Raw genomic sequence first — 230,686 nt, forward strand, 5'->3', positions numbered from 1 at the left:
AGAATGCCTGGAGCCAACTCAAGGATCAGGACAAGGGCAAGGCGAAGGTCGCGACCAACTGACTGCCCGGCACCTACAGAGGTCATCGTTCTACGGAAACCGCGAGTTGCTCTAGCTGTTTGTTTTTTCCGCAATTCCGGACGGAAAACCGTTACACACTTTTCCTGGAATTGCTTCAAGGCTGGGCCAGACAGCAAAGCCGCGCGGCGCCTGCCACGCGGCTTCTGTCATGACTTCGATGGCTTCGCCTATTGGCTGCTGGAATTGTGCTGATCGCCAAAGATGCCGCGCTGGCTGACCTGGATGCCGGCCGGCCCTAGAATGATGGCGAACAGAACCGGCAGGAAGAAGAGGATCATCGGCACGGTGAGCTTCGGCGGCAGTGCTGCGGCCTTCTTTTCGGCCGCATTCATACGCATGTCGCGGCTTTCTGAGGCGAGCACGCGCAGCGCATGCGCCACCGGCGTGCCGTAGCGCTCCGCCTGGACCAGGGCCTGGGTCACCGCCTTCACGGAATCCAGGCCGGTGCGGCTTGCCAGGTTCTCGTAAGCGACCCTGCGGTCCTGCAGATAGGAGAGCTCGGCATTGGTGAGCACGAATTCCTCGGCGAGGGCGACGGACTGAGTACCGATCTCGTCGGCGACCTTGCGAAGCGCCGCTTCCACCGACATGCCGGATTCGACGCAGATCAACATCAGGTCGAGCGCGTCCGGCCACGCCAGTTGGATCGACTGCTTGCGTTTGGTGGCGCGGTTGTTGACGTAGAGGATCGGCGCATAGAAGCCGCCATAGGCGACAAGAATGCAGACGAACAGCTTGATGAAGGCAGGCTGCTGCGCCAGACCGCCGAGAAGGAACAGATAGATCGCCGCGAGCGCGAATCCGACGAAGGGCAGGATCAGACGAAAGAACAGGAAGCGCGTCAGCGGATTCTGGCCGCGGAAGCCCGCGACTTTCAGCTTCTGCAGCGTGCCTTCGTCGGCAAGCGCGCGCTTGAGATCCAGCCGTTCGACGATGTTGCGCATGCCGATCGACTGTTCCTCGCGCAAACCCTTGCGGCGGCGATCGGCTTCATTGGCGAGCCGCTGACGCTGCTTGGCGCGCAGCTCATCACGCTCGAGCGCCACGGTTTTCATGCGCGCCTTGAGCTGATTGCCGCCAAGCGCAGGCATGAGCGTGAAGACGGTCGCAAAAACCGCGATGCCGACCAGGAGCGCGATAAGAAACGAAGGATCGGTTAGCGTCTTGACGACCTGGTCTGTCATGGATCCGCGTCCCTACACTTCGAAGTTCATCATCTTGCGCATCACCAAGATGCCGATCGACATCCAGACGCCGGAGCAGCCGAGGATCAGATTGCCGACGCTGGTGGTGAATAGCGGCATGATGTAGTTCGGACTTGTCAGATAGACGAGAAAGGCGACGACGAACGGCAGGGCGCCGATGATGACGGCGGATGCCTTTGCTTCCATCGACAGCGCCTGTACCTTGGCCTTCATCTTCTTGCGGTCGCGCAGCACGCGCGAAAGGTTGCCCAGCGCTTCGGAGAGATTGCCGCCGGCCTGCGACTGGATCTGGATGACGATGCCGAAGAAGCCGGCCTCGGTGCATGGCATGGTCTCGGACATGCGCATGGTGGCATCGGGGATCGACATACCCATCTGCTGGGAATCGACGATGCGGCGGAATTCGGAGCGGACCGGCTCCGGGGATTCATTGGCAATCAGGCGGATCGCGTCGTTGAGCGGCAGACCGGACTTCACCGCGCGCACGATGATGTCGAGGGCATTCGGGAATTCCTCCAGGAAGGTCTTCACCCGGCGCGCGCAACGAAACGAGACGAACCAGCGCGGCAGGCCGAGGGCTCCGGCCAAGAGAGCGCCGGGCAGGACCAGCAACGGCGCGCCGGCAAGAAAGGCGAGGATCGTAAGCACGATGCCGCAGATCACCGAGTAGATGTAGAAGCGCTCGAGGGAGACGGTCATGCCGGCCTGGCGGATTTGGGCCCTCAGCGGCGGTTTCTTGACGTTGCGGTCATTGGTTTTCTGCTTTTCATCGAGCTGCTTGAGCGAATCCTGAAGCGTCTTGCGCCGTCTGACCGCTTCCGCGGCGCGGTCGCGCGTAGCCTTCACCACCGATCGGTCGGTCTCGGCCGTCTTGATCGTTTCAAGGCGCTTGCCGGCCTGCTTCTCGTTATCGATGCGCTTGAACAGGAAGGCATAGGCTATCGCGCCGGCGCTGAGGCCCGCGAGCACGACGAAAGCCAGAACCGTGGTGTCAATTCCGAACATCGACCGGGGCCCCTACACCTCCAGATGCACCAGAGCGGTTCAGCTTTTTACAAAAGCGCTGACCCGCTCTAAGTATTTGTTTTTACGCAATTCCGGACGGAAAACCGCTACGCACTTTTCCTGGAATTGCTCTAGTCAGCGCGTTTCTCCATGGCCTCGAGCGCGTTGGCGAGGCGCTGCTCCTCGCCATAGTAGCGGGCACGATCCCAGAAATGCGGGCGGCCGATGCCGGTGGAGACATGCTCGCCGATCAGACGGCCGCTCGCGTCCTCGCCCTTGATGTTGTAGAGGACGAGGTCCTGGGTGATGATGACGTCGCCTTCCATGCCGATCACCTCGGTGATGTGGGTGATGCGGCGCGAGCCGTCGCGCAGACGAGCCGCCTGGATGATCACGTCCACCGAGCCGACGACGATCTCGCGCACCGTCCTCTGCGGCAGCGAATAACCGCCCATGGCGATCATCGATTCAATACGGTTCAGGCATTCGCGCGGGCTGTTGGAGTGGATCGTTCCCATCGAGCCGTCATGGCCGGTGTTCATCGCCTGCAGAAGGTCGAACACTTCCGGTCCGCGCACCTCGCCGACGATGATCCTTTCGGGCCGCATGCGCAGGCAGTTCTTGACGAGATCGCGCATGGTCACCTCGCCCTCGCCTTCGAGATTGGGCGGCCTGGTTTCGAGACGCACCACGTGCGGCTGCTGCAGCTGCAGCTCGGCCGAGTCCTCGCAGGTGATGACCCGCTCCTCGCGATCGATGTAGTTGGTCAGGCAGTTGAGCAGCGTCGTTTTGCCCGAGCCGGTACCGCCCGAGATGACGACGTTGCAGCGGACGCGGCCGATGATCTTCAGGATCTCCGCGCCTTGCGGCGAGATGGCGCCGAACTTGACCAGCTGGTCGAGCGTCAGCTTGTCCTTCTTGAACTTGCGGATGGTGAGCGCGGTGCCATCAAGCGACAGCGGCGGCGCGATCACGTTGACGCGCGAGCCGTCGGGAAGGCGCGCGTCGCAGATCGGGCTCGATTCGTCGACGCGGCGGCCGACCTGGCTGACGATGCGCTGGCAGATGTTGAGCAGTTGCTGGTTGTCGCGGAAGCGAATGCTGGTCGGTTCGACCTTGCCGTTGACTTCGATGTAGACGTTCTTTGAACCGTTGACCATGATGTCGGCGATGTCGTCGCGCGCGAGCAGCGGCTCCAGCGGCCCATAGCCGAGCACGTCGTTGCAGATATCCTCGAGCAGCTCTTCCTGCTCGGAGATCGACATCGCGAAATTCTTGATCGCGATGATGTCGTTGACGATGTCGCGGATTTCCTCGCGCGCGCTTTCCGGATCGAGCTTGGCGAGCTGCGAAAGATCGATCGTGTCGATGAGCGCGGAAAACACCTGGCTCTTGGTGTCATAGTAGGTTTCGCTGCGCTCGCGCTGGACCCTTTTCGGCGGCTCGGGCGCCATCGGCGGCGCCTCCACCGGACGGCGAACGGGGGACGCGGCGGGCGTGCTCGGCGCGGGCGCGGCCGGCCGATCGACAGCGATCGTCCCAGCCGGAGCGGGAGCGGCCGGAGGAGGTGCTGGCGGACGGAATTCGGGAGCTGCCCGGCTGCCGTCGTCTGTGCCTCTTTTACCAAACATGATCGACTACCCGATGCCGCTCAGCGAGCGTCACTTCTTGCTGCGTGAAAGCTTGCCGAGGATGGCTCCAAGGCTTGCCTTCTTCTTCGCCTTGATCTCGCTGCGCCCTGTCAGCACATGCGCTATTTCGTTGATCGTGCCGACGATCGGACTCTTGGCGTCCATTTCGCCGAGCATGCGGCCGTTGTTGGCCGCGTTGCCGAACAGCAGCGGCTCGAAATTGATCACCGCCATCGGCGTGATGCCGAGCGGTTCGGAAAAATCCGATGCAGCGATCTCCGGGCGTTTGGGAACGCCCGCCTGGTTGATGATCAGCTTCGGCGGCGGGTCGTTCGGACGCAGCCGCTTCAGCATGTCGACCATATTCTTGGTGTTGCGCAGATTGGCGAGTTCTGGCGTGGCCGTGATGACGATCTCGTCGGCCTTGATCAGCGTGCTCTTGGTCCAACCGCTCCAGACGTGAGGGACGTCGAGCACGAGCAAGGGCGCGCTGCGCTGCGCCGTTTCGATGACCTGGGAGAAGGCGTCAGGATCGAAATCATAGACGCGCTCGAGCGTGGAGGGTGCCGCAAGCAGCGACAGATGCTCGGCGCATTGCGCGAGCAGCCGGTCGAGATAGACCTCATCGACGCGCTCGGGCGAAAACACCGCCTCTGCGATCCCCTGCGCGGGGTCCCGGTCGAAGTTGATGTTGGCGGTGCCGAAGGCGAGGTCGAGATCGGCGACTACGACTTCGGACTTGAACAAGGACGACATCGCCCAGGCGACGTTGTGGGCGATCGTCGAGGAGCCGACGCCGCCCTTGGCGCCGATGAAGGCGATGGAGCGGCCGATCGGATCGGACTCGGGATCGACGAAGATCGACGAGACGACGCTGACGATATCGGTCATCGAGACCGGCGCGATGACATATTCGGAAATGCCCGAACGGATAAGCTCCCGGTAGAGTCCGACATCATTGTAATGGCCGATGACCACGACCTTCGAGGTCGGATCGCAATATTCGGCGAGCTGAGCGAGCTGCTCCAGCAGCTGTTTCGGCTCGCTGCGCGATTCCAGCAGGATCAGGTTTGGCGTCGGCGCCGACTGGTAGAACTCGATCGCGGTGGCGATGCCGCCCATATGGACCTTGAGATGGGCCTTGGCCATGCGGCGGTCCTCGCCCGCGCGCCCGATCGGATTTGCAACGCCTTCGGTCTCGCAGAAAGCCTGGATCGAGATGCGCGGCACCGGGCGCAGCGCCTGCATGGCGGCGATGTCCTGTTGCGAGAGATCGCCGGGATCGGCAGGCGTGTCGTAGGCAAGGTTGCTCATCGTCATGCTCTTTCCGTGATCCGGCGCGGGCTCAGTAAGTCACTTCCGAATTGCCGAGGAACTCATCCGAAATGCCTCTCGCCCGGTAGACGTCGATCACCGCGCCGCGATTTTCGGCATCGATGTCGGACTGCTTGCGCGGCCCGAGCAGATCGTTGGGATTGGCCATCTGGGCGGCGAGGTTGTTCTGATAGGAGCACCCGAAATCGGCGTAGTGCTTGTTCTCGGAAGTCTCGGTCAGATCCTCGGGCCAACGCCCGCATTTGTCGGTCTGTGCCCTCACCGCCACGAAGGCCACGCGGACCGGCGCCGAAGCCTCGGGCACGGCCGACTGATAGGAGGTCATGATGATATTGTTGCGCTTGACGCCTGCGGCCATCGCAAGTCTGGCGAAATCGCGGCTCGCGGCCTGGGCGGCGGCCTGGTTCGCGGAACCCACCGGGGCCGCGATCGTCAGCGCCGGCGCGGCGCTCCTGTCGTAGCCGTCGAGGAAGCCGAGCAGAGTGTCGCGCTGCGAAGCCGTCATGCCGCGATCACCGGCGCCGACCGGGAGGTCAATCTTCTGGTTCTTCTCGGCGATAACGATCGGATGATTGGTGCGGTAGTCGTCCGGAATGGAGCCCACTGTCACACTATCGCGATGGAAGTTGGCGCATCCGGTGAGCGACGCCGCAAGGGCGATCGCCAGGACCGGAGACGCCCCGCGGAATCGTCCGCGGCCGGATTGTGCCGCTGCGATCGTCATCGACTTCGTTGTTGAGTTGGACATGTCCGCTTTCCCGCTCACTTGTAGATGAAGCCGACGACGCCGTGGTAGCGGCCAGGTGGCCTATCGGTCTGCATGGTGCCGTAGACGCGATTGACGCGACCGAGGAACATGCCGGCGCCGTCGCTCGGCGCATTGAAATTATCGTCGGGCTTGGCCAATTCGTTGCGCGCCACGGGCCGCGCCAGATAGGGCGTGATGATGATGACGAGCTCGCTCTCGTTGCGCACGAAGTCGCGGCTGCGGAAGAGCGCGCCGAGCACCGGAATCTTGGTCAGTCCGGGCAATCCATTGACGGCCTGCCTGACGTCGTCGCGGACAAGGCCTGCGATCATCATCGAACCGCCGGAAGGCAGTTCCACCGTCGTATCGGCCAGGCGCTTACGCAGCGACAATGCGTTCATACCGGGGCTTGTCCCGCCGTCGGACAGCGAAACCGATCCCTCGGTTGTCGGCTCGGAAACGGCAGTCCGCACCTTCAGGCTGATGCGGCCGGGTGACAGGACCACCGGCTGGAACTCCAATCCGATGCCGTATTCGATTTTCTCGATGGAATAGGTCTTCAGACCCGTCTGGTTGTCGGTGGAGACGTTGGCCGAAACGCTGTTCACCATGTTGTATTCGCCGCCGACCTTGAAGGTCGCCTTCTCGCCGGACACCGCGGTGAGCGTGGGTTCTGCGAGCGTCTTCATAACGCCGGCCGATTCCATGGCATTGATGTAGGCCTGGATCGAAGACGTCCCGATATTGAAGCTCGAGTTGGACAGCTGCTTGCCGAGGCCGGTGAAATTATCGCTGAGAGCGCCCCAGGAAATGCCGTTGCTGCCGCCGCTGCCGATCATATTGACGCCGAGCTGCTTCATCACCGAGCGGCTGACTTCCGCAACCGTCACCTTCAGCGTCACCTGATCGTCGCCGATGATCTGGAGCAGATTGACGATCTTGGAGACCCGGCGCTCCTGGTCGGGATTGTTGATGTCGACGCCGCCATTGGCGGACCCGCCGGCGGCCGTCTGCGAATATTGGCCGGTCGTCGCTTCACCGCCCGAGACGAAGATGGTGGCCAGGTCGACGGCGCGCTTGGCGTCGAGCGGTGTATCGACATTGCCCGTGAGAATCACATTGTCGTTCAGTAGCTCGACCTTGATCTGCGACGTCGGGAGGAAGCGCTTGAGATAGTCTTCCAGCCCGGCCACGTCGCGTTCGACCGCAAGGTCGAGACTGGCGATCTGCTCGCCGTTGGGGCCGAAGACGAAGATGTTGGTTTCGCCGACCGCCTTGCCGAACAGATAGATGCGGCGCGCCGTGCGCGTCACTGCGTCGGCGACCGCGGGATTGGCGACGAGTATGTCGTAGGCGTCGCTCGGCAGGTCGATGACCACCGACTTGTTGAGGCCGAGCTTGACGCGCTGCGAGGCAACCGAGGCCGTCACACCCGCCGCCCTGTTCGCGGCCTTTGCCTCGACGAGCCCAGGTGCATTGGTGCCGATCAGGAACAGGCCGATTGCGGCCGCCGCGATGACGGGCAGTTTGCCGATTAGCCTCATTTCCTTGCTCCCACTTCGGAAACCTGGCCCGACTTGATCAATCGCACCGTGCCGCGCCGGCCATTGCCGTTCACCAGATAGTCGGCCTCGCCCAGGTTCTTCTCATTCGTGTCGGTGATCGAACGCAGCGCCAGGGTCAGGCGGTCCGCCATCTGCTGCGCCACCGTGATGATCTCCGCCTGCTGCGGCGTGAGCTCCAGCGTCGCGGTCTGGCCGACCCTGGTCTTCTTGCCTTCCTCGTCCTCCTGGATGGTCTGGTCGATGGCCAGGACACGGATGTTCTTCAGGATGGTCTCGGTATTGAAGCCGCTGCCGCCATTGCTGGCGTCGGCCCGCCGGGTCATGATGACGTCGACGAAGTCATTGGGCAGGATGAAGCCGCCGGCGGACGTATCGGCCGATATGGCGGTCGCGACCGCGCGCATGCCGGACGGCAGGATCGAGGACATGAAGCTCTGCCCCTCGCCGACCAGCTTGGAGCGCCGCAACGGCTCACCGGCATACATGGCTACACGCGCCACCGAGCCCTTCAGCTTTTCGACTGCGTCCGGTTCGGCCGCACGGGTGATGAAATTGGCGTTGATGCCGCTCGCCGGCCACTGCTCCCACCTGATGTTGTCACCGAGCTGGCTGCCCATTGCGACATCGCCGGAAAGCGCCAGCACGTCTTGCAGCGCGATCGCCGGCTGCTTGGGAGCGTTGACGACGACTTGAGCCGGCGGCGCCACTACCATGTTCTTCGCGACAAAACCCGCGCCACCCGCCGCGGCCACGGCCACGCTCAGAATAATCAGTCGGGATGCTGGCATTCGTCCGGACCCTTCGCCTCAAGGCAAACCACCTCGCCAAGCCGGACTTTGCAGCCGCAATCGTCAAAACAAGGTTAATGCAATGCTTACGATCGTGATTAATTTAACGTTTACTCAAATTGGACCGAACCGCCTTGCCGTTAACAAAAAAGGGGCCAAGCGCCGCGAGAACCCTTGTCACAGAAACGGATTTTCCGAAGGCAACAAGCTGTTTGGTAGGCGTAAAGCCAGACTCCGTAGCGCACCGAGCGCATCTGAAGATGGCGATATGCTTCAGATCGTGAGCCTATCCAGCGCCCAGACCATCAACGAAGAATCCGGAAAGGTGAGGAGCCCGCCAAGACCAAGCGCGACGCCATAAGGAATGCCTGCGGTCTCGTCGGCGAAATGGCGCAGAAAACGGTTGTGGCCGGTGTAGACCGCAAATGGCGATTTCCGGTAGGCCAGAATGGCGACCGTCAGCAGGCCGCCGATCAATGTCGAGGTCACCAGGTAGCCGATGAGATTGATGTTGAGCCCCATCCATACGGCGGTCGCGGCCAGCAGCTTGGCATCGCCGCCGCCCATGCCGCCGAGCGCGAACAGTCCGAACGTCGCGGCCAGCACCAGGGCACCTGCCGCGAAATGCCCGCCATAGATGGCCCAGTCCATCCCGGTCAAAGGAGCGACCAGAGCGAACGTCGCCACGAGCAGCACCGGCACGCGGTTGGCGATCGTCATCGAAAGCATGTCGGAGATCGCCGCAAACAGCATGCAGAAAGGAAAGACGACGAAGATTACAGCTTCAAGCATGAGACAACACAATGCCTTGAGAAAAGTAACACCCAGTCTAGCCACACGCCATTAACGGTCGGTGAGTGCCGACGATCAAATTCGCGCGCAACCAGATGCTGCAACGAACAAGGGCCGCCTCGAGGCGGCCCTTCTCGTCGAGAGCGACTTCGTCGTCCTCGGTTGATCTTAGTTGGAGTTTTGGACCGCACTGGCAATTGCCTTGAACTTGGTGTTCAGGGCAGTGCCGAGCTGGCCGGCGCCGACCATGATGGCGAGCGCGATGAGGGCGGCGATCAGACCGTATTCGATGGCGGTCGCGCCGGATTCGTCCTTTACGAAACGTGCGATGAGGTTAGACATTCGAGAGCTCCTACTCCACGTGTTACAGCACTTCCGTCAACTTCTCTTGCCGGTTGATCGGATGTGCCAAATCTAGGGGGAAGCCCTTTCGATCGGCTTAATAAATACCCTTACCGATTCCTTTCCGGAGGCGATCCCGTTGCTTGGTTAACCGTGGCCTAAACCTCCAGAGGCGGAGTGGCGGGCAGGAAAAGCGCGGAGATCCGGCCCATCCGCGATTTCGCTAAAACAGCGTATGCTCTCAGGCTTATGACCGCCGAGCCGGCCAATCCTTATCGCGGCCATGCGGCGCTTAACCGTCGGTTCACCAATTTCGTTCATGTTCCGTTGAACAGTCTGCCGCTCCGGAGCGCTTCAATGACCTCGTCGAGATCGCCATTTTCAGTCGTCGCGCTGTTGGCTGTCGCCGCATCCGTCATGCCGGCCAGCGCCGGCGCCGGCATCGAGGTCACCATGAATCAAGCAAAGATCGTCAAGTTGTCGCGCGCGGCCGATACGATCGTCGTCGGCAATCCGGCCATCGCCGATGCCGCCGTGCAGGACGCCTCGACGGTCGTTCTCACCGGCAAAGGTTTCGGCGTGACCAATCTGGTCGTGCTCGATTCCGATGGCAGCCCGATCATAGATGAGCAGGTGACGGTCGTCCGACAAGCCGCGTCCTCGGTGCGCATCTATCGACGCGCCGAAGTCCAGACCATGTCCTGCACGCCCTATTGCGAAAGCTCGTACAAGAGCGAGGCTGAGAAAACGTCCGAAACGGAAATGAACGCAGCCCGCTGAGCTTAAGGACGCAAGCGCCCGCAGGTTAACAGCGGGTTAAGGGCAGCCCACCGAGTTTAACGCTGATCCAAACCGGACCTCAATGGGTGGCCGATAGGTTGCAGCCGACATTGCAAGGGATCGGCAGGAACGGAACATGAGCAGGGCGCCCAAGGGTGGCATGAACGGCAAAGCCGAGGCAAAGCCACGCCCCGGTTTCTTCAGCGACAGGCGCGGCAGCACGGCATTGGAATTCGCAATGCTGGCCATGCCGTTCGCCTTGCTCGTTTTCGCCATCCTGGAGAGCTGCATCTCGTTCGCCGGCCAGGAAGTGATGGCCAACGCCACCGACGATATCGCGCGCCAGCTGCGAACCGGCCAGCTCAAGAAGGCCAACGTCACCGACGCCTCGATCAAGACGCTGATCTGCGACAGGCTGGAGATCATGGTCGCCACGAACTGCCCCGGTTCCGGGTCAAATGCTTCCCTGTTGGTGGACCTGCGCGAATATCCGACCTTCGCCGACGCCGCAGCGGCGGGCTTCAAGATCCAGAACGGCGAAATCGTGCTGACAGGCACGAGCTCGACGACTTTCACGGTGTCGCCGGGGCTGGGGGAATCGAAGAACATGCTGCGGGTTTTCTACAAATGGCCGGTGATCACCGATTTCCTGGCTAAACAGATGGCCAATCTGAATGGCGGCAAGACGCTGCACTTCGCATCGGTGACCTGGCAGAACGAACCATTCGACGACTGAAGCAGGTCGCGTGAGGCGACCTGCTTTGGCTTTTTGATTTTCGGCATGTCTCCCGAAACCGGGTCCACTTCGGGAGACATGCTTCAAGATTGCGGCCGGCCGAGACTTACGGCGGTGTGGGGGTAGGATATGTACCGTGCGGGGGCACAGCGGCGAATTTCGGCTTTCGTGACGAAGGCGGCACGGTTTTGCCTCGATCGCCGCGGCGTCGCGGCAATCGAGTTCGCGTTCATCGTGCCGGTGCTGCTCATCATGTACTTCATCACGATGGAAGCCTCGCAGGCCATCGAAACCAGCAAGAAGGTCAGCCGCATCGGCAGCATGGTGGCGGATCTCGTCACGCAGCAGACCAGCGTCACGAAAGCCGATCTCGACGCGATCATGAAGATCGGCACCTCGACGCTGCAGCCCTACAACCGCTCCACGCCGACGATCATCATCACCGGGATCCAGATCTCCGACGAGGCATCGCCCAAGGCGACGGTGGCCTGGTCGCGCAAGCTCGTGGGCACCACCTATAGCGCCGACGCGGCGAAGACCAGTCCCACCACCGTTCCGCCAACGCTGAATATCCGCAACACCTTCCTTGTCCGGGTGGAAAGCGACCTCGGCTATAAGCCGATCATCACCTGGTCAGCCGACAGTTCGTCGACGCTTGGATTGACCTCGGCCTTCAACAACATATCGATGGGCGAAACGTACTATCTGAGGCCGCGCCGCGGTCCTACGGTTCCTTGCACCGACTGCTGACGGACTAATCCCCGCGAGTTCCCCGCCGCACGATGGCCAGGGCCGTTGCGTAGTCCTTTGATACGGCCAGTTCGAAGCCGCCGGAGTGCGTCGGCTCCAGAAGATCGTAGACGTCCGGAGTCAGCGACTTGAGATTGGTCAGAAACACGGCCAGCCGTCGCTTGGCTTCGGCGTCGAGATCGCTGCGCACGGCATGAGGGCCATATCGCAGCGGAGCCGAGCTCCACAGCACCCGAAGCGACGTCTTCGGGACGCCGGCGGCCGCAAGCCGCAGGATGGTGCCGCCCGTGTCGGTAGGCTGGCCGTCGGCGCCGACAGGCTCCCAGCCGAACAGGCCGTCGGCTTCGCCGTCGCCGAGCATCGCCTCGGCCGCGGTGGCCGACGAGGCGCGCGCCAGGAAAGGTGAATCCTGCGCGATCGGCACGCCTTCGCCGGCCAGTCCGGTCAGCGGCAGGAGGGAACCGGCGACATTGTCGGCGGGCGCGATGGCGATCCGATGCGAGGCGATCGCTGTGAGGCCCGGCACTTTGCCGTCGCGCGTCACCAGCAGGGAACGGACGCCGGCGGCTCCATCGGCATCGACCGGCGCCACCAGCGGCTCGACACAGCCGCAGCGCACCGAAGCCGTAGCGTAGGCGAGCGCCGAATAGACCGCGTACTGTAAGCGGCCGCTCGCCTGAGCCTCGATCAATGCCGCATAGTCGCGAGCAACGACGAACTCGACCTTCATGCCGAGAGCGTTCGTATAGGCATCCGTCAAGCGCGCCAGACCAGGTACCGTGTTGCCGCCTCCAGGCTCGGCGACGATTCCTATGCGAAACGTGCCGATGTCGGCGCGCCAGTCGGCATGCGCCGGCGGGGCCGCGGAGAGCACCGCGAGAGCCGCCGCGCAGGTCCTCAATGCCTGGCTTGCCGTCGATTTTGCGCCCATGCCCATTCTTGCCGCACTCCCTCGATCCGCACCACTTTGCACCAAGCCGTTGCGGTCTGGTATCCGATTTGCCAACGCCGCTGCGGAACTCTATGTCTGGCTGGTTAGATTGGCACGATGGCACCCCTATGGCGCGGGCTTTCCTATTCGTTCTCGATTCTTTCGGCATCGGCGGAGCGGCCGATGCCGAACGCTACGGCGATGCCGGCGCCGACACATTCGGACACATCGCGCAGACTTGCGCCGAGGGCCGCGCGGATCGTGGAGGCCTGCGCCGCGGACCGCTCGCCGTCCCCAACATGATGTCGCTCGGGCTTGCCCGCGCGGCCAAGACGGCAACCGGGCTGACGGTCGACCTCGACGCGCCGCTGCTTGCCGCGTCGTTCCATGGCGCTGCCCAGGAGGTCTCTAGCGGCAAGGACACGCCGTCGGGCCATTGGGAGATTGCCGGCCTGCCCGTGCGTTTCGACTGGGGTTATTTTCCCGACACCGTGCCCGCCTTCCCGGCCGAGCTGACCGGCGCGATCATCCGCGAAGGCAAGGTGCCGGGCATCCTCGGCGATTGCCATGCGCCAGGAACCGAGATCATCGAGCGCTTCGGCGAGGAACACATCCGGACCGGCAAGCCCATCTGTTACACATCGGTCGACTCCGTATTGCAAATCGCCGCGCACGAGACGCATTTCGGCCTGGAGCGGCTCTACGAGCTTTGCCTGACGGTGCGCCGGCTGGTCGATCCGCTCAACATCGGGCGGGTGATCGCGCGGCCCTTCGTCGGCGAGACAAGCGCCACCTTCCAGCGCACCCACAACCGCCGCGACTATGCCGTGCCGCCGCCGGAGCCGACCTTGCTCGACCGGCTGACCGAGCGCGGCAGCAAGGTCATCGCCGTCGGCAAGATCGGCGACATCTTCGCCCATCGCGGCATCGCGGAGGTGCGCAAGGCGGGCGGCAACATGGCGATGTTCGACAAGGCGCTCTCCGCCATGGACGACGCCGGCGAAGGCGATCTGGTCTTTGCCAATTTCGTCGATTTCGATACCGAGTTCGGCCATCGGCGCGATGTCGCCGGCTATGCCGGAGCGCTCGAGGCCTTCGATCGCCGGCTGCCGGAAGCGCTGTCGCGCATCAAGTCGGGCGACCTTCTCATCCTCACCGCCGACCACGGCAACGATCCGACCTGGCGCGGCACCGATCATACCCGCGAACGCGTTCCGGTGATCGGGATAGGGCCGGGACTGAAGGGCGGCGACATCGGGCTCAGGCCGACCTTCGCCGATATCGGCGAAACCATCGCGGATCATCTCGGGCTTGCGCCTGGCCGCCACGGCACCTCTTTCCTCGCGACGATAGGCGGCCATGCCGGAACTGCCTGAAGTCGAAACGGTGCGGCGGGGGCTGCAGCCGGTTCTGGAAGGGGCGCGGCTCGTCAATGTCGAGGCGCGACGGCCAGACCTTCGCTTTCCCTTTCCGGAACGGTTCTCGGAGCGGCTTGCCGGCAAGACCGTGACGGCGCTTGGCAGGCGCGCCAAATATCTGACGATGCACATCGAAAACGGTCCGGTGCTGATCTGCCATCTCGGCATGTCGGGATCGTTCCGCGTCGAAACCGCTGGCAACGGCCACATTCCCGGCAGCTTCCATCACGAGCGCTCGAAGAGCGCGGCGCATGACCACGTCGTATTCGATGTCGACTCCCCGAAGGGCGAGCGGTCCCGCGTCATCTTCAACGACCCGCGCCGTTTCGGCTTCATGCTGTTTGCCGAAGGCGCGCCGGACGCGCATCCAATGCTGGCGGGGCTGGGCATCGAGCCGACCGGCAATGCGCTCGACGGTCCTCTGCTCGCCTCGTTGCTCGAAGGCCGCAGATCGCCGCTCAAGGCCGCGTTGCTCGACCAGCGGCTGATCGCCGGGCTCGGCAACATATATGTGTCGGAAGCGCTGTGGCGCGCCGGCCTGTCGCCGCTGCGCGAAGCCGGCACCATAGCCGGCTCCGGCAAGAGAGCGAAAGAGCAATGCGAACGCCTGGCCGCCGCCATCCGCTCGGTCATCGCCGACGCGATCGCCGCCGGCGGTTCCTCGCTGCGCGACTATGTCCAGGCAGACGGGTCGCTTGGCTATTTCCAGCATTCCTTCGCGGTCTATGACCGCGAAGGCGAGCCATGTCCGAAACCGGGCTGCAGCGGCCATATCAAGCGGATCGTGCAGAGCGGCCGATCCACCTTCTATTGCCGGACCTGTCAGCGGTGAGCTAGACCGGTCTCCTCAATCGAAGCGAGGAGACGATGCCATGGCCTATGAAACCATTCTCGTGGAGACACGCGGCAAGGTCGGGCTGATCACGCTGAACCGGCCGAAGGCGCTCAATGCCCTGAATTCGCAGGTGCTGGCCGAGATCGTGGCGGCGGTGAACACGCTCGGCGCCGATGCCGGCATCGGCGCGATGGTGCTCACAGGTTCGGAAAAAGCCTTCGCGGCCGGCGCCGACATCAAGGAAATGCAGGCGATCTCCTTTGTCGACGCCTATACTGGAGACTTCTTTGTCGGGTGGGAGGAGCTCACCCGGGCGCGCAAGCCGATCATCGCCGCGGTCGCCGGCTATGCGCTTGGCGGCGGCTGCGAGCTGGCCATGATGTGCGATTTCATCATCGCAGCCGACAACGCAAAGTTCGGCCAACCCGAGATCACGCTCGGCGTCATGCCGGGCATGGGAGGATCGCAGCGATTGACCCGCTTCGTCGGCAAGTCGAAGGCGATGGACATGTGCCTGACCGGGCGGATGATGGACGCTGCCGAGGCCGAGCGCTGCGGACTGGTGTCGCGAGTGGTGCCGGCGGCCGAGCTGGTCGAGGAGGCGCTGAAAGCGGCAGCGAAGATCGCCGAGTTTTCCCTGCCGTCGGTGATGATGACGAAGGAAGCCGTCAACCGCGCTTTCGAGACGACGCTTGCCGAGGGGCTGCGCTTCGAGCGCCGCCTTTTCCACTCGCTGTTTGCGCTCGATGACCAGAAGGAGGGTATGGCCGCCTTCGTCGAGAAGCGGAAGCCGAATTTCAGCAACCACTAGGGCTTGTCGGCCTAATGCGTGCCGCGATTTTGGCAAGAAGCCGGGCATGCACAAAGACAACGGCTTTAGGCGCGCAGACCCGTTTCAGCGAGGCGCGGCTTCAAGGCCAAAAAGACCGCGAAGCGGCGTTGACGCGCCGGAAAAGCTGAACTATAAGCCGCACCAACCGAGGCGGCCCGTGGCTGCCCGTTTGTTTTTTGCGCCCTGCGACCCGCTGGCGCCCACCAGATCAGAAGAGAGGCATCATGGCCAATACGTCCTCGGCCAAAAAGGCAACGCGCAAGATCGCCCGCCGGGCGGCGATCAACAAGAACCGTCGGTCGCGCGTCCGCACCTATGTTCGCCAGGTCGAAGAGGCGCTCGCCGCCGGCGACAAGGCTGCTGCGCTCGAAGCGCTCAAGGCCGCGGAGCCGGAATTGATGCGCGCCGCAACCAAGGGTGTCCTCCACAAGAACACGGCTTCCCGCAAGGTTTCGCGGCTGGCCCAGCGGGTCAAGGTGCTGTCGGCCTGACCGACTTCCCTTTAGAACCGTTATCCTTGAACCCGGCCGCACAGGCCGGGTTTTTTCGTTTGCCGGCAAGTACTTAAAAAGAACGGTCGGACAACGACGCTTGGGCCGAATTTCAAAGTAGCCAATGTTTTGCCGGCATATACATAATCGCTCATGTCGACGACCGCTGGATGCGGGCACGACCATAGATGAGCCTGCCACAAAATCCATATAATTTTCAAAAGCTTACAGACGGTCATCCACAGCTTGTTCAACTCGCGGAGGAGCGGCGGGGGACAAGTAGCTGTCAAGAGAATTATTTCAGAAAATTTCCGAAGGTGTGGCCTTTTTCACATTCCACGGAAAAGGGTTTGAATCACAATGGCTTTATGAAAATGGGCCGCAGTGGCACCTGCTTTGAACACGTCTCCGGTAACCAGATTCGTTAAAAATCCGTTAGACGTGGCCTTGCCCTATCCACAGCGATTTCGGTAATGTCCATCCATCGAAGGGACGGGCACCTGCCCTTAACCCAGCCTGAATCGGCCAGCAAAAAATGGCGGAATTCATGACGCGGAGCAATTCCGCGTGCGGCTTGGTTTGTCTCTTCGGTGCGGGTAGGGGACTGGCGTAATTGTACATGGCAGTCGACGTTGGGCCGGCATTTTCGCCGGGCGGTGTTGCATTGTCTTGGCATGATCAAGCCGGCTTGCGAGAGCCGGCAGAGGTCCCTTGCGCAACGTTGCAACGATATCGCCGGCGGCGGCGATAGAGGCGCAGCGAAAAACGTCGCCGGACCCAGGGTGCAGGAGGCGCACTCCCGGCGGAAAAAGGGTACGAGAGACAAGGAACTTGATCATGCAGAGCGGCATCGAAGGGGAGATTGCGGGCGAACTCCCATTCCCAGCAACTATCGTCGGAGGGGACGACATGGCGGCATCCAGCGACGCTGAACAGAAGTTCGAGCGGGTCAAGGCCCAATTGAAGGCGCGTCTGGGAGCCGAGGTCTATTCGAGCTGGTTTGGCCGCATGAAGGTTGCCGAGGCGTCGCGCGGAATGGTCCGCATCTCCGTACCGACGGCCTTCCTGCGGTCGTGGATCAACGGCCATTACCTTGATCTTATCGCCGAACTGTGGAGGCACGAGGATCCCGACCTTCTCAAGATCGAGATCGTCGTGCGGACCGCCACGCGGCAGGGCCGCAACAATGTCGAGCCGGAGATCGCGCCGGCGCGCAAGATGACTAAGCAGGCCCAGACCGCGCTTGCCGCCGGCACCGCGAGCGCCGGTCGGGTGGAACGGACGCCGGCGCCCCGCCAGGGCGTGCCAGTGGAGACCGAGTTCCGCCACAATGTGCTGGGGTCGCCGCTCGACCCGCGCTACACTTTCACTTCGTTCATCGAAGGCCCTTCGAACCGTGTTGCTTTCGCGGCGGCCAAGGCGGTGGCGGAATCGCAGTCGAGCGCGGTGCGCTTCAACCCGCTCTTTCTCCATGCGACCGTCGGCCTGGGCAAGACGCATCTGTTGCAGGCGATCGCGGCGGAATCGCTGCGGCACAATCCGAAATCGCGCGTGGTCTACCTGACGGCGGAATATTTCATGTGGCGCTTCGCCACCGCGATCCGTGACAACAATGCGCTGACGCTCAAGGAGCAGCTGCGCGACATCGATCTGCTGATAATCGACGACATGCAGTTCCTGCAGGGCAAGTCGATCCAGCACGAGTTCTGCCATCTCATCAACATGCTGCTCGACAGCGCCAAGCAGGTGGTGGTCGCCGCCGACCGGCCGCCGTCTGAACTGGAGTCGCTGGAGCCGCGGGTGCGCTCGCGCCTCAACGGCGGCGTGGCGCTCGAAATGTCGGCACCGGATTTCGGCATGCGCCTCGGCATGCTGAAGCTGCGCCTTGCCACTGCCAAGATCGACGATACCTCGCTCGACATTTCGGATGAGATCCTCGATCACGTCGCCAGAACGGTGACGGGCAGCGGGCGCGAGCTCGAAGGCGCCTTCAACCAGCTTCTGTTTCGCCAGTCCTTCGAGCCGCAGATCACTATCGACCGCATCGACGAGATCCTCGGCCATATCTACCGCTCGGGCGAGCCGAAGCGGGTGCGTATCGAGGACATCCAGCGCATCGTGGCGCGCCACTATAACGTTTCGAAGACGGAACTGCTCTCAAACCGTCGCACGCGCACCATCGTCAAACCGCGGCAGGTAGCGATGTATCTCTCCAAGGTGATGACGCCGCGCTCGCTGCCGGAGATCGGACGCCGTTTCGGCGGCCGCGATCACACGACGGTTCTGCACGCCGTGCGCAAGATCGAGGATCTTTCCGGCGCCGACAACACGCTGGCACAGGAACTCGAACTGCTCAGAAGGCTGATCAACGAGCAGGCCTGAGCGCTTCGCCCGCTTTATCCCCAGAAAGCCCGCGCAACCGGCTGGAACCGGTGCCGCGGGCTTGCGTTTGCAGGGTTTTTACTGTCAGCTTACATAGATTCTGAGCTTTTCGGAGCTTTTGCGGGACGCCGCTGCCCGGTGACCCGCTCATTCATTGAAGCGAGCCTGTTTCGTCATGCGTGTTATCCTGGAACGATCCAATCTCCTGAAGTCCCTCAACCACGTCCATCGCGTGGTGGAGCGGCGCAACACCATACCGATCCTGTCGAATGTGCTGCTCAGCGCCGAGGGCGCCAGCCTGGAAATGAAGGCCACCGACCTCGACCTTGAAGTGACCGAAGCCACGCCGGCCAAGGTCGAGCGCGGCGGCGCGACGACGGTTCCGGCGCATCTGCTCTACGACATCGTGCGCAAGCTGGCCGACGGCGCCGAGGTGATGCTGAAGACCGACGAGGACGGCAACGCTATGACCGTCACGTCCGGGCGCTCCAGCTTCCGCCTGCAGTGCTTGCCGCAGTCCGATTTCCCGGAGCTTTCGGCCGGCTCCTTCTCGCACATCTTCCGGCTCGATTCGGTAGCGCTCAAGGGCCTGATCGAGAAGACGCAGTTCGCGATCTCGACCGAAGAGACGCGCTACTATCTCAACGGCATCTTCCTGCACACGCATGAGGCGGGCGGCAAGCTGAAGCTGCGCTCGGTCGCGACCGACGGGCACCGACTGGCGCGCGCCGAGATCGACGCGCCGGCAGGCTCCGAAGGCATGCCCGGCATCATCATCCCGCGCAAGACGGTGAGCGAGCTGCAGAAGCTGGTCGACGACCCTGATATCGCGGTGACGACGGAACTGTCGGATACCAAGATCCGCTTCACCATCGGCAGCGTCATCCTGACCTCGAAGCTGATCGACGGCACCTTCCCCGATTATCAGCGCGTCATCCCGACCGGCAATGACAAGAAGCTGGTTATCGACCGCCAGAGCTTTGCCGCCGCCGTCGACCGCGTCTCGACCATTTCGTCCGAGCGCGGCCGAGCCGTGAAACTGTCGATCAATGACGGCCAGCTCACGCTCGCCGTCAACAATCCGGATTCCGGCAGCGCAACCGAGGAGCTGGCGGCCGACTACTCGTCCGACCCGATCGAGATCGGCTTCAACGCCAAATATCTGCTCGACGTCGCCGCCCAGCTCACCGGTTCGGAAGCCAAGTTCATGCTGGCGGATGCCGGGTCTCCGACGCTGATCCACGACATGGCCGACGAGACCGCGCTCTACGTGCTGATGCCGATGCGGGTCTAGGCTTTGTCTCTTTTGTTGACGCAATTCCGGACGGAAAACCGCTATGCACTTTTCCTGGAATTGCTCTAGCAGGCCTCACATGTCGCCGTGACCTCGGACGCCAAACAGCTTCGGCAGCAGAGCTATATAAGTAAGCTTACACTTACAAATTTTCGCAACTATGCGGGACTTTCGCTTGATCTCGGCCCCGGCGCTGTCGTGCTGTCCGGCGACAATGGCGCCGGCAAGACCAATCTGCTCGAAGCCGTTTCGCTGCTGACGCCGGGGCGCGGGCTGCGCCGCGCGCCTTACGCCGACGTCGCCCGCGAGGGCGGCGATGGCGGCTTTGCCTTGCATGCGCGCATCGAAGGACCGGAAGGTCAGGTCGAAATCGGCACCGGCATTGCCGGCGGCGATGGTGCCGCGGAAGGCGGCAGGCGCGTGCGCATCAACGGCGCGCCGGCAAAATCGGCCGAGGATATGCTCGAATGGCTGCGGGTCGTCTGGCTGACGCCGGCGATGGACGGGCTGTTTCCAGGGCCGGCCGCCGACCGCCGCCGCTTCCTCGACCGGCTGGTGCTGGCGATCGACCCGGGCCATGGGCAGCGCGCGCTCGATTACGAGAAGGCGATGCGTGGCCGTAACCGTTTGCTTACGGAAGGCTCGCGCGACAGCGGCTGGTTCGACGCGATCGAGATGCAGATGGCCGAAACCGGAGTGGCGATCGCGGCGGCCAGGGCCGAGCTGGTGCGACTGCTTGCGGCCATGATCGACAAGCTGCCGGGCAGCGGCCCGTTTCCGCAGGCCGACATCAGCCTCGCCGGCGAATTGGAAAGCGAAATCGCGGTCACACCGGCAGTCGACGTCGAGGAGCGATTCCGCGCCATACTCGCCAATGGCCGCGAGCGCGACCGCGCCGCCGGCCGCACGCTCGACGGTCCGCACCGCTCCGACCTCGCGGTCCGGCACCGGCCGAAGTCGATGCCGGCCGAATTGTGCTCGACCGGCGAGCAGAAGGCGCTGCTTGTCGGCATCGTGCTGTCGCATGCGCGGCTGACCGACGAGATGTCGGGCCTGACGCCGATCCTGTTGCTCGACGAGATCGCCGCGCATCTCGACAGCGGCCGGCGCGCGGCGCTGTTTTCCATCCTCGAAGAGCTCAACTGCCAGGCCTTCATGACCGGCACCGACGCGGCGCTGTTTTCCAGCCTTGCCGGGCGGGCGCAATTCCTGACGGTCGATCACGGCAGCGTCGGCCCGACCGGCTGAACTGTCGAAGAGTTGAAAGCGCCTTGCACACGAGCAAGGCTTTGTCCTGCGGGACAAGGCTTTCCCTTGTCCGTGCATATGCATGACAAGGCTTCGCCTTGCATGTCAGTGACACGGCTTCGCCTTGCATGTGCATGACAAGGTTTCCTGCCCGCTATATGGTCCGGCCATGACGAATGCTGCACTCACCGACGAAGAGCTTGAGCGCTATGCCCGCCACATCGTGCTGCCCGAAATCGGCGGCCCCGGCCAGCAGAAGCTGAAGCGGGCGCGGGTGCTGGTGATCGGCGCCGGCGGGCTTGGGGCGCCTGTGCTCGAATATCTCGCGGCGGCCGGCGTCGGCACGCTCGGCATCGTCGACGACGATGATGTCTCCTTGTCCAACCTGCAGCGGCAGGTGATCCATGGCAGCGATACGATCGGCATGGCGAAGACCGACAGCGCTTCGGCGGCGATCATGCGCATCAACCCCAATGTCAGGGTGGAACTGCATCGCCTCAGGCTGACCGAGCAAAATGCCCCTGCCCTCGTCGCCCAGTACGATATCGTGGTCGACGGCTCCGACAATTTCGAGACACGCTATGCTCTGGCCGATGCCTGCGCCCAGGAAAAGAAGCCCCTGGTCACTGCCGCCGTTGGCCGCTTCGACGGCTCGGTGACGGTGCTGAAGCCATTTGAAACGGGCGCCGATGGCCAGCGCAATCCAGGCTACCGCGACCTTTTTCCGGAAGCGCCGCCCGAAGGGCTGGTGCCATCCTGCGCCGTTGCCGGCATCGTCGGCGCTCTGACGGGCGTCATCGGCACGCTGGAGGCAATGGAAGCGATTAAGCTGATCGCCGGCATCGGCGAGCCGCTGGTCGGCCGGCTGCTGCTTTACGACGGGCTGACCGCCCGTTTCGACACCGTCCGCTACAAGGCAGTCTGAGCGCATGGATCAGACGGCCACTCTCCTCGTCAGCGAGCTTCCGCCGGACTTCGCGCAGTGGGACGAATTGCTGGCGCTGATCCGGCGCGCCTTCGCCTATATGGACCGCGTCATCGACCCGCCGTCCTCGGCGCATCATCTCACACCCGAAAACCTCAAGAGCAAGGCGGGGCAAGAAACGGCGTTCCTGGCCATGGAGAACGGCCGGATCGTCGGCTGCGTCTTTGCGTTGGAGCGGGCAGACGATTTCTATGTCGGCAAGCTTGCCGTCGAGCCCAGCCTCCAGGGGCAAGGCATAGGCGGACGGCTGATGCAGGCCGTCGACGATCTTGCCCACCGACGCGGCAAGCAGGCCCTCGAGCTGCAGACGCGTATCGAGCTTACGGCGAACCACGCGGCCTTCGCCCGGCTCGGCTTTCGCGAGACCGGGCGCACCGCGCATGCGGGTTACGACAGGCCGACCTCGATCACCATGCGCAAGGTGCTGTCTTGAGCCTCGCGCTCAGCCCGGAGGAACAGGCAACCGCCGCCGGTAAGGACGGCGCGGGAATGGCGATGCGCATCGTCGCCGAGAGCGCGCGCCTGCTCGGCGCGCCACGGCTGATCCCGATCTGTTCGGCGCATATCGACGGCGCGCTCTATCATGGCGATTCCGGCACGCTGTTCGCCGAGCGGCTGGTCGAAGGAGGCGCCAGGGTCGCAGTGCGCTCAACGCTCAATGTCGGGGCGCTCGACCTGACGGGCTGCTCGCGCATTCGCCTGGAAGAACCGCAGCGCGGCATGGCGCGGCGGATGATGGATGCCTATCGCAAGCTCGGCTGCGAGCAAAGCTGGACCTGCGCGCCCTATCAGGCCGGGCACAGGCCGGCACAGGGCAGCGATGTCGCCTGGGGCGAGTCCAATGCGGTGGTGTTCTGCAATTCGGTGCTGGGCGCCCGCACCAACCGCTACGGCGATTTCCTCGACATCGCCTGCGCCATCACCGGCCGCGCACCGGATTATGGCCTGCACCGGGCCGAGAACCGCCGGGCGCGGCTGGTGTTCGACGTCTCGGGCCTATTGCCTTCCTTCCTCGCTTCCGAGATCGCCTGGCCGGTGCTGGGCAGCCTCTATGGCCGCGAGGTCGGGGATACGATCGGCGTCGTCGTCGGCATCGCCAATCATCCCGGCGACGACGCGCTAAAGGCCTTCGGCGCCGCTGCCGCTTCCTCCGGCGCGGTCGGGCTGTTCCACATTGCAGGCGTCACGCCAGAGGCGCCGAACGTCGAAACCATTCTGGCCGAGCCGAAACCGGAGGCGGTGATCCACGTCACGCCGCAGATGGCGGCGAAGGCTCGCGCCGGCCTGTCGACGGCGGCGGTGCCGAAAACCATCGATGCGGTCGCCATTGGCAGCCCGCATCTGTCCTTTGCCGAGTTCGAGATGCTGGAGCGGCTGATTGCCGGAAGACGGCTCGCCGTGCCGATCTATGCCTGCACCGGCCGTCATGTGCTTGCCTTCCTGGAGCAGGACGGCCGGCGGAAGAGGCTCGAAGCGAGCGGGGTCGTCATCGTTGCCGACACATGCGTGGTGGTGACGCCGATCATGCCGGAACTTGCCGGCGGCGTGCTTATGACCAATTCGGGCAAGTTCGCGCATTACGCTCCGGGCAACACCGGCTATGCGGTGCTCTATGCCTCGCTCGCCGATTGCGTCGAAAGCGCGGTCGCCGGCAAGCCGCGCTTCACGGACCTCGCCGCATGAGCGCCGCCACGGAGATATTGGTACGGGGCAAGGCCGGTAAAGGCGAAGCGCTGGTGCTGACGGCGCCGATCAGCTTCTGGGGCGGCGTCGACCCGAAGACAGGCCGCATCGCCGATGTCCGCCACCCGCAGCATGGCGAGGTGATCTCCGGCCGGGTGCTGTTCCTGCCGGGCACCATCGGCTCCTCGTCGGCTTCGGCAGTGCTGATGGAACTGGTCCACAACGGCCGCGGGCCGGCAGCCCTTATCCTGCACGAGCCGGACGCCATTCTTCTGCTCGGCCTGATCGTCGCGCGCGAAATGGGCTGGGAAACGCCTATGGCGGTGCGGCTCGGACGCGGTGTGTTCGACGCCTATCGCGGAAGCACCGTCAAAGTCGACGACGACGGCGCCGTGAGCGTCGCCGCCTGAACAACCCGTGGTTTTTCAGGTCCTGAGCGGCAACACACGGTCCGGCGGGCGATGGCCGTCGAAGAAGGCGCGAATGTTGATGATCACCTTCTCGCCCATGTCGATGCGGCCTTCGAGCGTCGCCGAGCCCATATGCGGCAACAGAACGACCTTGCCCTTGTGGGCGAGCTTCAACAGCTTGCTGTTCAGCGCCGGCTCGTGCTCGTAGACGTCGAGGCCGGCGCCGGCGATCTTGCCGTCCTGGATGAGTTTGATCATCGACTCTTCGTCGATGATGTCGCCCCGCGCTGTGTTGACGATGTAGGCCGCCGGCTGCATCAGCGCCAGCCGCCGGGCCGACAGCAGATGAAAGGTCGCCGGCGTCGACGGGCAGTTGACCGAGATGATATCCATCCGGGCGAGCATCTGGTCGAGGCTTTCCCAATAGGTCGCTTCCAATTCGTCCTCGACCGCCGGCAGCACGCGGTGGCGGTTGTGGTAGTGGATGGACAGGCCGAACGCCTTGGCGCGCCTGGCGACCGCCGTGCCGATACGGCCCATGCCGACAATGCCCAGGCGCTTGCCCCAGATGCGGCGGCCGAGCATCCATGTCGGGGACCAGCCGGCCCATTTCTTCTCGCCGGTGAGCACGTTGGCGCCTTCGGCCAGCCTGCGCGGCACGGCGAGCATCAGCGCCATGGTCATGTCGGCGGTGTCTTCGGTGAGCACGTTCGGCGTGTTGGTGACGGTGATGCCTTTCTTGGCAGCCGCCGAGACGTCAATCTTGTCGACGCCGTTGCCGAAATTGGCAATCAGCTTGAGGTTCTCGCCGGCCTGGGCGATCAGCGCGGCATCGATGTGGTCGGTGATGGTCGGGACCAGCACGTCGGCTTCCTTGACCGCCGCAACCAGCTCAGGCTGGGTCATCGGCCGGTCCTCGACGTTGAGGCGCGCGTCGAACAGTTCGCGCATGCGGGTCTCCACCGGATCGGGCAGCTTGCGCGTGATGACGACGAGGGGCCGTTTTTTACCTGCCATTGTTTCCCCGAAGCTTCCTCGAAACCGATCTCGTTGAGACCTCTTTAACCAAGACAAGCGAAACTTGAAGCCAGTCGCGGTATCAGCCCACTCCTGTAACAAGCGGTGCCGCCGAAGACAAAGAAAAAGGGGCGCTCCTCCCACGGACCGGCGCCGAAAGGAATGAACGTGTCTGGTTTCGCCTCGCTCCGCCTGGCTTTCAGCGCAGCCGTTCTCGGCACTCTGCTTTGGGCGCCGCAGACATCCGCGCAAGGCGCGGCCACGTCGGCGCAGACCGTGACGCTGGGGCCGAGCGGCCTGCCGCTGCCGCGCTTCGTCAGCCTGAAATCCGGACGCGTCAACTCGCGCGTCGGTCCGGGCGCCAACTATTCCGTCGACTGGATGTATATGAAGGCCGGACTGCCGATGGAAATCATCCAGGAATTCGACACCTGGCGCCGCGTGCGTGACGCCGACGGCTCCGAAGGCTGGATCAACCAGTCGCTGCTTTCGGGCCGCCGCACCGCGATCGTCGCCCCCTGGCAGCGCGGCAAGGGCGGCCGAATCAATCTGCTCGACGATCCCGACAAGGACGCCGGCGTTGTCGCCATCCTCGAGCCAGGCGTGATGGGCTCGATCAAGAAGTGCGACGGTCAGTGGTGCGAGATGACCTTCGACGGCCATACCGGCTGGGTCGCCCAGTCGCAGGTCTGGGGCGCCTACCCGGGAGAAAAGGTCAAGAACTGATCTGGACCATGATCTGATCCAAACCGTAGGTCAGCGTAGCAAAACCGGTTCCGACTTTTCGCGATCATGGTCTTCGAGCCGCATCGCCAGATCGACAGGCCTCATCGCGGGCAGATCAGTCGCGGCGCTTGGGGCGCAGCCTCACCACGATATCGACGTTGGCGATCTCCATGCCTTCCGGAGGCTGCGGCAGGTTGGAGACGCTCACCGGGCCGCTGGCGATATCGAAGATCCGGTTCTCGCCCTCGACATAGAAGTGGTGGTGATCGGAAGTGTTGGTGTCGAAATACGTCTTCGACCCTTCGACGGCGAGGATGCGCAGCATGCCGGCCTGGGTGAATTGATGAAGGGCATTGTAGACGGTGGCCAGCGAAACCGGCACACCGGCGGCGATCGCCTCTTCATGCAATTCTTCGGCCGAAAGGTGACGGTCGCCCTTGGCGAAAAGCAGGTCGGCCAGCGCAATGCGCTGGCGCGTCGGCCTCAGGCCGGCTTCGCGAACCCGCTTGTCCACAGCGACATTTTCCTTCCGGCAGCCCGAATCCATCTATCCCGTCTAAGCTTGCAAGCCCCATAGACCGGTCCAGAATGGCAAAAAGAGGTCAATGCCAAAAACTGGACACCACCCGACATATATTCTGTCGCCCAAATGCGATCAATAGCGCGCATTGACCCAGGCAGGCGCACGGGTTAAGCGCAAACGCCGGTTTCCGGCCACAAACAGAGTGTGTTAGGAAACCAACGACATGGGCGCCCTGCCGCCCGGAACGAGAACGGGGACGGAATTAATGGCGGGTCAAAAGTCCAGCTACGACTACGAGGAACTGCTTGCCTGCGCCCGCGGCGAGCTGTTCGGACCGGGAAACGCCCAGCTGCCCTACCCGCCGATGCTGATGTTCGACCGCATCACCGAGATCAGCGAGACCGGCGGCGCCTTCGACAAGGGCTTCATCCGTGCCGAGTTCGACATCAAGCCGGATCTTTGGTTCTTCGCCTGCCATTTCATCGGCAATCCGATCATGCCGGGTTGCCTCGGCCTCGACGCCATGTGGCAATTGACCGGCTTCTATCTCGGCTGGCTCGGCGAACCCGGCAAAGGCATGGCGCTGTCGACCGGCGAGGTGAAGTTCAAGGGCATGGTGACGCCATCGGTCAAGAAGGTCGAATATGGCGTCGACTTCAAGCGCGTGATGCGTGGCCGCCTCGTGCTCGGCATCGCCGACGGCTGGCTCAAGGCGGATGGCGAACCCATATACGCGGCAACGGATCTGAAGGTGGGCCTGTCCAAGCAGTCCGCCGCCTGATCGCCATCGCCACGGGCCCTGGCGTGTCCGGCGGATGCGCAAGGACGCCGCGGTTTTATTTTGCGTATGATCGAAGGCGGAAACCAATTAGGTTTTTCGTCAAACTACGCCGGAAGGAGTTGCGAATGAGACGCGTCGTAGTGACAGGCCTCGGCATTGTGTCGTCGATCGGCAACAACGCCAATGAGGTGCAGGCCTCGCTTTACGATGCCAAGTCCGGCATCAGCTTTTCCAATTCCTTCGCCGAGCACGGTTTTCGCTGCCAGGTATGGGGCGCGCCGACGCTCGACCCGTCGGCGATGATCGACCGCCGCGCAATGCGTTTCCTGAGCCAAGGCGCTGCCTGGAACCATGTCGCCATGGATCAGGCGATCGCGGACGCCGGGCTCGGCGAGAGCGACATCACCAATGAGCGGACCGGCATCGTGATGGGCTCCGGCGGACCGTCTACCAGGACCATCGTGGAAGCCGCCGAAACGACGCTCAAGAACGGCAGCCCGAAGCGGATCGGTCCGTTCGCGGTGCCGAAGGCGATGTCGTCGACCGCTTCAGCCACCTTGGCCACCTGGTTCAAGATCCACGGCGTGAATTACTCGATCTCGTCCGCCTGCTCGACCTCCGCGCACTGCATCGGCAATGCCTGTGAGCTGATCCAGTGGGGCAAGCAGGATATGATGTTCGCCGGCGGCCACGAGGATCTCGACTGGACGATGTCGGACCTGTTCGACGCCATGGGCGCCATGTCGTCGAAATTCAACGACAAGGCATCGGCCGCTTCGCGCGCCTATGATGTCAACCGCGACGGCTTCGTCATCGCCGGCGGCGCGGGCGTTCTGGTGCTGGAAGAGCTGGAGCACGCCAAGGCGCGCGGCGCCAAGATCTATGCCGAGATCGTCGGCTACGGCGCGACCTCCGACGGCTACGACATGGTGGCGCCGTCCGGCGAAGGCGCCGTGCGCTGCATGCGGCAGGCGCTTGCAACCGTCTCGACGCCGGTCGACTACATCAACACGCACGGCACATCGACGCCGGTCGGCGATTCCAAGGAAATGGGCGCCATCCGCGAGGTGTTCGGCGACCACATGCCGTATATCACCTCGACCAAGTCGCTGACCGGCCATTCGCTCGGCGCCGCAGGCGTCCAGGAATCGATCTACTCCATCCTGATGATGCAGGGCGGCTTCATCGGCGAGAGCGCCCATATCGAGGAGCTCGATCCCGAATTCGAGGGCATGCCGATCGTGCGCAAGCGCATCGACAACGCCAAGATCGACACCGTCCTGTCCAACTCCTTCGGTTTCGGTGGCACCAACGCAACGCTGATTTTCCAGCGCTATTCCGCATAAGGATTGCCTTTTATGGAAGGGTTGATGAAGGGCAAGCGCGGGCTTGTCATGGGGGTCGCCAACGATCATTCGATCGCCTGGGGCATCGCCAGGAAATTGTCCGAACACGGGGCGGAACTCGCCTTCACCTATCAGGGCGACGCCTTCGGGCGGCGGGTCAAGCCGCTGGCCGAGAAGCTCGGTGCCTCGCTGGTCGTGCCTTGCGACGTCGAGGACAGCGCCTCGGTCACCGCAACCTTCCAGACGCTTCGCGAAGCCTGGGACGGCCTGGATTTCGTCGTTCACGCCATCGGCTTCTCCGACAAGAACGAGCTCAAGGGCCTCTACGCCGACACCAGCCGCGACAACTTCGTCCGCACCATGGTGATCTCCTGCTATTCCTTTACCGAGATCGCCCGCAATGCCGCCGCGCTGATGACGAACGGCGGCTCGATGATCACGCTGACCTATGCCGGGTCGGTGCGGGTCATGCCGAACTACAACGTCATGGGCGTCGCCAAGGCCGGACTCGAGGCGAGCGTGCGCTATCTCGCCAACGATTACGGCCCGCGCGGCATTCGGGTGAACGGCATCTCGGCAGGACCGGTGCGGACGCTCGCCGGCTCAGGCGTATCCGACGCACGCCACATGTTCTCTTATCAGCAGCGCAATTCGCCGCTACGGCGCACCGTCACCATCGACGAGGTTGGCGGCTCGGCGCTCTACCTGCTGTCCGATCTGTCTTCGGGAGTCACAGGCGAGATCCACTATGTCGATTCCGGCTATCACATCGTCTCCATGCCGACGCTAGAGGAACTGAAGCAGAACGACGGCCCCCGCGAATAATTCGCTAACGAAAAAAGCACCTTCCAGTAAAATTGGAGGCATTGGCGGAAACCCATTTTAAGGAGGTATCCGCTAAACGGCCCTGTAGTTCAGGGACCTTGCATGTCTGCAGTCAGCAACCCGAAGCGAACACCGCTGTTCCGGCTGATCACCATCGCCAGCTCGGCCATGGGCAGTTTTATCCTCGGACTCTGGGGGTTGCGCTTCGGCTTCGGCGACGGCCTGGCCGGCATGTCTGCCGGGACGATGGCGGCTATCATCGCCGCGCTCTGTGCCCTTTCCGCCGGCGGCGCCGCGATGTCCTTCTTCGCAGGCATCGATGAATCGGCCGAATACGTCTTCAAGGAAACCCATTTCGACAAGATGACCGGCCTGCTGACGCGCCAGGCGATCGTCGGAAAGGTCGCGGCGGCGGCAGCGGAAACGCTGGAGACCGGCGAACCGGTCTACTTGATCGATATCGACATCGACCGCTTCAAGCAGATCAACGACGCCATCGGCTACAGTCATGGCGACGAGCTGATCCGCGCCTTCACCAAAAGGCTGAAGGAGAGCATGCCGGAGGATGTCGTGATCGGACGGCTCGGCGCCGGCGAATTCGCCGTGCTCTTGCCGGACCGTGAGATCCGGGGATATCTCGAACGGTTCCTCGAAACATTCATCAACCGCATGATGGAGCCCTACCAGCTCCAGACGCATCTGCAGTCGGTCAGCATGTCCGTCGGCATCGTGGCGATGCCGAAGGACGGCGTCGATCCGGTGCTCATCCTTCGCCGTTCGAACCTGGCGCTGCAGAATGCGCGCGCAGGCGGCATCGGCAACTGGTCGGTCTTCCACGCCGACATGGGCCGCGTTGCGGACCACCGGCAATGGATTGAATCGGAGCTGAAAACCGCCTTCGACCGCGGCGACTTCAACCTCCACTACCAGCCGCAATTCGACCTGCAGGGCGGCCGTGTCGTCGGCTATGAAGCGCTGATCCGGTGGAAGCATCCGGAACGCGGCATGATCCCGCCGATGGAATTCATTCCGATCGCCGAGGAAACCGGCATGATCAACCCGATCGGCGAATGGGTGCTGCGCAAGGCTTGCAGCGACGCCCAGTACCTGCCGGAGGATTGCTTCGTCGCCGTCAACATCTCGCCGGTCCAGTTCATGACCAGGGACTTCGTCGGCATCGTGCGCCAGACCATGGCATCGACCGGCATCAAGCCGTCGCGGCTGGAACTCGAAGTCACCGAAACGGCGATGATGCAGGACCGCGACCGCGCGGCCGTCATCCTGCGGCAACTCGCCGAGATGGGCATCTCGGTCGCCGTCGACGATTTCGGCACCGGCTATTCCAACCTGAGCTATCTGATCGACTTCTCGTTCGGCAAGCTGAAGATCGACCGCTCCTTCGTCAGCCGCATCGATACCGATTCCAGCTCGGGCGCTGTCGTCTCGACCATCGTCGGGCTATCGCGGGCGCTCGGCGTCGGCATCATCGCCGAAGGCGTCGAGACCGAGAACCAGGCGACGCTGCTGAGAGCCGCCGGTTGCGAGGTCGTGCAGGGCTATCTGTTCGGCCGCCCCGCGCCGCTCGAGATCGAGCTCGGCGCGTTGCGCCCTGTTCATGCCAGGCGCGAGCCGGCACGCCTCGTCAGCCTGCAGTAGGGCGCTGCATTCTTTTCCTGGAGCAATCACGGGGACGGAAAACCGTCTCACGCGCTTTTCCTGGAGTTGCTTTTAACGCCGCGCCGAAAACACCTTGAACATGCCATCGCGCGCAACCTCGGCGTGACTGGAGAAGGCTCCCGCCAGCACCTGTTCGTAGGGCAACTGCCGGTTCGCCACCACGAACAGGCGTCCACCTGGTTTCAGTGCCTTTGATGCCGCGCGGATCATGCCAGCGCCGATGCCCGGGTCGGCAGCCCTGCCGCTGTGGAAGGGCGGGTTCATGACGATCGCGTCGTAACCTCGCTCGACCGTTTCGGTCAGCAGATCGGTCCAGAAGAAGCGCGGCTCGACAGCGGTTGCGGGGATATTGACCCTTGCCGCCTCCAGGGCCTCGAAATCCGCTTCGTAGAGGTCGAGACCGGACAGCCCTGTCGAGCGTTCCATCACTTCGGCCGCCAGATAGCCCCAGCCGGCACAGAAATCGGCGACATTGCCCGCAAGCCCCTGCGGCAGGCTGTCCAGCAGAAGCTTCGATCCTGCGTCGACCCGATCGAAGGAGAACATGCCGGGCGCGGTGCGGAAGCGGCCTTCGACGACCAGATCGGGGTTGGCGGCGCGAAGCGCCCGGGCCGCATCCATGCCGGCCCGGCGGAACCAGAAGGCGACGCCGTGATGCTTCGGCAGGTGGGCTTCGAGCGGCGACAGCGCGCCCACGCGCTTGCGCAGGCTATCGATGCCGTCTTCCTTGCCGCCAGCGACGACGATCAACCCGCCGGGCGCGACGCGCTCGATGGCTTCGGCGATGCGCAGCTCGTTCTGGCCGCGATGCCGGCCGGCCAGCACAAGGGCAGCATCGAAGGCCGAGCCTTCCGCCCGCGGCGTGACCGAATAGCCGGCTGCCTGCAGAGCACGAAAATGCGGCCGAAAGCCTTGCACGAGATGCAGCGCCGCAGCGACGCCGCCGGGCAAACGGAAACCAGGCTCAGCGCCAAGAAAGAGGATCCGGGCATCGCTTCGCGGCCAAGGCAGCGCTTCGGCCTCGAACGGATAGAACAGCGTCTTCAGCGGCTCAGCGGCCATTCACCTACCCTTGAAGGGCGCTTGAAATAGAAACGGGCGCGACCTTGCAGCGCGCCCGTTTCAATCATGCGGTCAGGCCAATCAGGCGGCGTCTTCCTCGCCTTCCGGCTTCTTCTTTTCCTGAACGATTTCCTTGCCGGTCGCCTGGTCGACGACCTTCATCGACAGGCGCACCTTGCCGCGCTCGTCGAAGCCCATCAGCTTGACCCAAACCTTGTCGCCTTCCTTGACGACGTCGGAGGTCTTGGCGACGCGCTCATTGGCGAGCTGCGAGATGTGGACGAGGCCGTCGCGCGGGCCGAAGAAGTTGACGAAGGCGCCGAAGTCGGCCGTCTTAACGACGGTACCTTCGTAGATCTCGCCGACTTCCGGCTCGGCGACGATGGTGTGGATCCACTTCTTCGCCGCCTCGATCTCCTTGGCGTTGGCCGACGCGATCTTGACCGTGCCGTCATCCTCGATGTTGATCTTGGCGCCGGTCTTCTCGACGATCTCGCGGATCACCTTGCCGCCGGAGCCGATGACGTCGCGGATCTTGTCGGTCGGGATGTGCATGACCTCGATGCGCGGCGCGAATTCGCCGAGCTCGGCGCGCGAGGAAGATATGGCATGCGCCATCTCGCCCAGGATGTGCAGCCGGCCTTCCTTGGCCTGGCCGAGTGCGATGCCCATGATCTCCTCGGTGATGCCATCGATCTTGATGTCCATCTGCAGCGAGGTGACGCCGTTGGCGGTGCCGGCGACCTTGAAGTCCATGTCGCCGAGATGATCCTCGTCGCCAAGGATGTCGGAGAGCACCGCGAAGCGCTCGCCTTCCTTGATCAGGCCCATGGCGATGCCGGCCACGGGCTTGGCGATCGGCACGCCGGCATCCATCAGCGCCAGCGAGGTGCCGCAGACCGTCGCCATCGAGGACGAGCCGTTCGACTCGGTGATCTCCGAGACGACGCGCAGCGTGTACGGGAACTGGTCCGCCGAAGGCAGCATCGGGTGGATCGCGCGCCAGGCAAGCTTGCCGTGGCCGATCTCGCGGCGGCCCGGCGAGCCCATGCGGCCGGTTTCGCCAACCGAATAGGGCGGGAAGTTGTAGTGGAGGAGGAACTTCTCCTTGTACATGCCGGTCAGCGAATCGACGAACTGCTCATCCTCACCGGTGCCGAGCGTGGCGACAACCAGCGCCTGAGTCTCGCCGCGGGTGAACAGCGCCGAACCATGGGTACGCGGCAGGACGCCGACTTCGGCGACGATCTTGCGCACGGTCTTCAGGTCGCGGCCGTCGATGCGCGAGCCGGTGTCCAGGATGTTCCAGCGTACGACCTTGGCCTGGAGCTCCTTGAAGACGCTTGCGATCTGCTCGGAGGAGTATTTCGGATCCTCGCCTTCGGCCGGCGTGAACGCGGCCTTGACCTTCGCCTTGACGGCGTCGACGGCCGCGTAGCGGGACTGCTTCTCGATGATCTTGTAGGCGTCGCGAAGCTCGTCGCCGACAACCTTGAGCATCTCGCCTTCGAGCTGCGAATGGTCCGGCGCGGTGAAGTCGCGCGGATCCTTGGCGGCGACCTCGGCCAGCTTGATGATGGCGTCGATCACCGGCTGGAAGCTCTTGTGACCGAACACGACGGCGCCGAGCATGAGCTCCTCGCTGAGCTCCTTGGCCTCGGATTCGACCATCAGCACGGCGTCGGCGGTACCGGCGACGACGAGGTCGAGCTTCGATTCCTCCATCTCGTCGATATGCGGATTGAGCACATACTCGCCGTTGATGTAGCCGACGCGGGCGCCGCCGATCGGGCCCATGAAGGGCACGCCGGACAGCGTGAGCGCGGCCGAGGTAGCGACGATCGACAGGATGTCCGGATCGTTCTCGAGATCGTGCTGGACGACGGTGACGACGATCTGGGTGTCGTTCTTGTAGCCGTCAGCAAACAGCGGGCGGATCGGGCGGTCGATCAGGCGGGAAACCAACGTTTCCTTCTCGCTCGGACGGCCCTCGCGCTTGAAGTAGCCGCCCGGAATTTTGCCGGCGGCATAGGTCTTTTCCTGGTAATTGACGGTGAGCGGGAAGAAATCGAGGCCGGGCTTCGGCTCCTTCATCGAAACGACGGTGGCGAGAACCACGGTCTCGCCGTAGGTGGCGAGCACCGCGCCGTCAGCCTGGCGAGCGATCTTGCCGGTTTCCAGGATGAGCGGACGGCCGCCCCATTCGATTTCCACTTTGTGTTGATTGAACATATCTTGTCCTTCATGTGCGGAAAGGGCCGCGCCGTCTCAACGGTCGCGGAGCATCCCTTCCCTGGCTTCCTTCGGGCAGCCACGGGCAAGACAACGGGAAGCTCGACAGGTGGCGATTGCCGAGCGAGCATCCTGCAATCCTGCCCCATGACCGTCCATGGGCGGTTCCGAACGGCCCTTTGCGCTTCCGGAACCGGGTCAGGCCGACCGGTCGGCCGGCCTTTTGCGCACGACGCCGGAAACCCCTGTTTCCGAGACGCGCCATGCGCGAATGCGAATTTCGAGAGCGCGGCGCGCTCCACTCCAGCATCGGGCACCGGAGCGACCGGTCCGCCAATGCGCGACCGGCGGGCTCTCCGCAGAGAGCCCGCCGGTCAATTCGTCAGCGACGGAGACCGAGCTTGTCGATCAGCGTCTGATAGCGCGTGTCATCCTTGCGCTTGAGGTAATCAAGCAGGCTGCGGCGCTGGGAAACGAGAGCAAGCAAACCACGGCGGGAATGGTTATCCTTCTTGTGATCCTTGAAGTGCTCCGTCAGGTTCTTGATGCGCTCGGAAAGGATGGCAACCTGGACTTCCGGGGACCCGGTATCGCCCTTCGCGGTCGCGAATTCGGCCATCAGTTCTTTTTTGCGATCGGCAGTAATCGACATCGTGTTTTTCCTTATCTGTTCGAGGAAACGGGACGCCCTCAGCCGGGATGTCGTCCAGCAGGGGCCGGTGCAAGCAGCGCGTCAGGGCGCGAAGCTGCCGCGCATATAGTGCAATTTCCCGCAAAACACCAGCCTAATTGTCAAGCCGGCTTGTCGCATGTCCTGCCGCAAAACAGAGGGTTCTGCTGCTACAGCCACTTCTTCCATTTGAAGAAGGCGACGAGCCCGACAGCAACGACCAGCATGAACAAAAGTGCCGCCGGGTAGCCGTAGTAGGCCTTGAGCTCCGGCATGTTCCAGGGCGAGCTATCCGGGTCGAAGTTCATGCCCCAGACACCGACGAGGAAGGTGAGCGGCATGAAGATCACCGAGACGATGGTCAGATAGGAGATGACGTCGTTGGTGCGTGCCTGGGTCAGCGACAGATGCATTTCGATCAAGCCGGTCAGCATGTCGCGCTGGGTCTCGACCAGTTCGATCAGCCGCAGCGCATGGTCGAGCGTGTCGTTGAAGAATATCTTGGTCTCGGCCTGCACGAAGGGCACGTCGTTGCGGATCAGCGTCGCCAGCGCGTCGCGCATCGGCCACAGCACGCCCTTCAGCACATTGGCGTCGCGCCGCAATTCGTGCAACTGCCGCATCTGGTGCTTGTGGGGCGTGTTGAGCATCTGGTCTTCGATGCCGTCGACCAATTCGCTCACCGTCTCGATCGGCGGGAAATAGCTGTCGACGATGGCGTCGATCAGCGCATAGGCGAGATAGTCGGCGCCGCGCGAGCGCAGCCGGTTGGGCATGGGAGCCGCGATGCGCTTGCGCACTGGATCGAACGGGTCGCCCTCGCGCTCCTGAAAGGTGACGACGAAATTCTCGCCGAAGAACACCGCGATCTGCTCGTAGCGATGCGCGGCGACATCGTCGATCATGCGCATGACGACGAAGGCGTGGTCCTCGAAGAAATCCACCTTCGGCCGCTGGCCGGTGTTGACGACATCCTCGAGCGCCAGCGGATGAAGGTCGAAAATCCGGCCGATCTCTTCGATCAGCGGGATGTTCGCGAGCCCCGTGCAATCAAGCCAGACGACCGGCCAGCGGTCGCAATGGGTGTTGAGCTCGTCGATGCTGGCATTGTCGATGGTTTTGTATTTCTCCGGCGAGATCAACGTCAGCCGAAGCTCGCTGCGCCGCGCCGCCGGATCGGCGATCAAGGTGCCGGGCGAAGCGCCGACCGGCGGCCGGCGGATTTTCAGCGGCGCCCGCTTTCCGACGGTCTCAGCCATTGCCACAATCCTCTGGGCCATAATCCTCTGGGCCATGATTCCTCTGGGCCATGATTCCTCTGGGCCATGAGCTCCCCTGGGGCGCGACGTCATAGCAGATCGCTGCTCTAACCGACGGTTTTCATGCAATTCCGACGAGAACCGTTACACGTTTTCCTGGAACTGCGAGCCGAAACTAGCCGAGTGCCGTCAACCGGCAAAGACCCGCTTGGGCTTGAACATGCCCTGTTCGATGGCGCCGATGGCGACGAGCTTGCCGCGCGCCGTGGCACAGGCCTCCTCGGCCTCGACCGGCGCGTCGCGCCCTCGAATGATGACGGGATTGCCGAGGCGGATCTTGGTCGCGGCGTCATCGCTGACGGCGACCTGCGGCAGGCAGTCAAGCGCTGCGGCGGTCTCGACCAGCAGCGCATCAAGGGCGCCGAAATCGACCGGCACCTCGGCTTCTTCGTCCGAATTCTCATCCGTCTTGCCGCCGAAGCGCGCCGCTTCGAGCTCGGCGACGGTGACGAAATCGTCCGCCGTGAACGGCTCGACCTCGACGCGGCGCAACTCGGAGATGTGGCCGAAGCAGCCCAAATCGCGACCCATGTCGCGCGCCAGCGAGCGCACATAGGTGCCCTTGCCGCACTCGACCTCGAAGACGGTTCTATCGACACCATGCTCGACGATGTCCAAACGGCCGATTTCGATCTCGCGGGCGGGAATGTCGACCGTCCCGCCGTCGCGGGCAAGATCGTAGGCGCGCTCGCCGGCAATCTTGACGGCAGAAAATTGCGGCGGCGTCTGCATGATGACGCCGGTGTATTTCGGCAGCAGCGCCCGCACCTCGGCCTCGGCCGGGCGGCGGTCCGAGCTGTTCGTCACCGGCCCTTCGAGGTCGTCCGTCGACCGCTCCTCGCCCCAGGCGACGGTGAAGCGGTAGACCTTGGCGCCATCCTGCACGTAAGGCACGGTCTTGGTCGCCTCGCCGAGCGCGATCGGCAGCATGCCGGAAGCCAACGGGTCGAGCGTGCCGGCATGGCCGGCCTTCTCCGCTTGGAACAGCCATTTGATCTTGGAGACGGCTTCGGTCGAGCCCATGCCGACCGGCTTGTCCAGCACCACCCAGCCGGAGACCGGCCGGCCCTTCTTCTTGCCGCGGCGCGCCACCTATTCCTCGTCCTTGTCGTTGTTTTTATTCTGGTGGTCGAGATCGCGCGCGACCTCGGGCGATTTCAGCAATTCGTTGATCCTGGCGAAATTGTCGAAAGACGTATCGAGCCGGAAGCGAAACTCGGGCATGTACTTCATCTGCCTGAGCGCGCCCGAGACGCGGCCGCGAATGAACTTCGCATGTCTGTTGAGCGCCCCGACCACGGCGTCGGCGTCGCCGGCCCCAAGCGGCGAGATGAAAGCAGTGGCGATCTTGAGGTCGGGCGACATGCGTACTTCCGAGACCGAGACGACGCTGTTCTCGATCACCGGGTCGACGATTTCGCCGCGCTGCAGGGTCTCGGATAGGGCGTGACGCACCTGCTCGCCGACGCGCAGCATGCGCTGGGAGGGGCCTGATGTTGTCGAACGGGACATTTTTCTTCAGTCCTGAAATCGTGAAGCGCGGGATGGGACCGCGCCACATGTCTCAACTACGAAACAAGGATCTCGGGCGGCAGCCTTGCGGCCGCCGCCCGGTGAATTCCGGCAGTATATCCGAAATTAGAGCGTCCGGCTCACCATCTCGACGCGGAAGCACTCGATGACGTCGCCGACGCGCATGTCCTCGTAGTTCTGGAAGGCCATGCCGCATTCCTGACCGCCCGGCACTTCCGAAACCTCGTCCTTGAAGCGCTTCAGCGTCTTCAGCGTGCCTTCGTGGACGACGACGTTGTCGCGGATCAGGCGCACGCCCGCGCCACGCTCGACCTTGCCTTCGGTGACGCGGCAGCCGGCGATCTTGCCGACCTTCGAGATGTCGAAGATCTCGAGGATCTCGGCATTGCCGATGAAGGTCTCGCGCCGCTCGGGCGAGAGCATGCCGGAAAGAGCTGCCTTCACGTCATCGACGAGGTTGTAGATGATCGAATAGTAGCGGATCTCGATGCCGGCAGCGGCAGCAGCCGTGCGCGCCTGCGCATTGGCGCGGACGTTGAAGCCGATGATCGCAGCGCCCGAGGTCTCGGCAAGCGAGACGTCGGTCTCGGTGATGCCGCCGGCGCCCGAATGAACGATCCGTACCCTGACCTCGTCGTTGCCGAGCTTTTCGAGCGCAGCGTTGATCGCTTCGATCGAGCCCTGCACGTCGCCCTTGATGACCAGCGGAAACTCCTTCAGCCCGCTCGCTTGCAACTGCGACATCATCTGCTCGAGCGAGCCGCGCTGGCCGGCATGCTTGGCCACCGCCTTCTCGCGCGCCAGGCGCTGGCGATACTCGGTGATCTCACGCGCACGCGCCTCGTTGTTGACGACCGCGAAGCGGTCGCCTGCCTGCGGCGTGCCCTGGAGGCCGAGCACCTCGACCGGCATTGCCGGCGGCGCTTCCGGCACATGCTCGCCGCGATCGTTGACCAGCGCGCGGACACGGCCCCATTCGTTGCCGGCGACGATGATGTCGCCGGGCATCAGCGTGCCGGTCTGCACCAGCACGGTGGCGACCGGACCGCGGCCCTTGTCCAGCTGCGCCTCGATGACCGCGCCTTCGGCGGTGCGGTCGGGATTGGCCTTGAGGTCGAGGACTTCGGCTTGCAGCAGAATCGCTTCCAGCAGCTTGTCGAGATTGGTGCCCTTGGTCGCCGAAACCTCGACGTCCAGCACCTCACCGCCCATCGATTCCACGAACACTTCGTGGCGCAGCAGTTCAGTGCGCACCTTCTGCGGGTCGGCGTCGCGCTTGTCGATCTTGTTGATCGCCACGATGATCGGCACGCCGGCCGCCTTGGCGTGATTGATCGATTCGATCGTCTGCGGCATGACGCTGTCGTCGGCCGCCACCACCAGCACGGCGATGTCGGTCACCTGGGCGCCGCGAGCGCGCATCGCCGTGAAGGCGGCGTGGCCGGGCGTGTCGATGAAGGTGATCTTCTGACCGTTCTTTTCGATCTGGTAGGCGCCGATGTGCTGGGTGATGCCGCCGGCCTCGCCGGAGACGACATTGGCGTTGCGGATGGCGTCGAGCAGTGAGGTCTTGCCGTGGTCGACATGGCCCATGATGGTCACCACGGGCGGACGCGACACCAGGTCTTCCGGACGGTCGGCGATGTTGAACAGGCCTTCCTCGATGTCGGACTCGGCGACGCGGCGGACCGTATGGCCGAATTCGGAAGCGACCAGCTCGGCCGTATCGGCGTCGATGACGTCGCCCGGCTTCAAGATCTGGCCCTGCTTCATGAAGAACTTGACCACGTCCACGGCGCGCTCGGACATGCGCTGCGCCAGTTCCTGGATGGTGATGGTTTCGGGCAGGATCACTTCGCGCATGACTTTCTCGCGCGGCTCGTTGTGCATCGCGCGCTTGAATTTTTCCTGGCGGCGGCGCATCGACGACAGCGAGCGGCCGCGCGCATCTTCATCCGACAGCGCGGTGTTCAGCGTCAGCTTGCCGCGGCGACGGTCTTCCTCGCCCTTGGTCGGCTTGGCCGGCCGCGCGACTTCCGGCGTGACCAGACGGCGCACAGGCGCTCCGGCGCCGGCACCACCAGGGCGCCGCGGCTTGACCTCCTCTTCCTCGTCGGCCGTGGCCAGTTCGGCGGCTTGCGGGGAGCGGCGGCGCGCTTCTTCCTCGGCGCGGCGGCGGGACTCGGCCTCGGTTTGCAGACGTGCCTCTTCCTCGGCCTGACGGCGGGCGGACTCCTCACGCTCGCGCTTGCGGCGCTCTTCCTCCTCGGCGCGGCGCTTGGCCTCTTCCTGGGCGCGCTGACGATCCTCGATCTCACGTGCCTTGGAGCCTTCGAGCGCCCTGCGGCGCGCTTCCATCTCGCCGCGCGACAATTCGTTCAGCACCATGCCGGAGCGTTCCGGCTGCGGCGGCGCCTTCGGCGCTTCCGGCACGGCAGGCGCGGGTGCCGCGGCTGCGGGCTTCGGGGTGAAGACGGACGGCGCCACCGGCTCCGGCTTGTCGCCGGGCAGCGAGAACTTGCGCTTCTTGGTCTCGACCACGACCGACTTGGTGCGTCCGTGCGAGAAATTCTGGCGCACGGTGCCCTGCTCGAGGCCAGGGCGCTTCAGCGTCAAGGTCTTCTTCGGCGTAACGCTCAACGTCTTGTCGTCGCCCGATTTCGTATCGCTCATTCCATATCCTCTGCGGCATCATCATCGTCAGCAACGGCCGCAAGCATTGCCAAATCGTCCGGGGTTCCGCCCCGATAACGGTCGAGCGCAACCATGCGCTTCTCAACCGCCTTACCCGCATCCTGCGCGAGGACGGCAGCATGTATCACATTTGTACCCCCAATGCCAAGCTCAACTCGGCTTCGGGGAAAAGTTTGTAGGCCGGTGTAGCGGGGCCGCCGAGATGAACGGTTGCCCGCCGCGCCTGACTGATCTTGCGCACGCCGTCGTCCGAGGCTTCCCTCGCGTGCAGCACGAAGAGCGCCTGCCCGTCGCGCACGGCAGCCTCTACCTTGGCGGCGCCCAGTACGACCGCTCCGGCCTTGCGAGCAAGACCCAACATGCCCAGGGCGGATCTGGAAAGCAGCCCGTCGACCATGTCGCCGAGTTCGGCTGGAACGGTGACCTGCGCCTTGAAAGCGCGGGCAAACAGGTTCTTCGCCGCTGCCTTGTCGATATGTAGGCGATCGGCGGTGACCCAGCAACCGCGGCCGGGCAGATTTCGCTTGATGTCCGGAACGACGGCCGAATCCGGGCCGACGACGAAGCGGATCAGTTCATCCGCTTCGGCCTGCCTGCGCGTGACGATGCAAGTGCGATCGTTCATGTCGTCCACGGGTTTTGCGATTGGTGGTCACCTCACGCACCGACGGTTTCACCGGCCGCTTCCTCAGCGGCCAGTTCTTCCTCGGAAATCCAGCCGGCCTTCTTGCGAGCGGTCAGCACCATCTGCTCGGCATCGGCGCGCGAGACGCCGTGATCGGCGAGCACACCGGGATAGACCTTGGTCTCGCCGTCCTTGCGTTCCTTCCAGCCGATCAGGTCGTCGGCGGCATAGCCGGCGAAGTCCTCGATCGTCTTCACGCCGTCCTCGCCGAGGGTCACCATCATGGCCGTGGTGATGCCGGGGATCTCGCGCAGCTCGTCCTCGACGCCGAGCGCCTTGCGCTTCTCGTCGTGCTCGGCCTCGATCTTCTCCAGATATTCGCGGGCGCGCGACTGGATTTCCGAAGCGGTGTCCTCGTCGAAGCCGTCGATCGAGGAGATTTCGCCAGAATCGACATAGGCGACTTCCTCGACGCTGGTGAAGCCTTCCGAGGCAAGCACCTGGCCGACCATCTCGTCGACATCGAGGGCTTCCATGAAGAGGGCCGAACGCTCGACGAATTCCTTCTGGCGGCGCTCGCTCTCTTCCTGCTCGGTCAGGATGTCGATGTCCCAGCCGGTGAGCTGCGAGGCAAGACGAACATTCTGGCCGCGGCGGCCGATGGCCAGCGACAGCTGGTCGTCCGGCACGACCACCTCGATGCGCTCCGCATCCTCGTCGAGCACCACCTTGGCGACTTCCGCCGGCTGCAGCGCATTGACGATGAAGGAAGCGGCCGAAGGCGACCACGGAATGATATCGATCTTCTCGCCCTGCAATTCGCCGACCACCGCCTGGACGCGGCTGCCGCGCATGCCGACGCAGGCGCCGACCGGATCGATGGAGGAATCCCGCGAGATGACGGCGATCTTGGCGCGCGAGCCCGGATCGCGGGCGACCGACTTGATCTCGATGATGCCGTCGTAGATTTCCGGTACTTCCATGGTGAAGAGCTTGGCCATGAACTGCGGATGCGTGCGCGACAGGAAGATTTGCGGGCCGCGCTGCTCGCGGCGCACGTCGTAGACATAGGCGCGGACGCGGTCGCCATATTTGTAGTTCTCGCGCGGGATCAGCTCGTCGCGCCGGATGATCGCCTCGCCGCGGCCGAGGTCGACGATGACGTTGCCATATTCGACGCGTTTGACGGTGCCGTTGACGATCTCGCCGATGCGGTCCTTGTACTCGTCATACTGACGATCGCGCTCGGCCTCGCGCACCTTCTGGACGATGACCTGCTTGGCCGACTGCGCGGCGATGCGGCCGAAATCCATCGGCGGCAGCTGTTCGGCGATGAAGTCGCCGAGCTGGGCGTCGGGATTGCGCTCGCGCGCCGTGGAAAGGGCGATCTGCGTCGCGTAATCCTCGACCTTCTCGACCACTTCCATCAGCCGCTGCAGCTTCATCTCGCCCGTATTGGGATTGATGTCGGCACGGATATTGGTTTCCTGCCCATAACGCGAACGCGCCGCCTTCTGGATCGCATCGGCCATCGCGGCGATGACGATCTGCTTATCGATCGACTTTTCACGCGCGACCGCATCGGCGATCTGCAGCAGTTCGAGCCTGTTGGCGCTTACAACCATTGTCTTTCTCCCGACTTCGCTCCGGGCATCGGCCCTGAAGCTCGATCAACTTTCCTGTTCGGTTTCGTTTTCTTCGCCGGCGATTGCATCTTCTTCCGCTTCGCCCCGGCGTTTTTTTGCTTCCTTGCGGGCCCTGTTGTCCTTCGACAGGGCCTCGCGGATAAGATCGTCGGTCAGCACCAGGCGCGCCTCGGCAATCGCGTCATAGGGCACGCGTACCGTCGGCTCTTCGCCATAGGCCGCCTTGTCGCGCTCCAGCAAGATGCCGTCGGAGTCCGCCTCGGCGATCTTGCCTTTGAAGCGCTTGCGGTCGCCGATGAGGACCGACGTCTCCATCTTGACCAGATGGCCGGTCCAGGTGGTGAAATCCGATTTGCGCACCAGCGGCCGGTCGATGCCCGGCGACGAGACTTCGAGATGATACGCCTTTTCGATCGGATCTTCGACATCGAGCGCGGGCGAAACCGCGCGGCTGACCTCTTCGCAATCCTCGACGGTCATGGTGCCGTCGTCGCGCTCGGCCATGATTTGCAGCGTCAGCCCGTTCTGGCCGGTCAGTTGCACCCGCACGAGGCGGAAGCCGATGGCCTTCAGCACCGGCTGTATGATCAGCGCAATGCGCGCATCGATACCGCTTTCGCGGATGATACGGTCGTCGGCCTCGCTTGCCGCTGCGGTCATTAGTTTCCTGTCGCCTTGTCGCTCCGGCCGGCAGGTAACAAAAAAGAGCGGGACCGGGTGGACCCACTCTTCGTCATACCGACCAAGAATTTGAGGCTGATATAAACGATCCCGCCCGGCGTTTCAAGCCTGACGATGCATCGGAAGCCCCGACGGTAGCAGCGTTGCGTGCCGAGCATGGCAGCCATGCGCCGGCGCCTCTGTAACCTTCGCCTGCCGACAACCATCTATGTTGCGGTGCAGAAAGAAAGGTCGGGCGCACTGGCGCGCGAAGGTATTTGTCATGGACCGTGGATTGTTTTTTGTGATTGGCGATTTTCTTGGCACGTTCGGCAGCGCGGCTGCCGCATCGCGGGCCGTCGAGGCGAACCGCAAGCCGCGCCGCAGCGACCTGAAGAAACTCGGCATCGACCCGGCCGCTTTCGACAAGCTCGGCCGCTTTTAGGCCGCCCACGGAAGAAACGGACAATAGCTGAGTTCGAGCTTAAGCCTCGAGGCGCAGAATTCGTTGGCGGTCGCGGCTTCTTCGAGAGGCAGCCCTCGCCCCTACTTCTGGGCTTCTACGAGCGACGCAGCGATTGCAGCAATCGAACGGAACAAGACAAGCGGATCGTCCTTCGTCGGCAGAAATCCCCGTCTTTGCCAGAATTGCGCCGCCTCCCCGTCGATTGCATTGACCATGAGCGCACGTCCTCCAATCAGATCTGCAGCCTGAACGCAGCGCTGGAGCGCGTGCTTCAGCAAGCCAGTGCCGACACCGCGCCCAGCCCATTCTGTATCGGTCGCAAGCTGGCCAAGGAGAAGACAGGGCACCGGATCGGGCGGTTGCCCTGTGCGAATCGACCGGGGCAAGATCGACGGCACCACAGCCGTCGGCGCCAAGGCATAATATCCGACCACTCGGCCGGCCTCGTGGACAACGAGAACGGCCGTGAAGCCTTTCTCCTGATTGGAGAGCGCGCGCGTTTTCAGCCAGTGATCAAGTGTAGGTTTCCCGCAGGAAAACCCGGAAACGTCGTGAGCTGCGCCAAGCGGTTCGGGAGCCGATAAGGCCACGCCCTAGCGCTTTGCTGCGTAACCGGCTTCCCAGGGCGCGGGCCGCTTTGCCAATTCCACCATGTCGGGAACCGGAGCGACCGGGGCTGACAGAACCTCGATAAACTCCGCGAAGCCTTCCGGGCTCATGCGGATAAGGCGGCTGTCCATCAACACATCTTCGGCCGCGCGCACGGCAGCATCGCGCACGAAATCCGTGCGGGACCGGCCGCGGAGAGCGGCGGCACGATCAATGATCGCCACGTCCGCCTCCGGCAGGCGCATCGAGATCGGGTATTCCTTACGTTCCACCGTGGCGGCCATAGTTAATCTCCCTGCCGTTAATATGGCAGCATGTAGCGCGAACTGCAATACATCAATCGTCCAAGCCGGCCGCAAGCCGAGTTCTCTGCGACCGGAAGACCGCTTTGGCAAGCGGTCCCCCCGCTGCTGAGCGGCTGGTTACCGGTCCCTGGGAAGTTAGTGCTCGATAGCGTCCGGCCTACTTCCGGATAAAGGTCAGATAGGCGGGCCGCCTTCCCGCGCGAAGGGCCTTTGCCTCGTAGCGGGTGCCGGGCCAGCCCTCATAGGGCGTGTGCCAGTCGGCAGCCTCGTTTGCCTGCCGGGCGAAACTGCCATTGGCGCTGCAGGCGAGCAGCGTCCAGTTCACATAGCTGTCGATATCGGAGGCGAAGCGGAATCTCCCGCCCGGCTTCAGCACCCGGGCCAACCGGTCGAGATTGGCGGGGCTGACAAAGCGCCGCTTCCAGTGCTTCTTCTTCGGCCAGGGATCGGGATAAAGCAGGTCGATGCCGTCGAGCGAGGCTGGCGGCAGCCAATCGAGCAGACGCGTGGCGTCGTCGTCATAGACTCTCAGATTGGCGAGCGGGCGCTTGTCGAGCGCCGTCATCATCTTGGCCATGCCGTTGACGAAGGGCTCGACGCCGATGAAACCGGTCGCCGGAGCCTCCGTCGCGCGATGCAGAAGATGTTCGCCGCCGCCGAAGCCGATCTCGAGCCGACAGGCTGAAACGTCCGCCTTGAACAGCGTTCCAAGGTCCGCGGGTGCCTCCGCCGTCAGGTCGAGGCGATAGGCGCGCAAGCCACGTTCAAGCGCCTCGGCCTGCTGCGGACGAATGGTCTTGCCGTGCCGGCGGCCGAAAAATCCTTCGGTCGCGCGGCTTGGCCTGTCGGTTGGCTCCATGAACAGGTCTGGCGACGCCGTCAGGCGGCAATCGCATCGGCAACCGCGTCCTTGAGCGCCTTGGCAAGGTCCGTCTTCTCCCAGGAGAAGGAACCGTCCCGGCCGGCCTTGCGGCCGAAATGGCCATAGGACGAGGTTTTCGCGTAGATCGGCTTGTTGAGGTCGAGATGACGGCGGATGCCGGAAGGCGAGAGGTCCATCACCTTGCGCAGCGCCTCCTCGAGCCTGGCCTCGTCGACCCTGCCGGTGCCGTGCAGGTCAACATAGACCGACAGGGGCTGGGCGACGCCGATGGCGTAGGAAAGCTGGATGGTGCAGCGGTCGGCGAGCTTGGCCGCTACCACGTTCTTGGCGAGATAGCGCGCCGCATAAGCAGCCGAACGGTCGACCTTGGTGGTATCCTTGCCGGAGAAGGCGCCGCCGCCATGGGGCGCAGCACCGCCATAGGTATCGACGATGATCTTGCGGCCGGTGAGGCCGGCATCGCCGTCGGGCCCGCCGATCACGAACTTGCCGGTCGGGTTGATGTACCAGTTGCAGTCGTCGGCGACCTTGAGTTCGCCAAGCGCCTCGCGGACGTAAGGCTCGACGACATTGCGGACCTTCTTCGAATCCCAGCTCGAGTCGAGGTGCTGGGTGGAAAGCACGATCTGCGTCACTTCCGCCGCCTTGCCGTTGGCATAGCGCACGGTGACCTGGCTCTTGGCGTCCGGGCCGAGCTTGGCGGCCTCGCCGTTGCCTTCGTGGCGCGCGGCGGCAAGCAATTCGAGGATCTTGTGACTGTAGTAGATCGGCGCCGGCATCAGGTCCGGCGTCTCGCGGCAAGCATAGCCGAACATGATGCCCTGGTCGCCCGCGCCTTCCTCGCCCTGGCGGTCGGCGGCATTGTCGACGCCCTGGCCAATGTCCGGCGACTGGCCGTGCAGCAGCACCTCGATCTTGGCCGTCCTCCAATGGAAGCCGGCTTGCTCGTAGCCGATCTCACGGATGGCCTTGCGGGCGACCGATTTGAACTTGGTCGGGTTGACGACCGGGTGGCCCGCCGCATCCTTGAGGATGTTGCCTGCCTTGTCCTTCTTCAGCAGCGTCTCGGGAACCCTGACCTCGCCGGCGATGACGACGCGGTTGGTGGTGGCCAGCGTCTCGCAGGCAACGCGCACCTTCCACGGGTCCATGCCCGTCTTCCTGGCCTCGCGATAGACGAGATCGACGATCTCGTCGGAGATACGGTCACAGACTTTGTCGGGATGGCCTTCGGAGACGGATTCCGAGGTGAAGAGATAGTTCTGCCGCGTCACGGGTGTCCCCTCTTGAAAAGGATCGGCAAGGCTGCCGATTTTGGCGCGCCACGTGTTAGCGGTGCCGGGCGCCGCTCGTCAAGCGGCGCGACAGATCTGGCATGACTATCGGCACAATCAACTTGTGCCACCGGCGGCAGGGTACCGCCGGCGACATGAGCCTGGATTCACTCGGCGTCGTCCGGCGAAAGGGACTTCACAAGATCGATAATCCGGCGCCGCACCTTGACGTCGGGAATCTTGACGAAGGCACGATTGAGCTGAAGCCCTTCCGGGCTGCCGCAGAATTCGATCGCGAAAGTCATCGAGGCATCCTCGGCAAATCCCCGATTGCCGGTGACCGCCTCCTGACCGGGGGCGTCCTCGAAGAAGAAGGCGACAGGGACGCTCAGGATGGAGGCGATTGCCTGCAGGCGGCTGGCGCCGACCCTGTTGGTCCCCTTTTCGTACTTCTGTATCTGCTGAAACGTGATGCCGAGATTTTCACCCAGCTTTTCCTGGCTCATTCCAAGCATATTGCGACGCAGCCGAATACGACTGCCGACATGAATGTCGATCGGATTCGGCTTCTTCTTGTTCTCTTCTGTCATTTTTTCCTCGCCGAATTTTTCCGGCTTTTTCTATTTTTGCCGCCCAAACGAAACCGGAGCCACCTGCCCCAACAGACCCCTCCAACCGACTTCGAGAAAATTTTAGGCGTTACAGTATGAGTTTCTAATGTGCCGACTGTCAATTCACCCGTAGCCGCTGCCTTACATTCAATGTGAGGGCCGCGAGGGCAAACAGCAACATGATCAGCAATCCGTTAATTCGCCGCTGATCGGCGGTTAGCAGGGCGCGCCCGGAAACCGGCACATGGGCGTCGATGGCGCCGCTCGCATCGACTGCCAGGGCATCGACGATGCGCCCACGCGAATCGACAACGGCGGAGATGCCGTTGTTGGCCGCACGCAACAAAGGCACTCCATTCTCCACCGCACGAATCTGCGCCTGCCTGAAGTGCTGGTAAGGGCCTGGCGTGTCGCCAAACCAGGCGTCGTTGGTGACGTTCACAATAAGCTCGGATGACGCTGCATCGATTGCAACGAGGTCAGGAAAGATGACCTCGTAACAGATGAACGGAACCGCGCGCAGGCCGTTCGGCACCGCGATCGGATGGCGTTCGTTGCCGGCGGCGAAATTCATCGGTCCGGCAACGAGCTGGCCTACGCCGAAACGCTCGAACAGGCCGGCAAAAGGCAGATATTCGCCGAACGGCACCAGATGCACCTTGTCGACAGCATCGACGATCTCGCCCTTGTCGTTGATCGCCACCACTGAGTTGTAATAACGGCTGCCGGCATTGCCTGCGCCACCCTCCTCGCGCACCACGCCGGCGATCAGCATCTGGCCGTCGCCCAGCATATCGCCCAAGGCCGTCAGCGCGTCCGGACGCTCCGTGAACAGGAACGGCACGGACGTTTCCGGCCACAGGATCAGTTGCGGCTTGGCATGGCCTTGCTCCGGTGCCTTCGCCGAAATCCCCATCAGCGTGGCGAAGATGCGGTCGCGCACCGAGGCATCCCATTTCTCGGTGAGGTCGACGGCGGGCTGAACGATGCGCACGTCGATCGAGCGGGTGGCCGGCCGGGCTGGGACGGCAAGCCTGAAATAGCCGAAGCCGACGTGAGCGGCAACGAGAGCGACGAACAAGGCCAAGCCCAGCCTGAGATGCCGGCGCGCCGCGACAAGCGCCGGCAGGGAAAAGACAAAAACGGCGAGCGCGTTCATGCCGATCATGCCCGTCACCGACACGCTTTGCATCAGGAGGGGCACCGGCATTGCGGCATAGCCGACGGCATTCCAGGGAAAGCCGGTGAACAGGAAATCGCGCAGCCATTCCGCAAGGCCGAAGCCGAAGGCAAGTGCGGCGATGCGGCCGATATCACTGCTCCAGCAAAGCCGCGCCACGAGCGTCGCAAAACCATAGAAGAAGGCGAGTCCAAAGGGGATGCCGACGACGGCGAAGGGCAGCGCCCAGGCGAAGCTGTCGGCCTCGACAAGAAGGGCCTGGCCGATCCACCAGAGGCCGGCGAGGAAATAGCCGAAGCCGAACCACCACCCGATGGCGAAAGCCGGGCGAAGGCGACGCAGCCAGCCGTCGGAGGCTTCACCGGTGGCGCCGTCGAGCAGCCAGACAAGCACCGGAAACGAGACGAAACAGACGGCGAAGAAATCGTAAGGCGCCTGGGCGAGAACCGCGAGCGCTCCCGCGACAAACGCTACCAGCGACCGCCGCCACCCCCACAGCAGAATTATCCGGCCGGCAAAGCGCTGCATTCAACTTTCCAAGTCGCGCGAATCAGGCAGCCAGAGATTTAACAGGCCGAGCCGGATGCTCCAAACACGAGTAAGCGCAACAAATTCACGGTCGCGCTAACGGTGCCACCCTTCAATGCTGAGGCCGCTCAGTCGCTCGGCCTCCTCTTTGGGCACAATGCGCACGGTCTGTGTGAAGGTCCAGACATGGCCTTCTGGATCGCGGGCTCGATATTGCCGTTCGCCGTAGAAACGATCGATGGGCTCCTCAACGATTTCTGCCCCCGCGGCGCGCGCTTTCTCGCAATGGGCGCCGAGGTCTTCCCTCAATCGGATATAAACCGACTGCGTGTTCTTGCCGCCGACAGAGGCGGGGCTGGCAATATGCGCGGCCCATTCGCCATCGACGATGATATAGCCGTCGCCGAACCGCATTTCGGCATGAACAAGTCGCCCGTCGCTGTCGTTCGCCAGCATGCTCGGCTCGAAGCCGAACGCCGCCTGAAGCCAGGCCAAAGCCGCGCGGGGATCTTGATAGAAGACGCCGGAGCCGAGGACAGCGTGCTTGAACGGGTCGTCGATCGGCATGAGCGAATATCAGGCCTGCTCGGTGCGCGCCGCGCGGCGGCGCTGCCGTTCGCCCTTCGGGCTCTGCACGATGCGCACCCGCTTGACGCGGCGCGGATCGGCGTCGAGCACGTGGAATTCGAAGCCCGGTATGGCCTGCACCACTTCGCCACGGGCCGGAACCCGGCCGAGCGTGTTGAAGATCATGCCGCCGATGGTGTCGACATATTCACCGTGCTCGCCCGCGGCGAAATCCTCGCCGATCATCTTGGCGACGTCGTCGATCTCGGCCTTGCCGTCGACCACGAACACGCCCTCCCCGATCCGGGTGATCATCGGCTCGTCGTCGTCGTGCTCGTCCTCGATGTCGCCGACCACCATCTCGACGATGTCCTCGAGCGAGGCGAGGCCGTCGGTGCCGCCATATTCGTCGATGACCAGCGCCATCTGGGTCCGCGTCGTCTGCATGCGCCCCATCAGGTCGGAAGCAAGCATCGATGGCGGCACGAACAGCACCGGACGGATCAGGTCGAGATCGCCGATGGTGCGGGCGAGATCGACCTGGGCCAGATCGAGGATGGTCGGCGCCTGGGCCTTCCTGTTCGCCCGGCCCTTCTTGACGCGGGCGACCTTGGTGATGTGGGCGAGAACGTCGCGTATGTGGACCATGCCGCGCGGATCGTCGAGCGTTTCGGAATAGACCGGCATGCGGGAATGACCGGACTGTTCGAAGAGGCCAAGCAGATCGCCAAGCGAGGTGGTGATCTCGACCGCCTCGATATCGGCACGCGGCACCATGACGTCCTCGACGCGCACTTCGCGCAGCCGCAGGATGTTGTTGAGCATCGCACGTTCGCCGGGCGAGAAGGATTCGGCATCGGTGGCCGTTTCGGCCAGCGCGTCGGCGATCTCCTCGCGCAGGTTGGTGCCGTTGCGGTGCCTGAACAGGCCTAGCACGCGATCGAAGAGAGAAGGACCGGCATGCGGAGGCTCGGCGGCCACGCTGCCGGTCGGAATACTCGGACTGGAGCCCTCTTCCGATTTTTCGGAAGGCTTGGCCGCACTGCCGGCGTCCGGACGGGCGGCAGTTTCTGGTTTGTCGTTCATCGCCATCAGGTCAATTGGTCTTTTTTGTTACGCGTAGGGATCGGGAATGGCAAGCCTCGCAAGCGCCGCGCGCTCGATCGCTTCCATCTCCTCGGCCTCGGCGTCGGTCTCGTGATCATGGCCCAGAAGATGCAGCAGGCCATGGATGACGAGATGGGTGATATGGTTCGCCAGCGGCTTGTCTTCCAGTGCGGCCTCACGCGCAACGGTCTCGGAAGCAAGCACGATGTCGCCCAACATCGGCGGCAGCTCGGCGCCTTTCGGAACGGAAAAAGCCGGGAAAGACAGCACGTTGGTCGGCTTGTCCTTGCCGCGCCATTCGGCGTTGAGAGTGCGGATATGGGCGTCGTCGGAAAAAACGACGCTGAGCTCCGAAGCGCCGCTCGCGCCGGTTTCGGCAAAGGCGGCAGCGACGGCCTGATCGACCAGGTGCGCCAGCTCGGCCTCAGGGGGCCAGTCGCCGGCCTCGACGAAAATATCGATGTCGACCGGCGTCTTGCCGCTGGATCCCGGATTTTCAGCCATGGGGCTTGGATCAGCTCTCGGCGCCGAGGCCCCTGGCGAACTTGCCGTCCCGGTCATAGGCCTTGACGATCTCGGCAACCAGTGGATGGCGCACGACATCGCCCTCGTTGAAGCGGACCGTGACTATGCCCGGCACGCCGTCGAGGATGCGCAGCGCCTCGACCAGGCCCGACTTGGTGTTGGGCGGCAGGTCGATCTGGGTCGGATCGCCGGTGACGATCATGCGCGAGTTCTCGCCGAGACGGGTGAGGAACATCTTCATCTGCATCGGCGTGGTGTTCTGCGCCTCGTCGAGGATCACCGCGGCATGCGCCAGCGTGCGGCCGCGCATGAAGGCTAAAGGCGCGATCTCGATGACCTCGGCGGCGATCGCCCGCTCGACCTTGTCGGCCGGCATCATGTCGTATAGCGCGTCGTAGAGGGGCCGCAGATAGGGGTCGACCTTCTCCTTCATGTCGCCGGGCAGGAAGCCGAGCCGCTCGCCGGCTTCGACCGCCGGGCGCGACAGCACGATGCGCTCGACCATGCCGCGCTCGAGCAGCATCGCCGCATGGGCCACCGCCAGATAGGTCTTGCCGGTGCCGGCCGGGCCGATGCCGAAGACCATTTCGGAGCGCTCCAGCGCGCGCATATAGGCGTCCTGGTTGAGCGAGCGGGCATAGATCGTGCGCTTGCGCGTGGCAATCTGGGCGGCCGAAACCTTGCCCTTGCGCTCCATGGTGGGCAGCGTCAGCTGGTCGTCGGCGGCGATCGCCATGCGCACGGCGCCGTCGACGTCGGACTGGCCGATATCGACGCCCTTCTGCAGAATGCCGTAGAGCGTGTCGAGCGCGCGGCGCGCCTGCTCGGCGGCCGAAGCTGTGCCCTTGATCGCAAGCTGGTTACCGCGCGAACGGATATCGACGCCGAGCTTCTGCTCGAGACGGGCCAGATTCTCGTCGAACTGGCCGTATAGGGCGCTGGCAAGCTTGTTGTTGTCGAAGGTCAGTACGATGTGCGCCATGTCGGAGGCCCCGGATGCCTGGTTCTGGGGCGGATTCTTCAGTTCAGCAGCGCTCAACCGTCTCTCCTCATCTGCCGAGGCTTGTGGCTATGCATGTCGTTGTCCCGAAACCGCGAGCACTTTTTGGGCGACATGCATCAGGCCAACTCGGCGAACAGGCTGTTGGGACCTGTCTTCGTGATTCGTACGTCGATAATGTCACCGATTCCGCCGGCCTTGTCGTCAACAATAACAGGCTGCAGCCAGGGCGAGCGGCCGACGATCTGACCGGCATGGCGGCCGGGCTTCTCGATCAGCGTGCTGACGGTGCGGCCGACCAGGCTGGCGATGAATGCCTTCTGCTGCTCGTTGACCAGCGCCTGCAGGCGCTGCAGCCGCTCGTCCTTCACGGCTTCCGACACATGGCCGTCCATCTCGGCGCCCGGCGTGCCGGGACGCGGCGAATATTTGAACGTGAAGGCCGAAGCGTAATTCACCTCGCGCACCAGTTCGAGCGTTGCCTCGAAATCCGCTTCCGTCTCGCCGGGGAAGCCGACGATGAAGTCGCCGGACATGGCGATATCGCCGCGCGCGGCGCGGATGCGATCAATGAGCGCCAGATAGTCGCGTGCCGTATGCCTGCGGTTCATCGCCTTCAGTATCCGGTCGGAGCCAGACTGCACTGGTAAATGCAGATAGGGCATCAAGGCCGGCAGGTCACGGTGCGCGGCGATCAATTCATCATCCATGTCGCGCGGATGGCTGGTGGTGTAGCGCAGCCGCGCCAGGCCGGGAATTTTCGCCAGGCGGAAGAGCAGGCGGCCGAGGCCCCATTCCTCGCCGTTTTCGCCCTCGCCGTGCCAGGCGTTGACGTTCTGACCGAGCAGCGTCACCTCGCGCACGCCAGCCTCGGCGAGGCGCTCGGCCTCGGCGACGATCTGGGCCACCGGCCGCGAGACTTCGGAGCCGCGCGTATAGGGCACGACGCAGAAGGTGCAGAACTTGTCGCAGCCCTCCTGCACGGTAAGGAAAGCGGTGACGCCGCGCTTTGCCAGCTCGGCGCGCTTCGGCTGCGGCAGATGCTCGAATTTGTCCTCAATGGCGTAGTCGGTCTCGACGATCTTCTCGCCGCCGCGCACCCTCGCCAGCACGTCGGGCAGCCGGTGATAGGTCTGCGGGCCGATGACGAGATCGACGGCCGGCGCACGGCGTATGATTTCCGCCCCTTCGGCCTGCGCCACGCAGCCGGCGACGCCGATCAGCAGCTCACGGCCGGCCTCGGCGCGCTCGGCCTTCATGTCGCGGATGCGGCCAAGCTCCGAATAGACCTTTTCGGCTGCCTTCTCGCGGATGTGGCAGGTGTTGAGCAGCACCAGATCGGCGTCTTCGACGGCGTCGGTGGCGACATAGCCGTCGGCCGCCAGCGCATCGGTCATACGCTGGGAATCGTAGACATTCATCTGGCAGCCATAAGTCTTGACGAAGACCTTTTTCGCCGCCCCGGCATGCACCGGCTCGCGCTCAGGCGCGGTGCCGATGTCGTGGCTTTCAATCGTGTTCAATTCCATCGGGCGGCTTCTAACGCCTTTCCGCGACAAAAAACAGCCGATTCCGGCAGGCTACGGCGCCGCGCGTCGGTTTTTCAAGCTATGCGCTGACGACTGGGACGCGGCTCGGCGAGCGCAGCCTGCATCATCTCGCGCACCCTGGCTTCCATCAATCTTGCCGTTTCCTTGCGGTTTGAACCCTTGGAGAAGGGCACCGGATCACCGAAATGCACTTCGGCATCGAGCGAGCCCTCGGCAAGCAAACCCTTCAAATGCGGCATCAGGTCCTGGTCGCCGATCCAGGCGGCGATCGGCCGGTGACGGCGGCCCATCGGCACGCCATGCAGGCGCGTATAGGCGATCGCCACCGGCTGGATGAAGACCTGGTCCGCCGCCCCTTCCGAAATCGCCATCGAGGCGGCACCGAACAAGGTGCTCTTGAACGGCAGCACCAGATTGCCGTCGCCGGTCGAACCCTCGGCGAACAGCACCATGGCATCGCCCTTGGCCATGCGTCTGGCGATCTCGCTCGCCTGGTCGCCGGAGGTGCGCCTGCGCTCGCGCTCGATGAAGACGGTGCGCTGCAGCTTGGACAGCATGCCGATCATCGGCCAGCCTTCCATGTCGGCCCTGGCGATGAACTTCACATCGACAAAGGAGCCGAGCACCATGATGTCGGTCCAGGAGATGTGGTTGGCCGCGATGAGCAAGGGGCGCTGCTTCGAGAGCGCGCCTTTGACGTGCACGCGCATGCCCAGCGCCTTGAGGATCATGCTGTGCCAGATTTTGAGGACGACCGTCTCCGGCCAAAGCCTCGTCTTCATCGACAGGAGCTGCAGCGGCGCCAGCACCAGCGTGCCGGCGGCGACGAGGCCGAACGCCACGAAAATCCGCAATTTCTTGATCATTCGCTCCGGCCCTATCCCACGGTCTGGCTAGCGAAGATCGCGGCGCATGACAAGCGCGCCGGTCGGGCCGTGCTCGGTCGACCGGTAGTAGTTCGGACGCTGGCCGACCTGACGGAAGCCCAGCCGGCGATAGAGCGCGATGGCCGGCGTATTGGTCTCGTCGACCTCGAGGAACAGCGCCTCGGCGCGCTGCGCATGCAATTCGCGCAGCACCGCATCGATCAATTGCCAGCCAAGCCCCTGGCGCCGATGGGCGCGAGCCACCGCGACCGTAAGGATCTCGCCCTCGCCTGCCGCGAGCCGCGCCAGCACGAAACCGACCGGCGGCTTCGCACCCTGCCCGGTCTCGCGCGCGGCGTAACCGAACACGGTGTCCTGTTCGAGCAGTGCCGCGAACTCGCCATCGGTCCAGGGGCGAACGAAATCCTCGCGATGCAGCACCGCAACGGCTGCGCTGTCGGCCACCGTCAGCGGCTCCAGCGCATAATCCCTGCGGCGCGGCTGAAAGAAAGGGATGCGCATCAGGATTTTTTTCCCTTTGGTGCATGATCTTCTCCAGAACCCGGCTTCCCGGATTCATGGCTCCGCCTTGGCAGAATGAAACCGGCCTGCGGCTTGGCGTCGGCGCCACGCAGATAGAGCGGCTTCGGCTTTGCGCCTGGCCCTTTCGCGGCGGCCAGTCGGGCATAGGTCGCTATGTCGGCTGTGGCAACGGCCGGCCCGGTGTCGAAACCATGTCCGCTCGCCGCGATCAGCGGCGCGGCGGTGCCGGTGAGGACCGCTTTCGCATCGACTGCCATTCCGGTCGCTTGGGAAAGCGTGGCCACCGTTGGTCCGTAAGTCAGAACTAACGCTTCATCGAAAAGCGCCGCATGGAGTTCCTCGCGGCCGGCGTCGAGCGCCGCCAGCACGGCACGGCCGGGAAAGGCATTCGCGGCTTCCGCCGCCAACGCTTCCAGCGTCGTCACGCCGATAGCCGGGATTTTCAGCGCCAGGGCCAAGCCGCGCGCGGTCGAGACGCCGACGCGCAGGCCGGTGAAGGAACCGGGGCCGATCGAGACGGCTACAGCGTCCAAGCCTTGATAGCCGATCCCGCTGGCCTTCAATGCCGCCTCGATGACGGCCATCAGATGCTCGGCATGCCCTTTGCCGAGGTCGAGCACCTGGCGGCCAAGCTCGATGCCAACGTCAGCGTCGTGTACGCAGGCGGCGCAGAGATTGGCGGCGCAGTCGATGGCGAGCAGCTTCATAGGGCCGGTTAACCAACTGGATCAAAACACATTCCCTGTGCCCGGCATGGCCCGCCGCCGCAAGGGCCACGCCGCATAAATGTTATGCGGCTTGGCTTTAGCGCGACATCAGGAAGCTGGCCTTGACAGCGATCAGCCCGCAGCCGCGATGCGCAGCATGTGGTTGTCCCAGACATAGTCAGGTTCGGCGCGCGACCCGCCCGCACCGCCGACGATCTCGCCAGCGCCGGTCGTTGCCATGAAGTCGGCGCCGTCCGGCGCGAGACCGCAAACTTCGACCAGCGACTTCGTTGCGACAACACGTCCGCTGGCGGCATCGATGACGGCCAGCGAATTACCCTCCGGCGAGGTCACGGCGACGGTGCCGGCATCGGGATTGGCGGCAACCGAGCCGATATAGTTGCGGAAGCCCGACAGCACGTCCTGCGGCATTTCCAAAAGCTGGAGCTCCTTGCCGCGCGCGGCGCGGCCGACCAGCGCCGGCCGGTCGATCGCCGGCCCGCGATATTGGCAGCCGAACCAGACGGTGCCCGCCTGGTCGCGGTCCATGTGACGGATCGACAGCTGATGCAGCGCCGGCGGCAATTCGTGCTTTTCGATCAGGTCGCCAGTGATGCGGTCGACCAGCGTGTAGGAAGGCTTCATCGTTGCGATGTTGAGCTCGGCGCGGCCGAAATCCGGATGCGTTTCGATGCCGCCATTGGCGATGGCGAGCGTCCTGCCGTCGGCGAGCAGCAGCAGTTCGTGCGGACCCATGCCGTAGGTCGGGAACTCGCCGACGCGGCTGAACTTCGCCCGTGCGTCATAGACGCCGACGACGCCGCTGGCGTTGTCGAAATCATTTTCCGTTGCATAGAGCAGCGCGCCGTCGGGCGAGAACACGCCGTGACCGAAGAAGTGCCGGCCGGCGATGCTGGCGATGGTCAAAGGCTTCTCGCGGCCGGTGTGGTCGAAGACCATCGCGAAGATGCCGGGCTGGCGGGCGAAGACGATCGAGCGTTTCGACACCGGATCGAACGCGACGTCGTGGCCACGGTCGGGCAGATCGAGCGTGTGCAGGATCTTGCCGGCCTCGGAGAGCACGGCGGCGCCGAAGCTGCCGTCGCGCCTGACGAAGGCCGTGGCGAAGACGGCGTCCGTTGCAAGCGTCTCCGCCCAGGCGCGCGGCGCCATCGCGGCGGCGAAGCCGGCGCCGGCGGCACGCAGAAAGTCGCGGCGATCGATGAGCGGCGTCGTCACGGCGTCAATCACCATCCAGCGACGAAAAGCCGGCGGTCAGGCCAAACTCGGCGGTCATCCTGGTGCCGATCAGGGTCGAGAGGCTGGAGGTGATCAGCGCGAGATGCTCGAGCTTGTCGCGTAGCGCCGGATCGGCGAGCGCCTTGTCGATCGGGCCGCTAACAGACTTCGCCGTCGCCACGCCGTTGGTCAGCTGGATGTGGATGGATTCGGCCATCCACCGCGCATCGGCGGGCAGCGCATCGCCAAGCTTCGAGCCCTGAAACAGCTTGTCGATGCCGGACAGATTTCCGGCCAGCGAATTCAGCGTGTTCTGCGAGCGCCAGTAGATCGCCTGCTTCGGCTTGTCAGCATCGGGCTTCGCGCCAAGAAAACCCTTGAGCCGCACGTCGCGGATCATTTCCAGCTCATTGATAAAAACGCCGACCAGTTCCGTCACCGCTTCGGTGCCATCACGATAGAGCGGGTTCTTCGGCCCCGGATTGGCCCAAAGCGAGGCAAAACCATCGGGCTTGCTCCACGCTTCGCGGACCTCGCCGGCCATCGCCTGGATGTTGCTGGCCACCGCCGCGCCGTAGGCGCAGCGATAGGGATCGTCCTTATTGGCAAGGGTTTCGGCGCCATCGCCGAACAGCACATATTCCAATGCACCGAGGCCCTGCATGGCAACGCTCTTTCCCGCGAGTTGCGCCGGATCGGCGGCGGATGGATCCTTGGCAACGAGGGTCGACTGCACCTGCCTCAATCCGATGCTCTTGCGGTCCGGCCAGTACAGCATGCGCTCCAGTCGGTTGTTTTCCTTAATGGGCCCGAAGGCGATGATCTCGGCCACCGACCAGGCTTCGACTGTGGCGGAAAACTCGGTACGCGCCGCGTCGAGATTTTGCTGGGACGGCGCATTGCAGAGCTGGCGCATCGCGTGGGTCAGGGTCCCGGCATGATCGTCGAGGCTGGCGTAGGCCGGGCGGACGAAGCCGTCGATCGCGCGGCCGATGACATCGGAGGCTTTGACCGCGGCCTGGGCCGGCAAGGCCGCGGCCAGCAAGAAAGGAAGGGCAAGCGCGGCGGCACGTCGGTTAAACATCAGAGCGACTCCAGGAATTTGATCAGCGCATCGCGGTCGGCCGCAGCTGCGCCGGCAAAGCGGTCGCGCGCCTTCTGGCCCTCGCCGCCATGCCACAGGATCGCCTCTTCGAGCGTCCGCGCGCGGCCGTCATGCAGATAGAAGCTGTTGCCATTGACCGTGGCGGTCAGGCCGATGCCCCAGAGCGGCGGCGTGCGCCATGCGCTGCCGCTCGCTTCCCCCACGCGCTGCCCGTCGGCGAGACCCTCGCCCATGTCGTGCAGCAGGAAATCGGAATAGGGCCAGATCAGTTGGAAGGCTTGCGCCTTGTTGGGCGTGCCGCGCATGGTGACGAATTTCGGCGTGTGGCAGGAAATGCAGCCCATCTCGTAGAACTGCTTCTTGCCGGAAAGAACCTCCGGCTTGTCGAGGTCGCGCCGCGCCGGCACAGCGAGGTTCTGCGAATAGAAGGTGACGAGGTCCATGACCGGGGGCGGCGCTTCCGCCGCGCCCAGGCGCTCTTGGACGCCATTCGGCAGGGTAAGGCACGCCTTCTCAGCCTCGGTGCAATCGCCCCAATGCTTCGGCACTTCAGGCGTCGAGATGCCGATATCGCCGGCAAAGGCATCGGCGGCCTGCTGCCGGATCGATGCGGCCTGAGCTTTCCAGCCGAAGCGGCCCAAAGTTATCGCGCCGCTCAACTCCTCGCGAACTATGTTCGGCCGGCCGGAGATGCCGTCGCTGTCGCGGTCAGGCGGATCGGCAAGGGCAAGGATGTCGGCCGGGGCGATCTCCTCGATCAGTCCGAGCCCGATCATTGGCGGCGTCAGGCGCGGCGACAACGTCGTGCGCGGGTCGAGCGGGCCATTGCCCAGATTCTCGACCGAGTAGCGGGGCTTGCGCAGCAAAACGACGGCACCGTCGCCCAGCGTGACCTTCTCTTCCGAATAGTCGATGCGCATGCGGCCTTCACCCTTGAGGCCGGGAACGGCCAGATCCTGCAATTGCGAGCCATAGACAGGATCGGGGAAATTCAGCAGCTTATGGTTGGCAAGTTCGGCTCTCTCCTCGGCATTGCTTGCGTCGCGCGCCAGCCGCAAGAACATCGAGGTCGAGCCTGCGCCGCTTCCCGGCGGTCGGCCGCGACCATCCTTCAGATGGCAGTTCTGGCAGGCGCGTTCGTTGAACAGCGGACCGAGCCCGTCGGACGCCTGGGTCGATGACGGCGACGACACCCAGTTCTTGCGGAAAAGCGCATTGCCGAGCTTGAAGGTCCCTTCCTCCTCGAAGGTGATGTTGGCGGAAGGCTGCGAGAAGGCGTCGCGGTTGACGCCCTTCCTCGACGTGCCGGCGCCGCCCTGCATCAGCTCGAACGGTTCGGGCTTTGTAAAGTCGGTCGTAGGCTTGGTGACCGCCAACACCCGCGCCTGATCCTCCGGCGTCAGATCTGTGCGGCTCGTCGGCAGACCCGCCGGCTCGCCCGCCATGGCGGGAGCAGAAAGCGTGATTGCCAGCAGGAGCGTGGCACCGCGCCAGATCCGGTATCGCGGGTTCCTCGGGAGCAGCAGGCCGGCTATCTCGGCCCGCCATGAGCGGCGCGAAAAATCTATCGGGCGCCGCATTCCCGCATGTCCTTACTCCGCCTCGTTGGCCGAGTCGGCGTTGAGCTGGCCGTACTTTTCCTCGCCGATCGAGGCGAGCAGGTCGAGCTGACTCTCCAGGAAGTCGATGTGGCCTTCCTCGTCCGTCAGCAGATCCTCGAACAATTTCATCGACACGTAGTCGCCCGCATCCTGGCAAATCTCGCGCGAGCGCTTGTAGGAGGTGCGCGCGTCATATTCGCCGGCGAGATCGGATTCGAGCACTTCCTTCACATTCTGGCCGATACGCAACGGCGCGACCGACTGCAGGTTCGGATGGCCTTCGAGGAAGATGATGCGGGCAACCAGCCGGTCGGCGTGATGCATTTCTTCGATCGATTCCGCCCGCTCCTTCTTTGCCAGCTTGGTGTAGCCCCAGTCTTCGAGCAGACGATAATGGACCCAGTACTGATTGACGGCACCAAGCTCCAGAAACAGGGCTTCGTTAAGCCGCTCGATGACCTGCGGTTCGCCTTTCATGGGTTCTGCTCCCGAATTGGCCGCGCAGTCCTCTGACGCGGTCCAGGTGTGAAACGATATCCGCGCCGCTCCCCTCTGAACGGGCGTGGTAGTTCTCGGTGACCCGAATGATCGTTTCCACCACATTTGGAAAGCAGCCGCAACAGCGGCCGCGCTTGCGCATGGCATGATAGACCTTGGCCGGCACGATAAGCTGCCAGGGATCTTCATCCAGCAGACCGATGATCGTCTGCTCGATCTCCTTCTCGGTGATGATGTTGCAATGGCAGATCAGCATTCACTTGCTCTGGCTAGCGGCGCTGTTCCGGCGCCGTTTGGCTTGTTTCTCAATTGAGCATGATCTTGTCCAAAAACCGGCTTCCACTTTTTGGGATCATGCTCGGGTGCTACTTGAACACCTTGTCCGGAGCATCAAGGCTGTCGGAGCCCTCGAAGGCGATGGCATTGAGCTTGAGCGAGCCGACCGCGCGTTCGATCGACTTGGTCTGGTCGATCAGCGCGTCGATCGCCGCCTGCACAGTGGCGTTGCCTTCCGCATTGCCTTCGGCGATCTGCTGGTCATAGGCCTCGCCGGCCAGCGCCCGCGCCTTGATCGCTTCCATCTTGGCGACCGAAGTATCGAGCTTGTCCGACAGTTCCTTGTCGATCGCAGAATCGGCCACCTTCACCATGTCCGACACCGACGGGCCGGAAACCACGGTGCCGTCGAGGCGCGTATAGTTGGCGTGATAGGCGGCGCGGATGCCGATCGCATCATAGAGATGCGAGTTGTAGGTGTTGTCGGAGAAGCAGTCCTGCTCCTCCTCCGGGTCGTGCAGCAAAAGGCCGAGCTTCATGCGCTCGCCGGCCAGCTCGCCATAGGATAGCGAGCCCATGCCGGTGAGGATGGTGGAGATGCCGGCATTCGGCTCGCCATCGACGAGGGTCTTGCGGGCGGCGCCGTCTTCCTTCCAGTTGTTGACCATCTCCTGCAGGTCAGTGACCAGAAGGTCGCTTGCCGACTTCAGATATTCCGCGCGGCGGTCGCAATTGCCGCCAGTGCAGTTCTTGAGATCGTAGTCGGTGTACGGGCGCTCGCCGGCGCCTGGACCGGTCCCGTGCAGGTCCTGGCCCCAAAGCAGGAATTCGATGGCGTGATAGCCGGTCGCGACATTGGCCTCGACGCCGCCGGCTTCCTGCAGCGTGCCCGAGAGGAATTCCGGCGTCAGCTTCGAGGCGTCGACCTTCTTGCCGTTGATCTCGATCTCCTTGCTCGCAATGACGTTCGCCGTATAGAGCGAGTTCTCGTCCGACTCGGTGCCGTAGCTCTTGGCGACATAGTCGATCAGGCCTTCGTCCAGCGGCCAGGAATTCACCTTGCCTTCCCAGTCGTCGACGATCTTGTTGCCGAAGCGGTAGACCTCGGTCTGCTGGTAAGGCACGCGCGCCGCCTTCCAGGCATCGCGGGCAGCGTTGAGCGTCTCTGCCGAGGGCTTGGCGAGAAGCGCGTCGACGGCCTTGTCGAGCGCCTCAGCCGTGATCAGCGAATCCTCGTATTTGGCGAGCGCGATGTCGGCATAGGTCTTGATCACCGCCTTCGCATCGGTTTCGGCCTTCGCCGGCAGCACGAACACGGCCGCCGTCAGCGCCGCGGTGGCGCCGATCGCGGCAAGCCTGCTGCCCCAACGTAGCGCAATAATTCGCGGCGTGATTATCGCTTTCATCAATCCCATCCCCTCAGAAATTCAATGGCATAGGTATGCGGCCGCCGGCGCGCGGCGCCAGCGCAAGCACGAATGACCGGAAAGGCAAAGTTGCCGCGCAATGGCGCGGCCAATCAGCAAAAGACACCGAAATGCCTCCAATCGAAAGGGTTCAAGGCCCAGACATCAAAGGAATGCGCCAGCGGCGCAGCCCTCCATAAAGCGGCGGAGCGGCTGGAAGTCAACTGGCGGTACAGAGAAAATTCAATTGAAACAACAGTTTAGAATTATTCTAAACTGGAATTATCAACTTTAAGGCGGCGCATGCGGCGGACATCCGGATTGACAGGCGGCCATCCTGGGTGCGACCCGGACCACGGCTCTTGCGGCGGCGGCAGACAATCGCCACTTGGCGGAAGATCCTAGATTTGAAGGCAAAAAGGGCTGCGATGAAGAACGGGGTGGTCATTGTCGGTGCGGGTCATGCGGGCGTGCAGGCGGCCGCTAGCCTGCGTGAGGAAGGCTATGACGGGCCGGTCATCCTGATCGGCGACGAGAACGAGCCGCCCTATCACAAGCCGCCGCTGTCCAAGACCTTCATCAAGGATGCCGACGCCAAGCCGCAGCCTTTGCGCGGCGAGGCCTTCTATTCCGGCAATGCCATCGACTACCGGCCGGGCGTTTGGATCGACAGGATCGATGGTGGCGAGCGCAGGCTGGACGTTTCCGGCGGCGGCACAATTGCCTTCGACCGGCTGGTGCTGGCCACCGGCTCGCGGCCGCGCCTCCTCAAGCTCGATGGCGCGGAGCTCGCCGGCGTGGTGTCGCTGCGCTCGCTGGCCGATGCGCGGCTGATCCGCGAGTTGAGCGCGCAGAGCGAAGAGGTCGTCATCCTCGGCGGCGGCTTCATCGGCCTCGAAATCGCAGCGACGCTGAGGGCCGCCGGCCGCAGGGTCACCGTCGTCGAGGCGCTCGACAGGCTTCTCGGCCGCGCCGTGGCGCCGGCAATCGCGGCGCATGTGCGCCAGCGCCTGGAGGCGATGGGCGTGCGCCTGCTCACCGGCACCACGGTTGCCCGTCTGGAAGGCGAAGGCGGCCGCGTTTCGGCCGCGATCACGTCAAGCGGCGAGCGCCTGCCGGCGCAACTGGTGATCATCGGCATCGGCGTGGTGCCCAATGTCGAGCTGGCCGAAGCCGCCGGCATCGCGATCGCCAACGGCATCCGCGTCGACCAGCATATGCAGAGCTCGATCCCGGAAATCCTCGCCGTCGGCGATGCCGCCTCCTACCGGCACTGGTTCACCGGCGGCGACGTGCGGCTGGAATCGGTGCAGAACGCCACCGACCAGGCGCGGCTTGCCGCGCGCACCATCGTCGGCCATGCCGAACCCTTCGCGGCCGTGCCTTGGTTCTGGTCGGATATCGGCGACATGAAGTTGCAGATGGTCGGCCTGACGCAAGGCGGCGACAGCCATGTCGTGCTGGGCGAGCCGGCCGAGAACAGGTTCTCGATCTACCACTATGCCGGCAACCGGCTGCTGGGCATCGAATCCGTCAACCGCCCGGCCGACCACATGCTCGGCCGCAAGATGCTCGGCGCCGGCTTCTCGCCCGCGCCTCACACCGTGGCAGCCGGGCCGGATGCGCTGAAGGCGGCGCTTGCGGCCTTCAGCCAGGACGAGCCGGCAAGGGCCAGCGCGTAGAGATTGCCAATTTTTGCCATCAGCCTTACATTGGTTGAATGAGCACGATGAATATCTCACTGCCCGACAGCTTGAAGCATTTTGTCGATCAGCAGGTGACGGAGCGCGGCTACGGCACGAGCAGCGAATATGTGCGTGAATTGATTCGCCACGATCAGGATCGTCAGCGTTTGCGCGGTCTGCTTCTTGAAGGCGCTTCGTCCGCGCCAGGCGCTCCTGTCGGTGACGACTATTTCGCGGCGCTGCGCAAGCGAGCGCTGGGCCAATAATTGGTTGCCGTAAAGGCAATTATTCCTCGTGCCCTTGCCTTGCGGGATATCGAAGACACTGTCGATTATTATGCACGCGAAGCTGGTTCGCACGTGGCGCTAGCCTATGTCGAGGATCTTCAAACTGCCTACAAAGTGATAGCCAACCATCCTGCATCGGGCTCGCTGAGATATAGCTATGCGATTGGACTACCCGGTCTGCGCAGTGTGCAATTGAAGCGCTATCCGTACCTGATTTTCTATGTCGAACAGGCCGATCATATCGATGTGTGGCGGGTCCTGCACGCCAAAATGGATATTCCAGCCTGGTTACAGAATCCGAACTCCTGACGGCGAGTTGCCGCACCGGCCTGGGCCGCCAGGAGAATCATTCGCACCGTCCGCCCCTTAGGCCGCGCGCGCCTCGCGGATCGAGGTCTCCAATATATCCAGCGCCTCCGTCATGACGCCGTCCTGGATGGTGATTGGCGACAGGAAGCGGATGACGTTGCCGTAGACGCCGCAGGTGAGCAGGATGAGGCCCTTGTCGAGCGCCTTCAGCCGCACCGCATTGGCTAATTCCGCCGAGGGCAGGCCCTTCTTCACATCATTGAACTCGACGGCGTTCATGAAGCCCGGGCCGCGGATGTCGACGATCTCCGGCACGTCCTCGCGGATCGACGCCAGCCGCTGCTTCAGCCTGGCGCCGAGCGCGTTGGCGCGCTCGCACAGCTTTTCTTCCTCGATGACGTCGAGCACGGCATGCGCCGCGGCGACGCCGATCGGGCTGCCGCCATAGGTGCCGCCGAGCCCGCCCGGTCCAGGCGCGTCCATGATCTCGGCGCGGCCGGTGACGGCCGACAGCGGGAACCCGCCGGCGAGGCTCTTGGCCATGGTGGTGAGATCCGGCGCCACGTCATGGTGCTCCATCGCGAACATCTTGCCGGTGCGGGCAAAGCCGGTCTGCACCTCGTCGGCGACAAGAAGGATGCCGTGCTGGTCGCAGGTCTTGCGCAGTGCCGTCATGAAATCGCGCGGCGCCTCGTAGAAGCCGCCCTCGCCCTGCACCGGCTCGACGATGATGGCCGCGACCCTGGCCGGATCGACATCGGCCTTGAACAGCTTGTCGAGCGCTGCAAGCGAATCCGCGACCGACACGCCGTGCAGCGCGACCGGGAACGGCGCATGGAAGACATCGGCCGGCATGGCGCCGAAGCCAACCTTGTAAGGCACGACCTTGCCGGTCAGCGCCATGCCCATGAAGGTGCGGCCGTGGAAGCCGCCGGAAAAGGCGATGACCGCCTGGCGACCGGTGGCGTTGCGCGCGATCTTGATGGCGTTCTCGACCGCCTCGGCGCCAGTGGTGACGAAGACGGTCCTCTTGTCGAACTTGCCGGGCAGCATGCCGTTCAGCCGCTCGGCGAGGCGCACATAGCTCTCGTAAGGAACGACCTGATGGCAAGTGTGGGTGAAGCGGTCGAGCTGCGCCTTGACCGCCTCGATCACTTTCGGATGGCGGTGACCCGTGTTGACCACCGCAATGCCCGACGAGAAGTCGATGTAGCGGCGGCCCTCGACGTCCCAGATTTCCGAATTCTCGGCACGATCGGCGTAGATCTGCGTGGTCATGCCGACGCCGCGCGAGATCGACTGGTTCTTGCGTTCGGAAATGGCTGAATTCTTCATCTCACACCTCATCGGGCCGGCGCCCGCTCCGTTTTGATGCCGTCAAAGCCTCTTCTGACCTTATTTCAGGTTTTCCTCAAGTCGGCACATTGGCCCAGTCGATTGGACCTGCCGCAAGGCCGAAATCGATCTCGACCAGCCAGTCGATCGTCAGGCAGAAACAGTTTCCTTTTCCGGCCGATCGATTATCCTCGCTGCAGCCGCGACGTGCCGCTGCCGGGAGCGGCTTCCCGCGGGCCGAGGGAACCATGAGCAGGAACGCGACATCGTCCGCCTTGCCGTCCTTGCCGCTCCGCCCTGCATGTCGGGTGCGGGATGGCGCCAAAGCAGACGTGATCGTTGCTGCGGAGAGTTAAAAGCCAGGTCGCACCCCGTCGCGAACCTGCGAGAGAAAACTACACCCTCACAAACCCCTCGCTCGCCCGAAGCAGGTTGCGCGTATAATCCTCGCTCACGCGGTGGCCGATCAGCTGGCTTGCGGTCAGCGTCTCCACCGCTTCGCCGTTCTGCATCACCATCAGCCGTTCGCACATATGGGTGATGATGGCGAGGTCGTGACTGACCATCAGAAAGGTGAGCTTGCGCCGCCGCCGCACCTCTTCGAGCAGGTTCAGCACCTCGGCCTGGACAGAAGCATCGAGCGCCGAGGTCGGCTCGTCGAGCAAAAGGATCGAAGGTTCGAGGATCAGCGCGCGGGCGATCGCGACACGCTGGCGCTGGCCGCCGGAGAGCTGGTGCGCATAGCGGAAGCGGAAACCCTTGCCGAGGCCGACTTCGTCCAGCGCGCGCTCGATGCGCTTCTCGCCATCCTGGATTGCGTGAATGGCGAGCGGTTCCTGCAGCAGCCGGTCGACGGTCTGGCGCGGATGCAGCGACCCATACGGATCTTGGAAGACCATCTGCACGTCGCGGTAAAAGGCCTTGTCGCGGGTCTTGTCAAGCGTCTTGCCGTTGATAGCGATGGTGCCGGCAGCGACAGGCGCAAGGCCGGTGATTGCCTTGAGCAGGGTCGACTTGCCGGAGCCGCTTTCGCCAACCAGGCCGTAGGACTCGCCTTCCCTGACTTCGAGTTTAACGCCCTTCAGCGCGCGGAAGCGGTCGAAAATCACCTCCAGCCCTTCGATGGTGATGGCGGCCGTCATGCCGCCCACTCCGGCTTGCGGTCGAGCACCGGCAGCGGGTGTCGCTCGAAGCCGATCCTCGGCATGCAGTTGAGCAGGCCGCGCGTATAGGGATGCTGGGCCTCGCGCAGCTCGGACGCCTTGAGCTGCTCGACCACCTTGCCGGCATACATGACGACCACGCGGTCGCAGAAGGAGGACACCAGGCGCAGATCATGCGAGATGAAGATCAGCCCCATGCCGCGCTCGGCGACCAGCCTATCGAGAATGTTCAGCACATCGAGCTGCACGGTGACGTCGAGCGCCGAGGTCGGCTCGTCGGCGATCATCAGTTCCGGCCCGGCGATCAGCATCATGGCGATCATCGCGCGCTGGCCCATGCCGCCCGAGACCTCATGCGGGTGAAGGTCGAAGACACGGGCCGGATCGCGAATCTGGACCGCCCGAAGCATCTCCAGCGCGCGCTCGCGCGCTTCGGCCTTTCCAACTTTCTCATGCGTGCGCAGCGTCTCGACGATCTGGCGGCCGATGGTCATCACCGGATCGAGCGAGTATTTCGGGTCCTGCAGGATCATGGCGATGCGGTTTCCCCGCAGCGCACGGCGCCGGCTGGATGACACCGAGAGCAGGTCGATGCCGTCGAAGCGCAGCTTTTTCGCCGACACCTCGGCCTGCGGCGGTGTCAGGCCCATGATGGCGCGGCCGGTCTGCGACTTGCCGGAGCCGCTCTCGCCGACGATGCCCAGCCGCTCGCGGCCGAGCGAGAAGGACACGCCGCGCACCGCCTGCACGATCCCGGTGCGTGTCGGGAAAGTGACGCGCAGATCGTCGACTTCGAGCAGCGTGCCTTTCGTTTGCCTATCGGAATTGCCGCTCATTGGTTGCCGCTCATCGGTCGCCACTCATTGGTCGCCGCTCCGGGGATCGAGCGCGTCGCGCAGGCCGTCACCGAGCAGGTTGAAGCCGAGGCTGACGATGAGGATGGCAACGCCTGGTGCGGCAGCCACCCACCACTGGTCGAGGATGAAGCGGCGGCCGGACGCGATCATCGCGCCCCATTCGGGCAGCGGCGGCTGCGCGCCGAGGCCGAGGAAGCCGAGGCCTGCGGCGGTGAGGATGATGCCCGCCATGTCGAGCGTCACCCGGATGATCAGCGAGGAGATGCAGAGCGGCATGATGTGGCGCAGCACGATGCGGAAGGGCGAGGCACCCATCAATTGCACCGCCTTGATGTAGTCGGAATTGCGCACCGTCAGCGTCTCGGCGCGCGCGATGCGCGCGTAAGGCGGCCAGGAGGTGATGGCGATCGCCAGCACCGCGTTCTCGATGCCGGGGCCGAGCGCCGCAACGAAGGCCAGCGCCAGCACCAGCTTCGGGAAAGCCAGGAAGATGTCGGTGATGCGCATCAAAATGGCATCGGTCCAGCCGCCGGCATAGCCTGCGACGGTGCCGACCAGCAGGCCGATGGGCGCGGCGATGATGGCGACGAGGATGACGACATAGAGCGTCCAGCGCGAGCCGTACAGGATGCGCGAGTAGATATCGCGGCCGAGGTCGTCGGTGCCGAACCAATGCGCGGCGCTCGGCGCCAGCAGACGGGCATTCTTCAGGTCACCCACGGTTGGCGAGTAGGGTGCCAGCACGCCGGCAAGCGCGGCTGCCACCACCAACGCGAGAATGATGAGCAAACCGACGAGCGCGAGCCGGTTGGCTGTGAAGCGCCGCCAGGCCACATAGGCGCGGCCGAGCCTTGCCTGCATGCGCGAGGACGGCCGCTCGCTGAGCAGCCATTCGCGACGGGTTTGCATCGTCTCGGCGCTCATTCGACTTTCGTCCGTGGATCGAGGAGCCGATAGAGCAGGTCCGACAGAAGGTTGATGGCGATGAAGACCGAGCCGATGATGATGGTGCCGCCGAGCACCGCGTTCATGTCGGCGTTCTGCAATGAATTGGTGATGTAGAGGCCGATGCCCGGCCAGGAGAAGACGGTCTCGGTCAACACCGAGCCTTCGAGCAGGCTGGCATAGGAAAGCGCGATCACCGTCACCATCGGCACAGCGGCGTTGCGCAGCGCGTGGCCCCAGATGATGCGCGTCTCCGACAGGCCCTTGGCGCGCGCGGCGACGATATATTCCTGCGCCATCTCGTTCAGCATGAAGGAGCGCGTCATGCGGCTGATATAGGCGAGCGCGAAATAGCCAAGCAGGGAGGCCGGCAGGATGATGTGGCGGTAGGCGTCGTAGAAGACATCCCACTGTCCCTGCATGGCCGCATCGAGCAGGTAGAAGCCGGTGATCGGCGTGAAAGTGTATTCGTAGACGACGTCGAGCCGCGCCGGAAAGGCGACCCATTGCAGCTTGGCGTAGAACAGGACGAGGCCGAGCAGCCCCAGCCAGAAGATCGGCACGGAATAGCCGATAAGGCCGATGATGCGCACGATCTGGTCGATGAGGCTGCCGCGCCGCACCGCGGCCAGCACGCCGAGCGGCACGCCGATGACGGCGCCGATGATCGTGCCGAGCGTCGCCAGCTCGATGGTCGCCGGAAAGACGCGGCGGATGTCGGACATCACCGGATTGGTGGTCAGCACCGAAGTGCCGAAATCGCCGCTGAGCGCGTTTTTGACGTAGATGTAGAACTGCTGGATCAGCGGCAGGTCGAGCCCCATCTCGCGGCGCGTGCGCTCGACGACGGCTGTCGGGGCCCGGTCGCCGAGCACGGCCAGCACCGGATCGATCGGGATGACGCGGCCGATGAAGAAGGTCACCGCGAGAAGACCGAGATAGGTCGTCACCGCGATGACCAGGAAGCGGCCGATCGACGACAGAAGCGCGACGGCACGGGCGCCGCCGCGCCCCGCCGCCGCCTGGTTCTCAGCTACGCTCACGCGGCGCGTCCGAAAGCGCTATTCCTTCGAGACCGGCCAGACGAAGTTGGTGTCGAAGCTCGGGCCGAGCTTGAAGTCCTTCAGGTTCTTGCGCAGCCCCGCCACCTCCAGCTGCTGATGGATGATGACGAAGGGGCTGGTGTCGAGGATCTTCTTCTGCAGGTCCTTGTACATGTCGGCGCGCTTGGCGGAGTCCTTCTCGAGCAGCGCCGCCTCGGTTTCCTTGGTCAGGTCCGGAATATCCCAGGCATTGCGCCAGGCCAGTGTCTTGATCTTGGCACTGTCGGAATTGTCCGGGTTCGAGGCGAAAGTCTGCGCGTTGGAGTTGGGATCGAAATAGTCCTGGCCCCAATTGCCGATATAGATGTCGTGGTTGCGGGCGCGGTATTTGGTCAGCGTCTGCTTGCCGTCGCCGGGGATGATCTCAAGCTTGATACCGGCCTGGCCGAGCGTCTGCTGGATCGATTCCGCCATGCCGGTGGTCGGCTGGCCGGTGCGCACGTCCATGGTCACTTTGAAGCCATCAGCCAACCCGGCCTTTGCCAGCAGCTCCTTGGCCTTGGCGACGTCGAGCTTGAACGGATTGTCGTCGATCGCGCCGAGGTCGCCCTTGGGCAGGAAGGACTGGTGGATCTCGCCGATGCCCTTCAGGATGGTCGAGGCCATCGCATCATAGTCGATGAGATATTTGAACGCCTGACGCACCTCAGGCTTGGCGAGGTTCGGGTTCTTCTGGTTGAGGCTGATGTAATAGACCGTGCCCTTCGGCGCGCTTGTCGTGGTGAGATCGGCGTTTTTGGAGATGGCATCGAGATCGTTCGGTTCCAGATTGCGGGCGACATCGATGTCGCCGGCCTCCAGCGCCAGGCGCTGCGCCGAGCTCTCCTTCATGTTGCGGTAGATGACGCGGGCGAGCTTGGCCTTCTCGCCATTGTAATTGTCGTTACGCTCCAGCACGACAGCCTCGTTGGCGCGCCATTCGCGCAGCTTGTAGGGGCCAGAGCCGGCATAGCCGGTCTTCAGCCAGGCGTTGCCGAAGTCGTTGTCCCATTTGTAGTCGGCGCTCGGCGTGACGGCGGCGACATGCTCCTTGACCAGCTTGCTGTCGACGACCGAGGCGACGGTGGCCGACAGGCAGTTCAGCACGAAGCTCGGCGCATAGGCCTTGTCGACAACGAACTGGAAGGTGGTGTCGTCGACCGCTTTCGCCTTCTCGGTGACATTGTCGCCACTGATGCCGAACTGATTGATGATGAAGGCCGGGCTCTTATCGAGCTTGATGGCGCGCTCGAAGGAATAGGCGACATCGGCCGCGGTGATCGGATTGCCGGAGGCGAACTTCATGCCGGGCTTGAGCTTGAAGGTATAGGTCAGGCCGTCATCCGAAACGCTCCAGCTTTCGGCGAGATCGCCCTTGACCTTGGAAGTATCGTTGAGGTCGAGGCGGACCAGAAGATCATAAGTATTGCCGGTAACCTCGGCGGTCGACAGCTCGAACGCTTCGCCCGGATCCATCGAGATGATGTCGTCGATTGCGAAACCTTCGACCAGCGTGTCGGCAGGCGTGACCGCAAAGGCCGGCACCGCGAGCAGCGCCGACATCGCCACACCCGCGAGCAAGCCACGAGAGCGAAGAGCAAACCTTTCCAGCATCATGGTAGTCGTTCCCTGTTTTGTTGATTGTTGACCTGAGTTCCCGGCTCAGGGTTGCAGAATTCCTTGGGACCGATCGACGGCCCACGGACCTTACCGTCGTGGTTTTTGTCCAGTTGGTCAACACCCTATTCGGCGGCGTTCGAACCCGCAACGCGCATTTTTCGAGACAGCTTATTGGGCCAGAATGGGCCACCGCGAGTCGACCCAGGCGCCGGCTAGCCGAAGCCGTCGATTGGGAAAAATCTGCCAAATCTTGGCCGCTTGGAAGTCGCCCGTCATTTCAGCTGCGCGACCAGGTTCGCGTCCGGAAAGCAGGTGGCGGTCTTGCCGTTCTTCGCTTGCCAGACGCCGATCGAGCGGCGTGTCTTGAAGCCGGGCAGGCCGTCGGCGCTGCCGACATCGTAGCCCTTCGCCTCCAGCGCTTGCTGGAGGGCAGCGATATCGGACCGGTGGAGATCGCCCACCCGCCCCCAGGTACCGGCAAAGGTGGCGTCGCCTTTGGCGATGCGATCGGCGGCGTGGCCGATGAACAGCGCATAGAGATCGCTGGTGTTGTATTGCTTCAGCACATAGAAATTCGGCGTGACGATGAAAGCGGGGCCGCTGCGTCCGGCCGGCATCAGCAGGAAACCCTCGGCCTTGAGTTCACTGGCCGGAAACGCCTTTCCGTCGGCGCGCCTGATGCCCATCGCCACCCAGTCAGAAATCTTCTTACCCTGGTCGGGTCCTTCGAGCGCGCAGGAGACGTTTGCCGGCGCAATCACCTCGGTCCCCCAGCCGCGCCCCCTCACCCAGCCATAGTGGACAAGATAGTTGGCGATGGAGGCGAGCACGTCCGGCGTCGAATTCCAGATGTCGGGCCGGCCGTCGCCGTCGAAATCGACGGCATGCTTGAGGAAGGACGTCGGCATGAATTGCGGCTGGCCGAGCGCGCCGGCCCAGGAGGACTTCATCGCATTGACCGGAGCGAGCCCGCGCTCGACGATCTCTAGTGCGGCCAGCACCTCGGTGCGGAAGAAATCCTTCTTCGTCGACATGAACGCCTTGGTGCCTAGCACCTCGAAGGCGTCGTAGGGCATCTTGGCGGCGCCGAAGCCGGTCTCGCGACCCCAGATCGCCAGCACGATCTCGCCAGGCACGCCGTAGCGCTTCTCGATGAGCCCAAGCACGCGGGCGTTGGCGCTCTCGCGCGACCGTCCTCCGCCGGTGACGGCCCGAATGGTCTTCTCGGCGAAATAATTGGCGGGCGGACCGAACTCCGCCTGGTGCTGTTTTTGCGGCGTCGCCGGCTTCTCGCCGGGCATGACGAGATCCGGCAGTTTCAGGTTCGGCTTCACGCCGATGAAGGCGGCGTCGAAGGTCTTTTTGGAAATGCCTTTGGCCTTGGCCTCGGGCCAGAGGTCGTTTTGCAGCCAGGCCTGGAATTGGTTGTCGATGGGCGTGGCGCGAGCGGGCAGGGTGAGGAGGACGGCAAGCGCCGCAAGGAAAAATGCGAAGCCGAATTTGGAAAAGCCGCGTTCTGTCGCGCCCCCCTCTGTCTTGCCGGACATCTCCCCCACTTGGGGGGAGATTGGCTGTTTCGGTGCCCCGCCTCTTCCTGCGACCTTGGATAGTGGCGAAAGCCGGCGTGACGTCTGATCTCCCCCTTGCGGGGGAGATGTCCGGCAAGACAGAGGGGGGTGGGACGGAGTGCGGCCTTTCCGGGAAAAACGCCAGTCACCAATCCCTCCCCTCAAAACGCCGTCCTCGAGCGCAGCGCCGCGGCAAGCGTGCCTTCGTCGAGATAGTCGAGTTCGCCGCCGACCGGGACGCCATGCGCGAGCCTAGTCACCTTGACCTCGAAACCCGAGAGCTGATCGGTCAGGTAGTGCGCCGTGGTCTGGCCCTCGACGGTGGCGTTGACGGCAAGGATCACCTCCTTCACCTCGCCGCCGGCGACACGGTCTACCAGCGAGCGGATGTTGAGCTGGTCCGGGCCGATGCCGTCGAGCGGCGACAGCGTGCCGCCGAGCACGTGATAGCGCGCGTTCATGGCGGCGGCGCGTTCCAGCGCCCAGAGATCGGAGACGTCCTCGACGACGATAAGCGTGCCGGCATCGCGGCGTGGATCGGTGCAGATCATGCACGGGTCGGAGGTGTCGACATTGCCGCAGGTCGAGCAGATGCGCACTTTATCGGCCGCCTCGCCCATGGCTGCGGCTAAAGGCTCGAGCAGCTGCTCCTTCTTCTTGATGAGATGGAGAGCCGCGCGCCTTGCCGAACGCGGCCCGAGCCCCGGCACCTTGGCCAGGAGCTGGATCAGGCGTTCTATCTCTGGACCGGCGATTCTTTTCGACATCGCTCTGATCTAGAGCAATTCCGGGAAAAGTGCGAAACGGTTTTGAGAGCGCTTTGGTGACATCCGCAACAGGAAATGATCCGCCATGCCGTCAAGCCGGATCATTTGATGGCGGGTTGGCTCAGTAGGCTTCGAGCGGCCGGGACTGGCTGACAATCAGCGCGCCGATGGCGTCGGTGTTCTCAGGCGTCGACTGGAATCCCATCGCCGCTTCCTGCGGAGCGCTCGGAACGGAGGTGATGTAGCGACCTTTCAACGTGCCGCCGAAGCGGGAGGCGTCGGGCTCCTCCATCGGCTCCTGCATCGCCACCATGATCGGCTTCGCCGTGACGCGGCCGGCCTTCTGCCCTGGCGCGGCGGAGGCCGTCACATAGGTCTGCTGGGCAGCAACGGTTGTGGTCTTGGCCGGAAGCGCTGGCGCGGCAGCCGCGGTCGTAGCGGCCTGCTTGGCCGGATCAGCGTGAACGATCGTCTTGACCACCGGCTCGGCGGAAGCGACGAGGACCGGAGCGGTGGGGTCGGTCTTCTGCGACTTGCCGGAGGCCATGGCGACCATCGGCTCATCCGGCAACGGCTGCCAGTTGCGGCCGCGCTTCTCATAGAAGGCATTGCCGCCGGCCACCATCGTGTAGTGCATGTTCTTGTAGGGGAAACGCAGGCCGGCGGTGTGGAAGAACATCGTGTTCTTGAGCTTGGCCTTGCGCTCGCCTTTCAGCACTGCCTCGGCGGCTTCCTCGACATCTGGCAATGCCCGCGAATTCATCGGGCGCGTCAGCACGCCCGGGGCGAACTGGCCCTTTTCGCCGACGACCTCGCAGATCGTGCTGCCATGCTGTCCCGAGCGTAGCCGGTTCATCACGACCGTGCCGACGGCGATCATGCCGTCACGGCTCGACCGGTTGGACTCGAAGAACATCGCCCTTTGCAGGCACTCCTTGTCCTTCATCGAGTATTTATAGGAACGCGAGCTGAGGAAGCTCGGGGTGACGGCGTCGGTCAGGCTCGCCACCGACATGCCATGTGAAGCGGTCTGGCTGCAGCCGGCCAGGAGCAAGGGGGAAGCGGCGATGCCGATAAGCAGCAGCGGCGTCTTCCATCGCGTCGCGATCAACAAAAAAGCCTCATTTCCAGATGCCAGCCCGCCCCGAGATGTGGCAAGAATGAGACTCTTTCAGGCAAAAAGATGGCTAGATGGTTAGCAACCTCTGGACTTGGGTAAAACTTTATGAATGTCTCGAAATGAGCCCGTGAGCATGCCGGCAAAATGGTTAATATTGCAGCCCGGGCTCAATTTTCGTTCACAATCAATTAACTGGTGGCAGATGCCTTAGAACGGCAATTTCATTCCGGGCGGTATAGGCAAGCCCGCAGTCAATGCCTTGGTCTTTTCCTGCATGACCAACTCGACCTTATTTTTGGCATCATTGTGAGCGGCCAACAGCAAGTCTTCGAGGATCTCCACCTCGTCGTCCTTCAGCAAGGACGGATCGATCTTCAGCGCCTTCATTTCGAACTTGCCGGTCAGGGTCACGCTGACCAGGCCGCCACCCGCCTGCCCAGTGGCTTCCAGGGTGGCGATCTCATCCTGCATGGCCTGGAACTTGGCCTGCATTTCCTTTGCCTTGCCCATCAGGCCGAGAAGATCCTTCATCGTGAAACTTCCTCTTGTTGGAATCTACGTTAACGCGAGTATGATCTTGACCGAAACCGGTCCGTACTCTTTCCCTGACGCGTTCGTCAGCTCTAAATCTCTTCGTCGTCGGCAGCCGGCTCAACCGGCAGGTCGGCGTCAGCGCCTTCCGCTTCCGGCACATCGGGAATGCGCACGTCGATGATCTTGGCGCCGGGAAAGCGGGCGAGGATGGCGGCGACGGCCGGATCGCTCCTGGCATCGGAGAAGGCGTTCTCGCGCTTTGTCGTCTCCATCTCGGCCAGCGTCTTGCTACCCTCTTCCTTCGACAGCGAGACCAGCCAGTTGCGGCCGGTCCAGGCACGCAGCTTGGAGGTCAGGTCGTTGAGCAGCATCTTGGGCGCATCGTCGGTCAGGCTGACGTCGATGCGGCCAGGCTCGATGCGCACCAGCCGCACGCAGCGCTTGACCAACACCTTGAAGGCGATGTCGCGGTTGGCATCGGCCAGGGCCGCGATGTCGGCCAGCGACTTCACCGGAACGGCCGGTGTTTCGATGACCGGTTCGGGCGCCGGGACGAAGGCGGCGGGCGCGGGCTGCATCTCGACCAGCCGCATGGTCTGCCCTCCGCCGTTAGAGGCCGGCATCCGCGCCGGCGCCACTGCATTTGTGCCGCCGCCACTGCTTGCCGGCGCTCCATTGGCGCGCGGAGCGCCATTCGGCACAGGGGCCGCCCCCTCGAGCGATTTCAGCGCTTCGTCCAGCGTCGGCAGGTCGGCGGCATGCGCCAGCCGGATCAGCACCATCTCGCCGGCGCTGACTGGACGGTTGGAGGACTGCACCTCGGGAATGCCTTTCAAGAGCATCTGCCAGGTTCGCGAGAGCACGCGCACCGACAGCGTGCTCGCAAATTCGGCGCCGCGCCGCCGCTCGTCCTCGGAGAGCGAGGCATCATTGGCCGCGGCCGGCACGAACCGCAGACGCGTAACGAGGTGGTTGAATTCCGCCAGGTCGGTGAGCACCGCGGCCGGATCGGCGCCGGTATCGTATTGCGCGCGGAATTCGGACAAGGCCGCTGCAACATCGCCCTTCATGACGTGCTCGAACAGGTCGATGATACGGGCGCGGTCGGCCAAGCCCAGCATGGCGCGAACAGCGGCGGCGCTGACGGTGCCGCTGCCATGGGCGATCGCCTGATCGAGGATGGAGAGCGAATCGCGTGCCGAGCCCTCGGCGGCCCGCGCAATCATCGCCAAAGCCTCATCATCGACGAAAATACCTTCCTTCGCGGCAATCGAGGAAAGATGCGCGACGAGCGCGCCGGCATCGATGCGCCTCAGGTCGAAGCGCTGACAGCGCGATAGAACCGTGATCGGCACCTTGCGGATCTCGGTGGTGGCGAAGATGAATTTGACATGCGGCGGCGGCTCTTCCAGCGTCTTCAACAGGCCGTTGAAGGCCTGGGTGGAGAGCATGTGCACTTCGTCGATGATGTAGACCTTGTAGCGGGCCGAGACCGGCGCGTAGCGGACGCGGTCGATGATGTCCCTGATGTCGTCGATGCCGGTGTGGGAGGCCGCGTCCATCTCGATGACGTCGACATGGCGGCCTTCCATGATCGCCTGGCAATGCTCGCCGGGGGTCGAAAGGTCGACGGAGGGCTGGTCGACTATGGCGGTTTTATAGTTCAGGGCGCGTGCGAGAATGCGCGCCGTCGTCGTCTTACCGACACCGCGCACGCCGGTCAGCATCCAGGCCTGGGCGATGCGGCCAGTGGCGAAGGCATTGGTGAGCGTGCGGACCATCGGCTCCTGGCCGATCAGTTCGGAGAAATTGGAGGGGCGGTATTTGCGCGCCAGCACGCGATAGGCGCCGGCCTTACCTGTCTCCAGGCTTTCTGGCCCCGAATTTCCGGCTTCGCTCATTCGCCGTCAAAAGCTCCAAGGACCGCGACGGAAGGCGGCCGATTCCTGCGCATAGTCTCGCCCGCACGGCTCGGCGCCGTCAATGTCGCGGGAGAAAGGCGAAGAGGCGGGAGGCTGGAACAATGACCCGTTCCGGGCTCGTTAGGGCTGCTTCCTTCCGGACCTGACCCGGTTGGCGAGTGGATCGTCCACCACCAACCTCCCAAGCTCCATATCGGCAATTCAGCGGCGAAATGCAAGGGTCGTAGTGGATCAGCGGCCAGGCCATGCGGTGCAGAAGACCTTCAAATCCGCAGGAGCGGTCAATGATTCGCTTGCAGCCACCTTGCCGTCGCTCTAGCGTTCAGGGTTTGAAGCATTCTCGAAAAGTGAGGGAAACGCCCATGCTGCCTGGCCTAAAGGCCGGTTTCACACTGGACGCCCGATTGGAGGCGGACAGTGAGCAGCTCATGTGGCTCGGTCTGTGCGAGCTCCGGCTGATGAACGATCGCCGCTGGCCGTGGCTGGTCCTGGTGCCGCAGCGGCCGGGCGTGGAGGAAATCCACGACCTGACGCCGCTCGACCAGACGATGCTGACCTTCGAGACCAATATGGTGGCGCAGGCGCTGAAGCGGGTGACCGGCTGCACCAAGATCAACACCGGGGCGCTCGGCAACATCGTGCGCCAGCTGCACGTCCATGTCATCGCCCGCAGCGAGAGCGACCCCGGCTGGCCAGGGCCGGTCTGGGGGCATGGCATGCGCGAGCCGTATGAGCGCTCCGACATCCGCCGGTTTGCCGAAAAGATCAAGGCAGCGCTATAAAGCCATCAGTGTCCATTCCTGCCCCTCCTCGAGTCTCCTATGAACTTTCGTCTGTTTGACGCGCCTTTGCGCGAGCCGAGCCAATTCGTCGGTTTCGCCGGCAACCGGATCGACCGGCAATCGGAAAACCGCGCCGACGACGCGGTCGAGAAGGCGCTTGGCGAGCGATCGGCGCGGCTGATGCTGATGCATGGCGGCAGGCTTTATCTGAAGCTCGACGACGGCAAATTCGACCCATGGTTCGAAGCGGCGGAAAGCCAGGCCTTCGAGGTTTCGCTCGACGGCGGCGTGCTGCTCGGCCTTTCGGAGAGCGGCCCGGTGCTGGCCGTGCCCGCCGGCATCGAACCGGAAAATCTGCCGGAAACGGTGAAGGCGATCGACTACCGCTCCGTCTATATGCAGGGGCTGATAGACGAAGCGGCGGCCGGCGCGCTGGCGCAGGGCGCTGCGCTGCTCGCCTGGCATGCCAGCCACGCTTTCTGCAGCAAATGCGGCAATCGCTCGGAGATGCGCGCCGGCGGCTACAGGCGGCATTGCCCGGCCTGCGGCACCGACCATTTCCCGCGCACCGATCCGGTGGCGATTATGCTGACGGCGACGCGCGAGAAATGCCTGCTCGGGCGCGGCCGGCATTTCGGGCCGGGCATGTATTCGGCCCTTGCCGGCTTCATCGAGCCCGGCGAGACGATAGAGGCGGCGGTGCGCCGCGAGACGCTGGAGGAGGCCGGAATCCGGCTCGGCCGCGTCGTCTACCACGCCAGCCAGCCCTGGCCGTTCCCCTATTCGCTGATGATCGGCTGCTTCGGCGAGCCGCTCAACGAGGACATCCAGGCCGACCTGAACGAGCTCGAAGACTGCCGCTGGTTCTTCCGCGATGAGGTGCGCTCGATGCTGGAGAGGACGCACCCGGGCGGCCTGATCACGCCGCCGAAAGGGGCGATCGCCCACCACCTCATCCGCGCCTGGGTCGACAGCGAATAGGAGCCGAGAAATGATCCGTCATACCGTCGTGTTCACGCTGAAGCATCCGCCGCATTCGCTGGAGGCGAAGCGGTTCCTCCACGATGCCAAAAACATCCTGACGGCGATCAAGGGTGTGACGCATTTCGAGCAGCTGCGCCAAGTGAGCCCGAAGAACGACTATCAGTTCGGCTTCTCGATGGAGTTCGCCGACCAGGCTGCCTACACCAGATACAACGAGCATCCCGACCACGTCGCGTTCGTGCGCGACCGCTGGCTGCCTGAGGTCGAGAAATTTCTCGAAATCGACTATGTCCCGCTCGGCTTTGGCTGAGATTGGATCGAGCGCCGGCGTCTAAGATTGACGCGGACCTCCATGAGGTCGTCATCCCAGGGCGGAGCGACGCGAAGCGGAGCGCAGACCCTGGGGATCCATGCCGTTACCTCAGTCGAGGGGCGCAGCGGAGCAGAATCTGGACCGTCCTAACGCGTTGAAGTCCGGGCATGGATCCTCGGGTCTGCGCCGCGTCGCTTCGCTCCTTGCTTCGCCCGTGGATGACGAAGCATCAAGGCCTTTGCCAATCTCGAAGGTCCTAGGAACCACCTAATCGGCGACCTTCCACTGCTCGCGCGACGCGCTTGCCGGATAGACGCCGAGAATGCGCATTTCGCGCGAGAAGAAGCGCAATTCGTCGAGCGCCAGCTTGACCAGCGGATCATCGGGGTGGCCCTCGATGTCGGCATAAAACAGCGTCGCTGTGAAAGCGCCGAGCTGGTAGCTCTCGAGCTTGGTCATGTTGATGCCGTTGGTGGCGAAGCCGCCCATGGCCTTGTAGAGCGCGGCCGGCACGTTGCGGACGCGGAAGATGAAGGTGGTCATCATCTTGGCTTCCAGCGAGGGGCGCTCGGCCCATTGCTTGTTCTTGGTCAGCACGACGAAGCGGGTGACGTTCGAGTCGGTGTCCTCGACATTCTTCTCGATGATGTCGAGGCCGTAGAGCTCGGCGGCAAGCGCAGGCGCAAGTGCCGCCATCGTGCGGTCCTTGACCTCGGAGACCATCTTGGCCGATCCCGCCGTGTCGCCGGCGACAACCTGCTTCCAGCCATTCTTGCGGATGTATTTGCGGCATTGGCCAAGGGCATGGATATGGCTGTGCACGCTTCTGATCTCTTCGCGTTTCACGCCCGGCAGCACCATCAGCTGGAAATGGATGGGCAGGAAATACTCGCCGACGATGTGCAGGCGCGATTCCGGCAAAAGATGATGGATGTCGGCGACGCGCCCGGCAATCGTGTTCTCGATCGGGATCATGGCGAGCTCGGCCTTGCCGGTCTCGACCGCGTTGAAGGCGTCTTCGAAGGTGGGACAGGGCAACGGCTCCATCGAGGGGAACATGTTGCGGCAAGCGGTATCGGAATTGGCGCCCGGCTCGCCCTGGAAGGATATTCTGTTGGTCTTTTCAGGCATGCGCCAAGGTCTCGCTTACGGATGTCTCAGTTTGAAAGAATTTGCCTGGCGCGCTCGAGATCGTCGGGCGTGTCGACGCCGAGCGGCAGCGACCGGACGATCTCGGCATCGATGCGCATGCCGGCTTCCAGCGCCCGCAGCTGCTCCAGCCGCTCACGGCGTTCGAGCGGCGACGGCTTCAGCGCCACGAAGCGTTCCAGCGCTGTCCGGCGGTAGGCATAGAGGCCGATGTGGTGATAGAGCGGGCCCTCCCCCCACGGCGCCGTGGCGCGCGTGAAATAGAGCGCCTTCAGCCTTGTCGCCGAGAGCGGCGAGCCGACGATCTTGACCACGTTCGGATTGGTCCTTTCCTCGTCGCGCACAATCTCGACGCCGAGCGTGGCTATGTCGACCGACGGGTCGGCGAAGGGCCGCAGCGATGCGCCGATGATCTCAGGATCGATGGTCGGCAGATCGCCCTGGACGTTGACGATGGTTTCGATCTTTTTCTCGGGGTCCAGCAGGGTGAGGGCCTCGAAGATGCGGTCGGATCCCGAATCGTGGTCCGCGCGCGTCATCACCGCCTCGAAACCGTGATCCCTTACCGCCGAGGCGACCGCTTCGGTGTCGGTCGCCACCACCACACGGCCGAGCCCGGCCTCGGCGCCGCGGCGGGCGACATGGACGATCATCGGCGCGCCGGCGATGTCGGCCAGCGGCTTGCCCGGCAGGCGCGTCGAGGCCATGCGGGCGGGGATCAGGATCAATGTCGACATGGGACTTTTAGGACAGCCGGGGAAGCGGATGGAAAAGTGGCAAAACGTCTCACTGGAAGCGCCCTTATAGGTGTTGCAACGACGAAGCAAAAGACCTAGTTTCCGCGCGATTTAACGGGCCCGTTGGGGCCTTCGCTATACCGACGGACGGAGTGGACGGGACGGTCCGCCGGAAAAGGGAGCAAGGGGCGTATGGATTCCAACGAAGTCAACAAGCTGCTCGCCGGATTCCTCGGAACCTGTTTCGTCGTCTTTTCCGTGGGTATCGTTTCCGACGGGCTGTTTGCCTCCCCCGCGCCCGAGAAGCCGGGCTTCGCCATCGAGGCGGCCGAGCCGACCGAAGGCGGCGGCGCTGCCGCGCCCGCGGCTGAAGCCAAGCCGATCGCGGACCTGCTCGCAACCGCCAATGCCGAGACGGGCGCCGCTATTTTCAAGAAGTGCCAGGCCTGCCATTCCGGCGAAAAGGGCGGCCCCAACAAGGTCGGTCCGGACCTCTGGGACATCATCGATCGCCCCGTCGCCGAGCATGAGGGCTTCGCCTATTCGGCCGGCATGAAGGATTTCTCCAAGGGCGGCGCCGAGAAGTGGACCTACGACAACCTCAACCACTTCATCAACGCGCCGAAGAAGTTCGTGAAGGGCACGGCGATGGGCTTTGCCGGCCTGCCGAAGGATGAGGACCGCGCCAACGTGATCGCCTATCTGCGCACGCTGTCGGACAATCCGAAGCCGCTGCCGCAGCCGGGCGCTTCGGCGGAAGCCAAGCCCGCCGAAGGCGCCGCCGCGGCGAAGCCGGCCGCAGGTACGGCACCCGCCAAGCCGGCCGAAGGTGCGGCTCCGGCAAAGCCGGCCGAAGGTGCCGCCCCGGCCAAGCCGGTCGCGCCCGCGCAATAAACATTTCGTCATAAAGACACCTTGGAAAAGCCGGGTTCGTCCCGGCTTTTTTGTTCGGAAAGCCGCATATGCTGAGACAAAAGCCGGCGCTTGCGGTTTTCACCGGCGTCAAATGATCTAGATTGCCGGTGGGTACTGTTGCGACGAGGAGAACGCATGACGGTCGGCCGCTCCCGGACGTTTTTCGCATCGATGCTGGCGATCGCCTTCGCCGCCAGCCTGCAGGCCAGCCTCGCTGATGAGTGGCACACCACGTCCTCGCTGACCGGCCCGTCCAAATACGGCGAAAATTTCCAACGCTACGACTATGTCAATCCGGACGCTCCCAAGGGTGGCGCCCACGACTCCGTCGTTGTCGGCACTTTCGACAGCTTCAATCCCTATATCGTGCCGGGGTCGCCGGCCGCGGGGCTCGCCGGGTTCGGCGGCGGCCTGCTCTACGACACGCTGATGGACCAGGCGACCGACGAGGGCAGCGTCAGCCACCCGCTGGTTGCCGAGGCCTATAAATACCCGCCCGACTATTCCTCTGCGACCTACCGGCTCGAGCGGCGAGCGAAATGGCATGACGGCCAGCCGATCACCGTCGACGATGTGGTCTGGTCGTTCCAGGTGCTGAAGGCCAACGCCCCCCAATACAACCGCTATTTCGAGAACGTTACCGACGCGGTGGCGATTTCCGACCGCGAGGTCGAGTTTCATTTCAACCAGAAGGGCAACCGCGAGCTGCCCAAGATTATCGGCGATCTGGTCGTCCTGCCGAAGCACTGGTGGGAGGGCACCGATGCCAGCGGCAAGAAGCGCGACATCACCAGGCCGACTCTCGAGCCGCCGCTGGGATCAGCCGCCTACAAGATCGCCAGCTTCAAGCCGGGTTCCGAGATCGTCTGGCAGCGCGTGGCTGATTACTGGGGCGCCAAGCTGCCGGTGAAGATCGGCCGGGAGAACTTCGACACTCAGCGCTTCACCTACATACTGGACGAGAATGCTGCGTGGCAGGCCTTTACCAAGGGCGGGCTAGACGACATCAAGGCCGAAAACAGCTCGCGGCGGTGGGCGACGGCTTACAACTTTCCGGCGGTGAAGGCCGGCGACGTGATCAAAAAGGAATTCAAGACCACTTCGCCGGAGCCGATGCAAGCCTTCATGCTGAACCAGCGCCGGCCGCTGTTCCAGGATCGCCGGGTCCGCGAGGCGCTAACCTATCCCTATGACTTCGAGACGATGAACCGAACGCTGTTCTTCAATTCCAACACGCGCACCCAAAGCTATTTCCAAGGTACGGAACTCGCGTCGAGCGGATTACCGCAAGGCAAGGAACTCGAAATCCTCGAGAAGTATCGCGACAAGCTGCCGCCTGAACTGTTCACCCAGGAATTCAAGCTGCCGGTCTACGACTCACCGCAAGCGGAGCGGAAATATCTGAAGCAGGCTGTCGACCTCTTCGCCCAGGCCGGCTGGGTGATCAAGGGCGGCAAGATGATGAACGCCAAGAGCGGCGCGCCATTCAAATTCGAGATCCTCGGCACGTCCGACACGGATCAGATCCTCTCCGGCAACTATATCGCCAATCTGCGCAAGATCGGCGTCGATGCGACGCTGCGCATCATCGACCCCAGCCAGTACGTCAACCGCGTCAACAATTTCGACTACGACGTCATCACCAACGTGCTGCAGCAGTCGGATTCGCCCGGCAACGAACAGCGCGATTTCTGGAGTTCGAAGTCCGCCGATTCACCCGGCTCGCGCAATTACTCCGGCATCAAGGACCCGGTCGTCGACGCGCTGGTGGACCGCGTCATCTTCGCCACCGACCGCGACGATCTCGTCGCCGCCACTCATGCGCTCGATCGCGTGCTGTTGTGGAACTACTATACCGTGCCGCAATACTACCGGGCGGTGGTCTGGCTTGCCTACTGGAACAAGTTCGGCATGCCCGAAAAGCAGCCCAGCTACCGTGGCGCCGATATCGACTCCTGGTGGATCGATACGGCGAAGGAAAAGGCATTGACCGCCAAATACAGGGGCAACTGATGAGGCGGCAGACATTGCTTCCTCGTCGCGACTTCCTGGCGCTCGGCGCGGCGGCGACTGCCGCAGTGCTGCTGCCGGGTCGGGCTTTCGCTCAGACCCCGACCGGTGTCAAATTGCATGGGCTGTCGGCGTTCGGCGATTTGAAATACAAGCCTGACTTCGCGCATTTCGATTATGTCAATGTCGATGCGCCGCAAGGCGGCACCTTCAATTTCCAGCCTTTCAACTGGGTCGCGAACCAGACCCCGCTGACCTTCAGCACCCTGAATTCATTCGTCCCCAAGGGCGATGCGCCGCAGCGCACGGAAATGTGCTTCGATGCGCTGATGGTGCGGGCGCTTGACGAGCCCGACGCCGTCTATGGGCTGATCGCCGACGGGGTCACGATTTCCGACGACCGCAACGGCTTCACCTTCTCGCTGCGCCCGCAGGCCCGTTTCCACGACGGCACGCCGCTGACGGCCGAGGATGCCGCCTTCACCTTCAAGCTGCTGAAGGACAAGGGGCACCCAGACTATTCGCTGTCGCTGACGCATCTGGAGGACGCCGTAGCGGTGGACGCCCACACGCTTGAACTCAAATTCTCAGGCAAGCAGGCCTCCCGCACGATTCTCAACGTCGTCCAGATGCCGATCCTGTCGAAAGCCTTCTATACGGCCAATCCGTTCGATTCCTCGCAGATGAATCCTCCGTTGGGTTCAAGCGCCTACAAGATCGGCCGCTGGTCGGCCGGGGCCTGGATCGAATATGAGCGGGTGGCCGACTATTGGGGCAACGATCTTCCGGTCAATCGCGGCCAGAACAATTTCCAGCGCATTCGCATCGAATCCTACCAGAACCGCAACGCCGCGTTCGAAGCGTTCAAGAAGGGCGAGATCCTCTACAGGGAAGAATCCGTTTCGCGTGTCTGGGCCACGGGTTACGATTTTCCGGCTGTCACGGCCGGCAAGGTGGTGAAGCACGAATTCCCGGCGGAAAAGGTGCCTTCCATGCAGGCCACCGCCGTCAATCAAAGGCGGGAACAGTTCCGGGACTCCCGCGTTCGGCAGGCGATCGCACTCTGCTTCGACTTCGAATGGACCCGACGCAATTTCTTCTACGGCTCATATGAGCGCTCGCAGTCTTGCTTCGAGAAATCGGATTTTCGCGCCGAAGGCGTGCCGTCGCCGCAGGAACTGACTTTGCTGGAGCCGCTGCGGGATCAGATTCCGCCCGAGACTTTCGGCGAAGCCGTGACCCAGGCTGTATCGAACGGCTCAGGCCGCGACCGCCAATTGCTGGGCAAGGCGGCGAAGCTTCTCGCCGAGGCAGGCTGGAAGCGATCCGGCGCGTTTGTCGTGAACGACAAGGGCGGACGGCTATCAGCCGAAATCCTCGTCGACGACGACGCGTTCGTGCAGATTTACTCGCCCTGGGTCGACAATATGAAGGCTGTCGGCATCGATGCCTCAATCCGGCTGGTCGATGCCGCGCAGTATCAATTGCGACAGAACACATTCGACTACGACATGATCTCCGCCGCCTTCTCCTTTAGCGCAACCCCGACCCGTGATGACCTCGAGACCTTCTTCCATTCGCGAAGCGCGTCGGTCTCAGGCTCTCGGAACCTGCCGGGCATAGCGAGTCCGGCTATAGACGCGCTGATCGACGCCGTCGGCGCGGCCAAGGACCGTGAGAGCCTCACCGTCGCCATGCGGGCGCTCGATCGGGCCTTGCGCGCTCGGCGCGATTGGATTCCAAGTTGGTATCTGGCGAATCACCGAAGCGCCTATTGGGACATGTTCGGCTTTCCCGAGCAGAAGCCCGATTTCGGCTTTCCGGTCGAAGCGCTGTGGTGGGTCGACAAGGGCAAGGCGGCGAAAATTGGCAAAGGGTGAATTTCTTGCGGGCGTCGGTGCCGCCCCTCACCTGCCTGCCGGCATCCTCTCCCCGTATAGTCACGGGGAGAGGGAAACCTTCGTCTTTGGTTTCGCCAATCACAAGCGGCGTGGCGAACGTGCCGAGATTGCGGCCAGCCCCTTTCTCCCCGTCACTTTACGGGGAGAAATGTCCGGCAGGACGATGAGCGGCGGCGCCGACGCCGACAATTGGTCTGAAGCGATTGCCTCGGGGACGCCTCCAGATACAGTGGTCTTCCCCAAGGAGGGCAACATCTGATGGGCGCCTATATCCTGCGCCGCATCCTTCTGATGATCCCGACGCTGTTCGGCATCATGGCGATCTCCTTCGCCGTCATCCAGTTCGCGCCGGGCGGCCCGGTCGAGCAGGTCATCGCCAAGCTCACCAACCAGGGCGGCACCGATCGCCTCGGCGGCGGCGGTGGCGACGCGGGCGCCACCAATTTCGACGTCGCCGGCGATGTCGGCTCGAAATATCGCGGGGCCCAAGGGTTGGACCCCGAATTCATCAAGAAGCTCGAAAAGCAGTTCGGCTTCGACAAGCCGCCGCTCGAGCGCTTCGGCATGATGCTGTGGAACTATGCCCGATTCGACTTCGGCGACAGCTATTTCCGCGACATCTCGGTGCTCGACCTGATCCTGGAAAAGATGCCGGTGTCGATCTCGATCGGGCTGTGGATCACGCTGCTCTCCTACCTGATCTCGATCCCGCTCGGCATCCGCAAGGCGGTGCAGGACGGCTCGACCTTCGATGTCTGGACGAGCGGCGTGGTGATCGTCGGCTACGCCATTCCGGGCTTCCTGTTCGGCATCCTTTTGATGGTGCTGTTTGCCGGCGGCTCGTTCTGGGATTGGTTCCCGCTGCGCGGCATCGTTTCCGACAATTGGGACCAGCTGTCCTGGCCGGACAAGATCATCGACTATTTCTGGCACATGACGCTGCCGCTGACCGCGCTGGTGCTGTCGGCCTTCGCCACGACGACGCTGCTTACAAAGAACTCCTTCCTCGAGGAGATCCGCAAGCAATATGTGGTGACGGCGCGCGCCAAGGGTCTGTCGGAGCGCAAAGTGCTTTATGGCCATGTCTTCCGCAACGCCATGCTGATCGTTATCGCAGGGTTCCCTGGCGCCTTCATCTCGGCTTTCTTCACCGGCTCGCTGCTGATCGAGAACATCTTCTCGCTCGACGGGCTCGGCCTGCTCGGATTCAAATCGGTGATCGACCGCGACTATCCGGTGGTCTTCGCCAATCTCTACATCTTCTCGCTGCTCGGCCTGTTCGTCGCCCTGCTGTCTGACCTGATCTACACCTGGGTCGATCCGCGCATCGATTTCGAGCGGAGAGACGTCTGATGACGGCAGCTTCGGCAGAAACCAAGCCGGCCCGCGCCGCCCGGCCGTGGTTGTCGCCGCTCAATCAGCGGCGGCTGCAAAACTTCAAGGCGAACCGGCGCGGCTACTGGTCGCTGTGGATCTTCCTGTTGCTGTTCGTGCTGTCGCTGTTTTCCGAATTGATCGCCAACGACAAGCCCATCATCGCCTCCTACAAGGGCGAGATCCTGTTTCCGGTGCTGGTCGCCTATCCGGAGGAGAAATTCGGCGGCTTTTATGCCGTCACGGACTATCGCGATCCGGTGATCCAGGACGAGATCAATGCCAATGGCTGGATGATCTGGCCGCCGGTCCGCTACTCCTATCAAACGGTCAACAACGCCATCCCAGAAGCCGCACCCGCCAAGCCGTCCTGGCTCTACGACAAGAAGACGCGCTGCAGCCAGTATCCGCAGGGCGAAGCCGATCCCAACTGCGTCGTCGGCAACTGGAATTGGCTGGGCACCGACGACCAGGCGCGGGACGTGCTGGCACGCGTGCTTTACGGCTTCCGCATCTCGGTGCTGTTCGGGCTGATCCTGACGCTCGGCTCCTCGCTGATCGGCGTCGCGGCGGGCGCGGTGCAAGGCTATTTCGGCGGCTGGACGGACCTTCTGTTTCAACGCTTCATCGAGATCTGGTCGGCGATCCCGGTGCTTTATCTGCTGCTCATCGTCTCCGCCATCCTGCCGCCCGGCTTCTTCATCCTGCTCGGCCTGATGCTGCTGTTCTCCTGGGTGGCGCTGGTCGGCGTGGTGCGGGCCGAGTTCCTGCGCGCGCGCAACTTCGAATATGTCAACGCGGCGCGCGCGCTTGGCGTGCCCAACCTCACCATCATGTTCCGCCATCTCCTGCCCAACGCCATGGTGGCGACGCTGACCTTCCTGCCGTTCCTGCTCTCGGGCTCGATCTCGACGCTGACCTCGCTCGACTATCTCGGCTTCGGCCTGCCGCCGGGTTCGGCCTCGCTCGGCGAATTGCTGAAGCAGGCGCAGCGCAATCTCAACGCGCCCTGGCTCGGCATCTCCGGCTTCATCGTGATTTCGCTGATGCTGTCGCTGCTGGTCTTCATCGGCGAGGCGACGCGCGATGCCTTCGATCCGCGCAAGACGTTCAAATGAGCGAGCCTCTGCTTTCCGTCCGCGATTTGAGTGTCGCCTTCGCGCAAGGCGGCACGCAATCGATCGCCGTCGACCACGTCTCCTTCGAGATCGGCAAGGGCGAGACGGTCGCGCTGGTCGGCGAATCCGGATCCGGCAAATCGGTCTCCGCGCTGTCGGTGCTGAAGCTGTTGCCCTATCCGTCGGCCAGCCACCCCTCGGGAAAGATCCTGTTCCACGGCGCCGACCTGCTCCACGCCAACGAAAGGACGCTGCGCGGCGTGCGCGGCAACAAGATCACCATGATCTTCCAGGAGCCGATGACCTCGCTCAATCCGCTGCACACGATCGAGCAGCAGATCGTCGAGGTGCTGAAGCTGCATCAGGGGCTGGGCGATCGCCAGGCCCACGCTCGCACGTTGGAGCTGCTCACCGAGGTCGGCATACGCGACCCGCAGAAGCGGCTCGATGCCTATCCGCACCAGCTCTCCGGCGGCCAGCGCCAGCGCGTCATGATCGCCATGGCCTTGGCCAACGAGCCGGAACTCTTGATCGCCGACGAGCCGACGACGGCGCTCGACGTGACCGTGCAGGCGCAGATCCTCGAACTGCTCGCCGGCCTGAAAAGCCGCAAGCGCATGTCGATGCTATTCATCACCCATGACCTCGGCATCGTCAGAAAGATCGCCGACCGCGTCTGCGTCATGACGAAGGGCAAAATAGTCGAGACCGGGCCGACCAAGGAGATCTTCGCCAACCCGCAACACGCCTATACCAAGCACCTCTTGGCCGCCGAGCCGAAGGGCAAACCGCCGGCGGCGAATGCCGATGCCACGGCGGTGATGACCGGCAAGGACATCAAGGTCTGGTTCCCGATCAAGCGGGGCTTCTTCCGCCGCACCGTCGACCATGTGAAGGCGGTGGACGGCATCGACGTTACAGTGCGCGCCGGCCAGACGCTCGGAGTCGTCGGTGAATCCGGCTCCGGCAAGACGACGCTAGGCCTGGCGCTCGCGCGGATGATCTCGTCCACGGGCGCGATCAACTTCAACGGGCGCGACATCAACCAGCTTTCCTTCAGCGCCATGCGGCCGCTGCGGCGCGAGCTGCAGATCGTCTTCCAGGACCCGTTCGGATCCTTGAGCCCGCGCATGTCGGTCGCGGAGATCATCGAGGAAGGGCTGAAGATCCACGCGCCGAAACTCTCGCCCGATGAGCGCGACGACAAGGTCGTCGAGGTGTTGAAGGAAGTCGGTCTCGACCCGGAGACGCGTCACCGCTATCCGCATGAATTCTCGGGCGGCCAGCGCCAGCGCGTCGCCATCGCACGCGCCATGGTGCTCAACCCGCGCTTCGTCATGCTCGACGAGCCGACTTCGGCGCTCGACATGAGCGTGCAGGCGCAAGTCGTCGATCTCTTGCGCAACCTGCAGGCCAGGCACAACCTCGCCTATCTCTTCATCAGCCACGACCTGAAGGTCATCCGCGCCCTTGCCAATGACGTGATCGTCATGCGCAATGGTCAGATCGTCGAAGCCGGGCCGTCCGAACAGATTTTCGACCGCCCACAAACCGACTATACGAGGGCGCTGATCTCGGCCGCGTTCCGGATCGAAACGGCACCGACCGGGGTCGTCAGCGAGTAGGCTGGAAATACAGGAAAGACACTGCGCGAATGGAAAAAGGCAAAGTTCTGCTTGCCCTCACCGGCTTTCACCCGCAGCGCTGGCGCGAACTGCTCGCGGCCGAGCGCGAGGTGGTGCTGGAGCCCGATGGTCCGAGCGATCCCTCGATCGCTTATGCAGTGGTGTGGAAGCAGAAACCGAATCTGTTGTCGTCGCTGCCCAATTTGCGCGCCATCTTCTCGATCGGCGCAGGCGTCGACCATATCTTCGCCGACCCCGGCCTGCCCGAGGTGCCGATCGTCCGGGTCGTTGCCGACAATCTCACGCAATACATGACCGAGTATGTCGTCTGGCGCGTGCTCGACCACCATCGCCAGGGCATGCTCTACCGAGCGCAACAGCAGAAGAAGACCTGGCACGAGCCGCCGCAACGCCCGGCCGGCGACATCTCGGTCGGCATCATGGGTCTCGGCAACCTTGGCCGCGCCGCGGCATCGGTGCTTTTGGCGCTAGGCTTCGCCGTGAACGGCTGGTCGCGCACCGAGCACCCGATGCAGGGCGTGTCGACTTATTCCGGCGAAGGCGGGCTGATCCCCTTCCTCAACGCCACCGACATCCTGGTGGTGCTGTTGCCGCTGACGCCGCGCACGCAAGGCATCGTCAATTACGCCGTTCTGAAGGAATTGCGCAAACGCAACGGCCTCGGCGGCTCGGTGCTGATCAACGCCGGGCGCGGGCGGCTGCAGAAGGATGCCGACATCCTGCGCGCGCTGGACGACGGCACGCTGAAGGAAGCGAGCCTCGACGTGTTCGAGGTCGAGCCGCTGCCGAAGACGAGCCCGTTGTGGAGCCATCCGAAAGTGTTCGTGACGCCGCATGCGGCGGCGACCTCGGACCCGGCCCATCTGGTGCCGATCATGCTTCGGCAGATGGCCGCCTTCGAGCGCGGCGAAAAGCTCGAAAACGTCGTCGATCGCGAAGCGGGTTACTGAGCAGACGCCGGCTTCGAGCCCGGCAGCGCGAACTTGTCCTTCTTCTTCGGCTTGCCGCAATCGCGCCGTTCGATCGAGCGGTTCATTGCGTCGATCTCGCCGCTCGCCTTGTCGCTGTCGCGCTGCGCCCTGGAGCGCATGTCCGGCGTGAACGGGCCAAAACCCATCGCCGGATTGGAGAAAGCCGGTTTTGCGGTGACCGGCAGATTGTATTGCTGCGCCAGCGCGTTGCGATTGGCTAGCAGCTGTTCGCAGGGCACGCTGTCATATTGCAGCGAGGATTGGACGTTTTCGTCCTGGCGCTCCGCCATCGAAGTGCCACCTACGCAGCCGGCCGTCATCAGGCAAGATGCCAACACAGCCATGGTCCAACGCATGGTAATTCTCCGTGCCGTATCGCCACGCCTTAAGCCGACACGCGATTCGGGCTTTTTCGCGAGCAGCCGTCGCCCTCATTCCGCCGGCCTGCGACGGGCTATCACCGCAAGGCCTCCTACTGGCTCGCCGCGGTCATGCCGGATGGTCGTGCTTTCCAGCGACAGGATCGCAAACCCGCTGTCGGCGAGAACGTGCCGCACATAAGCCTCGGAATGCGCGTAGCGCCGCGAGGGCAGCAATGCAAAGTCATCGCCACCGGCAAGTGTCTCGACCGAGAACACACAGAGCCCTTCATCGACCAGACTGTCGGCAATTGCTCTAACAATGCGTTCGAGCGCCCCGACATAGATGAACACGTCGGCGGCGACCACGAGGTCGGCTTTCGCGTCGGGTCGAGAAAAATGCTGGAGATCGGACTTGGAAAGCCGGTCGTAGATGCCTTTGGCGCGCGCCTTCCGCAACATGCTGCTCGAAATGTCATAGCCTTCCAGCCGGTCGACGATCGGGCGCAGCCTTTCGCCCATCAGGCCGGTGCCGCAGCCGAGGTCGAGCGCCAGCCGGAACCGGCTCGGGCTCGCCGCGCGAATGGCGCGCTCGAGAAACTCGGGCATCCGATAGCGGAGTTTCCCGACCAGCGATTGCTCGAAACTGTCGGCATAGTGATCGAACAGGGTCTCGACGAAAGCGCTGGGCGGAGCCGCTGCCACCGGCGCATGACCGATCAGTTGCAGCTTGAGCGCGGAACCCAGCCGGTCTGCGGGATCGAGCTTCATGGCCATCGCCCATGCGTGGGCTGCCTGGTCGGGAAAATGTGCGGCCTCCTGCATCTCGCCGAGCCGGAACCAGCCCGCCGTCCATTGCGGCGCCAGCTCCAGCGCGCCAAGCAAAAGCTCCGCCGCCTGCGCAGGCTCGCCGGAGGCCAGCAGCATCTCGGCAAAGTCGGCGCGACGGTCGGCGTTCAAATCGCCGGACGAGGCCTGAAGTGGTTTCATGGTTCCATTGATCCCGCCGGTGTGCGAACCGGCGGCCGGCTGTAGGACGAGTCAGCAGTCTGTTGCAACAGGCTTCCCGCGTCGAATTTAGCCACTATGTTCAAGGCCATGCGCGCCAGCGACCTGCTCAAGCCACGACCCGAAGGGCTCTACTGTCCGCCAGGCGATTTCTTCATCGATCCGGTGCGGCCGGTCAGCCGCGCACTGATCACGCACGGCCATTCCGATCATGCGCGCTCAGGCCACCGCTCGGTGCTTGCCACACAGCAAACGCTCGACATCATGGGCCTGCGCTATGGCGAGGATTTCGCCGAAACCACGCAGGCAGCAACTGTCGGCGAGACGATCGATATCAACGGCGTCTCCGTCACTTTCCATCCGGCCGGACATGTGCTGGGTTCGGCGCAGATCGTCGTCGAGCATCAGGGCCTGCGCATCGTCGCCTCCGGCGACTACAAGCGCCAGAAAGACGCTACCTGCCTGCCGTTCGAGCCGGTGCCTTGCGATGTCTTCATCACCGAGGCGACCTTCGGACTGCCGGTGTTCCGGCACCCGCCGGACCATGAGGAGATCGCGCGCCTGCTCAAATCGGCGATGCAATTTCCCGAGCGTTCGCACCTGATCGGCGCCTATGCGCTCGGCAAGGCGCAGCGCGTCATGCGGCTGCTGCGCGAGGCCGGCTATGACAGGCCGATCTATATCCACGGCGCGCTCGCCAAGCTCAGCGAATATTACCAGAGCCAGGGCATCGATCTGGGGCAACTCGAACCAGCGACGGTGGAAAGCGGTGGCAAGGCCGATTTCGAAGGCGCCATAGTCGTCGGGCCGCCGGCCGCCTTCGCCGACCGCTGGGCGCGGCGCTTCCCCGACCCGATCGCCTGCTTCGCTTCAGGTTGGATGCGCATCCGTCAGCGCGCCAAGCAGGGCGGCGTCGAGCTGCCGCTGATCATTTCCGACCATGCCGACTGGGACGAGCTCATCGCCACGATCAAGGAAACGGGCGCCGAGGAGATCTGGGTGACGCATGGCCGCGAGGAAGCGCTGGTGCGCTGGTGCGAGCTGGAGGGCATCGCGGCGCGGCCGCTGCATCTTGTTGGGTATGAGGACGAGGGCGATTGATGGAACAGTGTTCGCCAATCGCCGCCGCCGAGTTCTACGGCGCCCCCTCTGTCCTGCCGGACATCTCCCCCTCAAAGGGGGAGATTGGCAGTTTCAGGGCCGACGCATCTCCCGCGACGCGAGAGATTGGCGAAAGCCGGCGCGGCATCTGATTTCCCCCCTTGAGGGGGAGATGGCCGGCAGGACAGAGGGGGCGCCTTGCGCCTGCTCTCGCGATTGGCATGGCGCAACCAACGATGAACCGCTTCGCCGAGCTCCTCGACCGGCTGGTGCTGACGCCTTCGCGCAACGGCAAGCTGACGCTGCTCACCGACTATTTCCGCAGCGTCGAGGATCCCGACCGCGGGCTGGCGCTGGCGGCGATCACCGGCGATCTGTCGATCGCGGCGGTGAAGCCGGCGATGCTGCGCGCGCTGGTGGTCGAGCGCATGGACCCCGTGCTGTTCGGCTATTCCTACGATTATGTCGGCGACCTCGCCGAGACGGTGTCGCTGGTCTGGCCGCAGCCGGCCGGCCACATGCCGAACCACGCGCCGACGCTCGCCGAAGTGGTCGGCAAGCTCCAGGCGGCGAGCCGCTCGGACGGGCCGCAGGTGCTCGCCAGGCTTCTCGACAGCGCCAGCATCTCTGCGCGCTTCGCCATCATCAAGCTGGTTACCGGCGGGTTGCGCATCGGCGTGTCGGCGCGGCTTGCCAAGCAGGCGTTGGCCGATCTCGGCCAAGTCGATGTCGTCGAGATCGAGGAGCTCTGGCACGGGCTGACGCCTCCCTACACGGCGCTCTTTGCGTGGCTGGAAGGCCGGGCGGAAAAACCGAGAATCGCCGCGCTCGCATTGTTCCGGCCGGTGATGCTGTCCAACGCGGTCGACGACGGCGATTTGGAAAAGCTCGAACCGGCCGATTATGCGGCGGAGTGGAAATGGGACGGCATCCGCGTCCAGGCGGTGTGCGAGGGCGGCATCCGCCGGCTGTATTCGCGCACCGGCGACGATGTTTCCGGCGCCTTCCCGGACCTCGCCGCGACGATGGATTTCGAGGCGGCGCTCGACGGCGAATTGCTGGTCGGCGACCCGCGCGAGGCGACCGGAACCTTCTCCGACCTGCAGCAGCGGCTGAACCGCAAGAGCGTCTCGCCAAAAATCCAGCAGCAATATCCGGCCTTCATGCGCTGCTACGACGCGCTGCAAATCAACGGCGAGGATTTGCGCAGCCTCCCCTTCGCCGAGCGCCGCACCCGGCTCGGAGCCTTCGTCCAGACGCTCGATCCCAGCCGCTTCGACCTTTCGCCGCTGGTCGAATTTTCGGATTGGGAGACGCTGGAGCGGCTGCGCCAGGCGCCGCCGCATCCGATCATCGAAGGGGTGATGCTGAAGCGCTGGGATTCGCCCTATCTTGCCGGCCGGCCGAAAGGCCCCTGGTTCAAGTGGAAGCGCGATCCGCACACGATCGACGCGGTGCTGATGTATGCGCAGCGCGGCCACGGCAAGCGCTCGAGCTTCTATTCCGACTACACTTTCGGGGTCTGGTCAGGCCCGGAGGGATCGGAAGAGCTGGTGCCGGTCGGCAAGGCCTATTTCGGCTTCACCGACGAGGAGCTGCGGCAAATCGACAAATATGTGCGCGACCATACGATCGAGCGGTTCGGGCCGGTGCGCTCGGTGCGCGCCGATCGCAAGAATGGGCTGGTGCTGGAAGTGGCCTTCGAAGGGCTCAACCGCTCGACGCGCCATAAATCTGGCGTCGCGATGCGCTTTCCGCGCATCTCACGGCTGCGCTGGGACAAGCCCTCCGCCGAGGCCGACCGGATCGAGACGCTGCAGGCGTTGCTCGACAGCTAGAAATCTGCCGACGCTTCACCCCAACCGGCGCTTCGCGCCGACCTTCCCATCAAGGGGAGGTCGGTCGCATCCCTGGAGATAGCCCCTCGCTGCCGATGCCGAGGTCACTCCGCGATCGATACGCGGATCTCGTAGATGTCGACGGACTTGCCCTGCTTGTCGAAATCGGAATTGACGGCGATGGTGCCGGCCGCACCCGGGTGCTTGTTCGGGAACTGCACGTCGAACAGGTATTCGTTGCGCTCGTGGCCGACGGCATAGCGCTTGCGGCCGCAATCGCCGAGCTCGCCGAAATTGCAGTCGACCGAGATCTGCGTCTCCTTGCCTTCTTCCGAGCGGGCGATGATATCGAACATGGCATGCTTGCCGGCGAGCTTTTCCAGCACGCCCTGGCCGACATCGAAGGCGATGGCCGAGCCGGATGTGCCCGAGCGGACGCGCAGGAACTGGCCGGTGTCGTCCTTCATCACATCTGCGGCGGCGTCGGACGGTGTGCTGACATGGGTCGGATCGCTGGGCGAGAAGACGTTGATCCAGTTCTTCGACTGATCCGCCTCGCCGGGCTTCTGCGGCGAACCGGTGTCGGCTGGCTGCGAGGAGTCTTCGTCTTCCAGCGTCGGGGTCGGCTCTGGCGGACCGGTGTTGAGTTCAGCCGCCGTCTTGAAGACGCCGGTCTGCTTGGCGAAATAGAGGCCGATGCCGGCAGCCGCCAGCAGGGTCGCCGCGACAAAGATGGCGGTGAGCGGCAGGCGCCGGCCACGGATACGCCGTTCATCGCGATCCGGCGCCACTTCGGCGCCGTTGCCGATGGACGCTCCGGGGGAGTCATCTAGCGTCGGCGCGTTCGGAAGCGCCTCGTCCGGCATGATGTCGGGCACGCGGGGCAGCACGCGCGAGCGCGGCGCATCCGATGTGTCGGGCTGCACCGGACCGTCGACGGTGATCGACGGCGACGGTGCCGCCTGGTCGGGGCCCCGCGGGGCATCCACCGGCGGCGCGGGAGACTGGCTCGGCGTGTCGACCGCCGGCCCCGGCGCGGCGTTGCCGACGAATGGACCGCTGTCCAGCGGAAGCGTCACGTCAGGAACGGCCTGGACAGCCGGCAGGAATTCGGATTCGATCTCGGTGATCTTGGCCTGCACCGCCTTGCGGCGGTTGATGGCGGCTTCCACCGTCACGTTGGGGTTGGCCTGCAGCACGCGATCGAGCGCGGCAAAGGCCGAGCGATAGACCTTCTCGCGAAACGCCCGGTCCTCGGGATTGCCTTTCTCGAAGGCGTTGCGGATCGCTTTCTCGATGGCGTCCAAGCGAGCTCCCTCTGCGCGTTCGCTCACAGTTATCGATCGTTAGCCGCAGGCGACCAGTCAATCAACGGGCGGGCGGCTGCCTTGCCGACGCATCCAATGCCCATTTCGGCGTTTTTTGTTGAAGAATCAACATTTTTGTCGCCGCCGCCGGATCGGCCTGCAACGAAATCGGAGCCTCCCGCCGGCGAGCCCGCAAGCCGTGCTGGCGCGGGGCTTAAGGCTGTCGCGCAGCGGCAAGCGACGGAATTGCCGCGCATGAGCGCAGGATTTCGCCGCCAGCCATCTTGAATTAGCTGGCGGTTGAGTCTATCAACCGGCGCATCTTGGAAGCCCAGCGGCTTCCCGGGCCGCTTTAGCTCAGTTGGTAGAGCACATCATTCGTAATGATGGGGTCGCGTGTTCGAGTCACGCAAGCGGCACCAGTTTCCTAAAAGCGTGTAATTCCAATACCAGCCTGTCGGGTGGATTTGGGTTCGCCCATAAACCCACCCAAGATCGCCCTGAGCCGAAACGCTGCGGCGTCGTACGGCAGCATTTCGCCGCTTGCCGACCTCAGCACCTCCAAGCGTGAGTGTTCGGTGTGATGCCGATACAAAAGCGCCGCCACGGTGGCGTCAACCGGTTACACAAGCCAGGCAACATCCCCGGCCTTCTGGAAGTGGCGTCAGCGTCCCCAGAGGCTGCGTGGGCGGGTCGTTGGTTGACTGTAGCGCGACTGAACGCTCCAGGTTTCGCAAGCTGGATAGCGGAATCTCGTGAGGGCAAGGTCAGGTTGCTCTCCGTTCCAGCGACGGGTGGAGATTGGGAAAGATGGATACCGTGCAGGTGAGGCGCATGGAAGCCGGCAGGACATGGACGGGGGACGGCGCGCGTGCAGGCGCCTGGCTGAGCCGTGCCATGACCACGCAGCGCCACCTCGCAGCGATCCTGGCTTGCGACGTGGTTGGCTATTCGCGCCTGACGGAGCGCGACGAACGCGGCACGCTCGAGCGGCTGAAGGCCTACCGCAAGGACCTCCTCGAACCGCTGGTTTCCGAGAATCAGGGGCGCATCGTCAAGCTCACCGGCGACGGCATGCTCTGCGAATTCGCGAGCGTCGTCAATGCGGTGACATCGGCGGTGGCGATCCAGCAGGCTGTGGCGGAACACGAGGCGGAAACGCCGGAGGAAGAGCGGATTCGCTTGCGCATCGGCGTCAATCTCGGCGACGTGGTCTGCGAGGAGGACGGCGACCTCTACGGCGACGGGGTCAACATCGCCGCCCGCCTCGAAAGCGCCGCCGATCCCGGGACCGTGGTCGTCTCGGGCACCGCCTACGACCACCTTCAGGGCAAGCTCGACTGCGGCTTCACCCCGCTCGGCAACCTGCGCCTCAAGAACATCGAGCGGCCCGTGCGCGCCTACCGCGTCGAGACCGACGCCAGCGCCTCGGTGGCTGTACCGCCTCCCCTGCCCGAGAAGCCCTCGATCGCGGTTTTGCCTTTCACCAACATGAGCGGCGACCCTGACCAGGAATACTTCGCCGACGGGCTGGTCGAGGACATCATCACGGGATTGAGCCGGGTGAACTCCTTCTTCGTGATCGCCCGCAACTCGTCCTTCACCTACAAGGGCCGGGCGGTCGACCTGCGCCAGGTCGGGCGCGAGCTGGGCGTCCGCTACGTGCTCGAAGGCAGCATCCGCAGAGCCGGATCTCGCGTGCGCATCAGCGGGCAGTTGGTAGACGCGATCAGCGGTCACCATGTCTGGACCGGCCGCTTCGAAGGCGACGTGAGCGACATCTTCGACTTGCAGGACAAGGTGACCGAGAGCGTCGTCGGTGCTGTCGAGCCGAGCATCCGGCTGGAGGAGATCAAGCAGGCGCGCATGAAGCCGACCGACTACATCAGCGCCTACGACCTCTATCTTCGCGCACTGCCGCGCTTCTACAGCATGACGCGCGAAGGCTTTGCCGATGTACGCCGACTCACCAACGAGGCGCTCAGCATCGACCCGGGCTTCACCTTGGCGAAGGCACTCGGCGCCTATATCCGCAGCCTATCCGTGAGCCAGTGCTGGCACGAACCCGACGATGTGCGAGTCGCCGCGCGTATGGCGCGCGAGGTGCTGGCGGAAGCGCGCGACGACCCCACGAGCCTGCGCTTCGCGGCGCAGGTGATCGCCTACAGCGCGAAGGAATACGAGATGGCGCTGGGCACGATCGAACGGTCCCTGCTGCTCAACCCCAATTCGGCGCAGGGCCATACCGGCAGCGGCTGGGTGAACGCGCATTCCAGCCGCCCGCTCGTGGCGATCGAGCACTTTCACAGGGCGATGCGGCTGAGTCCGGTCGACCCCGAGAAAGGCATCGCGCTCTCCGGCATCGGGATGAGCTATCTGATGCTCGAGCGCTACGAGGAAGCGCTGGCATGGGGAGAACGCGCGCTGCACGAGATGCCGAACTACGGCTCCTCGCACCGCGTGGTGATCATGGCGCTGGTCAAGCTCAACCGGCTGGACGAGGCGCAGGCCGCGGCGCGCCGCCTGATGGAGGCGTTCCCGACCTTCACGCTCACCCTGCAGAGACAGATCAACCCGTGGCTGGACAAGGTGTTCGCCGAGCGCTACGTCGAGGCGCTGGGCATCGCCGGCGTGCCGGAGTGATCGCCGCGGCTGCAACGATGCCCTCTCCTGCGCGCCGCCTGCGGCCAGGCGGCTTTGCCGCGCATCTCGGGCATTGTCGAGAATCGCTGTTGGTGGGAAACTCCCGGTCTCTAGCAAGGAGGCCAAAATGCCCACTTTCAAGACCGGTGACGTCGTCAGGCTAAAATCCGGAGGCCCGGAGATGACGGTGAGTGATGGCGCTGCCTCGGGCACGTATCTGTGCCACTGGTTCAATCGTGATGGCGACGTGTGGACCCCGCAACATGCCGGCTTCAAGCCGGATCAGCTGATGGTGGTCGACGAACGGAAATAGTTCGCTCACCCTCGTTCCGATCGGCTCCGGCCCGGCTTCTTGCCGGACTCTTGCTAATTGTCTCGTCAGAACGACCGACGGATTTCCCTGTTGCCGCGTTAACGGCTGAGCGTGCCGCCAATGGCATGCGCAACCGGAGACGAGAGCATGATCCGCCGTTCGATATTGTCGTTGCCTTGGCCTGCAGGCCGCCGCCGCGGCCGCCCAGACAGCGACGCCTGCCACCGCCGGCGCGCCGCGCCATCGCGTCCGCCTCCGCCGGCTCCTGGAGTCACCGCCGGAAGCTTCATGCCGGACCGCGGCAAGGTCGTCGCCAGAGACGGCGTTCCAGACCCAGCGCAAGGCCAAGGGCGATCCTGCCAAATCCTTCGCGCGGATGGACGCCAACAAGGACGGCTTCGTCGACAAATCCGAGCTCGACGCCTTCTTGGCCAAGCGCTTCGCCAGGCTCGACAAGAACGGCGACGGCGTGGTGAGCGCCGAGGAACGGCCGGGCCACAAAACCGCTCCCAATCAGGAGCAATGACCGAGAGGTCATGCAGCACGATGATCATTGGGAGCGCCCCGCTTGATGGGCGCCGATCCGGACGAGGAACTGGTACGGCGCATCGGTTCCGGCGATCAAGCCGCCGTGCAGGCGATGGTGGCGCGCAAGCTGCCGCGCCTGCTTTCGCTCGCCACCCGCATGCTCGGCGATGCCGCCGAGGCCGAGGACGTCGCCCAGGAGACCTTCGTGCGCATCTGGCGTCATGCCTCGGGCTGGCGCCAGGGTCATGCGCGTTTCGACACCTGGGTCCACCGGGTGGCGCTCAATCTCTGCTACGACCGGCTGCGGCGGCGCCGCGAATGGGTGACGGACGAACTGCCGGAGGCGGCGGATGAGGCACCGCTTCCCGACGCCGGAGATGAAGGCCGGCGCGTCCAGCAGGCGCTGCTGCGCATCGCGCCGCGCCAGCGCGAGGCGATCGTGCTCGTCTATTATCAGGAGATGTCCAACATCGAGGCCGCCGGCGCCATGCAGGTCAGCGTCGATGCGCTGGAAAGCCTGCTCGCGCGGGGCCGGCGCTCGTTGCAGGCCATGCTCATCGGAGATGGCGATGACTGAGCAACTGGCGGCGATTGGGACTCGGGTGGCCACGTCAAACCCGTGGAAGGGGAAACCAGATGGCTGACGAAAGAAAGGCCGCTGACGGGCCGATGAGTGCCCAACGCTTCACCGCACTTGCGGACGCCTATGGCAGCGCCCTGCATCGCTGGCCGCGGGCCGAGCAGGCTGCCGCCACGCTGTTTGCGGAGAGCGAGGAGGGTCGCGCCATCTTAGCGACCGCCGGCAGGCTCGATGCCGTTCTCGACCGCCATCTCGTCGAGGCCCCAAGCCGGACGCTGCATGGCGAGATTGTCGCACGGGCCACCACGCAGCTCAGCCAGGGGCGCCGCCGCCGGTTTTGGTGGCTGGGCTTTGGGCTTGCCGGCGTCGGCCTTGCCGGCGCCGTGGTCGGGCTGGCGCTGGTCAGCGTCGTCACGCCAGATGCCACGTCCGACCATTATGCGATGGATGCCAACGCAACGTCGTTCGGCGATGCCGGTCCCGACGCCGACACGGAGGATCTATGAGCGCTCGTCTTTTCGCGGCATCGCTGGTGCTGAACGTCTTCCTGATCGGTGCCGTCGCCGGCGGTGCAGGCTGGCTGATCGGCCGTTCCGGAGGCGGCTATTCGCTGGAATCGGCCGGCGGTCAGCTTCCCGCCAGCGACCGCAAGGTATTCCGCCAGGCGTTGCGCGAGGTTCGGCGCGAGTCGCGCGCAGTCATCCTCGACGGACAGCAGGCGCGGCGTGAGGCGGCCAACCTCTTGCAGCAGCCGACGCTCGACGCCAACGCTCTGGCCGCGGCCCTGGAGCGGGCGCGCAATGCCGACGCCACCATCCGCAGCCGGCTGGAACAGCGCATCGTCGAATTCGCCGCGTCGAGCCCGCTAGATGACCGTAAGCTGCTGGCCGACGCCCTATTGCGCCATGTCGGCAGGCAGCGGCCCATCCCGGCAAAAAATACGCCATAAGAGCGACGGAAAGCGCCGGCCGTCTCCGTTCAAAGAAAAAGAGGGACACGCCTGCCGCCACGCGAACGCGACGTGGCCGGTTCAACCTCGAGAAACTTCGGAGTATCCCATGAATGGTCTGACGAAATATTCTGTTGCGGCTGCGCTTGCCATCGGCGGGACTGCCGCGGCAAGTGCAGCCTCGGCAATGCCGCTTGCGGCGCCTGCGGCGCCTGCGATTGTCGAGCATGTGGCCTGGGGCTGCGGCCCCGGCTGGCACCCCAACCGGTGGGGTCGCTGCGTGCCCAACCGCCGCGTGATCTATCCGGGCTATTACTACTGGGGTGGCCCAAGCGTCTATATCGGCCCGGCCTGGCGTCCGTGGCACGGCGATCGTTACTGGCGCCGCTGGTAAGCCCCTGCCGGCCTCATCATGTCGACTCCGGCATCATAAGGCTTTTCGACCGTGGAGATACCGCCGACGCGACCTGCGTCGGTCCGCGACGGAGGCTGTGTTGGCTCTATCCGTTCCAAATGCCGTTCCGCCCGATCCAGCCTTGGTCGCGCTCAACCGCTTCGGGCTTGGCGCGAAACCTGGTGACGATCTCGGCAAGATTGCGGCCGATGCGCGCGGTTATCTGAAGGCCGAGCTCGAGCTGTTGGATGTCGCGCTTGTCTCGGCCGACGATTCAAAAAATGCCGGCTTGTTGGACAGCACCGCCGGGATCCAGGCCAGCATGGCCGCCGCCGCGGAGCGCAAGGCAGCGCGGGAGAAGCCAGCGCCCGCCATGCAGCCTGCGGCAGACACTTCGGACGGCTCAGCCGAGGCAAAACGCAAGTCAGGCGTGCCGCCGGTCGAGGCCGATATCTATCGGGATGAAGCGCAAGCCCGTTTCGACAAGGCGCTCGGTGCCGCACCGGGCTTTGTCGAAAGACTGGTCGGTTTCTGGTCGAACCATTTCTGCGTCTCGACCGCCAAGGGCCAACTCGTGCGGGCCTGCGCCGGCGCTTTCGAGCGCGAGGCTGTCCGCCCCTTCGTGCTCGGCCGCTTCGCCGACATGCTGCTGGCCGTCGAGCATCACCCGGCGATGCTGTTCTACCTCGACAACCGACAATCGGCCGGACCGGATTCGCGCGCCGGAAAAAGGCGCGGCCGCGGCCTCAACGAGAACCTCGCCCGCGAGATCCTGGAATTGCACACACTGGGCGTCGACGGCGGCTATAGCCAGGCGGATGTCACGAGTTTCGCGGGAGCGCTCACCGGCTGGACGATGGCCGGGCGGAAGGGCCGCCTCGGAGAGCCCGGCACATTTGTGTTCGACCCCGATGCGCATCAGCCTGGCGAGGCGGTGCTGCTCGGCAAGACCTACCCGGCCGGCGGCATGGTCCAGGCCGAGGCCGCGCTCAACGACATCGCCCGCCAGCCGGCGACCGCGCGCCACATCGCTACCAAGCTTGCCCGCCATTTCATTGCCGACGATCCGCCGGCGGCTGTAGTCGACCGCCTTGCCGAGATCTTCACCAAGACGGACGGCGACCTGCGCGCGCTCGCGCTTGCACTGGTCGATCTGCCTGAAGCCTGGTCGCTGCCGCTGACAAAATTGCGCTCGCCGTTGGACTATGCCGTAGCGGTCCGGCGGGCGATCGGCTCCACCACCGGGAAAGAGCCGCAACGAACGCTGCGCTGGCTAAGGGCGCTGGGCGAGCCGCTCTGGCAACCGCCCGGGCCGAACGGCTTTTCCGACCGGACGGATAGCTGGGCGTCCGCCGAAGGCCTCAAGACGCGCCTCGACATCGCCTGGCAAGCGGCTCGTCAGGCGAGCGACATCGGCAATCCCGATGACATGCTTTCCGCCGTAATCGGCGCCTCCGCCTCGGCCGAGACGCGCCAAGCGATCGCGCGCGCCGAGTCCAGACAGCAAGGCCTGGCGCTGCTGCTGATGGCGCCGGAATTCCAACGCCGGTGAACAATGGAGAAGCGGCATGAGTCTTCTTTGTGAAACGCCGAATCCATCTCGGCGCGCCGTGCTGACGACAGGCGGCGCGCTGTTTGCCTGGGCCTGTCTGCCACGCTTCGCCCGCGCCGCCGACCATCGCGATCCGCGCCTGATCGTCATCATATTGCGCGGCGCGCTGGATGGGCTGTCGACGATCGGCCCGCTCGGTGACCCCGACTATGCCGGCCTGCATGGCGACATCGCGCTGTCGCTCTCCGGCGCCAATGCGGCGCTGCCGCTCGACAGCTTCTTCGCGATCAATCCCGCGATGCCGGTGTTCGCGCGGCTGTTCAAGGCAGGTCAGGCGGCCGCGGTGCACGCGGCCGCGACCGGCTACCGCGACCGCTCGCATTTCGACGGTCAGGAGGTGCTGGAGAGCGGCCTGCCGGGCCCTGGCAACGCCACAACCGGTTGGCTGAATCGGGCGATAGCCAGCCTCCCGGCAGGTGAAAGAGTGGCCAAGCTCGGCGGGCTGGCGGTCGGCCCATCGATGCCGCTGGTGATCCGTGGCGCAGCACCCGTGCTCGGCTGGGCACCGCAGGCGCTGCCGACGCCCAGCGATGCGCTGGCGGAGCGTGTGCTCGACCTCTACAACCATCGCGACCCGGTGCTGGCAGCGGTGCTGCAGAAGGGCCTCGACGCCGACCGCATGGCGATGAGCGACCAGCTCGATGGCAGCACGATGAAACCCCACGGCGGCCTCGCCAACGCCGCCTGCATGCGCCAGTCCGCGCAAGGCGCGGCGAAACTGATGGCCGCCGACGACGGGCCGCGCATTGCGGCGCTGGCCTTCGACGGCTGGGACACGCATGTCAACGAGGGCGGCGCCACCGGGCGGCTCGCCAAGCTGCTCGGCGGCCTCGATGGCGCCTTCGAGGAATTCGAGAAAGGGCTCGGCGAGCGCTGGAAGGACACCGCGATCGTCGCCATCACCGAATTCGGCCGCACCGCCCGCGTCAACGGCACCGTCGGCACGGACCACGGCACCGGCACGGTAGTGCTGCTCGCCGGCGGCGCGATCAAAGGTGGCCGCGTCATCGCCGACTGGCCGGGGCTGAAGCCGGCTCAGCTCTACCAAGGCCGCGACCTCGCGCCGACCAGCGATGTGCGCGCGGTGTTGAAGGGGTTGCTTGCCGAGCAGTTCGGGCTCTCCGCCGCCGTGCTCGGCGACAAGGTGTTTCCGGACTCAGGAGAGGTGAAGCCGATGCGGGATTTGGTGGCGTGAGCCTCGACTTTGCCCATCGGTGACAGGTGCGACGTCTGCTGTCATTCGTCATTGTCGGGCGGAGCAAGGAAGCGAAGCGACGCATGCAGCGTCGCTGCGAGGCAGAATTCTGCTCCGCTGGATTCTACGATTAAAGGTAACGGCATGGATCCTCGGGTCTCCGCGTCCGCTTCGCTCCCGCTCCGCCCGTGGATGACGCAGCCGAGGGACTTCAGCAAATTAGTCTAGGACCGCTTTCGGGAAGCCCACCGACATGACTGCCTCGTGTAAGTCGAAAAAGCCCGCGCCGTTGCCAGCGCGGGCGTCGATGGCGATCCGAGAGCGATCACCAGCTCCAATAGCCGGGATGCCAGCGGTGGTGATACCGGAAGCCCGGATGCCAGTGGCGCACGGGCCGGATGAACCGGCGACCGTTCGGCACGCATCTGCCCCAGTGATTCACGTGCCAACCAGGACCGCAGCGCCAGCCGACCGTCTCGACCGGCAGCGGCGCAGCGCTGGGCTTTGCCATCGGCATGGCCTGCGCGCCGGCGGAGAGCATCAAAGTGCCGGCGGCCAATGCGAACGGCAGCAAATATTTGGTGAGCATAAAGTTCGTCTCCGTGATTCATCCCTACCGCCGTGAAACGGACGACAGGGTCGAAATCCGTCGGAGGAGGATGGATCACATCCTCGTTATCGGGCGGCGTCGTCGAGCGTCGCCACGGTCTTCAGCGCGCCGTCGAGCACGTCGCCCTTTTCGTCCTTCAGCGCCGCTTCGCGCAGGCGGCGGATCCAGTCGGCGGCGTCTTCGCGGCCCTCGAGCATGACAAGCGCCAAGAGCACGCGGTCGAATTTCGACTGGGCACGGGCGTGGGTGTCGCTGTAGCCCTTGATCAGGCGGCGGCAATTCAGGATCTCCAGCCCAAGAGCATAGTTTTCGCGCGCATGGGCAAGCGCCAAGCCGTACCAGCGCTCCAGATGCTCGACCTCGACCTTGTGGCGCAGCAGGCGGCGGCGCCAGCGGCGCAGGCCGCCGATGAACCAGAGCATGGCGAAACCGGTGAAACTGTCGGTGCGGATATGGCGGCCGCGGTTGATGCGGCGGTCAAGGAAGGTGGCGAGCTTCGGGCGGCTCTCGATGTAACTGCCGATTGCTACCGGCAGCGTGCCGCAGAATTCCTCGATGCGCGGATGGAAATATTCGGTGACCTGCAGGACCAAGCCTTCCCTGACACCGACTTCCTTGCGCACGCGCCTGTCGCGGGTCGAACGCGTCTTGAGGTCGGCGACGCGGATCATGTCGTCGTAGCACATGGCGTTGGCCAGATGTTTCGCGGCCGCGACCGACAGCGCATGGCCACGCTCCGCATTGTCCAGCGCGATCGCCTTGTCCAGCCGGTCGAGATATTCGCCGCCATAGGCGATGTCCTGGAAGTCGACGACCTTCCTCAGGCCGCGCTCGGTCATGTCGCGCACCGGCGCGGGCAGCGCCGCAACGCGGGCGACGAGCTCCTGCCAGCCCTTCAGCAGCGTTTCGGGACCACTGATCTTCGCCGTTGGTGTGGTGTCGGGAGCGGCAGGCTTCCCGGTTGCGTTATCCCCGGCTGTCGCGACCGCGATGCCGCGCGCCCGGTCATAGGCGGCGCCGAAGGCGCCAAGGCTGGCCTTCACGCCACGGTCACCGGCGCCGATCGCCTGCTCGTAGTTTTCGCGCGCGAAGGGCAGCGCGTCGGAACCGGCCAGCGCGCCGAGCAGGCTGGCCGAGATCATCGTGCCGTGCTCGGCGGCGATCTTTTCCATGTCGAAGGCGATGAAGCGCTTGGCGGCCGCCTCGGCCGTCGCATACACCTTTTCCGACGAGGCGCGGCCGTCGCCCGGCTCGATCTTTTCCGAGACGGCGGCGATGCGATGCGAGGAGGCGATCAGCGTCGTGCGCTCGGGCGTGACGAAACCGCGGATGATGGCGCGGCCGGCTTCCATCAGCTCGGCGGCGATCAAGATGTCGACGTCGCCCTGCGAGGGCGACAGCGCGAAGACCGGCAGCCGGCCGGTGTCGCGGGCCATCTCGATGTAATAGATCGTCGCCCCGGTGCGCTGGGCGACGCCCGCCACCGACGTCGATTGCGCAATGTAGCCGCTGCGCTCGGCGACGTCGGTGATCCAATCGGCGAGCACGCCGCCGCCCTGGCCGCCGACGGCAAGCACGGCGAGTTTTATCACCCGCTCGTCATCAGAGGCGCCCGGCTTCTGGTTCAGCGGTGAAACCTGCTCAAGCATCGGCGAACATCAAACGGCGACTCTCGCGGCGGCGCTGCAACCGGCCGATCACTGCGCGGCGCGCGCTTTCCAGGAAACGGTCCCAGCGGCTCGGATTGTGCACGACATCGGCGCGGTAGAAGGAGGGGCAGAGCACGGCCGCATCCGCCACCTCGCCGCAATTGCCGCAGCCGACACAGTTCTGGTCGATCGAGGCGACCGGATCGTCACGCAGCGGATCGTCGAGCGACTTCACCGAGAGCGACGGGCAGCCGGAGAGCCGCATGCAGGCGTGGTCGCCGGTGCAGACGTCCTCGTCGACGCCGAATTTCGGCTTGACGACCCGCTCGCCGCCCTTCACCGCCTTGTCGACCAGCGGCCTCTCGCGGCGCTGGCGGTTCAGCATGCATTCGGACGAGGCGACGATGACCTTCGGCCCCTTCTCCTCGGTGGTTAGCGCCTCGCGCAGCGTGTCGCGCATTTTGCCGACGTCATAGGTGCGGTCGATGTGGCGCAGCCATTTGACGCCCATGCCTTTCACCGCTTCGGTGATCGGATGTTTTGTGGACTTGGTGCGGTTCGAGGCGCGCGAGGACAGGATGTCCTGGCCGCCGGTGGCGGCCGAGTAAAAATTGTCGACGATGACGATGACGCCGTCATTCTTGTTGAAGACGGCGTTGCCGATCGAGGAGGTAAGACCGTTGTGCCAGAAGCCGCCATCGCCGACGAAGGAGATCGAGCGGCGTTTCGCTTCCGGCGAATTGAAGGCGGAAGCCGAGGCCGGCCCGAGGCCGTAGCCCATGGTGGTGGCACCGAGCTCGAAGGGCGGCATGATCGAGAACAGGTGGCAGCCGATGTCGGAAGCGATGTGGTGCTTGCCAAGCTCCTGCTCGACCAGCTTGGTCGCAGCGAAGATCGGCCGCTCCGGACAGCCGACGCAGAAGCCCGGCGGGCGGCCGGGAACGACATTGATGAGATCGGCCGTGTCGACGCCCTCGCCCAACTTGTTCGGCGCGCGAACCTCGCCGGGCAGCAGATGCGCAGCATAGGCGCGCAGGAAGGAGCCAATGCCGTCCAGCATCACCTGCCCGGTATATTCGCCGGCCATCGGCAGATGCTCCTTGCCGACCAGCTTGGTGCCGCGCCCTGCCTTGTGCAGCATCGCGGCAAAGGCCTGCTCGATATAGTTGGGCTGGCCTTCTTCGACGACCAGCACCGCCTGTTTGCCCTCGCAGAAGGAAAGGAACTCGTCATCGACGAGCGGATAGACGGCGTTCAGCACATAAAGCGGCACGTCGGTGTCGCCATAGGTGTCGGCAAGGCCGAGCCGCTGCAGCGCGCGGACGACCGAATTGTACATGCCGCCCTGCATGACGATGCCGATCGAGCCATTGTCCGGCCCAAAGACCTCGTTGATCTTGCGGCTCTTGATGAAATCGACCGCCGCCGGCCAGCGCTTTGCGACCTTCTCCTTCTCGTGCAGGAAGGAGGCAGGCGGCAGCACGATGCGGCCGGTGTCGCGGCGCGGGGCCGACAGCGCATCGGCAACCGACATAGGCGGCCGCTTGTTATCCTTGGCGATGAAGTGGCCATGGACGTGGCAGCAGCGGATGCGCACCTGCAGCATGACCGGCGTGTTGGAGGCCTCCGACAGCTCGAAGCCATCCTCGACCGCCTTGACGATCGAGGGCAGGTTCGGGCGCGGATCGAGCAGCCAGACCTGGCTCTTCATGGCGAAGGCGTGGCTGCGCTCCTGCATGATGGAGGAGCCCTCGCCATAGTCCTCGCCGACGATGATCAGCGCGCCGCCGGTGACGCCGCCCGAGGCGAGGTTCGCCAAAGCGTCCGAGGCGACATTGGTGCCCACCGTCGACTTGAAGGTGGCGGCACCGCGGATCGGGTAGTGCACGGATGCGGCAAGCATGGCGGTGGCGGTTGCTTCCGAGGCGCTCGCCTCGAAGTGCACGCCGAGCTCGCCCAGAATGTCCTGCGCGTCGGCGAGCACATCCATCAGATGGCTGATCGGCGCGCCCTGGTAGCCGCCGACATAGCCGACGCCGCATTGCAGCAGCGCCTTGGTGATGGCGAGGATGCCCTCGCCCGCGAATTCCTGGCCGGCGCCAAGCCTCAGCTTTTCAACTTCCTTGGCAAAAGACCGTTCGGCCATCTCTGCCTCCTTCCGTTACCGCCGTTTGGACGGCGGCGCGTACGTCAAACTCAAATGTCGTGCTTGCGGATGTTCTTCAGCATCTTCTGCAGAATCGCGATCAGCGCGGCATATTCGGCATCGTCGACGCCGTCGAACATCGCTTCGAAGGCATCATGCATGGCCGGCCAGGCGCGGGTGAAAAGCGCCCGGCCGTCATCGGTCAGGAACACATGGCGGAAGCGGCTGTCGGCGACGCCCTGCTCGCGCCGCACGAGGCCCTGGCCTTCCAGCGCGTCGAGCGTGCGACTCAAGGTCGATTGCTCGATCACCGTATAGACCGAGAGGTCGTTGACGGTGATGCCGTCGGTGACCGAGAGCACGGCCAGCGTGCGCACCTGCGGAATGGTCAGGCCCTGCTTGCGAAAGTCTTCTCGCAGGGTGGCGTTGTAGCGGCCCATGATGCGGTTCATCAAATAGGGCGCGAATTGCTGCAGGCCGATCTGGCCGAGGGTCGAGATGCGCTCGCGCTTTTCCGGAAGCTTCTGTTCCATCAGAGCCTCTCCGCCAGCAGAAAGCCGGAGCCGCCGCCGAGCCCCGCGCCCGGATGCGTCGAGGCGCCGATATGGTAGAGGCCCTTAATGCCTGTCTCGTGATTGCGGCTGGCCTTGAACGGCCGCCACAGGAAGGACTGGTCGATGGTGGACGAGCCGCCATAGGGATCGCCGCCGACCAGATTGATGTTCATCGCTTCCAGATCGGCAGGCGAATAGGCGCGGCGCGCGATGATGGTGTCGCGAAAACCATCGATGTGATGAGCGAGGATCGCCTCGACGCGGTCGGCGTAGGCCTCGCGCAGCGCCTCGCTCCAGCGGCCATCGGCTGGGGCCTCGAGCTTGCCGGCGGCATCGCCCTTGATATGGCGCGGCGCTTCCGGAAGCTGCAGCCACAGGATTGCCTTGCCCAGCGGACAGCGCGACGGATCGAGCGCGTGGGGCTGGCCGACGCAGATCGTCGGCACTTCCGGCAACAGGCCGCGCACCGCTTCGTTGCAGGCTTTCGACACACCATCGAGTCCCGGCGTCAGATGCAGCAGCGCCACCTTGTCGAGGCCCTCGCCGCGCCAGGCCGGCGGCTTGTTCAGCGCGTAGTGGAGCTGGAAGTTGCCCTTGCCGTAGCGGTAGGACTGCGTGGCCTTGGTTGCTGCGTCGGGCGCATCGTTGCCGAGCAGACGGCCATAGAGCTGCGTCGGCGTGACCGAGCAGATGATGCCCTTTGCCGCCGTCAGCGTCTCGCCGGAGGCGAGCCGCACCCCGGTGGCACGGCCGCCGGTCTGGACGAGCGAGGCGACGTCGGCGTTGACGCGGATTTCGCCGCCGCGCTCCTTGATCAGCGCTTCGAAGGCGGCGAGCAGGTTCTTCGCCCCGCCCTTGACGATCGGTGCGCCGGCCGCCTCCAGCGCGAAGGCGATGACCTTGGCGATCTGGCCGGAGAAGGCGTCTTCCGGCCCAAGCCCGGCATGCAGCACCCAGGGCGCCCAGAGCGCGCGGACGGTATCGGACTTGTACGCGGTCTCCAGCCAGCCCCGCGCCGGCACCAGCGCCTCGCCCAGGACGGCGGCAAGCTCGCGCGGACCGCGCCGCCACGCCTCGCCGGCCATGAGCTTCGTCGTCGGATAGGACCAGAGCGCGCCACCGAGCAGGCCGAAGAGCAGTCCGGCATTGCGTTCGATGTCGCCGACATCGCCGCCATGACGGTCGCCATCGCCGGAGGCAAATGCGTTCAGCGCCGCGATATTGGCGGCCCGGTCGGTGGTGAGCACGGCATGGCTGCCATCGGGCCGAAGCACGCCGGTGGGTGTGGTCGTGTGACAGAATTCCAGCCCGTGCCGCGCAAGATCCTTGCCGAGCGCGGCATAGGCCGGCGAGGTGATGAAGAGGACGAAGGTCGTCGCCATCACGTCATGGACGAAGCCGGGCGCCGTGATCTCATCGGTGCGCATGCAGCCGCCGATGCGGTCGTTGCGTTCGAGCACGAGCACCTTGGCGCCCTTGGCGCCAAGCATCGCCGCGCAGACCAGGGCGTTGATGCCGCTGCCCACGATGATGTGATCGGCAGCGGTCATTGCGCACTCGCAATCGAGAAGTGAACGTCAATCGCACTAAGGCGAGTTCCTTCGCGCCCCCCTCTGTCCTGCCGGACATCTCCCCCACTTGGGGGGAGATTGGCAGTTTCGGCGCCCTGCTCAATCCTACGACGTCGGAGATTGGCGAAAGCGGAGGTGACGTGCAATCTCCCCCCTTGTGGGGGAGATGTCCGGCAGGACAGAGGGGGCGCCGTAGAGCGTCAGCGTCGCTCCGATCCCACCTCTCCACTACTCCATTGCGCGCGAGCATGATCTTCTCCCGAAGACCGCCACCTCGCCTATTGGCCCGGCACCAGCGCCAGGGCGCGGATCGGGCTGCCGGTGCCGTGCTCGATCTTGAGCGGGGCGGCGATCAGGATCGCGCCTTTCGGCGGCAGCTGGTCGAGGTTGCAGAGGCTGGCCAGCCCATAGCGATTGGCTTTGTGCATCAGCGTGTGCGCCGGGAAAGGCGGCTCCATGCCGCCGGCCTTGCCGGCATCGGTGCCGATCGTCTCCGAGCCCCAGCCCTTGATGTCCTTGCTGATCAGGAACTGGATGGCTTCCGCCGTCGGTCCGGGTGTATGCGGGCCGGTCTCGTTGGCGTTGAGGAAGTCGGCTTCCAAACCGTTGCGCTTGTACCAGTCGGTGCGCATCACCACCCATTCGCCGGCATTGATGGTGCCATGCTTGGCCTCCCACGTCTTGATGTGGTCGACGGTGAGAAGGAAATCGTGATCGGCGGCGGCTTCCACTGAGCAGTCGATGACATTGACCGGGCCGACGAAATTCTGCGCCGGGATGGTGTCGGTGGCGCCGTCCGGATAGTCCTTGCCGGTGATCCAGTGCTGCGGCGCGTCGAAATGCGTGCCCGAATGCTCGCCGAGCTTCAGCCAGTTCCAGGCCCACCACGGACCGTTCTTGTCATACTTTGAAATGGGGTGGATCTCGACCTTCGGCGTGTCGACGGCAAGCTCCGGCGGCAGCTTGATCAGCGGCGTGTTGGGCCCGAGCGGCGCCGACAGGTCGACCACCTTGATGGCGCCCGAAAGCAGCTGGCCGGCGACCTCGCCGAGGAGTTTCTGCGTGTCCATTGTCTTCGTTCCCTCTTGTTCGTGCTCATCAAGGCTCGTTGCGGCCCTTAATATCCTACTAGACGAAAACATATGCATCTGCAATTATCTTTAAGCATAAAGCATTTTGGGGGCAGGGCGTGAGCGAGTTCGACGCCATCTTTGTCGGTGCGGGCCACAACAGTCTGGCCTGCGCCGCGCATCTGTCGCTCAAAGGCTGGAAAACCGCGGTTTTCGAGCGCAACGCAACTATCGGCGGCGCGGTCCGGACCGCGGAATACACGCTTCCCGGTTTCAGGCATGACTTCGGCGCGATGAACCTGAGCCTGTTCGCCGGCTCGGCCTTCCACCGGAAATATGCAAATGAATTGAAAAGTCACGGGCTGGAATTTTCGCCCGTCGCCGACTGTTTCGCCAGCGCTTTCCCGGATGGAAGATGGTTTGGCGTCAGCAACGATCCCGAGAAGACGACATCGCGGCTCGCCGCCTTCTCCGCGGCCGATGCCGCTACATGGCGCCGGCTGGTCGGCGCCTTCCCGGGCGAGGCGGAGCATCTGTTTCGGCTGCTCGGATCGCCGATGAACCCGCGCGCGCTCGCCGGCACGGCCTGGAATCTTTGGCGCAAGAAAGGCATTGGCGGCGCGCTCGATACCGGCCGCTTGTTGCTGTCTTCCCCCCGCGCGTGGCTCGAGGACAATTTCGAGACGCCGCACGTGCAAACCACGCTCGCCGCCTGGGGCATGCATCTCGACTTCGCGCCCGACATCGCCGGCGGCGCCGTGTTCCCTTATCTGGAATCAATGGCCAACCAGAGTTTTGGCATGGTGCTCGGCAAGGGCGGCGCCGACACCATCATCCGCGCGCTTGTCGGCATGGTCAAAGCGGCCGGCGGCAAGATCATGGCCGGCGCGGAGGTGGCGGAGATCACCGTCGCCGGCGGCCGCGCGACCGGCGTGCGGCTCGCCTCCGGCGATTTCCATGTCGCCAGCAAGGCCGTCATTGCCGGCGTCGCGCCCAAGGCGCTGACTGGCAAGCTGCTGCCGGACGGATCCGGCGATGCCGGCTTCGACGCGGCGATGAAAAGTTCCGCCATGCGCCGGGCACGATGATGATCCATCTGGCACTGGACGATCTGCCGGACTGGAGCGGCGGCGCCGAGCTTCGCCACTTCGCCTATGTGCATCTGGCGCCGTCGCTCGATGCCATGTCGCGCACCTATCAGCAGGCGATTGCCGGCGTGCTGCCCGATCAGCCGGTGCTCGTCGTAGGACAGCCGACCGCCGTCGATCCCTGGCGGGCGCCAGAAGGCAAGCACGTGCTCTGGGTCCAGGTGCGCATGCTGCCGGCGGAAATCCTTGGCGATGCCGCCGGCAAGATCGCGCCCGGTTCCTGGTACGCGGTCAAGGACGCCTATGCCGAGCGCGTGCTCGACATCATCGAGAGCTATGCGCCTGGTTTGCGCCAGAAGATCCTCGGCCGCGCGATCTTCTCGCCGCTCGACCTCGAGCGCGAGAATCCGAACCTCGTCGGCGGCGACCAGATCTGCGGCAGCCACCATTTGGCGCAGAATTTTCTCTTCCGTCCGGCGCGCGGCTTCGCGCGCTGGAACACGCCGGTGTCGAACCTCTACCTCACCGGCGCCGCGACATGGCCCGGCGCCGGCACCGGTGCCGGATCCGGCTTCATGCTGGCGCAACAGCTGGGAGGGCACTAGCAGCAGAATTCCAGGATGGACAAGGCGCGGTTGCCCACCAGACCTTGCGAATAAACAACGCCGCGCGACAATCAAAGTCAAAAACCGACAACCAACAAGGGGAACGACCATGACCATCAACAGACGCGATTTGCTTGGGTTTGGCGCAGCAGCGCTTGGCGCGGCGACACTCGGACTGCCGAAGGCAGCCAAGGCGGCGGACGAGCTCACCATCGCCTACAACGTGAACCTGCCATCCTGGGACCCGACGACCGGGCCTTCGGCGGTGAACCCGACCATCCAAGGCCTCTACCAGTCGGTGTTCGACCAGTTCATCCCGCAGAAGCCGGACCTTTCCTTCACACCCGGCCTGCTCACCGAATGGGGTTGGAACGACGATCGCAGCAAGGTGACGATGACGGTCCGCGACGGCGTAAAATGGCATGACGGCTCGCCCTTCACCGCCGAGGACGTTGTCTGGTCGCTGCAGCGGGCGGGCGACGAGAAGACCGGCAATCCGATCCAGTTCGTCTGGAAGAACGTCAACAACTTCAAGATCGACGGCAACAAGATCACCGCCGACGTCGTGCAGTTCGATCCGGTCTATTTCAAATGGATGTCTTTCCTGACCGGCTACATCATGCCGAAGGCCTATTACGAGAAGGTAGGCGCGGAAGGCTTCGAGAAGGCGCCGATCGGCACCGGGCCCTATATGGTCGACAAATTCGAGCGCAACGCCTTCCTGCGGCTGAAGGCCAATCCGAATTACTGGGGTGCCAAGCCAGCCTTCGAGAACGTGACGATCAAGTTCGTCACCGACGCGGCAAGCCGCGTCGCCGAGGTCGAGTCCGGCTCCTCGCAGGTGACGCTCGAAATCCCCTATGAAGAATATGACCGGCTGATCGCCAAGGACGGACTCGCCGGCTCGATCAAGAATGTCTCCGACATCGGCATGATCTTCTTCAACGACATCGAGGCGATGCTCGACAAGAACGTCCGCCAAGCGGCTGTGATGGCGGTGGACAAGGAGCTCTTGGTCAAGCGGCTGCTGCGCGGCTACGGCCAGCCGATCGCCACGCTGGAGACGCCGGAATACACGGCCTTCGACGCGTCGATCAAAGTCGAGCACAATCCGGAAAAGGCCAAGGAACTGCTCGCCGCTTCAGGGTATTCGCCCAAGAAGCCGGTCAAGTTCACCATCCAAACGACCAAGGGCTTCAAGCCCAAGGATTATGAGATGATCCAGGCGATCGTCGGCATGTGGCGCAAGGTCGGCATCGAGGCCAATATCGAGGTCTACGAGATCGCCAAGCATTACGAGCTGCGGGCCGCCGACAAGCTGGCGCCGGCCGCCTTCTACAACTGGGGGAATGCGATCGGCGATCCGACCACCTCGACCGGCTTTGCCATGTATGGACCTAGCCCGCATTCGGTGTGGGACAGCCAGGACCTGATCGACATGATCAATCCGCTGTGGGGCGAGAAGGACGAGGCCAAGCGCATCGCCGGCTGGAAGGCCGTCGACAAATACATCGCCGAGCAGGCCTATGTGCTGCCGCTGATGCAGTATGCTCAGCCGATCGTGCACTCGAAGAAGGTCAATGTCGTGCAGCATGTATCGGGCGCGCTGCTGCCGGCGCTGATGACCCCGGCCTGATGACATCTGGGAAGCTGCGCTGGCGCAGCGCACCTTCTCCAACGACGCAGGCCCCCTCATCCGGCCGGGTGAGGGGCCGAATGCATTAGGCTCAGCGAGCATGCTGCTGCAGAGATTTCTTGTTCGTCTGATGACGATGCTGGTCACGCTGTTCGGCGTCGCCGTCGTCGTCTTCGTCGTCATCCGCGTGGCGCCCGGCGACCCGATTGCCATGATGCTGCCGCCCGGCGCCAGCAATGACGACATAGCGCGTCTGCGCTCGCTCTATGGGCTGGACAAGAGCATTGTGCAGCAGTTCTTCATCTGGCTCGCCGGCGTGCTGCATGGCGATTTCGGCACTTCGATCTCGCTGCGCCAGGATGTGCTCGGCCTCGTCTTCAACCGGCTGCCGGCGACGTTGGAATTGGCAACCATCGCGCTGCTGATGGCGGTGGCGATCGGCGTCTCCGCTGCGATCCTCGGTGCGCGTTCGCGCGGCACGGCGGTCGAAGCCGGCATCGACATCGCCAGCGGCGCGACGCTCTCCATCCCCGATTTCCTGTGGGGCCTGGTGCTGATCCTGCTGTTCGGCGTGCTCATCCCGGTGTTCGACATTTCGGGGCGAGTGTCGCCGCAGCTCGATTTGCCCTTCGTCACCCAGTTCTATCTGGCCGAGAGCCTACTTCGGCTCCGCTTCGATCTCACCTGGGATCTGCTCAAGCACATGCTGATGCCGGCGATCGCGCTGGCGCTGCCGCTGGCGGCGATCATCGCGCAACTCCTGAAACAGTCGCTGAAGGAAGTGCTCGACCTCGACTATGTCGTGCTCGCGCGGGTCAAAGGCTTTTCCGAAACGCAGGTTATCCTGCGCGAGGCGTTGAAGAACGCGGCGCTGCCAACGCTGACGCTGGTGGGCGTGCAGTTCACCTTCCTGATCGGCGGCACGGTCATCGTCGAGCGGCTGTTCTCCTATGAGGGTCTCGGCAATATGGCGATCGATGCCGTCATCAACCGCGACCTGCCGCTGATCCAGGGCATCGTTCTGGTCTTCGCGCTGCTCTTCGTGCTGATCAACCTTGCCGTCGACATGATGTATGCGCTGCTCAATCCGAGGCTGCGTCATGGATGAGGCGCGCATTTCGCGACGGCGCTTCAGCCCGCGGCTATGGCTGGCCGGCGGCTGGCTTCTGCTGGCGCTGCTTGCGGCCATCTTGGCGCCGCTGATCGTACCGCAAGATCCGCTGGCGCAGGACCTGATGCTCGAGCGTCTGCCGCCCTTCTGGCTCGATGGCGCCGAGCCCGGCTATTGGCTGGGCACCGACAGCCTCGGCAGGGATCTCCTGTCACGGCTGATCTTCGGCGGCCGCATCGCCTTCATCGTCGCCTTCGCCGCGGCGGCGTCCGCCTGCATCATCGGCTCGGCGCTCGGGCTCATTGCCGGCTATTTCGGCGGTTGGGCCGACCGCGTCATCTCGCGCATCGTCGATGTCTGGATGGCCTTCCCGCCGGTGCTGTTCGCGATCCTTCTGGTCGCGGTGCTGGGCACCGGCTTGAGCTCCGTCATCATCGCCATCGCCGTCATCGACTGGACGCGGTTCTGCCGCGTGATCCGCGCCGAGGCGATGGGTCAGGCGCGCATGGACTATGTCGAGAGCGCGCACATCGCCGGCTATGGCCGCATCGGCATCATGCTGCGCGAAGTCCTGCCCAATGTGCTGCCGTCGGTGGTGGCGCTCTTGTCGCTTGAGATGGGCATCGCCGTCATTGTCGAGGCGATCCTCTCCTTCGTCAATCTGTCGATCTCGACCGACGATCCGACCTGGGGCGGCATCATCGCCGAAGGCCGGCTGTCGATCCACCAGGCTTGGTGGGTGCTGGTGTTCCCGCTGATCACATTGATCCTCACCGTGCTGTCCTTCAGCCAGTTCGGCGAAGGATTGAAGGCGCGATTCGATCCGGTGCTGCGATGAGCGCCAATATGGAACCATGCCTCGAAATCCGCTCCTTGAGCGCCGTGCTGCCCAACGGCCAGCGCGTGCTGCGCTCGGTGTCGCTCACCGTGCAGCCGGGCGAAGTCCGCGCGCTGGTCGGCGAGAGCGGCGCCGGCAAGACGATGATCGGCAAGGCGTTGCTCGGCGTGCTGCCGAAAAGCGTGCGCATCGTCGAGGGCGAGATGCTGATCGAGGGCGAGGATCTCGGCCGCCTCGATGCGAAGGCGCGGCGGACGCTGATCGGCGCGCGTACCGCGCTGATCCCACAGGACCCGCTCACCGCGCTCAACCCGTCGCGCCGCATCGGCCCGCAGATGACCGACCGGCTGGTGCGCATCCTCGGCTGGAGCGGCGAGAAGGCAGACAAGCGTATCCGGCAGTTGCTCCACGAGGTGCAGATCCGCGAGCCCGAGCGTGTTCTGAAATGCTATCCGCACGAACTCTCCGGCGGCATGCGCCAGCGCGTGCTGATCGCGGCCGCTTTCGCCGCCGAGCCCAGGCTGATCGTCGCCGACGAGCCGACGACGGCGCTGGACGTGACCGTGCAGAAGCAGATCCTGCGCCTCATCGCGCAATTGCAGCGCAACCACGGCACGGCGCTTCTGTTCGTCACGCACGATCTCGGTGTCGTCGCCAAGATCAGCCAGAAAGTGTCGGTGCTCTATGCCGGCAAGGTGGTCGAAGAAGCCGCGACCCCCGACCTGTTCGCATCGCCGCAGCACCCCTACACGCGGGCGCTGATCGCGGCGACGCCGCGCTATACCGATCCCTACGCATCGCTGAAGCCGGTGAACGAAACCGTGCTGGCCGGGCTCGCGGACGAGATCGCGGGCGCCGACAGGGCGTGGAGGCCAAGCCATGGCTGAGCCACTGTTTTCCGTCCGCGGGCTGAAGGTGGCGCTGCCCGACATGACGCGCAAGCCGCTGATCGGCCGGGCGCCACTGGCCGAGATCCTCAAAGGACTGGACTTCGACCTGCCCAAGGGATCGGTGACCGGCATCGTCGGCGAATCCGGTTCCGGCAAGTCGACGCTCGGCCGCGCGCTGGTGCGGCTGATCGAGCCGAGCGCCGGCTCGATCTGCTTCGAAGGGCGAGACATCGGCCATCTTTCGGAAGCGGAGCTCAGACCACTGCGTCGCGACCTGCAGATGATCTTCCAGGACCCGATGTCCTCGCTCAACCCGCGGCACACCATCTTCAACATCATCGCGGCACCCTTGAGGCAGAACGGGCTTGGCGACCGGCTGAAGGAGCGCGTGGCGGAAGCCCTGCAGCGCGTCGGCCTGCCGCAGAGTTTTGTCGGCCGCTACCGCCACGAGCTGTCCGGCGGGCAACGCCAGCGCGTCGGCATCGCACGGGCGCTGGCGCTGTCGCCGAAATTCGTGCTGGCCGACGAGATCGTCTCCGGCCTCGACGTCTCGACGCAGGCACAGATCCTGACGCTGCTGGAAAAGCTCGCGGCCGAGATGGGGCTGACGGTCGCCTTCATCAGCCATGATCTGTCGGTGATCCGGCGGCTCTGCCGGCAAGTCATCGTCATGCGCGAGGGAAGGATCGTCGAAGCCAGCGCAACCGACGCGCTCTTCGACAATCCGAAGGAGACTTACACGCGCGACCTGCTCGCTGCCATCCCGCTGCCTGAGATCGATGCGGACTGGCTGCAGCCGCCTGCAAAGGCACCGGCATGAGAAAGGCAAACCTTGTCCGCACACCGAACAGCGGGCCTCGGATGTGCATGGGAGCAAAGTCAGCCCGCCAAAGGAGGGTGACATGAAATACGCCACAAGCGGCGCAATGGTCGGCGCAATCCTGTTCGGCTCAATGGGAATGGCTTCGGCCGACTCGATCCCCGGCATGCGCGGCCACGACCATACCGGCGTCACCGTGCCCGACATGAAGCAGGCCGTCGACTTCTTCACCAATGTGGTCGGTTGCAAGAAGGCGATGTCCTTCGGCCCGTTCGCCGACGACAAGGGCACCTTCATGCAGGACCTGCTCGGCGTCGATCCAAAAGCGGTAATCGAGGAGATCACCCTGGTGCGCTGCGGCTATGGATCGAACATCGAATTGTTCAAATACACCGCGCCCGACCAGAAGGACCTGACGCCGAAGAACAGCGACATCGGCGGCTTCCATATCGCCTTCTATGTCGACGATGTCGCCGCCGCGAAGGCCTATCTCGACGCCAAGGGCGTGAAGACCAGGATGGGTCCTCTGCCGGTCAAAGAAGGACCGGCCGCCGGCCAAACCATCCTCTATTTCCAGGCGCCCTGGGGACTGCAGCTGGAAGCGATCAGCTATCCCGACGGCATGGCTTACGAGAAAGGCGCCGAGACTGTGCTGTGGAGTCCCAAAGATCCAGCCAAGTGAGCTGATCGCGCCGCAATTGTTCAATTATGAAACTTTAAGCTTGAAATAATTGCCGGCAGGCGCGATACTGATGTTGGAACCGCCGGCCCCTCGGCGGTCCCTGATGCCCATTGAGCGTTTGACGCAATTCCGGACGGGAAACCGCTACGCACTTTTCCTGGAATTGCTCTAGAGGAGATCGCAAGACATGAAGGTTGCGGTTCTCGGCGGCGGACCGGCCGGCCTCTATTTTGCCATCTCGTTGAAGCTGCGCGACGCCGCGCATGACGTGACGGTCTACGAGCGCAACCGCCCCGACGATACGTTCGGCTGGGGTGTGGTGCTGTCGGCCGAAACGCTGGAGAACCTGACCAGGAACGACCCTGTCAGCGCGGTCTGGATCAGGAAGCATTTTGCCTACTGGGACGACATCGCCGTCATTCATGACGGCGTGCGCACGGTGTCGACCGGCCACGGCTTCTGCGGCATCGGCCGCAAGCGGCTTTTAATTCTGCTCCAGCGCAGAGCGCGCGAGCTCGGCATCAAGATGATGTTCGAGACCGAGATTTCCGATCCCAGGCCGTTCATGGAAACGCACGACCTTGTCGTTGCGGCCGACGGATTGAACTCGAAGTCGCGCGCCACCTTCGCCAACGTTTTCAAGCCCGACATCGACACGCGCAAATGCAAGTTCGTGTGGCTCGGCACCACGCAGAAATTCGACGACGCGTTCACCTTCATCTTCGAAAGGACGCAGCATGGCTGGGTGTGGGCGCATGCCTACCAGTTCGACAGCGAGACCGCGACCTTCATCGTCGAATGCAGCGAACAGACCTGGGCTGCCTTCGGTTTCGGCGCGATGACGCAGCAGGAATCGATCGCTGTCTGCGAGCGCATTTTCGAAAAGCATCTCGGCGGCCATTCGCTGATGACCAATGCCAATCACATCAGAGGTTCGGCCTGGATCAACTTCCCGCGCGTGCTTTGCGAGCGCTGGTCTTACAAGAATCTGGCGCTGATGGGCGACGCGGCGGCATCGGCGCATTTCTCGATCGGATCCGGCACGAAGCTGGCCCTGGAAAGCGCCGTCGCGCTCGCCGACTATGTCGAGTCCGAGTCCGACCTCGAAGCGGCCTTCCGCAAATACGAAGATGCTCGCCGCACCGAGGTGCTGAAACTGCAATCGGCGGCGCGCAACTCGCTCGAATGGTTCGAGGAAGTCGAACGTTATCTCGGGTTGGATCCAGTTCAATTCAACTATTCGCTGCTCACCCGTTCGCAGCGCATCAGCCACGAGAACCTTCGTCTGCGCGATGCCGAATGGCTGGCGGGCGCGGAGGAATGGTTCCAGCGCAAGGCCGGCGCCGGCGGCAACATGCTGCGCCGCGCGCCGATGTTCGCGCCATTCAGACTGCGCGAGATGGCGCTCACGAACCGCATCGTCGTCTCGCCGATGGCCCAGTACAAGGCGGTCGACGGCTGCCCGACCGACTGGCATTTCGCCCACTATGCCGAGCGCGCCAAGGGCGGGGCCGGGCTCGTTTATATCGAGATGACTTGCGTCAGCCCGGAGGGACGCATCACCCCTGGCTGCACCGGCTTCTACCAGCCCGAGCATGAGGTCGCCTGGAAGCGGCTGGTCGATTTCGTCCACGCCGAGACCGAAGCCAAGATCTGCGCCCAGATCGGCCATTCAGGCCCGAAGGGCTCGACCCGCCTCGGCTGGGAAGGAACGGACGAGCCGCTGCCGTCCGGCAACTGGCCGGTGATGGCGCCTTCAGCCGTGCCGTGGTCGCCGCAGAATCAGGTGCCGAAGGCGATGAACCGCGCCGACATGGACCTTGTGCGCGACCAGTTCGTCGCCTCGGCGGAGATGGCCGAGCGCTGCGGCTTCGACATGCTGGAGATCCATGCCGCGCATGGCTATCTGCTCTCCGCCTTCATCACGCCGCTGACCAACAGGCGCACCGACGACTATGGCGGCTCGCTGGAGAACCGCATGCGCTATCCGCTGGAGATCTTCCACGCGGTGCGCGCCGTGTGGCCGGCCGAAAAGCCTATCTCGGTGCGCATCTCGGCCAATGACTGGGTGGGCATCGAAGGCGTCACGCCGGCCGATGCGGTCGAGATCGCCAAGCTTCTGCATCAAACCGGCGTCGATCTCTGCGACGTCTCGGCCGGCCAGACCACGATCGCCGCGAAGCCGGTCTATGGCCGCATGTTCCAGACGCCGTTCTCCGACCGCATCCGCAACGAGGTCGGCATGGCGACGATGGCGGTCGGCAACATCTACGAGCCGGACCACGCCAACTCGATCCTGATGGCAGGACGCGCCGATCTGGTGGCGCTGGCCCGGCCGCATCTCAGCGATCCCTATTGGACGCTGCATGCGGCCGTCACCCTCGGCGACCGCGGCGTCAAATGGCCGGATCCTTATCTGCGCGGACGCGACCAGATCTACCGGCTGGCCGAACGCGAAGCGGCGGCAGGGCTGAAGGTATGAGCGCATTTATGTTTTCACGTCGGCGCCGCCCCTCATCCGCCTGCCGGCACCTTCTCCCCGTGAAGGACGGGAAGAAGGCACAAGCTCAAACGCTGGCGGCCCCCTCTCCCCGTCCTTCACGGGGAGAGGGTAAGGATGAGGCGCAGCGCCTTGCCTGGAGGACTGGCGCATGATTGCCGGCAAGCATGCGCTGGTCACCGGCGGCGGCTCCGGCGTCGGCCGTGCGATCGCACTGTCGCTGGCGGAAGCCGGCGTCGAGGTCACCATCTGTGGCCGCCGCAAGGCCGCGCTGAATGAAGTCGCGAAGGCAAACGACCGCATCTTCGGCATCGGCGCCGATGTCACCGACGAAGCCGACATGACGGCGCTGTACGAGAAGGCCGAGGCGGCGCGCGGTCCCTTCGAGATCGTCGTCGCCAATGCCGGGATGGCTGTCAGTGCGCCGGCGCACAAGACCTCCCTCGCCGACTGGCGGCGCTCGCTCGACGTCAACCTCACCGGCGCCTTCCTGGCGGTGCAGCCGGCGCTTGGCGGCATGCTGGCGCGGAAGACAGGCCGTATCGTTTTCATTGCCTCGACCGCCGGACTGAAGGGCTACGCGTATGTCGCGCCCTACGTAGCGGCCAAGCATGGCGTCGTCGGGCTGATGCGGGCGCTCGCAGCCGAGACCGCCAAGTCCGGCATCACCGTCAACGCCATCTGCCCGGGCTTCGTCGAAACCGACATGCTGGAGGACTCCATCCAGCGCATCATCGAGAAGACCGGCCGTTCCGCCGATGAGGCACGCGCGAGCCTTTCGGCTGCGAACCCGCAGGCACGTTTCATCCAGCCGGAAGAGGTCGCAGCGACGGTGCTCTGGCTCTGCAGCGATGCGGCGCGGTCGATCACCGGACAGGCGATCTCGGTCTCGGGAGGCGAGACATGGTAGCGGGACCGACGTCTATCGGGCCGGGCAAGGACAGGTTGCGGCTGTGGATCCGCCTGCTGCGTGCTTCGCGCACGATCGAGGCCGAGCTGCGCGAGCGGCTGAAGAAGGAGTTCGACACCACGCTGCCGCGCTTCGACGTGATGGCGGCGCTCTACCGCTCGCCGGAGGGCATGCTGATGAGCGACCTGTCGCGATTCCTGCTGGTGTCGAACGGTAACATCACCGGCATCGTCGACAGGCTGGTCTCCGAAGGGCTGGTGACGCGCGCGCGCCGCAACGGCGACCGCCGCACCTCGATGGTGCGGCTGACCGAAGAAGGTTCGAAGTCTTTCGCGGCAATCGCCGCGGCGCATGAGAACTGGGTCGGCGAGCTCCTCGGCACTGTCAGCGAGGACGAAGCGCGCCGGCTGACCGGCATGCTGAAATCGTTCCGCAGCAATTGGGAGGGACGCGAATGAGCGCCATGGCCAAGCTCAAGCCGAAGCACTTCCTCTGGGAGGTGGAAGGCAGGGTCGCGAAGGTCCGGCTCGACCGGCCGGAGCGTAAGAACCCGCTGACCTTCGACAGTTATGCGGAGCTGCGCGACACTTTTCGCGATCTCGCTTACGCCGATGATGTCGATGCCGTGGCGTTCCTGCCCAATGGCGGCAATTTCTGCTCGGGCGGCGATGTCCACGACATCATCGGACCCTTGGTCAAGATGGACATGAAGGCGCTGCTCTCCTTCACGCGCATGACCGGCGACTTCGTCAAAGCCATGCTGAATTGCGGCAAGCCGATCATCGCGGCGGTGGATGGCGTCGCCGTCGGCGCCGGCGCGATCATCGCCATGGCCTCCGACATCCGCATCGCGACGCCGGAAGCAAAGACCGCCTTCCTGTTCACCCGCGTCGGCCTTGCCGGGTGCGACATGGGCGCCTGCGCGATCTTGCCCCGCATCATCGGCCAGGGCCGCGCCGCCGAGCTGCTTTACACCGGCCGCACCATGAGCGCGGCCGAAGGCGAACGTTGGGGGTTTTACAATCGGCTGGTCGATGCGGCGGTGCTCGAGGCCGACGCGCTCGAGATGGCAGCTCGCATCGTCTCCGGCCCGACCTTCGCGCACGGCATCACCAAGACGCAGTTGAACCAGGAATGGTCGATGGGTCTCGACCAGGCGATCGAGGCGGAAGCGCAGGCACAGGCGATCTGCATGCAGACCGGCGATTTCGAGCGCGCCTACCAGGCGTTCGTGGCCAAGGAAAAGCCGGTGTTCGAGGGGAATTGAGATGAGCGCGATGCTGGATACGTTGGCAGGACAGCGCCCCCCTCTGTCCTGCCGGACATCTCCCCCACAAGGGGGGAGATCAGCTGTCATTTCTGCCTTCGCCAATCGCCAAGGTCGCATGAATGAGCGGGGCGCCAAAACTGCCAATCTCCCCCCAAGTGGGGGAGATGTCCGGCAGGACAGAGGGGGGCGCCGTAAAGTGCAAACCTCGCAGAGGTGCGGAGGCACCGATGCCTGACCGTTCCTTCCTCCATTGGCCCTTCTTTGAAAACCGCCATCGCGAACTTGCCGAAAATCTCGACGCCTGGTGCACCAAGAACCTGCCCGTCGATCACCACGATGTCGACGCGGCCTGCCGCAACCTCGTCTCCATGCTCGGCCGCGACGGCTGGCTGAAGCCGACGGCGCTCGATCCCGACAAGCCGGAGCCGCTCGACGTGCGCACGCTCTGCATCACCCGCGAGACACTGGCGCGCCATGACGGGCTCGCCGACTTCGCCTTCGCCATGCAGGGCCTTGGCACCGGCGCGATCTCGCTGTTCGGCACGCCGGAGCAGCAGCGCTGGCTGGAAAAGACTCGGGCGGGCCAGGCGATCACAGCCTTTGCGCTGTCGGAGCCGCGCTCGGGATCGGATGTCGCCAACATGGAAATGGCGGCTGTCCGCAACGGCGATTTCTACTTGCTCTCGGGCGAGAAGACCTGGATCTCCAATGGCGGCATTGCCGACGTATACATTGTTTTCGCCCGCACCGGCGAGGCGCCCGGCGCCAAGGGAATTTCCGCTTTGATCGTGCCTGCGGACACTAAAAGCCTTGGCATCGCCGAACGATTGGAAGTTATCGCCCCGCATCCACTCGCGCGGCTCTCCTTCGACAATGTGCGCGTTCCGGCTTCCGCCCTGATCGGCAAACCCGGCGACGGTTTTCGGATCGCCATGTCGGTGCTCGACGTCTTCCGCTCGACGGTGGGTGCCGCGGCGCTCGGCTTTGCTCGAAGAGCGTTGGACGAAAGCATCAAAAGGGTGTCCGAGCGAAAACTGTTCGGCGCGCCGATGGCCGAACTGCAGATGGTGCAGGGCCACATCGCCGACATGGCGCTGGATGTCGACGCCGCGGCCCTGCTCGTCTATCGCGCCGCCTGGACCAAGGATACGGGCGCCGCCCGCGTCACTCGCGAGGCGGCAATGGCCAAGCTGTTCTCCACGGACAAGGCGCAGGAAGTGATCGACAAGGCGGTGCAGCTGCATGGCGGCGACGGCGTGCGCAAGGGCCACATCGTCGAGAGCCTCTATCGCGAGATACGCGCGCTGCGCATCTATGAGGGCGCTTCCGACGTGCAGAAAGTGGTGATCGCCAGGCAAGTGATGGGAGCGGCGTGAGATCATGCTTGCGGACCGCATTTCACTTAAGGGAGGCTAGACATGCACACGATCCTGCAGCCGGAAGGCTGGGCCAAACCGATCGGCTATGCCAACGGCGTTGCCGCGAGTGGCCGGCTGGTCTTCATCGGCGGCCAGGTCGGCTGGAATGCCGAGTGCCGGTTCGAGACCGACGATTTCGTCGATCAGGTGCGCCAGACCCTCACCAATGTCGTCGCCGTTCTCGCCGAGGCCGGCGGGGAGCCGCAACACATCACCTCGATGACCTGGTATTTTACCGACAAGGCCGAGTACCTCGCCAACCTCAAAGGGATTGGCGAAGCCTACCGCGCCGTCATCGGCCGGCATTTTCCGGCGATGGCCGCCATGCAGGTGGTGGCGCTGGTTGAGGACCGGGCGAAGGTGGAGATACAGGCAATCGCAATTATTCCGGAGTGAGCCGGAGGCGCTACTGGCTTCTATTTCGCAATGGCCTGAAGCGGCGAAGGCGGCTACGCCAACTCGGCGCTGGCGCTCGAGGGATCGTATCTGCCTTCCGTCCGTCAGCATTGCCGTGACAGTACGGCAACGGCCGCTTGGCTGCCGGCACAATTTGTGATCAGATGATCATACCCGCGTTGGCGGATATTCGCACATAAACTTTGCCGGCTCCCAAGGAAGCAAAAGCGTGGCTCTGGGCATCGAACCAATATCGGGACGCATCACGGTCCAGGATGGCGTCTACCAGCAGCTTCGCCATGCCCTCATGGTCGGCAGCTTCGATCCCGGGCAGGTGCTGACCATCGCCTCGCTGGCGGACGCTTTCGGCACCTCAAATATGCCGGTGCGCGAGGCATTGCGGCGGCTGGCGGCGGAGAACGCGCTGGAAATCTCGCAGAACGGCTCAGCCTGCGTGCCCGCGGTGACTCGAGCGCGGCTCGACGACCTCTGCCGGGCCCGGCTCGCCGTCGAGGGGCTGGCCGCCGAGCTTGGCGCGCCGCGCCTGACCGCAGCCGAGATCGGCTTGCTGCAAAGGGTTACTGACGACCAGCGGGCGATCGGCCGCGACGGCAGCATCTACGAGCTGATCGCCAAGAACCAGCAGTTCCACTTCACCATATACCGCGCCTCCGGCTCCGATGTGCTGTTTCAGCTGATCGAGACGCTGTGGCTGCGCTTCGGTCCGTACATGCGGCTGTTGTCCAACCATGTCGCGCCGCTGATGCGCGCCGGCACCATGGAGCCTTCGGGCCGGCACGCCGCGATCATAGCGGCCATCAAGGACAAGGATTTCACCCGCGCGCGCGACGAGGTGGTGGCCGATATCACGACGACACAAGCGACTTTGCGGGCGATCTGTCCTGACGTGCCGGAGCCCAGACCGGTCGATTTTGCCGCTTTCGGAAGGGTGCCTTGATAGGCGGCCGCCGCAGAGTGGCTTTGAAGCCGCCCGGGCCAAGCTCCTGGACCAAGAGAACAGCCGGATTTTGAGGCGCTGACCCGCATTTCTTCAGCCGCGGCGCATTGATCCCTGTCCGTATTTGTGATCACATGATCACAGGGAGCGAGACAGCGAATGTCCGGCTATTTTCTCTATCATTCGATCGGCACCTTCCCCGGCAAGGCCGAGCGAATGGCCGCCTCGCTGACGGATTTCTCGAACATCTGGTCGGCGGAAGACGACGGTCAGTGGCCTGCCGCGCTTGCGGCGCGGCAACGCTTCATCGATGCCTGGAGGCGGCTGATTGAGGCGCCGCAAGGCACGCTGACCACGGCCGAGAATGTCACCGCCGCGCTCTATAGCCTGATCGGTGGCTTGCCGACGGAGCGGCTGGCGGGAAAGCGGCTGCTGGTCGCCGCCGACTGTTTTCCTAGCCTGCATTTCCTGCTGGCGGGCTTGGGAGAGCGTTTCGGCTTCACCCTCGACACCGTTCCATTGCGGCCTGGCGAGACCTGGGTTCGCGACCAGGATTTCATCGACCGCTGGCAGGCGGATGTCGGGCTCGCGCTCATTACCTTCGTCACCTCGACGGCCTCGCACCGCTGCGATGTCGGCCGCCTCGCCGCGCATGGCCGCGCCGTGGGCAGCATAGTCGGCGTTGATGTCACACAGGGCATCGGCGTGGCGCCGTTTTCGGTTGCCGCGACGCCGGTCGATTTCGTGGTCTCGACTTCGCTCAAATGGCTGTGTGGATCCTCCGGCGCCGGCATTTTGCAGGTAGCGCCTGACCTTCTGGCGTCCTGCCGGCCGGAGTTGCGGGGCTGGTTCAGTCAGCCGAACCCGTTCTCCTGGGACCTCGACGCTTTCACTTACGCCGACGATGCGCGCCGCTTCGATCATGGCACGCCGGCGATCCTGGCAAGCGTCGCCTCGCTGCCCGGGCTGGAGTGGGTGGAACAGACCGGCATCGACATCATCCGCGCGCAGAATGCCGGGCTCGTCGAGCGTATCATCGGCGCCGCGCTGGAGAATGGCTGGGAGATCCGCTCGCCGCTCGATGCCAGTGAACGCGGCGGCAGCGTAATGCTCGGCCTGCCGCAAGGCACCGAGCCGGCTAAGATCATAGCTGCGCTTCGCGACGAGCGGCTTTACTGTGATGCGCGCGGCACCACGCTGCGGCTGTCTCCCGGCATGGTCACCACAGAGACGGCGGTCGATGCGCTGATCGCGCAGCTCACGGAGCATATCGGTTCGCGGCGACGCCGTGCGTCGTGAATTCAGGTACCGCCTCGCCTGCGGCGCCCGGGAGTTTGGCGCCGGAAAGGGGCGGATCAGGAACCGAACCAGAGGGAAGCAAGATGTTGAAACGTCTAGGACTGATTGGGATGGCCGTCGCTGCCGGCCTCGCCTTTGCGGCGCCCGCCTTCGCCGACAAGATCATGGTGGGCGCCTATCCGGCCAACCCGCCATGGGAATACAAGACCGATTCCGGTGCCTTCGAGGGGTTTGAGATCGACGTCGCCAATGATGTCGCCAAGCGCATCGGCGCAGAGGTCGAGTTCCAGGACCTCGGCTTCCAGGCGCTGTTCGCAGCGACCGCTTCGGGCCGCATCGACTTTGCCGTGTCCTCGATCTCGGTCACCAAGGAGCGGCTGCAGAACCAGGGCTTCACGCAAGCCTATTACGACAGCGACGGTACCATCGTCGGCAAGGCGGATTCCGCCATCAAATCGCTCGACGATCTGAAGGGCAAGACCATCGGGGTCATCGCCGGCTCGACAGGCGAAGCCTACATGAAGGAGAACGCCGCCAAGCTCGGCGTTGCAGAGACCAAGAGCTACAACGCCCAGCAGGACCTTCTGCTCGACGTGCAGAACGGCCGCATCGACGGCGGTGCGGGCGAGCTCGCCGGCTTCCTGTTCGCCATCAAGCAGATGCCAGCGCTGAAGATCCTGGTGCGCATCCCGACCGGCGAGCGCTTCGCCATGATGACCAAGAAGGGCCATCCGCTGCTTGAAAAGGTCAACGACGCCATCAGCGAAATGAAGAAGGATGGCACCATGGCCGCGATCCACAAGAAGTGGTTCGGCGTCGATCCGGAAGCCGGCACCAGCACGGTGACGCCTGGCCCGATCCCGCAATAAGCCGGCTAATCAGAAATTTAGACGGGAGCGGCAGCAAGAGCTGGCGCTCTCGCTTCGACCATTTGGGTCTCGCCCAACACGGCGAACCTTGTCTCACGGTGAGCGCCGATGGAACTGATCGACACCTTCTTCAACTGGGGCATCCTGGTCCGATCGTTTCCGATCCTGATCCGCGGTCTTGGCAACACCATTCTGCTCGGCTGCGCGGCGATCATCTTCGGCACGATCGGCGGGCTGGCGATCTGCCTGGTGCGGCTCTACGCGCCGAAGCCGCTCAGGCGGCTGGCGACGCTCTATATCGACATGTTCCGCGCGCTTCCGATCCTGGTGGTGCTGATCCTGATCTACTACGCCCTGCCCTTCATCGGCATCCGCCTGTCGTCCTTCGTCTCGGCAGCACTTGCGCTGTCACTGGTGTTGGCGGCCTTCACGGCGGAAGTCTGCCGCGCCGGCATCGAGAACATTCCGAAGGGCCAGTTCGAGGCGGCGTCGGCGCTCGGCCTGCCCTTTTGGGTCGCCATGCGCAAGGTGATCCTGCCGCAAGCGATCCGCGTCGTCATTCCGCCGCTCACCAGCAACTGCGTCTCGGTGTTCAAGGACACCGCGCTCGCCTCGGTGGTGGCGATGCCGGACCTCTTGAAGCAGGCGACCGACGCGCAGGCGCTGATGGCCAATCCGACGCCGCTGATCGGCGCGGCGATCATCTATCTCGCCTTCCTGTGGCCGCTGGTGCGGCTGGTCGGCTACCTCGAAGAGCGCGGCAAAGCCCGGTCCGCGCACTGATCCCCTTAGAATGACCTCGATTAGCTGAAGGAGACTCCCGTGAACCAGCACCATGTTTCGAAGGCGCAGGAGAGCGCCGCTTCGTTCCCGGTCGAGAAGATCCGCGCCATGTTCCCGGCGCTCCGGCAGGCCGGCGACTTCATCTTCATGGACAACGCCGCCGGTGCGCAGATCCCGCAAAGCGTGCTCGACGCGGTGACCAGCCATCTGGTGGCGCACAACGTGCAGCGCGGCGGCCGCTACGGCCGCAGCGTCACCGTCGACCAGTCCGTCGCCGAAGCGCGTGAGAGCGTGGCGGTTTTGATCAACGCCTACAGCCCGTCCGAAATCTGCTTCGGCATGAACGCCACCTCGTTCATCCGCCTTGTCAGCCTCGGCATCGGCCAGATGCTTTCGGAACGCGACGAGATCGTCGTCACCGACATGGACCATGACGCCAACATCGCCACGTGGTTGGCGCTGGAGCAGGCCGGCGCCAGGTTCAAATGGTGGCGCATGCGCGAGGACGGCAATCTGCATGTCGACGACCTCAAGCCGCTGATGTCGGACCGCACCCGGCTCGTCGCCTGCACGGTGACCGCGCACTCGATCGGTTCGATTGTCGATGTCGCTTCGGTCGCCAAGATCGCGCATGCGGCAGGCGCGGAGGTGTTCCTCGACTGCGTGCACTACGGGCCGCACGGGCTGATCGACGTGCAGGCCTGGGACTGCGACTATCTCGTCTGCTCAGGCTACAAGAATTTCTCGCCGCATATGGGTTTTCTCTGGGGCCGCTTCGAAACGCTGAAGCGGCTGCCGACCTTCCGCGAGGACTTCATCCCGGATGAGCCGCCCTACAAGGTCGAGGCCGGCACCTTCATTTACGAGAATGTCTCCGGCATCGACGCAGCGGTGCGCTACCTGGAGTCGATCGGCCGCAATTTCTTGGCCGAGAACAACCGCTCGCGCCGCGACAACATCGTCGCCGGCATGAACGCCATCCGCGAGTACGAGCTGACGCTGGCGCGCGAGATGATGAAGGTGCTGAAGGCCTGCGGCGCGACAATTTACGGCGTCGCCGACGAGGCGTGTATCCATGAGCGCGTGCCGACCTTCTGCTTCAACATCGGCACACTGTCGCCGCAAAGGATCGTCGAGGAGATGGCGGCCTTGCAGATCGGCATCCGCGACGGCCATATGTACGCGCCACGGCTGATGAAGCGGCTGAACCTGTCGATGGACAGCGGCGCGATCCGCGCCTCGCTGGTGCACTACAACACGGTCGAGGAAGTGCACCGCTTCGGTGAAGCGCTGCGGGCGATCATTGCGAAGCTGGCGTGACGCCCGGACGTCTGGTTCGAGCCTTACGCCGCCTTCTTCGCCAGCCTTGCCTTGATGCTTGCCACGTCGGCGCGCGGCGTCGCGGCGAAGAGCGTCTTGGTGTAGCTGTGCTTGGGGTCCGAGAAGACCTCGTCGCGCGAGCCGTATTCGACCGCCTCGCCGAAATACATCACCATGACGTCGTCGGCGATGTAGCGCACCACCGACAGATCGTGGCTGATGAAGACATAGGTCAGCTTGAACTCGTCCTGCAGGTCGGCGAGCAGGTTGAGCACCTGCGCCTGCACCGAAAGATCGAGCGCCGAGACCGGCTCGTCCAGCACCAGCAGGCTCGGGTTCAGCATCAGTGCGCGGGCAATGGCGATGCGCTGGCGCTGACCGCCGGAGAACATATGCGGATAGCGGTTGTAGTGCTCGGGGCCGAGGCCGACCTTCTTCAGCATGTTCATCGCCAGGTCGCGACGTTCCTCGGCCGGCTTGTCGGTATTGATCAGCAGCGGCTCGCCGAGCACGTCGCCGATCTTTTGACGCGGGTTGAGCGACCCGTAGGGATTCTGGAAGACGATCTGCACCTTGCGGCGCATTTCCTTGGTCAATCCGTCCTTGGCGATGTCGACCTTGTTGCCGTCGATGAACAAATCGCCGGCGGTCGCAGGATCGATCAGCGTGATGATGCGAGCGAGCGTGGACTTGCCGCAGCCGCTTTCGCCAACGATGGCGAGCGTCTTGCCCTTATCGACGCTGAAGGAGACGCCCTTCACCGCATGCACCGTGCGCGCGGGGCGGAACAGGCCGCCGCCGACATGGTAGTCGCGTTTGATGTTCTTGCCTTCGACAACCTTGGTCATGCGCCGGCTCCGGTCATGCACTGGCTTCTGGGGGCGCCGGCTCGAACAGCATGTCGGAGACGGTCGGCAGCCGGTCGCCGACGGCGTTCTCCGGCAGCGCAGACAGCAGCGCGCGCGTATAGTTGCTCTTGGGGTTCTCGAACAGCGACAGCACGTCGGCCTCTTCCATCTTGCGGCCCTTGTATTGGACGATGACGCGATCGGCGGTCTCGGCGACCACGCCCATATTGTGGGTGATCATGATCAGCCCCATGCCGTATTTGGCCTGCAGCGACACAAGCAGATCGAGAATCTGCTTCTGGATGGTGACGTCGAGCGCGGTGGTCGGCTCGTCGGCGATCAGCAGCTTCGGATTGCAGGCAATGGCCATGGCGATCATGACGCGCTGGCATTGGCCGCCCGACATCTGGTGCGGGAAGGAGTTGAGCCGCTCGGCCGGCTCCGGAATGCCGACCTGCTTCAACAACTCGATGGCGCGCGCCCGGCGCTGTGCGCGATCCATGCCGAGATGGAAGCGCAGCACTTCCTCGATCTGAAAGCCGACGGTGAAGCAAGGGTTGAGACTGGCGATCGGCTCCTGGAAGATCATGGCAATGTCCTTGCCGATGATCTTGCGGCGCTCGGCCGGACCCATCTTGAGGAGATCGCGGCCGCCGAACGTCATGCGGTCGGCGGTGACAGTGGCGGTCCAGGGCAGCAAGCCCATAACCGCCAGCATCGACACCGACTTGCCGGAGCCGGATTCGCCGACGATGGCGAGCACCTCGCGCTCGTCGACACGGAGCGAGACGCCGTCAACGGCGCGGAACGGGCCGGAGGCGGTCTGGAACTCGACGACGAGGTTCTGGATGTCGAGCAATGCCATCACGACCTCCTGAGCTTCGGATCGAGCGCGTCGCGCAGGCCGTCGCCGATCAGGTTGATGGCGAGCACCGTGATAAGTATGGCAAGGCCGGGGAAAGTCACCACCCACCAGGCGCGCAGGATGAATTCGCGCGCCGAGGCCAGCATGGTGCCCCATTCCGGTGTCGGCGGCTGAGCGCCGAGGCCAAGGAAGCCAAGCGCTGCGGCTTCCAGGATGGCGTTCGAGAAGGACAGCGTGCCCTGGACGATCAGCGGCGCCAGGCAGTTCGGCAGGATGGTCTTGAGCATCAGCCTCAGGTGCCCGGCGCCGGCGACCTTGGCAGCCACGACATATTCGCGGCTCTTCTCGGCCATCACGGCAGCGCGCACCAGGCGGGCGAAATGCGGCTGCAGGACGAGCGAGATCGCCAGCATCGCATTGAACAGGCCGGGCCCGAGAATGGTGACCAGCACCAGCGCCAAAAGCAGCGACGGGAAGGCCAGGATGAGGTCCATGACGCGCATGATCGCGACGTCGACCCAGCCGCGGAAATAGCCTGCCAGCAAGCCGAGCGTGATGCCGCCGACGAGGGCCAGCGTAACGACGACGGCGCCGATGAGCAGCGAGAAACGCGCGCCATAGAGCAGGCGCGAGAGGATGTCGCGACCGACCGGATCGGTGCCGAGGATATATTGCGAACTGCCGCCCGCCTGCCAGGCCGGCGGCCTGAGGAAGGCGGTCTTGTCCTGCACGTCGGGCGCATAGGGCGCGAGCAACGGCGCAAAGAGCGCCGCCAGCACCAGCAGGATGAAGACGACCAGGCCGATGACGGCGCCGCGGTTCACTGAGAAATAGTGCCAGAAGGTCTTGAAGCCGGTCAGCCGGTCCGGGCTGCCGGCGGCCATCGGGGCGATTTCGGTCGATTGGCTCATCACGCCGCCCTGATGCGCGGGTTGATGACGGCATAAAGCACGTCGACGATGAGGTTAACGGCCATGACGATGAGTGCGATCAAAAGCAGACCTGACTGCACGACGACATAGTCGCGCTTGAAGATGGAATCGACCATCCACTTGCCGATGCCCGGCCAGGCGAAGATGGTTTCGGTGAGGATAGCGCCGGCAAGCAGCGTGCCGACCTGCAGGCCGATCGTGGTGACGACCGGGATCAGGGCGTTGCGAAGTGCGTGCGCACCGATGACGCGGGCGGCGGAAAGGCCTTTGGCGCGGGCGGTGCGGACATAGTCTTCACCGAGCACCTCGAGCATGGCCGAACGGGTCTGGCGCGCGATCACCGCCAGCGGAATCGTGCCGAGCACGATCGCCGGCAGGATGAGATGGCTGAGCGCCGAGCGCAGCGCGTCCCATTTGCCGTAGAGAATGCTGTCGATGGTCATGAAACCGGTGATCGGCTTCAGGAAGAACTGCAGACCCATGCGGCCCGACACCGGCGTCCAGCCGAGATAGCCGGAAAAGAAGATGATGAGCAGCAGGCCCCACCAGAAGATCGGCATGGAATAGCCGACCAGCGCGGTGCCCATCAACGACTGATCGAACCATGAGCCGCGTTTGACGGCCGCGAATATGCCGGCCGGGATGCCGATCGCCATGGCGAAGATCATGGCGAAGAAGGACAATTCCAGCGTCGCCGGGAAGAGCGTCTTGAACTCCTGGAGCACCGGGCGCTTGGAGGAAATCGAGACGCCGAAATCGCCGGTCGCGACCTCGCCGACATAGCGCGCATACTGCTCCCAGACCGGAAGATTGTAGCCGAACTGTTCCTTGAGCTCTTCGTAGCGGGCGGGGGTGACGCCATGCTCGCCGGCCATGGCCAGGATCGGATCGCCGGGCAGCAGCCGGACAAAGGCGAAGGCGCAGATGGTGATGCCGACGAGCGTCGGGATCAGAAGTGCGATTTTGTTGAGGAGATATCTGAGCATCGTGAAATGGAATGGGGCGGCGACAATTCGCGCCGCCCCGTTCGCAAATATTACTCGGCCTTGTCAACGCCGTCGAAGCGATGAATGCCGAGCGGGTCCATCTTGAAGCCGCTGACGTTGTTGCGGACAACGGCATAGACCTGGCTGTGAGCCAGCAGGAAGGCCGGCGCCTGCTTGGCGAAGATTTCCTGCGCCTGCTCATAGAGCTTGGTGCGCTCGCCCTGGTCGCTGGTCTTCTTGGCCTTCTGGATCAGGTCCTCGAAGTCCTTGTCGCACCAGCTGGAATAGTTCGAGACGCCGATGGCCGAGCACGCGAAGAGGGTGGCGAAGAAATTGTCCGGATCGCCATTGTCGCCGGTCCAGCCGATCTGGAAGGCGCCGGGACGCTCCTTCTTCTTGCCTTCCTCGCGATACTTGGTCCACTCGTAGTTGACGATCTCGGCCTTGACGCCGACCTTGGCCCAGTCGGCCTGGATCAGCTCAGCCGCGCGCTGGAAGTTCGGGTTGTAAGGACGAACGCGGTCGGAAGCCCAGAGCTGGATTTCCTTCAGCCCGGCGTCGGCCAGCACCTTCTTGGCCGCTTCCGGGTCATAGGAATCGAACTTCACATCCTTGTTCCACGACCACATGGTCGGCGGGATCAGGTTCTGCGCCGGCGTCGCGCCAGCGTCCTGGAACAGCGACTTGATCAGCGCTTCCCGGTCGATCGCCTGGTTGAGCGCGTGACGAACCTCCGGCTTGTCGAGCGGCGGGATCGTGGTGTTGTAGCTCATGTAGCCGATGTTGAGGCCGGCCTGATCCATTAGGGTCACGTCCTTGTTGGCCTTGATGGTGGCGATGTCGGCCGGGTTCGGATAGGGAGCGACATCGCATTCACCGGCCAGCACCTTCTGGATGCGGGCGGTCGCGTCAGGCGTGATGGCGAAGACCAGATCGTCGATCTTTTCCTTGCCCTTGAAGTAGTCGGGGTTCGCCGCATAGCGGATGACCGAATCGAGCTGATAGTCGACGAACTGGAACGGCCCGGTGCCGATCGGCTTGGTCGAGAAGTCGGCCATCTTGCCTTCCTTCTCGAGCTGGTCGGCATATTCCTTCGACACGATCGAGGCGAAGTCCATGCCGAGATTGGCCAGCATCGGCGCGTTCGGCTCGGTCAGCGTCAGCTTGACGGTGAGGTCGTCGACCTTTTCCCACTTGGCGACGTATTTCGGCATGTCCATGCCGGTGTAGTAATCCCAGGTCAGGTTCGGCAGATACTTCTCGCCGTTCCACGGATTCTGCTTGTTGAACTGCCGGTCGAACGAGAAGACGACGTCATCGGCGTTGAGGTCGCGGGTCGGCTTGAAATAGTCGGTGGTCTGGAACTTCACGCCAGGGTGCAGGTGGAAAGTATAGACCAGGCCGTCGTCGGAGATTTCCCATTTGTCGGCGAGGCCGGGCTCGATCTCGGTGCCGCCATGCTTGAACTCGACCAGGCGCGAATAGACCGTGCGCGACGAAGCGTCGAAGTCGTTGCCGCCCGTCGTCGTACCCGGATCGAAATTGGCCGGCGACGCTTCCGAGCAATAAACAAGCGTCTTTGCATTGGCCATCCCGCCGAGGACGCTTGCAGCCAGCAACGCGGCTGCAAAAGTCATTGTCTTTTTCATTGAGCACTCCCTGATGTTCTTCCAAGCCCCTCTATCAGGCTCGCGAAGCGCGCATATAAGCACCGTTTTTGGGGCTTTGGAACACCCCGTTTGCGTACCCCACGGTAAGCAGGAAAAGAATCCGCATTTTCCTCAAATAGCAGAAAAAATGAGCAGAATTTTTCGCTCACGCTAATGTTAACAACCGCATTTTTTTATTGATTGAGGCTCTGCCGAAATGGAATGAGGAGCTCCTGCCTGCGATCCCAGGTCCTCGTGGGGACACGCCTGCGGGAGGCGTCGAGGGACAGGATTTCGGCGGCAAATCTTTCCGCCGCTGCCGCTGGGGCAAGACTTGCACGGCCGCCGATAGAGGCAATACATAGATGCCAGGCCGGATTTCTTGGAATCCGCAATCGGCCGCAGCGGGAGGAACGCTTCCGAAATCGGAAAGAGATGCGGCGCAGCGACAAGACCAGGACACCAGGGAGGGATTTGGTGGCAAAAGCAGCAAAGACAACGCCCCCGGCGAAGGCAACAGCCAAGGCCGCGCCCGTCGATGCGGGCGCGGCCAAGGCTTCATCTTCCAAGACCGCTTCGCCAGCCAAAACGCCGTCACCTGCGAAGGCCGGCTCCAAGCCGAAGACCACTGCGAAACCGGCTGCCGCTGCAAAGAAGACGAACCCCACATCCGCCGCCAAGGCTGCAACCGCAAAGACCGCCAGGCCTGCGGCAAAGGCAGCCTCGGCGTCGGCCAGGCGGCTGCCCAAGGCGATCACGGAACTCGCGGCAGGGTTGCCGGAAAAGCCTTGGCTGAAAAACTACCCGAAGAACATGCCGGCGGACATCGGTCCGCTGCCTTACGATTCCATCGGCGACTTCCTCGTCGGCGCCTGCAAGCAGTTCGCCAGCCGGCCGGCGTTCGTCTGCATGGGCAAGTCGATCTCCTATGCCGAGCTCGAGCGGCTTTCGGCGGCCTTCGGCGCCTATCTGCAGTCGAAGGGACTGGAGAAGGGCGCGCGCGTGGCGCTGATGATGCCGAACGTTTTGCAATACCCGGTAGCGATGATGGCCGTGCTTCGCGCCGGCTTCACGGTGGTGAACGTCAACCCGCTCTACACGCCGCGCGAGCTGGAGCATCAGCTCAAGGATTCCGGCGCGCAGGCCATCGTCATTCTGGAGAACTTCGCCAACACGCTGCAGGCGGTGATCGCCAGGACGCCGGTCAAGCATGTCGTGGTCGCGGCGATGGGCGACATGTTGGGCGGGCTGAAAGGCGCGATCGTCAATCTCGTCGTGCGGCGGGTGAAGAAGATGGTTCCCGCCTGGTCGCTGCCCGGCCACGTCAAATTCAACGCCGCGCTCAAGGCGGGCTCGGCAAGCGCCTTCAAGCCGGCGGCGGTGTCGGGCGACGATATCGCCTTCCTGCAATATACCGGCGGCACGACCGGCGTGTCGAAAGGCGCGACGCTGCTGCACCGCAACGTCTTGTCCAACGTGGCGCAGAATTCGCTCTGGGTGGAGGACGCCTATACGGTCAAGCCGAAGCCGGCGCATCTCAACTTCGTCTGCGCGCTGCCGCTCTACCACATCTTCGCGCTGACGGTGAACGCGCTGATGGGCATGCAGCAAGGCGCGCAGAACGTGCTCATTCCGAACCCGCGCGACATTCCGGGCTTCGTGAAAGAACTGCAGAAATACCCGGTCCACATCTTTCCCGGCCTCAATACGCTGTTCAACGCGCTGCTCAACAATGAGGATTTCCGCAAGCTCGACTTCAAGCCGCTGATCCTGACTCTCGGCGGCGGCATGGCGGTGCAGAAAGGCGTGGCCGAGCGCTGGAAGGCGCTGACGGGCTGTCCGGTGAGCGAAGGCTACGGGCTTTCCGAAACCTCGCCGGTGGCGACCGCCAACAAGTTCAGCTCCAGCGACTTTACCGGCACGATCGGCCTGCCGCTGCCTTCGACCGAGATCGCCATCCGCGACGACGACGGCAACAACGTGCCGCTCGGCGAAGTCGGAGAGATCTGCATCCGGGGTCCGCAGGTTATGGCCGGCTACTGGAACCGGCCGGACGAGACCGCCAAGGTGATGACCAAGGACGGGTTCTTCAAGTCGGGCGACATGGGCTTCATGGATGAGCGCGGCTACACCAAGATCGTCGACCGCAAGAAGGACATGATCCTGGTCTCCGGTTTCAACGTCTATCCGAACGAGCTGGAAGAAGTCGTGGCGCAGCACCCGGGCGTGCTCGAAGTGGCGGCGATCGGCGTGCCGGACGAGCACTCCGGCGAGGTGCCGAAGCTGTTTGTGGTCAGGAAGGATCCAGCGCTCACCATCGAGACGCTGACTGTCTATTGCCGCGAGAACCTGACCGGCTACAAGCGGCCGAGATACATCGAATTCCGCGCCGAACTGCCGAAGACGCCGGTCGGCAAGATCCTGCGGCGCACGTTGCGGGAGCAGATTTGAACGAAAATGTTGCCGGCCTGACGCCAATACATCGCGCCGACCTCGACCCCGCCGAATTCATCAAGGCAAACATGCGGCTTCAGCCGGTGCCGTCGCTGCCTGAAATCCGGCTCTATACGGCCCATCCCGGCAGCGGGCTGAGGCGGCTGCTGGAACCGGAGGACGGGTCGCATGAGCACGCGGCCGAGCCGCAGCCGCCCTACTGGGCCTATGCCTGGGCGGGCGGCGCAGTGCTGGCGCGCTATGTTCTCGACCGGCCGTCAACCGTTGCGGGCCGGCGCGTGCTCGACCTCGGCGCGGGTTCCGGCCTTGTCGGTATCGCCGCGGCGCGAGCCGGGGCTAGGGAAGTGACCGCGGCGGAGATCGACCGCAACGGCATCGTCGCGCTCCGCCTCAACGCGGAGGCCAACGGCGTCGCCATCATCATAATCGGCGAGGACATCAGCGCCGGTCCGCCGCCGTCGGTCGATGTTGTGCTCGCCGGCGACGTTTTCTACGGGCAAGCGGTCGCGCGGCGGATCGTCCCATTCCTCGACCGCTGCCTTGCCGCGGGCATCGAGGTGCTGGTCGGCGACCCGGGCCGCGCCTGGCTACCCAGGCGGCGGATTCGCCTGCTTGGCGAGTATCAGGTGTCTGATGTCGGCGGAAACGGCGGTAGCGCGCCGAAACCGAGCGGGATATTTGCGTTCCTTCCCAGCGAGCCCTGATCAGCCCGCCGGCACACTCATCCGCGCGGCGAGAAAATCCGGCAGGTCGGCGACCGAATCCAGGATGACGTCGGCCATCGGCGACAGCGAGTCACGCGTGCCCGTGCCGGAAAGCACGCCGATCGCCAGGCCGCAGCCGCCGGCGCGCGCCATTTCGAGATCGTGGCGATTGTCGCCGACCATGGCGATCTCGCCAGCCTTCAGTCCCGTCAGATCGCAGAACGCGATGACCGTGTCGGGCGCGGGCTTCGGATTCGCGACCGCATCATAGCCGAAGGCGGCGTCGAAGAGCTGCGCGACACCGAGCGTGGCGAGCGTCTTCTCGGCGCCGCTGGTGGAATCGTTGGTGGCGACGCCCAGCCGGAAGGATCGCTTGTGCAGCGCCCGCAGCGATTCGACGATACCGGGCAGAGCGACAGCCATCGACGAGCCCTGAACCGAGGTGATCTCGTTGAAGCGGGCGACGGCCAGCATCTGGTCCTCCTCCGACAGGCGCGGGAACCAGAGCTCGACGACGTCCATGTTCGAGCCCGAGGCAAAGATCGAATCGGGCTTGAAGCGCTTGCTGACGAAATCGAAGCCGGCGGCGGCGAGCAACCTGTCGGCTTTCCAGCGATCGCCTTCGGCGGCGTCCATGGCCATGAAATCGGCAATGCCGAGCCAGGTAGCGTTGAAGTCGACAAGCGTGCCGTCCTTGTCGAACAGAATTCCCTTGATATCCGCCAATCCGTTTACTCCGCGCCACGCAATTGGTGGATATGAGCCACCAATCCGGCAGTCGAGGCGTCGCGTTTTGCGGCAGTCTCCTTGCCTTCCACGACAGGCAGCAGGCCTGTCGCCAGTTCCTTGCCGAGTTCGACACCCCACTGGTCGAACGAGTTGATGTTGAACAGCGTGCCCTCGACGAAGACGCGATGCTCATAGAGCGCGATCAGGCGACCGAGCGTGCGCGGATCAAGCTTGCGGTAGAGGATGGTGAGCGACGGACGGTTGCCCGAAAAGACGCGATGCGGCGCGATGCGATCGACATCGGCGGGCTTCATGCCCTTGGCCAGCATCTGCGCGCGCGCCTCTTCCAGCGTGCGGCCCTTCATGAAGGCTTCCGACTGCGCCAGGCAATTGGCAAGCAAGAGATCGTGGTGGGTCTTCAGCTCGGGCTCGTGGCTGACGGCTGCGGCAAGAAACTCGACCGGGATGAAATCGGTGCCCTGGTGCAAAAGCTGGAAAAAGGCGTGCTGGCCGTTGGTACCGGGCTCGCCCCAGACCAGCGGGCCGGTCGGCGTCGTCACCGGGCCGCCGTCCAGTGTCACGCTCTTGCCGTTCGATTCCATATCGAGCTGCTGCAGATAGGCCGGCAGGCGCGACAGGCGCTGATCGTATGGAATGACGGCGCGGGCCGGGTATTTGCAGACGACGCGGTGCCACCAGCCGATCAGCCCCAGCAAAACAGGCAGGTTCTTCTGCAGGGGGCCGAGCGGAAATGCTCGTCCATCTCATGCGCGCCGTCGAGGAAGGCGCGGAAATTGCGCGGGCCGATGGCGATCATCACCGGCAGGCCGATGGCGCTCCAGACCGAGTAGCGGCCGCCGACCCAGTCCCAGAAACCGAAGACGCGGTCGGAGGCGATGCCGAACTTGGCCACTAGGTCGAGCGAGGTCGAGACGGCGGCGAAATGCTTGCCGATCGCTTGATTGCCCAGCGCCTTTTCCACCCATCTGCGCGCCGTCTCGGCATTGGTCATCGTCTCGACAGTGGTGAAAGTCTTGGAGGCGATGATGAACAAAGTCGTCTCGGGAGACAGGCCCTTCAGCGTGTCGTGGATATGGGCGCCGTCGACATTGGAGACATAATGCGCACGCGGGCCGTCATGGTAGGGAGCGAGCGCCAACGTCGCCATCGCCGGGCCAAGATCCGAGCCGCCAATGCCGATATTGACGATGTCGGTGATCTTCTTGCCGGTGGCGCCGGCCGCCTCGCCGGAGCGGATCGCATCAGCGAAGGCGCCCATTGCGTCGAGCACGGTGATCACATCGGCCTTGGTGTCCTGGCCATCGACCACGACGCTCTTGCCGGTCAGATTGCGCAGCGCCGTGTGCAGCACGGCGCGGTTTTCGGTGATGTTGATCTTCTTGCCTTCGAACATCGCGGCGCGTCGGCCTTCGATGTCGGCGGCGCCGGCGAGCTTCTCCAGCATTGCCATCGTGTCGGCGTCGACCGCGCATTTCGACCAGTCGAGCAGAAGATCGCCATCGGTCGCGGAGAATTTCTCGAAGCGCTTGGGATCGGCGGCGAAGGCTTCGCTCATCGTGCCCTTGGCTGCCGCGCGCTGCTCACGCAGGGCGCTGACCTGCTTGTCGAAGGCTGACTGATCCAATGGTGGCTCCTGGCGGGTTTTCAGACCATTTTAACAGGCCCGATGTTTCCGGCGCGTGTCGTCGCGACAATGTATTGAGCCGGATTTCCGTTTCGTTCAAGCGCGGCAGTGACGCACTGCATCACGCTTTTATGATGCCCCGCAACATCCGCTTCCCTGGCGGACGCGCCCCTTTCGTGACCAATGGATCACTGGCATAAATCCCAGCGATCAGAAAAATTGATTGGCGCAACCCCTTGTGCCACCCCTACACTCGACTGGTCCAGCCAAGTGAAAACAGCTGGCCATCCGAGGATGATCTCCCATGCCACAGCGCAATGACACGGCCATATGGTCCGGCCTGTTCCGGATTTCGGCCGAATCCGGACAAACTCTCCAGGCACAGATCCGCCAGGCGATCGTCGCAGCCATCCTCGACAGGCAGATCGCCGCTTCGATGCCGCTGCCATCCTGTCGGATTCTGGCGGAAAAACTGGGCGTTGCCCGCGGCACGGTGGTGCTTGCCTTCCAGCAGCTGGTCGACCAAGGTTTTCTTGTGGCGCGCGAGCGGCGCGGCCACTTCGTCAACCCTGAAGTGCTGGCCACCCCCGCCAAGCCGCACCAGAAGGCGCCCGACCAGCAGAATGAGATCGACTGGAAGGCGCGTCGGCAGATCGCCGCCAGCGACATGCCGCCGCCGGCCAAGCACGACAACTGGATCAAGTCCTCCTACCCGTTCGTCTACGGCCAGTTCGATCCGGCGCTGTTTCCGACCGCGGAATGGCGCGAGTGCAACCGCATGGCGCTCGCGGTGCTGGAGATCCGCAACTGGGCATCCGACATGGTCGACCGGGACGATCCGCTGCTCATCGAGCAGATCCAGGCCCGGCTTTTGCCGCGCCGCGGCATCTTCGCCAATCCGGACGAGATCATCGTGACCCTGGGCGCGCAGAACGCGCTCTATATGCTCGCCTCGCTGTTGATGACCAAGGGCTCGAAGGTGGCAATGGAAGACCCCGGCTATCCGGATGCCCGCTCGATCTTCCGGCTCGCCGGCGCAGATATCCAGCCGGTCCCGGTCGACCAGTCGGGCATCGTGACCTCGGCGATTCCCAGCGATTCCGGCTTTGTCTTCGTCACGCCCAGCCATCATTGCCCGACGATGGTGCCGTTGTCCGCCGAGCGGCGGCAGGATTTGCTGGCGCGGGCCAACCGCAACAACCAGATCATCATCGAGGACGGCTATGACAGCCAGCTTCTCGACGAGGCGCCGCAGCAGGCGCTGAAGAGCCTCGATCGCTCGGGCCGCGTCATCTATGTCGGCTCGATGTCGAAGACGCTGGCTCCGGGTCTGAGGCTCGGCTACATCGTCGCTTCGGCAGGACTGATTGCCGAGCTTCGCGCGTTGCGCCGCTTCATGCTCAGGCACCCGCCGGCAAACAACCAGCGCGCCGTTGCGCTGTTTTTGTCGCTCGGCCATCACGAGGCGCTGGTGCGCAGGCTCTCCGCCGCCTTCGACGAGCGGCGCAAGCGTCTGGTCCATGCGATTTCCGCTTTCCTGCCAGAATGGCGCTCGACCGACTCGGCGGGAGGCACGTCGTTGTGGCTGGAGGGCCCGCGCGGTACCGATTCACGAGGGCTCGCCGAAGCGGCCGCTTCGCGCAGCGTCATCATCGAACCCGGCGACCGGTTCTTCGACCGCAGCGAAAAGCCCTCGCGTTTCATGCGTTTGGGCATCTCCTCGATCTCGCTGCAGCACATCGAGCCCGGGATCCGGGAGCTCGCCACCGCCGCCGGCCGCAGGCCCGCTGCCGCCTGATCACCACGGACTGCCACATGAAGAGCCGGCGTTTTGCCGGCTCTTGTATTTTGGCGCGCCTCAACGCTTTAGCATCCTGGCATATTCGACGGGATTGACTGGCTCATAGGCTGTGCCAATGCCGACGGCATAGTCGAGGCACAAAGGGGACGAGGCAGGCCGATGGTGGACCAACCGCCGCGCATCCTGCCCCTGAAAAAGCAAAGGTGGAGTGCTTTCCATGTCAGTGGCTCTTGAGAAGCAGGAAACGACGTCGGACCAGCGTTCGCGGCGGTCCGGCGGGCGCGAAGCGCGCCGCGCGATGCGGGCAGCACCGCTCGCAGACGATATCCGTCCGGTGCGAGCCGGCCTCGAAGGCGGCAGCTACGGGCCATTGAGCCAGAACGACAAGGAACGCATCCATGAAGCGGTGCTGACGCTTCTGGAGACGGTGGGCTTCGCCAACGCCATCCCCTCCTGCATCGAGGCGCTGACCCGGGTCGGGGCGAGCTATGGCGACGACGGCCGCATCCGCCTGCCGCGCGCGCTGGTGCTCGACACGATCAAGAAGGCGGCGCGCCACTTCACGCTCCACGGCCAGGATCCCAAGCACGACATGGTGATCCAGGGCAAACGCGTGCACTACGGCACCGCGGGCGCGGCGGTGCATCTGGTCGATGTCGAGAAGCGCGAATATCGCGAATCGCAGCTGCAGGACATCTATGACGCCGCCCGTCTCGTCGACGGGCTCGACAACATCCATTTCTTCCAGCGCACCATGGTGCCGCGCGATATCCCCGATCCGCTCGAGATGGACTTCAACACGCTCTATGCCTGCGTAATGGGGACATCCAAGCATGTCGGCACCTCGTTCACCGTGCGAGAGAACGTCAAGCCGGCGCTGGAAATGCTCTATGCGATCGCCGGCGGCGAGGAGAATTTCCGGGCGCGGCCTTTCGTGTCGAACTCGAACTGCTTCGTGGTGCCGCCGATGAAATTCGCCGAGGACGCCTGCGGCGTGCTCGAAGCCTGCGTCGAGGGCGGCATTCCGATCCTGCTCTTATCGGCCGGCCAAGCCGGCGCCACGGCTCCCGCCGCGATTGCCGGCGCCGTCGTGCAGGCGGTGGCCGAAGTGCTGATGGGCCTCGTGTATGTCAACGCGATCAAGCCCGGCCATCCGGCGATCTTCGGCACCTGGCCGTTCGTCTCCGATCTCCGGACCGGCGCGATGTCCGGCGGTTCGGCCGAGCAGGCCGTGTTGACCGCGGCGTGCGCGCAGATGGCGCAGTATTACGACCTGCCGGGCGGCTCGGCCGCGGGCATGACGGATTCGAAGCTGCCCGACATCCAGTCCGGCTATGAAAAAGGCATCACCGATGTGATGGCCGGTCTTGCCGGCCTCAACCTCGTCTATGAATCGGCCGGCATGCATGCCTCGCTGCTCGGCTTCTGTCTCGAAAGCCTGATCATCGACAACGACATGCTCGGCCACTGCCTACGATGCGTGCGCGGCATCGAGGTGACGGACGAGGCGCTGTCGATCGACACGATCGCCGATGTCTGCCTCAAGGGCCCGGGTCACTATCTCGGCAACGAGCAGACTTTGAAGCTGATGCAGACCGAATATTTTTATCCCGCAGTCGGTGATCGCTTCTCGCCCAAGGAATGGAATGAGAAGGGCCGGCCCGACATTTTGCAGCGGGCGATCGCCGAGAAAAAGCGCGTGCTGGCCGAGCGCTTTCCGCGCCATGTGTCGCGGCTCGTCGACGACAAGCTGCGCGCGCGCTTCGGCGAGATGATCAAGCTGCCGCGCAACAAGATGGGCGGCTGATCTTTCCGCTCTCGCAGATCACTCCGCACGCAGCCCATAGCGCTCGACGACTTCGGCGTTGATCAGCTTCGCATGCAGCGTCAACAGCACGATCTGCGCATCGAGGCTGTCGCCGGCTTCGAGCGCGGCCTCGATGCGGCGCTCGGCTTCCAAAGTGTGCTCCCTGCCATTGGCCCGCTCGAAGGTTTCCGGTCCGGCGACGCAATAGCCGCAGAGTTGCGCCACTGATTGATAAGCCTGAGGCGGCGGCTCCTCGGGCCAATGATCCTTCATCAGGTTGACGATGGTGAGCTTGACGCCCTCAGGCACCAGTGCCGGATGCAAGTCGGCCTTGCGCAAGGCGTCGTCGAGCTGGCGCAAGTCGCCCGAACGGCCGAACATGCCGAGGAAGCCGAGGGAAGAGCGCCGTTTCGCCATATATAGCCTCCCTTCGTAGGGCCGCCGGGATCGGGCTAATCTGTAGACGCCCCGCGGCCGAAACAAGGGCCATGAGAAAGGGCGGTCCGCCGGAAAGCGGTCCGCCCTTCGATTTTCGCCGTGCTCTGAATTCAGTGGTTGTCGCGCGGGACGCCCCTGGTGTGCGCGACATCCTGATATTTCACCGCCGGCTTCAGCACCATGCCGGCGGAGAACTGGTCGACCATGCCGCGCTGGATCTCCTGCCAGGGCGTCTGGTGCTCGGGATAGTCATAGCCGCCATTGCCCTGCAGCGCTGCCCGCCGCCTGGCGATCTCCTCGTCGCCGACAAGGATATTGGCGGTGCCCTTCCTCAGGTCGATGCGGACGCGGTCGCCAGTCTTGAGCAGCGCCAGCCCGCCGCCGACCGCTGCCTCCGGCGAGGCGTTGAGGATCGATGGCGAACCCGACGTGCCGGACTGGCGACCGTCGCCGATGCAGGCCAGCGAATGGATGCCCTTCTTGATGAGATGGGCCGGCGGCTGCATGTTGACCACCTCGGCGCCGCCCGGATAGCCGACCGGGCCGGCGCCGCGCATGAACAGGATCGTGTGCTCGTCGATGCCCTGCGCCGGATCGTCGATGCGGGCGTGGTAATCCTCCGGGCCGTCGAAGACCATGGCGTTGCCTTCGAAAGCCTCCGGATCGTTCGGGTTCGAGAGATAGCGCTCGCGGAATTCGGGCGAGATGCCGCTGGTCTTCATGATGGCGGAATCGAACAGATTGCCCTTGAGGTTGATGAAGCCGGCATTGCTCTTGAGCGGCTTGTCGACGCCGCGGATGACATCATGATTCTCGTTGACCGCGCCGCGGCAATTGTCGCCGATCGATTTGCCGTTGGCGGTGATCGCGTCGGGGTGCGGCAATAGTCCGCCTTTCAGCAACTCCGCCACGACGGCCGGCACGCCGCCGGCATGGTGATAGTCCTCGCCGAGATACTCGCCCGTCGGCTGCAGGTTGACGATCAGCGGCACGTTAAGGCCGATGTTCTGCCAGTCGTCATTGTCGAGCGGCACGCCGAGATGGCGGGCGATGGCATTGAGGTGGATCGGCGCGTTGGTCGAGCCGCCGATGGCCGAATTGACGACGATGGCATTCTCGAACGCCTGGCGGGTCATGATGTCCGACGGCTTCAGGTCCTCATGCACCATATCGACGATGCGCTTGCCGGTCTCGTAGGCAATCTGGCCGCGCTCGCGATAGGGCGCGGGGATCGCGGCCGAGCCCGGCAGCTGCATGCCGAGCGCTTCGGCCAGCGAGTTCATGGTGGTGGCGGTACCCATGGTGTTGCAATAGCCGGTCGACGGCGCCGAGGAGGCGACGATGTCCATGAACTCGTCATAATTGATCTCGCCGGCCGACAGCCGCTGGCGCGATTCCCAGACAATGGTGCCGGAGCCGGTGCGCTTGCCCTTATGCCAGCCATTGAGCATCGGGCCGACCGAAAGCGCGATCGCCGGAATGTTGACGGTCGCCGCCGCCATCAAGAGCGCGGGCGTAGTCTTGTCGCAGCCGATGGTCAGCACGACGCCGTCGAGCGGATAGCCGTAGAGCACCTCGACGAGGCTGAGATAGGCGAGGTTGCGGTCGAGCGCCGCCGTCGGCCGCTTGCCGGTCTCCTGGATCGGGTGGCACGGGAACTCGAAGGGGATGCCGCCCATCGAGACAATGCCTTCGCGCACGCGCTTGGCGAGCTCGAGATGGTGCCTGTTGCAGGGCGAGAGATCGGAACCCGTCTGCGCGATGCCGATCAGCGGCTTGCCCGACATCAGCTCGGCGCGGGTCAGTCCGTAATTGAGGTAGCGTTCGAGATAGAGCGCCGTCATGCCCGGGTTGTCGGGATTGTCGAACCACTCCTGCGAGCGAAATTTCTTCTTCTTGGTGGGGGCGCCTGCCATCGTGGTCTCCGTATTTGTATGACAAATCGATATGACAACGCGCCCATGCAGGCAAGAGGCAGACACGCCGCAGACCCGCACTTTGGTGCGATAGACGTAGAAAGGGCCGCGCACTAGGACCAATCGAGGCCAGCAATCCGGGAGGTCTTGATGGCCTTGGTGATCGAAGGCGAGGAGCGGATCGCCGCACCCGTCGAGAAAGTGTGGGACGCCCTCAACGACCCGGAAATCCTGAAGGAGGCGATTCCCGGCTGGAAAGGAAATCGGACACCTAGCGGCGGCCCGGCGAATTACTCGAACACGATGCTGGGCACTGCCGCCTCGGCGGCGCCGCGTTGCTCTTGGACCCTGTCCCATACCTTCGCGGCGATATCGCGATAGATCTTCGCCTCGGCGCCGTCCGGCTTGGATGCGACCACCGGGGCGCCGGCGTCCGAGCTTTCGCGGATGCCCATCTCCAGCGGCACCTCGCCAAGGAAGGTGACGCCGAGCCGTTCGGCCTCGCGCCGCGCGCCGCCATGGCCAAAGATGTCGTAGCGCTTGCCGGTGTCGGGCGCGAGGAAATAGCTCATGTTCTCGACGATGCCGAGCAGCGGCACGTCGACCTTCTTGAACATGTTGAGGCCCTTGCGCGCATCGATGAGCGCCAGGTCCTGCGGCGTCGAGACGATGACGGCGCCGGCCAGCGGCACCTGCTGGGCCATGGTGAGCTGGGCATCGCCGGTGCCGGGCGGCATATCGACGACCAGCACGTCGAGCGGTCCCCATTCGACCTCGCGCAGCATCTGGGTGAGCGCCGACATCACCATCGGGCCGCGCCAGATCATCGGCGTCTCCTCGTCGACCAGGAAGCCCATCGACATCACCTTGAGGCCGTAATTCTGCATCGGCTTCAGGATCTTGCCGTCGACCGTCTGCGGCCGGCCGTGAATGTTGAGCAGCCTCGGCATTGAGGGCCCGTAGATATCGGCATCGAGCACGCCGACGCTTAGCCCATTGGCGGCAAGGCCGAGCGCCAGGTTGACGGCGGTGGTCGATTTGCCGACGCCGCCCTTGCCGGACGCGACCGCGATGATCGCATCGATGCCGGGCACGCCGCGTTTGCCGTGACTGTGAGAAGCCGGCGCCTGCGGGCCAGGACGCTGCGGCGCTGCCTGGGGAGCAGGTCGTGGCGGCGCTGCCTGGGGAGCCGGCCGAACCGGCGCCTCCATGCCGCCGCCCTTCTTCTCCGCCGTCAGCGCGACGACGGCGTTGGCGACGCCGGGGATCGCCTTGACGACACGCTCGGCGGCGGCGCGCAGCGGCTCCATCTCCTGGGCGCGGGCGGCGGGAACGGTAATCGAGAAAAACACCTTGGAATCGGCGATGAAAATCTCAGATACCAGGCCGAGGTCGACGATGTTGCCGGTGAAGTCCGGTCCATTGACCGTCCTCAGGCGCTCGATGACGGTTTCCTTGGTTACAGCCATGGTCTTTCCTCGGAGTTTGGCGTTCCAGATAGTGCAGTTTCCCGGCAGAACCAAGCCGTGGCGCAATGGCTCGTCCGGCGTGCTCCGGAAAACGACCGGTGGTGTCGGATTTGCCTAGCGCGTCCCGATCCGCCGATTGCCATGGCCAATCGATCCAGGGGCCCTATCTCGGTTGCCATGAGCGACGGCAACCGGAAAAGGAGACTGTCATGCTCGCAAACAGCAACGCAGCGGCCAATGTGGCGGTGAAAGACCTTTCGAGAGCAAAGGGCTTTTACGAAGGAACGCTGGGCCTCAAGCCTGTCGACGACATGGCCGGAGAACTGATCGTCTACAAAAGCGGCGACACGGTGATCAACGTCTATCGTTCAGAATTCGCCGGTACCAACAAGGCGACGGCGTTGACCTGGACGGTCGGCGACCAGATCGGTGCCATTGTCCAGGCGCTGAAGTCGAAGGGCGTCACCTTCGAGCGCTATGAGATGCCCGGGCTCACGCTCGAGGGCGATGTCCATGTCGGCTACGGCATGAAGGTCGCCTGGTTCAAGGACCCGGACGGCAATATACTGTGTCTTGCCGGCGAGTAGATTTCAGCCTCAGACCGCCAGGCGCGTGACAAAGTAAGTCAACGCCGAAATCGCCGCCGTCGCCGGCAGGGTGATCACCCACGCCACGACAATGTTGCCGGCAATGCCCCAGCGCACAGCCGAGACGCGGCGGGCAGCACCCACGCCGATGATGGCGCCGGTGATTGTATGCGTGGTCGAGACCGGGACACCGAGCCAGGTGGCGGCGAACAACGTTATCGCGCCGCCGGTCTCGGCGCAAAAACCTTGCATCGGGTTCAGCCGAGTGATCTTCGATCCCATCGTGTGCACGATGCGCCAGCCGCCGAAGAGCGTGCCCAGCGCCAATGCCGACTGGCAGGTGATGACCACCCAGAACGGCACGTGGAAGCTCTGGCCGAGCATGCCTTGCGAATAGAGCAGCACGGCGATGATGCCCATGGTTTTCTGCGCGTCATTGCCGCCGTGCCCCAGCGAATAGAGCGAGGCAGAGAAGAACTGCAGGACGCGAAAGCTGTTATCGACCGCGAACGGCGTCTGCCGAACGAACAGCCATGAGACGATGAGGATAAGGACAAGCGCCAGCACGAATCCGGTCGCCGGCGAGAGCACGATCGCCGCGGCCGTCTTGCCGAGCCCGGACCAGACGATGGCCCCGGGCCGGCCTTGGCGACGCCGGCGCCGACCAACCCGCCGATCAGCGCATGCGAGCTGCTCGACGGAATGCCGGCGATCCAAGTGATGATGTTCCAGACGATGGCTCCGATGAGCGCGGCGAAGATCACTGCGGGGGTCACGATCTCGGCGTCGACGATGCCCTTTCCCACCGTCTCGGCGACATGCAGACCGAAGAACAGGAAGGCGATGAAATTGAAGAAAGCCGCCCAGAACACGGCATAGTGCGGCCTCAGCACGCGGGTGGAGACGATAGTCGCGATCGAGTTGGCGGCATCGTGCAGGCCGTTGAGGAAATCGAAGAACAGCGCCACGGCGACGAGGCCGACCAGCAGGGGAAAGGCGATCGCGGCGTCCATCTGTTAGACGTTCTCGATCGCGATGCCGCTGATCTCGTTAGCGACGTCCTCGAAACGGTCGACCACCTTTTCCAGCTGGCCGTAAATCTCCGAGCCGATCAGGTAGGCCATAGGGTCGCTGCGACCGTGCCGCTTGAACAGGTCCTTCAGGCCCTGCTCGTGCAGGTCGTCGGCGCGGCCCTCAACGCGCATGACTTCTTCGGCGATGGCGTTCAGCCGCGCGGCGTTGGCGCCAACCTTGCCGAGCAGTGGGATGGCCTCTGCTACCAGCCGGGCGGCCTCGACGATGACGCTGCCCATTTCCCGCATCAGCGGATCGAATTCCCTCATCTCGAACAATTTCACCGTCTTGACGGCCTTGTGCATCGTATCGATGGCATCATCCATCGACTGGATCAGATCCTTGATGTCGCCGCGGTCGAAGGGCGTGATGAAGGAGCGCCTGACGGCAAGCAGCACCTCCGCGGTGATCCCGTCCGCTTCGTCCTCCAGATCGACGATCGTCTGGCACCAGCGGTCGATGTCCCGGCCCTGGAGAAGCTGCTCAAGCGCCTCGGCGCCGCCGACCACCGTGCGCGAATGCCGTTCGAACAGTTCGAAGAAGCGATCCTCGCGCGGCAACAGTCTGCGAAACCAACCCAGCATCTGCTCCTCCCTGCTTCCGCCTACCCCACATAGCGCCATGCGCGGCGCGGGAAAACAGATAAGCCGGCTCAAAAATGTGGATGAGATCCTATCGTTCATCCGCCTTGCGAAGCAAAGCGATTTCCCCGACCTTGGGCAGACCGTGGATCGGATGACATGATCGACAAGCTGGAATTCTTCATCGCTTTAGCCAGGGAAGAGCATTTCGGCCGCGCCGCCGAGGTGTGCGGCGTCACCCAGCCGACGCTGTCGGCCGGCATCAAGCAGCTCGAGGAGCAGCTCGGCGTCATGCTGGTGCTGCGCGGTTCGCGTTTCCAGGGTCTGACGCCGGAAGGCAAGCAGGTGCTGGTTTGGGCGCGCCGCATCGTCGGCGATTCAAGGACCATGCGCGAGGAGATGCGGGCGGCGCGCCACGGCCTGTCCGGCCGCATCCGCATCGCCGCCGTTCCGACGGCGCTCGCCATGGTGGCGCGGCTGACGACGCCATTCCGCGACAAGCATCCCGGCGTCACCTTTTCGGTGCTGTCACGGACCTCGATCGAGGTGCTGACGCTGCTCGGCAATCTCGATGTCGATGCCGGCATCACCTATCTCGACAACGAGCCGCTGGGGCGGGTAACCAGCGTGCCGCTCTATGACGAGCGCTACCAGCTGATCACGGCAGTCGGCAACCCCTATTCCGACCGCGACAAAGTGACGTGGGCAGAGATCAGCCAGTTGCCGCTCTGCCTGCTGACGCCGGACATGCAGAACCGCCGCATCATCGACCAGCATCTGGCGGAAGCCGGCGTGCAGGTGCGGCCGACACTGGAATCCAACTCGATGATCGTGCTGTTCTCGCATATCCGGACCGGCAAATGGTCATCGATCATGCCGCTCCACCTTGCGGAAACATTCGGCTTTTCCGAACCGATCCGGGCCATTCCGATAGTCGATCCGGATGCCAGCCACACGGTCGGGCTGGTGGCGGCGCCGCGCGAGCCGCACACGCCGCTGGTGCAGGCGCTGCTGGACGAGGCAATGGCGCTGGCAGACGATTTCCGTTCCCACCGCTAGGCTAGACAATGCGGGCTCAGCGTTTCTGATAGAAAATTCCTATCAAGCGACGAGACTGCTTTATTGATCTCGGAGGTTTCCTCTGATTTCATAAGGACTTAGCGATATCGCGCCCTGTGCATGTCGTTGCCCCAAAACCGCTCTATATTTTGGGGTGACATATGTGTTGGCGCCACGGCCAGGGAGGGCGCTGCATGCCGATGCAGCCTGCAAGTACCGAGATCGCGTCGCGCATAGCGGCGATCATCGAGGAGTTGAAGGACCTCGAAGGTCCGTTGCTGCCGATTCTCCACGGCATCCAGGAAGAATTCGGCCATGTGCCGCAGGCGGCGCTTCCGGTCATCGCCGACGGGCTGAACCTCTCGCGAGCGGAGGTGCATGGCGTCGTCACCTTCTATCACGATTTCCGCGCAAAGCCGGCCGGCCGGCATGTGCTGAAGCTCTGCCAGGCGGAAGCCTGCCAGTCGATGGGTTCGGAAGCCGTCGCCACCAAGGTCAAGCAACTGCTCGGCATCGATTTTCACGAGACCGCACGCGACGGATCGGTTACACTGGAGCCGGTCTATTGCCTCGGGCTTTGCGCCTGCTCGCCGTCGGCGATGCTCGACGGCGAAGTGATCGGCCGGCTCGACGACGAGAAGATCGAAGAGATCGTCGCGGAGGTGCGTTCATGATCCCGCGCATCTACATCCCTGCCGATTCCGGTGCTCTGGCGCTCGGCGCCGAAAAGGTCGCCAGGGCGATCGAGAAGGAGCTCAAGGAGCGCGGCGTCGAGGCCAAGATCGTGCGCAACGGCTCGCGCGGCGCCTATTTCCTGGAGCCGATGGTCGAGGTTGCGACCGCCGAGGGCCGCGTCGCCTACGGGCCGGTCAAGCCGTCTGACGTGAAAAGCCTGTTCGACAGCGGTTTCCTCAAGGGTGGCCATCACAAGCGCTGGCTGGGTGCGCCAGACAAGATCCCCTTCCTCGCCAAGCAGACGCGGCTGACCTTCGCGCGCTGTGGCGTCATCGACCCGCTGTCGCTCGACAGCTATAAGTCGCATGGCGGTCTGAGAGGCCTGCAGAACGCGGTCGCCATGGCGCCGGCGGACGTCGTGAACCAGGTGACCGAGTCCGGCCTGCGCGGCCGCGGCGGCGCAGGCTTCCCGACCGGCATCAAGTGGAAGACGGTTCTCGATACGAATTCCGAACGCAAATACATCGTCTGCAATGCCGACGAGGGCGACAGCGCCACCTTCGCCGACCGCATGATCATGGAGGGCGATCCCTTCGTGCTGATCGAAGGCATGGCGATCGCCGGCATCGCCACCGGCGCGACCAAGGGCTTCGTCTATATCCGCTCGGAATATCCGCATGCGGTGGCGACGATGAACAAGGCCGTGGCGATCGCCCGCAAGGCAGGCGTGCTCGGCGTCAATGTGCTTGGCTCGCCCAACGCCTTCGACATGGAAATCCGCGTCGGGGCCGGCGCCTATGTCTGCGGCGAGGAAACCTCGTTGCTCAACAGCTTGGAAGGCAAGCGCGGCGTGGTTCGCGCCAAACCGCCGCTGCCGGCGATCCAAGGGTTGTTCGGCAAGCCGACGGTGATCAACAACGTGATCAGCCTAGCCTCCGTGCCGATCATCATGGACAAGGGCGCCGCCTACTACAAGGATTTCGGCATGGGCCGTTCGCGCGGCACGATCCCGATCCAGATCGCCGGCAACGTCAAGCATGGCGGCCTGTTCGAGACGGCCTTCGGCCTGACGCTGGGCGAAATCGTCGACGAGATCGGCGGCGGCACGGCCTCGGGGCGGCCGGTGAAGGCGGTGCAGGTCGGCGGCCCACTCGGCGCCTATTTCCCGCGCGCGCTTTTCGACACGCCGTTCGACTACGAGGCTTTTGCTGCCAAGGACGGGCTGATCGGCCATGCCGGCATAACCGTGTTCGACGACAGCGCCGACATGATGAAGCAGGCGCGCTTTGCCATGGAGTTCTGCGCCATCGAAAGCTGCGGCAAGTGCACGCCCTGCCGCATCGGCTCGACGCGCGGCATGGAGGTTCTGGACAAGGTCGCCGCGGGCATCGAGGCGGAGAAGAACCTCGCTCTGGTCACCGACCTCTGCAACACGATGAAGTTCGGATCGCTCTGCGCCCTGGGCGGCTTCACGCCCTACCCGGTGATGAGCTCGATCACGCATTTCCCCGAGGATTTCAAGCCGGCGCCGACGCGCGTGGCTGCCGAATAGGAGCTGGCAGATGAACATCAAAGCCGACTTCCCGACACTCATCGAAGAGATCGACTACGGAACGCCGGAGTCGAGAGCGGCGAAGCAGGTGACGCTGACCGTCGACGGGCAAAGCATCACCGTGCCGGAAGGCACCTCGATCATGCGCGCGGCGATGGAAGGCGGGGTCGAGATCCCGAAGCTCTGCGCCACCGACATGCTGGACTCTTTCGGCTCGTGCCGCGTCTGCCTGGTCGAGATCGACGGCCGCGGCGGCACGCCCGCATCCTGCACGACGCCGGTCGGCGAGGGCATGGTGGTGCGCACGCAGTCCGAGCGGCTCGATGCCATCCGCCGTGGCGTCATGGAACTCTACGTCTCCGACCATCCGACCGGCTGGAACGAGAAGGCCGGAACCGGCGCCAGCGAGTTCGACGCGGTCGCGGAGTCGGTCGGTCTGACCGAGAACCGCTACGGCGTCGAAGGCCGCAACCACGTCAAGGAAAAAGGCGGCGTGGCGCCCGGCCATGGCTCGCTGGCGGTCGACTACATCGCCCGCGATGAGTCCAACCCCTACTTCACCTATGATCCGGCGCAGTGCATCGTCTGCTCACGCTGCGTGCGCGCCTGCGAAGAGGTGCAGGGCACCTTCGCGCTAACCATCGAGGGCCGCGGCTTCGAGTCCCGCATGGTCGCCGGCATGCATGAGGATTTCATCGCTTCCGAATGCGTGTCCTGCGGCGCCTGCGTGCAGGCCTGCCCGACCGACGCATTGCGCGAGAAGACCGTGCTCGAGAAGGGCATGCCGGAGCGCTCGGCCGTCACGACCTGCGCCTATTGCGGCGTCGGCTGCTCGTTCAAGGCGGAAGTGAAGGGTGACGAAGTCATCCGCATGATGCCTTACAAGGACGGCAAGGCGAACCACGGCCATTCCTGCGTCAAAGGCCGTTTTGCCTATGGCTATGCCACCCACAAGGATCGGATCCTGTCGCCGATGATCCGGGAGAAGATCACCAATCCGTGGCGCGAGGTGAGTTGGGAAGAGGCGATCGCCCATACGGCAAAGGAATTCCGCCGCATCCAATACCAGTACGGACGCGGCTCGATCGGCGGCATCACCTCCTCGCGTTGCACGAACGAGGAGACCTATCTTGTCCAGAAGCTGGTGCGGCAAGGCTTCCGCAACAACAATGTCGACACCTGCGCGCGCGTCTGCCATTCGCCGACCGGCTACGGCCTCGGCCAAACCTACGGTACCTCGGCCGGCACGCAGGATTTCGACTCGGTCGAATACACCGACGTCGCCGTCATCATCGGCGCCAATCCCGCTACGGCGCATCCGGTGTTCGCCTCGCGGCTGAAGAAGCGGCTGCGCGAGGGCGCCAAGCTGATCGTGCTCGACCCGCGCCGCACCGAGATGGTGAAGTCGGCGCATGTCGAGGCGGACTATCACCTGCCGCTGAAGCCCGGCACCAACGTCGCGGTGCTGACGGCGCTGGCCCATGTCATCGTCACCGAGGGCCTGTTCGACGAAGCCTTCATCCGCGAGCGCTGCGACTGGGCCGAGTTCCAGGACTGGGCGTCCTTCGTCGCCCTGCCGGAAAACAGCCCCGAGACGGTCGGCAAGCTGTCCGGCGTCGATCCTGAAGCGATCCGGGGTGCCGCGCGCCTGTACGCCAGGGGCGGCAACGGCGCGATCTATTACGGCCTCGGCGTCACCGAGCACAGCCAGGGCTCGACCACGGTGATGGCGATCGCCAACCTCGCCATGGCCACCGGCAATATCGGCCGTCCGGGCGTCGGCGTGAACCCGCTGCGCGGCCAGAACAATGTCCAGGGCTCCTGCGACATGGGTTCCTTCCCGCATGAGTTGCCGGGCTATCGCCATATCTCCGGCGAAGCCGTGCGCGACATCTATGAGAGCCTGTGGGGCGTAAAGCTGGACGAGGAGCCCGGCCTGCGCATCCCCAACATGCTGGATGCCGCCGTCGACGGCTCGTTCAAGGGTATCTACATCCAGGGCGAGGACATCTTGCAGTCCGACCCCGACACCAAGCATGTCGCCGCAGGGCTGGCCGCGATGGAGTGCGTCGTCGTCCACGACCTCTTCCTCAACGAGACGGCGAACTACGCCCATGTCTTCCTGCCGGGCTCGACCTTCCTGGAGAAGGACGGCACCTTCACCAATGCCGAGCGCCGCATCAACATGGTGCGCAAGGTGCTGGAGCCGAAGGCGCGCTACGCCGACTGGGAGGCGACGCAGGAGCTCGCCCGCGCCATTGGGCTCGACTGGAACTACACGCACCCGTCTGAGATCATGGACGAGATCGCCAAGACCACGCCGAGCTTCTCCGGCGTCTCCTTCGAGCTGCTCGACCGTGTCGGATCGGTGCAGTGGCCCTGCAACGAGAAGGCACCGCTCGGCACGCCGATCATGCATGTCGACGGCTTCGTGCGCGGCAAGGGCAAGTTCATCCGCACCGAATATGTCGCGACGGACGAACGGACCGGCCCGCGCTACCCGCTGCTGCTCACCACCGGGCGTATCCTGTCGCAGTACAATGTCGGTGCGCAGACCAGGCGTACCGAAAACGTCGCCTGGCATGCCGAAGATCGGCTGGAGATCCATCCGCACGACGCCGAGAACCGCGGCATCCGCGAGGGCGACTGGGTGAGGCTGGCGAGCCGTTCGGGCGAGACCACGCTGCGCGCGCTGATCACCGACCGCGTGTCGCCCGGCGTCGTCTACACGACCTTCCACCACCCGGACACGCAAGCCAATGTGATCACGACCGACTTCTCGGACTGGGCGACCAATTGTCCGGAATACAAGGTCACCGCCGTGCAGGTGGCGCCATCCAACGGCCCGACCGAGTGGCAGAGGGACTATAACGAGCAGGCCAAGCAGAGCCGCCGCATCGCCCCGCTGGAAGCGGCGGAGTAGTCTTGGCCGCGCGCCGCAAAGCCACGACGCAAATCTCGCGGCTGGCGCGTCGTGCCGGCGGCACGGCGGTTGCGAACCGCATGGTGCCGGAGGAGACGCCGGTCGCGTTCTCCTATGCCGGCACCACCCATGCGGTGATGATGGCGAGCCCGGCCGATTTCGAGGATTTCGCGCTCGGCTTCTCGCTCACCGAAGGCATCGTTGCCGACCCGGCAGAGATCGAGGCGATCGAAGTCGAGGATCTCGGCGCCGGCATCGACATCCAGATCAAGCTGAAGGACCGGGCCAACACGCGCTTCCAGGCGCGACGGCGCCGGCTTGCCGGGCCGGTCGGCTGCGGCCTGTGCGGCATCGAATCCATCGAGGAAGCGATGCGGTCGGTCGACGCGGTCGGTTCGTCGAAGCTTACGCTCGACGCCGAAGACGTCACGCGTTCGGTCAAGCTGCTGTCGAAGCAGCAGCCGCTGCACACCGAGACCGGGGCGGTGCATGCTGCCGGCTTCTACGTTCCCGGCAAAGGTATCGTGATGGCGCGCGAGGATGTCGGCCGCCACAATGCGCTGGACAAGCTCGCCGGCGCGCTGGCCAAAGCCGGCATCGACGGCGCGAGCGGCGCCGTCGTGGTGACCTCGCGCGTGTCGGTTGAGATGGTGCAGAAAACAGCCGCCATCGGTGCTCCGGTCATCATGGCGGTTTCGGCGCCGACCGCGCTTGCCATCCGGACCGCCGAGTCCGCCGGTATGACGCTGGTAGCGCTGGTGCGCGGCGACGATTTCGATATTTTCACCCACCCCGAACGGGTGGCTTCCGGAGTTGCAAAGCATGTCGCATGACGAGGATCACATCGCCAGCACCAAGGAAAAGCTGGTGCGCATGGCCAACCAGATCGCCACCTTCTTCCATTCGAAGCCGCGCGAGGAAGGCATTACCGGCGTTGCCGAGCACATCAACAAATTCTGGGAGCCCAGGATGCGGCGGCAGTTCTTCGAGCTGCTGGACGGCGACCCGGAAGATTTCGACGAGCTGGTGATCGCCGCCTCCGCCAAGATCAAGCGTCCGCTAACGGCGGAGCAGGCCGACAAGAGCCTCGGTTACAGCAAGCCTGCGGAGGCCGAGGACGCCATTCCGCACAAGTAGGGCCTCGAGGCCGCATCGGCGCCAAAGGTCTTAGTATTTCCGCTCTCTAAAGTTTCGCTGCCGCAAGCCGGCTGCCTCTGCTATGGTTGACGACAGGAGATCGTCTGGCCGGGCGGGGTAGTTGCGTGAGGCCGATCGAGACCAGATATGCCCGTAGCGGGGACGTGCGGATCGCCTATCAGGTGGTCGGCCAGGGCTCGTTCGATCTCGTCTTCGTCCCCGGCTTTATCTCCAATCTCGACCTACAATGGGAAGACGAGGGTTACAGCCGCCTGCTTAAGCGGCTTTCGGCTTTCTCACGCCTGATTCTGTTCGACAAACGCGGCACCGGGCTTTCGGACCGAGTGGACAACCGTCATCTGCCCGGCCTGGAAACCCGCATGGATGACGTGCGCGCGGTGATGGACGCCACCGGCAGCGGCCGCGCGGCGATCCTCGGCGCTTCGGAAGGCGCACCGATGGCGATGCTGTTTGCCGCGACCTATCCGGAGCGGACGCGGGCACTCGTGCTCTATGGCGGTTATGCGCATTTCCACAAATGGGTAATGCCGCAGGAGCGCCTGGAAGCCTTCATCGAGATTGCCGAGACTTGCTGGGGCACCGGCGCGACCTTGCCCAATTTCGCGCCAGGCCGCGTGGATGACACGCATTTCGCCCGGTGGTGGGCACGGTTCGAACGGCTGTCGGCCGGCCCGACGGCCGCGGCAGCCCTTGCCCGCATGAATGCAGACATCGACGTGCGCGGCATTCTGTCCGCGATCAGCGCGCCGACGCTGCTGATCCATCGCCGCAATGACGCGCGCGTCGATCCGGAGGCCAGCCGCTTCCTTGCCACGAAGATTCGCGGCGCCCGGCTTGCTGAGATACCCGGCCGCGACCATCCGATCTGGACCGGGGACGTCGACCGGGTGGCCGACCTGATCGAGGAGTGCCTGACCGGCCAGCCGGCGGTGGCCGGCACCGAGCGGGTGCTTGCCGCGCTGCTGGTGACGCGCATCTTCGACACCGCCAAGCTGGGCGACCGCATGTGGAGCGAGCGCAGCCAACGCTTCCAGGAAACATGGCGGCTGCTGGTGGGCCGCCATGGTGGGCGGATTGCCGGCACGCATGGCGAATTGATGATCTCTCGTTTCGACGGGCCGGCGCGCGCCATACGCTGCGCAGCGGCGCTGCGCGATGCGGCGCAGCAGATCGGCGTGGCAAGCGGGCAAGGCGTGCATGTCGGCGAGATCGAAATGCGCGGCCAGCCGGTCGGCCTCACGGCGCGGGTGACCATGCAGCTCGCCACCCATGCCGGACCCGGCGACATCCTCGCCTCGCGGCTGGTCGCCGAACTGGCGATAGGCTCCGGCCTGCGTTTCATCGACGCCGGACTTGTCAGTCTCGCCGAGCTGAGCGAGCCGCTGCCGGTGGTCCAGGCCACGTCTGAACAACATCTGGAACCGGCCTGCCGCTCCAGGCCCAGGGCCCTGCAGCCAGCAACACTGACGGCGCGGGAAAGCGAGGTGGTGAACCTGATTGCCGACGGCATGAGCAATGCGGCGATCGCCGCCGAGCTGAGGCTCAGCGAGCATACGGTCAAGCGGCACGTCGCCAACATATTGCTCAAGCTGGACCTGCCGTCGCGCGCTGCTGCGGCGGCCTTCTCGGCAAGGCACACTGGCCCGGACGGGCCATGAGTGCCATGGCGCTTTCGGGCGAAGCGAAAGGGGGGTCTCTAGGACTATGAATTCTTCCCATGCAGGCCAAGCGCCGGGTGGACTCGTCACCTTCAAGAAGCAGACCGACGACCTGTTCGCGGCCGCCACGGCCAATTCGCAACGAGAAATTCCCGCCCCGGCAGTAATCGTCGGGGAGCGCTTCGCACATCTACCGCCCAAGACGATGGGCACATGGAGGATAAAATGCTGACCAAGACAGTGGACGGCGCGGCGATCAAGAAAGCGATCGAGGCCCGTGACGGCAAGATGCTGGCGAGCTTCTACAATGACGATGCGCTGGTGCGGGTGATCGACCGCAACAACCCGCCGAGCAAGCCGCGCGAAATCCGCGGCCGCGCGGCGATCAGCACCTTCTGGGACGACATCTGCAGCCGGGCGATGACCCACAAGGTCGACGCCACGATCGCCGAGGGCGACAATCTCGCCTTCACCCAGGCCTGCGCCTATCCCGACGGCACCAAGGTGTTCTGCGCCGCGATGCTCGAATTGAAGAACGGCCGCATCGCGCGGCAGACGGTCGTGCAGGCCTGGGACGAGTAGCTCAAGAACGGATTCATCTGCAAAACAGGGAGGAGAACCAAGATGTTCAGCGCCAGATGGCAGATCGACGCCAAGTTCGGTCACAAGCAGACCGCGCTCGAGCTGATGCGGAAATGGGAGCGCGAGATCGGCTCGCAGGTCGGGCTCGCCGACCTGAAATTCCAGCTCATGACCGGTTCAGTCGGCGCACGCGAAGCGACGATCGAGACCCACCACCAGGTCGAGAGCCTGGCCCAGTTGGAGGAGTTCTTCGCCAAGATCGCTAAGATCGACGCGCACGCCAAATGGGGCAAGGAGCTGGAGCCCTATGTCGTGTCGGGCACCAGCCTGTGGAACATCTACCGCATCGTCGAGTAGCGGCCTGCGTGGCCGACCTCTCCCACAAGTGGGAGAGGTAGAGGACTTACCCGTGCGCCACCATCACATGGCGGACGGCGGTGTAGTCCTCCAGCGCGTAGAGCGACATGTCCTTGCCGTAACCGGACTGCTTCAGGCCGCCATGCGGCATCTCGTTGGTGAGCATGAAGTGGGTGTTGATCCAGGTGCAGCCATATTGCAGCCGGGCCGCGGTCGTCATGGCGCGCGAGACGTCCCTGGTCCACACCGACGATGCCAGGCCGTAGTCACTGTCATTCGCCCAGTTCACCGCCTCGTCGACCTCCGAGAAGCGGGTGACCGAGACGACCGGGCCGAACACCTCGCGGCGCACGATCTCGTCTTCCTGCAACGCTCCGGCGACGACCGTCGGCTGGTAGTAGAAGCCGGAGCCCTCGCCCGGCTTGCCGCCGGTGGTGATCTCGATGTGCTTCAATTCCGAAGCGCGCTCGACGAAGCTCGACACGCGGTCGCGCTGGCGGCGCGAGATCAGCGGCCCGATCTCGTTCTCGGTGTCGTCGGGCAGATTGTATTTGATGGTCGACGCCGCCGAGGAGAGGTCGGCGACGAGCTTGTCGTAGATCTTCTTGCCGGCATAGATGCGGCAGGCGGCGGTGCAGTCCTGGCCGGCATTGTAGTAGCCGAAGGCGCGCAGGCCGTTGACGACTGCGCCGAGATCGGCATCGTCGAATACGACGACCGGCGCCTTGCCGCCGAGCTCGAGATGCGTGCGCTTGACCGACTTGGCGGCCGCCTGCAGCACTTTCTTCCCGGTGGCGACGTCGCCGGTGATCGAGATCATGTTGACCTTGGGATGATTGATCAGCGTGTTGCCGACGCTGTCGCCGCGGCCGAGGACGACATTGACGACGCCCTCGGGCAGGATCTCCGACAGGATCCTCGCCAGCTTCAGCGCCGTCAGCGGCGTCTGCTCCGATGGCTTGAAGACGACGGTGTTGCCGCCGCCGATCGCCGGCGCCAGCTTCCAGGCCATCATCATCAGCGGATAGTTCCAGGGCGCGATGGAGGCGACAATGCCGATCGGATCGCGCCGCACCATCGAGGTGTGGCCGGGCAGATACTCGCCCGCGACCTGGCCTGGCATCGAGCGCACCGCGCCGGCGAAGAAGCGGTAGCAATCGACGATCGCCGGGATCTCGTCATTGAGCACGGCGTTGATCGGCTTGCCGCAATTCAGCGCCTCGAGCGCGGCGAACTCATTCGCTTCGGCCTCGATGCGATCGGCGATCTTCAGCAGATAGCCGGAGCGCTGCGCCGGCGTGGTGCGCGACCAATTGACGAACGCTTGTTCGGCGGCACTGACAGCCGCCTCGATCTGCGCCGGACTTGCTTCCGGCAGGTTGAGGATGGTCGCGCCGGTCTTCGGATTGAGGATCGGCTCCTCGATTTCGGTGCCCTTGTCGAATTTCGAGCCGATCAGCATCTGGGTGTCCATGGGGGTTTCTCCCTTCGCAGTAGCGAGTAGCGAGTTGCGTGCAGCGAGTTGCGAATGGCGGGCAGGGTTCGCGATCGATTTTCCCTATTCGCTATTGGCTAATCCCTATTCGCTGTTTTCATTTGCCCGAGCCGGCGATCTGGTCGCCGTCGCGGGTCAGGTAATAGGCAAAGAGGATCGGCAGCAGCGTCACCAGCACGACGACCATGGCGACGACATTGGTGACCGGACGCTGCCGCGGTCTGATCAGCTCCTCCAGCATCCAGATCGGCACAGTCTGCTGCTGGCCGGCGGTGAAGGTGGTGACGATGACCTCGTCGAAGGACAGCGCAAAGGCCAACATGCCGCCGGCAAGCAGCGCGGTTGCAATGTTGGGCAGCACGACATGCCTAAACGTCTGAAAACCGTCGGCGCCGAGATCCATCGAGGCCTCGATCATCGAGCCTGAGGTGCGGCGAAAACGGGCGACGGCATTGTTGTAGACGACGACCACGCAGAAAGTGGCGTGGCCGAGCACGATCGTCCAGAACGAGAACGGGATGTCGGCGAGCGCAAAAGCCGAGCGCAGCGCGATGCCGGTGATGATGCCGGGCAGCGCGATCGGCAGGATGACGAGCAATGAAATCGCCTCGCGGCCGAAGAAGCGCGTCCGCGAAACCGCAGCGGCGCAGAGCGTGCCAAGAACCAGTGCGATTGCGGTCGAAATGGCGGCGACGCGGATCGACAGCGACAGCGCCTCCCAGACATCCGGCCTGTTCCAGGTGACGGCGAACCATTGCGTGGTCAAGCCGGGCGGCGGCCACACAAAACTCTTCTCTTCGGTGGTGAAGGCATAGACGAAGATCAAAAGGATCGGCAGGTGCAGGAAGAGCAGGCCGCAGGCGGCGGCGATCTTCAGCCCGAGCGGAGCGGATTGGCCGCGATCAGAGCGCATCGAAAGCTCCCATGCGCTTGGCGCCCCACAGATAGAAGCCCATGATGACGATGGGCACCACGGTGAAGGCGGCGGCTAAAGGAATATTGCCGGCGGTGCCTTGCTGCGAATAGACGGCCTGGCCGATGAACAGGCGCGAGGTGCCGATGATCTGCGGGATGATGTAGTCGCCCAATGTCAGCGAGAAGGTGAAGATCGAGCCAGCGACGATGCCCGGCAGCGCCAGCGGGAAGAGCACGTTGCGGAAGGTTTGGCCGGGCGAGGCGCCGAGATCGGACGAGGCCTCGACGAGGTTGCCGGGAACGCGTTCCAGCGCCGCCTGCACAGGCAGGATCATGAACGGCAGCCAGACATAGACGAAGACGATGAAGGTCCCGGTGAAGGAGACCGACAGCGAGTTGCCGCCGACGATCGGCAACGACAGCCAGGCATCGAGCAGCCACAGCAGGCCGAGCTTGCCTAACAGCCAGGTGAGAATGCCTTCCTTGGCGAGGATCAGCTTCCAGGCGTAGATCTTGACCAGATAGCTCGACCAGAGCGGCAGCATGACGCCGAGATAGAACAGCGCCTTCCAGCGGCCGCGCGCATAGCGCGCCGCGTAATAGGCGATGGGGAACGCGATGACCGCGGAGGCGAGCGTCACGAGCGCCGCCATCGTCACCGTGCGCAGGATGATGTCGAGATTGGCGGCCTGGAACAGGTCGCCATAGGTCTTCAGCGTGAACTCGCGGTTGATCAGGCCGGAGAACTCGTCGATCGAGAAAAAGCTCTGCAAAAGCAGCGCGAAAAGCGAGCCTATATAGACGATGCCCAGCCACAGAAGCGGCGGCAGCAGCATGAGCAGCAAGAGAAGTATCGGCCGGCGCCATAAAAGGTCGGAGAGCGCCCCGCGCATGCCGCCGTTGCCGGGCAGGATGGCGGGCACAGGCTTGGATTGAAGAGCGGCGATTGTCATCGAGCCGCACCGACGATCAGATCAACGGCGGCAAGGCCGAGATCCTTCACACCCAGCTCTGACCCGGCCATCTCCCCGCGAGGAGGGAGGTCAGCAGCTCGTCTGCCCCGCCAGTTCTGCAACGCCGAAGATTGGCGAAGCGAGTGGCGACAGCCAATCTCCCCCCTTGCGCGGGAGATGTCCGGCAGGACAGAGGAGGGTGCTTTGCACAAACCGCAATCATGCCGACTCGTCCATCAGATGCAGGTGCTCGCGGTTGAAGGTGAGCATCACCGCCTCGCCTTCGGCAGGGAGCGCGGTCCCCGCCGGCACCATGGCATGCAGCCTCAGCCCATCGGCATCGAGCGCCAGCCTTGTGGTGGCGCCGAGATAGTTGGTCCCGACCAGACGCGCGGCAACGCCATCGCCGCTCGTGGCGCCCGATACGCGGATGGATTCAGGCCTGAGGCTGCCCCAGCGATGCTGGCCGGAATAGCGCTGCACGAAATCCGGCGGCAGCACGTTGGACGAGCCGACGAAATCGGCGACGAAGCGCGTCCTCGGCCGCTGGTAAATGTCCTCCGGCGTGCCGACCTGCATGATTCTGCCGTCGTTGAAGACGGCAACACGGTCGGCCATGGAAAGCGCTTCGCCCTGGTCGTGAGTGACGAAGACGAAGGTGATGCCGAGCACCTTCTGCAGCGACTTCAGTTCCTCCTGCATGTTCTCGCGCAGCTTGAGGTCAAGCGCGCCGAGCGGCTCGTCGAGCAGCAGCACCTTGGGCTGGTTGACGAGCGCCCGGGCAAGCGCGACGCGCTGTCGTTGGCCGCCGGAGAGTTGGCCGGGGCGCCGGGCCCCATAGCCCGGCAGGCGTACCAGCGAGAGCGCCTCTTCCGCCGCCTTCAGCCGTTCGACCCTGCCGACGCCCTTGACCATCAGCCCGTAAGCGACGTTGTCGAGCACGTTCAGATGCGGGAACAGCGCGTAGTCCTGGAATACGGTGTTGACGTTGCGGCGATAGGGCGGAACGCCTTCGGCCCGCTCGCCGAAGATGGAGATCGAGCCGGCCGTCGGCTGCTCGAAGCCGGCGATCAAACGCAGGCAGGTCGTCTTGCCGGAACCGGACGGCCCGAGCATGGCGAAGAACTCGCCCGGCGCGATGTCGAGATCGACCGCATCGACGGCGCGCACGCTGCCGAAATGGCGCGAGACTTGTTTGAAGGAAACGGCGGAGGTCATGATCTGTCCTGAAGGTTCAGGCTCTCAAATTCGGGCGTCTGTGCTGCCCCTCGTCCGCCTGCCGGCACCTTCTCCGCGTGAAAGACGGGGAGAAGGGACAAACTCCAGCGCTGGCGCCCCCTCTCCCCGTTCTTCACGGGGAGAGGGTAAGGGTGAGGGGCAGCGCCAACTTCTAAAGGCCAGGCGAACTCACCGCCCGCCGATGACGCCGATATAGTCCGACACCCAGCGGTAATAGGGCACGCACTTGTCATTCTGGCTGGCGCATTTCGAGATCGGCGTCTTCCAGAACTTGATCTTCTCGAAATTGTCGTAACCGTTGGTCTTGCAGCCCTCGTCGCCGAGCAGTTCATTGCCCTTGCAGGCGGCGGGCACGACCGGCAGCGAGCCGAACCAGGACGACACATCGCCCTGGACCTTGGGCGAGAGCGAGTGCTCGAGCCACATATAGGCGCAGTTCGGATGGGCGGCGTCGGCTTCCATCATGGTGGTGTCGGCCCAGCCGGTCACGCCCTCCTCCGGCACGGTCGAGGCGACCGGCTTCTTGGCGGCGATCAGCGTGTTCACCTGATACGGCCACGAGCCGGAGGCGACGACGCCTTCGTTCTGGAAATCGTCGACCTGGATCGCGGCGTCATGCCAGTAGCGGCCGACCAGGGTGCGCTGGGTGCGCAGCAGATCGAGCGCCGCCTTGTACTGGTCTTCGCTGAGCTCGTACGGATCCTTGATGCCCAGTTCCGGCTTGTGGAACATCAGGTAGTTGGCGGCATCGGCAATATGGATCGGGCCGTCATAGGCCTGGACACGACCCTTGTTCGACTTGCCGTCGGGCAGCTTCATCTCCTCGAAAACGACGTTCCAGCTCTTGGGCGCTTCCTTGAAGACCGTGGTGTTGTACATCAAGATGTTCGGGCCCCACTGGTAGGGCACGCCGTAATGCACCTTGTCGACGGTGAACCAGGGCGCGTCCTTGAGACGGTCGTCGACCGTCTTCCAGCTCTTGATGAGGTCGGTGTTGATCGGCTGCACGCGCTTGCCGGCGACGAGGCGCAGCGAAGCATCACCAGAAGCCGTCACCAGGTCGAAGCCGCCTTCGTTCATCAGCGAGACCATCTCGTCCGACGTATTGGCGGTCTTGACGTTGACCTTGCAGCCGGTCTCCTTCTCGAAGGCGGTCACCCAGTCGTAGTTCTTGTCGGTCTCGCCCCGCTCGATATAGCCCGGCCAGGCGACGATATTCAGTTCGCCCTCGCCCTTGCCGACTTCCTTGACCTGGGCGATCGCCTGACCCGAGAAGGTCAGCGCAACCGTCAACGCCGTGCATGACTTCAGGAATGCATTCATCATCGATCTCCCATTTTGGCGCATGACCCCGAAACCGATCCGGTTTTCAACAAGGATCACACGCAAACCTGAACGCCAGAGTTCCCATCACCCCGGCAGCCGCGCTCCCGAGCGGCTTTGTTCCCTGAGCGAAAAGTGCTGTGAAAATTCCGGTTTCGCAAATCCATTTATCAGAAAGCCGATATCGGATTTTCCGATACTCTTTCCGACGCCATTCCGGACGGAAGGTTGCGGCGAAGTGGCCGAGCCCAACCGTTCACACTTTGCTGGAATTGCTCTGATCAGAGCCGCTGCCGGACCATGCGCTGCGATTGGGCAAGTCCGATGAAGTCACGGGCGGCCTGCGGCAGGCTGGAACCGCGGCGCCAAACCATGCCGACCTGGACGACCGGAAGCGAGCCGGAGATATCGCGGGATTCGATGCGGTCGCCTTCCAGCGACCAGGGACGATAGACGAGATCTGGCAGCAGCGCCACGCCGGCGCCGGTGGCGACGAGGCTGCGCACGGCCTCGACGGAGCGGGTGCGGAAGGCGACATGCGGTCTCGCACCGAGCGCCGACAGCAGCTTGCCGGTGTTCTCCTCGATCTCGTCGACGGTCAGCATGATCAGCGGTTCGGAAGCGATGTCGCCGATCGAGATAATGTCGGCGCTGGCGAGCTTGTGGCTGAGCGGCAGCCAGAGCCGATAGGCCGAGACTTCGAGGATTTCCGACTGCAGCGCGGTGCGATCGCGCAAATTCGACGTGACCATGACGGCGATGTCGAGCTTGCCGCCGACCAGCAGGTGCTCGAGATAGTCGCCATTGTCCTCGATCGCCGAGACTTCGACGCTCGGATAGGCGCGGCGGTAGCGAGCCAGCAGATCGGAGAGCACGTAGCCGGCAACAAGCGAGGTGACGCCGAGCTGCAGCCGCCCGCCCGCGGTGAGTTGATCGCCGAGGAAAGCGCGGCGCGCATCGGAAACGTCGGCCAGGATTTTCGTCGCGTGGCGCAGGAACTGGTGCCCCTTATGCGTGATGTTGAGGCCGCGCGGGTGGCGGTCGAACAGCTCGACGCCGAGATCGCTCTCCAGCTCCTTGATCGCCTCGGTGACCGAGGATTGCGAGATGGAGAGGTTCTGCGCGGCGCCCGAGACCGTGCCTTGCTCGGCGACGGCGACGAAGAACTGGAGCTGGCGGATGGTGAAGGCCATGACCCGACTAAACACCGGCGCGGCCGGGAAGGAAAGCCGTTGGCGCATCCGGCGCTAGGCCGTCGCAATGCTGAGACGCGCGCCGGCCTGGCTGAGCGCGGCGGCGATGTCGCGCGGCGGCGGCTGGTCGGTGGCAAGCTCGGAGAAACCGTCGAAGCCGCAGACCTGAACCAGGCCCTGCCGGCCGAACTTGGTATGGTCGGTGACGACCAGCGTGCGTTGCCCGCGCGACAACACCATGCGGGCGAATTCCGCCTCCTCCAGCTCGTAGTCGGTCAGGCCGGCGACGGCGTCGACCGCGCCGATGGAGATCACCGCGTGGCTGACCGAGAAGCGGCTTACGAATTCGATCGCCGCGACTCCGAGGGCCGCGCCTGAATCGCTGCGCAGCTCGCCGCCGGCCATATAGACCTTGTTGCCGTTCACCGTCGCCAGCGTACGGGCGATGTCGGACGAATTGGTGACCACCGTCAGGCGGCGATGGCCGAGCAGTTCGCGCGCCAGGAAGGACGTGGTGGTGCCGGTGTCGAGCATGATGGACTCGCCGTCGCGGATGGTGGCCGCGACCATGCGGGCAATCAGACGCTTTGCTTCGGCATTCTCGCGCATGCGGCGCTCGAACGGCGCCTCGCCTGTCATAGAGCGCAGGCTGACGGCGCCATGCATCTTGAGCAATGCTCCGTCATCCGTCAGCGGTTTCACGTCGCGCCTGACCGTCTCCAGCGACACGCCCAGGCGCTCGGCCAGGCTGGCGATGGTGATCGTGCCCTCCTCACCGAGGAGCCGCAGGATCTCGCCGTGGCGTTTCGAGTGGATCATGTGGATGTCCGGGATTTTGACCGATTCTACGGCATTCCTAACGCTTTTAAAGGAATTGCTCATATTTTCGGGCAAAACACCCAAAAAAGGTCACAGCTTTTTATTGACAGCAACATCACGCTGGCGTGAGATTGTTGTCGTGACAGGCTCGGAACTGCCACAGGAGGGTGATGGCAGAGCCGCAATCGACTGACCAGATTTTCTGGAACGTGCCTGACGCGAGCTTTTTTCGAATCCGCGGGGGCGGATGCCGGGATCCTAAGCCTGGCCAAGGGGCTCGTCGGTGTGGTGAGGGATATCAGTCCCGGCATCCCGCACCGACGAGGCCTTTCTTTTTTCTCTCATGGCTTTGTGAGAGACCGGCGCTTTGTCGTAAGCCGGCCGAAGCAGGACCGAACCCGTGAGCGCCGCCGTAACCACCGAAGACCGCATCCGCGCTCTGCCCTGCTGGAGCGGCGGCATCGAGATCGAGCCGCTGCCGGGCGGCCTCAGCAACGCCAACTATGTCGTTACCGACGCCGCCGGCCGGCACGTGGTGCGCTTCGGCCAGGACTTCCCGTTCCACCATGTCTTTCGCGAGCGCGAGGTGATGACGGCGCGCGCGGCGCATGCGGCCGGCTTCGCGCCGGCCGTGCACTACGCCGAGCCCGGAATTCTGGTGACCCAGTTTCTCGGCGCCAGGACCTTCCTTGCCGAGGATGTGCGCGCCGATCTCGGCCGCGTGGCGGCGCTGCTGCGGCGCTTTCACCGCGAGATGCCGAACCACGTCTCCGGCGCCGGTTTCATGTTCTGGGTCTTTCATGTCATCCGCGACTATGCGCGCACGCTCGAGGAAGGTGGCAGCCGCAAGAAGGACGAGCTGCCGCGCTATCTCGCTTTAGCCGACGAGCTCGAACGGGCGCAGAAGCTTTTGCCGATCGTCTTCGGCCACAATGATCTTTTGCCGGCCAACATCCTCGACGACGGCAAGCGGCTGTGGCTGATCGATTTCGAATATGCCGGCTTCAACACGGCCATGTTCGACCTGGCCGGGGCCGCCTCGAATGCGGGCATGAGCGACGAGGAATCCTTCGCCTTCCTGACCGCCTATTTCATGAAGGAGCCGGACAGCGAGATCCGCCGCTCGCACGCGGCCATGCAATGCGCCTCGCTGCTGCGCGAGGCAATGTGGAGCATGGTCTCCGAGATTTATCTCGACGCGCCCGGCATCGATTACGTCGCCTATACCGAAGAGAACCTGGTGCGGCTCGACGCTGCACTGGAAAACTACCGGACGAGATACGGGACAAGATCATGACTTTGCCCAGCCATGCCGGGATCGTGGTCATCGGCGGCGGCATCATCGGCTGCTCGACCGCCTATCATTTGGCGCGCGACCACAAGGCCGACGTGGTGCTGCTGGAGCAAGGCAAGCTGACCTCGGGCTCGACCTGGCACGCGGCCGGACTGGTCGGGCAGCTGCGCTCGTCGGCCTCGATAACCCGCGTGCTCAAATATTCCGTCGAGCTCTATAAGGGGCTCGAGGCCGAAACGGGACTGGCGACCGGCTGGAAAATGACCGGGTGCCTCAGGCTCGCCACCAACGCCGATCGCTGGACCGAGTTCAAGCGATTGGCGACGACGGCAAAAAGCTTCGGCATGGACATGCAGCTGCTGTCGCCCGCCGAGGTGAAGCGCATGTGGCCGCTGATGGAAACCGGCGACCTCGTCGGCGCCTCCTGGCTGCCGACCGACGGTCAGGCCAGCCCCTCCGATATCACGCAATCGCTCGCCAAGGGCGCGCGCATGCATGGCGCAAAACTGTTCGAGGACGCGCGCGTCACCGGATTCGAGATGACGGGCGGACGCATCACCGCGGTGAAGACCGAAAAGGGCGACATTGCCTGCGACAGAGTGGTGAACTGCGCTGGGCAATGGGCAAGGCAGGTCGGCGCGATGGCCGGCATCAACGTGCCGCTGCAGCCGGTCAAGCACCAGTACATCATCACCGAGAAGATCGAAGGGCTGGCCAACGACGCGCCGACAATCCGCGACCCCGACCGCCGCACCTATTTCAAGGAAGAGGTCGGCGGGCTGGTGATGGGCGGCTATGAGCCGAACCCGCAGGCCTGGACGACTGAGCTCCCCGGGGGCGACGTGCCCAACGACTGGGAGTTCCGCCTGTTCGATGATGATTACGACCACTTCGAGCAGCATATGGCGCAGGCGATCGAGCGGGTGCCGGCGCTGGCCAATGTCGGCGTGAAGCAAATGATCAACGGGCCGGAGAGCTTTACCCCGGACGGCAATTTCATCCTTGGTGTCGCGCCCGAATGCGCCAACATGTTCGTCGGCGCCGGCTTCAACGCCTTCGGCATCGCGTCCGGCGGCGGCGCCGGCTGGGTGCTGGCGCAATGGGTGGTCGACGGCGAGGCGCCGCTCGACCTCTGGGTGGTCGACATCAGGCGTTTTTCCAACCTGCACCGCGACCGGCAATGGGTCTGCGACCGCACGCTCGAGGCCTATGGCAAGCACTACACCATCGGCTTCCCGCATGAGGAATATCTCTCGGGCCGGCCGCGCATCGTCTCGCCGCTCTATGAGCGGCTGAGAGAGCACCGCGCCGTGTTCGGCTCGAAGCTCGGCTGGGAGCGGCCGAACTGGTTCGCGCCCGACGGCGTAGAGCCGGAAGACGTCTATTCAATGGGCCGGCAGAACTGGTTCGAGGCGGTCGGCGAGGAACATCGGCATGTGCGCGAGAAAGTCGGCATCTTCGACCAATCCTCCTTTGCCAAATATGAGATGACCGGGGCCGATGCGCTGAGGGCGCTCGACTGGATCTGCGCCAACGACATCAACAAGCCGGTCGGCCGGCTGACCTATACGCAGCTTCTCAACACGCGCGGCGGCATCGAAGCAGACCTCACGGTGGCACGGCTCGGCGAGGACAGGTTCTACATCGTCACCGGCACCGGTTTCCGCACGCATGATTTTTCGTGGATCGGCGACCATCTCGGCCAGGGACTCGACGCGGCGCTCAAAGACGTGACCGAGGATTTCGGCACGCTGTCGCTGATGGGGCCACGTGCCCGCGACGTGCTGTCGGCGGTAACGGGTGCGGATGTCTCCAACGCCGCCTTCCCCTTCGGCCACGCGCGCGAGATCGACATCGCCGGCCACACCGTGCGGGCGCTGCGGGTGACCTATGTCGGCGAGCTCGGCTGGGAGTTGCATGTGCCGATCGCCGCGACGGGCGAGATTTTTGATGCCCTGATGGCAGCCGGGAAACAGCATGGCATCCGCCCGGTCGGCTACAGGGCGCTGGAATCGCTGCGGCTGGAAAAGGGCTATCGCGCCTGGGGGGCGGACATCACGCCGAACGACACGCCGCAGGAAGCGGGCCTGGGCTGGGCGGTGAAGCTCAGGAAGAACAACGACTTCATCGGGCGGCGGGCGCTGGAGAAGGCGGCCGGCCAGCCGCTGGCAAAACGTTTTGCCGGCTTCACGGTCGACGATCCGGACGTCGTCCTGGCCGGACGCGAGACGATCCTGCGCAACGGCCAACCGGTCGGCTATCTCACCAGCGGCGGCTATGGCTATACGGTGGAGAAGAACATCGGCTATGGCTATGTGCGCAACGCCGATGGCGTCAGCGACGACTTCCTCGCCTCCGGCGCCTATGAACTGGTGGTGGCGATGGAGTGCACGCCGGCAAAGATCCATCTCGAGCCGATGTACGATCCGGCCGGAGAGAAGATAAAGGCTTAAGCGAGGAAAGCGGTCAGCCGACGCGCAGCACGAGGCCTCTGCTTGGCACCGCATCGCCCTCGCCGGGCATCGACGCGTAAGGCCGTGTCTCTTCAAGCCGGGTTATGACGTCCTCCGCTTCGAGCACGGCGATCCGCTCGGCAAAGCCGGCCTGCCAGAGCGTGTTCTTGATCGTCAGCACGATGATGCCGCCTGGACGGCAGATGCGGATCAGCTCGTCCAGCCCCTCGACGCCGACATGGCCGGAGGTGAAGACGCCGGCCGAGACGATGCCGGCGTAGGCGCCATCAGCGAATGGCAAGGCGCCGCCCAGCGCCAGACGATGCAGCGCCGTGTAGACGCCCTTGGCGCCGGCCTTGTCCAGCATGCCTTGCGAGATGTCGAGCGCCTCGACACGTGGATAGCCTGTGATGGCGAGCCATTCGCCGAGCAGCCCGGTGCCGGCGCCGGCGTCGAGCACGGGTTCCGCGCCGCGCGGCAGATGGCGGGCAAGCAGGGCCAGGCAGATGGTCGGATGGCGATAGCCGGCCGCCGACATATCGGCGTCGTAAGTTTCGGCCCAGCTATCGTAGATTGCGGCCACTTCGTCCGGCCGTGTTGCGGCATAGGCCGCGCTTAGCGCGCTGTTGTGCTTGCCGTCCGCCATTGCCGCTCCCGCCGCCGATTCGTGTCGGCCATGGTAGCCAAGCGGCAAAAACTGTGGAACCGTTCCGCCATAAACATGGCGTGATGGTTAAGGGGGTGACGATGGAAGAGGCGCGCGCGGCGCTGGCCGCCATTCCGGCGCTTGCCAGGTATAAGGGTCCGCTGGAGCGGCTGGGCGGCCTTACCAACCGTGTCTACAAGGCCGGCGAGGTCTGCCTGCGCATTCCCGGCAAGGGCACGGAGGAATATATCAACCGCGCCAACGAGGCGGTGGCGGCGCGCGAGGCGGCCAAGGCCGGCGTCAGCCCGGAGGTGCTTTTTGCCGACCCGCATCCGCGCCGGGCGAGCCGGCTGTCGCCGGCAGGGAAGTCCGGCGCGCGCGGGCGCAGCCTTCCGAAAGCTGCATTCGTCCGGCGCGGTCTTCCCCTTCCGCTTCGAGCTGTTTGCGATGATCGACGACTATCTGAAAGTGCTGTCGACCAAGGATGTGGTCCTGCCGCCCGGCTACCACGACGTGGTGCGCGAGGCGGGCAGCGTGCGCGAAGCATTGGTCACGCACCCGATCCAGCTTGCTGCCTGCCACTGCGATCCGCTCTGCGAAAACTTTCTCGATACCGGGGAGCGGATGTGGATCGTCGACTGGGAGTACTCCGGCATGAACGATCCGTTGTGGGATCTCGGCGACCTCTCGGTCGAAGGCAAGTTCGACGCCGGCCAGGATGAAGAGATGATGCGCGCCTATTTCGGCGGCGACGCAAGGCCGGCCGAGCGCGGCCGCGTCGTCATCTACAAGGCCATGTGCGACCTGCTCTGGACGCTTTGGGGACTTATCCAGCTCGCCAACGACAACCCGGTCGACAATTTCCGCGCCTATGCGGACGGACGCTTCGCCCGCTGCAAGGCGCTGATGGAGACGCCGGAGTTTTCACGGCACCTCGCCGCAATACGAAAGGGCTAATTGACGCCCTTCGGCACATTCTCGGGCGGCACGACGGTCTCGACCACCTTCTGGCGATGGAAGATGAAGATGCCGGCGAGCACAACGATGGCCGAGCCGGCGAGTATCCGCGGGCTCGGCACATCGCCGAAGAAGACCAGGCCGAAGACAATGGCCCACAGGAGCAGGCTGTAATGCAGCGGCGCCAGCGTTGACGCCGGCGCCAGCTTCAGCGCGCGGGTGATCATCAGATGGGCGGCGCAGGAGACAATGCCGAGCAAAAGCATGGCGCCGAAATCGAGCGCCGACGGCGTACGCCAGGCGCCGATGGTCAGAACGCCGCCGACAATCAACGTGCCGATGGTCTGCCAGGTGACCAGCGTCGTGTCACTGGTTCCGCGCAAACGCCGGCCGAGAATGATGGCGAAGCCGAAGGCAATGCTGCCGATCAGCGCATAGGCCGATGACAGCGAAAACGCGGCCGACGATGGCTTCAGGATAATCAGCACACCGCAGAAGCCGACCAGGATCGCCAGCCAGCGCCGCCAGCCGACCTTCTCGCCGAGCAGGAGATGCGAGAGCGCGGCGACATAGATCGGTCCGGCCATGTAGAAGCTCATCACGTCCGCGAGCGGCAGATAGACGACCGCGGCATAGAACAGCCCGGTGTCAAGCGTGGTCGCCGCGACGCGCAGGACCTGCAGCACCGGCCTTTCCACCTGAAAAAGCTTGCCCGCGCCCTGGTTGGCGATCATCGGCCCGAGCACCAAGAAGGCGCCGATGGAGCGAACCAGCACCACTTGGCCGACCGAGAAGGAAGCGACCAGCCATTTGCCCATCGCGTCGTTCAGCGCGAACATGAAGTCGCCGGCCAGCATCAAGAGAATGCCGGCGAGCAGGACATTCTTGATCGTGAGATTGCGGGCGAGGAACTGGGCCATGCCCGGCTCCCTACTCGCAATCTGTCGCTTTGAGGAGGAAAATTCGAACGATCCGTAAGACCAGCGGCGGAAATCGGCTGGCGCTACGCGGATTTGTGCCTGCGGTTGACGCTCTCCGGCCGACCGGCAATCGACAGCCGCGTCTCCTGTCGGGTCCGTTCGGCTACCACCTTGCCCTTGGCGATGACACAGAGGCGCTCGGGGCGCAGGCGGACGGCCTCGATCGGATTGCCGGCGTCGAGCACGACAAGGCTCGCCCGCTTGCCGACGGCCAGACCGAGATGATCAAGCCCCATGATGGCGGCGTTGACGCTGGTGACCATGTCGAAGCAGCGCGTCATGTCGGCCGGGCTCGACATCTGCGCGACATGCAGGCCCATGAAGGCCACGTCGAGCATGTCCGCCGTGCCCAGCGAATACCATGGGTCGAGCACGCAGTCCTGGCCCCAGCCGACGCGGATGCCGAGCGCCAGCATCTCCTTCACGCGGGTCAGGCCGCGCCGCTTGGGGAAAGTATCGTGGCGCCCCTGCAGCATGATGTTGATCAGCGGATTGGGGATCGCAGAGACGCCGGCCTCGGCGATCAGCGGCAACAGCTTCGAGACGTAGTAATTGTCCATGGAATGCATCGAGGTGAGGTGCGAGCCCGCCACCCTACCCTGCAGGCCGAGGCGCTGCGTTTCATAGGCAAGCTGCTCGATGTGGCGCGAAAGCGGGTCGTCTGTCTCGTCGCAATGCATGTCGACCATCAGGCCGCGCTTCGCCGCAATCTCGCAGAGCTCCGTCACCGAGCGGGTGCCGTCGGCCATGCTGCGCTCGAAATGCGGGATGCCGCCGACGATGTCGACGCCCATATCCAGCGCCCGGATTGTGTTTTCGCGGGCCGTCGGCGAGCGATAAAACCCGTCCTGCGGAAAGGCGACCAGCTGCAGGTCGATATAGGGCGCGACCGTTTTCTTCACATCCAGCAGAGCTTCCACGGCAAGCAGCCGGTCGTCGCAGACATCGACATGGGTGCGGATGGCAAGCAGGCCCATCGACACCGCCCAGTCGCAATAGGCGAGCGCGCGGTCGCGCACCGCCTCATGCGTCAGGAGCGGCTTCAACTCGCCCCAGAGCGCAATCCCTTCGAGCAGCGTGCCCGAAGCGTTGATGCGCGGAATGCCATAGGAGAGCGTGGCGTCCATATGGAAATGCGGATCGACGAAGGGCGGCGAGACGAGATTGCCGCGCGCGTCGACCTCGCTCCGAGCTGCGCCTTGCAACTGAGGCTCGATCGCGGCGATGGTTTCGTCAGCGATGCCGATATCGGCGATCCTGCCGTCCGGCAGCGTGCCGCCGCGCACGATGAGGTCGAAATCCATGTCGTTATCCCTTTGGTAGAATCAGCGTTATCGTGATCGGAAAGGCGGCCCGCCGCAGCGGTTTCTTCCCTGCCGGCGTTTCCTCCGGCGCCAACTCGCTCTATAAGCCGCCTCTCGCCCCCGTGGCGAATCCGAAATTTGCTAAGCCAGACACAGGATCGGCCGTTTGTTTTTCTTCTTCCGCTCGACGGAGAACCAGCGCCTTGTCGCAAGGCTGGTACGAGAATCTTTCCGGGAGCATAAATTCGGCTATGGCGCGGCTATTGTGTCGATGCTGGTGGTGGCCGCCATGACGGGGGCCAGCGCATGGATCCTGAAGGAGATCACCAACGAATTCGTGGTCTACAAGAGAGCGGATCGCGTCAACCTGATCGCGGCCGCGGTCGCCGCTATCTTCGTCCTCAAGGGCCTGGCGACCTTCGTTCAGGCCTATTTCATGAGCCGGGTCGGCAATGCCATCATCGCCGATAGGCAGCGAAAGATCTATGACCGGATCCTGGCGCAAGGCATCGAATTCTACCATTCGACCTCGTCGTCCGACCTGATCACCCGCATGACCAACAACGCCCAAGCCGCGCGCAGCGTGCTCGACCTCGTCGTCACGTCCTATGTGCGCGATCTGGTGACGTTGATCGTGCTGGTCGCAGTGATGGTCTGGGAGCAGCCGGCGCTGTCGCTGATCTGCTTCGTCGTCGGACCGGTGGCGATCTACGGCGTCAACAGCATTCTCAAGCGCGTGCGCCAGATCGCCAAGATGGAATTCCGCTCGCTCGGCCAGATCGTGCATGTGATGCAGGAAACGGCAATCGGCGTGCGCGTCGTCAAATCCTTCAATCTCGAAGGCGCGATGCGCAAGCGCATGTACAAGGCCGTGTCGGACGTCCAGAACCGCGCCAACAACATCGCGACGCTCGAGGCAGCCACCAGCCCGGTGATGGAAACGCTTGCCGGTCTGGCGATTGCCGGCGCAGTCTTCATCAGCGGCTTCCTGGTGCTGCAGGGCGGCCAGATGCCGGGCAACATCATGGCCTTTATCGGGGCGCTGCTGCTCGCTTATGAGCCGGCAAAGCGGCTGGCGCGCGTGCGCATCTCGCTGGAGACCGGCATCGTCGGCGTGCGCATGATGTTCCAGCTTGCCGACCGGCCGCTGACGCTGGCCGAAAAGCCCGGCGCCAAGCCGCTGCAGCCGGGCCCGGGCGAAATCCGCTTCGACAATGTCAGCTTCGCCTATCCCGAGAGCCCGCCGGTTTTCGAACAGCTCAACCTGACCCTGGCGGCCGGCAAGATGACGGCGCTGGTCGGACCTTCCGGCGGCGGCAAGTCAACGATCCTCAACCTGATCATGCGCATGTACGACCCGCAAAGCGGCAAGATCATGTTCGACGGCCAGGACATCTCCCACGCCACGCTCGATTCACTCAGGCAGAAGATTGCCTATGTCAGCCAGGACACGTTCCTGTTCGCCGGCACCATCATGCACAACATACGCCTCGGGCGTCAGGACGCGACCGACGAGGAGGTGATCGCCGCGGCCAAGGCCGCCAACGCGCATCACTTCATCAGCGCCATGGCCAAGGGCTACGAGACGGAGGTGGGCGAGAACGGCTCGTTGCTGTCCGGCGGCCAGCGCCAGCGCATCTCGATCGCGCGCGCCATGCTGCGCAATGCCGAGATCCTGCTGCTCGACGAGGCGACCAGCGCGCTGGACGCCGAATCGGAAGCGCTGTTCCGCGACGCGCTGCAGCAACTCACAGTCGGGCGCACGACCATCGTCATCGCGCATCGGCTGTCAACGGTGCATCAGGCCGACACGATCGTGGTGCTGGAAAACGGCAAGGTGCTGGAAAGCGGCCCGCACAAGTCCCTGCTCAAACAGGGCGGACTCTATCAGAAGCTTTATGAATATCAGCTGATGCCGTGACGCCGGCGCTTACCCTCCCCGTTGTGGGGAGGGTCGCTGCGCAGCAGCGGGGTGGAGGTGCGGCGCCGACCGACCCGGACCTTCGGTCCGACCTCCCCACAGAGGGGCCCACAGGGGGAGGTAGGGGGGCGCTGCCCGACTTATTATTCCGGCACTTTCCTGACAGCACCTTTGTCGGCGCTGGTGGCGAAGGCGGCGTAGGCGCGCAGCGCCGTCGTCACCTTGCGCTTGCGCTTTTCCTCAGGCTTCCAGGCATCCGCGCCCTTGGCCGCCATAGCCTTGCGGCGGGCGTCGAGCTTGGCTTCGCTGACGGCGAGATGGATCTTGCGGTTCGGGATGTCGATCTCGATCGTGTCGCCTTCCTGAACCAGGCCGATCAGCCCGCCCTCGGCGGCTTCCGGCGAGACGTGGCCGATCGACAGACCCGACGTGCCGCCGGAGAAGCGGCCGTCGGTGATCAGCGCGCAGGCCTTGCCGAGGCCCTTCGACTTAAGATAGCTGGTCGGGTAGAGCATCTCCTGCATGCCGGGGCCGCCGCGCGGCCCCTCATAGCGGATGACGACGATGTCGCCCGCCTTGATCTCGTTGCCGAGGATCGCCTTGACGGAAGCGTCCTGGCTTTCGAAGACGCGGGCCGGACCGGTGAATTTCAGGATCGACTCGTCGACGCCGGCCGTCTTCACGATGCAGCCGTCGAGCGCCAGATTGCCCTTCAACACGGCGAGGCCGCCATCCTTCGAGAACGGCGTCTTGGCCGAGCGAATGACGCCCGTCTCGCGGTTCGTGTCGAGATCCTCCCAGCGGCGATCCTGGCTGAAGGCGACCTGCGTCGGCACGCCGCCGGGCGCTGCGCGGAAGAACTCGCGCACATTCTCTGCGGAAGTGCGGGCAATGTCCCAATGGTCGAGCGCTTCGCCCAGCGTTGCGGTGTGGACTGTCGGCAGATCGCGGTTGATCAGCCCGGCCTGGTCGAGCTGGCCGAGGATCGCCATGATGCCGCCGGCGCGATGAACATCCTCCATGTGCACGTCGGACTTGGCCGGCGCCACCTTGCAAAGCACCGGCACTTTGCGCGACAGCCGGTCGATATCCTCCATGGTGAAGTCGACCTCGCCCTCATGCGCGGCAGCCAGGATGTGCAGCACCGTGTTGGTCGAGCCGCCCATGGCGATGTCGAGGGCCATGGCATTCTCGAAGGCTCCCTTGGAGGCGATGCTGCGCGGCAGCGCACTGTCGTCCTCCTGCTCGTAATAGCGCTGCGCAAGATCGACGATCAGATGGCCTGCCTCGATGAACAGCCGCTTGCGATCGGCATGGGTGGCCAAAGTCGAGCCGTTGCCGGGCAGCGAGAGACCCAACGCTTCGGTCAGGCAGTTCATCGAGTTCGCCGTGAACATGCCCGAGCAGGAGCCGCAGGTCGGGCAGGCCGAGCGCTCGATCACCTTGACGTCCTCATCTGAAATTCGGTCGTCGGCCGCGGCCACCATGGCGTCGACGAGGTCGAGCGCCTGCGCCTTGCCGCCCAGCACCACCTTGCCGGCTTCCATCGGGCCGCCGGAGACGAAAACGGTCGGGATGTTGAGGCGCAGCGAGGCCATCAGCATGCCGGGCGTGATCTTGTCGCAGTTGGAGATGCAGACCATGGCGTCGGCGCAGTGCGCATTGACCATGTATTCGACGGAATCGGCGATCAGCTCGCGCGACGGGAGCGAATAGAGCATGCCGTCGTGACCCATGGCGATGCCGTCATCGACGGCGATGGTGTTGAACTCCTTGGCGACGCCGCCGGCCTTCTCGATCTCGCGCGCGACGAGCTGGCCGAGATCCTTCAGGTGCACATGGCCCGGGACGAACTGGGTGAAGGAATTGACCACCGCAATAATCGGCTTGCCGAAATCACTGTCCTTCATGCCGGTGGCACGCCACAGGCCACGGGCGCCGGCCATGTTGCGGCCATGGGTGGTGGTGCGGGAACGGTAGGCGGGCATCGGTATTTCCTTGATGGCTGGCGGCGCTCAAGCGTGGCGCGGCGGCGCTGTATTTCAGTCGGCAGCGGTTATAGCGGCCAAGGTCCGCCCTTGCCACAATTTTGCGCTGCGCCACGATTCTTCAGGAAATTTGAAAAATGCTGTCGGATCGTGCCGCGCCGAGCCGTCCTTGAGGCAGACGGCACGGAAGCCGCGCCAAATTCCCGGCGCGCCGTTTGATGATGGAGCCAACCTGAACAAGTCGGAGGAGCAAAATATGCAGAAGATCACCACCTTCCTTTGGTTCGACGGCCAGGCCGAGGAGGCTATGAACCACTACGTCGCCATCTTCAAGAATTCGAAGGTGCTTAGCGTCACGCGCTGGCCCAAGGGCCATCCCCAGGAAGGCCAGGTTCTGGTCGCCTCGTTCGAGCTCGACGGGGTACAGTTCCAAGCCCTCAACGGAGGGCCGCAATACAAGTTCACTGAGGCGATGTCGCTGTCGATCGACTGCAAAACGCAGGAAGAAGTCGATTATTTCTGGGCCAGACTCACCGAAGGCGGCGGCGAACCGGGGCGCTGCAGCTGGCTGAAGGACAAGTTCGGCGTTTCCTGGCAGGTCGTGCCGGAGCAGCTGCCGCGCCTGCTTCAGGACCCCGACAGAGCGAAGGCCGGGCGAGTGATGTCGGCGATGATGCAGATGGGCAAGATCGACATCGCCACGATCGAGGAAGCGGCGAAGGGGTGATTGCGCGTGAGTAGTGAACGGTGAATGGCGACTGGTGAGAATGCACGACTACTATTCACTATTCACTATCCACTATTCACCACAATCACGCCGCCTTGTCGCGGACCTGATAGTCCTTGACCGCGGCGAAGCGGATCGCTTTCCAGCGCTCGGCCTCGTAGTTGAGCGAGAAGGCGTGCTGGGCGAGGAAGACAGGATCGTTGTCGAGGTCGCGGGCGATGTCGCCGCGATGCGCCTCGATAAAGCGCTGCACATCCGCCCTGTCGTCGGCCGAGATCCAGCGGCAGACGGAGAAGCGCGACATCTCGAAATCCACCGGCAGCGTGTATTCGATGTTAAGCCGCTCCTTCAGAACATCGAGCTGCAGCGCGCCGACAACGCCGACGATGGCCGGCGAGCCGTCCTCAGGCGAGAACAGCTGCACGACGCCCTCCTCGGCCATCTGATGCAGCGCTTCCTTCAGCTTCTTGGCTTTCATCGCATCGCCGAGGCGGACACGGCGCAGGATTTCCGGCGCGAAGTTCGGCACGCCGCGGAACAGGATCTCCTCGCCCTCGGTCAGCGTGTCGCCGATGCGCAGCGTGCCGTGATTGGGAATGCCGACGACGTCGCCGGCGAAGGCCTCGTCGGCGGTGACGCGGGTGCGGGCGAAGAAGAATTGCGGCGCCGAGAGGCTCATCGGTTTGCCGGTGCGCACCAGCTTGGCTTTCATGCCGCGCTCCAGCTTGCCGGAGCAGACGCGGACGAACGCGATCCGGTCGCGATGGTTGGGGTCCATGTTGGCCTGGATCTTGAAGACGAAGGAGGTCATCTTCCCCTCGGTCGCCTCGACCGTGCGTTCATCGGCTGCCTGGGCCCGCGGCGGCGGCCCGTAGGCGCCGAGCGCCTCGATCAGGTCGCGCACTCCATAATTGCGCAGCGCCGAGCCGAAATAGACCGGCGTCAGATGGCCTTCGCGGAAGGCGTCTATGTCGAGAGGTCTGCACGCTTCCCGCGCGAGCTCCAGTTCCTCGATGAAGTCGTTGCGCTCGTTTTCCGGCAAAAGCCCGGCGACGCGGTTGGAATCCGGGCCGTTTACGGGCGTGCGCTCCTTCTCGTCATCGCTCCGGCGCACCGCGTTCTGCGCCAGGTGATAGGTGCCCGAAAAGGTCTTGCCGCGGCCGATCGGCCAGGTAACCGGTGCTGTGTCCAGCGCCAGCTTCTGCTCGATCTCGTCGAGGATTTCGAACGGATCGCGGCTCTCGCGGTCCATCTTGTTGACAAAGGTGATGATCGGGATGTCGCGCAGCCGGCAGACCTCGAACAGTTTCAGCGTGCGCGGCTCGATGCCCTTGGCGGCGTCGATGACCATGACGGCCGAATCCACCGCAGAGAGCGTGCGGTAGGTGTCGTCGGCGAAATCCTCATGGCCGGGCGTGTCGAGCAGGTTGAAGACGTTGTCGTCATATTCGAAGGTCATCACCGAGGTGACGACCGAGATGCCGCGCTCGCGCTCGATCTTCATCCAGTCGGACCGGGTCTGGATGCGATCTTTCTTGGCCTTGACCTCGCCGGCAAGCTGGATGGCACCGCCGAACAGAAGCAGCTTTTCGGTGAGCGTGGTCTTGCCGGCATCGGGGTGGGCGATGATCGCGAAAGTGCGGCGGCGCGATACCGCCTGTTCGATGTCTTCTGCCAATTTTTGGAATCCTGTCTGTGGCGCGGGCTTCTAGCAGCGCATTTTGGGCGTGTCGACAGTTTCGGGCAGACTGGCACCGCCGAACAGCGTAGTCGATGTGGCCTGACAGGAACCTTAGGCCGTTCAGGTTCGCTCGCGATGACGGTCCTGGCGGCCCAACCGGGTAGCTAAACGTATCTCCGCCCCCTCGATGCCGATGTCGCGCAGCAGATAGTCCGGCAATTCGTACAGCGTGGCCCGACCCCTGCGATTTCGCAGGATGCGCGCAAGCACGCCTCCGCCGGAACGGCAGATTTCGAAGATCGCAACGAGGAACCGTCCGAGCGCGGAGTGGTTGGCCGCAAGCTCCTGTCCAAGGATGGTCATGGTTTATCCTCCTCTGTTGGAATGATGAAATCGGGAGGGCCAGACTGGCCCTCCCGAAGGTTTGGCCGACAGAAGATCAGGATCGATCGTGCTCGCAGCTGGCCTGCAGGCACTTCACGATCGGTCGCCCCGTCAGGCGGCGGCGTATGCCGTCGTCGGATCGAACAGGCGCTTCACCTGCGTGATCTTGGTGGCCGGGAAGCCGCTCATCTTGGCGTGGCGCTGAATGATCGCCTCGTCCTTGGCGAGGTAGACGCAGAAGGTCTTGTCATCCGCGACGAAGGATTCGACCCACTGAATGTCCGGGCCGAGCTCGGCGAGAACGGCGTTCGAGGCCTTGGAGGCGTCGCGAAGCTGCTCGCGCTCGAAGGTGCCGACCTTGGGAATTTCACGTTCGATGATGTATTTCTGCATTTCGCAATCTCCTTGATCTTGGGTTCAAATGCCTCCGGACGCTCGACCAGATTCGATGCCGGTGACATTCCCGGGGCCGCTGAGCTAAACTGCAGCATGGCTCGCCGGGCAGACGGAGAATTGCGCAAGAGGCGGCCGACAGTCCTTACGCCGTCCTTATCTTCTTCCGATCCTTTGCCTACTGCCGTTACAGGATTGCTGCCGATGGGAACTTATTGCTTCGGCGACTTCGAGCTTAACGAGGACGCTCGCGCCCTCCGTCTCGCCGGAAGCGAGATCGAGGTGCAGCCCCTGGTCTTCGATTTCCTCGCCATGCTGCTGCGGCACCGGGACCGGGCCATGAGCAAAGACGAATTGCTTGAAACGCTATGGCCGGGCGTGACGGTGACGGAAGCTTCGTTGCAGCGCGTGGCTAGCCTTGCCCGCGGCGTTCTTCGCCAGGGCGGCATGGAAACGGCGCTGCGCAACCTGCCCCGCTTCGGCTACCGGATTTGCCTCGACCTGCCGCCCATTTCGGCGAACGGGCCGGCCGGCGCGGGCGGCAAGCTTTCGAGCCCCGGTTCACCGGTTCTATCGGCACGCGAAGCTGTTGCTGTCAGAAAATGGCACGAGGCCGCGGCCTGCTTCACCGAAGCGGATGCCGCTGGCGAGCTGCTGACGGCCGATCTCGAGGAATGGGCACTTGCGCTGGAGTGCATGGGGCGCCCGGCTGAAGCCATCCCGCTTCTGGCGCGCGCGGTGACTGCCTACGGCGTGGCCGGCGAGCGCTTGCGAGCGGCGTCCCCGGCAGTCGGCCTGGCCAGGGTTCATCTGGAGAGAGGGGAACTTGCCGTCGCCAAGGGCTGGCACAAGCGGGCGGCACAGCTGATCGATGGCGCAACCGACAGCAGGGAGCACGGCCTGTGGTGCTGGATGGGCGCGCGCATCATGGGCGCGGAAGCCGAGCCGGAGCAGGCGCTTGCGCTTGCCGAACAGGCTTTCGCGGTTGGCAGAGATCTCGAAGATCCGGTCGTGGAGTCGCTTGGGCTGATCTACCGCGGCTTTTTCAAGCTCTGCCTCGGTGAAACCAAATCCGGCCAGGAGGATCAGGATTTCGCCGCCGCGCTCGGCCTCTCCAGCGACGTGGACCCGGTCGTCGGCGGCATTCTATACTGCAACATACTTTGGGCCTGCCGGAATTTTGGCGACTGGGCGAGGGCCAACCAATGGACCCTCGGCTATGAGGACTGGTGCAGGGGACATGGGCTTGAGGATCTGTCGGGCTCTTGCCGGCTGCATCGCGCCGAAGTGCTCGGCGTTCACGGCACGCTGAAGGAGGCTGAGGCGCTGGTACGCGCCGCGCTCGACCAGCTCGCCGTCGACGCCCCCTGGGCGACGGGCGATGCGCTGCGTGTCTTGGGTGACATTCATCTGGCCGCCGGAGATCTCACCGAGGCGGAAACAGCCTATCGGGCGTCCCATGCCGCCGGCTGGGATCCGCAGCCCGGCCTGGCGCTGCTGCAGCTGGAGCAAGGCCAGGCCGAGGCCGCCTTCAGCGCTCTCGAGCGCTCCCTGGTCGGAAACGGCTGGCCGACGCTGCAGCGGCGAGGCATGGTCCTTGCCACTCTCGCCAAGGTGGCGGCGCGCACCAATCGTCTCGAGCGCGCAAAAGAAGTTATCACCGAGCTGGAGAGCCAGCCGCAGCGCTGGCCGATGGCCTCCATCCGGGCGCTGTCCGCCGAGGCCAAGGCTGAACTTTTCATACGGGAAGACCGCCCCACCGAGGCTGTTCGGGAGTTGCAGACTGCATGCTCGCGCTGGAGCGAGGTCGGCTCGCCGGTCAATGTCGCCGATGCCAGGCTTGCGCTCGCGGCGCTGCTCATCCAGCTCGGCGATCGTGCCGGCGCGGAGCTGGAGCTCGGCACAGCGTTGGCGGTAGCGAAGAAGGTCGACTCTTCACGGCTCATGCGGCTCTGCGAAGAGATGACGGGCCTGCTTGCCGGCGCGCAGCAGATAGCGATGGGCGGCGCGTAGCCGCTTCTCGCTTGAGGTCTGGCCGGCGCGATGGCATGACGGGGAAATCTCCTCTGAAGGTCATGGCATGAGCAGCGCAAAACAAGTCATCGTCATCGGCGCCGGCATCATCGGCGCATCGATCGCCTGGCATCTGGCGAAGGCTGGAGCGAGGGTGACGGTCGTCTCGACAAGCGGCGCCGGCGGCGTCGCGACGCCCAATTCCTTCGCCTGGATCAACGCAAGCTGGGGCAATCCGGAGACCTATTTCCGGCTGCGCATCCGGGCGATGAACGAGTGGAAACGCTTGGCGAATGATCTGCCGGGCCTGCCGCTTGCCTGGTGCGGCGGCCTGTGCTGGGACCTGCCGGCGGACAAGCTCAAAGCCTATGCGGCCGAGCATGCGTCCTGGGGCTACGGCATCGAGCGGGTCGGCCGCGAGCAGGCGGCGCGGATCGAGCCCAACCTGACCGAGCTTCCCGATTTTGCGCTTCATGTCGCCGAGGAAGGCGTGGCCGAGCCGGTGGCGACCGCAACGGCGCTGCTGGCGGACGCCGAACGGCGCGGCGCGCGGCTTATTACCGGGACTGTCGATAGACTGACTCTATCCGGCGGCAGGCTCACCGGCGTCGTCGTTGCGGGTGAAACCATCGCCGCCGACGAGGTGGTGATCGCCGCCGGCGCCGGCGCCCCGGCGATCGCCGCGACGGCAGGCGTCCAGTTGCCGATCAAGACGCCGCCCGGTCTGATCGTGCATTCGCGACCCTACAGGAAGCTCCTCAACGGCCTGGTGCTGGCCGAGAGGCTGCATATGCGGCAGACGGCCGATGGCCGGATCATCGCCGGCTCGGATTTTGGCGGCGGCGATCCGGGCGAGAACCCGGAGGCAACCGCGCTTGAGCTTTTCGAAGCGGTGAAAGCGATGCTGCGCGGCGCCGACGGGCTGGAGTACGATTTCCACACAGTCGGCTATCGTCCTACTCCGATCGATGGTTTCCCAATTGTTAGCCGCGCCGACGGCGTAGGCGGCGTCTATGCCGCCGTCACCCATTCCGGCATCACGCTGGCACCCGCCATCGGCCTGTTTGCGGCCCGCGAAATCGTCGATGGCGAGCGCGATCCATTGCTCGCGCCTTATGCGCTGTCGCGCTTCGCTCAGTAGCCCGGCGGCCGGCGAAACCCGTCGGTCAGCGGCGCGATCGCCGCAGCGACGCCGAGCAGTCTCGCCTCCGACCAGCGCTTGCCGACCAGTTGCAGGCCGATGGGCAACCCGTTGCTGTCCTGCCCGCCTGGTATCGCCAGCGCCGGATGGCCGGAATAATTGAAGACCGCGCCATAGGCCGGCAGCATCCAATAGCTCTCGTCCTTGCCGTCGACCTTCAGCGGGCTGCCTGGCTTGCAGTGCGGAAAGGCCGTTGTCATGGCGACCGGGCAAAGCAAGGCATCACAGCTTTCGAAGAACCGCTCCCAAGCAAGAATCGACCGGTCGCGGCGAGCGAGCGCCGCGAACCAGCGCGACACCGGCGCAGGCTGTTCCGGCGGTTCCGGTTGCGCTGCCTCCAGCATCATGCCGATCAACTTGCCGCCCTCGGTGAGATCATCATGCAGGTCGAGCTTCGGCAGTTTGGCTTCCTCGACGTGCGCGCCGGCGGAAGCCAGCCTAGCAGCCAATCTCTCGACCGCGGCGCCGATCTCGGCGGCCACCGGAAAGCCGCGGAAGGTGCCGGCGAAGGCGATGCGCAGCGATTTCAGCTCGAGCCTCGGTATGGGATCAACCGGCACCGGCGCCAGATCGGTATCGCCGCCGTCCGGACCGGCAATGATCCGGTAAATCAGCGCCAGGTCCTCCAGATTGCGAGCAATCGGCCCAACACAGGACATCAAGCGGACGCTGCGCGGAATGCCGCCCGGATCGGGAAAAGCGCCGGCCAGCGAGACGCGATGCTCGGTCGGCTTCAGGCCGTAGACGCCGCAAAAGGCGGCGGGCAAGCGGATGGAATTCTGCATGTCGGTGCCGACCTCGAAGGGCATCATGCCCGTCGCGACCGCAGCCGCAGCGCCGCCGCTGGAGCCGCCCGCTGTGCGCGACGGATCCCAAGGGTTGCCGGTGCGGCCGAACAGCGGATTGTCAGATTGCCAGTCGCCCAGCATGGTGGCGACATTGGTTTTGCCGACCAGCACGCCGCCGGCTCTCTTTAGCCTGGCAACCACAGGGCTGTCCTGCTTGGGAACGTTGTCGGCAAATGGCGGGAAGCCGACCGTCGTCTTCATGCCAGCGGTCTCGTGCGCATCCTTCAGCGTGAACGGCACGCCGTGCAGCGGGCCGAGCGCGGCGCTGCGGGCCAGTGCCGCATCGGCTTCTCGGGCACGCTGAAGCGCGCCTTCCCGATCGAGGAGGACGACGGCGTTCAGAGCTTCGTTATGCCGGTCGATCTGCGCCAGATGCGCGTCGAGCGCCTCCACGGCCGAGATTCTCCGGCGGGCAATTGCTGCCGCGAGTTCGGTAGTCGAGGAAAATCCGATGTCCATGGTGCTGCACTCCGGCTGCTTGCCGCGCTGCGCCTTGAACATGGCGGATGAGACCGCGGCTTCAAGCCGAATTCAGCATTGTTAGGACAGCGGTGCTTGATCGAAATTGCGCCCACCTGTGGTCAGGGCGGCGCTGTCCCGCGACCTTCGCTACGTTTGGAGCTAGACGGCCAACGCGAACTTAGCAACGGTCGGCGCGAACGGCCGGATGTTTGTGCCGTCCCTTGTCATGGTGACAAAGCTCGACGGCGGGATCGCCTGCCATTCGCCGCCGTCGCGGTCGAACGGTTCGGAGACGATGCAGCGGCCGGCGCGGCTCGCGAATGCGCCGGTATAGAGCGTTGGCGCCTGGCCGTCGGTGGCGTAGCGCACGGCGTAGAGCGCCTCGCCATCGGAAAATGCCGCTGTCAGCTTCAGGGAGGGTTCGAGACCGGCGTGGCGCGAAGCCTCGAGAACGCGGCTGGTGGCGCGGGCTACCGCGCCTTGCGGGTCGGCGGACAGCCCTTCGTCGAGCATCAGCAGGAAGAAGAGTTCGGAATCAGTCGTCCCTTCGCGCTGGTCGAAGACAGCATCCGACAGCGAATTTTCAAGCGCGCGGCGGATTTTTTCGAAGCCGCCGATCTGGCCGTTGTGCATGAACGACCAGCGGCCGGAGACGAAGGGATGGCAGTTCATGCGGCTGGTCGCGCCGCCGGTGGAGGCGCGCACATGAGCGAGGAACAGGCCTGATTTGATCTGCCGGCAGAGGCTTTTCAGATTGTGGTCCGACCAGGCCGGCAGGATGTCGCGGTAAAGGCCGGGCTCGGGACGGTCGCCATACCAGGCGAGGCCAAAACCGTCGCCATTGGTCGGCGACTTGGCCTCCTGGGCGCAGTGGCTCTGGGCAATCAGCGAGTGGCAGGGCGAGGTGACGATGTCTTCGAGGAAGACCGCTTCACCGAGATAGGCCGCCCACCGGCACATCGCATTCCACCATTTATCAGGCGCGATCCATCAGAGCCCGAGGCTCCTTCACCGCGTGTGAGCCTCTGTTGTTCGTGCGCTCATAGAGCTCACGGACGATTCGGCTGGCGGTAGTCTCGAACAGAAATGGCAAGAAAGCGTGAACGAGGGCGGCGCCCGCGGCCATCGACAGGCGAGAGCAGAACCAGGCGGCGAAGGCCATATGGCCGAAATAGGTCTCGCCAACCTTGGCCGGGTGAGACGTAAAGAGCGCCGAAAACCGCGTCGTCATGGTGATCCCTCCTGCTGGGATGAGCCCCGATATTGTGTATCTTGCCACGAGTTAAAGGTTCATCGATCCCAAATTGTCCTTGTGTCTAGCCCTATTTTGGGACATTTATCCCAAGAATGGCATATGATATCGACGAAACTGATCGGAGATTGCTGGCCGAACTGCAGCGCGACGGCACGCTTTCCGTCGACCAGTTGTCGGAGCGCGTGGCCTTGTCCCGCAACGCCTGCTGGCGGCGCGTGAAGCGGCTGGAGGAGGAGGGCGTCATTACTGGGCGCGTGGCGCTGGTCGATGCCGACAAGCTTGGACTCGGGCTTTCGGTGTTCATCCTGATCCGCACGTCGAACCACGACCCGGACTGGCTGCAAAAGTTCCGGGCGGCGGTGACGGGCTTTGCGGAGATCACCGGCGTCTACCGCATGTCGGGCGACCTCGACTATGTGCTGAGAGCCCGCGTCGCCGACGTGAAAGCCTATGACAGGCTCTATCAGCGGCTGATCGCCAAGGTGCCGCTGTCGGACGTCTCCGCTTCCTTCGTCATGGAGGAGATCAAGGAGACGACCGTCGTTCCGGTGGAGTTGCGCTGACGCGGAACCGCATTGAAAGAAAGGCGTTGATAGCGTCGCGGCCGGGTTGACCGAATCGGCAGCCGCGCCGATAGGAATGGGCTCATGCGCACGGCTGTCTATCCTTCCTCGGTCATCGGCCCCACCGTCGGTTTCGTCAGGCTTCCGCATGGCGAGGGCTTGCCGCTGCCGACCTATGAAAGCGCGGGCGCGGCCGGGATGGACCTGCGAGCCGCGGTGCCGGAAGACCGGCCGCTGCTTATCCTGCCCGGAAAACGCGGGCTGGTGCCGACCGGGCTGATCGTGGAAATCCCGGAAGGCATGGAAGGCCAGGTGCGGCCGCGCTCCGGCCTCGCCTTCAAACATGGGCTGACCGTGCTCAACACGCCCGGCACCATCGACAGCGATTACCGCGGCGAGGTGAAAGTGCTGCTCGTCAATCTTGGCGATGAGGACTTCGCGGTGACGCGCGGCATGCGGATCGCGCAGATCGTGTTTGCGGCAGTCACGCAGGTGGCCAGCGAAGAACGGGCGCTCGCCGGCGGCACGGCGCGCGGCGCCGGCGGTTTCGGATCGACCGGCACCGCCTAAATGCAAGTCCCAAAACTGGTCATCTTCGATTGCGACGGGGTTCTGGTCGACACCGAGAACCTTGCCAATCGGCGCCTCGCCGACTGGCTTTGTGAAGCGGGCTTTCAAATCACATTCGAATATTGCCGCAAGACCTTCTCGGGCCGCAGCATGGCCTCGGTGCAGAAAGAGATCGAAGAGGCGACCGAGGCCCGGCTCGGCGCCGACTTCGTCGAACGCTGGAACGCCGGCCTGCCGGATCTATTCGCGCATGGCGTCGAGGCGATCCCTCACGTGCGCGATTTCATCGAAAAGGTGCGCGCCGCCGGTATTGCCTATTGCGTCGCCTCGTCGGCGCGGGTTTCGAAGATGCATATCACGCTCGGGCAGACCGGCTTGTTGCCGCTGTTCGAGCACGCCATGTTTTCCTCGACCATGGTCGGGCGCGGCAAGCCGTTCCCGGACCTTTTCCTGCATGCGGCAAAGACGATGGGCTTCGCGCCGGCCGACTGCATCGTCATCGAGGACAGCGTCGCCGGCACCCAGGCCGGCATTGCCGCCGGCATGCGCGTGTTTTCCTATCACGCCGATCTATTCTCGGACCGCGACGGGCTGGCGGAAGCCGGCGGCGTCCTGTTCGACGACATGCGCGACCTCGCAGGACTGGTGCCGATCCTTTGATCGGACACTGGAGCGGTTCCGCTTTCGTCGAATTGCCGACCCGCTCCAGCTACTTGTTTTTACGCAATTCCGGACGGAAAACTGTTTCACATTCTTCCTGGAATTGCTCCGGGCTGTTCGGCGAAATCTTCCGTGCTAGCGTGCAGCCGTCAAACAGCCGGCGGCTCCCACCCCATGAAATTCACCCTGCTTCGCCTCGCCCTCGCTCTTGTGCTTCTGTCATGGCTTTGGGGCCCGGCGAGCGCGGAGAATGTCAGCTTTCCGGACTTTGCCAGCGCCATCCCGGGCCACAAGGACGTCACCTATCTCGACCTCGCCAGGATGGTCATCCCCGATCTGGCGTTGAACGCCGACGGCTTCTACCGCGGCGGCTTGCCGATCGAAATGCGCCACGTCGCCGGTCCGGACAGCGGTGGCTCGCCGCCTGAAACGTCAAGCCTGCCCAATGCTGCGGTGCTTGCCATCAAGGCCGGCGGCAAGGACCGGCTGACCATGCTGTTCGATCTCGGCGACTCTCCCGACAGCGCCGAGGGCTATGCGGTGCTGGCGCTCTACGATCTGACCGGCGGCAAGCCGGCGCTGCTCGACGCGGTCAATGTCGCCGTCGATCGCAGCACCTATTTTCGCGAACCGAACAAACTGTCGGTCGGCGCCGGTGACGATATCCTCATCACCATGAGCACGCATTTCAATTCCAGCCATGGCTATGTGATCACGCCGCTGATCATGGTGCGCAACGACAAGTTCGAACTGATCGACATGATCTACACGTTCGATGAAAGGCTATGCACCTACAGCCGCAAGCAGGACATCGCTTTTAAGGCCGTTGCCGACGGCCGGCCGCATGCAGCCGTCAAGGTGACGGTGACCGACGCCACGATACCAAGCGGCGAAAGCTGCGACGATGAGGCGCCCGAGGCGTCCTCGAAGGACATTTCAGCCATCTATCATTGGGATAAGAAAACGTCGCGCTACGTGGCGGGTTCAGACGCCCTCAAACGGTTGTCAGCAGAGAACGAGAAACGCTTCTGAGCCGAGCGCATTCGTTTGCCCGAGCGGGGCGACCGCGATAAATTCCCGGCACGACCCATGATTGAGGACCCGCCATGGACAAGGGCAAGATTTTTCGCGATCTGCACGCCTCGACCTTCGTCATGCCCAATCCCTGGGATGTCGGCACGACTAAGCTTTTGGCTTCCTTCGGCTTCAAAGCGCTGGCCACGACCAGTGCCGGCTTCGCCTTCTCGCGCGGCCTGCCCGACGGCGCCGTGACGTTCGAGGCCATGATCCACCATTGCCGCGAAGTGACGGCGGCAACCGACCTGCCGGTTTCGGCCGATCTCGAGCGCGGCAAGGGCGACAGCGCCGAGCAGGCGGCAGAAACCATCTTCGCGGCGGAAGCCGCGGGCCTTGCCGGCTGCTCGATCGAGGACCATACGGGCGATCTAGAGTATCCAATCTACGAGTTCTCGCATGCTGTCGAACGCGTCGCCGCGGCCGCCGAGGCGGCGCGCGCCCTGAAGCACGATTTCGTGTTCACCGCGCGGGCCGAGAATTTCCTTTGGGGCAAGACCGATCTCGACGACACGATCAAGCGTCTGCAGGCTTTCGAGAAAGCCGGCGCCGACGTGCTTTATGCGCCGGGCCTGAGCGACATCGACGCGGTGCGGACGGTCTGCTCCGCGGTCAGCAAGCCGGTCAATGTCATGGCGCGGCCCGGCTTCACCGTGGCCGACCTTGCCGCGGCCGGGGTCAAACGCGTCTCGCTCGGGCCATGGCTGACGAATTTCGCCTTTGGCATGCTGGAAACCGCTGCGCGGGAAATCCAGCAGGACGGCACCTTCGGCTTCACCCGTTCGGCGATGCCGTTCGGCAAGCTGCAGGCGCTGTTCCGCGGGGGCGGTACCGAGCAGGATTAGAGCGTTCAGCGTTTCACGGAAACACCGAACCGCTCTATCCCCTTGTTGCGCATTTCCGGACGGAAAACCGCTACGCACTTTTCCTGGAATTGGGCTGGACCGGGTCCCGCGCCGAAACCGCCTTGTGCAGACGCACCATCATGGCGGCGGCAAAGAGCGGGGTCAAAAGGTTGAGCAGCGGCACGGCAAGGAAGGCCGCGATCAGCAGTCCGGCCAGGAATACCGTGCCCGCATACTTCCGGCGCAGCGCCTTGGCTTCAGCCTCGGGGCGGAAGCGCATGGCGGCGAACTCGAAGAATTCGCGACCCAGCAGATATCCGTTGACGATGAAGAAGGCGGCGAGGTTGATGCCTGGCACGAGGAGCAGCAGCAGGGCGACGATGTTGCCGAGGATCACGACGCCAAAGAATTTTAACGCCAGCGCCAGCGACTGCAGCACCGGCACGGCGCGGCCGGGCGGATCGCCGGGATAGTCGGTGCGCTCGACCACCTCGGCGATATCGTCGAGGAACAACCCGGCGACGATTGCCGTCACGGGTGCCACGAGCAGCGCCATGCCCATTGCCAACAGGATGCCGGCGATGATGCCGCTCAGCCATCCTGCCCAGGACGGCAGGCCGGGCACAAATGTCTGCAGCCACGGCCATGCCAGCCATTCGAGCAGGCTCTCGATGCCGAACCACAGCGCCACCAAGGCGAGCAGCGTCAGGCCCAGCGTCTTCAGGAAGACGGAGCGGAATTCAGGTGAGAACAGCCGGCTGGCGGCAGCGCGGGCGGCATCGAGGATCACGGCAGGTCCAAGCCCTTACAGAGGAGCGACGATCCCGAGATAGGCGGGCTTGCTAAGCGGCGCAACTAAGCGCGTCGCGTCGACGCGCCTTAGGTTGTCTCGATGCATGTCGTTCTCCCAAAACCGCCATGCACTTTTGGGCGATATGCATTATTGCGCAAGCTTGGCCTGTCTGGCCGGAATGGTCATCGCCGCGACGCCAACGACGACGAAGCCCATGCCGAACCAGGCGCTCGGCCCGAGGCTTTCGCCCAGAAAGACGGCGCCGATGCCGACGCCGATCGGCACGCGCAGATAGGCCTGCGAGGTGGTGCCGACCGAGCCAAGCGTGTGGATGAGCCGGAAGAAGATCGAAAAGGCGAGCGCGGTGGAGAAGACCGAAAGCCCGAAGAGCGCCAGAATCGACGCCGTCGACGGCGCCAACGTCCAGGGCCGGTCGAAGACGAGGCTCAAGGGAATCAGGATCACGGCGCCGCAGATCATCGAGCCGGCGGCCGGCACCATCGGGTCGAGCCCTCTGAAATTGCGGCCGAAAATGGCGGCGCCGGCATAGCAGACGGTGGCGGCGACGACCGCAATCTGCGCCCAGAGCTGATGGCCGATGCCGCCCAGCGCCTCAGTGCCGACGATGAGGCAAATGCCGGCGATGCCGGCGCCGACGCCGACCAGCTTGCGCAATGTCACCGGCTCGTGGCGGGTGATCAGCGCCGTCAGCAGAAAGGTGAAGATCGGCGACGTCGCGTTGAGGATCGTGGCAAGGGCGGCGTCGATCGAACGTTCGGCGGCGGCGATCAGCGTGAACGGGATGACGCTGTTGAGGCAGGCCTGGAACATGAAGCGGCGCCACATGACCACCTCCCGCGGCATGACAAGGCCGCGCCAGCGGATGAGGCCAAGCAGAATGCCGCCGGCGATCAGCGTGCGCCCGGCGATGAAGGTCACTGGCGGGATCGTCTCGACGCCGATCTTGATGAAGGTGTAGGAGGCACCCCACAGCGCCGCCAGCAGGCCAAGCAGCGCCAGCTCGGTCGTCATCTCGGTCTTATCGGACATGGTGGTTTCGCGCCTTCAGCCTGTTTCGACGGTCCGCGGCTCACACCACGGCTTAGATGTTTCGATGACGCTCCAACCATAGCCGCCGTCGCCTCTAACGATATGGTCCAGTTCGGCGCGACGGCTGCCGCAGCAACCGGCTGGAAGTCGGCGAAGCGGAAACCGGTGCCGATTTTCGGGGTAGGCAAAGCGGCTGCGAGCCGCTAGACCCGCGCGCGGCCGGCGTGGCACAAAGCCGGACAGTCGTTGGCGGAGACATTGATGCCGGAATATGACGTGCTTTGCATCGGCAATGCCATTGTCGACATCATCGCGCAATGCGACGAGGCCTTTCTGGAAACCAACGGCATCATCAAGGGCGCGATGAACCTCATCGACACTAGGCGCGCCGAGCTGCTCTACAGCCGCATGGGACCGGCGATCGAAGCTTCAGGCGGTAGCGCTGGCAACACAGCGGCGGGCGTGGCGAGCTTCGGCGGCCGCGCCGCTTTTTTCGGCAAGGTGTCGAACGATGCGCTCGGCGACATCTACAGCCATGATATCCGCGCCCAGGGCGTGGCCTTCGACACCAAGCCACTGCAAGGCGAGCCGCCGACGGCTCGCTCGATGATCTTCGTCACGCCGGACGGCGAGCGCTCGATGAACACCTATCTCGGCGCCTGCGTCGAGCTGGGGCCGGAGGACGTCGAGGCCGACAAGGCGGCCGGCGCCAAGGTCACCTATTTCGAGGGTTATCTGTGGGATCCGCCGCGCGCCAAGGAAGCGATCCGGCAGACCGCGAGGCTGGCGCATGCGGCGGGGCGCGAAGTGTCGATGACGCTGTCGGATTCCTTCTGTGTCGACCGCTACCGCGACGAGTTCCTCGATCTGATGCGCTCCGGCACGGTCGACATCGTCTTCGCCAACAGCCACGAGATCAAGTCGCTCTACCAGACCGCTTCCTTCGAGGACGCGCTGGTGGCGATACGCAAGGATTGCAAGATCGCCGCCGTCACCCGCTCGGAAAAGGGCTCGGTGATCGTGCGGGGCGACGAGACCGTCACTATCCGCGCGACCACGATCAAGGAACTGGTCGACACGACCGGCGCGGGCGACCTCTATGCCGCCGGTTTCCTCTATGGATACACGACCGGACGCAGCCTCCAGGACTGCGGCGACCTCGGCTCGCTGGCGGCCGGGCTGGTCATCCAGCAGATCGGCCCGCGACCGCGCCAGAATCTGCGCCGCGAAGCGGAACAGGCGGGCCTGCTTTAGTTCCGCCGCGTCATCCCGGTCGGGCGCCAAATGAACCCGGCTGTCGCGCCGCTGTCATAGATCGCTCCTAGAGGCACATTGGGCGTTCTGCGACTGACATTTCAGGACGGCCGCAGCAGTTGGGGTGTCAAAAATGCAAGACAGCAACCTTCACGGTCGCTGCGTCTGTCACCATTGCGATAGCCGCTTTCCGCTGTAGCCGTTCAACGACGGCACAGTTTGGGAGAAGCGCGACGCGCAAGACAGATGCATGACCAGATTTCAGAATCCGCCTGAAGGAACTTCGCAAGACGCCTTGGCCGGACTTGTGGCCGAGGCTGTGCGACAGGCTCTGATGCAGCATGGCGTCCTAATGGAGGCGGAGGCGCTGATCTGCGCCACCGCGATGGCCGGCGGTGTTGCCGCCGCCCTTCCGTTCCTGCCGCAGGCGCAGCGGCTTGCCATCACCTCCTTCAAGGGCAGTTGGACCGGGCTCGCCTCCGAATTCTTCCGCGCGATGGCGGAGAAGATCGCGCGCGCCGAGCCGCGCGACGCAGGCAGCAGGGACGAAAATCCGAAGATCGGGGCCGGCAAGCCCATCGCCCGGCCCTTTGCCGAGCGGGTCTCCGAGCTGCAGTCGATGCTGATCGAAGACTGGGCCGGCGAGGTCGCCGGGTCGACCTATCTGGAAGAGAAGTTCCGTATACCTCGCTCGACGCTGCACCGCTGGCAAAGGCGCGCTGAGGTCGTCGCGCTGCGCAAAGGCGGCCGCAAGCATGTCTTCCCGCTCGCCCAGTTCATCGACGGCAGGCCGGCTCGCGGCATAAGCGAGGTGTTGGCGGCCATCACCAATCCGAGATTGGCCTGGTTCTGGCTCGCTCATCCCTGCCCCGAACTGGATGGCCGCGTCCCCATCGAAATGCTGCGCGAGAGCTCGGCACGTTGAAGACCTACACCGAAACGCGCTTCAACTTCGGTGACAAGAACCTGGTCACCTCCAACGGTGAGGTTGACACCAACCCCGCTGCCAACAAGGCGCCCGACCTGCATTTCGCCTGGATCCAGCTCGGCGGCCTGCGCGTCGGTAAGGACGAAACGCCTTATGACCAGTTCATCGGTTACGCGGGCAATGTCATCCAGGACACGATCATTCCGTACGGCGTCAAGGACACCAACGTCGTCAGCTACTACTTCGATGTGGACGGCGGCTTCTCGGGCGTCATCTCGCTCGAAGAGGGCTCCGGCGTGACCGGCACGATCGACAGCTACGTTCCTCACGTCGTCGGCGGCTTGAAGTACAAGGGCGACTGGGGTGCGATCACCGGCGTCGTCGCCTATGACAGCAATTACGAGGAAGTCGCCGGCAAGGTTCGCTTGGACGTCAATGTCAGCAAGGAACTGACTTTGTTCGTCATGGGCGGCTACGGCACCGACGACAACCTCAATGACAATGCCGGCAACGCCATCGATGCCAGCGGTCGCGGCTTCTACAAGCCGTGGGGCGGCAATTGGGCCGTCTGGGGCGGCGGCACCTACAAGTTCAACGACAAGACGGCGTTCAATCTCCAGGCTTCGGCCGACGACGACAAGAACTACGCTTTGGCGGCGAACGTCGCCTACACCATCGTGCCGGGCTACACGATCACGACCGAAGTCGACTGGAACCACTTCGGCCACTTCTACGACGGCACTCCGTTCGGCAACTGGACCAAGGCCGACAAGAAGGACAGCGTCGGCGGCATCGTCCGCTTCCAGCGCAATTTCTGATCGAAAGCTGCGACCCAAACAGAAAGGCCCGCGGCATCGCCACGGGCCTTTTTGCTTTTGAGTTCGGCAAAGGGCGGGGCGCGGCGGCCGCCCGTCAATTCCCCGCCGTATAGGCCGCGATCGCCGCCATGTTGACGATGTCTGAGTCCTTGGCGTTGAGCGAGACGATCTGCACCGGCTTGTTCAGACCGACCAGCAGCGGGCCGATGACGGTCGAGCCGCCGAGTTCCTGCAGCATCTTGGTCGAGATCGAGGCCGAGTGGAAGGCGGGCATGACCAGCACATTGGCCGAACCGGTCAGCCTGATGAACGGGTACTGCGCCATGGCGCGCGGGTTCAGCGCCACGTCGGCGGCCATCTCGCCGTCATATTCGAAGTCGACGCGGCGCTTGTCGAGGATGCGCACCGCCTCCTGCACCCGCTCGGAGCGCTCGCCCTGCGGATGACCGAAGGTGGAGTAGGCGAGCATGGCAATCCTCGGCTCGTAGCCCATGCGGCGGGCAAAGCCGGCCGCCTCCTCGGCGATGTCGGCGATCTGCTCGGCATTCGGCATGTCGTGCACGGCGGTGTCGGCAACCAGCACGGTGCGACCCCTTGCCAGCACGATCGAAACGCCGATCACGCGGTGGCCTGGCTTGGCGTCGATGACGCGGCGCACGTCGTCGAGCGCGGTGGAATAGTTGCGGGTCACGCCGGTGACGATGCCGTCGGCGTCGCCCAGCGCCACCATGCAGGCGGCGAAATGGTTGCGGTCGTTGTTGATCAGGCGCTGACAGTCGCGGAACAGGTAGCCCTTGCGCTGCATGCGTTCGTAGAGATAGTCGGTGTAGATCCCATTGCGGCGCGACAGCCTGGCATTGATGATCTCGAGGCCTTGCTTGTTGAGTTCGATGCCGGCGTTGCGGGCATTCTCCTTGATGACGTCGTCGCGGCCGAGCAGGATCGCCGTGCCCAGCCTCTGGTTCACATAGGAGACGGCGGCGCGCATCACCTGCTCCTCCTCGCCTTCGGCGAAGACGATGCGCTTGGGCTGGCGGCGGACGCGGTCGTAGATGCGCTGCAAGGTCGAGGCGATCGGATCGCGGCGGGCGGAGAGCTCATGCGCGTAGCGGTCGAGATCGAGGATCGGCTTGCGGGCGACGCCGGACTCCATCGCGGCCCTGGCCACGGCAAGCGGGATCGCCGAGATCAGGCGCGGATCGAAGGGCACCGGGATGATGTAGTTGGGGCCGAATTTCGGCCGGTTGCCCTGATAGGCGGCGGCGACGTCGTCGGGCACGTCCTGGCGCGCCAGCTCGGCCAGGGCGCGTGCGGCGGCGATCTTCATCTCGTCATTGATGGTGGTCGCCCTAACATCCAGCGCGCCGCGGAAGATGTAAGGGAAACCCAGCACATTGTTGACCTGGTTCGGGTAATCCGAGCGGCCGGTGGCCATGATGGCGTCGGTGCGAATCTCGCCCACTTCCTCGGGCGTGATCTCCGGATCCGGATTGGCCATGGCGAAGATGATCGGGTTCTTTGCCATCGACTGCACCATGGCGGGGGTCAGCGCGCCCTTGGCGGAGAGCCCGAGAAACACGTCGCAGCCGTCCAGCGCCTCGGCGAGCGAGCGCGCCTCGGTCTTGACCGCATGCGCCGACTTCCACTGGTTCATGCCTTCGGTGCGGCCCTGGAAGACCACGCCCTTGGTATCGCACAGGATGATATTTTCCGGCGAAAAACCCATCGCCTTCATCAATTCGATACAGGCGATGCCCGCTGCGCCCGCGCCGTTGCAGACCATTTTCGTGGTCTTCATGTCTCGGCCGGTGATCTCCAGCGCGTTGATCAGCCCGGCAGCCGAGATGATGGCGGTGCCGTGCTGGTCGTCGTGGAAGACGGGGATGTCCATCAGTTCGCGGAGCCGCTGCTCGATGATGAAGCATTCCGGCGCCTTGATGTCCTCGAGATTGATGCCGCCGAAGGAAGGTCCGAGGAAGCGCACGCAGTTGATGAACTCGTCGGCGTCCTCGGTCGCCACTTCGAGGTCGATCGAATCGACATCGGCGAAGCGCTTGAACAGCACCGACTTGCCTTCCATGACCGGCTTCGAAGCCAGGGCGCCGAGATTGCCAAGACCGAGGATTGCAGTGCCATTGGAGATGACGGCGACCATGTTGCCGCGCGTCGTATAGTCGAAGGCGCGGCTTGGATCCTCCGCGATTGCGCGCACAGGAACGGCGACGCCCGGAGAATAGGCGAGGCTCAGATCGCGTTGCGTGGCCATCGGCTTGGTGGCGACGATCTCCAGCTTGCCCGGCCGACCCATGGCGTGGAATTCGAGCGCCTCCTGCGCGCTGACGGAGGGCCCGCTGCTTTCGGTTTTCCTGGCCATGATGCTTTTGATTTCCTCGCCTGTGCGGCACCGCTTGGGACGGCTGCTTGCTTATGGTTCCCACCGATTAAGGCTACACGCGGCGACTGTAAACCGACAAGCCGGGCGAAGCTGCTTCAACGCAGAAGGCCGGCAATGCGGCGGACCGATTGACGGCGAGCTGGCAGCATGGCTCGCGCTTTCCCCTGCTTTTCGAGCCTCCGGCATTAAACCGCCCTGCCACATCTGCTAGCGTTCGGGCATGAACATGCACATGCCGACCGATACCGACGCCCAGGAAACGACGACGCCGGCGCCCACCATGGGCGGCGTCACACCGATGATGGAGCAGTATATCGAGATCAAGGCGGCGAACCCGGATTCGCTTCTGTTCTACCGCATGGGCGATTTCTACGAGCTGTTCTTCGACGACGCCGAAAAGGCGAGCCAGGCGCTCGGCATCGTGCTCACGCGGCGCGGCAAGCACCAGGGCCACGACATCCCGATGTGCGGCGTGCCGGTGCATGCGGCGGACGATTATCTGCAGAAGCTGATCGCGCAAGGCTTCCGCGTTGCCGTGTGCGAGCAGATCGAGGACCCGGCGGAAGCCAAGAAGCGTGGCTCGAAATCGGTGGTGCGCCGCGACGTGGTGCGGCTGGTCACGCCGGGCACCATCACCGAGGACAAGCTGCTTGCACCCTCGGAGTCGAGCTTCCTGATGGCGCTGGGGCGAGTGAAGGGCGGCAATGCAGCCAGCCAAGGCAGTTTCGCGCTTGCCTGGATCGACATCTCGACGGGCGCGTTTCGGGTGGCTGAAACCTCGGCCGAACGGCTGCTTGCCGACATTTTCCGCGTCGATCCGCGCGAGCTGATCGTCGCCGAGCCGGTGTTCCATGACGCGGAGCTGCGGCCGGTCTTCGACGTGCTCGGCCGGGTCGCCAACCCGCAGCCGCCGTCGCTGTTCGATTCGGCGTCGGCCACGGGTCGCATCGCCCGCTTCTTCGAGGTGGCGACCCCGGACAGTTTCGGCACTTTTTCGCGTGCCGAGCTGTCGGCGATCTCGGGCGCCATCGCCTATGTAGAGAAGACGCAGAAGGCCGAGCGGCCGCCGCTGTCGCGGCCGGAGCGCGAGGAGAACGGCTCGACGCTTTTCATCGACCCGGCGACGCGCGCCAATCTGGAACTCCTGCGCACGCTATCCGGCAGCCGCGAGGGCTCGCTGTTCAAGGCGATCGACCGGACCGTGACCGGGGGCGGGGCGAGACTGCTCGCCGACCGGCTGATGGCGCCGCTGACCGACCCGGCATTGATTTCCGCTAGGCTGGATTCGGTGTCGTTCTTTCGCGCCGAAGCTCGGCTTTGCCAGGGATTGCGAACGAGCCTGAAAAGTGTCGCCGACATGCCGAGGGCGCTCTCCAGGCTGGCGCTCCACCGCGGCGGCCCGCGCGACCTTGGCGCGCTCAGCGCCGGCTTCGAGGCCGCGGGCGCGATCGCCGCACTGTTTGCGACGACGGCGCTCCCCGCCGAACTCGCCGCGGCGCTCTCGGCGATCCATGGCTTGCCCGAGGCGCTCGCCCGCCATCTCGGCGAGGCGCTCGACGACGAATTGCCGCTCATCAGGCGCGACGGCGGCTTCGTGCGGTCAGGCTACAATGCCGAACTCGACGAGATGCGGGCGCTGCGCGATGAGTCGCGAAAGGTGATCGCCGGGCTGGAGCGCTCGTTGATCGAGGAGACCGGCATCCGCTCGCTGAAGATCCGGCACAACAATGTGCTCGGCTACTACATCGAGGTGACGGCCAACCATCATTCGATCATGACCGGCAGCGACGTTGCGAAGGCGCGCTTCATTCATCGCCAGACCATGGCCAACGCCATGCGCTTCACCACGACGGAACTGGCGGAGCTGGAATCGAAGATCGCCAATGCCGCCGATAAGGCGCTGAGCATCGAGCTTGCCACCTTCGATCGGCTGACGGCGGAAGTGGTGAGCGAGGCCGACAGCATCCGCGCCGGCGCCGAGGCACTTGCAGTCCTCGACGTGTCGTCGGCCTTGGCGCTACTGTCCGAGAGCGAGGGCTGGTGCCGGCCGGTCGTGGATTCCAGCCTCGCCTTCGAGATTGCCGGCGGCCGCCACCCGGTAGTCGAACAGGCGCTCAGGCGGTCAGGCGAAGGCCCGTTCGTCGCCAATGACTGCAATCTTTCGCCTGAAAACGGAGCAAAGGCCGGCGCCATCTGGCTGCTCACCGGGCCCAACATGGGCGGCAAGTCGACCTTCCTGAGGCAGAACGCGCTGATCGCCATCCTTGCCCAGACCGGCTCCTTCGTGCCGGCCGAAAGCGCCCATATCGGCGTCGTCGACCGGCTGTTCTCGCGCGTCGGCGCCTCGGACGATCTGGCGCGCGGCCGCTCGACCTTCATGGTCGAGATGGTCGAGACCGCGGCGATCCTGAACCAGGCCGGGGAGCGGGCGCTGGTCATCCTTGACGAGATCGGCCGCGGCACCGCGACCTTCGACGGTCTGTCGATCGCCTGGGCGGCGGTCGAATATCTGCATGAAAAAAACCGTTGTCGTGCGATCTTCGCCACGCATTTCCACGAGATGACGGCGCTGGCCGGCAAGCTTTCGCGGCTCTCCAACGTCACCATGCGGGTCAAGGAATGGGAAGGCGACGTCGTCTTCCTGCACGAGGTCGGCAAGGGTGCCGCCGACCGTTCCTACGGTGTGCAGGTAGCTCGGCTCGCCGGACTGCCGGAAGCGGTGGTGGCGCGCGCCAAGGAAGTGCTGCACCAGCTCGAGGAAGGCGAAGTTTCCGGCAAGACCAACCGGCTGGTCGACGATCTGCCGCTGTTTTCGGTGGCGGTGAAGCGCGAAGCGCCGAAGCCGGCGAAGAACGATGTCCTGGGCGAAGCACTGGGCGCGATCAATCCGGACGAGATGACGCCAAGGGAGGCGCTGGAGGCGCTCTACAGGCTGAAGGGGCTGGCGGCGAAATAAGGCTTTCCAGCGTCATTGCGAGCGCGCCTAGATCATCTCCAGCCCGCGCTTGCGCGTCGGCCGCGGGAAGGCGCGGTCAAGTTCGGCAAGGTCTTCCGCCGTCAGGACGATGTCGAGCGCCGCAGCATTCTGGCGGACGTGCTCCTGCCGGCTGGCCTTCGGGATGGCAACGACGCCTTTCTGCGTCATTACCCAGGCAAGCGCGATCTGCGCGGCGGTGGCGTTGTGGCGGGCGGCAACGGCGTCGAGTCTGGCGTTGCGCGCCAGCGCGCCCTGCTCGACCGGCGAATAGGCCATCAGCGGGATGCCGCGCTCAAGGCTCCAGGGCGCGAGGTCGAATTCCGGACCGCGCCGAGAGAGATTGTAGAGGACCTGGTTGGTTTGGACGTGGGCGCCGGAGGGTAGGCCGACCAGTTCCTCCATCTCGTCGGTATCGAAATTGCTGACGCCCCAATGGCGGATCTTGCCGGCCGCCTTCAAGGCCTCGAAGGCTCCGATCGTTTCCGACAGCGGCACGCTGCCCGGCCAGTGCAGCAGATAGAGGTCGATGCGGTCGGTGGCGAGCCGTTTCAGACTGTTCTCGCAGGCCCGCTTGACGCCGGCGCGCGAGCCGTTGGACGGCAGCACCTTGGAAACCAGAAAAGTCTCGTCGCGGCGCCCGGCGATGGCTTCCGCCACCACCTCCTCGGCGCCGCCGCCGGCATACATTTCCGCCGTATCGATAAGCGTGATGCCGAGATCCAGCCCAAGCCTCAGCGCCGCGACCTCATCGGCGCGGCGCCGGCCGTCCTCACCCATCTTCCACGTGCCTTGACCCAGCACCGGAACGGCTTCGCCTGACGGCAGGAAAGTGGTTCTGATTTTAGAAGACATGGCCCGCTCCGCGTGAGGCTGGATCGCAGCACAAGCATGGCCGAAAATCCAGGCCGAAGTCCTCGCCTTCGTCCGGATTTCCGGCGCGGGAAACTAGTTCACCGGATGCTTGGCAAGCCAATCCTGCATTTTTTTGATCTCGGCTTCCTGCGCCTTGACGACGTTCTCGGCGAGCTTGCGGATTTCCGGGTCCTTGCCGTTGGCGATCACCACCTTGGCCATGTCGATGGCTCCCTGGTGATGCGGGATCATGCCGCGGACGAAATCGACATCGGCATTGCCGGTGTAGTTGAGCATCATGTCCTTGTGCATCTTGTCCATGGCCGCCTTGTAGCCAGCGGTTGCGGGGCTGTCCGCGCCCATGGCCATCCCGGACATGTCGTGCTTCATTTCGTCCGATTGCGCGGGCACGCTTTCGAGGAACACCGCGATCAGCATTCCCGCCGCCATCAGCAGCAGCACAATCTTCTTGGCCAAGGTCATCCAATATCTCCTGTTGAATGGAATGTCGTATTTGGGGGCGTCGCTCAGAGTTTCAACGTTCTCAGCCGCAGCGCGTTGCCGATCACCGAGACCGACGACAGGCTCATCGCCGCCGCTGCGATCATCGGCGACAGAAGCATACCGGTGAGCGGGTAGAGCACTCCGGCGGCGACCGGCACGCCGAGCACGTTGTAGAGGAAGGCGAAGAACAGGTTCTGGCGAATGTTGCGGATCGTCGCCTGGGCCAGTGTGCGGGCTCTGACGATGCCGTTGAGATCGCCCTTGACCAGCGTGATGCCGGCGCTTTCGACCGCGACGTCGGCGCCGGTGCCCATGGCGATGCCGACATCGGCTCCGGCAAGCGCCGGCGCATCGTTGACGCCGTCGCCGGCCATGGCGATGCCGGCGCCCCTGGCGCGCAGTTCGTCGACAAGTGCCGCCTTCTGATCCGGCAGCAGCCCGGCGCGGACCTCGTCGATGCCGAGCCTGCCGGCGATCGCTTTTGCCGTGCGCTCGTTGTCGCCGGTCGCCATGATGATCCTCAAGCCCTTGTCGTGCAGCGCCTTGATCGCCTCGGCCGTGGTTGCCTTGACCGGATCGGCGACGGCAACCAGGCCGGCAAGCTTGCCGCCGACGGCAACGAACATCGCCGTCTTGCCTTCGGCCTGCAGCGCTTCCGCGCTGGCGGAAACGGGCGCGGTGTCGACGCCGAGGTCGGCCATCATCGCCGCATTGCCGAGCGCAACCTTCCTGCCGGACACGGTGCCGGCAACGCCCTTGCCGGTTATCGCCTCGAAGTTCTCGGCACCTGCAAGCTTGGCGCCGCGTTCGGCGGCACCCTCGACGATCGCCTCGGCGAGCGGGTGTTCCGAGCCCTTTTCGAGCGTCGCGGCGAGCGCCAGCAATTCATTCTCCGCAATGCCTTCGGCGGCGACGACATCGGTCAGCCGCGGCCGGCCCTCGGTCAAGGTGCCGGTCTTGTCGACGATCAGTGTGTCGACGGAGGCGAAGCGCTCCAACGCCGCCGCTTCCTTGATCAGCACGCCGGCATGCGCGCCGCGGCCGGTCGCGGTCATGATCGACATCGGCGTGGCCAAGCCGAGCGCGCAGGGACAGGCGATGATCAGCACCGACACCGCCGACACGATGGCGAAGGCCAGGCTGGGCTCGGGGCCGAAGAGCGACCATACAATGAAGGCGATGATCGCCACCAGCACGACAGCCGGCACGAAGTAAAAGGAAACTCGATCTGCCAGCCCCTGGATCGGCGCGCGCGAGCGCTGCGCCTTGGCGACCATTTCGACGATGCGCGAAAGCGTGGTCTCGGCGCCGACCTTTTCGGCACGCATGATGAGGGAGCCGTTCTTGTTGAGCGTGCCGCCGGTGAGCGAATCGCCCTCCGACTTCTCGATCGGCAGCGGCTCGCCGGTGATCATCGATTCGTCGATGGCCGAGCGCCCCTCGTGCACGATGCCGTCGACCGGCACGGCATCACCGGGACGGATACGGAGCCTGTCCCCGGTCTTGACGCTGTCGAGCGGCACGTCCTTTTCGGTCCCGTCAGCGCCGATCAGGCGCGCCGTCTTCGGCGCGAGGTCGAGCAAGGCGCGAATGGCCGAGCCCGTGCGCTCGCGGGCTCTGAGTTCCAGCACCTGGCCGAGGAACACCAGCGCGACGATGACCGCGGCCGCCTCGAAATAAACCGGCACGCTGCCGTCATGGCCGCGAAATTGGTGCGGGAAGACATCCGGGAACAGCGTCGCGACAAGGCTGAAGAGATAGGCAGCGCCGACGCCGAGCGAAATCAGCGTCCACATATTGGGACTGCGGTTGAGCAGCGATTCCCAGCCACGATGGAAGAACGGAAACGCCGCCCACAGCACCACCGGACTCGCCAGCGCCAGCTCTGCCCATGTCTTCGTGCGGCCGTCGACGAAACTTTCGAAGCTGACGCCCAGCATCGGCGCCATTGCGATGATCAGAAGCGGCAGCGAAAGCACGGCGCTGACCCGGAAGCGGCGGGTGAAATCGACAAGCTCCGGATTCGGGCCTTCGTCGCCGGAGGGCACGCCCATCGGCTCCAGCGCCATGCCGCAGATCGGGCAGGAGCCGGGCCTGTCGCGGATGATCTCGGGATGCATCGGACAGGTGTATTGCGTGCCCTTAGGCATCGGCTGCGGCGCAGGCCGGCCGGCAAGGTACTTTGCCGGCTCGGCTTCGAACTCGTCCTTGCATCCGGCCGAACAGAAATAGAAACCCTGCCCCTCGTGTCGGACAAAATGCCTGGCGCTCGCGCGGTCGACATTCATGCCGCAGACGGGATCGGTGGCCGTCAGATATTTGTCCGGCTCGGCCTGGAACTTCGTGCGGCAGCGCTCGCTGTAGAAATGAAAGGTCATGCCGCCATGCTCGGCCGCCGGCTTGCCGGCCGCCGGATCGACCGCCATGCCGCAGACGGGGTCGCGAATCACCGCTTCGGTCGCAGGCCGAGCATTCTTCCCCGAACAGCAGGATGCGCCGTGCGCATGATGATGGTTATGGTCGGAATGGGTCATCAGCAAATGCCTCGGAACTCTCGGATTGAGGCGGAGGTAGTCCTTCCAGTAACTGGAAGGTCAAGGGTCAGTTTCGATTTTTTAGTCTAGAAAGTTGATCGGCTGAGTGTCGAACGCACCTTCCGCGTGATGGAATTCGGCCTGTCGCACGCCCCATACACAGCGCGAAGAAAACGCGCTATAGACGCCGCCGAATGGCCAAGATCTCCCTCAAACTCGACGAAATCATCGATGGCGACGCTTTGCGCCGCGACATGACGGCGCTGACGGCGCCGAGCGCAGGCGACGGCTCCGGCAAGGCTGCCCGCACAGCCGTTCTCCAACTGCTCAAGGGCAAGCTCGCGGAAGGGCGAACGATCGCCGAGGCGATGCTGAAGCAGGATGGCGGCGGCCATGCCTGCGCCGAGCGGCTGTCGCATCTGATGGACGAGCTGATCCGGGCGCTTTACGATTTCGCGGCCACCCACGTTTACCAGGTCAAGAACCGCTCCGCCGCCGAGCGCATGGCGGTCGTCGCGGTCGGCGGCTACGGCCGCGGCACGCTGGCGCCGGGCTCCGACATCGACCTGTTGTTCCTGCTCCCTTACAAGCAGACGCCGTGGGGCGAGCAGATCGTCGAATACATGCTCTACATGCTGTGGGACATGGGGCTGAAGGTCGGCCACGCCACCCGCAACATCGAAGAGTGTCTGAGGCTCTCGCGCATCGACATCACCATCCGCACCTCGATACTGGAAGCGCGCTTCCTGTGGGGCGAACGCAAGCTCTACGACGAACTGCTCACCCGCTTCGACCACGAAGTGGTGCGCACCACCGGACCCGAATATGTGCAGGCCAAGCTCGCCGAACGCGACGATCGCCACGCCAAGGCGGGCGAGAGCCGTTATCTCGTCGAGCCGAACGTCAAGGACGGCAAGGGCGGTCTGCGCGACCTGCAGACGCTGTTCTGGATCGGCAAATACTTCTACCGCGTGCGTACCGGCCAGGAACTGGTCGAGAAAGGCGTCTTCACCGAAGCCGAGTATCGCGAATTCCAGAAGACCGAGGATTTCCTATGGGCCGTGCGCTGCCATATGCATTTCCTCACCGGCAAGGCGGAAGAGCGGCTGCATTTCGACATCCAGCGCGAGATCGCCGAGCGGCTGGGCTATACGACGCATCCCGGGCTATCGGCGGTCGAGCGCTTCATGAAGCACTACTTCCTCGTCGCCAAGGATGTCGGGGATCTCACCCGCATCTTCTGCGCCGCGCTCGAGGAAGAGCAGGCCAAGCATGTGCCCGGCTTCAACCGCATCTTTCTCACCTTCTCGCGGCGCAAGCGCAAGCTTGCCGGCACGTCCGACTTCATTGTCGACAACCACCGCATCAACATTGCCGACGACAGCGTGTTCGAACGCGATCCGGTCAACCTGCTTCGGCTGTTCTGGTTCGCCGACAAGCACGGGCTGGAGTTCCACCCCGACGCGCTGAAGCTGCTGACCCGGTCGCTCGGCCTGGCCAACAAGTCGCTCAGGCGCGACGAGGAGGCCAACCGGTTGTTCCTCGATATCCTGACCTCGGACCGCAATGCCGAGCTCAACCTCAGGCGCATGAACGAGGCGGGGCTGCTCGGCAAGCTGATCCCCGACTTCGGCAAGATCGTCGCCATGATGCAGTTCTCGATGTACCACCATTATACGGTGGACGAGCATCTCATCCGGTGCATTGGCGTGCTGGCCGAGATCGAGCGCGGCGACGGCGCCAAGGTGCATCCGCTGTCGCACTCGCTGATGCCGGGGCTGAAGAAGAGCCGCGAGGCGCTCTATGTCGCGGTGCTCCTGCACGACATCGCCAAGGGCCGGCCGGAGGACCATTCGGAGGCCGGCGCCAGGATCGCGCGACGCATCTGCCCGCATATGGGGCTGTCGGCCGCCGACACGGAGACCGTCGCCTGGCTGGTCGAGAACCATCTCGTGATGTCGATGACCGCGCAGACGCGCGACCTCAACGACCGCAAGACGATCGAGGATTTTGCCTCGATCGTGCAATCGGTGGAGCGGCTGAAGCTGCTTCTGATCTTGACCGTCTGCGACATTCGGGGCGTTGGGCCCGGCGTGTGGAACGGCTGGAAGGGACAATTGCTGCGCACGCTCTATTTCGAGACCGAGCTGCTCTTGACCGGGGGCTTCTCCGAAGTGTCGCGGGCCGAACGCACCTCCGCCGCGCGCGAGCGGCTGGCCGAGGCGCTTTCCGCATGGCCGGCGAAGGAGCGCAAGCGCTATGTCGCCCAGCACTACGAAAACTATCTGCTGACAGTCGACCTGCCCGACCAGTTGCGCCACGCCGAATTCGTCCGCGAGGCGGATGTGGCCGGCAGAAAGCTCGCCACCATGGTGAAGACGCATGAGTTCGAAGCGGTAACCGAGATCACCGTGCTGGCGCCGGACCATCCGCGGCTGCTGTCGGTGATCGCCGGCGCCTGTGCCGCGGCCGGCGGCAACATCGTCGATGCGCAGATCTTCACCACCTCTGACGGGCGGGCGCTGGACACCATTTTGATCTCCAGAGAATTCGATCGCGACGAGGACGAGCGGCGGCGGGCCGAACGCGTCGGCAAGCTGATCGAAGACGTGCTGTCCGGCAAGAGCTGGCTGCCCGAGATGATCGAGAAGCGGGCCAAGCCGAAGCGCGGCGCCAAGGCCTTCCGCATTCCGCCGCGCGCCGAGATCCGCAACACGCTGTCGAACCGTTTTTCCGTGATCGAAATCGAGGGGCTGGACCGGCCCGGCCTGCTCTCAGAGGTCACCGGCGCGCTGTCGGACCTTTCGCTCGATATCGCCTCGGCCCACATTACCACTTTCGGCGAAAAGGTCATCGACACCTTCTATGTCACCGACCTTACCGGCCAGAAGATCGACAGCCCGACGCGCACGGCCACGATCCACAAGCGGCTGATCGACACACTCGAAGGCAACGCGCCCGAACGCAACGGCAAGGCCAAGGCGGCGGCCGCCGAGTGATCATCACCATCCATTTGACGCAATTCCGCAGGCAGTCATCCTCCGCATGAGCCTTGTCAAAAAATTCGCCACCGTCGCCTCCGGCACGCTGATGAGCCGCGCGCTGGGTTTCGGCCGCGAGATGCTGATGGCGGCGGCCCTCGGCACCGGACCGGTCGCCGACGCCTTCAACGCCGCCTTCCAGTTTCCCAACACCTTCCGCCGGCTGTTCGCCGAAGGCGCCTTCAACGCCGCCTTCGTGCCGCTGTTCGCCAAGGAGATCGAAACGCACGGCACCGACGGCGCAAAGCGCTTCTCGGAGGAAGTGTTCGGCGTGCTGTTCTCGGCGCTTCTGGCGCTCACCATCGCCATGGAACTGGCGATGCCGCTGATCGTCCGCTATCTGGTGGCGCCGGGCTTTGCCGACATTCCGGGCAAGTTCGAGACGACCGTCCGGCTGGCGACGATCATGTTTCCCTATCTGATCTGCATGTCGCTCGGCGCCATGATGGCCGGCATGCTGAACTCGCTGCGCCGCTATTTCGCCGCAGCGATCGCCCCCGCTTTCCTCAACATCATCCTGATCAGCGTGCTCGCCTATGCCTGGTATCATGGGCTCGACGCGCATGATGTCGGCTTCGGCCTGTCCTGGGGCGTGCTGGCGGCGGGCATCGTGCAGCTCGCCATCGTCTGGGTAGCGGTGCGCCATGCCGGCATCTCGATCGGCTTCCGCCGGCCCAAGATGACGCCGAACGTCAAGCGGCTCCTGATCCTGGCGCTGCCGGCCGCTATTACCGGTGGCATCACCCAAATCAACCAGCTGATCGGCACGGCGATTGCCTCCGGGCAGAACAGCGCCGTGTCATCGCTCGCCTATGCCGATCGCATCTACCAGCTGCCGCTCGGCGTCGTCGGCGTCGCGGTGGCGATCGTGCTGCTGCCGGAGCTGTCGCGGGCTTTGAAATCGGGCAATCTGATCGAGGCGGCCAATCTGCAGAACCGCTCGGTCGAGTTCACGCTGTTCATGACCTTGCCGGCGGCCGCGGCGCTTTGGGTGATGTCGGAGCCGATCGTGCGGCTGGTCTATGAGCGCGGCGCCTTCGCCGCCAACCATTCGACGCCGATCGTCGCCTCGATCCTGGCGATCTTCGGCCTCGGCCTGCCGGCTTTCGTGCTGATCAAGGCCTTCACGCCCGGCTATTTCGCGCGCGAGGACACGCGCACGCCGATGATCTTCGCCGCCATCTCCGTCGGCGTGAACGTCGCCACCGCGCTGAGCTTGTTTCCTTCGATGGGCGCGCCGGGCATCGCCGTCGCCTCGGCCGTCGCCGGCTGGGTCAACGCGGCTTTGCTGCTCGGCATGTTGATAAAGCGCGGCCACTGGGGTCGTGACATACCGCTCTTGAAGCGCATTCCCCGGCTGGTGCTGTCGGCTGTTGTGATGGCGGTCGCGCTCTATTTCGCCGAGCACTATTTCGCGGCAAGGCTCGGACCCGGCTCGCCGCTGGTGATCAAGGCGACGACGCTGCTCGCGCTTGTCGGCGGGGGTGCGGCGCTCTACTTCATCACCGCCTTCGGCACCGGCGGCGCCGATTTCGGCATGATCCGTCGGAACGTGAAGCGCGGCACGGGGAAATCTGCGGCGCGGAAATCGAACACCGGCTTGGACGAATAACTCGAGCTGACTTTCAGCAACACCGGTCTTGATCCCGCATTCGCCTTCGTCCATAAGCCCGCCGTCGCAAGACTTTCGCCGCGCGCGGTTTCCAGCCGCATGATTGGCTCCAAAAAGTCTGCAACTTTTTGGAATCATGCGTATACGGCCCTCCACAAGCCATGAGGAAATCATGTCCGCCTTCAAGCCCCTCGTCTTCTCGGGCGTCCAGCCGACCGGCAATTTGCATCTGGGCAACTATCTCGGCGCCATCAAAAAATTCGTCGCCCTCCAGGAACAGTCCGACTGCATCTATTGCGTCGTCGACCTGCATTCGCTGACGGCGCAGCTCGTGCACCAGGACCTTGGCGACCAGACGCGCTCGATCACCGCCGCCTTCCTGGCATCGGGCATCGACCCCAAGAAGCACATCGTCTTCAACCAATCGCGAGTCATCCAGCACGCCGAGTTGGCCTGGATCTTCAACTGCGTGGCGCGCATCGGCTGGATGTACCGGATGACGCAGTTCAAGGACAAAGCCGGCAAGGACCGCGAGAACGCCTCGCTCGGCCTGCTCGCCTATCCGAGCCTGATGGCCGCCGACATCCTGCTCTACCGCGCCACCCATGTGCCCGTGGGCGAGGACCAGAAGCAGCATCTGGAATTGACCCGCGACATCGCGCAAAAATTCAACAACGACTTCTCGGAAAAGATCGCGGCGCTCGGCGTCGGCGTCGAGATGCAGGTCGGCGAAGAGACGGTGAACGGCTACTTCCCGATCACCGAACCGGTGATCGGCGGTCCTGCGGCGCGCATCATGAGCCTGCGCGACGGCTCGAAAAAGATGTCGAAGTCGGACCCGTCGGACCTGTCGCGCATCAACCTCACCGACGATGCCGACACAATCTCGAAGAAGATCCGCAAGGCCAAGACCGATCCGGAGGCCTTGCCGAGTGAAGTCGACGGGCTGGAAAGCCGGCCGGAAGCCGAAAACCTGGTCGGCATCTATGCCGGCCTCGCCGAAATTTCCAAAGCCGACGTGCTGAAGGAATATGGCGGCCAGCAGTTTTCCGTGTTCAAGCCGGCGCTGGCCGACCTTGCAGTCGAAAAGCTCGCGCCGATCGCCTCGGAGATGCGCCGCATCGAGGGCGACCGCGCCTATGTCGACGCCGTGCTCAAGGACGGCGGCGAGCGCGCCCGCGCGATCGCCGAAGGCACGATGAAGACGGTGCGCGACATCATCGGCCTGTTGCAGGACTGATCGGTCCTCGCTGGTTGACTGGGATCGCCATACCGGCCGGCGGCTTGCCGCCGGTCCGTGGCGGTGGCAGATTGCGGCCGAATTGATACCGAGCGGACAGACATGGTTTCCAAACGCCTCAGCCGTGAAGCCGGACATCGCCGCAAATTCCTGGCGATCATCGACGATACGCCGGAATGCGAGCGCGCGGTCGCCTACGCATCGACGCGCGCACAGAGCACCAGCGGCGTGCTGGTCCTGCTCTATGTGATCGAGCCGGACGATTTCCAGCATTGGCTGGGGGTTGAGAAGATCATGCGCGAGGAAGCCAACGCGACCGCGCGCGCGGCGCTCGACACCTATGCCAGCAAGGTGCGCCAGAAGGTCGGCATCGAGCCGGAACTGGTGGTGCGCGAAGGCAAGCCGACCGAGGAAATCCACAAGCTCATCGAGGAAGACCAGGACATCGCCATCCTGGTGCTGGCGGCCGGCGCCGGCAAGGAAGGTCCGGGGCCACTGGTGAGTGCGGTGGCCGGCCGGGGCGCCGCCTTCCCCATCCCGGTTACCGTGGTGCCGCAGAACCTCTCCGACGAGGAAATCGAGAGCCTGGCCTGAATTGGGAAGGCCCTCCTGCCCGATTGGAACGTCGCCGATCCGCAGATACACATCGATGTTATCAACCAGCCCATAGCCCTTGGCCCGTGTCGGCGGCGCGCCATTTGGAATGGTCACGGAAACGCCATTCCAAAGGAGCGCCGGTGGACGAATCAACCCGGAAAGCAGGGCGTAGCGGCACGTCAACGCCGCGAAACGCTGGGACTGGATCACCGGTGCCGCCGCGCTCGCAGGCAGCGCGATCGCAGCAAAAAGCCCGGCAGACGGCTCATGCGCAGCAGGAGCGCAGGCACCGCGTGCTCGCCAAGGGGCACCCGGCCATGGTGGACAGCATCGCCGGCGCGATTACCGTCAAGAATCTCGATCTCTACTATATCGTCGCTCCCGACGCCCAGATACCGCTGAAGGGCGAGCACGGCTTCGGGCTCTATTTCCACGACTGCCGTTTCCTCGGCGGCTATGAGATGACGCTGGGCGGTTTGCCGCCGATCGTGTTGGCCTCGACCGCGCAAAGAGGTTACGCCGCGCTTTTCGAACTGGCCAATCCCGACCTGCATTGCGATGGGGGGCGACTGATCCCCAAGGACGAGCTCGGCATCCGCTGGGAGCGGATTCTCGATGCGGAGCAAACATGCGTGCGGGAGGTTCTGACCATCCAGAATTTCGGCCACGAGCCGCATGGCTTTCCGCTGGCCCTGCACTTCGGCGCCGGCTTCGAGGACATTTTCAATGTGCGCGGACTGGTGCCGAAGAACCTCGGCAGGTGCGAGCGGCCCGCCTGGCGCGACGGCAGCCTCCACTTTGTCTATCACGGCGCCGACCACGTTCGCAGAACGGCAACAATCGGTTTTTTGCCGGCACCCGATGCCATGCACAGAACGGCGGCCGAGTTCCGGTTCGATGTGGCGCCAGGAGAAAAGCGTACCATCGCGATCACCATAGAATTGAGGGAACTGTCGGAAGAGCCGGAGGCCGAGCAAATGAGCCAGCACCCGGCGTTTGCTCTCGAGGCCTTTGCCGGGACGGTTCAGGCGGATACTGAAAAATGGCTGGAGCAACACACGAAGTTCGACAGCGACAGCCTGCTGCTCAACAGCATCGTGGACCGTTCGCTGCGCGATCTCGCGGTGCTTAGGTCGGATCTTGGCAACAGGGAGTATTTCGCAGCCGGCGTGCCGTGGTACGTCGCGCTGTTTGGACGCGACAGCCTGATCGTCGCGCTCGAGATGCTGGCTTTCCAGCCGGAGATCGCCGCCCAGACGCTGCGTCTTCTTGCCGGCTATCAGGGCCGTCGAACGGATCGATGGCGAGAGGAGCAGCCCGGCAAGATCCTGCATGAGCTGCGCGTCGGCGAGCTCGCTCGCGCGGGCAATGTCCCGCATGCCAGATTCTACTGCACGGTGGACGCGACCCCGCTCTTCCTGCTGCTTCTCGGCCGCTATGCCGCGTGGACAGGCGACGTGGGGCTCTTCCGCGAACTGCGGGAGCCGGTGGAAAAGGCCTTGGGCTGGATCGCCAAGGCCGGAGACGGGCATGGCGAAGGCTATGTCAAATACCGGACCATCTCGGAAAGCGGTCTCGTCAACCAGGGGTGGAAGGATTCGGCCGACGCGATCGTCAGGACCGACGGCAGCATCGCCAGGCCGCCGATCGCGCTGGTCGAGGTGCAGGGCTATGTGTTCGCGGCCAAGCATGCCATCGCCGATCTCTACGAACGCATTGGAGAGCGCAACAGCGCCAGGCAGGTTCGCGGCGAGGCCGAAAAGCTTCGGACACGGTTCAACCGCGACTTCTGGTGCGAGGACCTGGACACTTTCGCGCTGGCGCTCGAGGCGCGCGGCCGCCCGGTCGCGGTCGTTTCCTCCAACCCGGGCCATGCGCTGTGGACCGGTATCGCGGATCGGGGCAAGGGCCGCCGAACCGTGCGGCGGCTGATGCAGGACGACATGTTCAACGGCTGGGGCGTGCGCACGCTCTCGAGCGCGGAGCGGCGCTACAATCCCGTCGGATATCATCTCGGCACCGTCTGGCCGCATGACAATGCGCTGCTGGCGGCCGGCTGCCGGCGGTATGGCGAGGACGGCGCGGCGCTGCGGATCTTCACCGCCATTGTCGAAGCGGCGATGCACTTCCGCCATCACCGGCTGCCGGAGGCGATGGCGGGCTTTCAGCGCAACGATTTCCAGGTGCCGGTGCACTATCCCGTGGCCTGCCACCCGCAGGCATGGGCAGCGGGCGCGGTGCCGTTCCTGGTGACCACCTGCCTCGGCCTGGAGCCCGACGCCTTCGCAAACAGGCTGCGGATCGTGCGGCCGCGACTGCCCGATTTCGTCAGCCGCATCGAGCTTCGCGGGCTGCGGGTCGGCGAGGCAAGCGCCGACCTCGAATTCATGCGCACGGCGGACGGCGCCGAGGTGAACATCCAGAAGACGAGTGGACAACTCAGCGTGGAAGTCGGAGGATAGGCTTGCCGTGGCGAAGCGCTCCGCCGGGGCAAAAACATTCCGCCAGCCAGCCGTTCGGGCGACGCGTTTCGCTTGAATGTCCAGCCGATAGAGCCTATTTAGAATTATTCCAAACTATCGGCCCGGAAGGGCCTGGAGATATCCATGTTCATCCAGACCGAATCGACGCCGAACCCGGCGACGCTGAAATTCCTGCCCGGCAAGGAAGTGCTGCGCGACGGCACCGCCGATTTCCGCGACGCCGAAGGCGCCGCACAGGCTTCGCCGCTGGCCGGCCGGCTGTTCGAGATCCCCGGCGTCACCGGCGTCTTCTTCGGCTACGACTTCATCACCGTGACCAAGGACGGTCCGGACTGGCAGCACCTGAAGCCGGCGATCCTCGGCGCCATCATGGAGCATTTCATGTCCGGCGCGCCGGTCATGGCTTCGGCGGCCCCGCCCAACGACGCCGGCCAGGCCGGCGAGTTCTACGACAAGGCGGACGAGGAGCTGGTGCTCACCATCAAGGAGCTGCTCGACACCAGGGTACGCCCGGCGGTCGCGCAGGACGGTGGCGACATCACCTTCCGCGGCTTCGAGAACGGGACCGTGTTCCTGCACATGAAGGGTGCTTGCGCCGGTTGCCCGTCGTCGACGGCGACGCTGAAGCACGGCATCCAGAACCTGCTTCGCCATTTTGTTCCAGAAGTGCAGCAGGTCGAGCAGGTTGCCTGACAATTCTGCTCCGCCCGCCGCCTGTGGCGATTTTCTGGGCTTCTCGGCGGAGCGAATTTTCCCCAAGCCGCAAAAACAAAAAACCGGGCCCCAACAGCCCGGTTTTCTGTCTTTGGACGTCTTGTTGTTGCCTAGACGGTCCGCTCACGAAAGCTTTTGTCCGCGGCCATCATGATCACATCACGATGACCTTGGCGCCGACCGAAGTGCGGTCGTAGAGATCGATAATGTCCTGGTTCATCAGGCGGATGCAGCCCGACGACATCGCCTTGCCGATGGAGAACCACTCCGGGCTGCCATGCAGCCGATAGCCCATGTCGCCGCCCTTGTTGAACAGATACATGGCGCGCGCGCCGAGCGGGTTCTTCAGGCCCGGCTCCATGCCGCCGGCGAATTTGGCGAGTTCGGGCTGGCGCTTGATCATCGGCGCCGGCGGCGTCCAGGTCGGCCATTCGCGCTTCAGCGCGATATGGGCGGTGCCGTGCCACTCGAAGCCCTCGCGGCCGACACCGATGCCGTAGCGCATGGCCATGCCGTCACCCTCGACGAAGTAGAGGAACTTGTTCTGGGTGTCGACGATGATGGTGCCGGGCTTCTCGGGAGTGTCGTAGCGCACTTCCTGCCGGCGGAAGCGGGCCGGAACCTTCTCGATCGGTATGCGCGGCAGCTGATAGCCGGCATCGGTCATCGCGCCATAGTTGTTGGTGAAGATTTGCCCGCCAATGGTGCTGCACCCGCTGATCGCGGTCGACAGCGCAAGGGCGGCGACGATTGCAAACGACTTCAAGCGCATGAATAGGTCCGACGCCCCGCCTTTTATCAGCGGCACGAGTCGGCCGCTTTCTCACCATCATTCATGCTGGCATTTCTTTTGCTTGCCAAGCGTGCACTGCCTATATGCATGACCTTCCCTGCCGGTAAGTGCCGAACTGCGGCATTTCGGCAACAGGGGTCCCAGGATTGTGAAGTAAAATCAACGGGGCAGCCGGAAAGGCTGCCGGAGACAGGAGAGCGCCATGAATGTCGGTGATGCCGCCGAACGTTCCGGCCTGCCGGCCAAGACCATCCGCTACTATGAGGAGATCGGCCTGATCCTGCCGGCGCGGGCCGAAAACGGCTACCGCGACTACTCGCGCGACGACGTGCACCGGCTGGCCTTCTTGCGCCGCGCCCGAAACCTCGGCTTTTCAATCGACGATTGCAGGCAGCTGATGGCGCTTTATCAGGACCGCGACCGCGCCAGCCATGACGTGCGCGAAATCGCAAGCGCCCATGTCAGGGCGATCGAGGAAAAGGTGCGCGAACTGCAGTCGATGCGCGCGACGCTGCAGGAGCTGATCCACGCCTGCCACGGCGACGACCGGCCGGACTGCCCGATCTTGGATGACATGGCGGGGGCGGCGTGAAGTCGCCGAGCCGGAGCTAGACAAGTATCCGCTCCCTATCTTAGCTCTTGAACCAGCAACAAATCCTCGGCAGGAGTGCTCCACCCGTGAAGGGATACTGGCTCATCGTCGGCACCGAGATTTCGGACCAGGAAGCGCAAGCCGAATACGCCAGGCTGTGGAAGCCCATCGGCGAGAAGTATCAGGCGCGCAGCAATCCTTCCGAAGTGCCGCCCCTGCTGGTAGAGGCGCGCGATGCCGGTCGGGTGATCGTCGTCGAATTCCCGTCATTGGAAGCTGCCAAGGCCTGCTATGACGACCCGGCTTACGAGGAAGCGAAGCGGTTTGCGCTGCAGGCGTCGAACCGCGTCTTGTTGATCTTCGAAGGGGATCTGGGGGAGGCTGGATGAGGCGCTCTACAATGAAGCGTCGATCATGGGCATTACTTGGGAGATCACCGATTGACCTGTAACGCTGATTGCGTTCGGCTTAGAAGGTTCATACTGCGGATGCAGCAGCGTAGCAACACTCTCAAGTGTTGCGGTGGTCTGTGAAATATATAACCGCCCGCGCTTTTCGCCCTCGTTAGGTGGGCGACGGAGTTGCCCGGGTCCGTGTTATCTGGGCCGAAATAGCGCCATTTGATTTCGCCTGTGACGCCATATTTGGTCTTTATCCTGCGCACTTCGTCTGCAATGCCATGCCATTGGGCCTCATGCATGTGACAAAATAGGGCCTATTGCCCACGCGGCAGGGTTTGGGCGGGCTACCACTCTCGTCAATAAAGCAAAGGTGCATTCTGCAATGTCAGGCAAACCCGCTGAAAAGAGTCAAGTTGAGAAGTTCCGCGAACTGGCGCGGGAGATTGAAACCGTCGATTCCGAAGAGCCGTTGAACGCGGCGATTAAGAAAGTGGCAAAGTCCCCGCCGCCGCCTAAGCACGACGAGAAAGCGGGAAAGAAGCCTCGCTAGCCCTTGGTCGTCATCATAAGACTTCCACCAAGTGCCGCGCAGGATGCTGGCGATATCCCGATCCTGTGTGGGGTGACGCATCCGGTGAGGATCGAGCAACGGTTCGGTTTCTATGAGCCGCCGTCGTGAGCGTTCGATATACTCTCTCGATCTGGCGATTAGAATGCTGTCCTGATTGGAATAAAGCGCGCGATGGGGATTGTTGGGAGACATAGCGTGGCTCCGGTCTTATGCAGACGGGAGCGCTAGATCGCTGTCTCTCAGCCGCCGATGTCCGTTGGGTCGTTACCGGCGATAGTGGTCAACATACCGGAACCCAATTCGGTTCCCGAATTAATTGTGCGTCTGGGTCTGTCAAATATACAATCGTCCTTTAATAGGCGATTATCTGGTTGACAAACCCAAAGTTACCTCCTAGGGTAAACGGCATAGGAGTTAGCTATGTCCGTTCTGTCCCGCCCCGAATTCCATGACGAAGCCAAGGCTTTCGAGCATGTCGAATCCATACTGTGGCCGAACGGTCCTGTTTGCCCCAAGTGCGGTAGCGTTGATCGCCACTACGCATTGAAGGGCGTTCGCACCAAGCCTTCCAAGAAGAACCCGAACGGCGTCGAGCGTCACGGCCTGTATAAGTGCAGCGCCTGCCGTTCGCAGTTCACGGTCCGCATGGGCACGATCTTCGAGGAAAGTCATTTGCCGCTCACCAAGTGGCTACAGGCCATCCACCTTATGTGCGCCTCGAAGAAGGGCATCAGCGCCCATCAGATGCACCGCATACTCGAATGCACCTATGAGGCCGCTTGGTTCCTGTGCCATCGTATTCGCCTTGCTATGGCTTCTGGCGAGCTTTCCCCGATGGGCGGTGGCGGTAGCGCCGTCGAAGTTGACGAGACGTATATCGGTCGCCTGAAAGGCGCTCCGGTTAAGCCGGGCGGCGGCGCTCACAAGAACACCGTCGTTACGCTGGTCGAGCGCGGCGGCAAGGCTCGTTCCTTCCATGTCGATACCGCCCGCATGGGCAACGTCATGCCAATCGTCCGCGCCAACATCGCCAAGGAAAGCGCCCTGATGACCGACGAGAGCGGCATCTATCGCCGCGCCGGCCAGGATTTCGCCTCGCATGAATTCGTCACCCATTCCAAGGACGAATATGTTCGCGGCAACGTCCACACCAACACCGTCGAAGGCTTCTTCTCGATCTTCAAGCGCGGCATGAAGGGCGTATATCAGCATTGCAGCGAACACCATTTGCACCGCTACCTTGCTGAATTCGATTTCCGCTATTCGAACCGCATCGCGCTTGGCGTCGATGACGGCACCCGCGCTTTCATCGCCTTGAATGGCGTAGGGCAAGCGCCTCACCTATCGCAGACCTGCTTGACGATAAGCGGCGGCACTACCGCAAGCCGGCGCAGCTCGAATTGCCGCTCTGGAAATATGCACGCCAACGCAAGAAAAAGCCGGGGATCTAGTCCCCGGCACAGACTGCTGACAAACCCCTGGCGTTTGCCGGGGGTTTTTGATTCACTGGGTCATGTTGAAGCGACCCGCCCCTGAACAGACCGCGCTTGAGATGGTGACGTTGGATCAGCTGGTTCCGGCCGATCATCTGTTGCGCAAGATCGATCGATCGATCGACTTCTCGTTCATCCACGGTCTGACGGCGCCATTGTACTGCGCCGACAATGGCCGCCCGCCGCTGGACCCGACCTTGATGTTCAAGGCGCTGTTCATCGGCTACCTGTTCGGAGTGCGCTCGGAGCGGCAATTGGTGCGCGAGATCGAGGTCAATGTCGCCTACCGCTGGTTCCTGCGGCTGAAGCTGACCGACAAGGTGTTCGACGCCTCGACGCTGTCGCAGAACCGTCGTCGGCGCTACCAGGACGAGACGATCGCGCAGGCGATCTTCGACCGCATCGTGGAGCAGGCGATCCTTGCGGGGCTGGTGGACGGGACGGTGCTGTATACCGACAGCACGCACCTGAAGGCCAACGCCAACAAGGGCAAATACGACCTTGCCATGGTCGCCAAGTCGCGTGCCGACTACTGGGGCGAGCTCGACCGCGCCATCGAGACGGAACGGGCGCTGCACGGTCAGAAGCCGCTGAAGCAGAAAGAGCGCAAGCCGCCGGTCAAGCAGACCAAGGTCTCGCGCGCCGATCCGGAGGCCGGCTACATGGTGCGCGAGGGCAAGCCGAAGGGCTTCTTCTATCTCGATCACCGCACGGTGGACGGTCGTTGCGGCATCATCACCGATACCTTCGCCACGCCGGCCAACATGCATGACTCGATCGTCTATCTTGGCCGGCTCGACCGCCAGGTGGAGCGCTTCGGCTTCGTTGTGGCGGCGGCGGGGCTGGATGCCGGCTATGCCACGCCAGGCATCGCCAAGGGGCTGGAGGACAGGAACATCCGGGGCGTCATCGGCTATCGCAACCCGACCCCGCCAAGGCCCGGCAAGATGAGGAAGAGCGCCTTCGTCCATGAACCGGATCGGGACGGCTATCGTTGTCCGCAGGGCCAGTTGCTCACCTACGCCAGCACCGATCGCGGCGGGTATCGTCATTACAGAAGCGATCCGGCCATCTGCCGCGACTGTCCGCTGCTGGCCTCCTGCACCTCAAACGCCAAGGCCGAGCGCACCATCACACGCCATGTCTGGCAGGATCAACGCGAGCGCGTCGATGCCAACCGGCTCACGGCTTGGGGCAAGGCCATCTACCGGCGTCGCAAGGAGACGGTCGAGCGATCCTTCGCCGATGCCAAGCAGCTGTTCGGCCATCGCTACGCCCGCTTCCGAGGGCGAACCCGCGTCGCCTGCCAGTGCCTGATCGCAGCCGCCGCCCAGAACATGAAAAAGATCGCAATCAGCCTCTGGCCAAAGCCCAAACCGGTCCTCGCCTGAGGCCAAATCTGCGTCGGCGGCCTCCTGACATCCGCTCCCGCCACCAATTTCCCAAGCGCAATCAATCTGCAAAACAAAACCCCGCCGAAAATCGACGGGGTTCGTCAGCAGTCTGAGCCGGGGATCTAGTCCCCGGCAGTTAGGTTGATCGGAACGGCTAGGCGGCTACGCCGCTAGCGCCGTCTTATCGGCTGCGATAGTGGCCGCAGACGAATTCGGTGCGACCAAAGCGGAAGCGCTGGTACGGGTTTACCCAAACCAAAACGTCACCTCTTTTCAGGCGAGGGGCCTTGAAAAGAGGCGGTAGAAGTGCGATTCTAGGGCTTGGACGTGTCCTAGCACCGCAGGGGTTACCGCCCCTTTCCGGTTGCTGACCACCACGAAGGCCAGTTCCCCGTTCGAGCGGGTCGCTGGCCTTCTTCATTAGTCGCGCACGGTTGGCCGGTGGTCTTAGGCGCCGTGGCTACACAGATCTTATCATCGTCATCCCCGTGCGCTTTCTCAGACGCGCGCAGGAATTATAGCATCGTGAATTCGCCGCACAAGCCCGCGAAGGTGTCACGCGCATCAGAATTTGGTTAACGAGTCCTTACGTTGCTCGTTTTGAAACGCTGTGATACGTCATGGGTTCTACAAGGAGGCGAAGATGGACAAAGCATACGCTAACGCATTGAGACGAAAGGAGGAAATTGAGGCCGAACTGGCTCGTATCAATTCATTCATCGCCATGTACAAGCATTTTTCTGGACCAGAAGGGGAACAAAATGAACCCTCCACACAGGAATCATCGGAGGCAGGAAACAAGGAAACGGCGGCCCCAAGGTCGATTCGTTTTCCGAAACCGTCCGAAATCGCTGACATGGCGGAGAGGCTGATTCGGGGCGCTGGTCATCCGTTGACGCGCGCACAAATCGTTGAACGGCTTGAAAAGGCCGACGTCGAATTGAACAGCGAGGATAAGCCTAGGTATGTTGGGACTATCCTTTGGCGCGAGAAAGGCCGCTTCGTAAACATTCCTGGCGAGGGCTATACAATGAACGACATGGCTACGCCGCTTCAGGCTCTGCAAGGGCTAATGCTCCCTGACGAGGAAAACGACGATGAAAAAGGCAGTGACCTCATCTGACCGCCAATTGCCGCAGATCGAGAAGTTCCGCGAAGCGGCCCGCGAACTGAAGACCGATCAGTCAGACGAAGCCTTCGAGGCCGCTCTTGGCAAGATCGCCCATGCGCCCAAGCTCACCAATAAGCAGATAAAGGAACTGGCGCGGCGCAAGCGCGACCTCGCAAAGGACTAAGTGCGCCCTTCGAACAGGTCATTGATTGACCAAATCGGCAGGATCATCAGCGGGAACTTGTCTTCATCCGGCGCGACCGCAAAGCCGTATTTGGAATAGAGCGCTGTGGTCCTATCGTTCAAAGATCGCAAGCCGACGCCATAGAACGCCACGTGCTTCGATACTAGGTGGGCGCGCCTGAGTGAGTCCACCAAAAGCATCTTGCCGAGGCCGCAGTTCTGACAAGTGCGCTGGACAGCCAAATATTGTAGGTAGATCAGCGGGACGCCGCTTCCCCACATTTGGCGGTCCTGTTTCCCCGCCAGCTTATTGCGATCTTCGCTTGAGAACGAGAGTGAATAGAATCCCATGGCTTTGCTGTTGCCTTGCCCGTGGGCAAGAAACAGACGGGCCTTATTTTGCTCCGACCATTTAGGGGCCTTGGAAACCCACCGATCGATATCGGACTCTCCACAACGAAAGTTATGGATTGCGTCCTTTGACGAAAACGGGGAGATGCGGATTTGACTCAGGTCCAAGGAATGTGCCGGTATCGTCGTTGTAATTCTTTTGGTAAAACTCGTAAGCCTTACGCAATTCAGGCGTCACGCCATTCGTAGCGTTATACGTCTTACGACAAAATTCATAAGCTTCTTTTTCAGTTTGGAAAACCGGCTTGGGCTTGGCGGGCCCGCCGTGAAAAAATCTGAGTATATCTCTAAGACTGAATGCCATTTGGTTGTCTCGTTTGTGCGGCCATTCGGAGCACTACGAATCACCTGTCAAGGGCCTTAGCACACTAATTCCGAATTTCAACCATATCACAATGCGAACAAAAGCGGAAACTTGTTCGCAAATCACAACCCTGGATCTGATTGCTGGTTCCGGAAATGTGATGCGGCGTCTAGACGCGCCGGGGTGATTCACCCTTCGTTCACGATATTAGCGCAAGCTGATAAGCGGACATGAAGGGTAGAGCGTACATGCCCAAACAAAGCCTCAGCGCAGAACACCCCTCAGCGCTGGGGCTTTATCCCGCCTAACGGCGGACAATACCATGTCTGGAAGCCTTCCACGCCAGCCCCAGAATAGTCCGCAGTTCGTGCCCGGACACTTCGGCAGTTCGATTTAGCATTCGTTTGCCGTCTGCAAATCGAACATCGAACTTAAGCGTCCTGCCATCTGCACTCACGGACACGGTGCCCTTGTGAACTCGACGTCGGCCACCCTTGGTTTGACTCACGATCAGCGTAGGCATCTGCACTCAACCCCCATCTTGGATAAGATAGGAATATAGTCTCACCGCACTCTTGGTTTGTCAACCAGATAATCGCCCTTTAATATCGCGTTCAAACCGTGAACAAAATCTGGCATGGTGCCTGCCATGCCTATCGTTTCCGCGATTCCCCTCAACCCGCTGATCGACGGCCGCCAGTCGGAGCGCGCCATGCTGGTGCGGCGCGGCGTGCAGCGCCTGCTCACCCAAATGGGCGCGCATGTGCTGCCAGAGCTATCCCTGGCCACCGGCCGGCGGGCCGATCTTGTCGCGCTGACCCGGCAGGGCGACATCTGGATCATCGAGATCAAATCCTCGATCGAGGATTTTCGCGTCGATCGCAAATGGCCGGACTACCGGCTGCATGCCGACCGCTTCTTCTTCGCCACCCATCCCGGCGTGCCCGCGGAAATCTTTCCGGAGGAATGCGGCTTCGTCCTCTCCGACGGCTATGGCGCGGAGATCTTGCGCGAGGCGCCGGAGCACCGCATGGCCGCCGCGACGCGCAAGGCGCTGATGCTCAGGATCGCGCGTGCGGGCGCGGCGCGGCTGCTGGCGGCGGAGCTTGCCGGTGTTTCGGTGCCGGTGCTGGACGGCGAAAGCGAGTAGGACGCTATCTCGTCGTCGCTGGCCGCGGGCCGCGCAGCACCGGGCTGCACTGCGCCGGGACCCAAAGCGCAGCCCCTACTCGACATTGACGTCCACGACAATTTTGTACGCGTTCCCATCAAAAGTATGAACCGAGAAGGTCATCTGATCCTGCCCCTTGAACCCGGCAGCCGATTTGTAGACGCCTTTTATTCCGTCGACCTTTCGAGAATTGCATCTAAATCTCTGGTTGGTTTTCGCAAAAGATGTGTAAACCTTCCCTTCAACCAACCTAACTTCCCCATGACTCGGCCCGGAGATAATTTTTACATCGTCCTTGCCGGCAGAAGAGCAGTCCGCGTTCAGGCTCGCTCCCTTAAAGACGAGAATCTCTTGGCCCGTCAGTGCCGTTTTTTCATAGCTCGACAGATGTGTGAACGCAGCCGCCGGAGAGAGCCCAAGGCCCAAAACCGCGACCGTTGCTATGACACTTGTTGTGCGGCATACCATTTTTGCTGGCCCCTTAACCGAGTGAATTGCCCCATCGCTGTCTGACGGCACGCTGAAGCACGCTAGCACTCCAGCGATAGCTTCAACTCATCAAATTCAAGTCATCGGAAAGTAGTGGTGCGCCTTACAACGCTTCCATTGATCGGCAAGACCGCGTTCCCCGCTGCCCTACTCCACTTCTTCTTCGGCGCCACCCCGCGCCGGCGCCATCAGCAGCACCGCCGCGCCGACCAGCGCGGCGATCAGCGAGCCGGCGAGGATGCCGACCTTCACCGCGTCCTGAAGGGCCGCGTCATTGGCGAAGGCGAGCAGGCCGATGAACAGGCTCATGGTGAAGCCGATGCCACACAGAAGCGAAATGCCGATCATATGCAGCCAGCCAGCATTGGCCGGCAGGTCGGCGAGGCCGAGCCGGATGGCGAGAACCGAGGCGCCGAAGACGCCGACCAGCTTGCCGACGACGAGGCCGGCGGCGACGCCGAGCGTCAGAGGCTCGACCAGCGCGGCAACGCTCAGGCCGCCGAGCGAGACGCCGGCATTGGCGAAGCCGAAGATCGGGATGACGATGAAGGGCACGAGCTTGTGCAGGCCATGTTCCAGCCGGTGCAGCGGCGAGTGTTCGACGTCGTGACCGATGGCGGGCGAACGCTCGAGCGGGATGGTGAGCGCCAGCGCCACGCCGGCAAGCGTCGCATGCACGCCCGACTTCAGCACCAGCACCCAAAGCGCCGCGCCGAGTACGAGATAGGGCAAGAGGTTCATCACCCGCATGCGGTTGAGTACGATCAATACGGCGATGACCGCGAAGGCGGCGCCGAGATAGGCGAGCGACAGGCCGCTGGTGTAGAACAGCGCGATGATGATGACGGCGCCGAGATCGTCGATGATGGCCAAAGCGGTAAGAAACACTTTAAGCGAGGCCGGCACGCGGCTGCCGAGCAGCGACAGCACGCCGAGCGCGAAGGCGATGTCGGTGGCGGTGGGGATCGCCCAGCCGGAAAGCGCCGCCTGGTTGTCGCGGTTGATCAAGACATAGACCAGCGCCGGAAACACCATGCCGCCGGCCGCGGCGATGCCCGGCAGCACGCGGCGCGGCCAGGTTGAGAGCTGGCCGTCCAGCATCTCGCGCTTGATCTCCAGCCCGACCAGCAGGAAGAACACCGCCATAAGCCCGTCATTCACCCAGTGCGAGACGCTGAGCGGCCCGAGATAGGCGTGGAGGGCGGCGAAATAGGTTTCGGCGAGCGGCGAGTTTGCGACGATGAGCGCAAGGGCGGCGGCCGCCATCAGGATGATGCCGCCGGCCGCCTCGCCGTCGAGGAATTCGCGAAGCATCGATTTCGGCCGCTCGTCGCGCATGCCCCCTCCGTCGCATGGCCCGCCGGCCGGTGTCCTTCGCGATGATGCTCAAACTTGAACGACCGGGCAAGCATTGGACCGGTCGGCCACCGTCGCCCTGCTTGCAAGCGCCGGCGCCGCCCCTCACCTGCCTGCCGGCATCCTCTCCCCGTATGGCGGGGAGAGGGCGCTCTCATCATGGTTTTCGCCAGTCGCCAGCGTTGCTAGGCGGCAGCCAGCGCTGCCTTCGACACCCGCCATCGGCAGCACCGTACGCGCGTTTAAGCAGGTTACCGCGGCGCCCGCTTTGCCAGAATCCGCTGCAGGGTGCGCCGGTGCATGTTGAGCCGGCGCGCGGTCTCGGAGACGTTGCGGTCGCACATTTCATAGACGCGCTGGATATGTTCCCAGCGCACGCGGTCGGCCGACATCGGGTTTTCCGGGGGTGCTGCCCGCTCGCCCGCGGTGCGGGTCAGCGCGGCGAAGACGTCGTCGGCATCCGCGGGCTTCGACAGGTAGTCGACAGCGCCGAGCTTCACCGCCGTCACCGCGGTGGCGATGTTGCCGTAGCCGGTCAGGATGATGGTGCGGGAATCGTCGCGCTTCTCGCGGATGGCGGCGACCACGTCGAGGCCGTTGCCGTCGCCGAGCCGCATGTCGACCACCGCATAGGCCGGCGGGCGGGCGCGCGCCTTGGCGACGGCCTCTTCCACGCTTTCCGCCGTCTCGACCGCGAAGCCCCTGGTTTCCATGGCGCGGGCAAGCCGGGTGAGAAATGGCTTGTCGTCGTCGACGATCAGCAGCGAGGTGTCCTCGCCTTCTACCATTGCGCCGGTGGGTTCTTCTGCGCTCATTTGCGTCAGCATCCTACTGCCTTACTTTTACGCAGATACAATTCTGCAACAGCAATGTCCAATTTTTACAGCCGGCAACAAAGCTGCCATGAGCCAAATGCATAGGCTCACGCATTGTCGAATGCGGTGCCCGGGGCATGCTCGGGATTGAGGAAGACGCCGCGAGGCCAGGTGATCTGCACCACCGCCCCCTCGCCGAGCCCGCTCGAATTGCGAAAATCGATCGTCGCGCCCGAGCGCTCCAGCAACGTCTTGGCGATGAAAAGCCCGAGCCCGAGGCCGCCGCCGGCCTCTGTCCCCTGGCGCGTCGACATATAGGGCTCGCCGATGCGGTCGATGATTTCCGGCGGGAAGCCCGGCCCGTCGTCAATGATCGAGAAGGAGACCTCCTCACCGTCCCAGTTCCAGCTGACGGTGACCGTGTTCTTGGCGAAGTCGACAGCGTTCTCGACCAGATTGCCGAGCCCGTAGATGACGCCGGGGCTGCGCTGCCCGACCGGCTCCGGGCCGATGCGCTCGCCGGGGCGCAGCCGGATCGAGATGCCGAAGTCGCGGTGCGGCGCCGTCACTTCCTCGACCAGCGAGGTCAGCGGCAGGCGCGAAAGATGCGCCTCGCCTTCCGAGGACAGGCTGGTCAGCCGCTTCAAAATCTCGCGGCAACGCTCGCTTTGCGAGCGCAGCAGCTTCACGTCCTCGCTGAATTTCGGATCTTCTCCCAGCGCCTTTTCCATTTCCTTGGCGACGACGGTGATGGTGGCCAAAGGCGTGCCGAGCTCATGCGCGGCGGCCGCCGCGAGGCCGTCGAGCGCCGAAAGATGCTGCTCGCGCTGCAGCACCAGCTC

General features: G+C 64.0%; 208 protein-coding genes, 1 tRNA gene, 1 other RNA gene and 8 pseudogenes (2 of these 218 only partly in view). 111 read left to right on the top strand and 107 right to left on the bottom strand.

Annotated elements, in window-relative coordinates; all coding sequences use genetic code 11:
- On the top strand, positions 1–62 hold the 3' end of the coding sequence (locus tag EJ078_RS11535) for a tetratricopeptide repeat protein (RefSeq protein ID WP_095799347.1). Its footprint begins 766 nt before the window's first position; only the last 62 of its 828 coding nucleotides appear in the window; its start codon lies off the left edge, out of view; the stop codon is at positions 60–62.
- 186 nt (positions 63–248) lie between these two features.
- Here the strand turns inward: EJ078_RS11535 and EJ078_RS11540 are convergent, their stop codons facing one another.
- The 9 genes from EJ078_RS11540 to EJ078_RS11580 form a co-directional block, all read right to left on the bottom strand.
- Entirely contained in the window at positions 249–1,265 is a 1,017-nt protein-coding gene (locus EJ078_RS11540; protein ID WP_066996444.1) for a type II secretion system F family protein, read from the bottom strand.
- 12 nt (positions 1,266–1,277) lie between these two features.
- On the bottom strand, positions 1,278–2,291 hold the full coding sequence (locus EJ078_RS11545) for a type II secretion system F family protein (protein ID WP_208721522.1): 1,014 nt from the start codon (positions 2,289–2,291) through the stop codon (positions 1,278–1,280).
- A gap of 131 nt (positions 2,292–2,422) precedes the next feature.
- Positions 2,423–3,922: a CpaF family protein gene (locus EJ078_RS11550; RefSeq protein ID WP_067324583.1), complete on the bottom strand. Its 1,500-nt coding sequence runs from the start codon at positions 3,920–3,922 to the stop codon at positions 2,423–2,425.
- 30 nt (positions 3,923–3,952) lie between these two features.
- Positions 3,953–5,236: a CpaE family protein gene (locus EJ078_RS11555; protein ID WP_176477565.1), complete on the bottom strand. Its 1,284-nt coding sequence runs from the start codon at positions 5,234–5,236 to the stop codon at positions 3,953–3,955.
- 31 nt (positions 5,237–5,267) lie between these two features.
- A complete protein-coding gene (locus EJ078_RS11560) occupies positions 5,268–6,005 on the bottom strand; it encodes a CpaD family pilus assembly protein (protein WP_127247655.1) in 738 nt (245 codons plus the stop codon).
- 14 nt (positions 6,006–6,019) lie between these two features.
- Positions 6,020–7,549 carry a type II and III secretion system protein family protein gene (locus EJ078_RS11565; RefSeq protein WP_208721523.1) on the bottom strand — a complete coding sequence of 510 codons (1,530 nt, stop codon included), beginning with the start codon at positions 7,547–7,549 and terminating at the stop codon, positions 6,020–6,022.
- Positions 7,546–8,358 (bottom strand): Flp pilus assembly protein CpaB, encoded by an 813-nt coding sequence (gene cpaB, locus EJ078_RS11570; RefSeq protein WP_208721525.1) that lies wholly within the window; start codon positions 8,356–8,358, stop codon positions 7,546–7,548. Before cpaB ends, EJ078_RS11565 begins: the two co-directional genes overlap by 4 nt.
- A gap of 273 nt (positions 8,359–8,631) precedes the next feature.
- Positions 8,632–9,150, bottom strand: a complete 519-nt coding sequence (locus tag EJ078_RS11575) for a prepilin peptidase (protein WP_127216495.1) — start codon at positions 9,148–9,150, stop codon at positions 8,632–8,634.
- Between the two features lie 168 nt (positions 9,151–9,318).
- The gene (locus EJ078_RS11580; RefSeq protein ID WP_067324571.1) at positions 9,319–9,492 is read right to left on the bottom strand and encodes a Flp family type IVb pilin; all 174 of its coding nucleotides are present in this window, start codon (positions 9,490–9,492) and stop codon (positions 9,319–9,321) included.
- Between the two features lie 357 nt (positions 9,493–9,849).
- Between EJ078_RS11580 and EJ078_RS11585 the strand changes: the two genes are divergently transcribed.
- From EJ078_RS11585 to EJ078_RS11595, 3 genes are all read left to right on the top strand, one after another.
- Positions 9,850–10,272, top strand: a complete 423-nt coding sequence (locus EJ078_RS11585; RefSeq protein ID WP_066996418.1) for a pilus assembly protein N-terminal domain-containing protein — start codon at positions 9,850–9,852, stop codon at positions 10,270–10,272.
- 136 nt (positions 10,273–10,408) lie between these two features.
- Positions 10,409–11,008, top strand: coding sequence for a TadE/TadG family type IV pilus assembly protein (locus EJ078_RS11590; RefSeq protein ID WP_127216496.1), 600 nt, complete (start codon positions 10,409–10,411; stop codon positions 11,006–11,008).
- A gap of 129 nt (positions 11,009–11,137) precedes the next feature.
- Complete coding sequence (locus EJ078_RS11595) at positions 11,138–11,758, top strand: TadE/TadG family type IV pilus assembly protein (RefSeq protein ID WP_095799340.1); 621 nt, start codon at positions 11,138–11,140, stop codon at positions 11,756–11,758.
- A gap of 4 nt (positions 11,759–11,762) precedes the next feature.
- Here EJ078_RS11595 and EJ078_RS11600 read toward each other — a convergent pair whose 3' ends face one another.
- Positions 11,763–12,695 (bottom strand): PhnD/SsuA/transferrin family substrate-binding protein, encoded by a 933-nt coding sequence (locus tag EJ078_RS11600; RefSeq protein WP_245457132.1) that lies wholly within the window; start codon positions 12,693–12,695, stop codon positions 11,763–11,765.
- Between the two features lie 122 nt (positions 12,696–12,817).
- Between EJ078_RS11600 and EJ078_RS11605 the strand changes: the two genes are divergently transcribed.
- From EJ078_RS11605 to EJ078_RS11655, 11 genes are all read left to right on the top strand, one after another.
- Positions 12,818–14,065, top strand: a complete 1,248-nt coding sequence (locus tag EJ078_RS11605; RefSeq protein ID WP_127403529.1) for a phosphopentomutase — start codon at positions 12,818–12,820, stop codon at positions 14,063–14,065.
- Positions 14,049–14,939 (top strand): bifunctional DNA-formamidopyrimidine glycosylase/DNA-(apurinic or apyrimidinic site) lyase, encoded by an 891-nt coding sequence (gene mutM, locus EJ078_RS11610; RefSeq protein ID WP_127217488.1) that lies wholly within the window; start codon positions 14,049–14,051, stop codon positions 14,937–14,939. Before EJ078_RS11605 ends, mutM begins: the two co-directional genes overlap by 17 nt.
- Before the next feature lie 40 nt (positions 14,940–14,979).
- A complete protein-coding gene (locus EJ078_RS11615; RefSeq protein WP_127847044.1) occupies positions 14,980–15,753 on the top strand; it encodes an enoyl-CoA hydratase in 774 nt (257 codons plus the stop codon).
- Positions 15,754–15,998: 245 nt separating this feature from the next.
- Positions 15,999–16,265: a 30S ribosomal protein S20 gene (rpsT, locus tag EJ078_RS11620; RefSeq protein WP_095824216.1), complete on the top strand. Its 267-nt coding sequence runs from the start codon at positions 15,999–16,001 to the stop codon at positions 16,263–16,265.
- A gap of 909 nt (positions 16,266–17,174) precedes the next feature.
- Positions 17,175–18,647, top strand: coding sequence for a chromosomal replication initiator protein DnaA (dnaA, locus tag EJ078_RS11625; protein ID WP_245322332.1), 1,473 nt, complete (start codon positions 17,175–17,177; stop codon positions 18,645–18,647).
- Positions 18,648–18,822: 175 nt separating this feature from the next.
- The gene (dnaN, locus tag EJ078_RS11630) at positions 18,823–19,941 is read left to right on the top strand and encodes a DNA polymerase III subunit beta (RefSeq protein WP_067324552.1); all 1,119 of its coding nucleotides are present in this window, start codon (positions 18,823–18,825) and stop codon (positions 19,939–19,941) included.
- An 87-nt stretch (positions 19,942–20,028) separates the two neighbouring features.
- Entirely contained in the window at positions 20,029–21,189 is a 1,161-nt protein-coding gene (gene recF / locus EJ078_RS11635; RefSeq protein ID WP_208721528.1) for a DNA replication/repair protein RecF, read from the top strand.
- A 169-nt stretch (positions 21,190–21,358) separates the two neighbouring features.
- On the top strand, positions 21,359–22,114 hold the full coding sequence (locus EJ078_RS11640; protein WP_066996389.1) for a molybdopterin-synthase adenylyltransferase MoeB: 756 nt from the start codon (positions 21,359–21,361) through the stop codon (positions 22,112–22,114).
- Between the two features lie 4 nt (positions 22,115–22,118).
- The gene (locus EJ078_RS11645) at positions 22,119–22,607 is read left to right on the top strand and encodes a GNAT family N-acetyltransferase (RefSeq protein ID WP_127216407.1); all 489 of its coding nucleotides are present in this window, start codon (positions 22,119–22,121) and stop codon (positions 22,605–22,607) included.
- A complete protein-coding gene (locus EJ078_RS11650) occupies positions 22,604–23,857 on the top strand; it encodes an aconitase X catalytic domain-containing protein (RefSeq protein ID WP_127216406.1) in 1,254 nt (417 codons plus the stop codon). Before EJ078_RS11645 ends, EJ078_RS11650 begins: the two co-directional genes overlap by 4 nt.
- Positions 23,854–24,267 (top strand): DUF126 domain-containing protein, encoded by a 414-nt coding sequence (locus EJ078_RS11655; protein ID WP_095799332.1) that lies wholly within the window; start codon positions 23,854–23,856, stop codon positions 24,265–24,267. The genes EJ078_RS11650 and EJ078_RS11655 overlap by 4 nt, the downstream gene beginning before the upstream one ends.
- Before the next feature lie 15 nt (positions 24,268–24,282).
- Here EJ078_RS11655 and EJ078_RS11660 read toward each other — a convergent pair whose 3' ends face one another.
- Positions 24,283–25,284 (bottom strand): D-glycerate dehydrogenase, encoded by a 1,002-nt coding sequence (locus EJ078_RS11660; protein WP_066996380.1) that lies wholly within the window; start codon positions 25,282–25,284, stop codon positions 24,283–24,285.
- A 168-nt stretch (positions 25,285–25,452) separates the two neighbouring features.
- On the opposite strand from EJ078_RS11660, the gene EJ078_RS11665 reads away from it, so the two are divergent.
- Entirely contained in the window at positions 25,453–26,010 is a 558-nt protein-coding gene (locus EJ078_RS11665; RefSeq protein ID WP_067324770.1) for an SH3 domain-containing protein, read from the top strand.
- A 115-nt stretch (positions 26,011–26,125) separates the two neighbouring features.
- Here the strand turns inward: EJ078_RS11665 and irrA are convergent, their stop codons facing one another.
- On the bottom strand, positions 26,126–26,557 hold the full coding sequence (gene irrA / locus EJ078_RS11670; RefSeq protein ID WP_095824221.1) for an iron response transcriptional regulator IrrA: 432 nt from the start codon (positions 26,555–26,557) through the stop codon (positions 26,126–26,128).
- A 241-nt stretch (positions 26,558–26,798) separates the two neighbouring features.
- Here irrA and fabA point away from each other — a divergent pair, with 241 nt between their 5' ends.
- The 4 genes from fabA to EJ078_RS11690 all read left to right on the top strand — a co-directional run bounded on the left by fabA (position 26,799) and on the right by EJ078_RS11690 (position 31,141).
- Positions 26,799–27,314, top strand: coding sequence for a 3-hydroxyacyl-[acyl-carrier-protein] dehydratase FabA (gene fabA / locus EJ078_RS11675; RefSeq protein WP_027165888.1), 516 nt, complete (start codon positions 26,799–26,801; stop codon positions 27,312–27,314).
- Positions 27,315–27,439: 125 nt separating this feature from the next.
- Entirely contained in the window at positions 27,440–28,660 is a 1,221-nt protein-coding gene (fabB, locus tag EJ078_RS11680) for a beta-ketoacyl-ACP synthase I (protein ID WP_127215722.1), read from the top strand.
- Between the two features lie 12 nt (positions 28,661–28,672).
- A complete protein-coding gene (gene fabI, locus EJ078_RS11685; protein WP_095777496.1) occupies positions 28,673–29,485 on the top strand; it encodes an enoyl-ACP reductase FabI in 813 nt (270 codons plus the stop codon).
- A 102-nt stretch (positions 29,486–29,587) separates the two neighbouring features.
- Positions 29,588–31,141, top strand: a complete 1,554-nt coding sequence (locus EJ078_RS11690) for a bifunctional diguanylate cyclase/phosphodiesterase (RefSeq protein ID WP_095824222.1) — start codon at positions 29,588–29,590, stop codon at positions 31,139–31,141.
- 72 nt (positions 31,142–31,213) lie between these two features.
- On the opposite strand, the gene EJ078_RS11695 is transcribed toward EJ078_RS11690, so the two are convergent.
- The 10 genes and pseudogenes from EJ078_RS11695 to rimP form a co-directional block, all read right to left on the bottom strand.
- Positions 31,214–32,224, bottom strand: coding sequence for a class I SAM-dependent methyltransferase (locus EJ078_RS11695; protein ID WP_127215723.1), 1,011 nt, complete (start codon positions 32,222–32,224; stop codon positions 31,214–31,216).
- Between the two features lie 81 nt (positions 32,225–32,305).
- Positions 32,306–34,456, bottom strand: a complete 2,151-nt coding sequence (pnp, locus tag EJ078_RS11700; protein ID WP_066996362.1) for a polyribonucleotide nucleotidyltransferase — start codon at positions 34,454–34,456, stop codon at positions 32,306–32,308.
- A 382-nt stretch (positions 34,457–34,838) separates the two neighbouring features.
- Complete coding sequence (gene rpsO / locus EJ078_RS11705) at positions 34,839–35,150, bottom strand: 30S ribosomal protein S15 (protein ID WP_275955123.1); 312 nt, start codon at positions 35,148–35,150, stop codon at positions 34,839–34,841.
- A gap of 146 nt (positions 35,151–35,296) precedes the next feature.
- The gene (corA, locus tag EJ078_RS11710) at positions 35,297–36,391 is read right to left on the bottom strand and encodes a magnesium/cobalt transporter CorA (protein ID WP_095824402.1); all 1,095 of its coding nucleotides are present in this window, start codon (positions 36,389–36,391) and stop codon (positions 35,297–35,299) included.
- A 183-nt stretch (positions 36,392–36,574) separates the two neighbouring features.
- A complete protein-coding gene (gene truB / locus EJ078_RS11715) occupies positions 36,575–37,537 on the bottom strand; it encodes a tRNA pseudouridine(55) synthase TruB (RefSeq protein WP_095824225.1) in 963 nt (320 codons plus the stop codon).
- Entirely contained in the window at positions 37,538–37,957 is a 420-nt protein-coding gene (gene rbfA / locus EJ078_RS11720; RefSeq protein WP_095824226.1) for a 30S ribosome-binding factor RbfA, read from the bottom strand.
- 126 nt (positions 37,958–38,083) lie between these two features.
- Positions 38,084–40,651 carry a translation initiation factor IF-2 gene (gene infB, locus EJ078_RS11725; RefSeq protein ID WP_127215725.1) on the bottom strand — a complete coding sequence of 856 codons (2,568 nt, stop codon included), beginning with the start codon at positions 40,649–40,651 and terminating at the stop codon, positions 38,084–38,086.
- Positions 40,648–41,297 (bottom strand): annotated as a pseudogene (locus EJ078_RS11730) (RNA-binding protein). Before EJ078_RS11730 ends, infB begins: the two are co-directional and overlap by 4 nt.
- Positions 41,298–41,329: 32 nt before the next feature.
- Positions 41,330–42,922, bottom strand: coding sequence for a transcription termination factor NusA (nusA, locus tag EJ078_RS11735; RefSeq protein ID WP_066996346.1), 1,593 nt, complete (start codon positions 42,920–42,922; stop codon positions 41,330–41,332).
- A gap of 45 nt (positions 42,923–42,967) precedes the next feature.
- Positions 42,968–43,603, bottom strand: a complete 636-nt coding sequence (gene rimP, locus EJ078_RS11740; RefSeq protein ID WP_095777503.1) for a ribosome maturation factor RimP — start codon at positions 43,601–43,603, stop codon at positions 42,968–42,970.
- A 295-nt stretch (positions 43,604–43,898) separates the two neighbouring features.
- On the opposite strand from rimP, the gene EJ078_RS11745 reads away from it, so the two are divergent.
- On the top strand, positions 43,899–44,048 hold the full coding sequence (locus EJ078_RS11745; protein ID WP_164750404.1) for a hypothetical protein: 150 nt from the start codon (positions 43,899–43,901) through the stop codon (positions 44,046–44,048).
- A gap of 101 nt (positions 44,049–44,149) precedes the next feature.
- Here the strand turns inward: EJ078_RS11745 and EJ078_RS11750 are convergent, their stop codons facing one another.
- From EJ078_RS11750 to EJ078_RS11845, 20 genes are all read right to left on the bottom strand, one after another.
- Positions 44,150–44,659: a GNAT family N-acetyltransferase gene (locus tag EJ078_RS11750; protein WP_095824230.1), complete on the bottom strand. Its 510-nt coding sequence runs from the start codon at positions 44,657–44,659 to the stop codon at positions 44,150–44,152.
- 3 nt (positions 44,660–44,662) lie between these two features.
- Positions 44,663–44,962: a DUF1778 domain-containing protein gene (locus tag EJ078_RS11755; protein WP_067324525.1), complete on the bottom strand. Its 300-nt coding sequence runs from the start codon at positions 44,960–44,962 to the stop codon at positions 44,663–44,665.
- A 178-nt stretch (positions 44,963–45,140) separates the two neighbouring features.
- Entirely contained in the window at positions 45,141–45,842 is a 702-nt protein-coding gene (locus EJ078_RS11760; RefSeq protein WP_208721530.1) for a tRNA (guanosine(46)-N(7))-methyltransferase TrmB, read from the bottom strand.
- Between the two features lie 20 nt (positions 45,843–45,862).
- Complete coding sequence (gene metK / locus EJ078_RS11765; RefSeq protein WP_066996328.1) at positions 45,863–47,140, bottom strand: methionine adenosyltransferase; 1,278 nt, start codon at positions 47,138–47,140, stop codon at positions 45,863–45,865.
- 167 nt (positions 47,141–47,307) lie between these two features.
- Entirely contained in the window at positions 47,308–47,730 is a 423-nt protein-coding gene (locus EJ078_RS11770; protein WP_095777507.1) for a helix-turn-helix transcriptional regulator, read from the bottom strand.
- A gap of 139 nt (positions 47,731–47,869) precedes the next feature.
- Complete coding sequence (lnt, locus tag EJ078_RS11775; RefSeq protein ID WP_127214997.1) at positions 47,870–49,459, bottom strand: apolipoprotein N-acyltransferase; 1,590 nt, start codon at positions 49,457–49,459, stop codon at positions 47,870–47,872.
- Positions 49,460–49,555: 96 nt separating this feature from the next.
- Positions 49,556–50,026: a VOC family protein gene (locus EJ078_RS11780; protein WP_127403905.1), complete on the bottom strand. Its 471-nt coding sequence runs from the start codon at positions 50,024–50,026 to the stop codon at positions 49,556–49,558.
- 9 nt (positions 50,027–50,035) lie between these two features.
- Complete coding sequence (locus tag EJ078_RS11785; RefSeq protein ID WP_095824403.1) at positions 50,036–51,112, bottom strand: hemolysin family protein; 1,077 nt, start codon at positions 51,110–51,112, stop codon at positions 50,036–50,038.
- Positions 51,113–51,139: 27 nt separating this feature from the next.
- A complete protein-coding gene (gene ybeY / locus EJ078_RS11790; RefSeq protein ID WP_066996319.1) occupies positions 51,140–51,637 on the bottom strand; it encodes an rRNA maturation RNase YbeY in 498 nt (165 codons plus the stop codon).
- A gap of 10 nt (positions 51,638–51,647) precedes the next feature.
- The gene (locus EJ078_RS11795; protein WP_245299624.1) at positions 51,648–52,640 is read right to left on the bottom strand and encodes a PhoH family protein; all 993 of its coding nucleotides are present in this window, start codon (positions 52,638–52,640) and stop codon (positions 51,648–51,650) included.
- A 137-nt stretch (positions 52,641–52,777) separates the two neighbouring features.
- A complete protein-coding gene (miaB, locus tag EJ078_RS11800) occupies positions 52,778–54,187 on the bottom strand; it encodes a tRNA (N6-isopentenyl adenosine(37)-C2)-methylthiotransferase MiaB (protein ID WP_127214995.1) in 1,410 nt (469 codons plus the stop codon).
- A 74-nt stretch (positions 54,188–54,261) separates the two neighbouring features.
- Positions 54,262–55,074 carry a lysophospholipid acyltransferase family protein gene (locus EJ078_RS11805; protein ID WP_095824236.1) on the bottom strand — a complete coding sequence of 271 codons (813 nt, stop codon included), beginning with the start codon at positions 55,072–55,074 and terminating at the stop codon, positions 54,262–54,264.
- A 27-nt stretch (positions 55,075–55,101) separates the two neighbouring features.
- A complete protein-coding gene (gene rimI, locus EJ078_RS11810; protein WP_095777510.1) occupies positions 55,102–55,596 on the bottom strand; it encodes a ribosomal protein S18-alanine N-acetyltransferase in 495 nt (164 codons plus the stop codon).
- A complete protein-coding gene (gene tsaB, locus EJ078_RS11815; RefSeq protein ID WP_127214994.1) occupies positions 55,596–56,324 on the bottom strand; it encodes a tRNA (adenosine(37)-N6)-threonylcarbamoyltransferase complex dimerization subunit type 1 TsaB in 729 nt (242 codons plus the stop codon). The genes rimI and tsaB overlap by 1 nt, the downstream gene beginning before the upstream one ends.
- Before the next feature lie 132 nt (positions 56,325–56,456).
- Positions 56,457–57,563 (bottom strand): DUF1513 domain-containing protein, encoded by a 1,107-nt coding sequence (locus EJ078_RS11820; protein WP_127214993.1) that lies wholly within the window; start codon positions 57,561–57,563, stop codon positions 56,457–56,459.
- 4 nt (positions 57,564–57,567) lie between these two features.
- Positions 57,568–58,647 carry an imelysin family protein gene (locus EJ078_RS11825; RefSeq protein ID WP_127214992.1) on the bottom strand — a complete coding sequence of 360 codons (1,080 nt, stop codon included), beginning with the start codon at positions 58,645–58,647 and terminating at the stop codon, positions 57,568–57,570.
- Positions 58,647–60,248, bottom strand: a complete 1,602-nt coding sequence (locus tag EJ078_RS11830) for a di-heme oxidoredictase family protein (RefSeq protein ID WP_127847046.1) — start codon at positions 60,246–60,248, stop codon at positions 58,647–58,649. The genes EJ078_RS11825 and EJ078_RS11830 overlap by 1 nt, the downstream gene beginning before the upstream one ends.
- A gap of 12 nt (positions 60,249–60,260) precedes the next feature.
- On the bottom strand, positions 60,261–60,746 hold the full coding sequence (gene bfr / locus EJ078_RS11835) for a bacterioferritin (protein WP_067324504.1): 486 nt from the start codon (positions 60,744–60,746) through the stop codon (positions 60,261–60,263).
- Positions 60,712–61,023: a (2Fe-2S)-binding protein gene (locus EJ078_RS11840; RefSeq protein WP_066996295.1), complete on the bottom strand. Its 312-nt coding sequence runs from the start codon at positions 61,021–61,023 to the stop codon at positions 60,712–60,714. The genes bfr and EJ078_RS11840 overlap by 35 nt, the downstream gene beginning before the upstream one ends.
- Before the next feature lie 109 nt (positions 61,024–61,132).
- Positions 61,133–62,449: an imelysin family protein gene (locus tag EJ078_RS11845; protein WP_189413690.1), complete on the bottom strand. Its 1,317-nt coding sequence runs from the start codon at positions 62,447–62,449 to the stop codon at positions 61,133–61,135.
- A 72-nt stretch (positions 62,450–62,521) separates the two neighbouring features.
- Between EJ078_RS11845 and EJ078_RS11850 the strand changes: the two genes are divergently transcribed.
- The 4 genes from EJ078_RS11850 to EJ078_RS11865 all read left to right on the top strand — a co-directional run bounded on the left by EJ078_RS11850 (position 62,522) and on the right by EJ078_RS11865 (position 64,730).
- A complete protein-coding gene (locus EJ078_RS11850; protein ID WP_127214990.1) occupies positions 62,522–62,713 on the top strand; it encodes a hypothetical protein in 192 nt (63 codons plus the stop codon).
- A 164-nt stretch (positions 62,714–62,877) separates the two neighbouring features.
- Positions 62,878–64,131, top strand: a complete 1,254-nt coding sequence (locus EJ078_RS11855; RefSeq protein ID WP_067324500.1) for an FAD-dependent oxidoreductase — start codon at positions 62,878–62,880, stop codon at positions 64,129–64,131.
- Positions 64,132–64,169: 38 nt separating this feature from the next.
- Positions 64,170–64,400, top strand: a complete 231-nt coding sequence (locus tag EJ078_RS11860; protein WP_067324498.1) for a type II toxin-antitoxin system ParD family antitoxin — start codon at positions 64,170–64,172, stop codon at positions 64,398–64,400.
- Complete coding sequence (locus tag EJ078_RS11865; protein WP_067324496.1) at positions 64,401–64,730, top strand: type II toxin-antitoxin system RelE/ParE family toxin; 330 nt, start codon at positions 64,401–64,403, stop codon at positions 64,728–64,730.
- Between the two features lie 57 nt (positions 64,731–64,787).
- Here EJ078_RS11865 and EJ078_RS11870 read toward each other — a convergent pair whose 3' ends face one another.
- From EJ078_RS11870 to ffs, 12 genes are all read right to left on the bottom strand, one after another.
- Complete coding sequence (locus tag EJ078_RS11870) at positions 64,788–66,065, bottom strand: 4-aminobutyrate--2-oxoglutarate transaminase (RefSeq protein ID WP_067324759.1); 1,278 nt, start codon at positions 66,063–66,065, stop codon at positions 64,788–64,790.
- A 395-nt stretch (positions 66,066–66,460) separates the two neighbouring features.
- Complete coding sequence (locus EJ078_RS11875; protein ID WP_127217498.1) at positions 66,461–67,207, bottom strand: ABC transporter ATP-binding protein; 747 nt, start codon at positions 67,205–67,207, stop codon at positions 66,461–66,463.
- Positions 67,204–68,064, bottom strand: coding sequence for an ABC transporter ATP-binding protein (locus EJ078_RS11880; protein ID WP_066996477.1), 861 nt, complete (start codon positions 68,062–68,064; stop codon positions 67,204–67,206). The genes EJ078_RS11875 and EJ078_RS11880 overlap by 4 nt, the downstream gene beginning before the upstream one ends.
- A 24-nt stretch (positions 68,065–68,088) precedes the next feature.
- Positions 68,089–69,009, bottom strand: a complete 921-nt coding sequence (gene nikC, locus EJ078_RS11885; protein ID WP_127215530.1) for a nickel transporter permease — start codon at positions 69,007–69,009, stop codon at positions 68,089–68,091.
- On the bottom strand, positions 69,006–70,073 hold the full coding sequence (locus EJ078_RS11890) for an ABC transporter permease (protein ID WP_067324491.1): 1,068 nt from the start codon (positions 70,071–70,073) through the stop codon (positions 69,006–69,008). Before EJ078_RS11890 ends, nikC begins: the two co-directional genes overlap by 4 nt.
- 18 nt (positions 70,074–70,091) lie before the next feature.
- Positions 70,092–71,729 (bottom strand): ABC transporter substrate-binding protein, encoded by a 1,638-nt coding sequence (locus tag EJ078_RS11895; protein WP_095799312.1) that lies wholly within the window; start codon positions 71,727–71,729, stop codon positions 70,092–70,094.
- Between the two features lie 275 nt (positions 71,730–72,004).
- On the bottom strand, positions 72,005–73,279 hold the full coding sequence (locus EJ078_RS11900; protein WP_067324487.1) for a lytic murein transglycosylase: 1,275 nt from the start codon (positions 73,277–73,279) through the stop codon (positions 72,005–72,007).
- A 182-nt stretch (positions 73,280–73,461) separates the two neighbouring features.
- Positions 73,462–74,067 (bottom strand): recombination mediator RecR, encoded by a 606-nt coding sequence (gene recR, locus EJ078_RS11905; protein ID WP_095782873.1) that lies wholly within the window; start codon positions 74,065–74,067, stop codon positions 73,462–73,464.
- A 121-nt stretch (positions 74,068–74,188) separates the two neighbouring features.
- The gene (locus EJ078_RS11910; protein WP_067324486.1) at positions 74,189–75,178 is read right to left on the bottom strand and encodes a cell wall hydrolase; all 990 of its coding nucleotides are present in this window, start codon (positions 75,176–75,178) and stop codon (positions 74,189–74,191) included.
- A 216-nt stretch (positions 75,179–75,394) separates the two neighbouring features.
- Entirely contained in the window at positions 75,395–75,718 is a 324-nt protein-coding gene (locus tag EJ078_RS11915; RefSeq protein ID WP_066996259.1) for a YbaB/EbfC family nucleoid-associated protein, read from the bottom strand.
- Between the two features lie 92 nt (positions 75,719–75,810).
- On the bottom strand, positions 75,811–77,622 hold the full coding sequence (locus tag EJ078_RS11920) for a DNA polymerase III subunit gamma/tau (RefSeq protein ID WP_127215529.1): 1,812 nt from the start codon (positions 77,620–77,622) through the stop codon (positions 75,811–75,813).
- 106 nt (positions 77,623–77,728) lie between these two features.
- An RNA gene (ffs, locus tag EJ078_RS11925) (signal recognition particle sRNA small type) lies at positions 77,729–77,825 on the bottom strand.
- A 180-nt stretch (positions 77,826–78,005) separates the two neighbouring features.
- Between ffs and EJ078_RS11930 the strand changes: the two genes are divergently transcribed.
- The 3 genes from EJ078_RS11930 to EJ078_RS11940 are packed head-to-tail and all read left to right on the top strand — an operon-like array spanning position 78,006 to position 79,719.
- Positions 78,006–78,425 (top strand): HIT family protein, encoded by a 420-nt coding sequence (locus tag EJ078_RS11930; RefSeq protein ID WP_095799309.1) that lies wholly within the window; start codon positions 78,006–78,008, stop codon positions 78,423–78,425.
- Between the two features lie 39 nt (positions 78,426–78,464).
- Complete coding sequence (gene nudC / locus EJ078_RS11935) at positions 78,465–79,406, top strand: NAD(+) diphosphatase (RefSeq protein ID WP_095824247.1); 942 nt, start codon at positions 78,465–78,467, stop codon at positions 79,404–79,406.
- Positions 79,407–79,416: 10 nt separating this feature from the next.
- Entirely contained in the window at positions 79,417–79,719 is a 303-nt protein-coding gene (locus tag EJ078_RS11940) for a Dabb family protein (protein WP_127215528.1), read from the top strand.
- A gap of 270 nt (positions 79,720–79,989) precedes the next feature.
- Here the strand turns inward: EJ078_RS11940 and EJ078_RS11945 are convergent, their stop codons facing one another.
- Both EJ078_RS11945 and EJ078_RS11950 read right to left on the bottom strand, forming a co-directional pair.
- Complete coding sequence (locus EJ078_RS11945; RefSeq protein ID WP_127215527.1) at positions 79,990–80,853, bottom strand: prephenate dehydratase; 864 nt, start codon at positions 80,851–80,853, stop codon at positions 79,990–79,992.
- A gap of 26 nt (positions 80,854–80,879) precedes the next feature.
- Complete coding sequence (locus tag EJ078_RS11950) at positions 80,880–81,608, bottom strand: 3-deoxy-manno-octulosonate cytidylyltransferase (protein ID WP_127215526.1); 729 nt, start codon at positions 81,606–81,608, stop codon at positions 80,880–80,882.
- 192 nt (positions 81,609–81,800) lie between these two features.
- Here EJ078_RS11950 and EJ078_RS11955 point away from each other — a divergent pair, with 192 nt between their 5' ends.
- From EJ078_RS11955 to EJ078_RS11990, 8 genes are all read left to right on the top strand, one after another.
- Complete coding sequence (locus EJ078_RS11955) at positions 81,801–82,502, top strand: cytochrome c family protein (protein WP_127215525.1); 702 nt, start codon at positions 81,801–81,803, stop codon at positions 82,500–82,502.
- Between the two features lie 156 nt (positions 82,503–82,658).
- On the top strand, positions 82,659–84,536 hold the full coding sequence (locus tag EJ078_RS11960) for an extracellular solute-binding protein (protein WP_127847047.1): 1,878 nt from the start codon (positions 82,659–82,661) through the stop codon (positions 84,534–84,536).
- The gene (locus EJ078_RS11965; protein ID WP_067324472.1) at positions 84,536–86,413 is read left to right on the top strand and encodes an extracellular solute-binding protein; all 1,878 of its coding nucleotides are present in this window, start codon (positions 84,536–84,538) and stop codon (positions 86,411–86,413) included. Before EJ078_RS11960 ends, EJ078_RS11965 begins: the two co-directional genes overlap by 1 nt.
- Positions 86,400–86,693, top strand: coding sequence for a hypothetical protein (locus EJ078_RS11970; RefSeq protein WP_189413688.1), 294 nt, complete (start codon positions 86,400–86,402; stop codon positions 86,691–86,693). Before EJ078_RS11965 ends, EJ078_RS11970 begins: the two co-directional genes overlap by 14 nt.
- Positions 86,693–87,787, top strand: coding sequence for a microcin C ABC transporter permease YejB (locus tag EJ078_RS11975; RefSeq protein WP_066996227.1), 1,095 nt, complete (start codon positions 86,693–86,695; stop codon positions 87,785–87,787). Before EJ078_RS11970 ends, EJ078_RS11975 begins: the two co-directional genes overlap by 1 nt.
- Positions 87,787–88,926, top strand: a complete 1,140-nt coding sequence (locus EJ078_RS11980) for an ABC transporter permease (RefSeq protein WP_066996224.1) — start codon at positions 87,787–87,789, stop codon at positions 88,924–88,926. The genes EJ078_RS11975 and EJ078_RS11980 overlap by 1 nt, the downstream gene beginning before the upstream one ends.
- Positions 88,923–90,551 (top strand): ABC transporter ATP-binding protein, encoded by a 1,629-nt coding sequence (locus tag EJ078_RS11985; RefSeq protein ID WP_067324466.1) that lies wholly within the window; start codon positions 88,923–88,925, stop codon positions 90,549–90,551. Before EJ078_RS11980 ends, EJ078_RS11985 begins: the two co-directional genes overlap by 4 nt.
- Positions 90,552–90,580: 29 nt before the next feature.
- Positions 90,581–91,522, top strand: a complete 942-nt coding sequence (locus tag EJ078_RS11990) for a glyoxylate/hydroxypyruvate reductase A (RefSeq protein WP_067324464.1) — start codon at positions 90,581–90,583, stop codon at positions 91,520–91,522.
- Here the strand turns inward: EJ078_RS11990 and EJ078_RS11995 are convergent.
- Positions 91,516–91,899 (bottom strand): hypothetical protein, encoded by a 384-nt coding sequence (locus EJ078_RS11995; RefSeq protein ID WP_127215783.1) that lies wholly within the window; start codon positions 91,897–91,899, stop codon positions 91,516–91,518. The two genes, EJ078_RS11990 and EJ078_RS11995, sit on opposite strands and share 7 nt — an antisense overlap.
- Positions 91,900–91,974: 75 nt before the next feature.
- Positions 91,975–92,892, bottom strand: a complete 918-nt coding sequence (locus tag EJ078_RS12000; RefSeq protein WP_127215784.1) for a methyltransferase domain-containing protein — start codon at positions 92,890–92,892, stop codon at positions 91,975–91,977.
- A gap of 108 nt (positions 92,893–93,000) precedes the next feature.
- Between EJ078_RS12000 and EJ078_RS12005 the strand changes: the two genes are divergently transcribed.
- Positions 93,001–94,011 (top strand): ligase-associated DNA damage response exonuclease, encoded by a 1,011-nt coding sequence (locus tag EJ078_RS12005; RefSeq protein ID WP_095799479.1) that lies wholly within the window; start codon positions 93,001–93,003, stop codon positions 94,009–94,011.
- A 236-nt stretch (positions 94,012–94,247) separates the two neighbouring features.
- Entirely contained in the window at positions 94,248–95,849 is a 1,602-nt protein-coding gene (locus EJ078_RS12010) for a cisplatin damage response ATP-dependent DNA ligase (protein ID WP_127215788.1), read from the top strand.
- Positions 95,850–95,953: 104 nt separating this feature from the next.
- Here EJ078_RS12010 and EJ078_RS12015 read toward each other — a convergent pair whose 3' ends face one another.
- On the bottom strand, positions 95,954–97,156 hold the full coding sequence (locus tag EJ078_RS12015; protein ID WP_127215785.1) for a hypothetical protein: 1,203 nt from the start codon (positions 97,154–97,156) through the stop codon (positions 95,954–95,956).
- 346 nt (positions 97,157–97,502) lie between these two features.
- Here EJ078_RS12015 and EJ078_RS12020 point away from each other — a divergent pair.
- From EJ078_RS12020 to EJ078_RS12065, 10 genes are all read left to right on the top strand, one after another.
- A tRNA-Thr gene (locus tag EJ078_RS12020) sits at positions 97,503–97,578 on the top strand.
- A gap of 388 nt (positions 97,579–97,966) precedes the next feature.
- Positions 97,967–99,799 (top strand): adenylate/guanylate cyclase domain-containing protein, encoded by a 1,833-nt coding sequence (locus tag EJ078_RS12025; RefSeq protein ID WP_245457076.1) that lies wholly within the window; start codon positions 97,967–97,969, stop codon positions 99,797–99,799.
- A gap of 127 nt (positions 99,800–99,926) precedes the next feature.
- A complete protein-coding gene (locus EJ078_RS12030; protein ID WP_208721532.1) occupies positions 99,927–100,112 on the top strand; it encodes a DUF2158 domain-containing protein in 186 nt (61 codons plus the stop codon).
- A gap of 376 nt (positions 100,113–100,488) precedes the next feature.
- On the top strand, positions 100,489–100,638 hold the full coding sequence (locus EJ078_RS12035; RefSeq protein WP_208721534.1) for a hypothetical protein: 150 nt from the start codon (positions 100,489–100,491) through the stop codon (positions 100,636–100,638).
- A gap of 45 nt (positions 100,639–100,683) precedes the next feature.
- On the top strand, positions 100,684–101,217 hold the full coding sequence (locus tag EJ078_RS12040; RefSeq protein ID WP_095824254.1) for an RNA polymerase sigma factor: 534 nt from the start codon (positions 100,684–100,686) through the stop codon (positions 101,215–101,217).
- 59 nt (positions 101,218–101,276) lie between these two features.
- Positions 101,277–101,726, top strand: coding sequence for a hypothetical protein (locus EJ078_RS12045; protein WP_127215787.1), 450 nt, complete (start codon positions 101,277–101,279; stop codon positions 101,724–101,726).
- Positions 101,723–102,169 carry a periplasmic heavy metal sensor gene (locus EJ078_RS12050; RefSeq protein WP_067003693.1) on the top strand — a complete coding sequence of 149 codons (447 nt, stop codon included), beginning with the start codon at positions 101,723–101,725 and terminating at the stop codon, positions 102,167–102,169. The genes EJ078_RS12045 and EJ078_RS12050 overlap by 4 nt, the downstream gene beginning before the upstream one ends.
- Before the next feature lie 109 nt (positions 102,170–102,278).
- On the top strand, positions 102,279–102,563 hold the full coding sequence (locus tag EJ078_RS12055; protein ID WP_067003691.1) for a hypothetical protein: 285 nt from the start codon (positions 102,279–102,281) through the stop codon (positions 102,561–102,563).
- Between the two features lie 100 nt (positions 102,564–102,663).
- Positions 102,664–104,115, top strand: a complete 1,452-nt coding sequence (locus tag EJ078_RS12060) for a DUF1800 family protein (protein WP_128294371.1) — start codon at positions 102,664–102,666, stop codon at positions 104,113–104,115.
- 16 nt (positions 104,116–104,131) lie between these two features.
- Positions 104,132–105,370 (top strand): DUF1501 domain-containing protein, encoded by a 1,239-nt coding sequence (locus EJ078_RS12065; RefSeq protein ID WP_127215071.1) that lies wholly within the window; start codon positions 104,132–104,134, stop codon positions 105,368–105,370.
- Positions 105,371–105,695: 325 nt separating this feature from the next.
- Here EJ078_RS12065 and EJ078_RS12070 read toward each other — a convergent pair whose 3' ends face one another.
- The 6 genes from EJ078_RS12070 to EJ078_RS12095 all read right to left on the bottom strand — a co-directional run bounded on the left by EJ078_RS12070 (position 105,696) and on the right by EJ078_RS12095 (position 112,970).
- Entirely contained in the window at positions 105,696–105,959 is a 264-nt protein-coding gene (locus tag EJ078_RS12070) for a hypothetical protein (RefSeq protein ID WP_067003684.1), read from the bottom strand.
- Between the two features lie 86 nt (positions 105,960–106,045).
- Complete coding sequence (locus EJ078_RS12075; protein WP_127847050.1) at positions 106,046–107,629, bottom strand: indolepyruvate oxidoreductase subunit beta family protein; 1,584 nt, start codon at positions 107,627–107,629, stop codon at positions 106,046–106,048.
- A complete protein-coding gene (locus EJ078_RS12080) occupies positions 107,622–109,775 on the bottom strand; it encodes an indolepyruvate ferredoxin oxidoreductase subunit alpha (protein WP_127215073.1) in 2,154 nt (717 codons plus the stop codon). Before EJ078_RS12080 ends, EJ078_RS12075 begins: the two co-directional genes overlap by 8 nt.
- 50 nt (positions 109,776–109,825) lie before the next feature.
- The gene (locus tag EJ078_RS12085; RefSeq protein ID WP_127215074.1) at positions 109,826–110,308 is read right to left on the bottom strand and encodes a MarR family transcriptional regulator; all 483 of its coding nucleotides are present in this window, start codon (positions 110,306–110,308) and stop codon (positions 109,826–109,828) included.
- Positions 110,308–111,879, bottom strand: a complete 1,572-nt coding sequence (locus tag EJ078_RS12090) for an NAD(P)/FAD-dependent oxidoreductase (RefSeq protein WP_127215075.1) — start codon at positions 111,877–111,879, stop codon at positions 110,308–110,310. The genes EJ078_RS12085 and EJ078_RS12090 overlap by 1 nt, the downstream gene beginning before the upstream one ends.
- 299 nt (positions 111,880–112,178) lie before the next feature.
- Positions 112,179–112,970: a cyclase family protein gene (locus EJ078_RS12095; protein ID WP_127215076.1), complete on the bottom strand. Its 792-nt coding sequence runs from the start codon at positions 112,968–112,970 to the stop codon at positions 112,179–112,181.
- 119 nt (positions 112,971–113,089) lie between these two features.
- Between EJ078_RS12095 and EJ078_RS12100 the strand changes: the two are divergent.
- From EJ078_RS12100 to EJ078_RS12185, 18 genes and pseudogenes are all read left to right on the top strand, one after another.
- Positions 113,090–114,663: pseudogene (locus EJ078_RS12100) on the top strand (NAD(P)/FAD-dependent oxidoreductase).
- A 109-nt stretch (positions 114,664–114,772) separates the two neighbouring features.
- Positions 114,773–116,299 (top strand): ABC transporter substrate-binding protein, encoded by a 1,527-nt coding sequence (locus tag EJ078_RS12105; protein ID WP_067324433.1) that lies wholly within the window; start codon positions 114,773–114,775, stop codon positions 116,297–116,299.
- Positions 116,300–116,399: 100 nt separating this feature from the next.
- Positions 116,400–117,407, top strand: coding sequence for an ABC transporter permease (locus EJ078_RS12110; protein WP_095824264.1), 1,008 nt, complete (start codon positions 116,400–116,402; stop codon positions 117,405–117,407).
- A complete protein-coding gene (locus EJ078_RS12115; RefSeq protein ID WP_127215078.1) occupies positions 117,400–118,248 on the top strand; it encodes an ABC transporter permease in 849 nt (282 codons plus the stop codon). Before EJ078_RS12110 ends, EJ078_RS12115 begins: the two co-directional genes overlap by 8 nt.
- Positions 118,245–119,135, top strand: coding sequence for an ABC transporter ATP-binding protein (locus EJ078_RS12120; RefSeq protein WP_127215079.1), 891 nt, complete (start codon positions 118,245–118,247; stop codon positions 119,133–119,135). Before EJ078_RS12115 ends, EJ078_RS12120 begins: the two co-directional genes overlap by 4 nt.
- The gene (locus EJ078_RS12125) at positions 119,128–119,958 is read left to right on the top strand and encodes an ATP-binding cassette domain-containing protein (protein ID WP_127323971.1); all 831 of its coding nucleotides are present in this window, start codon (positions 119,128–119,130) and stop codon (positions 119,956–119,958) included. The genes EJ078_RS12120 and EJ078_RS12125 overlap by 8 nt, the downstream gene beginning before the upstream one ends.
- A gap of 82 nt (positions 119,959–120,040) precedes the next feature.
- Entirely contained in the window at positions 120,041–120,640 is a 600-nt protein-coding gene (locus EJ078_RS12130; RefSeq protein ID WP_095799285.1) for a VOC family protein, read from the top strand.
- Positions 120,641–120,827: 187 nt separating this feature from the next.
- The gene (locus EJ078_RS12135) at positions 120,828–123,122 is read left to right on the top strand and encodes a bifunctional salicylyl-CoA 5-hydroxylase/oxidoreductase (protein ID WP_127215081.1); all 2,295 of its coding nucleotides are present in this window, start codon (positions 120,828–120,830) and stop codon (positions 123,120–123,122) included.
- A gap of 169 nt (positions 123,123–123,291) precedes the next feature.
- Positions 123,292–124,050 carry an SDR family NAD(P)-dependent oxidoreductase gene (locus tag EJ078_RS12140; protein ID WP_095824269.1) on the top strand — a complete coding sequence of 253 codons (759 nt, stop codon included), beginning with the start codon at positions 123,292–123,294 and terminating at the stop codon, positions 124,048–124,050.
- Positions 124,044–124,508, top strand: coding sequence for a MarR family transcriptional regulator (locus tag EJ078_RS12145; protein ID WP_067324419.1), 465 nt, complete (start codon positions 124,044–124,046; stop codon positions 124,506–124,508). Before EJ078_RS12140 ends, EJ078_RS12145 begins: the two co-directional genes overlap by 7 nt.
- Complete coding sequence (locus tag EJ078_RS12150) at positions 124,505–125,317, top strand: enoyl-CoA hydratase family protein (protein ID WP_208721536.1); 813 nt, start codon at positions 124,505–124,507, stop codon at positions 125,315–125,317. Before EJ078_RS12145 ends, EJ078_RS12150 begins: the two co-directional genes overlap by 4 nt.
- A 230-nt stretch (positions 125,318–125,547) precedes the next feature.
- A complete protein-coding gene (locus EJ078_RS12155; protein ID WP_127404050.1) occupies positions 125,548–126,696 on the top strand; it encodes an acyl-CoA dehydrogenase family protein in 1,149 nt (382 codons plus the stop codon).
- Positions 126,697–126,738: 42 nt separating this feature from the next.
- Positions 126,739–127,134, top strand: a complete 396-nt coding sequence (locus EJ078_RS12160; RefSeq protein ID WP_127215136.1) for a RidA family protein — start codon at positions 126,739–126,741, stop codon at positions 127,132–127,134.
- A 229-nt stretch (positions 127,135–127,363) separates the two neighbouring features.
- Positions 127,364–128,092, top strand: a complete 729-nt coding sequence (locus EJ078_RS12165; RefSeq protein ID WP_208721538.1) for a GntR family transcriptional regulator — start codon at positions 127,364–127,366, stop codon at positions 128,090–128,092.
- 159 nt (positions 128,093–128,251) lie between these two features.
- Positions 128,252–129,391 (top strand): aminotransferase class V-fold PLP-dependent enzyme, encoded by a 1,140-nt coding sequence (locus EJ078_RS12170; protein WP_127215134.1) that lies wholly within the window; start codon positions 128,252–128,254, stop codon positions 129,389–129,391.
- Positions 129,392–129,474: 83 nt separating this feature from the next.
- Positions 129,475–130,260 carry an ABC transporter substrate-binding protein gene (locus EJ078_RS12175; RefSeq protein WP_067003647.1) on the top strand — a complete coding sequence of 262 codons (786 nt, stop codon included), beginning with the start codon at positions 129,475–129,477 and terminating at the stop codon, positions 130,258–130,260.
- Between the two features lie 108 nt (positions 130,261–130,368).
- Positions 130,369–131,043 carry an amino acid ABC transporter permease gene (locus EJ078_RS12180; RefSeq protein WP_067324409.1) on the top strand — a complete coding sequence of 225 codons (675 nt, stop codon included), beginning with the start codon at positions 130,369–130,371 and terminating at the stop codon, positions 131,041–131,043.
- Positions 131,044–131,082: 39 nt separating this feature from the next.
- The gene (locus tag EJ078_RS12185) at positions 131,083–132,363 is read left to right on the top strand and encodes a cysteine desulfurase-like protein (RefSeq protein WP_127215133.1); all 1,281 of its coding nucleotides are present in this window, start codon (positions 131,083–131,085) and stop codon (positions 132,361–132,363) included.
- Between the two features lie 23 nt (positions 132,364–132,386).
- On the opposite strand, the gene EJ078_RS12190 is transcribed toward EJ078_RS12185, so the two are convergent.
- Genes EJ078_RS12190 through EJ078_RS12210 form a run of 5 tightly spaced genes read right to left on the bottom strand, consistent with a single transcriptional unit; the run spans position 132,387 to position 137,643 of the window.
- On the bottom strand, positions 132,387–133,211 hold the full coding sequence (locus EJ078_RS12190) for a dipeptide ABC transporter ATP-binding protein (RefSeq protein ID WP_095799476.1): 825 nt from the start codon (positions 133,209–133,211) through the stop codon (positions 132,387–132,389).
- Positions 133,212–133,224: 13 nt separating this feature from the next.
- Complete coding sequence (locus tag EJ078_RS12195) at positions 133,225–134,076, bottom strand: ABC transporter ATP-binding protein (protein WP_082953860.1); 852 nt, start codon at positions 134,074–134,076, stop codon at positions 133,225–133,227.
- On the bottom strand, positions 134,076–134,960 hold the full coding sequence (locus EJ078_RS12200; RefSeq protein ID WP_245322339.1) for an ABC transporter permease subunit: 885 nt from the start codon (positions 134,958–134,960) through the stop codon (positions 134,076–134,078). Before EJ078_RS12200 ends, EJ078_RS12195 begins: the two co-directional genes overlap by 1 nt.
- Positions 134,961–134,986: 26 nt before the next feature.
- The gene (locus EJ078_RS12205) at positions 134,987–135,994 is read right to left on the bottom strand and encodes an ABC transporter permease subunit (protein WP_067003640.1); all 1,008 of its coding nucleotides are present in this window, start codon (positions 135,992–135,994) and stop codon (positions 134,987–134,989) included.
- A 50-nt stretch (positions 135,995–136,044) separates the two neighbouring features.
- Positions 136,045–137,643, bottom strand: a complete 1,599-nt coding sequence (locus EJ078_RS12210; protein WP_067003638.1) for an ABC transporter substrate-binding protein — start codon at positions 137,641–137,643, stop codon at positions 136,045–136,047.
- 477 nt (positions 137,644–138,120) lie between these two features.
- On the opposite strand from EJ078_RS12210, the gene EJ078_RS12215 reads away from it, so the two are divergent.
- Together EJ078_RS12215 and EJ078_RS12220 are read left to right on the top strand one after the other, a co-directional pair.
- Positions 138,121–140,094, top strand: a complete 1,974-nt coding sequence (locus tag EJ078_RS12215) for a long-chain fatty acid--CoA ligase (protein WP_127215132.1) — start codon at positions 138,121–138,123, stop codon at positions 140,092–140,094.
- Complete coding sequence (locus tag EJ078_RS12220; protein WP_067324401.1) at positions 140,091–140,801, top strand: 50S ribosomal protein L11 methyltransferase; 711 nt, start codon at positions 140,091–140,093, stop codon at positions 140,799–140,801. Before EJ078_RS12215 ends, EJ078_RS12220 begins: the two co-directional genes overlap by 4 nt.
- On the opposite strand, the gene EJ078_RS12225 is transcribed toward EJ078_RS12220, so the two are convergent.
- Together EJ078_RS12225 and pgi are read right to left on the bottom strand one after the other, a co-directional pair.
- A complete protein-coding gene (locus tag EJ078_RS12225) occupies positions 140,802–141,527 on the bottom strand; it encodes an HAD family hydrolase (RefSeq protein WP_095824276.1) in 726 nt (241 codons plus the stop codon).
- A gap of 5 nt (positions 141,528–141,532) precedes the next feature.
- Positions 141,533–143,106 (bottom strand): annotated as a pseudogene (gene pgi, locus EJ078_RS12230) (glucose-6-phosphate isomerase).
- A gap of 373 nt (positions 143,107–143,479) precedes the next feature.
- On the opposite strand from pgi, the gene EJ078_RS12235 reads away from it, so the two are divergent.
- Positions 143,480–144,973 (top strand): PLP-dependent aminotransferase family protein, encoded by a 1,494-nt coding sequence (locus EJ078_RS12235; protein ID WP_040974759.1) that lies wholly within the window; start codon positions 143,480–143,482, stop codon positions 144,971–144,973.
- A gap of 220 nt (positions 144,974–145,193) precedes the next feature.
- Complete coding sequence (locus EJ078_RS12240; RefSeq protein WP_067324395.1) at positions 145,194–146,783, top strand: trimethylamine methyltransferase family protein; 1,590 nt, start codon at positions 145,194–145,196, stop codon at positions 146,781–146,783.
- Between the two features lie 18 nt (positions 146,784–146,801).
- Here the strand turns inward: EJ078_RS12240 and EJ078_RS12245 are convergent, their stop codons facing one another.
- Together EJ078_RS12245 and EJ078_RS12250 are read right to left on the bottom strand one after the other, a co-directional pair.
- On the bottom strand, positions 146,802–147,200 hold the full coding sequence (locus EJ078_RS12245) for a hypothetical protein (protein ID WP_095777564.1): 399 nt from the start codon (positions 147,198–147,200) through the stop codon (positions 146,802–146,804).
- Between the two features lie 131 nt (positions 147,201–147,331).
- Entirely contained in the window at positions 147,332–149,137 is a 1,806-nt protein-coding gene (locus tag EJ078_RS12250; RefSeq protein ID WP_095782337.1) for an IlvD/Edd family dehydratase, read from the bottom strand.
- Between the two features lie 150 nt (positions 149,138–149,287).
- Between EJ078_RS12250 and EJ078_RS12255 the strand changes: the two are divergent.
- Positions 149,288–149,389: pseudogene (locus EJ078_RS12255) on the top strand (SRPBCC domain-containing protein); the annotation flags it as partial.
- Positions 149,390–149,427: 38 nt separating this feature from the next.
- On the opposite strand, the gene EJ078_RS12260 reads toward EJ078_RS12255, so the two are convergent.
- On the bottom strand, positions 149,428–150,606 hold the full coding sequence (locus tag EJ078_RS12260; protein WP_127214953.1) for an Mrp/NBP35 family ATP-binding protein: 1,179 nt from the start codon (positions 150,604–150,606) through the stop codon (positions 149,428–149,430).
- Between the two features lie 209 nt (positions 150,607–150,815).
- Between EJ078_RS12260 and EJ078_RS12265 the strand changes: the two genes are divergently transcribed.
- The gene (locus tag EJ078_RS12265; RefSeq protein ID WP_067324386.1) at positions 150,816–151,193 is read left to right on the top strand and encodes a VOC family protein; all 378 of its coding nucleotides are present in this window, start codon (positions 150,816–150,818) and stop codon (positions 151,191–151,193) included.
- A gap of 9 nt (positions 151,194–151,202) precedes the next feature.
- Here EJ078_RS12265 and EJ078_RS12270 read toward each other — a convergent pair.
- Positions 151,203–152,206: pseudogene (locus EJ078_RS12270) on the bottom strand (inorganic phosphate transporter).
- A 3-nt stretch (positions 152,207–152,209) separates the two neighbouring features.
- Entirely contained in the window at positions 152,210–152,851 is a 642-nt protein-coding gene (locus EJ078_RS12275) for a DUF47 domain-containing protein (RefSeq protein ID WP_067003620.1), read from the bottom strand.
- A 156-nt stretch (positions 152,852–153,007) separates the two neighbouring features.
- Between EJ078_RS12275 and EJ078_RS12280 the strand changes: the two genes are divergently transcribed.
- The 9 genes from EJ078_RS12280 to EJ078_RS12320 all read left to right on the top strand — a co-directional run bounded on the left by EJ078_RS12280 (position 153,008) and on the right by EJ078_RS12320 (position 162,812).
- The gene (locus EJ078_RS12280) at positions 153,008–153,907 is read left to right on the top strand and encodes a LysR family transcriptional regulator (RefSeq protein WP_208721540.1); all 900 of its coding nucleotides are present in this window, start codon (positions 153,008–153,010) and stop codon (positions 153,905–153,907) included.
- A 194-nt stretch (positions 153,908–154,101) separates the two neighbouring features.
- A complete protein-coding gene (locus tag EJ078_RS12285; RefSeq protein ID WP_067003616.1) occupies positions 154,102–154,581 on the top strand; it encodes a formate dehydrogenase subunit gamma in 480 nt (159 codons plus the stop codon).
- Complete coding sequence (locus EJ078_RS12290) at positions 154,578–156,134, top strand: NADH-quinone oxidoreductase subunit NuoF (RefSeq protein ID WP_127214952.1); 1,557 nt, start codon at positions 154,578–154,580, stop codon at positions 156,132–156,134. The genes EJ078_RS12285 and EJ078_RS12290 overlap by 4 nt, the downstream gene beginning before the upstream one ends.
- Positions 156,135–156,144: 10 nt before the next feature.
- Entirely contained in the window at positions 156,145–159,057 is a 2,913-nt protein-coding gene (gene fdhF / locus EJ078_RS12295) for a formate dehydrogenase subunit alpha (RefSeq protein WP_127214951.1), read from the top strand.
- Positions 159,058–159,059: 2 nt separating this feature from the next.
- Positions 159,060–159,890 (top strand): formate dehydrogenase accessory sulfurtransferase FdhD, encoded by an 831-nt coding sequence (gene fdhD / locus EJ078_RS12300; RefSeq protein ID WP_067324374.1) that lies wholly within the window; start codon positions 159,060–159,062, stop codon positions 159,888–159,890.
- Positions 159,880–160,194 carry a formate dehydrogenase subunit delta gene (locus EJ078_RS12305; protein ID WP_127214950.1) on the top strand — a complete coding sequence of 105 codons (315 nt, stop codon included), beginning with the start codon at positions 159,880–159,882 and terminating at the stop codon, positions 160,192–160,194. The genes fdhD and EJ078_RS12305 overlap by 11 nt, the downstream gene beginning before the upstream one ends.
- 125 nt (positions 160,195–160,319) lie before the next feature.
- A complete protein-coding gene (locus tag EJ078_RS12310) occupies positions 160,320–161,873 on the top strand; it encodes an alpha/beta fold hydrolase (protein ID WP_127214949.1) in 1,554 nt (517 codons plus the stop codon).
- Positions 161,874–162,098: 225 nt separating this feature from the next.
- Positions 162,099–162,455, top strand: coding sequence for a nuclear transport factor 2 family protein (locus tag EJ078_RS12315; protein ID WP_095777614.1), 357 nt, complete (start codon positions 162,099–162,101; stop codon positions 162,453–162,455).
- 42 nt (positions 162,456–162,497) lie between these two features.
- On the top strand, positions 162,498–162,812 hold the full coding sequence (locus EJ078_RS12320; protein WP_095777575.1) for a hypothetical protein: 315 nt from the start codon (positions 162,498–162,500) through the stop codon (positions 162,810–162,812).
- 46 nt (positions 162,813–162,858) lie between these two features.
- On the opposite strand, the gene EJ078_RS12325 is transcribed toward EJ078_RS12320, so the two are convergent.
- From EJ078_RS12325 to EJ078_RS12355, 7 genes are all read right to left on the bottom strand, one after another.
- Positions 162,859–164,286, bottom strand: a complete 1,428-nt coding sequence (locus EJ078_RS12325; RefSeq protein ID WP_095777576.1) for a gamma-aminobutyraldehyde dehydrogenase — start codon at positions 164,284–164,286, stop codon at positions 162,859–162,861.
- A gap of 118 nt (positions 164,287–164,404) precedes the next feature.
- Positions 164,405–165,220: an ABC transporter permease gene (locus EJ078_RS12330; RefSeq protein ID WP_067003601.1), complete on the bottom strand. Its 816-nt coding sequence runs from the start codon at positions 165,218–165,220 to the stop codon at positions 164,405–164,407.
- Positions 165,210–166,115 (bottom strand): ABC transporter permease, encoded by a 906-nt coding sequence (locus EJ078_RS12335; protein ID WP_176477564.1) that lies wholly within the window; start codon positions 166,113–166,115, stop codon positions 165,210–165,212. Before EJ078_RS12335 ends, EJ078_RS12330 begins: the two co-directional genes overlap by 11 nt.
- A gap of 279 nt (positions 166,116–166,394) precedes the next feature.
- Positions 166,395–167,393 carry an ABC transporter ATP-binding protein gene (locus EJ078_RS12340; RefSeq protein WP_067003595.1) on the bottom strand — a complete coding sequence of 333 codons (999 nt, stop codon included), beginning with the start codon at positions 167,391–167,393 and terminating at the stop codon, positions 166,395–166,397.
- 189 nt (positions 167,394–167,582) lie between these two features.
- The gene (locus EJ078_RS12345; RefSeq protein ID WP_127403212.1) at positions 167,583–168,737 is read right to left on the bottom strand and encodes an ABC transporter substrate-binding protein; all 1,155 of its coding nucleotides are present in this window, start codon (positions 168,735–168,737) and stop codon (positions 167,583–167,585) included.
- Between the two features lie 281 nt (positions 168,738–169,018).
- The gene (locus EJ078_RS12350) at positions 169,019–169,930 is read right to left on the bottom strand and encodes a LysR substrate-binding domain-containing protein (RefSeq protein ID WP_067003593.1); all 912 of its coding nucleotides are present in this window, start codon (positions 169,928–169,930) and stop codon (positions 169,019–169,021) included.
- 54 nt (positions 169,931–169,984) lie between these two features.
- Entirely contained in the window at positions 169,985–170,749 is a 765-nt protein-coding gene (locus tag EJ078_RS12355; RefSeq protein WP_095799264.1) for a DeoR/GlpR family DNA-binding transcription regulator, read from the bottom strand.
- Positions 170,750–170,753: 4 nt separating this feature from the next.
- On the opposite strand from EJ078_RS12355, the gene EJ078_RS12360 reads away from it, so the two are divergent.
- The 3 genes from EJ078_RS12360 (at position 170,754) to EJ078_RS12370 (ending at position 174,496) form a co-directional block, all read left to right on the top strand.
- On the top strand, positions 170,754–170,942 hold the full coding sequence (locus EJ078_RS12360; RefSeq protein ID WP_127214944.1) for a hypothetical protein: 189 nt from the start codon (positions 170,754–170,756) through the stop codon (positions 170,940–170,942).
- Between the two features lie 207 nt (positions 170,943–171,149).
- On the top strand, positions 171,150–172,046 hold the full coding sequence (locus tag EJ078_RS12365) for a phosphotransferase family protein (protein WP_095824288.1): 897 nt from the start codon (positions 171,150–171,152) through the stop codon (positions 172,044–172,046).
- The gene (locus EJ078_RS12370; protein ID WP_127215014.1) at positions 172,043–174,496 is read left to right on the top strand and encodes an FAD-dependent oxidoreductase; all 2,454 of its coding nucleotides are present in this window, start codon (positions 172,043–172,045) and stop codon (positions 174,494–174,496) included. Before EJ078_RS12365 ends, EJ078_RS12370 begins: the two co-directional genes overlap by 4 nt.
- Positions 174,497–174,509: 13 nt before the next feature.
- Here the strand turns inward: EJ078_RS12370 and EJ078_RS12375 are convergent, their stop codons facing one another.
- On the bottom strand, positions 174,510–175,142 hold the full coding sequence (locus EJ078_RS12375) for a class I SAM-dependent methyltransferase (RefSeq protein WP_127215013.1): 633 nt from the start codon (positions 175,140–175,142) through the stop codon (positions 174,510–174,512).
- A 95-nt stretch (positions 175,143–175,237) separates the two neighbouring features.
- Here EJ078_RS12375 and EJ078_RS12380 point away from each other — a divergent pair.
- Positions 175,238–176,099, top strand: a pseudogene (locus tag EJ078_RS12380) (phosphotransferase family protein).
- On the opposite strand, the gene EJ078_RS12385 reads toward EJ078_RS12380, so the two are convergent.
- Positions 176,096–177,019, bottom strand: a complete 924-nt coding sequence (locus tag EJ078_RS12385) for a DMT family transporter (protein WP_067003583.1) — start codon at positions 177,017–177,019, stop codon at positions 176,096–176,098. The pseudogene EJ078_RS12380 and the gene EJ078_RS12385 overlap by 4 nt on opposite strands.
- An 83-nt stretch (positions 177,020–177,102) precedes the next feature.
- Complete coding sequence (locus EJ078_RS12390) at positions 177,103–178,383, bottom strand: amidohydrolase family protein (RefSeq protein WP_127215012.1); 1,281 nt, start codon at positions 178,381–178,383, stop codon at positions 177,103–177,105.
- A 166-nt stretch (positions 178,384–178,549) separates the two neighbouring features.
- Between EJ078_RS12390 and EJ078_RS12395 the strand changes: the two genes are divergently transcribed.
- Positions 178,550–180,304 carry an ABC transporter ATP-binding protein gene (locus tag EJ078_RS12395; protein WP_127215011.1) on the top strand — a complete coding sequence of 585 codons (1,755 nt, stop codon included), beginning with the start codon at positions 178,550–178,552 and terminating at the stop codon, positions 180,302–180,304.
- Positions 180,305–180,447: 143 nt separating this feature from the next.
- Here EJ078_RS12395 and ilvD read toward each other — a convergent pair whose 3' ends face one another.
- Positions 180,448–182,292, bottom strand: coding sequence for a dihydroxy-acid dehydratase (gene ilvD / locus EJ078_RS12400; protein WP_127403208.1), 1,845 nt, complete (start codon positions 182,290–182,292; stop codon positions 180,448–180,450).
- A 256-nt stretch (positions 182,293–182,548) separates the two neighbouring features.
- Here ilvD and EJ078_RS12405 point away from each other — a divergent pair, with 256 nt between their 5' ends.
- The gene (locus tag EJ078_RS12405) at positions 182,549–183,019 is read left to right on the top strand and encodes a VOC family protein (RefSeq protein ID WP_067324344.1); all 471 of its coding nucleotides are present in this window, start codon (positions 182,549–182,551) and stop codon (positions 183,017–183,019) included.
- 85 nt (positions 183,020–183,104) lie between these two features.
- Here EJ078_RS12405 and EJ078_RS12410 read toward each other — a convergent pair whose 3' ends face one another.
- From EJ078_RS12410 to EJ078_RS12420, 3 genes are all read right to left on the bottom strand, one after another.
- Positions 183,105–184,697 carry a peptide chain release factor 3 gene (locus EJ078_RS12410; RefSeq protein WP_095780207.1) on the bottom strand — a complete coding sequence of 531 codons (1,593 nt, stop codon included), beginning with the start codon at positions 184,695–184,697 and terminating at the stop codon, positions 183,105–183,107.
- A 123-nt stretch (positions 184,698–184,820) separates the two neighbouring features.
- Complete coding sequence (locus EJ078_RS12415; RefSeq protein WP_127215009.1) at positions 184,821–185,063, bottom strand: DUF1127 domain-containing protein; 243 nt, start codon at positions 185,061–185,063, stop codon at positions 184,821–184,823.
- A 132-nt stretch (positions 185,064–185,195) separates the two neighbouring features.
- A complete protein-coding gene (locus EJ078_RS12420) occupies positions 185,196–185,477 on the bottom strand; it encodes a DUF4242 domain-containing protein (protein ID WP_067003570.1) in 282 nt (93 codons plus the stop codon).
- Between the two features lie 204 nt (positions 185,478–185,681).
- Here EJ078_RS12420 and EJ078_RS12425 point away from each other — a divergent pair, with 204 nt between their 5' ends.
- Positions 185,682–187,490 carry a winged helix-turn-helix domain-containing protein gene (locus EJ078_RS12425; protein ID WP_164750405.1) on the top strand — a complete coding sequence of 603 codons (1,809 nt, stop codon included), beginning with the start codon at positions 185,682–185,684 and terminating at the stop codon, positions 187,488–187,490.
- 67 nt (positions 187,491–187,557) lie between these two features.
- Positions 187,558–188,631 carry an FAD-binding oxidoreductase gene (locus EJ078_RS12430; RefSeq protein WP_127215007.1) on the top strand — a complete coding sequence of 358 codons (1,074 nt, stop codon included), beginning with the start codon at positions 187,558–187,560 and terminating at the stop codon, positions 188,629–188,631.
- On the opposite strand, the gene EJ078_RS12435 is transcribed toward EJ078_RS12430, so the two are convergent.
- The 3 genes from EJ078_RS12435 to EJ078_RS12445 all read right to left on the bottom strand — a co-directional run bounded on the left by EJ078_RS12435 (position 188,625) and on the right by EJ078_RS12445 (position 191,232).
- Positions 188,625–189,998 (bottom strand): amidase, encoded by a 1,374-nt coding sequence (locus tag EJ078_RS12435; RefSeq protein WP_127215006.1) that lies wholly within the window; start codon positions 189,996–189,998, stop codon positions 188,625–188,627. The genes EJ078_RS12430 and EJ078_RS12435 overlap by 7 nt on opposite strands.
- A 162-nt stretch (positions 189,999–190,160) precedes the next feature.
- The gene (locus tag EJ078_RS12440) at positions 190,161–190,961 is read right to left on the bottom strand and encodes a class II glutamine amidotransferase (RefSeq protein ID WP_127215005.1); all 801 of its coding nucleotides are present in this window, start codon (positions 190,959–190,961) and stop codon (positions 190,161–190,163) included.
- Positions 190,962–190,977: 16 nt separating this feature from the next.
- A complete protein-coding gene (locus EJ078_RS12445) occupies positions 190,978–191,232 on the bottom strand; it encodes a DUF6356 family protein (protein WP_067324732.1) in 255 nt (84 codons plus the stop codon).
- Positions 191,233–191,348: 116 nt separating this feature from the next.
- Here EJ078_RS12445 and EJ078_RS12450 point away from each other — a divergent pair, with 116 nt between their 5' ends.
- The 5 genes from EJ078_RS12450 to EJ078_RS12470 all read left to right on the top strand — a co-directional run bounded on the left by EJ078_RS12450 (position 191,349) and on the right by EJ078_RS12470 (position 194,968).
- Positions 191,349–191,819, top strand: a complete 471-nt coding sequence (locus tag EJ078_RS12450) for an Lrp/AsnC family transcriptional regulator (RefSeq protein WP_067003562.1) — start codon at positions 191,349–191,351, stop codon at positions 191,817–191,819.
- A gap of 84 nt (positions 191,820–191,903) precedes the next feature.
- Positions 191,904–192,389: a dUTP diphosphatase gene (gene dut / locus EJ078_RS12455; protein ID WP_127215004.1), complete on the top strand. Its 486-nt coding sequence runs from the start codon at positions 191,904–191,906 to the stop codon at positions 192,387–192,389.
- Positions 192,390–193,049, top strand: coding sequence for an HAD family phosphatase (locus EJ078_RS12460; RefSeq protein WP_127215003.1), 660 nt, complete (start codon positions 192,390–192,392; stop codon positions 193,047–193,049).
- Between the two features lie 174 nt (positions 193,050–193,223).
- Entirely contained in the window at positions 193,224–194,081 is an 858-nt protein-coding gene (locus tag EJ078_RS12465) for a hypothetical protein (protein ID WP_127215002.1), read from the top strand.
- 74 nt (positions 194,082–194,155) lie between these two features.
- Positions 194,156–194,968 (top strand): oxaloacetate decarboxylase, encoded by an 813-nt coding sequence (locus EJ078_RS12470; protein ID WP_127215001.1) that lies wholly within the window; start codon positions 194,156–194,158, stop codon positions 194,966–194,968.
- A 70-nt stretch (positions 194,969–195,038) separates the two neighbouring features.
- Here the strand turns inward: EJ078_RS12470 and EJ078_RS12475 are convergent, their stop codons facing one another.
- On the bottom strand, positions 195,039–195,758 hold the full coding sequence (locus EJ078_RS12475; protein WP_127403206.1) for a sulfate transporter family protein: 720 nt from the start codon (positions 195,756–195,758) through the stop codon (positions 195,039–195,041).
- A 150-nt stretch (positions 195,759–195,908) separates the two neighbouring features.
- The gene (locus EJ078_RS12480) at positions 195,909–196,811 is read right to left on the bottom strand and encodes an EamA family transporter (protein ID WP_127217390.1); all 903 of its coding nucleotides are present in this window, start codon (positions 196,809–196,811) and stop codon (positions 195,909–195,911) included.
- A 261-nt stretch (positions 196,812–197,072) separates the two neighbouring features.
- Here EJ078_RS12480 and EJ078_RS12485 point away from each other — a divergent pair, with 261 nt between their 5' ends.
- The 3 genes and pseudogenes from EJ078_RS12485 to EJ078_RS12495 form a co-directional block, all read left to right on the top strand.
- Complete coding sequence (locus EJ078_RS12485; RefSeq protein ID WP_127217391.1) at positions 197,073–198,065, top strand: adenosine kinase; 993 nt, start codon at positions 197,073–197,075, stop codon at positions 198,063–198,065.
- A gap of 250 nt (positions 198,066–198,315) precedes the next feature.
- The gene (locus EJ078_RS12490) at positions 198,316–198,990 is read left to right on the top strand and encodes a hypothetical protein (protein WP_127847053.1); all 675 of its coding nucleotides are present in this window, start codon (positions 198,316–198,318) and stop codon (positions 198,988–198,990) included.
- Positions 198,975–199,811 (top strand): annotated as a pseudogene (locus EJ078_RS12495) (porin); the annotation flags it as partial. The gene EJ078_RS12490 and the pseudogene EJ078_RS12495, both read left to right, overlap by 16 nt.
- A gap of 94 nt (positions 199,812–199,905) precedes the next feature.
- Here the strand turns inward: EJ078_RS12495 and EJ078_RS12500 are convergent.
- Complete coding sequence (locus EJ078_RS12500) at positions 199,906–202,185, bottom strand: NADP-dependent malic enzyme (RefSeq protein ID WP_067324316.1); 2,280 nt, start codon at positions 202,183–202,185, stop codon at positions 199,906–199,908.
- Positions 202,186–202,438: 253 nt separating this feature from the next.
- Between EJ078_RS12500 and mutS the strand changes: the two genes are divergently transcribed.
- Positions 202,439–205,162, top strand: coding sequence for a DNA mismatch repair protein MutS (gene mutS / locus EJ078_RS12505; RefSeq protein ID WP_245459204.1), 2,724 nt, complete (start codon positions 202,439–202,441; stop codon positions 205,160–205,162).
- 27 nt (positions 205,163–205,189) lie between these two features.
- On the opposite strand, the gene EJ078_RS12510 is transcribed toward mutS, so the two are convergent.
- From EJ078_RS12510 to EJ078_RS12520, 3 genes are all read right to left on the bottom strand, one after another.
- Positions 205,190–206,035, bottom strand: a complete 846-nt coding sequence (locus EJ078_RS12510) for an aldo/keto reductase (protein ID WP_208721542.1) — start codon at positions 206,033–206,035, stop codon at positions 205,190–205,192.
- Between the two features lie 93 nt (positions 206,036–206,128).
- Positions 206,129–206,518, bottom strand: coding sequence for a DUF305 domain-containing protein (locus EJ078_RS12515; RefSeq protein ID WP_067324310.1), 390 nt, complete (start codon positions 206,516–206,518; stop codon positions 206,129–206,131).
- A gap of 44 nt (positions 206,519–206,562) precedes the next feature.
- Complete coding sequence (locus EJ078_RS12520) at positions 206,563–209,073, bottom strand: heavy metal translocating P-type ATPase (RefSeq protein WP_127847055.1); 2,511 nt, start codon at positions 209,071–209,073, stop codon at positions 206,563–206,565.
- Positions 209,074–209,267: 194 nt separating this feature from the next.
- On the opposite strand from EJ078_RS12520, the gene EJ078_RS12525 reads away from it, so the two are divergent.
- From EJ078_RS12525 to EJ078_RS12550, 6 genes are all read left to right on the top strand, one after another.
- Entirely contained in the window at positions 209,268–212,072 is a 2,805-nt protein-coding gene (locus EJ078_RS12525) for a [protein-PII] uridylyltransferase (RefSeq protein ID WP_127216239.1), read from the top strand.
- A gap of 46 nt (positions 212,073–212,118) precedes the next feature.
- Entirely contained in the window at positions 212,119–213,726 is a 1,608-nt protein-coding gene (gene murJ, locus EJ078_RS12530; RefSeq protein WP_127216238.1) for a murein biosynthesis integral membrane protein MurJ, read from the top strand.
- Positions 213,727–213,898: 172 nt separating this feature from the next.
- Complete coding sequence (trpS, locus tag EJ078_RS12535) at positions 213,899–214,966, top strand: tryptophan--tRNA ligase (protein WP_067003531.1); 1,068 nt, start codon at positions 213,899–213,901, stop codon at positions 214,964–214,966.
- Between the two features lie 102 nt (positions 214,967–215,068).
- Complete coding sequence (locus EJ078_RS12540) at positions 215,069–215,560, top strand: universal stress protein (RefSeq protein ID WP_067003529.1); 492 nt, start codon at positions 215,069–215,071, stop codon at positions 215,558–215,560.
- A gap of 215 nt (positions 215,561–215,775) precedes the next feature.
- Positions 215,776–218,025: a glycogen debranching N-terminal domain-containing protein gene (locus EJ078_RS12545; RefSeq protein WP_127215875.1), complete on the top strand. Its 2,250-nt coding sequence runs from the start codon at positions 215,776–215,778 to the stop codon at positions 218,023–218,025.
- A gap of 144 nt (positions 218,026–218,169) precedes the next feature.
- Positions 218,170–218,739, top strand: coding sequence for a NifU family protein (locus EJ078_RS12550; RefSeq protein WP_127215876.1), 570 nt, complete (start codon positions 218,170–218,172; stop codon positions 218,737–218,739).
- 175 nt (positions 218,740–218,914) lie between these two features.
- On the opposite strand, the gene EJ078_RS12555 is transcribed toward EJ078_RS12550, so the two are convergent.
- Positions 218,915–219,532 (bottom strand): L,D-transpeptidase, encoded by a 618-nt coding sequence (locus EJ078_RS12555; RefSeq protein ID WP_067003525.1) that lies wholly within the window; start codon positions 219,530–219,532, stop codon positions 218,915–218,917.
- A gap of 223 nt (positions 219,533–219,755) precedes the next feature.
- On the opposite strand from EJ078_RS12555, the gene cueR reads away from it, so the two are divergent.
- Both cueR and EJ078_RS12565 read left to right on the top strand, forming a co-directional pair.
- Positions 219,756–220,145 carry a Cu(I)-responsive transcriptional regulator gene (gene cueR / locus EJ078_RS12560; RefSeq protein ID WP_127215877.1) on the top strand — a complete coding sequence of 130 codons (390 nt, stop codon included), beginning with the start codon at positions 219,756–219,758 and terminating at the stop codon, positions 220,143–220,145.
- Between the two features lie 86 nt (positions 220,146–220,231).
- Positions 220,232–220,534 carry a DUF1330 domain-containing protein gene (locus EJ078_RS12565; protein ID WP_127404306.1) on the top strand — a complete coding sequence of 101 codons (303 nt, stop codon included), beginning with the start codon at positions 220,232–220,234 and terminating at the stop codon, positions 220,532–220,534.
- A 397-nt stretch (positions 220,535–220,931) separates the two neighbouring features.
- On the opposite strand, the gene EJ078_RS12570 is transcribed toward EJ078_RS12565, so the two are convergent.
- The gene (locus EJ078_RS12570; protein WP_208721544.1) at positions 220,932–221,309 is read right to left on the bottom strand and encodes a hypothetical protein; all 378 of its coding nucleotides are present in this window, start codon (positions 221,307–221,309) and stop codon (positions 220,932–220,934) included.
- A 228-nt stretch (positions 221,310–221,537) separates the two neighbouring features.
- On the opposite strand from EJ078_RS12570, the pseudogene EJ078_RS12575 reads away from it, so the two are divergent.
- The 4 genes and pseudogenes from EJ078_RS12575 (at position 221,538) to EJ078_RS12590 (ending at position 225,299) form a co-directional block, all read left to right on the top strand.
- Positions 221,538–222,477, top strand: a pseudogene (locus EJ078_RS12575) (IS1595 family transposase).
- Between the two features lie 153 nt (positions 222,478–222,630).
- Positions 222,631–224,001 carry an IS1182 family transposase gene (locus EJ078_RS12580; RefSeq protein WP_127217539.1) on the top strand — a complete coding sequence of 457 codons (1,371 nt, stop codon included), beginning with the start codon at positions 222,631–222,633 and terminating at the stop codon, positions 223,999–224,001.
- Between the two features lie 646 nt (positions 224,002–224,647).
- Positions 224,648–225,127 carry a hypothetical protein gene (locus EJ078_RS12585; protein ID WP_127215880.1) on the top strand — a complete coding sequence of 160 codons (480 nt, stop codon included), beginning with the start codon at positions 224,648–224,650 and terminating at the stop codon, positions 225,125–225,127.
- Positions 225,102–225,299, top strand: a complete 198-nt coding sequence (locus EJ078_RS12590; RefSeq protein WP_127215881.1) for a hypothetical protein — start codon at positions 225,102–225,104, stop codon at positions 225,297–225,299. The genes EJ078_RS12585 and EJ078_RS12590 overlap by 26 nt, the downstream gene beginning before the upstream one ends.
- Here the strand turns inward: EJ078_RS12590 and EJ078_RS12595 are convergent.
- On the bottom strand, positions 225,296–225,817 hold the full coding sequence (locus EJ078_RS12595; RefSeq protein ID WP_245457083.1) for a GNAT family N-acetyltransferase: 522 nt from the start codon (positions 225,815–225,817) through the stop codon (positions 225,296–225,298). The genes EJ078_RS12590 and EJ078_RS12595 overlap by 4 nt on opposite strands.
- 845 nt (positions 225,818–226,662) lie before the next feature.
- On the opposite strand from EJ078_RS12595, the gene EJ078_RS12600 reads away from it, so the two are divergent.
- Entirely contained in the window at positions 226,663–227,163 is a 501-nt protein-coding gene (locus EJ078_RS12600) for an MmcB family DNA repair protein (RefSeq protein WP_164750500.1), read from the top strand.
- 75 nt (positions 227,164–227,238) lie between these two features.
- On the opposite strand, the gene EJ078_RS12605 is transcribed toward EJ078_RS12600, so the two are convergent.
- From EJ078_RS12605 to EJ078_RS12620, 4 genes are all read right to left on the bottom strand, one after another.
- Positions 227,239–227,703 (bottom strand): hypothetical protein, encoded by a 465-nt coding sequence (locus EJ078_RS12605; RefSeq protein WP_245457084.1) that lies wholly within the window; start codon positions 227,701–227,703, stop codon positions 227,239–227,241.
- Positions 227,704–227,820: 117 nt separating this feature from the next.
- Positions 227,821–229,011, bottom strand: coding sequence for a Na+/H+ antiporter NhaA (gene nhaA / locus EJ078_RS12610; RefSeq protein ID WP_127215884.1), 1,191 nt, complete (start codon positions 229,009–229,011; stop codon positions 227,821–227,823).
- A gap of 269 nt (positions 229,012–229,280) precedes the next feature.
- Complete coding sequence (locus tag EJ078_RS12615) at positions 229,281–229,844, bottom strand: ActR/PrrA/RegA family redox response regulator transcription factor (RefSeq protein ID WP_040974834.1); 564 nt, start codon at positions 229,842–229,844, stop codon at positions 229,281–229,283.
- Between the two features lie 107 nt (positions 229,845–229,951).
- On the bottom strand, positions 229,952–230,686 hold the 3' portion of the coding sequence (locus EJ078_RS12620; protein ID WP_095799233.1) for an ActS/PrrB/RegB family redox-sensitive histidine kinase. Its footprint extends 591 nt past the window's final position; 735 of the gene's 1,326 nt are visible here — the last part of the coding sequence; its start codon lies beyond the right edge, outside the window — the gene reads right to left on this strand; the stop codon is at positions 229,952–229,954.

The organism is Mesorhizobium sp. M1A.F.Ca.IN.022.06.1.1, from assembly GCF_003952605.1.
Taxonomy (GTDB): Bacteria; Pseudomonadota; Alphaproteobacteria; order Rhizobiales; family Rhizobiaceae; genus Mesorhizobium.

Coding starts and splice junctions, on each gene's coding strand:
- EJ078_RS12430 (WP_127215007.1), top strand. CDS start 187,558: ATGAGCAGCGCAAAACAAGTCATCGTCATCGGCGCCGGCATCATCGGC.
- EJ078_RS11825 (WP_127214992.1), bottom strand. CDS start 58,647: ATGTTTAACCGACGTGCCGCCGCGCTTGCCCTTCCTTTCTTGCTGGCC.
- EJ078_RS12110 (WP_095824264.1), top strand. CDS start 116,400: ATGCTGCTGCAGAGATTTCTTGTTCGTCTGATGACGATGCTGGTCACG.
- EJ078_RS12345 (WP_127403212.1), bottom strand. CDS start 168,737: ATGAATGCATTCCTGAAGTCATGCACGGCGTTGACGGTTGCGCTGACC.
- nusA (WP_066996346.1), bottom strand. CDS start 42,922: ATGGTTGTAAGCGCCAACAGGCTCGAACTGCTGCAGATCGCCGATGCG.
- EJ078_RS12275 (WP_067003620.1), bottom strand. CDS start 152,851: ATGCTGGGTTGGTTTCGCAGACTGTTGCCGCGCGAGGATCGCTTCTTC.
- EJ078_RS12450 (WP_067003562.1), top strand. CDS start 191,349: ATGGCATATGATATCGACGAAACTGATCGGAGATTGCTGGCCGAACTG.
- EJ078_RS11830 (WP_127847046.1), bottom strand. CDS start 60,248: ATGCGGCGCCCGATAGATTTTTCGCGCCGCTCATGGCGGGCCGAGATA.
- EJ078_RS12000 (WP_127215784.1), bottom strand. CDS start 92,892: ATGAAACCACTTCAGGCCTCGTCCGGCGATTTGAACGCCGACCGTCGC.
- EJ078_RS12250 (WP_095782337.1), bottom strand. CDS start 149,137: ATGGCAGGCGCCCCCACCAAGAAGAAGAAATTTCGCTCGCAGGAGTGG.
- EJ078_RS12280 (WP_208721540.1), top strand. CDS start 153,008: ATGATCGACAAGCTGGAATTCTTCATCGCTTTAGCCAGGGAAGAGCAT.
- EJ078_RS12115 (WP_127215078.1), top strand. CDS start 117,400: ATGGATGAGGCGCGCATTTCGCGACGGCGCTTCAGCCCGCGGCTATGG.
- rimI (WP_095777510.1), bottom strand. CDS start 55,596: ATGCGCATCCCTTTCTTTCAGCCGCGCCGCAGGGATTATGCGCTGGAG.
- EJ078_RS11975 (WP_066996227.1), top strand. CDS start 86,693: ATGGGCGCCTATATCCTGCGCCGCATCCTTCTGATGATCCCGACGCTG.
- EJ078_RS12570 (WP_208721544.1), bottom strand. CDS start 221,309: ATGTCTCCCAACAATCCCCATCGCGCGCTTTATTCCAATCAGGACAGC.
- nikC (WP_127215530.1), bottom strand. CDS start 69,009: ATGAGCGCCGAGACGATGCAAACCCGTCGCGAATGGCTGCTCAGCGAG.
- EJ078_RS12585 (WP_127215880.1), top strand. CDS start 224,648: ATGGACAAAGCATACGCTAACGCATTGAGACGAAAGGAGGAAATTGAG.
- EJ078_RS12470 (WP_127215001.1), top strand. CDS start 194,156: ATGGACAAGGGCAAGATTTTTCGCGATCTGCACGCCTCGACCTTCGTC.
- EJ078_RS11805 (WP_095824236.1), bottom strand. CDS start 55,074: ATGATCAAGAAATTGCGGATTTTCGTGGCGTTCGGCCTCGTCGCCGCC.
- EJ078_RS12550 (WP_127215876.1), top strand. CDS start 218,170: ATGTTCATCCAGACCGAATCGACGCCGAACCCGGCGACGCTGAAATTC.
- EJ078_RS11850 (WP_127214990.1), top strand. CDS start 62,522: ATGACCGGAAAGGCAAAGTTGCCGCGCAATGGCGCGGCCAATCAGCAA.
- EJ078_RS12195 (WP_082953860.1), bottom strand. CDS start 134,076: ATGGCATTGCTCGACATCCAGAACCTCGTCGTCGAGTTCCAGACCGCC.
- EJ078_RS11940 (WP_127215528.1), top strand. CDS start 79,417: ATGATCCGTCATACCGTCGTGTTCACGCTGAAGCATCCGCCGCATTCG.
- EJ078_RS12525 (WP_127216239.1), top strand. CDS start 209,268: ATGGCCAAGATCTCCCTCAAACTCGACGAAATCATCGATGGCGACGCT.
- EJ078_RS12390 (WP_127215012.1), bottom strand. CDS start 178,383: ATGGATTTCGACCTCATCGTGCGCGGCGGCACGCTGCCGGACGGCAGG.
- EJ078_RS11585 (WP_066996418.1), top strand. CDS start 9,850: ATGACCTCGTCGAGATCGCCATTTTCAGTCGTCGCGCTGTTGGCTGTC.
- EJ078_RS12415 (WP_127215009.1), bottom strand. CDS start 185,063: ATGACCATCCTTGGACAGGAGCTTGCGGCCAACCACTCCGCGCTCGGA.
- EJ078_RS12140 (WP_095824269.1), top strand. CDS start 123,292: ATGATTGCCGGCAAGCATGCGCTGGTCACCGGCGGCGGCTCCGGCGTC.
- EJ078_RS12150 (WP_208721536.1), top strand. CDS start 124,505: ATGAGCGCCATGGCCAAGCTCAAGCCGAAGCACTTCCTCTGGGAGGTG.
- EJ078_RS12235 (WP_040974759.1), top strand. CDS start 143,480: ATGCCACAGCGCAATGACACGGCCATATGGTCCGGCCTGTTCCGGATT.
- EJ078_RS12245 (WP_095777564.1), bottom strand. CDS start 147,200: ATGGCGAAACGGCGCTCTTCCCTCGGCTTCCTCGGCATGTTCGGCCGT.
- EJ078_RS12385 (WP_067003583.1), bottom strand. CDS start 177,019: ATGGCCCAGTTCCTCGCCCGCAATCTCACGATCAAGAATGTCCTGCTC.
- EJ078_RS12065 (WP_127215071.1), top strand. CDS start 104,132: ATGAGTCTTCTTTGTGAAACGCCGAATCCATCTCGGCGCGCCGTGCTG.
- EJ078_RS12030 (WP_208721532.1), top strand. CDS start 99,927: ATGCCCACTTTCAAGACCGGTGACGTCGTCAGGCTAAAATCCGGAGGC.
- EJ078_RS11580 (WP_067324571.1), bottom strand. CDS start 9,492: ATGTCTAACCTCATCGCACGTTTCGTAAAGGACGAATCCGGCGCGACC.
- EJ078_RS12090 (WP_127215075.1), bottom strand. CDS start 111,879: ATGACCGCTGCCGATCACATCATCGTGGGCAGCGGCATCAACGCCCTG.
- EJ078_RS11780 (WP_127403905.1), bottom strand. CDS start 50,026: ATGCCGATCGACGACCCGTTCAAGCACGCTGTCCTCGGCTCCGGCGTC.
- EJ078_RS12155 (WP_127404050.1), top strand. CDS start 125,548: ATGCCTGACCGTTCCTTCCTCCATTGGCCCTTCTTTGAAAACCGCCAT.
- EJ078_RS12440 (WP_127215005.1), bottom strand. CDS start 190,961: ATGTGCCGGTGGGCGGCCTATCTCGGTGAAGCGGTCTTCCTCGAAGAC.
- EJ078_RS12515 (WP_067324310.1), bottom strand. CDS start 206,518: ATGACCTTGGCCAAGAAGATTGTGCTGCTGCTGATGGCGGCGGGAATG.
- EJ078_RS12540 (WP_067003529.1), top strand. CDS start 215,069: ATGGTTTCCAAACGCCTCAGCCGTGAAGCCGGACATCGCCGCAAATTC.
- EJ078_RS12040 (WP_095824254.1), top strand. CDS start 100,684: ATGGGCGCCGATCCGGACGAGGAACTGGTACGGCGCATCGGTTCCGGC.
- EJ078_RS11880 (WP_066996477.1), bottom strand. CDS start 68,064: ATGAGCGGCAATTCCGATAGGCAAACGAAAGGCACGCTGCTCGAAGTC.
- EJ078_RS11840 (WP_066996295.1), bottom strand. CDS start 61,023: ATGCTGATCTGCCATTGCAACATCATCACCGAGAAGGAGATCGAGCAG.
- cueR (WP_127215877.1), top strand. CDS start 219,756: ATGAATGTCGGTGATGCCGCCGAACGTTCCGGCCTGCCGGCCAAGACC.
- infB (WP_127215725.1), bottom strand. CDS start 40,651: ATGAGCGATACGAAATCGGGCGACGACAAGACGTTGAGCGTTACGCCG.
- EJ078_RS12290 (WP_127214952.1), top strand. CDS start 154,578: ATGATCCCGCGCATCTACATCCCTGCCGATTCCGGTGCTCTGGCGCTC.
- EJ078_RS12085 (WP_127215074.1), bottom strand. CDS start 110,308: ATGGAACAGAAGCTTCCGGAAAAGCGCGAGCGCATCTCGACCCTCGGC.
- EJ078_RS12260 (WP_127214953.1), bottom strand. CDS start 150,606: ATGGCTGTAACCAAGGAAACCGTCATCGAGCGCCTGAGGACGGTCAAT.
- EJ078_RS12555 (WP_067003525.1), bottom strand. CDS start 219,532: ATGCGCTTGAAGTCGTTTGCAATCGTCGCCGCCCTTGCGCTGTCGACC.
- EJ078_RS11985 (WP_067324466.1), top strand. CDS start 88,923: ATGAGCGAGCCTCTGCTTTCCGTCCGCGATTTGAGTGTCGCCTTCGCG.
- EJ078_RS12180 (WP_067324409.1), top strand. CDS start 130,369: ATGGAACTGATCGACACCTTCTTCAACTGGGGCATCCTGGTCCGATCG.
- EJ078_RS12425 (WP_164750405.1), top strand. CDS start 185,682: ATGGGAACTTATTGCTTCGGCGACTTCGAGCTTAACGAGGACGCTCGC.
- EJ078_RS12315 (WP_095777614.1), top strand. CDS start 162,099: ATGCTGACCAAGACAGTGGACGGCGCGGCGATCAAGAAAGCGATCGAG.
- EJ078_RS11845 (WP_189413690.1), bottom strand. CDS start 62,449: ATGAAAGCGATAATCACGCCGCGAATTATTGCGCTACGTTGGGGCAGC.
- EJ078_RS12025 (WP_245457076.1), top strand. CDS start 97,967: ATGGATACCGTGCAGGTGAGGCGCATGGAAGCCGGCAGGACATGGACG.
- EJ078_RS12120 (WP_127215079.1), top strand. CDS start 118,245: ATGAGCGCCAATATGGAACCATGCCTCGAAATCCGCTCCTTGAGCGCC.
- EJ078_RS12490 (WP_127847053.1), top strand. CDS start 198,316: ATGACCAGATTTCAGAATCCGCCTGAAGGAACTTCGCAAGACGCCTTG.
- nudC (WP_095824247.1), top strand. CDS start 78,465: ATGAACTTTCGTCTGTTTGACGCGCCTTTGCGCGAGCCGAGCCAATTC.
- EJ078_RS12445 (WP_067324732.1), bottom strand. CDS start 191,232: ATGACGACGCGGTTTTCGGCGCTCTTTACGTCTCACCCGGCCAAGGTT.
- EJ078_RS12210 (WP_067003638.1), bottom strand. CDS start 137,643: ATGAAAAAGACAATGACTTTTGCAGCCGCGTTGCTGGCTGCAAGCGTC.
- EJ078_RS11860 (WP_067324498.1), top strand. CDS start 64,170: ATGAGCACGATGAATATCTCACTGCCCGACAGCTTGAAGCATTTTGTC.
- EJ078_RS11995 (WP_127215783.1), bottom strand. CDS start 91,899: ATGCGTTGGACCATGGCTGTGTTGGCATCTTGCCTGATGACGGCCGGC.
- EJ078_RS11645 (WP_127216407.1), top strand. CDS start 22,119: ATGGATCAGACGGCCACTCTCCTCGTCAGCGAGCTTCCGCCGGACTTC.
- EJ078_RS12485 (WP_127217391.1), top strand. CDS start 197,073: ATGCCGGAATATGACGTGCTTTGCATCGGCAATGCCATTGTCGACATC.
- EJ078_RS11930 (WP_095799309.1), top strand. CDS start 78,006: ATGCTGCCTGGCCTAAAGGCCGGTTTCACACTGGACGCCCGATTGGAG.
- EJ078_RS12360 (WP_127214944.1), top strand. CDS start 170,754: ATGTCCGGGATTTTGACCGATTCTACGGCATTCCTAACGCTTTTAAAG.
- rpsT (WP_095824216.1), top strand. CDS start 15,999: ATGGCCAATACGTCCTCGGCCAAAAAGGCAACGCGCAAGATCGCCCGC.
- EJ078_RS11980 (WP_066996224.1), top strand. CDS start 87,787: ATGACGGCAGCTTCGGCAGAAACCAAGCCGGCCCGCGCCGCCCGGCCG.
- EJ078_RS11690 (WP_095824222.1), top strand. CDS start 29,588: ATGTCTGCAGTCAGCAACCCGAAGCGAACACCGCTGTTCCGGCTGATC.
- EJ078_RS11660 (WP_066996380.1), bottom strand. CDS start 25,284: ATGGCAGGTAAAAAACGGCCCCTCGTCGTCATCACGCGCAAGCTGCCC.
- EJ078_RS11945 (WP_127215527.1), bottom strand. CDS start 80,853: ATGCCTGAAAAGACCAACAGAATATCCTTCCAGGGCGAGCCGGGCGCC.
- EJ078_RS11565 (WP_208721523.1), bottom strand. CDS start 7,549: ATGAGGCTAATCGGCAAACTGCCCGTCATCGCGGCGGCCGCAATCGGC.
- EJ078_RS11795 (WP_245299624.1), bottom strand. CDS start 52,640: ATGGCGCACATCGTACTGACCTTCGACAACAACAAGCTTGCCAGCGCC.
- EJ078_RS12055 (WP_067003691.1), top strand. CDS start 102,279: ATGAATGGTCTGACGAAATATTCTGTTGCGGCTGCGCTTGCCATCGGC.
- EJ078_RS12105 (WP_067324433.1), top strand. CDS start 114,773: ATGACCATCAACAGACGCGATTTGCTTGGGTTTGGCGCAGCAGCGCTT.
- EJ078_RS11595 (WP_095799340.1), top strand. CDS start 11,138: ATGTACCGTGCGGGGGCACAGCGGCGAATTTCGGCTTTCGTGACGAAG.
- EJ078_RS12580 (WP_127217539.1), top strand. CDS start 222,631: ATGTTGAAGCGACCCGCCCCTGAACAGACCGCGCTTGAGATGGTGACG.
- EJ078_RS11900 (WP_067324487.1), bottom strand. CDS start 73,279: ATGTCCGGCAAGACAGAGGGGGGCGCGACAGAACGCGGCTTTTCCAAA.
- EJ078_RS11605 (WP_127403529.1), top strand. CDS start 12,818: ATGGCGCGGGCTTTCCTATTCGTTCTCGATTCTTTCGGCATCGGCGGA.
- EJ078_RS11870 (WP_067324759.1), bottom strand. CDS start 66,065: ATGAAGAATTCAGCCATTTCCGAACGCAAGAACCAGTCGATCTCGCGC.
- EJ078_RS12465 (WP_127215002.1), top strand. CDS start 193,224: ATGAAATTCACCCTGCTTCGCCTCGCCCTCGCTCTTGTGCTTCTGTCA.
- EJ078_RS12590 (WP_127215881.1), top strand. CDS start 225,102: ATGAAAAAGGCAGTGACCTCATCTGACCGCCAATTGCCGCAGATCGAG.
- fabI (WP_095777496.1), top strand. CDS start 28,673: ATGGAAGGGTTGATGAAGGGCAAGCGCGGGCTTGTCATGGGGGTCGCC.
- EJ078_RS12200 (WP_245322339.1), bottom strand. CDS start 134,960: ATGGCCGCCGGCAGCCCGGACCGGCTGACCGGCTTCAAGACCTTCTGG.
- EJ078_RS11785 (WP_095824403.1), bottom strand. CDS start 51,112: ATGAACGACAAACCAGAAACTGCCGCCCGTCCGGACGCCGGCAGTGCG.
- fabB (WP_127215722.1), top strand. CDS start 27,440: ATGAGACGCGTCGTAGTGACAGGCCTCGGCATTGTGTCGTCGATCGGC.
- EJ078_RS12405 (WP_067324344.1), top strand. CDS start 182,549: ATGCAGAAGATCACCACCTTCCTTTGGTTCGACGGCCAGGCCGAGGAG.
- EJ078_RS11695 (WP_127215723.1), bottom strand. CDS start 32,224: ATGGCCGCTGAGCCGCTGAAGACGCTGTTCTATCCGTTCGAGGCCGAA.
- lnt (WP_127214997.1), bottom strand. CDS start 49,459: ATGCAGCGCTTTGCCGGCCGGATAATTCTGCTGTGGGGGTGGCGGCGG.
- EJ078_RS12350 (WP_067003593.1), bottom strand. CDS start 169,930: ATGGCCTTCACCATCCGCCAGCTCCAGTTCTTCGTCGCCGTCGCCGAG.
- EJ078_RS12330 (WP_067003601.1), bottom strand. CDS start 165,220: ATGCGCTCTGATCGCGGCCAATCCGCTCCGCTCGGGCTGAAGATCGCC.
- EJ078_RS11915 (WP_066996259.1), bottom strand. CDS start 75,718: ATGAAGGATCTTCTCGGCCTGATGGGCAAGGCAAAGGAAATGCAGGCC.
- EJ078_RS11855 (WP_067324500.1), top strand. CDS start 62,878: ATGAAGAACGGGGTGGTCATTGTCGGTGCGGGTCATGCGGGCGTGCAG.
- nhaA (WP_127215884.1), bottom strand. CDS start 229,011: ATGCGCGACGAGCGGCCGAAATCGATGCTTCGCGAATTCCTCGACGGC.
- EJ078_RS11960 (WP_127847047.1), top strand. CDS start 82,659: ATGACGGTCGGCCGCTCCCGGACGTTTTTCGCATCGATGCTGGCGATC.
- EJ078_RS12075 (WP_127847050.1), bottom strand. CDS start 107,629: ATGCTTGAGCAGGTTTCACCGCTGAACCAGAAGCCGGGCGCCTCTGAT.
- EJ078_RS12460 (WP_127215003.1), top strand. CDS start 192,390: ATGCAAGTCCCAAAACTGGTCATCTTCGATTGCGACGGGGTTCTGGTC.
- EJ078_RS11920 (WP_127215529.1), bottom strand. CDS start 77,622: ATGAGCGAAGCCGGAAATTCGGGGCCAGAAAGCCTGGAGACAGGTAAG.
- murJ (WP_127216238.1), top strand. CDS start 212,119: ATGAGCCTTGTCAAAAAATTCGCCACCGTCGCCTCCGGCACGCTGATG.
- EJ078_RS12190 (WP_095799476.1), bottom strand. CDS start 133,211: ATGACCAAGGTTGTCGAAGGCAAGAACATCAAACGCGACTACCATGTC.
- EJ078_RS12080 (WP_127215073.1), bottom strand. CDS start 109,775: ATGGCCGAACGGTCTTTTGCCAAGGAAGTTGAAAAGCTGAGGCTTGGC.
- EJ078_RS11955 (WP_127215525.1), top strand. CDS start 81,801: ATGGATTCCAACGAAGTCAACAAGCTGCTCGCCGGATTCCTCGGAACC.
- ybeY (WP_066996319.1), bottom strand. CDS start 51,637: ATGGCTGAAAATCCGGGATCCAGCGGCAAGACGCCGGTCGACATCGAT.
- EJ078_RS12435 (WP_127215006.1), bottom strand. CDS start 189,998: ATGGACATCGGATTTTCCTCGACTACCGAACTCGCGGCAGCAATTGCC.
- tsaB (WP_127214994.1), bottom strand. CDS start 56,324: ATGAAGCTGCTCGCCATCGACTGCGCCGCCAATCTCTGCGCCGCCTGC.
- EJ078_RS12050 (WP_067003693.1), top strand. CDS start 101,723: ATGAGCGCTCGTCTTTTCGCGGCATCGCTGGTGCTGAACGTCTTCCTG.
- recR (WP_095782873.1), bottom strand. CDS start 74,067: ATGTCGAAAAGAATCGCCGGTCCAGAGATAGAACGCCTGATCCAGCTC.
- EJ078_RS11760 (WP_208721530.1), bottom strand. CDS start 45,842: ATGGAGCCAACCGACAGGCCAAGCCGCGCGACCGAAGGATTTTTCGGC.
- EJ078_RS12145 (WP_067324419.1), top strand. CDS start 124,044: ATGGTAGCGGGACCGACGTCTATCGGGCCGGGCAAGGACAGGTTGCGG.
- EJ078_RS12170 (WP_127215134.1), top strand. CDS start 128,252: ATGTCCGGCTATTTTCTCTATCATTCGATCGGCACCTTCCCCGGCAAG.
- EJ078_RS12355 (WP_095799264.1), bottom strand. CDS start 170,749: ATGATCCACTCGAAACGCCACGGCGAGATCCTGCGGCTCCTCGGTGAG.
- pnp (WP_066996362.1), bottom strand. CDS start 34,456: ATGTTCAATCAACACAAAGTGGAAATCGAATGGGGCGGCCGTCCGCTC.
- EJ078_RS11755 (WP_067324525.1), bottom strand. CDS start 44,962: ATGGCCGCCACGGTGGAACGTAAGGAATACCCGATCTCGATGCGCCTG.
- EJ078_RS11600 (WP_245457132.1), bottom strand. CDS start 12,695: ATGGGCATGGGCGCAAAATCGACGGCAAGCCAGGCATTGAGGACCTGC.
- EJ078_RS12600 (WP_164750500.1), top strand. CDS start 226,663: ATGCCTATCGTTTCCGCGATTCCCCTCAACCCGCTGATCGACGGCCGC.
- EJ078_RS12480 (WP_127217390.1), bottom strand. CDS start 196,811: ATGTCCGATAAGACCGAGATGACGACCGAGCTGGCGCTGCTTGGCCTG.
- EJ078_RS11615 (WP_127847044.1), top strand. CDS start 14,980: ATGGCCTATGAAACCATTCTCGTGGAGACACGCGGCAAGGTCGGGCTG.
- EJ078_RS12335 (WP_176477564.1), bottom strand. CDS start 166,115: ATGCGCGGGGCGCTCTCCGACCTTTTATGGCGCCGGCCGATACTTCTC.
- EJ078_RS11555 (WP_176477565.1), bottom strand. CDS start 5,236: ATGAGCAACCTTGCCTACGACACGCCTGCCGATCCCGGCGATCTCTCG.
- EJ078_RS12125 (WP_127323971.1), top strand. CDS start 119,128: ATGGCTGAGCCACTGTTTTCCGTCCGCGGGCTGAAGGTGGCGCTGCCC.
- EJ078_RS11655 (WP_095799332.1), top strand. CDS start 23,854: ATGAGCGCCGCCACGGAGATATTGGTACGGGGCAAGGCCGGTAAAGGC.
- EJ078_RS12320 (WP_095777575.1), top strand. CDS start 162,498: ATGTTCAGCGCCAGATGGCAGATCGACGCCAAGTTCGGTCACAAGCAG.
- EJ078_RS12265 (WP_067324386.1), top strand. CDS start 150,816: ATGCTCGCAAACAGCAACGCAGCGGCCAATGTGGCGGTGAAAGACCTT.
- EJ078_RS12305 (WP_127214950.1), top strand. CDS start 159,880: ATGTCGCATGACGAGGATCACATCGCCAGCACCAAGGAAAAGCTGGTG.
- EJ078_RS12160 (WP_127215136.1), top strand. CDS start 126,739: ATGCACACGATCCTGCAGCCGGAAGGCTGGGCCAAACCGATCGGCTAT.
- ilvD (WP_127403208.1), bottom strand. CDS start 182,292: ATGCCCGCCTACCGTTCCCGCACCACCACCCATGGCCGCAACATGGCC.
- EJ078_RS12240 (WP_067324395.1), top strand. CDS start 145,194: ATGTCAGTGGCTCTTGAGAAGCAGGAAACGACGTCGGACCAGCGTTCG.
- EJ078_RS11770 (WP_095777507.1), bottom strand. CDS start 47,730: ATGACAGAAGAGAACAAGAAGAAGCCGAATCCGATCGACATTCATGTC.
- dut (WP_127215004.1), top strand. CDS start 191,904: ATGCGCACGGCTGTCTATCCTTCCTCGGTCATCGGCCCCACCGTCGGT.
- EJ078_RS11875 (WP_127217498.1), bottom strand. CDS start 67,207: ATGACGGCCGCCATCACCATCGAAGGGCTGGAGGTGATTTTCGACCGC.
- EJ078_RS12500 (WP_067324316.1), bottom strand. CDS start 202,185: ATGGCCAGGAAAACCGAAAGCAGCGGGCCCTCCGTCAGCGCGCAGGAG.
- EJ078_RS12325 (WP_095777576.1), bottom strand. CDS start 164,286: ATGGACACCCAGATGCTGATCGGCTCGAAATTCGACAAGGGCACCGAA.
- EJ078_RS12420 (WP_067003570.1), bottom strand. CDS start 185,477: ATGCAGAAATACATCATCGAACGTGAAATTCCCAAGGTCGGCACCTTC.
- fdhF (WP_127214951.1), top strand. CDS start 156,145: ATGAACATCAAAGCCGACTTCCCGACACTCATCGAAGAGATCGACTAC.
- EJ078_RS12035 (WP_208721534.1), top strand. CDS start 100,489: ATGGACGCCAACAAGGACGGCTTCGTCGACAAATCCGAGCTCGACGCC.
- fabA (WP_027165888.1), top strand. CDS start 26,799: ATGGCGGGTCAAAAGTCCAGCTACGACTACGAGGAACTGCTTGCCTGC.
- EJ078_RS11540 (WP_066996444.1), bottom strand. CDS start 1,265: ATGACAGACCAGGTCGTCAAGACGCTAACCGATCCTTCGTTTCTTATC.
- rbfA (WP_095824226.1), bottom strand. CDS start 37,957: ATGTCCCGTTCGACAACATCAGGCCCCTCCCAGCGCATGCTGCGCGTC.
- EJ078_RS12010 (WP_127215788.1), top strand. CDS start 94,248: ATGAACCGCTTCGCCGAGCTCCTCGACCGGCTGGTGCTGACGCCTTCG.
- mutS (WP_245459204.1), top strand. CDS start 202,439: ATGCCGACCGATACCGACGCCCAGGAAACGACGACGCCGGCGCCCACC.
- EJ078_RS11895 (WP_095799312.1), bottom strand. CDS start 71,729: ATGATGCTGGAAAGGTTTGCTCTTCGCTCTCGTGGCTTGCTCGCGGGT.
- EJ078_RS12370 (WP_127215014.1), top strand. CDS start 172,043: ATGACTTTGCCCAGCCATGCCGGGATCGTGGTCATCGGCGGCGGCATC.
- EJ078_RS12285 (WP_067003616.1), top strand. CDS start 154,102: ATGCCGATGCAGCCTGCAAGTACCGAGATCGCGTCGCGCATAGCGGCG.
- bfr (WP_067324504.1), bottom strand. CDS start 60,746: ATGAAAGGCGAACCGCAGGTCATCGAGCGGCTTAACGAAGCCCTGTTT.
- EJ078_RS11640 (WP_066996389.1), top strand. CDS start 21,359: ATGACGAATGCTGCACTCACCGACGAAGAGCTTGAGCGCTATGCCCGC.
- EJ078_RS12510 (WP_208721542.1), bottom strand. CDS start 206,035: ATGTCTTCTAAAATCAGAACCACTTTCCTGCCGTCAGGCGAAGCCGTT.
- EJ078_RS12175 (WP_067003647.1), top strand. CDS start 129,475: ATGTTGAAACGTCTAGGACTGATTGGGATGGCCGTCGCTGCCGGCCTC.
- rimP (WP_095777503.1), bottom strand. CDS start 43,603: ATGACCGCAGCGGCAAGCGAGGCCGACGACCGTATCATCCGCGAAAGC.
- EJ078_RS11560 (WP_127247655.1), bottom strand. CDS start 6,005: ATGTCCAACTCAACAACGAAGTCGATGACGATCGCAGCGGCACAATCC.
- EJ078_RS12045 (WP_127215787.1), top strand. CDS start 101,277: ATGGCTGACGAAAGAAAGGCCGCTGACGGGCCGATGAGTGCCCAACGC.
- irrA (WP_095824221.1), bottom strand. CDS start 26,557: ATGGATTCGGGCTGCCGGAAGGAAAATGTCGCTGTGGACAAGCGGGTT.
- miaB (WP_127214995.1), bottom strand. CDS start 54,187: ATGGAATTGAACACGATTGAAAGCCACGACATCGGCACCGCGCCTGAG.
- EJ078_RS11950 (WP_127215526.1), bottom strand. CDS start 81,608: ATGTCGACATTGATCCTGATCCCCGCCCGCATGGCCTCGACGCGCCTG.
- EJ078_RS12340 (WP_067003595.1), bottom strand. CDS start 167,393: ATGACCTCCGCCGTTTCCTTCAAACAAGTCTCGCGCCATTTCGGCAGC.
- EJ078_RS11575 (WP_127216495.1), bottom strand. CDS start 9,150: ATGCTTGAAGCTGTAATCTTCGTCGTCTTTCCTTTCTGCATGCTGTTT.
- EJ078_RS11590 (WP_127216496.1), top strand. CDS start 10,409: ATGAGCAGGGCGCCCAAGGGTGGCATGAACGGCAAAGCCGAGGCAAAG.
- mutM (WP_127217488.1), top strand. CDS start 14,049: ATGCCGGAACTGCCTGAAGTCGAAACGGTGCGGCGGGGGCTGCAGCCG.
- EJ078_RS12375 (WP_127215013.1), bottom strand. CDS start 175,142: ATGGCGGACGGCAAGCACAACAGCGCGCTAAGCGCGGCCTATGCCGCA.
- EJ078_RS11990 (WP_067324464.1), top strand. CDS start 90,581: ATGGAAAAAGGCAAAGTTCTGCTTGCCCTCACCGGCTTTCACCCGCAG.
- EJ078_RS11550 (WP_067324583.1), bottom strand. CDS start 3,922: ATGTTTGGTAAAAGAGGCACAGACGACGGCAGCCGGGCAGCTCCCGAA.
- EJ078_RS12130 (WP_095799285.1), top strand. CDS start 120,041: ATGAAATACGCCACAAGCGGCGCAATGGTCGGCGCAATCCTGTTCGGC.
- dnaA (WP_245322332.1), top strand. CDS start 17,175: ATGGCGGCATCCAGCGACGCTGAACAGAAGTTCGAGCGGGTCAAGGCC.
- EJ078_RS11545 (WP_208721522.1), bottom strand. CDS start 2,291: ATGTTCGGAATTGACACCACGGTTCTGGCTTTCGTCGTGCTCGCGGGC.
- EJ078_RS11965 (WP_067324472.1), top strand. CDS start 84,536: ATGAGGCGGCAGACATTGCTTCCTCGTCGCGACTTCCTGGCGCTCGGC.
- EJ078_RS12095 (WP_127215076.1), bottom strand. CDS start 112,970: ATGGACACGCAGAAACTCCTCGGCGAGGTCGCCGGCCAGCTGCTTTCG.
- dnaN (WP_067324552.1), top strand. CDS start 18,823: ATGCGTGTTATCCTGGAACGATCCAATCTCCTGAAGTCCCTCAACCAC.
- EJ078_RS12070 (WP_067003684.1), bottom strand. CDS start 105,959: ATGCTCACCAAATATTTGCTGCCGTTCGCATTGGCCGCCGGCACTTTG.
- EJ078_RS12205 (WP_067003640.1), bottom strand. CDS start 135,994: ATGCTCAGATATCTCCTCAACAAAATCGCACTTCTGATCCCGACGCTC.
- EJ078_RS12615 (WP_040974834.1), bottom strand. CDS start 229,844: ATGAGCGCAGAAGAACCCACCGGCGCAATGGTAGAAGGCGAGGACACC.
- EJ078_RS12520 (WP_127847055.1), bottom strand. CDS start 209,073: ATGACCCATTCCGACCATAACCATCATCATGCGCACGGCGCATCCTGC.
- EJ078_RS12135 (WP_127215081.1), top strand. CDS start 120,828: ATGAAGGTTGCGGTTCTCGGCGGCGGACCGGCCGGCCTCTATTTTGCC.
- trpS (WP_067003531.1), top strand. CDS start 213,899: ATGTCCGCCTTCAAGCCCCTCGTCTTCTCGGGCGTCCAGCCGACCGGC.
- cpaB (WP_208721525.1), bottom strand. CDS start 8,358: ATGCCAGCATCCCGACTGATTATTCTGAGCGTGGCCGTGGCCGCGGCG.
- EJ078_RS12005 (WP_095799479.1), top strand. CDS start 93,001: ATGCGCGCCAGCGACCTGCTCAAGCCACGACCCGAAGGGCTCTACTGT.